The 230,686-nt window shown below is 72.8% G+C and carries 178 protein-coding genes, 4 pseudogenes and 1 riboswitch (1 of these 183 only partly in view); of the genes and pseudogenes, 70 read left to right on the top strand and 112 right to left on the bottom strand.

All coding sequences use genetic code 11. The features are described from left to right. Positions 1 to 47 precede the first annotated feature (47 nt). The gene (locus ACZ6KO_RS02495; protein ID WP_469298998.1) at positions 48 to 1,196 is read left to right on the top strand and encodes a glycerate kinase; all 1,149 of its coding nucleotides are present in this window, start codon (positions 48 to 50) and stop codon (positions 1,194 to 1,196) included. Between the two features lie 687 nt (positions 1,197 to 1,883). After that, positions 1,884 to 2,699 (top strand): NADase-type glycan-binding domain-containing protein, encoded by an 816-nt coding sequence (locus ACZ6KO_RS02490; protein WP_469298996.1) that lies wholly within the window; start codon positions 1,884 to 1,886, stop codon positions 2,697 to 2,699. Between the two features lie 6 nt (positions 2,700 to 2,705). Here the strand turns inward: ACZ6KO_RS02490 and ACZ6KO_RS02485 are convergent, their stop codons facing one another. From ACZ6KO_RS02485 to ACZ6KO_RS02425, 13 genes are all read right to left on the bottom strand, one after another. Further along, complete coding sequence (locus ACZ6KO_RS02485) at positions 2,706 to 4,250, bottom strand: AfsR/SARP family transcriptional regulator (RefSeq protein ID WP_469298994.1); 1,545 nt, start codon at positions 4,248 to 4,250, stop codon at positions 2,706 to 2,708. A gap of 138 nt (positions 4,251 to 4,388) precedes the next feature. After that, positions 4,389 to 4,991 carry a phage tail protein gene (locus ACZ6KO_RS02480; protein ID WP_469298989.1) on the bottom strand — a complete coding sequence of 201 codons (603 nt, stop codon included), beginning with the start codon at positions 4,989 to 4,991 and terminating at the stop codon, positions 4,389 to 4,391. After that, positions 4,988 to 6,940 (bottom strand): putative baseplate assembly protein, encoded by a 1,953-nt coding sequence (locus ACZ6KO_RS02475; RefSeq protein WP_469298987.1) that lies wholly within the window; start codon positions 6,938 to 6,940, stop codon positions 4,988 to 4,990. The genes ACZ6KO_RS02480 and ACZ6KO_RS02475 overlap by 4 nt, the downstream gene beginning before the upstream one ends. After that, positions 6,940 to 7,359, bottom strand: a complete 420-nt coding sequence (locus ACZ6KO_RS02470) for a GPW/gp25 family protein (RefSeq protein ID WP_469298985.1) — start codon at positions 7,357 to 7,359, stop codon at positions 6,940 to 6,942. Before ACZ6KO_RS02470 ends, ACZ6KO_RS02475 begins: the two co-directional genes overlap by 1 nt. A gap of 7 nt (positions 7,360 to 7,366) precedes the next feature. Beyond that, positions 7,367 to 7,648: a PAAR domain-containing protein gene (locus ACZ6KO_RS02465; RefSeq protein WP_469298982.1), complete on the bottom strand. Its 282-nt coding sequence runs from the start codon at positions 7,646 to 7,648 to the stop codon at positions 7,367 to 7,369. Between the two features lie 62 nt (positions 7,649 to 7,710). After that, positions 7,711 to 9,564 carry a VgrG-related protein gene (locus tag ACZ6KO_RS02460; RefSeq protein WP_469298979.1) on the bottom strand — a complete coding sequence of 618 codons (1,854 nt, stop codon included), beginning with the start codon at positions 9,562 to 9,564 and terminating at the stop codon, positions 7,711 to 7,713. 3 nt (positions 9,565 to 9,567) lie between these two features. Further along, positions 9,568 to 10,359: a CIS tube protein gene (locus tag ACZ6KO_RS02455; RefSeq protein ID WP_469298977.1), complete on the bottom strand. Its 792-nt coding sequence runs from the start codon at positions 10,357 to 10,359 to the stop codon at positions 9,568 to 9,570. A 10-nt stretch (positions 10,360 to 10,369) separates the two neighbouring features. Continuing rightward, on the bottom strand, positions 10,370 to 10,810 hold the full coding sequence (locus ACZ6KO_RS02450; protein ID WP_469298975.1) for a phage tail protein: 441 nt from the start codon (positions 10,808 to 10,810) through the stop codon (positions 10,370 to 10,372). Between the two features lie 89 nt (positions 10,811 to 10,899). Further along, on the bottom strand, positions 10,900 to 11,406 hold the full coding sequence (locus ACZ6KO_RS02445; RefSeq protein WP_469298973.1) for a hypothetical protein: 507 nt from the start codon (positions 11,404 to 11,406) through the stop codon (positions 10,900 to 10,902). A 2,122-nt stretch (positions 11,407 to 13,528) separates the two neighbouring features. Next, positions 13,529 to 13,684, bottom strand: a complete 156-nt coding sequence (locus ACZ6KO_RS02440; protein WP_401449912.1) for a DUF6760 family protein — start codon at positions 13,682 to 13,684, stop codon at positions 13,529 to 13,531. Beyond that, positions 13,681 to 14,145 (bottom strand): hypothetical protein, encoded by a 465-nt coding sequence (locus ACZ6KO_RS02435; protein ID WP_469298971.1) that lies wholly within the window; start codon positions 14,143 to 14,145, stop codon positions 13,681 to 13,683. Before ACZ6KO_RS02435 ends, ACZ6KO_RS02440 begins: the two co-directional genes overlap by 4 nt. Before the next feature lie 7 nt (positions 14,146 to 14,152). Next, the gene (locus tag ACZ6KO_RS02430) at positions 14,153 to 14,596 is read right to left on the bottom strand and encodes a phage tail protein (RefSeq protein ID WP_401449907.1); all 444 of its coding nucleotides are present in this window, start codon (positions 14,594 to 14,596) and stop codon (positions 14,153 to 14,155) included. 81 nt (positions 14,597 to 14,677) lie between these two features. Next, positions 14,678 to 16,336: a phage tail sheath family protein gene (locus ACZ6KO_RS02425; protein ID WP_469298969.1), complete on the bottom strand. Its 1,659-nt coding sequence runs from the start codon at positions 16,334 to 16,336 to the stop codon at positions 14,678 to 14,680. Between the two features lie 336 nt (positions 16,337 to 16,672). Between ACZ6KO_RS02425 and ACZ6KO_RS02420 the strand changes: the two genes are divergently transcribed. The 5 genes from ACZ6KO_RS02420 to ACZ6KO_RS02400 all read left to right on the top strand — a co-directional run bounded on the left by ACZ6KO_RS02420 (position 16,673) and on the right by ACZ6KO_RS02400 (position 25,317). Next, positions 16,673 to 21,109 (top strand): hypothetical protein, encoded by a 4,437-nt coding sequence (locus ACZ6KO_RS02420; protein ID WP_469298967.1) that lies wholly within the window; start codon positions 16,673 to 16,675, stop codon positions 21,107 to 21,109. Positions 21,110 to 21,150: 41 nt separating this feature from the next. After that, positions 21,151 to 22,299: a hypothetical protein gene (locus ACZ6KO_RS02415; RefSeq protein ID WP_469298965.1), complete on the top strand. Its 1,149-nt coding sequence runs from the start codon at positions 21,151 to 21,153 to the stop codon at positions 22,297 to 22,299. A gap of 64 nt (positions 22,300 to 22,363) precedes the next feature. Next, positions 22,364 to 22,948, top strand: coding sequence for a TetR/AcrR family transcriptional regulator (locus ACZ6KO_RS02410; RefSeq protein WP_469298963.1), 585 nt, complete (start codon positions 22,364 to 22,366; stop codon positions 22,946 to 22,948). Between the two features lie 103 nt (positions 22,949 to 23,051). Next, positions 23,052 to 24,479, top strand: a complete 1,428-nt coding sequence (locus ACZ6KO_RS02405) for an MFS transporter (RefSeq protein ID WP_469298962.1) — start codon at positions 23,052 to 23,054, stop codon at positions 24,477 to 24,479. Positions 24,480 to 24,558: 79 nt separating this feature from the next. Continuing rightward, positions 24,559 to 25,317: an SDR family NAD(P)-dependent oxidoreductase gene (locus tag ACZ6KO_RS02400; protein ID WP_469298959.1), complete on the top strand. Its 759-nt coding sequence runs from the start codon at positions 24,559 to 24,561 to the stop codon at positions 25,315 to 25,317. A 32-nt stretch (positions 25,318 to 25,349) separates the two neighbouring features. Here ACZ6KO_RS02400 and ACZ6KO_RS02395 read toward each other — a convergent pair whose 3' ends face one another. From ACZ6KO_RS02395 to ACZ6KO_RS02375, 5 genes are all read right to left on the bottom strand, one after another. Then, entirely contained in the window at positions 25,350 to 26,030 is a 681-nt protein-coding gene (locus ACZ6KO_RS02395) for an eCIS core domain-containing protein (RefSeq protein ID WP_469298957.1), read from the bottom strand. A 105-nt stretch (positions 26,031 to 26,135) separates the two neighbouring features. Further along, positions 26,136 to 28,199, bottom strand: a complete 2,064-nt coding sequence (locus tag ACZ6KO_RS02390) for an ATP-binding protein (protein WP_469298955.1) — start codon at positions 28,197 to 28,199, stop codon at positions 26,136 to 26,138. Further along, complete coding sequence (locus ACZ6KO_RS02385; protein ID WP_469298953.1) at positions 28,196 to 28,966, bottom strand: Pvc16 family protein; 771 nt, start codon at positions 28,964 to 28,966, stop codon at positions 28,196 to 28,198. Before ACZ6KO_RS02385 ends, ACZ6KO_RS02390 begins: the two co-directional genes overlap by 4 nt. A 7-nt stretch (positions 28,967 to 28,973) precedes the next feature. Then, positions 28,974 to 32,957 carry a CARDB domain-containing protein gene (locus ACZ6KO_RS02380; RefSeq protein WP_469298951.1) on the bottom strand — a complete coding sequence of 1,328 codons (3,984 nt, stop codon included), beginning with the start codon at positions 32,955 to 32,957 and terminating at the stop codon, positions 28,974 to 28,976. Between the two features lie 125 nt (positions 32,958 to 33,082). Then, positions 33,083 to 33,835 carry a response regulator transcription factor gene (locus tag ACZ6KO_RS02375; RefSeq protein WP_469298949.1) on the bottom strand — a complete coding sequence of 251 codons (753 nt, stop codon included), beginning with the start codon at positions 33,833 to 33,835 and terminating at the stop codon, positions 33,083 to 33,085. 181 nt (positions 33,836 to 34,016) lie between these two features. Between ACZ6KO_RS02375 and ACZ6KO_RS02370 the strand changes: the two genes are divergently transcribed. Continuing rightward, a complete protein-coding gene (locus ACZ6KO_RS02370; RefSeq protein WP_469298947.1) occupies positions 34,017 to 35,300 on the top strand; it encodes a COG1470 family protein in 1,284 nt (427 codons plus the stop codon). An 83-nt stretch (positions 35,301 to 35,383) separates the two neighbouring features. Here the strand turns inward: ACZ6KO_RS02370 and ACZ6KO_RS02365 are convergent, their stop codons facing one another. The 3 genes from ACZ6KO_RS02365 to ACZ6KO_RS02355 all read right to left on the bottom strand — a co-directional run bounded on the left by ACZ6KO_RS02365 (position 35,384) and on the right by ACZ6KO_RS02355 (position 41,798). Continuing rightward, the gene (locus ACZ6KO_RS02365) at positions 35,384 to 38,050 is read right to left on the bottom strand and encodes an NACHT domain-containing protein (RefSeq protein ID WP_469298945.1); all 2,667 of its coding nucleotides are present in this window, start codon (positions 38,048 to 38,050) and stop codon (positions 35,384 to 35,386) included. A gap of 266 nt (positions 38,051 to 38,316) precedes the next feature. After that, on the bottom strand, positions 38,317 to 38,700 hold the full coding sequence (locus ACZ6KO_RS02360) for a hypothetical protein (protein WP_469298942.1): 384 nt from the start codon (positions 38,698 to 38,700) through the stop codon (positions 38,317 to 38,319). Between the two features lie 422 nt (positions 38,701 to 39,122). Beyond that, the gene (locus ACZ6KO_RS02355) at positions 39,123 to 41,798 is read right to left on the bottom strand and encodes a LuxR C-terminal-related transcriptional regulator (protein ID WP_469298939.1); all 2,676 of its coding nucleotides are present in this window, start codon (positions 41,796 to 41,798) and stop codon (positions 39,123 to 39,125) included. Between the two features lie 337 nt (positions 41,799 to 42,135). Between ACZ6KO_RS02355 and ACZ6KO_RS02350 the strand changes: the two genes are divergently transcribed. Continuing rightward, entirely contained in the window at positions 42,136 to 43,092 is a 957-nt protein-coding gene (locus ACZ6KO_RS02350; RefSeq protein ID WP_469298937.1) for a hypothetical protein, read from the top strand. 35 nt (positions 43,093 to 43,127) lie between these two features. Here the strand turns inward: ACZ6KO_RS02350 and ACZ6KO_RS02345 are convergent, their stop codons facing one another. From ACZ6KO_RS02345 to ACZ6KO_RS02330, 4 genes are all read right to left on the bottom strand, one after another. Beyond that, a complete protein-coding gene (locus ACZ6KO_RS02345; protein ID WP_469298934.1) occupies positions 43,128 to 43,643 on the bottom strand; it encodes an O-acetyl-ADP-ribose deacetylase in 516 nt (171 codons plus the stop codon). After that, entirely contained in the window at positions 43,637 to 45,064 is a 1,428-nt protein-coding gene (locus tag ACZ6KO_RS02340; RefSeq protein WP_469298932.1) for a phytoene desaturase family protein, read from the bottom strand. The genes ACZ6KO_RS02345 and ACZ6KO_RS02340 overlap by 7 nt, the downstream gene beginning before the upstream one ends. Before the next feature lie 210 nt (positions 45,065 to 45,274). After that, positions 45,275 to 46,105 carry an inositol monophosphatase family protein gene (locus ACZ6KO_RS02335; protein WP_469298928.1) on the bottom strand — a complete coding sequence of 277 codons (831 nt, stop codon included), beginning with the start codon at positions 46,103 to 46,105 and terminating at the stop codon, positions 45,275 to 45,277. Between the two features lie 92 nt (positions 46,106 to 46,197). Next, positions 46,198 to 47,109, bottom strand: coding sequence for a LysR family transcriptional regulator (locus ACZ6KO_RS02330; RefSeq protein ID WP_469298926.1), 912 nt, complete (start codon positions 47,107 to 47,109; stop codon positions 46,198 to 46,200). 286 nt (positions 47,110 to 47,395) lie between these two features. Here ACZ6KO_RS02330 and ACZ6KO_RS02325 point away from each other — a divergent pair, with 286 nt between their 5' ends. From ACZ6KO_RS02325 to ACZ6KO_RS02315, 3 genes are all read left to right on the top strand, one after another. Then, positions 47,396 to 50,719 (top strand): ALF repeat-containing protein, encoded by a 3,324-nt coding sequence (locus ACZ6KO_RS02325; protein ID WP_469298924.1) that lies wholly within the window; start codon positions 47,396 to 47,398, stop codon positions 50,717 to 50,719. Positions 50,720 to 50,800: 81 nt separating this feature from the next. Then, positions 50,801 to 51,304, top strand: coding sequence for a hypothetical protein (locus ACZ6KO_RS02320; protein ID WP_469298921.1), 504 nt, complete (start codon positions 50,801 to 50,803; stop codon positions 51,302 to 51,304). A gap of 125 nt (positions 51,305 to 51,429) precedes the next feature. Further along, positions 51,430 to 52,965, top strand: a complete 1,536-nt coding sequence (locus tag ACZ6KO_RS02315; RefSeq protein WP_469298918.1) for an FG-GAP-like repeat-containing protein — start codon at positions 51,430 to 51,432, stop codon at positions 52,963 to 52,965. Positions 52,966 to 53,050: 85 nt separating this feature from the next. On the opposite strand, the gene ACZ6KO_RS02310 is transcribed toward ACZ6KO_RS02315, so the two are convergent. From ACZ6KO_RS02310 to ACZ6KO_RS02275, 8 genes are all read right to left on the bottom strand, one after another. Further along, positions 53,051 to 54,052: a TIGR03842 family LLM class F420-dependent oxidoreductase gene (locus tag ACZ6KO_RS02310; RefSeq protein WP_469298915.1), complete on the bottom strand. Its 1,002-nt coding sequence runs from the start codon at positions 54,050 to 54,052 to the stop codon at positions 53,051 to 53,053. 9 nt (positions 54,053 to 54,061) lie between these two features. Further along, positions 54,062 to 55,462 carry a dihydropyrimidinase gene (gene hydA, locus ACZ6KO_RS02305; protein WP_469298913.1) on the bottom strand — a complete coding sequence of 467 codons (1,401 nt, stop codon included), beginning with the start codon at positions 55,460 to 55,462 and terminating at the stop codon, positions 54,062 to 54,064. Between the two features lie 16 nt (positions 55,463 to 55,478). After that, positions 55,479 to 56,744, bottom strand: coding sequence for an aspartate aminotransferase family protein (locus ACZ6KO_RS02300; protein ID WP_469301478.1), 1,266 nt, complete (start codon positions 56,742 to 56,744; stop codon positions 55,479 to 55,481). Positions 56,745 to 56,782: 38 nt separating this feature from the next. Continuing rightward, positions 56,783 to 57,625 (bottom strand): nitrilase-related carbon-nitrogen hydrolase, encoded by an 843-nt coding sequence (locus tag ACZ6KO_RS02295; protein ID WP_469298910.1) that lies wholly within the window; start codon positions 57,623 to 57,625, stop codon positions 56,783 to 56,785. A 150-nt stretch (positions 57,626 to 57,775) separates the two neighbouring features. After that, positions 57,776 to 59,260, bottom strand: a complete 1,485-nt coding sequence (locus ACZ6KO_RS02290; RefSeq protein WP_469298908.1) for a hypothetical protein — start codon at positions 59,258 to 59,260, stop codon at positions 57,776 to 57,778. A gap of 58 nt (positions 59,261 to 59,318) precedes the next feature. Beyond that, positions 59,319 to 59,699: a PPOX class F420-dependent oxidoreductase gene (locus ACZ6KO_RS02285; protein ID WP_469298905.1), complete on the bottom strand. Its 381-nt coding sequence runs from the start codon at positions 59,697 to 59,699 to the stop codon at positions 59,319 to 59,321. Between the two features lie 51 nt (positions 59,700 to 59,750). Continuing rightward, the gene (locus tag ACZ6KO_RS02280; protein ID WP_469298903.1) at positions 59,751 to 59,939 is read right to left on the bottom strand and encodes a hypothetical protein; all 189 of its coding nucleotides are present in this window, start codon (positions 59,937 to 59,939) and stop codon (positions 59,751 to 59,753) included. A gap of 165 nt (positions 59,940 to 60,104) precedes the next feature. Then, on the bottom strand, positions 60,105 to 60,356 hold the full coding sequence (locus ACZ6KO_RS02275) for a helix-turn-helix domain-containing protein (RefSeq protein WP_401449811.1): 252 nt from the start codon (positions 60,354 to 60,356) through the stop codon (positions 60,105 to 60,107). Between the two features lie 75 nt (positions 60,357 to 60,431). Between ACZ6KO_RS02275 and map the strand changes: the two genes are divergently transcribed. After that, positions 60,432 to 61,199, top strand: coding sequence for a type I methionyl aminopeptidase (gene map / locus ACZ6KO_RS02270; protein ID WP_469298900.1), 768 nt, complete (start codon positions 60,432 to 60,434; stop codon positions 61,197 to 61,199). 124 nt (positions 61,200 to 61,323) lie between these two features. On the opposite strand, the gene ggt is transcribed toward map, so the two are convergent. Then, positions 61,324 to 63,120, bottom strand: coding sequence for a gamma-glutamyltransferase (gene ggt / locus ACZ6KO_RS02265; RefSeq protein WP_469298897.1), 1,797 nt, complete (start codon positions 63,118 to 63,120; stop codon positions 61,324 to 61,326). Positions 63,121 to 63,218: 98 nt separating this feature from the next. Between ggt and ACZ6KO_RS02260 the strand changes: the two genes are divergently transcribed. Next, entirely contained in the window at positions 63,219 to 63,944 is a 726-nt protein-coding gene (locus tag ACZ6KO_RS02260; RefSeq protein ID WP_469298895.1) for a hypothetical protein, read from the top strand. On the opposite strand, the gene ACZ6KO_RS02255 is transcribed toward ACZ6KO_RS02260, so the two are convergent. The 6 genes from ACZ6KO_RS02255 to ACZ6KO_RS02230 all read right to left on the bottom strand — a co-directional run bounded on the left by ACZ6KO_RS02255 (position 63,904) and on the right by ACZ6KO_RS02230 (position 70,855). Further along, positions 63,904 to 65,238 carry a cytochrome P450 gene (locus ACZ6KO_RS02255; RefSeq protein ID WP_469298893.1) on the bottom strand — a complete coding sequence of 445 codons (1,335 nt, stop codon included), beginning with the start codon at positions 65,236 to 65,238 and terminating at the stop codon, positions 63,904 to 63,906. The genes ACZ6KO_RS02260 and ACZ6KO_RS02255 overlap by 41 nt on opposite strands. A 68-nt stretch (positions 65,239 to 65,306) precedes the next feature. Continuing rightward, a complete protein-coding gene (locus tag ACZ6KO_RS02250) occupies positions 65,307 to 65,858 on the bottom strand; it encodes a hypothetical protein (RefSeq protein ID WP_469298890.1) in 552 nt (183 codons plus the stop codon). Then, the gene (locus ACZ6KO_RS02245) at positions 65,855 to 67,303 is read right to left on the bottom strand and encodes an ATP-binding protein (protein WP_469298888.1); all 1,449 of its coding nucleotides are present in this window, start codon (positions 67,301 to 67,303) and stop codon (positions 65,855 to 65,857) included. Before ACZ6KO_RS02245 ends, ACZ6KO_RS02250 begins: the two co-directional genes overlap by 4 nt. Positions 67,304 to 67,313: 10 nt before the next feature. Next, positions 67,314 to 67,994, bottom strand: a complete 681-nt coding sequence (locus ACZ6KO_RS02240; RefSeq protein WP_401449792.1) for a response regulator — start codon at positions 67,992 to 67,994, stop codon at positions 67,314 to 67,316. 21 nt (positions 67,995 to 68,015) lie between these two features. Then, on the bottom strand, positions 68,016 to 69,635 hold the full coding sequence (gene murJ, locus ACZ6KO_RS02235; RefSeq protein ID WP_469301476.1) for a murein biosynthesis integral membrane protein MurJ: 1,620 nt from the start codon (positions 69,633 to 69,635) through the stop codon (positions 68,016 to 68,018). 110 nt (positions 69,636 to 69,745) lie between these two features. Continuing rightward, positions 69,746 to 70,855, bottom strand: a complete 1,110-nt coding sequence (locus tag ACZ6KO_RS02230; protein WP_469301473.1) for a lipid II:glycine glycyltransferase FemX — start codon at positions 70,853 to 70,855, stop codon at positions 69,746 to 69,748. Between the two features lie 278 nt (positions 70,856 to 71,133). Here ACZ6KO_RS02230 and ACZ6KO_RS02225 point away from each other — a divergent pair, with 278 nt between their 5' ends. Both ACZ6KO_RS02225 and ACZ6KO_RS02220 read left to right on the top strand, forming a co-directional pair. Next, entirely contained in the window at positions 71,134 to 72,339 is a 1,206-nt protein-coding gene (locus ACZ6KO_RS02225; RefSeq protein ID WP_469298886.1) for a L,D-transpeptidase, read from the top strand. Positions 72,340 to 72,462: 123 nt separating this feature from the next. After that, positions 72,463 to 74,049, top strand: coding sequence for a CocE/NonD family hydrolase (locus ACZ6KO_RS02220; RefSeq protein WP_469298884.1), 1,587 nt, complete (start codon positions 72,463 to 72,465; stop codon positions 74,047 to 74,049). Positions 74,050 to 74,077: 28 nt separating this feature from the next. Here the strand turns inward: ACZ6KO_RS02220 and ACZ6KO_RS02215 are convergent, their stop codons facing one another. The 12 genes from ACZ6KO_RS02215 to ACZ6KO_RS02160 all read right to left on the bottom strand — a co-directional run bounded on the left by ACZ6KO_RS02215 (position 74,078) and on the right by ACZ6KO_RS02160 (position 84,119). After that, positions 74,078 to 74,968, bottom strand: coding sequence for an amino acid ABC transporter permease (locus tag ACZ6KO_RS02215; protein ID WP_469298882.1), 891 nt, complete (start codon positions 74,966 to 74,968; stop codon positions 74,078 to 74,080). Continuing rightward, positions 74,965 to 75,609, bottom strand: a complete 645-nt coding sequence (locus ACZ6KO_RS02210; RefSeq protein ID WP_469298880.1) for an amino acid ABC transporter permease — start codon at positions 75,607 to 75,609, stop codon at positions 74,965 to 74,967. Before ACZ6KO_RS02210 ends, ACZ6KO_RS02215 begins: the two co-directional genes overlap by 4 nt. A gap of 18 nt (positions 75,610 to 75,627) precedes the next feature. Continuing rightward, a complete protein-coding gene (locus ACZ6KO_RS02205) occupies positions 75,628 to 76,578 on the bottom strand; it encodes a glutamate ABC transporter substrate-binding protein (RefSeq protein WP_469298878.1) in 951 nt (316 codons plus the stop codon). Between the two features lie 11 nt (positions 76,579 to 76,589). Further along, complete coding sequence (locus tag ACZ6KO_RS02200; protein ID WP_469301470.1) at positions 76,590 to 77,333, bottom strand: amino acid ABC transporter ATP-binding protein; 744 nt, start codon at positions 77,331 to 77,333, stop codon at positions 76,590 to 76,592. A 161-nt stretch (positions 77,334 to 77,494) separates the two neighbouring features. Next, positions 77,495 to 77,935, bottom strand: a complete 441-nt coding sequence (locus ACZ6KO_RS02195; protein WP_401449778.1) for a DUF6278 family protein — start codon at positions 77,933 to 77,935, stop codon at positions 77,495 to 77,497. Between the two features lie 16 nt (positions 77,936 to 77,951). After that, complete coding sequence (locus ACZ6KO_RS02190) at positions 77,952 to 78,731, bottom strand: exodeoxyribonuclease III (RefSeq protein WP_469298875.1); 780 nt, start codon at positions 78,729 to 78,731, stop codon at positions 77,952 to 77,954. A 92-nt stretch (positions 78,732 to 78,823) separates the two neighbouring features. Further along, positions 78,824 to 79,456: an MBL fold metallo-hydrolase gene (locus ACZ6KO_RS02185; protein ID WP_401449773.1), complete on the bottom strand. Its 633-nt coding sequence runs from the start codon at positions 79,454 to 79,456 to the stop codon at positions 78,824 to 78,826. A gap of 41 nt (positions 79,457 to 79,497) precedes the next feature. Beyond that, a complete protein-coding gene (locus ACZ6KO_RS02180) occupies positions 79,498 to 80,055 on the bottom strand; it encodes a hypothetical protein (RefSeq protein ID WP_469301467.1) in 558 nt (185 codons plus the stop codon). Positions 80,056 to 80,081: 26 nt separating this feature from the next. After that, a complete protein-coding gene (locus ACZ6KO_RS02175; protein ID WP_401449771.1) occupies positions 80,082 to 81,242 on the bottom strand; it encodes an ROK family glucokinase in 1,161 nt (386 codons plus the stop codon). After that, positions 81,239 to 82,078, bottom strand: coding sequence for an ATP-binding cassette domain-containing protein (locus tag ACZ6KO_RS02170; protein WP_469298872.1), 840 nt, complete (start codon positions 82,076 to 82,078; stop codon positions 81,239 to 81,241). Before ACZ6KO_RS02170 ends, ACZ6KO_RS02175 begins: the two co-directional genes overlap by 4 nt. Then, positions 82,075 to 83,112, bottom strand: a complete 1,038-nt coding sequence (locus ACZ6KO_RS02165; RefSeq protein ID WP_469298870.1) for an ABC transporter permease — start codon at positions 83,110 to 83,112, stop codon at positions 82,075 to 82,077. Before ACZ6KO_RS02165 ends, ACZ6KO_RS02170 begins: the two co-directional genes overlap by 4 nt. Then, positions 83,109 to 84,119, bottom strand: coding sequence for a sugar ABC transporter substrate-binding protein (locus ACZ6KO_RS02160; protein WP_469298868.1), 1,011 nt, complete (start codon positions 84,117 to 84,119; stop codon positions 83,109 to 83,111). The genes ACZ6KO_RS02165 and ACZ6KO_RS02160 overlap by 4 nt, the downstream gene beginning before the upstream one ends. 160 nt (positions 84,120 to 84,279) lie before the next feature. Between ACZ6KO_RS02160 and ACZ6KO_RS02155 the strand changes: the two genes are divergently transcribed. Continuing rightward, positions 84,280 to 85,284, top strand: a complete 1,005-nt coding sequence (locus tag ACZ6KO_RS02155; RefSeq protein WP_469298866.1) for a Gfo/Idh/MocA family protein — start codon at positions 84,280 to 84,282, stop codon at positions 85,282 to 85,284. 66 nt (positions 85,285 to 85,350) lie between these two features. Here ACZ6KO_RS02155 and ACZ6KO_RS02150 read toward each other — a convergent pair whose 3' ends face one another. The 3 genes from ACZ6KO_RS02150 to ACZ6KO_RS02140 form a co-directional block, all read right to left on the bottom strand. Beyond that, the gene (locus ACZ6KO_RS02150) at positions 85,351 to 86,541 is read right to left on the bottom strand and encodes a cytochrome P450 family protein (RefSeq protein WP_469298863.1); all 1,191 of its coding nucleotides are present in this window, start codon (positions 86,539 to 86,541) and stop codon (positions 85,351 to 85,353) included. Between the two features lie 141 nt (positions 86,542 to 86,682). Next, complete coding sequence (locus ACZ6KO_RS02145) at positions 86,683 to 87,603, bottom strand: DMT family transporter (protein ID WP_469298861.1); 921 nt, start codon at positions 87,601 to 87,603, stop codon at positions 86,683 to 86,685. Between the two features lie 206 nt (positions 87,604 to 87,809). Further along, complete coding sequence (locus tag ACZ6KO_RS02140) at positions 87,810 to 88,424, bottom strand: dihydrofolate reductase family protein (RefSeq protein ID WP_469298859.1); 615 nt, start codon at positions 88,422 to 88,424, stop codon at positions 87,810 to 87,812. A 189-nt stretch (positions 88,425 to 88,613) separates the two neighbouring features. On the opposite strand from ACZ6KO_RS02140, the gene ACZ6KO_RS02135 reads away from it, so the two are divergent. Next, a complete protein-coding gene (locus ACZ6KO_RS02135; RefSeq protein ID WP_469298857.1) occupies positions 88,614 to 89,345 on the top strand; it encodes a 3-oxoacyl-ACP reductase family protein in 732 nt (243 codons plus the stop codon). Between the two features lie 87 nt (positions 89,346 to 89,432). Here ACZ6KO_RS02135 and alc read toward each other — a convergent pair whose 3' ends face one another. After that, positions 89,433 to 90,554 carry an allantoicase gene (gene alc, locus ACZ6KO_RS02130; RefSeq protein WP_469298855.1) on the bottom strand — a complete coding sequence of 374 codons (1,122 nt, stop codon included), beginning with the start codon at positions 90,552 to 90,554 and terminating at the stop codon, positions 89,433 to 89,435. A 2-nt stretch (positions 90,555 to 90,556) separates the two neighbouring features. Next, positions 90,557 to 91,915, bottom strand: coding sequence for an allantoinase AllB (gene allB, locus ACZ6KO_RS02125; protein ID WP_469298853.1), 1,359 nt, complete (start codon positions 91,913 to 91,915; stop codon positions 90,557 to 90,559). Between the two features lie 312 nt (positions 91,916 to 92,227). Between allB and ACZ6KO_RS02120 the strand changes: the two genes are divergently transcribed. After that, the gene (locus ACZ6KO_RS02120) at positions 92,228 to 93,028 is read left to right on the top strand and encodes an IclR family transcriptional regulator (protein WP_469298851.1); all 801 of its coding nucleotides are present in this window, start codon (positions 92,228 to 92,230) and stop codon (positions 93,026 to 93,028) included. Between the two features lie 77 nt (positions 93,029 to 93,105). Here the strand turns inward: ACZ6KO_RS02120 and ACZ6KO_RS02115 are convergent, their stop codons facing one another. Together ACZ6KO_RS02115 and ACZ6KO_RS02110 are read right to left on the bottom strand one after the other, a co-directional pair. Then, positions 93,106 to 93,789, bottom strand: a complete 684-nt coding sequence (locus tag ACZ6KO_RS02115; RefSeq protein WP_469298849.1) for an ABC transporter ATP-binding protein — start codon at positions 93,787 to 93,789, stop codon at positions 93,106 to 93,108. After that, positions 93,786 to 94,868, bottom strand: coding sequence for an ABC transporter permease (locus tag ACZ6KO_RS02110; RefSeq protein WP_469298847.1), 1,083 nt, complete (start codon positions 94,866 to 94,868; stop codon positions 93,786 to 93,788). Before ACZ6KO_RS02110 ends, ACZ6KO_RS02115 begins: the two co-directional genes overlap by 4 nt. 134 nt (positions 94,869 to 95,002) lie before the next feature. Here ACZ6KO_RS02110 and ACZ6KO_RS02105 point away from each other — a divergent pair, with 134 nt between their 5' ends. Together ACZ6KO_RS02105 and ACZ6KO_RS02100 are read left to right on the top strand one after the other, a co-directional pair. Beyond that, positions 95,003 to 96,250 carry a sensor histidine kinase gene (locus tag ACZ6KO_RS02105; protein WP_469298845.1) on the top strand — a complete coding sequence of 416 codons (1,248 nt, stop codon included), beginning with the start codon at positions 95,003 to 95,005 and terminating at the stop codon, positions 96,248 to 96,250. After that, complete coding sequence (locus tag ACZ6KO_RS02100) at positions 96,247 to 96,876, top strand: response regulator (RefSeq protein ID WP_401449739.1); 630 nt, start codon at positions 96,247 to 96,249, stop codon at positions 96,874 to 96,876. Before ACZ6KO_RS02105 ends, ACZ6KO_RS02100 begins: the two co-directional genes overlap by 4 nt. A gap of 216 nt (positions 96,877 to 97,092) precedes the next feature. Here ACZ6KO_RS02100 and yczR read toward each other — a convergent pair whose 3' ends face one another. Further along, positions 97,093 to 98,589, bottom strand: a complete 1,497-nt coding sequence (gene yczR, locus ACZ6KO_RS02095) for a MocR-like transcription factor YczR (protein ID WP_469298841.1) — start codon at positions 98,587 to 98,589, stop codon at positions 97,093 to 97,095. A gap of 221 nt (positions 98,590 to 98,810) precedes the next feature. Between yczR and ACZ6KO_RS02090 the strand changes: the two genes are divergently transcribed. The 4 genes from ACZ6KO_RS02090 (at position 98,811) to ACZ6KO_RS02075 (ending at position 103,442) form a co-directional block, all read left to right on the top strand. Beyond that, positions 98,811 to 99,434, top strand: a complete 624-nt coding sequence (locus tag ACZ6KO_RS02090) for a nucleotidyltransferase family protein (RefSeq protein WP_469298838.1) — start codon at positions 98,811 to 98,813, stop codon at positions 99,432 to 99,434. 251 nt (positions 99,435 to 99,685) lie between these two features. Continuing rightward, complete coding sequence (gene aceB / locus ACZ6KO_RS02085; RefSeq protein ID WP_469298835.1) at positions 99,686 to 101,305, top strand: malate synthase A; 1,620 nt, start codon at positions 99,686 to 99,688, stop codon at positions 101,303 to 101,305. A gap of 282 nt (positions 101,306 to 101,587) precedes the next feature. Further along, the gene (locus ACZ6KO_RS02080; RefSeq protein ID WP_469298833.1) at positions 101,588 to 102,781 is read left to right on the top strand and encodes a GDSL-type esterase/lipase family protein; all 1,194 of its coding nucleotides are present in this window, start codon (positions 101,588 to 101,590) and stop codon (positions 102,779 to 102,781) included. A gap of 67 nt (positions 102,782 to 102,848) precedes the next feature. Then, entirely contained in the window at positions 102,849 to 103,442 is a 594-nt protein-coding gene (locus ACZ6KO_RS02075; RefSeq protein WP_469298831.1) for a 3'-5' exonuclease, read from the top strand. A 33-nt stretch (positions 103,443 to 103,475) separates the two neighbouring features. On the opposite strand, the gene ACZ6KO_RS02070 is transcribed toward ACZ6KO_RS02075, so the two are convergent. Next, positions 103,476 to 105,518 carry an ATP-binding protein gene (locus ACZ6KO_RS02070; RefSeq protein WP_469298829.1) on the bottom strand — a complete coding sequence of 681 codons (2,043 nt, stop codon included), beginning with the start codon at positions 105,516 to 105,518 and terminating at the stop codon, positions 103,476 to 103,478. Positions 105,519 to 105,644: 126 nt separating this feature from the next. On the opposite strand from ACZ6KO_RS02070, the gene ACZ6KO_RS02065 reads away from it, so the two are divergent. Then, a complete protein-coding gene (locus tag ACZ6KO_RS02065; protein ID WP_469298827.1) occupies positions 105,645 to 106,727 on the top strand; it encodes an Lrp/AsnC family transcriptional regulator in 1,083 nt (360 codons plus the stop codon). 100 nt (positions 106,728 to 106,827) lie between these two features. Here the strand turns inward: ACZ6KO_RS02065 and ACZ6KO_RS02060 are convergent, their stop codons facing one another. The 7 genes from ACZ6KO_RS02060 to ACZ6KO_RS02030 form a co-directional block, all read right to left on the bottom strand. Then, positions 106,828 to 108,216, bottom strand: a complete 1,389-nt coding sequence (locus ACZ6KO_RS02060; protein ID WP_469298825.1) for a nucleobase:cation symporter-2 family protein — start codon at positions 108,214 to 108,216, stop codon at positions 106,828 to 106,830. 319 nt (positions 108,217 to 108,535) lie between these two features. Next, positions 108,536 to 109,939, bottom strand: coding sequence for an 8-oxoguanine deaminase (locus tag ACZ6KO_RS02055; protein ID WP_469298823.1), 1,404 nt, complete (start codon positions 109,937 to 109,939; stop codon positions 108,536 to 108,538). 192 nt (positions 109,940 to 110,131) lie between these two features. Continuing rightward, entirely contained in the window at positions 110,132 to 111,055 is a 924-nt protein-coding gene (pucL, locus tag ACZ6KO_RS02050; protein ID WP_469298821.1) for a factor-independent urate hydroxylase, read from the bottom strand. 6 nt (positions 111,056 to 111,061) lie between these two features. Continuing rightward, complete coding sequence (gene uraH, locus ACZ6KO_RS02045) at positions 111,062 to 111,454, bottom strand: hydroxyisourate hydrolase (protein WP_401449714.1); 393 nt, start codon at positions 111,452 to 111,454, stop codon at positions 111,062 to 111,064. Positions 111,455 to 111,460: 6 nt separating this feature from the next. Further along, on the bottom strand, positions 111,461 to 111,967 hold the full coding sequence (uraD, locus tag ACZ6KO_RS02040) for a 2-oxo-4-hydroxy-4-carboxy-5-ureidoimidazoline decarboxylase (RefSeq protein ID WP_469298819.1): 507 nt from the start codon (positions 111,965 to 111,967) through the stop codon (positions 111,461 to 111,463). Between the two features lie 152 nt (positions 111,968 to 112,119). Continuing rightward, on the bottom strand, positions 112,120 to 112,503 hold the full coding sequence (locus tag ACZ6KO_RS02035) for a helix-turn-helix domain-containing protein (RefSeq protein ID WP_469298815.1): 384 nt from the start codon (positions 112,501 to 112,503) through the stop codon (positions 112,120 to 112,122). Then, entirely contained in the window at positions 112,500 to 112,751 is a 252-nt protein-coding gene (locus tag ACZ6KO_RS02030) for a thiamine-binding protein (RefSeq protein ID WP_469298813.1), read from the bottom strand. The genes ACZ6KO_RS02035 and ACZ6KO_RS02030 overlap by 4 nt, the downstream gene beginning before the upstream one ends. Positions 112,752 to 112,876: 125 nt before the next feature. Here ACZ6KO_RS02030 and ACZ6KO_RS02025 point away from each other — a divergent pair, with 125 nt between their 5' ends. From ACZ6KO_RS02025 to ACZ6KO_RS02015, 3 genes are all read left to right on the top strand, one after another. Beyond that, positions 112,877 to 113,710 carry a TIM barrel protein gene (locus tag ACZ6KO_RS02025; protein WP_469298811.1) on the top strand — a complete coding sequence of 278 codons (834 nt, stop codon included), beginning with the start codon at positions 112,877 to 112,879 and terminating at the stop codon, positions 113,708 to 113,710. Between the two features lie 86 nt (positions 113,711 to 113,796). Continuing rightward, the gene (locus ACZ6KO_RS02020; protein WP_469298809.1) at positions 113,797 to 114,690 is read left to right on the top strand and encodes a 2-hydroxy-3-oxopropionate reductase; all 894 of its coding nucleotides are present in this window, start codon (positions 113,797 to 113,799) and stop codon (positions 114,688 to 114,690) included. 218 nt (positions 114,691 to 114,908) lie between these two features. Beyond that, a complete protein-coding gene (locus tag ACZ6KO_RS02015) occupies positions 114,909 to 116,366 on the top strand; it encodes a catalase (RefSeq protein WP_469298808.1) in 1,458 nt (485 codons plus the stop codon). 404 nt (positions 116,367 to 116,770) lie between these two features. Here the strand turns inward: ACZ6KO_RS02015 and ACZ6KO_RS02010 are convergent, their stop codons facing one another. The 3 genes and pseudogenes from ACZ6KO_RS02010 to ACZ6KO_RS02000 all read right to left on the bottom strand — a co-directional run. Continuing rightward, a complete protein-coding gene (locus ACZ6KO_RS02010; protein WP_469298806.1) occupies positions 116,771 to 116,881 on the bottom strand; it encodes an ABC transporter ATP-binding protein in 111 nt (36 codons plus the stop codon). Beyond that, a complete protein-coding gene (locus ACZ6KO_RS02005; RefSeq protein WP_469298804.1) occupies positions 116,881 to 117,309 on the bottom strand; it encodes an ATP-binding cassette domain-containing protein in 429 nt (142 codons plus the stop codon). The genes ACZ6KO_RS02010 and ACZ6KO_RS02005 overlap by 1 nt, the downstream gene beginning before the upstream one ends. 83 nt (positions 117,310 to 117,392) lie before the next feature. Then, positions 117,393 to 117,500, bottom strand: a pseudogene (locus ACZ6KO_RS02000) (agmatine deiminase family protein); the annotation flags it as partial. A 170-nt stretch (positions 117,501 to 117,670) separates the two neighbouring features. On the opposite strand from ACZ6KO_RS02000, the gene ACZ6KO_RS01995 reads away from it, so the two are divergent. Then, positions 117,671 to 118,252: a TetR/AcrR family transcriptional regulator gene (locus ACZ6KO_RS01995; protein ID WP_469298802.1), complete on the top strand. Its 582-nt coding sequence runs from the start codon at positions 117,671 to 117,673 to the stop codon at positions 118,250 to 118,252. A gap of 101 nt (positions 118,253 to 118,353) precedes the next feature. Here ACZ6KO_RS01995 and gcl read toward each other — a convergent pair whose 3' ends face one another. Next, a complete protein-coding gene (gene gcl / locus ACZ6KO_RS01990; protein ID WP_469298799.1) occupies positions 118,354 to 120,138 on the bottom strand; it encodes a glyoxylate carboligase in 1,785 nt (594 codons plus the stop codon). Between the two features lie 214 nt (positions 120,139 to 120,352). Here gcl and ACZ6KO_RS01985 point away from each other — a divergent pair, with 214 nt between their 5' ends. Then, positions 120,353 to 121,264: a hypothetical protein gene (locus ACZ6KO_RS01985; protein ID WP_469298797.1), complete on the top strand. Its 912-nt coding sequence runs from the start codon at positions 120,353 to 120,355 to the stop codon at positions 121,262 to 121,264. Between the two features lie 101 nt (positions 121,265 to 121,365). Beyond that, positions 121,366 to 121,854 (top strand): glutathione peroxidase, encoded by a 489-nt coding sequence (locus tag ACZ6KO_RS01980; RefSeq protein ID WP_401449685.1) that lies wholly within the window; start codon positions 121,366 to 121,368, stop codon positions 121,852 to 121,854. Positions 121,855 to 122,024: 170 nt separating this feature from the next. Here ACZ6KO_RS01980 and ACZ6KO_RS01975 read toward each other — a convergent pair whose 3' ends face one another. Together ACZ6KO_RS01975 and ACZ6KO_RS01970 are read right to left on the bottom strand one after the other, a co-directional pair. Next, complete coding sequence (locus tag ACZ6KO_RS01975) at positions 122,025 to 123,704, bottom strand: AMP-binding protein (protein ID WP_469298793.1); 1,680 nt, start codon at positions 123,702 to 123,704, stop codon at positions 122,025 to 122,027. 45 nt (positions 123,705 to 123,749) lie between these two features. Then, entirely contained in the window at positions 123,750 to 124,880 is a 1,131-nt protein-coding gene (locus ACZ6KO_RS01970) for a winged helix DNA-binding domain-containing protein (protein WP_469298791.1), read from the bottom strand. A gap of 81 nt (positions 124,881 to 124,961) precedes the next feature. On the opposite strand from ACZ6KO_RS01970, the gene ACZ6KO_RS01965 reads away from it, so the two are divergent. After that, complete coding sequence (locus ACZ6KO_RS01965) at positions 124,962 to 126,059, top strand: magnesium and cobalt transport protein CorA (protein WP_469298789.1); 1,098 nt, start codon at positions 124,962 to 124,964, stop codon at positions 126,057 to 126,059. A 224-nt stretch (positions 126,060 to 126,283) separates the two neighbouring features. Here ACZ6KO_RS01965 and ACZ6KO_RS01960 read toward each other — a convergent pair whose 3' ends face one another. From ACZ6KO_RS01960 to ACZ6KO_RS01950, 3 genes and pseudogenes are all read right to left on the bottom strand, one after another. Then, positions 126,284 to 127,531 (bottom strand): tyrosine-type recombinase/integrase, encoded by a 1,248-nt coding sequence (locus tag ACZ6KO_RS01960; protein WP_469298786.1) that lies wholly within the window; start codon positions 127,529 to 127,531, stop codon positions 126,284 to 126,286. 45 nt (positions 127,532 to 127,576) lie between these two features. Continuing rightward, entirely contained in the window at positions 127,577 to 127,888 is a 312-nt protein-coding gene (locus ACZ6KO_RS01955) for a helix-turn-helix transcriptional regulator (RefSeq protein ID WP_469298784.1), read from the bottom strand. A gap of 159 nt (positions 127,889 to 128,047) precedes the next feature. Next, positions 128,048 to 128,269 (bottom strand): annotated as a pseudogene (locus ACZ6KO_RS01950) (MarR family transcriptional regulator); the annotation flags it as partial. A gap of 438 nt (positions 128,270 to 128,707) precedes the next feature. Between ACZ6KO_RS01950 and ACZ6KO_RS01945 the strand changes: the two are divergent. Beyond that, positions 128,708 to 129,517 (top strand): protein kinase family protein, encoded by an 810-nt coding sequence (locus ACZ6KO_RS01945; protein WP_469298780.1) that lies wholly within the window; start codon positions 128,708 to 128,710, stop codon positions 129,515 to 129,517. Between the two features lie 108 nt (positions 129,518 to 129,625). Then, positions 129,626 to 130,321, top strand: a complete 696-nt coding sequence (locus ACZ6KO_RS01940; RefSeq protein WP_469298778.1) for a class I SAM-dependent methyltransferase — start codon at positions 129,626 to 129,628, stop codon at positions 130,319 to 130,321. A 74-nt stretch (positions 130,322 to 130,395) separates the two neighbouring features. Here ACZ6KO_RS01940 and ACZ6KO_RS01935 read toward each other — a convergent pair whose 3' ends face one another. Then, positions 130,396 to 131,703: a DGQHR domain-containing protein gene (locus ACZ6KO_RS01935; protein ID WP_383780743.1), complete on the bottom strand. Its 1,308-nt coding sequence runs from the start codon at positions 131,701 to 131,703 to the stop codon at positions 130,396 to 130,398. A 26-nt stretch (positions 131,704 to 131,729) separates the two neighbouring features. Then, positions 131,730 to 132,245, bottom strand: a complete 516-nt coding sequence (locus ACZ6KO_RS01930; protein ID WP_469298774.1) for a hypothetical protein — start codon at positions 132,243 to 132,245, stop codon at positions 131,730 to 131,732. 644 nt (positions 132,246 to 132,889) lie between these two features. On the opposite strand from ACZ6KO_RS01930, the gene ACZ6KO_RS01925 reads away from it, so the two are divergent. The 6 genes from ACZ6KO_RS01925 to ACZ6KO_RS01900 all read left to right on the top strand — a co-directional run bounded on the left by ACZ6KO_RS01925 (position 132,890) and on the right by ACZ6KO_RS01900 (position 143,879). Next, the gene (locus tag ACZ6KO_RS01925) at positions 132,890 to 135,250 is read left to right on the top strand and encodes a DUF262 domain-containing protein (protein ID WP_469298771.1); all 2,361 of its coding nucleotides are present in this window, start codon (positions 132,890 to 132,892) and stop codon (positions 135,248 to 135,250) included. 690 nt (positions 135,251 to 135,940) lie between these two features. Beyond that, complete coding sequence (locus tag ACZ6KO_RS01920) at positions 135,941 to 137,116, top strand: cysteine desulfurase family protein (protein ID WP_469298768.1); 1,176 nt, start codon at positions 135,941 to 135,943, stop codon at positions 137,114 to 137,116. 85 nt (positions 137,117 to 137,201) lie between these two features. Further along, positions 137,202 to 138,281, top strand: coding sequence for a DUF4007 family protein (locus ACZ6KO_RS01915; protein ID WP_469298766.1), 1,080 nt, complete (start codon positions 137,202 to 137,204; stop codon positions 138,279 to 138,281). A 2-nt stretch (positions 138,282 to 138,283) separates the two neighbouring features. After that, positions 138,284 to 141,889, top strand: a complete 3,606-nt coding sequence (locus ACZ6KO_RS01910) for an ATP-binding protein (protein WP_469298764.1) — start codon at positions 138,284 to 138,286, stop codon at positions 141,887 to 141,889. After that, on the top strand, positions 141,886 to 142,722 hold the full coding sequence (locus ACZ6KO_RS01905) for a phosphoadenosine phosphosulfate reductase domain-containing protein (RefSeq protein WP_469298762.1): 837 nt from the start codon (positions 141,886 to 141,888) through the stop codon (positions 142,720 to 142,722). Before ACZ6KO_RS01910 ends, ACZ6KO_RS01905 begins: the two co-directional genes overlap by 4 nt. Before the next feature lie 305 nt (positions 142,723 to 143,027). Continuing rightward, entirely contained in the window at positions 143,028 to 143,879 is an 852-nt protein-coding gene (locus ACZ6KO_RS01900) for an adenine nucleotide alpha hydrolase family protein (RefSeq protein WP_469298760.1), read from the top strand. A 205-nt stretch (positions 143,880 to 144,084) separates the two neighbouring features. On the opposite strand, the gene ACZ6KO_RS01895 is transcribed toward ACZ6KO_RS01900, so the two are convergent. Beyond that, positions 144,085 to 144,744 (bottom strand): class I SAM-dependent methyltransferase, encoded by a 660-nt coding sequence (locus ACZ6KO_RS01895; RefSeq protein WP_469301465.1) that lies wholly within the window; start codon positions 144,742 to 144,744, stop codon positions 144,085 to 144,087. Continuing rightward, positions 144,727 to 144,822 (bottom strand): annotated as a pseudogene (locus ACZ6KO_RS01890) (flavoprotein); the annotation flags it as partial. The pseudogene ACZ6KO_RS01890 and the gene ACZ6KO_RS01895, both read right to left, overlap by 18 nt. A 252-nt stretch (positions 144,823 to 145,074) precedes the next feature. On the opposite strand from ACZ6KO_RS01890, the gene ACZ6KO_RS01885 reads away from it, so the two are divergent. The 5 genes and pseudogenes from ACZ6KO_RS01885 to ACZ6KO_RS01865 all read left to right on the top strand — a co-directional run bounded on the left by ACZ6KO_RS01885 (position 145,075) and on the right by ACZ6KO_RS01865 (position 150,436). After that, the gene (locus ACZ6KO_RS01885) at positions 145,075 to 146,016 is read left to right on the top strand and encodes a restriction endonuclease (protein ID WP_469298758.1); all 942 of its coding nucleotides are present in this window, start codon (positions 145,075 to 145,077) and stop codon (positions 146,014 to 146,016) included. Positions 146,017 to 146,297: 281 nt separating this feature from the next. Next, positions 146,298 to 147,062, top strand: coding sequence for a DUF5677 domain-containing protein (locus ACZ6KO_RS01880; protein WP_469298755.1), 765 nt, complete (start codon positions 146,298 to 146,300; stop codon positions 147,060 to 147,062). Between the two features lie 391 nt (positions 147,063 to 147,453). Continuing rightward, positions 147,454 to 147,651: pseudogene (locus tag ACZ6KO_RS01875) on the top strand (CorA family divalent cation transporter); the annotation flags it as partial. A 160-nt stretch (positions 147,652 to 147,811) separates the two neighbouring features. After that, a complete protein-coding gene (locus ACZ6KO_RS01870) occupies positions 147,812 to 148,339 on the top strand; it encodes an SMI1/KNR4 family protein (protein ID WP_469298751.1) in 528 nt (175 codons plus the stop codon). 318 nt (positions 148,340 to 148,657) lie between these two features. Continuing rightward, positions 148,658 to 150,436 (top strand): TerD family protein, encoded by a 1,779-nt coding sequence (locus ACZ6KO_RS01865; protein ID WP_469298748.1) that lies wholly within the window; start codon positions 148,658 to 148,660, stop codon positions 150,434 to 150,436. A 62-nt stretch (positions 150,437 to 150,498) separates the two neighbouring features. Here the strand turns inward: ACZ6KO_RS01865 and ACZ6KO_RS01860 are convergent, their stop codons facing one another. The 5 genes from ACZ6KO_RS01860 to ACZ6KO_RS01840 all read right to left on the bottom strand — a co-directional run bounded on the left by ACZ6KO_RS01860 (position 150,499) and on the right by ACZ6KO_RS01840 (position 156,687). Further along, positions 150,499 to 151,596, bottom strand: coding sequence for a serine hydrolase domain-containing protein (locus tag ACZ6KO_RS01860; RefSeq protein WP_469298746.1), 1,098 nt, complete (start codon positions 151,594 to 151,596; stop codon positions 150,499 to 150,501). A 5-nt stretch (positions 151,597 to 151,601) separates the two neighbouring features. Beyond that, the gene (locus ACZ6KO_RS01855) at positions 151,602 to 153,194 is read right to left on the bottom strand and encodes an alpha/beta hydrolase (protein WP_469298744.1); all 1,593 of its coding nucleotides are present in this window, start codon (positions 153,192 to 153,194) and stop codon (positions 151,602 to 151,604) included. Positions 153,195 to 153,206: 12 nt separating this feature from the next. Continuing rightward, positions 153,207 to 154,724, bottom strand: coding sequence for an alpha/beta fold hydrolase (locus ACZ6KO_RS01850; protein WP_469298742.1), 1,518 nt, complete (start codon positions 154,722 to 154,724; stop codon positions 153,207 to 153,209). Between the two features lie 127 nt (positions 154,725 to 154,851). Continuing rightward, the gene (locus ACZ6KO_RS01845; protein ID WP_469298740.1) at positions 154,852 to 155,436 is read right to left on the bottom strand and encodes a TetR/AcrR family transcriptional regulator; all 585 of its coding nucleotides are present in this window, start codon (positions 155,434 to 155,436) and stop codon (positions 154,852 to 154,854) included. A 393-nt stretch (positions 155,437 to 155,829) separates the two neighbouring features. Continuing rightward, positions 155,830 to 156,687, bottom strand: coding sequence for a hypothetical protein (locus ACZ6KO_RS01840; protein WP_469298738.1), 858 nt, complete (start codon positions 156,685 to 156,687; stop codon positions 155,830 to 155,832). 432 nt (positions 156,688 to 157,119) lie between these two features. Here ACZ6KO_RS01840 and ACZ6KO_RS01835 point away from each other — a divergent pair, with 432 nt between their 5' ends. From ACZ6KO_RS01835 to ACZ6KO_RS01825, 3 genes are read left to right on the top strand one after another with little or no spacing between them, the layout of a single operon-like run. Beyond that, a complete protein-coding gene (locus tag ACZ6KO_RS01835; RefSeq protein ID WP_469298736.1) occupies positions 157,120 to 157,638 on the top strand; it encodes a sigma-70 family RNA polymerase sigma factor in 519 nt (172 codons plus the stop codon). Continuing rightward, positions 157,635 to 159,473, top strand: coding sequence for a hypothetical protein (locus ACZ6KO_RS01830; RefSeq protein ID WP_469298733.1), 1,839 nt, complete (start codon positions 157,635 to 157,637; stop codon positions 159,471 to 159,473). Before ACZ6KO_RS01835 ends, ACZ6KO_RS01830 begins: the two co-directional genes overlap by 4 nt. 19 nt (positions 159,474 to 159,492) lie before the next feature. Beyond that, complete coding sequence (locus tag ACZ6KO_RS01825; RefSeq protein WP_469298730.1) at positions 159,493 to 164,094, top strand: FtsK/SpoIIIE domain-containing protein; 4,602 nt, start codon at positions 159,493 to 159,495, stop codon at positions 164,092 to 164,094. Positions 164,095 to 164,164: 70 nt separating this feature from the next. Here the strand turns inward: ACZ6KO_RS01825 and ACZ6KO_RS01820 are convergent, their stop codons facing one another. From ACZ6KO_RS01820 to ACZ6KO_RS01810, 3 genes are read right to left on the bottom strand one after another with little or no spacing between them, the layout of a single operon-like run. Beyond that, positions 164,165 to 164,515, bottom strand: a complete 351-nt coding sequence (locus tag ACZ6KO_RS01820; RefSeq protein WP_469298728.1) for a WXG100 family type VII secretion target — start codon at positions 164,513 to 164,515, stop codon at positions 164,165 to 164,167. Positions 164,516 to 164,545: 30 nt separating this feature from the next. Then, positions 164,546 to 164,854, bottom strand: a complete 309-nt coding sequence (locus ACZ6KO_RS01815) for a hypothetical protein (protein ID WP_401455258.1) — start codon at positions 164,852 to 164,854, stop codon at positions 164,546 to 164,548. A gap of 49 nt (positions 164,855 to 164,903) precedes the next feature. Beyond that, the gene (locus ACZ6KO_RS01810) at positions 164,904 to 165,866 is read right to left on the bottom strand and encodes a serine/arginine repetitive matrix protein 2 (RefSeq protein WP_469298726.1); all 963 of its coding nucleotides are present in this window, start codon (positions 165,864 to 165,866) and stop codon (positions 164,904 to 164,906) included. A 163-nt stretch (positions 165,867 to 166,029) separates the two neighbouring features. Here ACZ6KO_RS01810 and ACZ6KO_RS01805 point away from each other — a divergent pair, with 163 nt between their 5' ends. The 3 genes from ACZ6KO_RS01805 (at position 166,030) to ACZ6KO_RS01795 (ending at position 179,946) form a co-directional block, all read left to right on the top strand. Next, complete coding sequence (locus ACZ6KO_RS01805) at positions 166,030 to 174,747, top strand: hypothetical protein (RefSeq protein ID WP_469298724.1); 8,718 nt, start codon at positions 166,030 to 166,032, stop codon at positions 174,745 to 174,747. Beyond that, a complete protein-coding gene (locus tag ACZ6KO_RS01800) occupies positions 174,744 to 177,425 on the top strand; it encodes a right-handed parallel beta-helix repeat-containing protein (RefSeq protein ID WP_469298722.1) in 2,682 nt (893 codons plus the stop codon). Before ACZ6KO_RS01805 ends, ACZ6KO_RS01800 begins: the two co-directional genes overlap by 4 nt. Before the next feature lie 211 nt (positions 177,426 to 177,636). Further along, entirely contained in the window at positions 177,637 to 179,946 is a 2,310-nt protein-coding gene (locus ACZ6KO_RS01795; RefSeq protein ID WP_469298719.1) for an immune inhibitor A domain-containing protein, read from the top strand. 55 nt (positions 179,947 to 180,001) lie between these two features. On the opposite strand, the gene ACZ6KO_RS01790 is transcribed toward ACZ6KO_RS01795, so the two are convergent. Further along, positions 180,002 to 181,216 carry a cytochrome P450 family protein gene (locus tag ACZ6KO_RS01790; protein WP_469298717.1) on the bottom strand — a complete coding sequence of 405 codons (1,215 nt, stop codon included), beginning with the start codon at positions 181,214 to 181,216 and terminating at the stop codon, positions 180,002 to 180,004. Between the two features lie 45 nt (positions 181,217 to 181,261). After that, positions 181,262 to 182,320: a phosphatidylinositol-specific phospholipase C domain-containing protein gene (locus ACZ6KO_RS01785; protein ID WP_469298714.1), complete on the bottom strand. Its 1,059-nt coding sequence runs from the start codon at positions 182,318 to 182,320 to the stop codon at positions 181,262 to 181,264. Between the two features lie 190 nt (positions 182,321 to 182,510). Here ACZ6KO_RS01785 and ACZ6KO_RS01780 point away from each other — a divergent pair, with 190 nt between their 5' ends. Then, positions 182,511 to 183,494 carry a trypsin-like serine peptidase gene (locus ACZ6KO_RS01780; RefSeq protein ID WP_469298711.1) on the top strand — a complete coding sequence of 328 codons (984 nt, stop codon included), beginning with the start codon at positions 182,511 to 182,513 and terminating at the stop codon, positions 183,492 to 183,494. A gap of 43 nt (positions 183,495 to 183,537) precedes the next feature. Here the strand turns inward: ACZ6KO_RS01780 and ACZ6KO_RS01775 are convergent, their stop codons facing one another. After that, a complete protein-coding gene (locus ACZ6KO_RS01775) occupies positions 183,538 to 184,500 on the bottom strand; it encodes an ArsR/SmtB family transcription factor (protein WP_469298709.1) in 963 nt (320 codons plus the stop codon). A gap of 58 nt (positions 184,501 to 184,558) precedes the next feature. Between ACZ6KO_RS01775 and ACZ6KO_RS01770 the strand changes: the two genes are divergently transcribed. The 7 genes from ACZ6KO_RS01770 to ACZ6KO_RS01740 all read left to right on the top strand — a co-directional run bounded on the left by ACZ6KO_RS01770 (position 184,559) and on the right by ACZ6KO_RS01740 (position 193,313). Continuing rightward, positions 184,559 to 185,770, top strand: a complete 1,212-nt coding sequence (locus tag ACZ6KO_RS01770; protein WP_469298707.1) for an MFS transporter — start codon at positions 184,559 to 184,561, stop codon at positions 185,768 to 185,770. Further along, complete coding sequence (gene cbiE, locus ACZ6KO_RS01765; protein ID WP_469298705.1) at positions 185,767 to 187,017, top strand: precorrin-6y C5,15-methyltransferase (decarboxylating) subunit CbiE; 1,251 nt, start codon at positions 185,767 to 185,769, stop codon at positions 187,015 to 187,017. Before ACZ6KO_RS01770 ends, cbiE begins: the two co-directional genes overlap by 4 nt. 1 nt (position 187,018) lies before the next feature. Beyond that, the gene (gene cobM / locus ACZ6KO_RS01760) at positions 187,019 to 187,768 is read left to right on the top strand and encodes a precorrin-4 C(11)-methyltransferase (protein WP_469298703.1); all 750 of its coding nucleotides are present in this window, start codon (positions 187,019 to 187,021) and stop codon (positions 187,766 to 187,768) included. After that, positions 187,758 to 188,540, top strand: coding sequence for a cobalt-precorrin-6A reductase (locus ACZ6KO_RS01755; protein ID WP_469298701.1), 783 nt, complete (start codon positions 187,758 to 187,760; stop codon positions 188,538 to 188,540). The genes cobM and ACZ6KO_RS01755 overlap by 11 nt, the downstream gene beginning before the upstream one ends. 133 nt (positions 188,541 to 188,673) lie before the next feature. Continuing rightward, positions 188,674 to 192,162, top strand: coding sequence for a GDSL-type esterase/lipase family protein (locus ACZ6KO_RS01750; RefSeq protein WP_469298698.1), 3,489 nt, complete (start codon positions 188,674 to 188,676; stop codon positions 192,160 to 192,162). A 148-nt stretch (positions 192,163 to 192,310) separates the two neighbouring features. Continuing rightward, complete coding sequence (locus ACZ6KO_RS01745) at positions 192,311 to 192,922, top strand: hypothetical protein (protein WP_469298696.1); 612 nt, start codon at positions 192,311 to 192,313, stop codon at positions 192,920 to 192,922. 88 nt (positions 192,923 to 193,010) lie between these two features. Next, positions 193,011 to 193,313, top strand: a complete 303-nt coding sequence (locus ACZ6KO_RS01740; RefSeq protein ID WP_469298694.1) for a hypothetical protein — start codon at positions 193,011 to 193,013, stop codon at positions 193,311 to 193,313. A 43-nt stretch (positions 193,314 to 193,356) separates the two neighbouring features. On the opposite strand, the gene ACZ6KO_RS01735 is transcribed toward ACZ6KO_RS01740, so the two are convergent. The 3 genes from ACZ6KO_RS01735 to cobG are packed head-to-tail and all read right to left on the bottom strand — an operon-like array spanning position 193,357 to position 196,822. Continuing rightward, positions 193,357 to 194,859 carry a precorrin-2 C(20)-methyltransferase gene (locus ACZ6KO_RS01735; RefSeq protein WP_469298692.1) on the bottom strand — a complete coding sequence of 501 codons (1,503 nt, stop codon included), beginning with the start codon at positions 194,857 to 194,859 and terminating at the stop codon, positions 193,357 to 193,359. Continuing rightward, positions 194,856 to 195,503: a precorrin-8X methylmutase gene (locus ACZ6KO_RS01730; protein ID WP_469298690.1), complete on the bottom strand. Its 648-nt coding sequence runs from the start codon at positions 195,501 to 195,503 to the stop codon at positions 194,856 to 194,858. Before ACZ6KO_RS01730 ends, ACZ6KO_RS01735 begins: the two co-directional genes overlap by 4 nt. Next, positions 195,500 to 196,822: a precorrin-3B synthase gene (gene cobG / locus ACZ6KO_RS01725; RefSeq protein ID WP_469298688.1), complete on the bottom strand. Its 1,323-nt coding sequence runs from the start codon at positions 196,820 to 196,822 to the stop codon at positions 195,500 to 195,502. The genes ACZ6KO_RS01730 and cobG overlap by 4 nt, the downstream gene beginning before the upstream one ends. Before the next feature lie 209 nt (positions 196,823 to 197,031). After that, positions 197,032 to 197,140, top strand: a riboswitch (cobalamin riboswitch). A 52-nt stretch (positions 197,141 to 197,192) separates the two neighbouring features. On the opposite strand from cobG, the gene cobN reads away from it, so the two are divergent. Then, complete coding sequence (cobN, locus tag ACZ6KO_RS01720) at positions 197,193 to 200,807, top strand: cobaltochelatase subunit CobN (protein WP_469298686.1); 3,615 nt, start codon at positions 197,193 to 197,195, stop codon at positions 200,805 to 200,807. Between the two features lie 128 nt (positions 200,808 to 200,935). On the opposite strand, the gene nadE is transcribed toward cobN, so the two are convergent. Continuing rightward, complete coding sequence (nadE, locus tag ACZ6KO_RS01715) at positions 200,936 to 201,766, bottom strand: ammonia-dependent NAD(+) synthetase (RefSeq protein ID WP_469298683.1); 831 nt, start codon at positions 201,764 to 201,766, stop codon at positions 200,936 to 200,938. A 76-nt stretch (positions 201,767 to 201,842) separates the two neighbouring features. Next, entirely contained in the window at positions 201,843 to 202,364 is a 522-nt protein-coding gene (locus tag ACZ6KO_RS01710; RefSeq protein ID WP_469298681.1) for a hypothetical protein, read from the bottom strand. A gap of 301 nt (positions 202,365 to 202,665) precedes the next feature. Here ACZ6KO_RS01710 and ACZ6KO_RS01705 point away from each other — a divergent pair, with 301 nt between their 5' ends. Both ACZ6KO_RS01705 and ACZ6KO_RS01700 read left to right on the top strand, forming a co-directional pair. Continuing rightward, a complete protein-coding gene (locus ACZ6KO_RS01705; protein WP_469298679.1) occupies positions 202,666 to 204,666 on the top strand; it encodes an ABC transporter ATP-binding protein in 2,001 nt (666 codons plus the stop codon). 116 nt (positions 204,667 to 204,782) lie between these two features. Then, entirely contained in the window at positions 204,783 to 207,020 is a 2,238-nt protein-coding gene (locus ACZ6KO_RS01700) for a terpene synthase family protein (protein ID WP_469298676.1), read from the top strand. An 81-nt stretch (positions 207,021 to 207,101) separates the two neighbouring features. Here the strand turns inward: ACZ6KO_RS01700 and ACZ6KO_RS01695 are convergent, their stop codons facing one another. The 6 genes from ACZ6KO_RS01695 to ACZ6KO_RS01670 all read right to left on the bottom strand — a co-directional run bounded on the left by ACZ6KO_RS01695 (position 207,102) and on the right by ACZ6KO_RS01670 (position 215,365). Then, the gene (locus ACZ6KO_RS01695) at positions 207,102 to 208,340 is read right to left on the bottom strand and encodes a YncE family protein (RefSeq protein ID WP_469298674.1); all 1,239 of its coding nucleotides are present in this window, start codon (positions 208,338 to 208,340) and stop codon (positions 207,102 to 207,104) included. A gap of 159 nt (positions 208,341 to 208,499) precedes the next feature. Then, positions 208,500 to 209,648: an XdhC family protein gene (locus ACZ6KO_RS01690; RefSeq protein ID WP_469298672.1), complete on the bottom strand. Its 1,149-nt coding sequence runs from the start codon at positions 209,646 to 209,648 to the stop codon at positions 208,500 to 208,502. Positions 209,649 to 209,721: 73 nt separating this feature from the next. After that, positions 209,722 to 211,188 (bottom strand): NCS2 family permease, encoded by a 1,467-nt coding sequence (locus ACZ6KO_RS01685; protein ID WP_469298669.1) that lies wholly within the window; start codon positions 211,186 to 211,188, stop codon positions 209,722 to 209,724. Between the two features lie 270 nt (positions 211,189 to 211,458). Continuing rightward, entirely contained in the window at positions 211,459 to 213,861 is a 2,403-nt protein-coding gene (pucD, locus tag ACZ6KO_RS01680) for a xanthine dehydrogenase subunit D (RefSeq protein ID WP_469298667.1), read from the bottom strand. 2 nt (positions 213,862 to 213,863) lie between these two features. Continuing rightward, positions 213,864 to 214,469, bottom strand: a complete 606-nt coding sequence (locus tag ACZ6KO_RS01675; RefSeq protein ID WP_469298665.1) for a (2Fe-2S)-binding protein — start codon at positions 214,467 to 214,469, stop codon at positions 213,864 to 213,866. Between the two features lie 2 nt (positions 214,470 to 214,471). Then, positions 214,472 to 215,365, bottom strand: coding sequence for an FAD binding domain-containing protein (locus tag ACZ6KO_RS01670; RefSeq protein WP_469298663.1), 894 nt, complete (start codon positions 215,363 to 215,365; stop codon positions 214,472 to 214,474). 253 nt (positions 215,366 to 215,618) lie between these two features. Between ACZ6KO_RS01670 and ACZ6KO_RS01665 the strand changes: the two genes are divergently transcribed. Further along, positions 215,619 to 217,313 (top strand): PucR family transcriptional regulator, encoded by a 1,695-nt coding sequence (locus tag ACZ6KO_RS01665; protein ID WP_469298660.1) that lies wholly within the window; start codon positions 215,619 to 215,621, stop codon positions 217,311 to 217,313. 143 nt (positions 217,314 to 217,456) lie between these two features. Continuing rightward, positions 217,457 to 218,230, top strand: coding sequence for a hypothetical protein (locus tag ACZ6KO_RS01660; protein ID WP_469298658.1), 774 nt, complete (start codon positions 217,457 to 217,459; stop codon positions 218,228 to 218,230). A gap of 397 nt (positions 218,231 to 218,627) precedes the next feature. Here the strand turns inward: ACZ6KO_RS01660 and ACZ6KO_RS01655 are convergent, their stop codons facing one another. Then, positions 218,628 to 219,281, bottom strand: a complete 654-nt coding sequence (locus ACZ6KO_RS01655) for a GntR family transcriptional regulator (protein ID WP_469301463.1) — start codon at positions 219,279 to 219,281, stop codon at positions 218,628 to 218,630. Between the two features lie 143 nt (positions 219,282 to 219,424). Between ACZ6KO_RS01655 and ACZ6KO_RS01650 the strand changes: the two genes are divergently transcribed. Together ACZ6KO_RS01650 and ACZ6KO_RS01645 are read left to right on the top strand one after the other, a co-directional pair. Then, positions 219,425 to 220,288, top strand: a complete 864-nt coding sequence (locus tag ACZ6KO_RS01650) for a (2Fe-2S)-binding protein (RefSeq protein ID WP_469298656.1) — start codon at positions 219,425 to 219,427, stop codon at positions 220,286 to 220,288. Between the two features lie 189 nt (positions 220,289 to 220,477). Next, complete coding sequence (locus tag ACZ6KO_RS01645; RefSeq protein WP_469298654.1) at positions 220,478 to 221,560, top strand: DUF2637 domain-containing protein; 1,083 nt, start codon at positions 220,478 to 220,480, stop codon at positions 221,558 to 221,560. A gap of 46 nt (positions 221,561 to 221,606) precedes the next feature. On the opposite strand, the gene ACZ6KO_RS01640 is transcribed toward ACZ6KO_RS01645, so the two are convergent. The 6 genes from ACZ6KO_RS01640 to ACZ6KO_RS01615 form a co-directional block, all read right to left on the bottom strand. Continuing rightward, positions 221,607 to 221,981: an ATP-binding protein gene (locus ACZ6KO_RS01640; protein ID WP_469298652.1), complete on the bottom strand. Its 375-nt coding sequence runs from the start codon at positions 221,979 to 221,981 to the stop codon at positions 221,607 to 221,609. Positions 221,982 to 222,129: 148 nt separating this feature from the next. After that, positions 222,130 to 222,348: a hypothetical protein gene (locus ACZ6KO_RS01635; protein WP_469298650.1), complete on the bottom strand. Its 219-nt coding sequence runs from the start codon at positions 222,346 to 222,348 to the stop codon at positions 222,130 to 222,132. 50 nt (positions 222,349 to 222,398) lie between these two features. Further along, positions 222,399 to 222,779, bottom strand: a complete 381-nt coding sequence (locus tag ACZ6KO_RS01630; RefSeq protein WP_469298648.1) for a PPOX class F420-dependent oxidoreductase — start codon at positions 222,777 to 222,779, stop codon at positions 222,399 to 222,401. 83 nt (positions 222,780 to 222,862) lie between these two features. Continuing rightward, positions 222,863 to 223,339, bottom strand: a complete 477-nt coding sequence (locus ACZ6KO_RS01625) for a DUF456 domain-containing protein (protein WP_469298645.1) — start codon at positions 223,337 to 223,339, stop codon at positions 222,863 to 222,865. A gap of 24 nt (positions 223,340 to 223,363) precedes the next feature. After that, the gene (locus ACZ6KO_RS01620; RefSeq protein WP_469301460.1) at positions 223,364 to 224,341 is read right to left on the bottom strand and encodes a helix-turn-helix domain-containing protein; all 978 of its coding nucleotides are present in this window, start codon (positions 224,339 to 224,341) and stop codon (positions 223,364 to 223,366) included. A 204-nt stretch (positions 224,342 to 224,545) separates the two neighbouring features. Continuing rightward, positions 224,546 to 224,920: a VOC family protein gene (locus ACZ6KO_RS01615; protein ID WP_469298643.1), complete on the bottom strand. Its 375-nt coding sequence runs from the start codon at positions 224,918 to 224,920 to the stop codon at positions 224,546 to 224,548. Between the two features lie 64 nt (positions 224,921 to 224,984). Here ACZ6KO_RS01615 and ACZ6KO_RS01610 point away from each other — a divergent pair, with 64 nt between their 5' ends. Both ACZ6KO_RS01610 and ACZ6KO_RS01605 read left to right on the top strand, forming a co-directional pair. Beyond that, the gene (locus ACZ6KO_RS01610) at positions 224,985 to 225,938 is read left to right on the top strand and encodes a helix-turn-helix transcriptional regulator (RefSeq protein ID WP_469298640.1); all 954 of its coding nucleotides are present in this window, start codon (positions 224,985 to 224,987) and stop codon (positions 225,936 to 225,938) included. A gap of 235 nt (positions 225,939 to 226,173) precedes the next feature. Then, positions 226,174 to 227,670 carry a protein phosphatase 2C domain-containing protein gene (locus ACZ6KO_RS01605; RefSeq protein ID WP_469298637.1) on the top strand — a complete coding sequence of 499 codons (1,497 nt, stop codon included), beginning with the start codon at positions 226,174 to 226,176 and terminating at the stop codon, positions 227,668 to 227,670. A 130-nt stretch (positions 227,671 to 227,800) separates the two neighbouring features. Here the strand turns inward: ACZ6KO_RS01605 and rsgA are convergent, their stop codons facing one another. Both rsgA and ACZ6KO_RS01595 read right to left on the bottom strand, forming a co-directional pair. Beyond that, positions 227,801 to 228,937, bottom strand: coding sequence for a ribosome small subunit-dependent GTPase A (gene rsgA / locus ACZ6KO_RS01600; protein WP_469298635.1), 1,137 nt, complete (start codon positions 228,935 to 228,937; stop codon positions 227,801 to 227,803). A 409-nt stretch (positions 228,938 to 229,346) separates the two neighbouring features. Beyond that, a complete protein-coding gene (locus ACZ6KO_RS01595; protein ID WP_469298633.1) occupies positions 229,347 to 230,474 on the bottom strand; it encodes a YihY/virulence factor BrkB family protein in 1,128 nt (375 codons plus the stop codon). A gap of 17 nt (positions 230,475 to 230,491) precedes the next feature. Between ACZ6KO_RS01595 and ACZ6KO_RS01590 the strand changes: the two genes are divergently transcribed. Further along, on the top strand, positions 230,492 to 230,686 hold the 5' portion of the coding sequence (locus tag ACZ6KO_RS01590; protein WP_469298631.1) for an acyl-CoA dehydrogenase family protein. Its footprint extends 1,452 nt past the window's final position; only the first 195 of its 1,647 coding nucleotides appear in the window; it begins with the start codon at positions 230,492 to 230,494; the stop codon falls past the right edge of the window.

Raw genomic sequence — 230,686 nt, 5'->3', positions numbered from 1 at the left:
GCTCGGGGTGGCGCGACTGCACTGTTCGATAGCAAGGGATTAGCAAGGTGACGAACGGAGCAGTAACTGAGACCGCGCGCGTGCTCATCGCCGCGGACAAATTCAAGGGCTCGCTCACGGCCGTACAGGTCGCGGAGCGGGTGACGGCGGGGCTTCGCTCGGCCGTACCGGACGTGGAGGTCGAGACCCTCCCGGTCGCGGACGGCGGCGACGGCACGGTCGCGGCCGCGGTGGCGGCAGGGTTCGAACGCCGGGAGGTACGGGTCACCGGACCGCTCGGGGAGCAGGTCACGGCCGCTTTCGCGCTGCGCGACGGCACCGCCGTGGTGGAGATGGCGGAGGCCTCCGGGCTCCAGCTGCTGCCGTCGGGTGTGTTCGCGCCGCTGACGGCGACGACGTACGGCTCCGGCGAGCTGCTGAAGGCCGCGCTGGACGCGGGCGCGCGTTCGATCGTCTTCGGTGTGGGCGGCAGCGCCACCACCGACGGCGGCGCGGGCATGCTGCAGGCACTGGGCGCGGTGTTCCTGGATGCGAACGGCGAACCGGTCGGTCCGGGCGGCGGCGCGCTGGCGGCGCTGGCGTCGGCGGACCTGTCGGGGGTCGATGCGCGGTTCGCCGAGGTGGACTTCGTCCTGGCCAGCGACGTGGACAACCCGCTGACCGGCCCGAAGGGCGCGCCGGCGGTGTACGGCCCGCAGAAGGGCGCCTCCCCGCAGGACGTGGCGACGCTGGACGCGGCGCTGGCGCACTTCGCGCGGGTGCTGGAGAAGGCGATCGGGCCCCGGGCGGCGGAGTGCGCTCTGGCGCCGGGCGCGGGCGGCGCGGGCGGTATCGGCTACGGCGCGCTGCTGCTCGGTGCGAGCTTCCGGCCCGGCATCGAGCTGATGCTGGAGGTGCTGGGCTTCGCCCCGGCCCTGGAGCGGGCGACGCTGGTCATCACGGGTGAGGGCTCGCTGGACGAGCAGACCCTGCACGGCAAGGCCCCGGCGGGCGTGGCGGCCGCCGCGCGGGCGGCGGGCAAGGAGGTCGTGGCGGTCTGCGGACGGCTGCTGCTGGCCCAGGAGGCCCTCCAGGCGGCGGGCATCCGCCGCGCGTACCCGCTGACGGAGCTGGAGCCGGACCCGGCGAAGTGCATCGCGAACGCGGGTCCGCTGCTGGAGCGGGTGGCGGCGAACATCGCGTCGGACGTGCTCTGAGCTCCGCCGCGCGCTGCTGACGGCCGCTGACGGCGCCGCCGTCCTCCCCCGGTACGACGCCAGGCCCCTTGCCCACCCGGGCGGGGGGCCTGCGTCGTACCCGTCCCGGGGCGGGCCGGCGGCCGGCGGCCCTCGGCCGTCCGACGGCCGACGTTGCCCGATCGGGCAGGGGCGGCGTGCCGGGCGGGTGCCCCGGTGGGGGTGGTCCGGCGAGCGGCCGGTGGCGAGCATGGCGGGGTGACCAACTGCACGGTGTGCGGGACGCGTTGTGGCCCGGGGGAACAGTTCTGCGGCAACTGCGGGACGTTCCTGGAGTGGGACGGCGACCGGGCCGCCGGGCCGGGTACGCCGGGCCGGCCGGGCGGTGCCGGAGGGCCGGGCGCTGGCGGCGGTGCCGGAGGGGCGGGCGGTCGGGGTCCCGCGGGCGGCGCCGCCGGGGCCAGTGACGCCGCCGGGGCCAGTGACGCCGCCGGGGCCGGTGATGCCGCCGGGGCGGGGCCTGCCGCGGGCGCGGGTCGGCAAGACGAGTCAGGCGGTGCGGGCAGTGCCGGCGGTACTGGCGGGGCTGGCACTGGCCGTGCTGGTGGCACTGGCGAGGCTGGCGGGGCGGACGTTGCGCCCCACCGGGCGACCGGTGCGGGCGCCGCGTCGGCGGCGCCCCGGGCGGGCGTACGGCGGGTGCGGGCCGTGCAGCCGCCCGGCGACGGCGGTGCGGCCGCCGCGCGGCCGGTGCAGCGGCAACACCCGGTCGAGGAGGCTCCGCCGCAGGCCGGCGACCTGATCTGCGGGCAGTGCGGGGTGGGCAACGTCCCCAGCCGCAAGTACTGCCGCCGCTGCGGCTCCTCCCTCGCGGACGCGCCCGTCGTCCCCCGGCCCCCGTGGTGGCGGCGGCTGCTCCCGCGCAGGCCCCGCCGCACCCACGCGGCCGGGGAGCGCCCCCGGCGTCCCCGGCAGTGGCGGCTGCCGCGGTTCGTCCTGCCCGTGGTGGTCCTGCTGGCCCTGGCCGGCACGGGCTATCTGTTCCGTACGGAGCTGCTGGGCGTCGTGGACGCGGTACGCGACCGGATCTCCGACCCCCAGCAGTTCCACGCCGTGGAGGTGACCGCCTCCAGTGCCCGTCCCGGGCACGAGCCGGGGCTGGCGGTGGACGGGACCACCGACAAGTACTGGGCGCCCGCCACGGCCGGGCCGGGCGAGTTCCTCGAGGCCGGCTTCCCGGGCCCGGTCCGGCTGCTGGACCTGGTGGTGCGGCCCGGGGCGTCGCCGGTCGCGGAGGCCTTCCTCCAGCAGGGCCGGCCGAGCGGTCTGCTGCTGACGGCGACCACCGCCGACGGCCGGACGGTCACGCGCACGGTGCGGCTCGCCGACGTACCCGGACAGCAGCGGTTCCACTTCGCCGTCAGTGACGTGGTGCGGCTGCGCCTCACGGTCCAGGGCGGCTACGGCACGGCGGACGGCCGCCCGCCCGCCCTGGCCGAGGTCGAGTTCTTCAAGCGGCCCTAGGGGCTCCTAGCCGCGCAGGAGGGCTGCCAGCATGTCCGCGTGGCGGCGTTGGGCCTGGCGGGCGGCCGCGCGGTCGCCCGCGGCCTGGTGGGCGGCGATCAGCAGCCGCCAGACGGCGTCCTGGAAGGGGTCCAGGGTCAGGGCGTGGGCGGCCGCCGCCACCGCGGCGCCCGGGCGGTCGCGGGTCAGCTCGACCTCGGCCAGGGTGTGCGCGGCGCGGACGGCCTGCGTGCGGTAGCGCTCGCGGATCGGGACCACCCACTCGGCCGGGCCGTCCTCGGGGAGCAGTTCGCCGGTGTAGAGGCGCAGCGCCCCGCCGAGGGACTCGGCGGCGCGGTCGGCGTCGCCGCGGGCGGCGGCGGTCAGGCCCGCTCCGGCGGCGGCCTCGAAGCGCTGGACGTCACAGGAGCCGCCGGGGGCGAGGCTGAGCATGTACGCCTCGCCGGATCGGACCAGGAGCCGGCCCCGGCCGCGGTCCTGGCCCGGTTCCAGGACGGTGCGCAGCGTGGAGACGGCCGTCTGCAGTCCGTGTCCGGCGGTACGGGCGGAACTCTCGGGCCACAGGGCGGCCATGAGGTGCTCGCGGTGGACGGGCCGGCCCGCGTGGACGGCGAGCAGCCGGGCCAGGGCCCGTACCCGGGGGCGGGTGGCGCCCCAGTCCAGCGGCCGGCCGTCGACGGTGATCTCGAAGCGGCGGAAGCAGCGCAGGGTGAGCCCCCGTGCGCGGTCGTCGTCCGCCTCCGTGCCGGTGTCGGGGCCGGTCGGGCGGGGGCGCGGGGGCGGCGGGGAGGGGCGGCGGCCGGCGCAGCGGCGGGCGAGGTGGGCCCGCAGCAGCGGGACGCAGTCGCCCGTCCCGTACTCCTCGGCCAGCTCCGGCGATTCCTCGGCGCCGCGCCGCAGGTCCCGTAACAGCCGCTCGGGGAGGGCGCCGAGGACCTCCCGGTCGAGGTAGGTGCGCAGGGCGGGGGCGTCGAGGGGGTCGCGACCGGCGGCCGCGGCGGGCTGGCCCAGGCGCAGTACGGCGGGCCAGCCGCGGCCGAGCCGGAGCAGGCCGGGGTCCGCGGCCGGAAAGGCCGCGGCGGCCTCGGCGTCGCTCAGGCGCAGGTCGCGGGCGGTGAGGACGGGGGTGTCGGACAGCTCCAGGCGGGCGAGGTTGACGGCGGGCATGCGGCGGCCGGCGAGGACGACCCGCAGCCGGCCGGGCGGGGCGAGCCGGGCGAGTTCCTCCAGCGCCGCCTCGGCGGGGTTGCCGTGCACCAGATGGACGTCGTCGACGAGCAGCAGGACCGGCTCGGGGCCGCGTTCGACGGCGAGGAGGACGGATTCGACGGTCGGGCCGGGCGCCCCCGGCTCGCCTGGCGCCAGCCTGGTCAGGAGCGTGGCCGCGTCGCGGGTGTCGCGGCACGGCCGCCAGTGCACGACGCGGCCCTCGAAGGCGGCGGCGGTCCGGGTCAGCAGGGTGGTCTTGCCGTATCCGGCGGGTGCGACGACGAGTGTCAGGGCACCGGAACCGCTGGTGGGCAAGGGTGACAACGACGTACGGACGGGCATGTCCGGCCTCCTCCCCGCTCAAGAGCAGGTCAAGGATGGGTACCTACTCTCCGTAGCGCATGAGTAACCCATTACCCAATCGGGGGCGCGGCGACGGCGCACGGCTCCCGGGCGGGGGCGGTTGCTGCGGCGACGCCCTCAGCGGGGCAGGACCTCGACCCGGAACGGCAGGTGCACCGGGCGGTTGCGGGCCACGAACGCCGTCAGCGCGGCCGTGTCGACGCGGGCCGGGTCGGTGACCCGCAGCCGGACCAGCAGGTACGGCCGGTCGGAGCCGGGCAGCGGGGTGCCGGGGGTGGTGGACCACACGGCGCCACCGCTCTCCTCGATCTCCGGGGTCACCCCGAAGGCCCGGCGGACCTGTTCGGCCAGTCCGGTCCGGGTCCCGCGCAGCCCATGGCCGGCAACGGCTCCCGGGACCGCCCCCGGGGTCGCGTCCGCGCCCGGCACACCGTCCGCGCCGCCGCCGTCACCGTCACCCTCGCCGTCGCCGTCGCCGTCGCCGTCGCCCAGGACGTCGTCCGCGCCGACCCACGCGGCCAGCAGTGCCACGAAGTCGGCCGGGGCCAGGCGCGGGTCGAAGTACGCGGGCAGGCAGTCCAGGACCGTCAGGACCGGTGCGAGCACCTCGTCCAGGCCCTCGGTGATCCGCTGCGCCAGGTCGTCCTCCGCGTAGACGGCGGGCAGCTGGGCGCCCAGCGGGTGGCGGGAGGGCAGGCCGGGGACCAGGCGCCGGTTCACCGGGCCTCCACCCGCACCTGGTGGTCGTAGCTGAAGGCGAGCGCGCCGGGCCCGAGCACGATCCGGTCGGCGCCCTCGCCGCGCCGCCGCGTCTCCAGGTCGGCGGGGAAGAGCCGTACGCTCTCCACCGACTCCACGCCCGGCACCTGTTCGAGTACGGCCCACACCGCGCCGCTGTGCACGGCCCGGCCGAACGGCCAGCCGTCGCCGGACGGGCCGCCGGTGAGCGGGTTGAGCTGCCGGTACAGGGCGGCGAGCGCGGCCCGCTGCACGCGGGCGGCGGGCACGCCGGCGGTGGCGTGCAGGACGGCGACGACGGTGACGCCCTGGTAGTAGGGGGGTTCGACGACGAGACGGGTGCCGAGCACGCGGCGGGCGTCGAGGTAGGCGGTGACGTGCCGCAGCAGGGCGGGCGGGCAGGCCATCCGGCCGAATTCCAGGCGGCCCTCGCCGTCGTCCTCGGCGGCCGGTACGAGCAGCACGCGCACCACGCCCGGGCCCTCCTCCAGGGCTTCGACGCATCGCACGCGGGCCACCTCGGGCGCGGCCTGCCGGGTCAGGTACTCGTAGTCCTCGGCGGTCACCGCCCGTTCCCGCGTCCGCAGTCCCATGGCCCCGCGCAGCCGGGCGTTGGCGACGTCCTCGCCGTCGACCCCGCCGCCGGCCGCGCGCCGGTTCTCGACGCGTGCGATGTACGGGATGGAGCTGCGCAGGACGTTCAGCGTGCGCCGGGCCACGTTGCCGCGACGGCCGCCGCCGGTGAGGTACGGCCGCGCGCGCACCGGTACGCCCTTGGCGGGGACCGCCCCGTACTGGCGCAGGCTGCCGTCGGCCTCGCGGACGGCGGGCCCGAAGGCGACCTCGCCGGTGGCCCGGTCGAGGCGGACGTGCCGGTCGCCGGGGCCGGACTCGGCGAAGTGCGCGACCTCCGTCCAGGGCAGCCAGTTCCCGGCGGTGGTGCGGGTCTCGACGGTGAAGGGCGGGCCGCCGGCGACGACCGGGGTCCGGTCGAGGGTGAAGGCCTGCCCGGGTACCCCCTCGCTGACGCCGAGGAGTTCGGCGGCGGCCCGCTCGGCGTGCACGGCCGGGGTGGTACCGCCGATCGTGAACGCCTCGGCGGAGAGCAGGGTCGGGGTCGCGGAGTACGGGCGCCGGCCCAGCGGCGGCTGGACGACGCAGCGCAGCCAGCCGGCGCGCTGCCGGGCCTCGGCGGAGGGCAGGTGCCCGGCGGGGAGGTGGAGGAGGACGTCCCCGGGCCGATTGAAGCCGCCGGTGCCGTCGCGGTCGACCTCGCAGGCGGTCCAGCCCTCGCCGGTCCACGCCTCCCAGGCCAGGGGCGGGGCGTCGGGGTCGATGCCGTGGCCGGCGACGGGGAAGTCCAGGCGCAGCGCGACCACGCAGGAGGGCGCGGCCTGCGAGAGGCCGAAGTAGAGGGCGTCGCCGGGGCGCGGCACGGGCGCGAAGCAGGGCACGCCGCGGCCGCCCGCGAGTTCGGTGGCGCGGTCGGCGGGGACGGCTCCCGGGTCGGTGCGGCCGGTGGCCAGCACCGCCAGCTCGACCGGTACGACGGCCAGTTCGCCGAGGGTGGAGAAGACGACCGCCTCCTCGGTCTCGGTGCGGGTGGTGGCGACCTCGCTGCCCTCGCGGATCCGGACGGTCTCGGGCCGGGGCGCGGACAGCCAGAAGGTGACGTCGGCGCGGGCGGCGGCGGGCGGGTTGAGGGTGAGGCCGATCAGGTCGAGGAAGGCCAGGTGGTTCTTGTCGGGGACCCGGTTGAGGCGGTAGATGAGCTGGTCGGTCATGTGGGCGAACGCCTCGATGAGGGTGACGCCCGGGTCGGAGACGTTGTGGTCGCTCCACTGCGGGCAGCGCTGCTGGACCATCCGTTTGGCCTCGTCCACGAGGTCCTGGAAGCGCCGGTCGTCGAGGTTGGGGCGGGGCAGGGCCATCAGCCGGCGCTCCCCTCGGGTGCGTCGTGGGCGGGGATGACGTAGAAGGGGAAGACCAGGTTGCGCGGGTCGTTGGAGCCGCGCAGGGCGTAGCGGATGTCGATGTAGAGGGTGCCGGCCTCGACGGCGTCGAAGCTGACGGCGACGTCGACGAGGTCGATGCGGGGCTCCCAGCGTTCCAGGGACAGCCGTACCTCGTAGCCGATCTGGGCGGCGGTGGCGGCGTCGGCGGGGGCGAAGACGTGGTCGTGGATGGCGCAGCCGAACTGCGGCCGCATGGGGCGTTCACCGGGTGCCGTGCCCAGGATCAGCCGCATGCTCTCCTCGATCTCCTGTTCGCGGCGTACGAGGGCGATCGCCCCGGTGGCGTCCGTACGCAGCGGGAAGGCCCAGCCGGCGCCGACGAACTGCTCCCCCACGGCCGCCTCACCCGCCGATCAGGACGGTGGGCGCGCCCATGACGACCGGCGCGCCGCAGGCGGCGAGGTCGCCCACGCGGGCGGCGGGCAGTCCACCGATGAGGACGGTGGGGCAGCCGGGCGGGGCGATGACGGAGGGCGGGTGGACGGCGGGTGGCGGGAAGGAGCAGATGTGCGGGGTGGACACGACGGCCGCGGGCAGGCCCGCGATCAGCACGGTGGGCACTCCGGGCGGTGCGATCACCCCGGGGTGGCCGGTGGGGTCCCCGACGCGGGCGGCTGGCGGCATCCGCGGTCTCTCCTTCACTGGTGTGCGCAGGTGCACGGGCGGGCGGGCAGGGTGACGTGTCGTCAGTTGATGCGGACGAGGGCGGCGTTGATCGACAGGCTGGCGCCTCCCTTGAGTTCGGTGCTGGCCTGTCCGTTGACCGCGACCGTGGCGCCCTGGACGTCCACCTGGCCGTTGCTGCGCAGCGTGAGCGCGCCCGCTCCGGCGTCGGCCTCGATGCCCGTCCGGGCTTTGAACCGCAGGGACTGGCCGGTGAGTTCGAGGGCTCCGGTGCCGGCGTCCATGGTGATGCCGGCCTGCGCGGTGACGGTGACCTTGTCCTGGGCGTCGATCTCGACGGTGCCGTCGCTGTGCACGGTGACGGCGGTGGCCTGCCGGTCGAGGTGGAGGGTGAGCTTGCCGTCACCGCTGGCCAGGCGGACGCCCTGGGGGCCGCCGGCGCAGTCGAGGAGTTCCAGGCGGTTGCCGGAACGGCTCACCAGGGAACGGCGGTTGGTCGCGCCGCTGGTGGCGTCGACGAGCGGGGCGTCGTGGTCGGAGGGTTTGTCCTGGCCGTTGTAGAGCCCGCCCAGGACGTACGGGTGGTCGACACGGCCCTGCTCGAAGGCGACGAGCACCTCGTCGCCGACCTCGGGCCCGAAGATCCCGCCGCCGCCCTTGCCGCCGAGGTCGGCGGTCCGGGCCCAGTCGCTGACGTACTCCCCGTCCAGCCAGGGGAAGGCGAGCCTGACCCGGCCCCGGTCCTCGGGGTCGCGGGTGTCGGTGACGGTGGCGTTGACGACACCGCCGATCCGGTCCTGGGGCAGGCCGCCGGCGGCACCGGAGGCGAGGCCGAACAGGGAGCGGTCGGAGCGGCCGCCGACGGTGATCCAGGTCTGGTAGCCGGTCGCGGGGTCGAAGACGTGCCGGCTGGCGGAGATCGTGTACTTGCCCTCGAAGGGCGCGCCGACATTGGTGAGGGTGACGGCGGTCCCGGCCCGCAGCCGGGGCAGGCCGGTGGTGACGGCGTCGAGTTCGGCGAGCGAGGCGGCGAGGTCGGCGGCCAGCACCTTCGCCGCCTGGTCGGCCTCGGCCTGGGTGCGGTGGGGGGTGTCGGTGGCCAGGAAGGTGGCCGGGCCGAAGGCGTCGGCGGCCTGCCGCGGGGTCAGGCCCAGCTCCAGCCGGTCGCTGTGCCCGGCCGGCGCCCGGCCGACGACGGCCGACTTGGCGCGTACGTCCCAGCCGCGCACCTCGACCTGCTGCACCTGGTCGGCGGCGGTCACCGAGGCGTGGCAGCGCAGCAGGTTCCGGCCGAACTCCAGGACGTACGGGCTGCCCTGCGGGCGGGTGGCGGGAGCGGGCGCGGATCCGGTGGTGGCGGGAACGCGGAAGAAGAACGCGCCCTCCAGGACGCCGACTTCGGCACCGGCGAGGTCGGCGAGCCGGTGCAGGAACTCCCAGTCGGTGATCCCGGGCTGTGCGAGGTGCTCGTACACGGTGGTGGTCGCGTCGACCGTACCGACGCGCAGCCCCGCGCGCCGGGCGACCTGGACGGCGACGTCGGAGGCGGTCATCTGGCGGTAGCCGGCGACACGGCGGCCGCGGAAGAGCCGGTGGGCGTGGTCGAGACCGCGGACGACGGTGAACGTTCCGGTGCTGTCGAGGTCGATCTCGACGGCCGTGACCTCGCCGGAGACCAGCAGCCGGCGCTCCGGGTCGTCGGCGGCGCGCGCGTACAAGGTGACGGCGGCCCCGAGGGTGAACCCGGCGGAGCGCAGGGTGAGGTGGTGCGGGTCGCGGAAGCGGAGCACGAACAGGTCGGGCAGCTGGGTGCTGTCGTCGACGTATGCGGAGACGAGGGTCTGAGCGACGGGGTCGGGCAGCGGCGCGCCCGCGACCTCGACGACGAGGGTGCTGGCGAAGGTCTCTCCGGCCATCGGTCAGGTCAGCTCCTCGGCGGCGGGCAGCAGGAGTTCGGTGCCGGGCGCCAGCCGCATCGGGTCGTCGATGTCGTTGGCCTCGGCGATATGGCGCCAGGCGGTCGCGTCGCCGTACTCCCGCCAGGCGAGCAGGGCGAGGGTGTCGCCGGTGACGACACGGTGCGCGCGGCGGGCGGCGCGGGCGCCGGAGGTGGGGTTCTGGCCCGGCATGGGGCCGCTGAGCTCCTCCAGCGTGACCTGGCACACGGCCCGGATGGGGATGCCGCCGGGGGTGAACAGGGTGTACTTGGCCTGCACTTGGCTGACGTATCCGACGAATCCGGTGAGGCCGCCCCAGCGCAGGATCACCCAGGGCGGGACGCCCTGTTTGCGCTGGTGGGTCTCGGGCGTGGCCACGCAGCAGGCGAGCAGCTTCTCGACGGCGGCGACGACCTTGTCGTCCTGCTCGGCGCTGGCGTCGAAGAACATCTCCAGGCTGAGGCGGGCGGCGCCGGGCCCCTTGAACTCGGCCGGCCCGGCGGTGGCCGCGCCCTTGGCGGGCTTGCGCTCCCACTCGGCGGACTTGGCCAGGCTGAGCTCCTTGGGGTTGAACTGGAAGTCGATCCGCCCCATCCGGGGCCCGGCGGGCCCCTGCCCGCCGTCGGCGGGGGGCTCGCGCAGCTCCAGCCAGGCGCGTTCGAGCTTGGGGCGGGGACCGGCGCCCGCGCCGGGGCCCGGACCCGTTCCGGGGCCGGCTCCCGCGGTGGCGGGGGTGGCCGAGGCGATGAAGGCGACGGGCTGGTGCAGCGACATGCGGGCGCTCCTAGCGGCCGGCGTTCAGGAAGCCGTGGTGGGCGATCTCGAGGGTCTCGGTGGCGACCTTGACGGTCTCGGGGCTGAGACTGGGCCCGGTCCAGCGCACGGGGACGACGTCCAGGAGGGACCAGCGGGCGACGACGGTGCCGTCGAGGGTCATGGCACTGATGCGGGCGGTCTTGCGGGGGATGCCGCCCAGCATGCCGGCGAGCCACTGGGTGACCTGCTGGGTGTCACGGGTGACGGGGCGGGAGAGCTTGATGTTGGTGTACTTGATCCGGGTGGGCAGCTGCCAGACGTGACCGTTGTTCCCGCCCTCCTCGCGCTGCTCCATGACGACTTCGCAGCCGAGACCTTCGCAGCTGTTGAAGGCACCGAGGCTGATGTTGTCGATCTCGACCATGAAGCACACGCTGACGGCGGGGTCCTGCTGGTGGGGCTGGGACATGGGTTCCTCTTCCGTGGTGTGTGCCGGTCGTCCGCGGTGCGTGGCTCGGTTCGATGCCTCGGTTCAGCGCCTCGGTTCGGTGCCTCGGATCAGTGCCTCGGATCGAGTCGTACGCCGGCCCGCTCCCGGTCGAGCCGCAGCTCGGCGCGGAGCAGCCGGCTGAGCGGCCCGACGAGCCGGCGTACGAGCTCGTCGGTGACGGGCGGGGGTGACGGGCTGTCGGCCGGACCCGGGGCCGCGGCCGACGGCGGGTTCGACGGCGGGTTCGGCGGGGCCTGCGCGGGTCCCGGGTCGAGCGGGGGACCGGGGTCCGGGGCGCGCTGCACGGGGGTGCCCCGGGACGGCGCGTCCGGCTCCCGGCGGTCGACGGCGGCGGGGGCGGCGTACAGGTCCGGGGACGGCGAGGGGGGCGGCGGCGGGAAGCCGCGCGGCACGGGCGCAGCCGGCGGTTGCCACGGTGCCGGTACGGCGCCGGCCGGCGGCGGCCGGAGACCGCCCCGGTCCACGGCCCGGAGCTCCGGGGCCCGCTCCCCGACCAGCCCGGCGAGGGGTACGAGGGGCAGGTCCACCGCCCGCTGGAGCGGAGTGACCGGCACGACGGCGAGCGACGCGCGGGACGTCCCCGGCGCTGGCGAAGCCGTCGGGGGCGGGGTCGGGCTCGGGGTCGGGGGCCTTGGATCCGGCTCCGGCGTCGGCTCCGGCATGACCGTGGCCCCTGCTGCTGCCCGCACCGGGACCGACGGGAGCGGCGCCCCGAGGCCCAGCCGCTTCCGGGAGACCGGAACCGGAGGCTCCGGGGGTGGCGCGGGCTCCGCCGGCCGCTGGCCGGAACCGGCCCCGGGAGCCGACGGTGCGAGGGGCTCGTCACCCACCAGGGGGCGCGCCGCCGGGAGTACGTGGACCCGCTCGACGGCGGACACCGGCCCGGGCTCCGGCAACCGCTGCACCGGCAGCGTCCGCATCGGAATCGCGACGGGCGGGGCCACGGTGAGCGGCGGGCCGGACCGGAACGCGCTCGGCGCGGGCACACCGGAACCGAGAGGCGGTACGGGTACGTCGGCCGGGGGCCCGGACGCGGTCGGGCGGCGCTGGAGCGTGGGGAGCGGCTCCACCGTGTCGGGCCCGCCGGGGCGGGCCTGCCCCGAGGCGTACGGCTCTACCGGCACGACGGGAAGCGCCGGGACGGCCGCAGGCTCCGTGGCCCGCCGGCCCGTGCCGGTCGGATCCGCCGGGCCGTGGCCGACGGGGTACGCGGGGGCGTCCGGAGGCTCCGGCCGGGACCGGTGACGCTGGACCACGACGGGCGGCTCCCCCACACGCCCCTCGGCCGGCCGCACCACGTCGGCCGACAGCTCCCGAGAGGCCCGACCGGTCCCGACCGGAGCCTCCGACGGGGGCGACGGGGCCGGAACACGCTGGACCGGGGCGGTCACTCCCACCGGGGGCGGCGCACCCGAGCCCGAAGGCGGAGCCAGGACGCCCGGACGCACCCGATCGGCGGGCGGCTCCCCCGGCGCTCGACCGGGCCCGAGCGGGCCGGCGGGAACCTCGCCGCCATGACCGACCGCAGGGACCGGGCCGGCCGGGTTCTCCGGCGGAGCCTGGTCACCCCGACCCGCAGCCCACGACTCACCGCCACCGTCAACAACCGGACGCACCACGGCAGTCGGCGAAACCGACGGCGCCGGAACACGCTGGACCGGGGCGGTCACCCCCACCGGGGGCGGCGCACCCGAGCCCGAAGGCGGAGCCGGAACAGCCGGACGCACCACGTCAGCCGACAGCCCCCGAGAAGCCCGACCAGGCCCGACCGGACCGGCCGGAACCTCGCCACCAAGGCCGACCGCAGGCACCGGGCCGGCCGACGGCTCCGGCGGGACCTGGTCACCCCGACCCGCACCCCGCGACTCACCGCCACCGTCAACAACCGGACGCACCGGGGCAGTCGGCGAAGCCGACGGGGCCGGAACACGCTGAACCGGGGCGGCCACCCCCACCGGGGGCGGCGCACCCGAGCCCGAAGGCGGAGCCGGAACAGCCGGACGCACCACGTCAGCCGACAGCCCCCGAGAAGCCCAACCGGGCCCGACCGGACCAGCCGGAACCTCGCCACCAAGGCCGACCGCAGGCCCGGGGCCGGAGGGCGGCTCCGGCGGAGCCTGGTCACCCCCACCCGCGCCCCGCGGCACACCGCCACCGTCAACAACCGGACGGAGCACGGCAGTCGGCGAAACCGATGAGGCCGGAACACGCTGAACCGAGGCGGTCACGCCCGCGCCGACTGGACCGACGGCGGGCACCGGACCGGACGGCGGCTCCGGCGGGGCCTGGTCACCCCGACCCGCGTCCCGCGGCTCACCGCCACCGTCAACGGCCGCCCGAACCTCGGCAGTCGGCGAGGGCTTCGGCGGGAATCCGTGGTGTCCGGGCACGGGGGTCGCGACGTCGTGGAGGGTGCCGCTCGGGGCGTCGGGGGACACCGCGTGGCCCAGGGGACCCGTCAGTGACGGGTCCTGCCAGGACGCCAGGCTCGCACCGAACGCCGCCGGATCCGTCAGCAGGGGCGCGGGCCCGAACGTACGGCGCTGGACGGGGAGGTCCGGCCACGCGGGGGCCGGAGCCGGCGCGGCCACCGGCGGGTCCGCCGTCGTGGGCGCGGGCCCAGGATCGTGCGAGCGGCGGCGCAGGCGGTTCCGCAGCGCTTCGAGCATGCCCGGCTCACCGCCCCCCGGCCAGCCGGTTCAGGCGGGCGATCTGGTCGACGTACAGTCGACGGTCCGCGTGTTCGAGGTCCAGGATGGAATCCATCGGCCAGTGGAAGTGGTAGGCGATGTACGCGACTTCGCCGTACAGGTCGTCCGTCGCGTACGTCACGATTCCCCCAGGCGCCCACCACCCGCCAGATCCACGGCGAACGCGGTCTCGCACGACGGGCACCGCACCTGGGCCCGCGTGTGCCCCTCCGCGTTGATCCGGCGGTAGAAGTCCTGCAGGAACGCCAGGTCCGAGGCGAACAGGTCCTCGATCACACCGGCGTGCACGTCCGTCACCGTGCCGATCCGCTCGACCACCCGCCCCAGCAGCACCACGGACAGGTACGCCGGGTTCTCACGGACCCGGTCGTCCCGCAGCGGGACCAGCTCGTCACGGGCCGTCGCCAGCCGCATCATGCCCGTGCGGTGCACCTGGCCCGCCCCGTCCACGTAGCCGCGCGGCAGTTCGAAGGTGAACTCCGTACGCATCGATCCGGTGGGCCGGGTCGCCAGGGGTTCACCGGGTACACCGGGGGCCGCCGCGTCGCCCGGAGTCGGCGGCATCGCCATCTGTCGTCGCATCAGCCGCTCACGCCACGTCCATCTGCTCGTACGTGATGACGAGTTTCTCGGTCAGGACACTGGTGTCGCCCGCCTTCAGCGAGCTGATCTCCAGGCTCTTGGGCCACGCGTTGACCAGCGTGTACCGCTTGATCGGCTGGCCCTCGTAGTCGAAGACGATGATCGCGCCGCCCTTGCGCGCGGAGCCCATCTTCCCGAACCGCGCGTCCTTGATCCATTTCTCGAAGTTGTTGTCGGCGGTCAGGCCGCGCGTCAGCGTGACCTCGCCCGCCCGCGGCCGGCCCGGCAGTTTCTTGATGAGGTACTTGCCGTCCGCCGTGTTCGTCTTCAGCTCGATGACGTCCTGTTCCATCTTCAGGCCCGTCACTTCGTTGATCTGCTTGATGACGACCCCGTCGATCTCCAGCCCGAAGGAATGGCCGACCGAGGTGTCCATGTCGGGAAGTGCCACGCTGCGAACCCCCTGTTGCTCCTGCCGGTACGCGCACCCGTACCCGTGCGCGTACCGCTGCCGTTGCCGCTGCCGCTGCCGCTACTCGTTGACGAGGCTGGTGCCGCCCGAGAACTGGGCCAGCCGGAAGATCACGAACTCGGCCGGCTTCACCGGCGCGATCCCGATCTCGCAGACCACCTCGCCCGCCTCGATCCCCTCACTGTGGTTCGTCTCCCGGTCGCACTTGACGTAGAACGCCTCGTCCGGCGTCAGTCCGAACAGCGCGCCACGCCGCCACTCGTTGACCAGGAACGCCGAGATCGTCCGCCGGATCCGTGCCCACAGCGCGTCGTCGTTCGGCTCGAAGACCACCCACTGCGTGCCGATGAGGATGGAGTCCTCGATGTAGTTGAAGAGCCGGCGCACGTTCAGATAGCGCCACGCGGCGTCGGAGGACAGCGTCCGCGCACCCCACACGCGGATGCCGCGGCCCGCGAAGGAGCGCAGGCAGTTCACCCCGATGGGGTTGAGCAGGTCCTGCTCGCCCTTCGTCAGATGGACCGCCAGATCGACCGCCCCGCGCACCACTTCGTTGGCGGGCGCCTTGTGGACCCCGCGGGTCTCGTCGTTGCGCGCCCATACGCCGGCCAGCGCGCCGCTCGGCGGCACGAACCGGGTCTGCCCGGCCGCCGACGGGTCGGCCACCTTGACCCAGGGGTAGTACAGGGCGGCGTACTTGGAGTCGTAGCCGGCGCCCGTCCTGCGCCACTCCCTCACGCGCTGCGGCGACAGGTCGGGCGGCGGGTCGATGATCGCGATCCGGTTCCCCATCAGCTCGCAGTGGGCGATCATCGCGAGCTGCACCGTCTTGAGGCCCTCGGCGTCGAGCGCACCCTGCTGGTAGGCGCTCATCACGTCCGGCACGGCCAGCATGGTGATCTCGTCGACCGTCTCCAGGCCGGCGAAGCCGGTGCGGTCGTCCGAACTGCCCACGTACGAGGCGGGGGTGAGCGACGCCGGTACGGCGGGCGCGGCCGGTGCGGGAGCGGGTGCCGGTGCGAGGGCGACGGCCTGGTTGCCGGGACGGGACAGCGCCTGGGAGGGGCCGGCGTCCTCGACGGTGATCAGACGGGAGCGGTCCCGGACGACCGTGACGACGTAGTGGCGCTGGCTGCGCCGGCTGGAGACCTCCCAGGTCTCCTCGGTGCGGTCGCCGCGCTTGACGGTGAGGGTGAACAGGTCCTCGGCCGGGGACTCGCCGCCCGCGTCGGAGACCTCGACGGTGAGGCCCTCGCCGGTGCCCTCCAGGGCGGCGACGTGGAAGTCGCCGAGGGCGGTCCGGGGCCCGGCGGGCAGGGCGCCGACCGCAGCGGCCGCCCGGTTCCCGCGCCTGCCGCCGGCGGGGGCGGGCCGGGATCCGGGGGCCGGGCCGTCTCTCCCGTCCGCGCCGTCCTCCCCGTCCGCACCGTCGGCAGCGCCCGCACCGTCGGCGCCGTCTCCTCCCACGCGGACGACGTAGCAGGTGCCGCCCCCGTTGAGGAAGTACGTGTAGACGGCGTGCGCCAGATAGGCACCGGCCATGAACTCGCCGAAGGTGGAGGTGAACTGGCTCCAGTTGGTCACCAGGGTGGGCGTGTTGTACGGCCCGTCGGCGGCCAGTCCGACGAAGGCCGCGACGGCGGTGCCCACGCCTTCGATCGGGCGGGACCCTGCCTCGACCTCTTCGACGTAGACGCCCGGCGACTGGTACGGCGGCATCCTGGCCCTCCCCTGGGGTGATGGTCGATCACACCCTCTCTTCTCGGCGGGGAGGAAGGTCATGACCGGTCGTGCGCCGTCGGGGGAACCGTGGACTGCCCCGACGGGCAGGCCCGACTGCACGTTCGCCCGGTACCCGGGCACTTCCCCGCGATCACCCGGCCGCACCACCCTGATCCGGTGGACCGGACCACGGAGCGCCCGCAGGATGCCGACACCGCTGAGGCGGCTGGTGCGGCGGTGGCGCGGGACACGGGTGTCCCGGCGACGGAACGTCCGGAGGCGGGCGGGACGAGGGCCGGTCCCGGCCCCGGTCCCGGCCCCGGTAATCGCGCGGTGAGTTCGCTCCTCGACGGCGCGCGGGGCGGTACCGGGGCCGGGTCCGCGGCGGTCGGCCGGCTGGTCGGGCTGCAACGGCTGGCGGGCAACGGCGCGGTGAGCCGGCTCCTGGCGCTCCAGCGGCAAGGGCCCACGACGGGGCCGGGGCCGGGGCACGGGCCGGGGCACGGGCCGGGGCCTGGACCGGGGCCGGAGCACCGGGGTGAGGACGCCGGGGGCGGGGCCCGCGAGCTCCGGGCCCCCGGGGCAGAGGGTCAGCAGGCCCCGGCGGGCGGCGCCCGGCAGGCCGGGGACGCTGCGGCCGGCGGCGGGACCGCAGCGGAGGACGGAGCGGCCGGTGACGCGGCCGGGGTGCGTCGCGAGCCCGGGGGTCCGGGGGGCCGGGCCCGGGAGACCGACGAGCGGCGGGCCGGTGAGCGACGGGGCGAAGAGCAGCGGGGTGACGAACGGCGGGGTGACGAGCGACGGCATGACGGCGGCCGACGGACGGCGGACGCGGCCGAGGAGGCGTCCGGCGCGGACGCCGGGCCGGACGCCGGGCCCGACGTCACCGGGACAGGCGTCGCCGGGCCGGACGACGACGACCTGATCAGCACCGAGCTGGCCGAACACGAGCGCTGGGCGGGGTCGTTCGGGAGTCTCGGTACGGCCGGGAGCGACGACCGGGCCCGCTTCCTGCTCGACGTGGCGGGCCAGGGCGCCGCGAGCGGGGCGATGGGCGGCGCCGTGATGGGCTTCGCGATGAGCGCCGTCGGCGCGGCCGTGGGGCAGGTCGCCGGACGCCGGCTGGCCACGCTCGCGGTGTCGCGCGGACTTTCGGCCACCCCCGTTCCGGGTCTGGGCCCGGCGATCGGCGGTGTGATGGCGCTGGCGGGCCTGGCGATGCGCGACTGGAGCGCCACCGGGGAGACGATCGGCCGGATCGGTACCGGGACCGGCTACGAACGGCTCGCCAACGACCTGGAGGGACTGGCCGAGGTCCTCGACGTCACGATGTCGCTGATGGACGTCGTGGCCGGCGTACTCGGCGGGATCGCGGTGGGCATGTGGGTGGGTGCGGTGCTCTCCGGCGGCACCCTGGCTCCGCTCGCGCTGACGCTGTCGGCGGTGGCGACGGGCATGGGGATCGCGACGACGGCCGTCGGCATGGTGATCAACGTGGTCGTCCGGCCGGTGGTCACGGCGCTGCGCGCGCTGCACGCGTTCGACTCGCAGGGTGATCCGGCGCAGGTCGAGCGGCAGGGCGAGCAACTGTCGGCGGCCGCCGGGCAGATCGGCGGAGCGGTGGCCGGCGCGCTCGCCGCGAAGGTCGGCGCCCGGGTGGGGACGGCGGGCGGGAACCGTATCGACCAGGGCATCACCCGACTCCAGGAACGCGGCACGGGCGGCGCTCCGTCCGCCTCCGCCACCTCCTCGGGCGGCCCGCGGCTGCACGTGGAGATGCCGGAAGCCCCCGGTCCCGCCGCGGTCCACACGGACACGGACCCGGGCACGACCCCCCACGTGGACGCGGACGCGGGCACCACCCCCCACACCGACACGGACGCGAGCACCACCCCCCATACCGACACCGACCCGGGCGCGGCACCGCACGCCGACGGGGACACGGGCACCGCTCCCCACGCCGACACGGACCCCGGAGCCTCACCCCACCCCGACGCCGGCCCGGGAACCACGCCCCACCCCGACGCGACGGCGGACACGGGAACCGCACCACACACCGACGCCGGCACGGGTACGACCCCGCACGCCGACGGGGGGTCGGGTACCGTCCCGCGCGTCGACTCGGACTCGGACGCGGGCACAGCGCCCCGTTCCGACGCGGACACGAGCGGCACACCACACCCCGACGCGACACCGGACGCCGGACCCGCACCGGACACGCAGACCGGACCCCCACGCGAGACCGGCCAGGGCACGCCCCCGCACGCCGGCGGAGACGCCGGCACACGTTCGGCCGGTACGGGAGACGCCGGGGCCGCGCCCCGGGGGGACGCCGCGTCCGGCCGGCCCGCGCCCTCCGCGCCCTCCGCCCCCGACCCCGCCGACTTCGGCGAACTCGATCCGCTCGTCCGCGGCCTCGACGAGGATCCCGCTGTCCAGGCGCGGCTCACCGATGAACGGCCCCCGCTGGCGCGGCGGGACACGCCCTGGGGGCCGGGCGAGGCGCGGGCGTACGCCAATGAGCAGGCGGCCGACCACCGGGAAGCCGCCGGCATGAGCGGTGACACGGTGCAGGCCGGGCACACCGCCGCCGCCCGGCACGCGACCGAGTCGGGCATCCGCGAGGCCGACTGGGACACCCAGACCATGCAGCCGCTGCACAGCCGCCGGGACCCCGCACTCGCGGTGACCGTCACCCACCAGGACGGCAGCGAGAGCACCAACACCCGCCACCGCGCCCAGGAACGGCTGATCGACGCCGCCGTCGACCGGTCCCGCACGGGTTCGGCCGACGGCACCCTGACGCCGCGCGGCCAGCTCGACGCGGCCGACCAGGTGGCCTGGCAGACCGAGAACACCCCGCTCGCCCAGGACAACGTCGACCTGCTGCGCGGCAGTGGCGCCGCCGCCGCGGAACCGGGCGCGCGCGTCGACCCCGCCACCGGCCGCGCCATCCCCGGAACCGGACCGACCCCGACACAGGCACCAACACCGGCACCGGACTCGACACCGACACCGGACTCGACGCCGACGCCGACACCAACACCGACGCCGGCACCGGCCTCGCCCGGCGGGATCACGCACACCGCCCCGCCGTCCGCGGCCGCCGCCACCCCCACGTACCCCGACCACACCCAGACCCTGGCGCCGACGTCGGACCGCGCGGCGGCGATGGCGCAGTACCAGGCCCAGGTGCGCGCCGACCCGGCACGCGAGTCCGGGGTGTGGCGGGACTCCTCCGGCAACTACCACGTCATGCAGGGCGGACCCGGGTCGGTCGCGCCGCCGAGCGCGTCGGGGCCGCTGGAGCTGATCTACCACAGCCACCCCACGACGGCCGATCCTGCGATGCGGACCCTGAACACCCAGCCCTCGCAGGCCGGCGGGGACTTCGGCGTCCTGCAGCACCAGCACGGCGAGGGACCCGCGGGCCGGCGGCAGACCTCGGAGCTGCACTTCCCGGTCCACGACGGGGACGGCAACCACACCGGGTACGGCGCCACGCGGTTCGCGTACGACCCCACCCACCCGCTGCCGCTCCAGGTGCACACGACCACCCCGGACGGCGGCAGCACGACCCAGCGGTACCGGGACTTCGCCGATTTCCAGCGGCGGGCCCGGGTCGGCGCGAGCGGCGACACCGCGGCCGCCCGGTCGGCGGCCCTCGCGGGCGCCGAGGCGCGGCTGCGCGCCGACCGGGCGGAGGCGGGGACCCGCGTCGACGCGACCACGCGGGCGCTGGGCCCCGGGCCCGGCATGGTCGGCGTACGCGAGGGCCGCGAGCTGGGCCGGCAATGGGGGCAAGGGCAAGGGCAGGGGCAGGGCACGACGCCGGGTGCCGGCGGCACCGGCCCGGCCGCCGACGGGCCGGCGGCCTCGCGCCACGGTCCGGCGTACACCGCACGGGTGGCGGGGCCGCGCCCCGGCGAGTCCGTCGAGATCCCCGTCAACCCGGCCTACCCGGCGCCGCCCGGCACCCCCGCCGAACTCACGGCGCTGCGTGACCGCATCGCCCTGACCCGGCGGGCCCAGTCCGATCTCGCGCGCACCGAGGGCGCGATGGCGCGCCAGGCGGCGGGCCAGCGCGGGCAGGACGCCCAGCTCGAACGCGCGGGCGGGGTGTCGCAGCAGTTGATCGAGGGCGGACACGCCCAGTCGGCCGCGACCCGGGAGACCCGGTCGGCGAACCGGGAGCAGCAGTCGACGGCGGGCGGGGCGATCGAGAACCTCGGCCGGGGCGCCCAGCAGGCCGGGGCGGTCGCCACCCTGGTGGGCAGCCTGCGGGCGTTCCAGGGGCTGGCGCATCTGTTCGGTCTCCTGCCCGGCAGCCTCGGCGCCAGTGCCCGGGGCGCGAGCGCCGACTCGGCCCGGCTGATCGCCGCGCTGGGGCGGGTCACCGAGACGGACGCCGCCCGTGGCCAGATGGAGGGACAGCGGGCCGGCCTGCAGGCGAACGAGACGCGCATCGGCGGCGTGGAGCAGCGTGACCAGCGGACGGCGGGCGAACTCGACCAGGGCCGCCGGCAGGTCGACGAACTGCGCGCGCACCACCAGGAGCGGCTCGGCGAGTCCGAGGCGACCAGGGACCAGGCACGGCGGGAACGGCAGGCCGCGGCCGGTGACGAGGAGCGGACGCAGGACACGCACGACGAACTGCTCGCCCGCATGCGGGCCTGGGCGGGCGAGCACCGGGCGGCGCGGGAGAGCGCCGTCGCGGCGGCACGGGCGCGTCTGACAGCCCAGGGATACGCAGTACGGGAGAGCCGATGACGACGATGCCCGAACCTCGGCCGACGAGCGAGGTGGCGTCCATGACCGCCGTGACGTCGACGGGCGCGGTGACCGCTGCCGCCGACGCCACGGCTGCCGCCGCTGCCACCGCCAACGCGCGGGACGAGGTCGCGCGGCTGCGCGGCGGCGACCCGGCGGCGCTGGCCGAGGCCCTGGAAGGGCTGGCCACGGCGGCCGCGGAGGAGGGTGACCTCGGTACGGCGGCGGCCGCCCTCGAGGAGGCCGCCGGGGTGTGGGACCGCGTCGCGGAGCCCGCGCGCGAGGGGTTCTGCCTGCTGCTGGCGGCGTCGATGCAGCGGCTGCGCGGGGACCTCGGGGCGGCCCGGCACAACCTGGACCGGGCGGCCGCGGCGGACCTGCCGGACGGCGTCCGGCGGGCGTTCGCGGTCGAGGAGGCGGAGCAGGCGCTGGCACGGGGCGAGGCGGAGACGGCGTACGAGGGGTTCGGCGCGGTGCTCGCGCTGCTGGACCCCGGGCACGACCCGGCGCCGGAGGCCGCTCGGAACGCCACGCAGGAAGCCCAGCAGGAAGCCCCGCAGGAAGCCACCCATGGCGCCACGCGTGACACCACGCAGGACGGAGCGGTCCGGGCGCGGATCCTGCAGCGCCGGGCGGCCGCGGGGATCGCGGCGCGGCGGTGGCACGACGCGGCGGGTGATCTGATGGACGCAGAGGAGCTGTTCACGGCGCACGGCGAGCGGGACGAGGCCGAGGCCGCGGCTCTGGGGGCGGCCTGGGCCGTGGCGCACGTCGACCCGGAGACCGCGGAGCGGGTCTGGGCGGCCGTCGCGGCGACGGCGCCCCGCGACGGGGTGGCGGCGGCCCAACGGGGCATCACGGGCGGCCGGGTGGCGCTGCTGGCGGGCGAACCGGCCCTGGCCCTGCGGCGCTTCGACGACGCCCGGCAGGGCGCGCTGGACGCGGCGGACCCGATCGCCTACCTGGCCGCCGTCCGCGAAGCCGTGGGGGCGGCCGGGGAACTCGGCGACGACGTGACGGCGTACGCCCGGCTCGCGACGGCGTGGGTCACCGTCGGGGACCTCCTGGGCCCGGAGGCGGGCCGTCAACTGGTCCGCCCCCTCCTGGAGGACCTCCGCGCCCGCCTGGGTCCGGCCCGTTTCACGGCGGCGCGTGCGGTGTACGAATCCCGTGCGCGGGCCACCGGCTGACCTCGTATCAGGACATCCCGAAATATTATTGACCGGTCGTTCCAGATACCCCTATGATCATGCCGTGGCCAGGACCAAGGAATTCGATCCGGACGCCGCGCTGCAGTCGGCCCTCGAGCTGTTCTGGCGGCGCGGCTACGAAGCGACGTCGATCGCGGACCTCGTCGAGCACCTCGGCATCGGCCGCGCGAGCATCTACGCGACGTTCGGCACCAAGCACGAGCTCTACCTCAAGGCACTGGAGCGGTACGAGCAGTCCGTCGACCCCCGCCTCTTCGGCGACCTGTCAGGGCCCGGACCGGCCCTGCCGGCGGTACGGGCCGTGGTGCGCCGTTTCGCCGCCGAGGCCGCGTCCCCGCAGGAGCGGCTGAACGGCTGCTTCGTCACCAACACCGCCGCCGAACTGGCCGCCCACGACTCCGCGGCGGCCCGCCGGGTCGAGTCGAGCTGGGACCGGCTGGAGACGCTGCTGCACGCGGCGCTCGTCCGGGCGCAGGCCCAGGACGAACTGCCGCCGGGGCGCGACCCGCGCGCCCTGGCCCGGATGCTCCTGGTGCTGCTGCAAGGGGTGCGGGTCGTCGGGAAGGCCTCGACCGACCCCGCCCGCGTGCGGGACGCCGCCGAGCAGGCGCTGGCCCTGCTGGACTGAACGGACCCCACCCGGCCGTCTTTTGCATGCCCGAATATTGGATCGATCGGTCAAAAATCAGAGCGCTTCGCCGCCCAGCAGACATCTACCGAGGGGGAGAGACATGGGGAGGGCCACGACCGCCTCCAGCACCCATGCGGCCGACACAGCCGACACGGCCGACACGGCCGGCAGCAGTACGGCCGGCACCGGCAGCGGCACCCGCCGCCGCGCCGCGTTCACGCTGCTCGGCGGCATCCAGATCACGCTCATCTACACCCTCGCCGCCACCACCGTCCCCCTGCCCCGCATCGCCCACGACTTCGGCCTCCAGCGCGCCGACCTGATCCTCCTCAGCGCCGCCTACGGCCTGACCTTCGCCGGGCTGCTGCTCCTGGGCGGGCGCCTCGCCGACCGGTACGGCGGGCGGCGCGCCCTCACCGCCGGGCTCGCGCTCTTCGCCGCCGCCTCCCTCGCGGCCCCGCTCGCCCCCGGCGTGCAGGCCCTGCTGGCCGCCCGCTTCGCCCAGGGGGCCGGGGCGGCCCTCGTCGCCCCCGCCGCCATGGCGGTGCTGCGCGCCCTGTTCACCTCCCCCGCCGGCTACGGGCGTGCCATGGCCACCTGGGGCGGGCTCTCCGTCCTCGGTGCGACCGCGGGCAACCTGCTCTCCGGCGTGATCTCCGCCGTACTGTCCTGGCGCTGGGCCCTCGCCGTGCCCCCGGCGGTCGCACTCGCCGGCCTGTTCCTCGCGCCGCGGCTGCTGCCCGGTACGGCGGCGAACCGGGGCCGGAGCCTGGACCTGCCGGGCGCGCTGCTCGCCACCACCGGGATCATTCTGGTCAGTTACGGGCTCGTGGCCACCGACGGCCACACCTGGGCCTCGGTGGCGGTCCTCGCTCCCCTGGCAGCCGGGGCCGTCCTGCTCGCCGTGTTCCCCCGCGTCGAACGCCGGGCCCGGGACCCGCTCCTGCCGCTCCGCTTCCTCCTCGACCGACGCCGGGCGGCCGCCCTCGCGGCCGTCGCACTCACCGCCTGCGGGACGGCGACCGCCTTCGTCCTGTTCTCCCTCCACTTCCAGCAGGCCCGCGACTGGTCGCCGCTGCGCACCTCCGCCGCCTTCGTCCCCTTCGCCGTCGTGCTGATCGCCGCCGGGCGCGCGGTCAGGCCCCTGGTGGCGCGCTACGGCGCCCGCGCCGTCACCGCCGGGGGGCTGGCCACCGGCGCGGCCGGGCTCGGGCTGCTCGCCCTGACCGGGTTCGACACCGGCGTCCCGTACGCGCTGGGGCTGCTGCCCGGCCTCGTCCTCCTCGCGGCGGGCGGCGCCGCCTCCTTCGCCGGTGCCGCCGTCCTGGCCACCGAGGGCGTGGCCGCGCGGGACGCCGGGCTGGCCGGCGGCGTGCTGAACACCGCGATGGAGTTCGGTCCGACCGTCCTGTTCGCCCTCCTTCTCACCCTCGGCGACGACGCCGCCTCGCTCGCCGCGACGGCCGCCGCGTTCGCCGCCGTGGCCCTCCTGCACCACGGCCGCCGGCGCCGCCGCGCCCGGCCGTGACGGCGGCGCTCTGCGCCACCGGCCCTCCTGTCCTTTCCAGCGTTTCCCCGTTCTCCGACCCTTCCAAGGAGCCCTTCCGATGCACCGCTTCACCGACCGTTCCGTCCTCGTCACCGGCGCCGGATCCGGCCTCGGCCGGGCCATCGCGCTCGCCTTCGCCGCCGAAGGGGCCCGGGTGGTCGCCGCCGGCCGGACCGCCGCGACCCTCGAGGAAACCGTGGGCCTGGTAAGGGCCGCCGGCGGTACGGCGGAGGCGATCACCGCCGACGTGACCGACTCCGCCCAGCTGGCCGCGCTCGTCCAGGAGACCGTCGCCCGCTTCGGCGGCCTGGACGTCGCCGTCAACAACGCGGGGATACTCCGCGGCACGGTGCCCGCCGCCGACATCGCGGAGGAGGACTGGGAGGCGGTGCTGCGGACCAACGTCACCGGAGTGTGGCTGGCCATGAAGCACGAGATCGCCCACATGCGCCGCAACGGCGGTGGCGCCATCGTCAACATCTCCTCCAACCTCGGCACCCACACCCGTATCCCGGACGCCGCCGCCTACATCACCTCCAAGGCCGCCGTCAGCGCGCTGACCCGCGCGGCGGCCCTGGACCACATCGGTGACGGGGTGCGCATCAATGCCGTGAGCCCCGGCGCCTCCGCCGCGCCCATGTCCCTGCTGCCGGGCGAGACCGAGGCCGACCGCGCCGAGCGGGTCAAGAACGAGAACCCGCTCGGCCGTGTCGCGGAGGCCGAGGAGGTCGCGGCCGCGGTCCTCTACCTCGCCTCGTCCGCGGCGGGTTCCGTGGTCGGCGCCGACCTGGTCGTCGACAGCGGCTCCTCCGCCTGATCCTCCGCCGGAACCTCCGCCTGGTTCTCCGGCTACGCCTCGGGCTCCGGACCCTCCGGCTCCGGGCCCTCCGCGTCTCCCGTGCCCTCCGCGTCCTGCGATCGCGCACGCTGGACCGGGGCCGGGGCCGGATCCGGGGCGGACATCGCGCGGTCCGCCGTCGCCACCGCCTCCCGTTCGAAACGGTCGCCGGGGTCGCTGATGCTGAGGCCGTCGGCCGTCTCCGTGCCGGCCACCGGCCCCGAACGCTGCTGCACGACGTGGGTCAGCTCGTGGGCCAGGGTCGTACGTCCCTGGTGCGAGTCCGGGTCGTACGCGCCGCGCCGGAAGACCACGTCCGTGCCGACCGTGTACGCGTGGGCGTCCACCGCCGCCGCCGACTCGTGGGCGGCGGCGTCGGTGTGCACGCGCACGTCACCGAAGTCGTGGCCGAGCCGCGCCTCCATGTCCGCACGGACCTCGGGGTCCAGCGCCCGGCCGCGGCCGGAGCCGAGCACCTCGTGGACCGGCGAACGCCCGGCGGCGGCCGCCGCCGCGCCGTTGCCCGCCGTCCGCTGCAGCCGGAGCATCCCGGCCGGCCCCAGGGCGTCGGCCCGGCCGGCCGCGGCCGCCCTCAGCACCACCGCGTCCGGCACGCCGGGGGCCGGCTCGGCGCCGGACGGCCGCCGCCCGGACCGCGCCGCGTCGTCGTGCTCCTGTTCATGACCCCTCATCCCGCCACCCTCGCGCGGCCCCCGCCCGCGCGGCAGGGGCCGCCGGCGCCCGCCCGGGGCAGTCCCCACTGCCCCTTCGGGCAGGCCCCTCGGTCCGCCCGCCCCCTACCTGGTCAGCGCCAGGTACGGGCCGAACTCGCTCTCCAGGCACAGCCGTCCGAGCTTGCGGTACTCGCGCCCCACCGCCGCCACCAGGTCCGCCATCGTCACCGCCCGCCCCGCGTCCGCCGCCAGGTACGCCGCCGTCACCGCCGCCGACCGGATGTCGCCGCCCGCCAGCTCGAAGGACCGCGCGCAGAAGCCGAGGTCGAGGTCGTCGGCGCGCGGCAGGCGAGCACCCAGGCAGCGGTCCCACAGGGCGAGGCGGTGCTCCGCGTCCGGCAGCGGGAAGTCCACCACCAGGTCCAGCCGCCGGGTGAAGGCCTCGTCCAGGTTGGCCCGCAGGTTGGTGGCCAGGACGGCCAGACCGTCGAAGGTCTCCATCCGCTGGAGCAGGTACGCGCTCTCGACGTTGGCGTAGCGGTCGTGCGCGTCCTTGACCTCGGAACGCTTGCCGAACACCGCGTCCGCCTCGTCGAACAGCAGCACGCCGTTGACGCCCGCGGCCTCCGTGAAGATCCGCTCCAGGTTCTTCTCCGTCTCGCCGACGTACTTGTCCACGACCGTCGCCAGGTCCACCGTGTAGAGATCCAGGCCGAGTTCGCCCGCGATGACCTCCGCCGACATCGTCTTGCCCGTACCCGAGTCCCCGGCGAACAGCGCCATCACCCCGCGCCCGCGGCCCCCGCCCGGCCGCATCGCCCACGCGCCGAGCACCCGGTCGCGGTGCCGGGCGCGGGCGGCGAGCTCGCGCAGCTGGCCCAGGACCGGCGGCGGGAGCACCAGGTCCGGCCAGCCGACGCCCGGCCGGACGCGGCGGGCCAGGCGTTCCAGGCCCGCGGTGTTCTGCGCCCGCGCCCCGTGCAGCAGGTCCGCCTCACCGGGCGGGCCGTCCGCGCCCGCCAGGGCCGCCTGCTGCCGGGCGGTCCGCGCCGCCCGCCGGATCTGCCCGGGGGTCAGGACGAAGGCGGCCACCGCCTCCCCCGGGGGCTCCCCCAGCTCCTGGGCCCACAGCTCCCGGCGGGCGGCGGTCCCGAGCCGTTCGGCCGTCGCCAGCAGGGGCGTCCGCTCCGACCAGAGGGGGTTCCAGCCCGCCTGCCCGGCCAGCAGCACCGGTACGGGCAGCGCGGCCAGCGCCCGCAGCAGCTCCGTACGTTCGCCCAGCGCGTCCACCGGCGCGGCGATCAGCCCGGCGCCGGCGAGCGCCGCCTCGCGCCCGGCGGCCCGGACCAGGGACGCGGGCTCCGCCTGCCGGGCCAGGCCCGCCAGATCGAGGACGAACGCCGGACGGCCGGCGGCGGCCAGGGCGGCGGCCGCCGTCTCCACGGCCGCCCCACCGGGCGACTCCCGCAGGTGGACGAGGGAGACGCCCGCGCCGAGCGCGGCCGCCAACCGGGCCGGAAGTGCGCCGTACGGGCCGGGCAGCACAGGGGACGGCCCCGGCGGGCCGGGTACGGACGGCTGTCCCGGGCCGGGGGCGGGCGGCGCCGGGGACAGCAGGTCCACGAGCTCGGGGGTCACGGTGTCGTCGCCCAGCAGATGGGCCGTGACCCGGTCCGGCACGCGCAACGCGCGTCCGAGGAAGGGCCGTTCGCCCTCCTCGACCAGCAGCAGACCCCGCCCCACCAGGGGCCCGTGGGGTGCCAGCCGGGCCCGGGCGGCCGCTTCGGCGGCCGGTACGCCGCACAGCCCCAGCGCCAGCCCGGTCGTGGGCCGCCGCCGGGTCACGTCGTCGTTGAGGTAGCCGTACAGCTGCTCGAAGCGGCGGTCGAGGTCGGGAGCGAGGGCGATCAGCAGCAGTTCGACGTCGAGCGGGAGCAGCCCGAAGTCCCGCTGGAGCGACTCCAGTCGGGAACCGCCGTCGCCGGGGGGCGCCGGGGGCCCCGGGTCGGGCCAGGGCACCTGGTCCGGGGCGTCCAGGAGCCTGCGGACGGTCGCGTCGGACAGGTACAGGCCGCGGAACGGGTCGTCCGTGTCCGGGTCGACCGCGCGCCGCGCGTCGACGGCCGCGCGGACCCGCCGTTCCACGACGGCCAGGCGCACGAGCAGAGGGTCGTCGCGGCCGGTCATCGGTCCTCGTTCCGGTGGCGGTGGGCGCGGGCCCGGCGCGGCCGCGGGACCGGGCCGGAGGCGGCGGGAGCGGCATCCCCGTCCGGGCCTTCTCCCCCGTCCCGGCCCTCGGCCCCGTCCCGCTCCCGTTCGCCTCCCCGCTCCCTCTCCCTCTCCCGCTCCTGCTCCCGGGCCCGCCGCCGCTCGCCCTCGCTCTCCCGGTCCCCCAGTTCGACCGCCAGACCGTCCCGCACCGGCCGCCCCGCCGGGTAGCGCGGCGCCGCCGCCACCGGGGCGCTCACCACCACGTCCAGCGAGGGCTTCAGCTCGCCGCCGAGCGCGCTCCACACGTCCGTGAACGCCTTGTCCTCCGGCGGCGGCAGCCCGATCGTGACCGGCACCGGAAGCCCGGTGGAACCCAGTTCGCCCCCGAGCTCGACCGGCAGTGCCTCGTGGCGCAGGAAGCAGGTCAGCAACGCGGCCAGCAGCCGGTGTTCGTCCTCCGGCCGCTGGGTCCACGCGCTGACGAGGTACGACAGTTTGAAGTAGCGGGGCGGCAGCGTGCGGGCGGTGACGTGGCCCTGCTCGTCGTAGAGGTTGCGGCGCCCGCGCGAGCGCCGCCCCAGGTCCTCGCGGATGTCGTACAAGTACAGGCTGACGGTGGGGGTGTTGCGGCGCGCCGCCCAGTCCCGGGTGGGTGCGTCGAAGACCACGTCGACGTCCACGCCCTCCCCCAGCGCCTCGGCGCGCACCAGCTCCCGCAGCGCGTCGTCCACCTCGTGGATCACGGTCCGGTCACCTGCGCCACTGGAAGTCGGAGGGCTGGAGCACGCCGGGGACGACCAGGAACGGCGCCGAGACCTGCGTGAAGAGGGGAGTGGCGACCATGGCCTGACTGGCCGTCAGTTCCCGTTCGCCGAGGGTGTCCTGCACGATCACCAGCACCGAGGCCGTGAACGTGCCGTCGGCCGCGACCACCACCGGCGCGGTGGCCACCGTCACGCCCCGGCTCCAGCGCAGGGTGACCGTCGCGCCGGGTGGGAACTGACTGCCGTACGCCTGGGTGGCCGAGCCGGGCGGCCCCAGCGCCGGGCTGAGGGCCAGCGCGGGCTGCCGTACGGTCACGGGCGCGGACGCCGTGTTGTCGGCCGCCGAGGCGTCGGTGCCGGTGGTCGTGACGGTGGCGGTGACCGCCCCGGTCAGCGCGGGACCGGCGGCCAGCTCCAGGCGTACGGCGGTGCTCGCGCCGGCGGCGAGGGCGGGCAGGGCGCAGCCGGCGGCCGTGGTGCAGCCCGGCCGGGAGGCCGAGGCGATCGCCAGGCCCGGCGGGACGGTGAGGGCCAGGGTGAGCCCGGTCGCCGGGGCGGCCCCGGTGTTGCGGACGGTCACCTCGGCGGTGACCTTGCCGCCGGTGTAGGCGGTACGGGGTGCGGCGGTCACGCTGACGGCCGGGTTCGCGGGCCGGGCCTGGGGCGGGGGCGGCCGGCCGTCCACGATCAGCGGTGCCGAGGCGGCGTTGTTGGTGGGGTCGGTGTCCGGGCCGGGGGTGGTCAGGGTGCCGGTGGCGGCGCCGCTGAGCGGGGTCGGCGAGCTGACGACGCGGGTGACGGTGACGACGGCTCCCGGGGCCAGGTCGCCGAGGGCGCAGCCGTCGGCGGGGCAGGACGGGGTGGCGGTGAGCACGGTCATCCCGGCCGGGAGTACCGGGGTGAGCAGGACGGCCCGGGCGGGGGCGGCCCCGCGGTTGGTGACGGTGTAGACGACGGTGGCCTGGTCGCCGGTGAGCATCCGTCCGGGGGTGGCGGTGACGGTGACCGCCGGGTCGGGGCGGCGCGGGTCGACGAAGGTGAGGTCGACGGTGGCGCGGTCGTTGCCGGGGTCGCCGTCGACGCCGCCGCGGGTGCTGGTGGCCGCCGTGCCCTCCAGCGTGCCGGAGAAGGCGTCGGCGGAGGTGTAGACCCAGGTGAACGTCCGTTCCTGGCCCGGCTCCAGGGTGCCCAGGGCGCAGCCGGCGGCAGGGCAGGCGGTGCCGGTGACCAGGGCCGGGCCGGGCGGGACGGTCATCGTGAGCCGGGTGTCCTCGGCGGCGGCCGTGCCGGTGTTGCGGACGGTGAAGGTGACCGTCGACCGTTCGCCGACCTTGAGGTGGGACGGGGTGGCGGTCGCGGTGACCTCGAGGTCCGGGACGACCACGGTGACGCGGACCGAGGCCCGGTTGTCGGCCGGCCGGTGGTCGGGCAGGGCGGTCTCGGCGGTGGCCGTGGCCTCGTGCGCGCCGAGGGCGGCGGCCTTGACCGGCAGCTCGATCCGGGTCCGGCCGCCCGCCGGCAGGACACCGAGGTCGCAGACCAGCCCGGGCGTGCAGCCGCCCTGCTGGGGGTCGGCCGGACCGGCGGCGGTCAGCCCGGCCGGCAGCGTGAAGCGCACCCGGGTGGCCGGTGCGGGCGCGATGCCGTCGTTGCGCAGCTCCAGGATCAGTTTCCCGGTGGCGCCGAGCAGCAGGGTCGGCGCGGTCGCGGTGAGTTCGGTGTGCAGGTCGGCGCTGGGCTCCCAGGTGGGCTGGGTCTGGCTCACGCCCGTGGTGCCGGGGAACAGCTCGGTACGGCCACCCGAGCCGTCGCCTTCGCCGGGGTCGAGGACGAGCAGGCGCCGGTCGCCGATGCGCGCGGTGCCGAGCAGGCGTACGTCCACGGCCAGCCGCGTCCCGCCGGGCGACCAGGCCGGGCTGTCCGCGTCGGCGTACGCCGCGCCGGCGGGCGGGGCCGGCACGGTGACCGGGCAGCCGGTCTGCCGCGGCAGCAGGCCCCGGCAGCCGCTGCCGTCGGGGGCGGCCAGCAGCACCATGCTGGGGCGGCCGGTCACGGCGGTGACGGAGGGCTCGGAGACGTAGTGCTCCTGCCGTACGAAGGCCAGGGCGCCGCTGCGTGGGTCGTAGGCGGGGCGCTGGTCGATCACCGAGCAGGCCGCGCCGCACTGGGCGGCCGTGACGTCGTACTGGCCGCGCCCGTCGGAGGCGCCGGCCGTCCAGATGTGCCGGTCCTCGTGCCAGGTGGGCGGTCCTTCGGCACGCGGCGCGGCGACGCCGTCGGAGGTGCCGCCGCCCGGCCCACCGGGTGCTGCGCCCGGCGCACCGGGTGCTGCGCCCGGTGCCGGTGTGGTGCACAGGCTCCAGCGGGAGAAGGCCAGCCGGGTGCCGTCCGGGGACCAGCTCGGTTCCTGGTCGTCGGAGCGGCAGGTCTGGCCGTCCCGGGAGAGGCGGGGCACGGTGAGCGTCAGCCTCCAGGTGGCGGGGGCGCCGGAGACGTCGACGACCGCGATCTCGGTGCGCGGGTTGTACTCGGCCTCGGTCGGGGGCGGGCGGCGTGCGAAGACCAGCCGGGTGCCGTCCGGGGACCAGACGGGGCGGGCCTGGCTCTCGCCCTGCTTCATGCCCTGGTAGGTGAGCGGGCGGGCGTCCGCGAGCCCCTCCACCGCCCCCACCATGATCTGCCCGCCGTCCTGGACGGCGGCCGCGGCGCGGGTGGTGCCCGACAGGCCCAGCAGGCCGAAGAGCCGTACGAAGGCCAGCCGGCTGCCGTCGGGCGCGTACGCCGGGTCCGCGAACCCCCACTCCTGGCCCCGCGCGCCGCGCAGCTGGACCCGGTCCAGGGGCAGCCCGGCGCGCTGCCGCTCGATGTTCGCGCCCTCCCAGTCCTCGCCCGCCACCAGCGGCTGCGGCCGGGCCCCGGCGGGGGTGTACCAGCCGACGTTCTCCTGTTCGAAGGGCACCACGTGGTCGGGGTCGAAGAGCGGGGTGAGGGAGCAGCCGGGGCAGGGCGTGGCCGGGTCGGCGTAGTACGCCGTGCCCGCGAGGAGCAGCAACTGGCCGCCGTCCGGCCGCCAGGCGAGGTCACGGCGGCCCTCGGGCGAGGTGACGCGGCCCACGACCTCGGTGGGGCGGGTGCCGCGCCCGCCCGCGGGGACGGTGACCACCTCGTGCTCGCCGCCCGTGCCACCGGGCGAGAGGTAGGCGACCCGGTCCCGGGAGCCGGGCAGGGCGGGTTCCCACACGGGCGCCAGGGCCCGGTCGCCGACGGGCGAGACCCGCACGGGGGTCCCGCCGGCCACGGGGATCCGGAAGGCCTCCTCGCCGTGCGTGTAGACCAGTTCGGTGCCGTCGGGCGACCAGTCGGGGGTGTCGGCGTCCGCGACGGCCTGCCGCAGTCCGGTGCCGTCGGTCCGCACGACCCACACCCCGGGGCGGGCGTGGGTGCCGCTGCGCCCGCCGCGGTCGTCGCAGCGGAACCGGGTGGCCTGCGTGCCGTCACCGGGGTCGTTCTCCCAGGCGACGAAGGCGACCCACTGGCGGTCCGGCGACAGGACGGGGTCGGCGGCCCGCCAGCCGGTGCGCAGGTGCACCAGGGTCGCGGGCCCGTTGCCGGTGCGGCGGTAGATCCCCTCGCCCTGGCCGCCGCGGTCGCTGACCCACACGAGGTCGTCGCCGCGGGCGGCGGGCTGGCAGTCGTTGCCGGCGACGCCGACGGGCAACAGGGGGGCGAGGGCGCCCCGCGGGCCGACGGTGTTGACGGTGTGGTGCGGGCCGTCGCCGACGTACGCGAGGCGCCCGGGATCCGGGGCGTCGGCGGGGGCGGCGGGGGCAGCGGGCGCGCCGGGCGCCGCGGGCACGGACGGTGCCTGGGCGGTCGTCACCGGGGGTGCCAGCGGGGGGACGACCCCCAGCAGGCCCAGGGCCACCACCAGCACCGTGGTCCGCGCGTACCTGAAACCACGTCGTCGCATCCGGACAGCCCTCCTCGGGGCAACCGTGGCGGGTGCGGTACCCCGGCCGGAGCCGGGGGCGGGGCACCGTTGCGGGTAACTCCCGCTGCCCCAACGGGCAGTGCGGGCCGGTGGCCGCCGCGCGGTCAGATGAACCCCTGCCGCATCGCGTAGGCCACGGCGTGCGAGCGGTTGCGCAGCTGCAGACGGGTGGTGACGTCGTGGAGGATGTTCTTCACGGTCCGCTCCGAGAAGGCCAGGGCGCGGGCGATCTCCGCGGTGTCGCTGCCCTCGGCGACCAGCCGCAGCACGTCCACCTCGCGCGGGGCGAGCCCGGTGAAGGCCAGCCCGCGCGGGTCGAGGACCTGGCGTTGCAGCCGGCCGACCTGGTCCAGCAGCCGCCCGAGCAGATCGGCGGGCACGCTGCCCTCGCCGCGCGCGGCGGCCGTGATGACCTGCACCAGGCGTTCGCTGGAGGCCTCCGAGCGGCGTACGACGCCCACGACCCCGCATTCGACGGCGGCCACCAGCCCGGCGTCGTCGATCTCGGTGACGACGAGCACGATCCGCGCGTCCGCACCGCCGGCAGCGCCCCCGGCGGCGGCTCCTGCCCCTGCCCCTGCCCCTGCCCCTGCCCCGGCCCCAGCGCCACTACCGGCCGCGCGCTGGGCGCGCCGCAGCGTCTGCGTCTCGCGTTCCCCGACCCGGTCGGCGGACACGACGGCCACGCACGCCATCGCCCCGTACGGCTCGTGGGGCTCGTACGGCTCGTCGTCGGCCAGCAGCCGTACCTCCGGGCAGTTGCGCAACTGCCCCGCCAGGCCCGCCCGGGAGATCGGATCCTGGGCCGTCAGCCGCACCGGGACCCGCTCGGCCCCGCTCTCCCCCTGATAGCGCATCGCGCACCCCCCTGCCCGGCGCCCCCGCATCACGCGAGAGCCCCACCTCTTGCGTCGGATCCAGTGAACACCCGGGCAGTCAGCAGGCACTCCACGCGGACTCAACGGGCACCGCGGCGTGCCCCCGGATGTGTCCGTACGGGTGCGGACCCGCCTCCGGGCTGCTCCCTACGGTCCCTTCATGACCACTTCCGCTCATCTGGACGGCGCCCCCGCGGCCGTCATGCCCGGGGACGAGGTCCGGGTCCCGCTGGAGCTGCGCAACGGCGGCAACGTCGTCGAGGCCTACGCGTTCGAGGTACTGGGACCCGCCGCGGCCTGGACCGTGGTCGAACCGGCGACGCTGTCCCTGTACCCGGACACGGCGGGCACGGTGGAGGTGGTGGCCCGTCCGCCGCGCGACGCGTCCGTGCCACCGGGCGAACTCGCCTACGGGGTACGGGTCGTACCGCAGGAGCAGCCGGAGCACGTCACGGTGCCCGAGGGCGTCCTGCTGGTGGGCGCGTACGCGGACTTCGACGCCGAGCTGACGCCGCGGCTGAACCAGGGCCGCGTCGGGGCCCGTTACCAGCTGGCGCTGGACAACCGGGGCAACCATCCGCTGACGGTGTCGCTGGCGGCGAAGGACCCCGCGGACGCGCTCCGCTTCACGCTGCCGTCCGCGCCGACGGTGGTGGCGCCGGGACAGGCGGCGTTCGTACGGATACCCGTGCGGGCCAGGCGGTGGATGTGGCGCGGGACGCCGGCGCCGCACCCCTTCCAGGTGACGGCGAGCCCGGCCGGGGACGTCCCCACGGTGACGCTCGACGGCACGCTGCTGCACCGGCCGGTCCTCTCGGCGACGGCCCTGCGGGCCCTGCTGGCGGCGGCGGCCCTGCTGGTCGCACTGGCGGTGATCTGGTTCGCGCTGCTGCGGCCGGTGGTGCGCGGCGCGGCGAAGGAGGCGGTCAAGGGGCCGGTGCGGGCGGCCGAGTCGAAGGCGGCCGAGGCCAAGGACACGGCGGACCGGGCGGCGGAGGCGGCGTCGGCGGGGCCGGGCGGGGGCTCCGGGCCGGGCGGTGGCCGAGGGGCCGCCGGCACGCCCAGCCCGGGCACGGGCCCGGCACCGCTCCCCCAGGCGAACCTGTTCTCCCACCGCCTGACGGCCGCGGCCCCGGCGAACGGCACCCAGACGGCGACGTTCACGGTCCCGGAGGGCAAGGTCCTGCGCCTGACCGACCTGGTCCTGGAGAACCCTCAGGGCGACGCGGGCACGGTGACGTTCGCGGTCGGCGGCAAACCGCTGCTGTCGCCGGCCCTGGAGAACTTCCGCGAGCAGGACTTCCACTGGGCCTCGGCCCTCCTGGCCGGCCCGAAGCAGGACATCACGATCACCCTGACCTGCCGCACGATCGGCCACCCCCCGTCCTCCCCCACCCCCACCACGTGCACCACATCAGCCCTCCTGAGCGGCACCCTGGAATAGCCCCACCGGCCAGCCCCACCGGGCACCCGCCCAGCGCCGCCGGCTCCGGACGCAGCGTGGCACCCGGCGCGAGATCACGGCCGTCAGACGCCCGCGTTCCGCAGTGCTGCGCGAGCGAGCTGCTGCGCCATCACGCTCACGGGGGCTGGAGCGTTGCGGGACTCGCGGTGGGTGAGGTCCACGGTGATGAGCACGTTGCCGGATCGTACGGTGACCTTGGCCGAGTTCGGAAACTCGGTGCGGGTGACGAGACGAGCCTCGTCACCGAGCCCGTCCAGCTTCTGCGCCTCCCCGCCGGCCCACATGCTCAGGTTCGCCGCTGCCTGTGCCACCGCGCTCTTGCCGGGGATGGGCTGGACGACCTGGGTGCCCAAAAAGATGGATACGGAATCGGGAGGCCCGGGTTGGATGCTGCATTCGTAGCGTCCTGCATTGCGGATCGAGGGCTCCTTCATGAGCGGGGCCAGCTGGCGCGCGGGCAGCAGCTCGCAGGCGGGTGGCAGATCGTTGTCGTTGTGGGGGCCGCCAGGCCCGTACGCGCCTGCCGTGGCGGAGAGGGCGCCCAGGAGCGCCAGCGATGTGGCCCAGACGACAGTCCGGCGGACCGCGGCGGCGGTTCTGCGTCCGACCGGGCCGCGGGAGGCGGCTGTGCTGGGAGCAGGCGTGCCGTGGGCGTTTGCGAGGTGGTTGCGCAACTCGATGTGGCGGAAGCGGTAGGCACCACCGCTCTGCCTCAGCACGCCGCGGCGGTGGGCATCCTGAACAAAGGCCATGAGCCGCCACGGCAGCCTCCCGGTGAGGGCCAGCCAGATCCGCGCCCACGCGAACCGGCCCCATGCCGAGACCGCGACCCCGTGCACGGCGAGCGCCACCAGCACCGCCCCCACAGTCCCGGCCCACGCCGACGCGCTGACGGTCCCGCGGCCCCCGTTGTACGCCCACACCCCCAGCAGGAGGGCGGGTGCCAGCAGCACGGCACTGATCTGCGCCGCGCGCTTCCCGCGCACGACCTCGAGGAAGCCCACCGTCAGTGCCGCGCGGCGGTCGTCACGCAGCAGTCCCGGCGGGCCGCCGGCAGCCGCGGGATCCGTCGGCCCCGAGACGAAGTCGAGCGCGTTCCGCAGCTGGATCACCAGCCAGACTGCGAGGATCCACAACGGCAGGAATGGCACGGCGGGCCCGGTGTCGACGCCCGACATCAGCGCTGCCACGGAACCGAACGCCACGGCCGGCAGCAGCAGGTGCCACAGGTTGCCCCGGAGGCGGCGCGCGCCCCGCCGCAGGTCGGCTGCCGACGGCCGCCGCAGGCTCCGGGGCAGCTCGGCATCCCTCTGCCTCCCGCCCCGGGCGTCGAGGACCAGCGCGCCCACCGCCGCTGCCAGGAGGATCGTCCACGCGGGTGCGTCGGCGACCTTCCTCCACGGCGGGGTGCCGATGGCGGAGAGGCGTACGGTCACGACGGCGATCGCGAGCGCGGCGGCGGTGCCCGCGTGGCGGATCGCCCGGGGCAGGGCCTCGTCGAGCTCCCACAGCACCAGGTCCTGCGCCTGCCGATTGCGCATCCAGTGAGCCAGGAAGCCCGCCCACCGCCGCGCCTGTTCGGTACTCGGCCCGCCGGTCGCCGCGCGGTCGTCGAGGGATTCCGCGTAGACCGTGGCGATGAACTCGTCGATGAGGTGCCGTTCCAGTGCCTTGTGCGTCGCGAAGCGTTCCGTGTCGAGCAACTCCCGGGGATCGGCGGCCGGGGCGGCGTAGGCGGTACGGGCCAGGCCGGCCATGAGGGGAGTCGCCAGGACCGTACGCAGCCGCAGCGCGGCCGGATCCCCAGCCGGATCCCGCATCCGTGCCAGGACCGGATCCCAGACGGTGGCGACTACTCCATCGGTCCTGGTGCGGCGGGCGCCACGGGTCAGGTACGCGGCGATCGCCTCCACGGCCAGCGGCTGGAGCTCCACCACGGCTGCCCCCGGAAGGACGGCGCCACCCCGGTCGGCTTCGGCGGCGTACGCGCCAGTCCGGCTGGTGAAGACCAGGCTCGTCGACCGCCCCAGGCTCGCCCGCAGTTCCCTGAGGGCATCGGAGCGCGCGCTCTCCGGGAGCTCGTCGAAGCCGTCCAGAACGGGCAGGAGCCTGCCCCCTCTCAGCAGCATCAGCAGCAGTGCCCGGCGCTCGCCACCCGAAGCCGACAGTTCGGGGTGCTGCTGTGCGAGACGGGACGCGGCCCATCCCCACAGCCCCTGCCGCCGCGGGTCCCAGGACGCCAGAGGCAACACCACCGGAACCGGATCGGGTGACGCCGGGCGCCGCATCGCCAGCAGCTCCCGCGCCAGGTGCAGGGCGAGGACCGACTTCCCCGCGCCGGGAGCCCCCAGCACGATCAGGCGGCCGGACGGCAGCCGCTGGAAGAAGTCCACGATTCCGCCGAACTCGCCGTCCGGAGGCGGACCGCCGGCCCCTGCCTGATCGGCTTCCGGCCAGTCCTCCGTGAGCAGCAACGGATCCGCCTGTGTCCAGCGGACGGGCAGCGGTGTCGGGTCGTGTGTCCTGGCCTGTCGCTCCTCACGCTCGTAGAGCTCCTCCAGGGCGCGCCCGAGCAACTCGACCGCCTCGTCCAGGCGCGCGGCCGACAGCGCCCGGCGGCGCAGCCGCCACCACCGGCGCGCCCACAGCATGCCGAGGTACAGCCCGGCGAGCAGCGCGGAAGCGGCGGACAGCAGGAGGGCCGTCTTCTCCGCCAGTCCGGCCGACAAGCGCAGAAGCTGGACGCCGCCGACAGCCAGGAGCGTGGCGGCAACGACGGCATACCCGTGGAGGCGGCCCGGCCCCTCCTCCGATGCAGGTGCGGCGTGATAGACGACGTGGTCGCCGGTGATGGCGACCTGAATGTCCCCGCCCGAGGCAACGGACCGCTCGCCCGCGGCGGCGACGTCCTGGTGCGATGCGCCCTCGCCCGCCCCTCTCTTCGGCCTCCCCGACCGGGCCACCCGGTCGCCGTGTTCCGGCCGCGACCGTGGCGTCACGGTCGATTTTCCTCGCCGGTGACCGCCTCACCGATGTCCCCACCCGCTGCCACGGACCCCTCGCCGCCGGCCCGCACCGCTCCGGCGGCACCTGCCCCGGCTCCGCCGGGGGGCAGCGGGGAAGCGGAGCCCAGGCGGTTCCTGTCGCCGGTGACCGCCCGGCCGATACTGCCGCCGGCCGCGACCGAGCCCGTGCCCCCGGCTTCGACGTCCCCGCCACCGCGCGAAGTACCTGCCCTGTCGCGGGCCAGGGCGTACACGGCCACCGCCGCGCCCACCACGCCGGCCACCGAGCTGACGAGGCCGGCGATCTTCTCCGCGGTGTCCAGGTCGCCCCACAACGTCACCCCGCCGCAGATGACCGCCACCGCGGCGCTCACCGCCCCCGTCCATGCCCAGCCCCGCACACTGCCCGCACCGCGCACGCCCACCCGCCCCCTGAGGTCTCGCCACCCGCCCGCCAGGGATCCCCCTGCCCCCGGTCCGGCCGATCCATCCAAGCACCGGACCTGCCGCCGACACACCCTCGTGCAAGGCCATCGTCCTGAAAACCTCGCCCACCGGCCGCAGCACTTGGCTCCGTGCGGACGTGGCCCGGCGGGGGAAGTGGTGGAGCAGGACCGGGCGCCCGGACAGCTCCGAGGCTGGGCCCTGCTACCACCCCAGCGCCACCGGACACCACTCCAGCCCCGCCGGCGATTGAGGCGCGGGGCCCGGGGCAGAGCGCCGAGGACACCCGCACCCGGACACCGGGCTCCCGCCAGCCCGGCCCGGCCCGGCCCGGCCCCAGGGGACGGATGCGCTACGGGGTCAGGACCGACGCCAGGTCGGCACGGCCCGGGATGCCCAGCTTGGCGTAGACGCTGGTCAGGTGGTTGTCGACCGTCCGCGGCGACAGCCCCAGCCGTCCCGCGATCACCCGCGACGCCAGGCCCGCCGCCGCCAGCGCCCCGATCTCCCGTTCCCGCGGTGTCAGCGCCGGCGCCGCCAGGCCCGCCAGGGCCGGGACGGTGCCCGGTACCACCCCGTCGCACCGCGCCGCCAGCACGTGCGCCCGCGCCGCCGCGGCCCGCGCGGCGGCCACGCCGGGCGCCACCCGCGCCGCGCCACCGGCGGCCTCCGCCGCGAACAGCCCGTACCCGAGGCGTTCGAACTCCGCCGCCGCCTCCCACAGCCCCGCACCCGACCGCCCGGCCAGCGCCGTCACGTGCGCCCCGCACACCGCCGCCAGCGCGCCCTCGTGCACCGCGCAGACCTCCCGCATCCGCCCGGCCACCGACCGCGCCCCGCCGGCCCCGCCCAGCCGTGCCACGTCGTGCAGGGCGAGCAGTTCACAGCCCGTCAGGCCCGCCGCACCCGCCCGCTCGGCGGCCGTCCGCGCCAGTTCCACCGCCCGCGTCACCCGGCCCCCCGCCGCCGCGACCCACGGCCGCGCGAGTTCCGTCCACGGATCGAGGACCACCGGCGCCCCCGCGCCCCGGTCCGCCGCCGCCACGTACGACTCCGCCCGTGCCACGTCCCCCGTCAGCGCCGCCGCGTACGCCGCCCCGCCACCACCGGGTCCGCGCACCGCGGCGCCGCCCGCCCGGAGGCGGGCCAGTGCCGGTCCCGGCCGCCCCCGCCACAGCAAGGCCGCCGCGTGCAGCGCGTCCGCCGACCGCCGGGCCGCCGGCCAGTCGCCGCGCCCCCGTACGAGCTCCGCGAACCCGTGCGCCGCGCGCTCGGCGCCGTCCAGGTCCCCGGCCCAGAACGCGGCGGCGAACTCCGCGCCCCGCAGCCCCAGCAGTTCCTCCATGCCCTCCCCCGGCGTCCCGCCGCCCAGCAGCGCCCCGGCCCGCTCCGCCTCCCGCCGCGCCCGCTCCGGCCGCCCGGTGTGCGCGTACGCCACGGCCACCGTGGCCCGCAGCGCCCCGGTCCGCCGCCCCTCCAACGGCGGGTCCGGCAGGCCGGCGGCCAGGTCCAGCGCGCCCCGGTGGTCACCGCGCGCCCCCGCCAGCGCCACCCGCCGCACCCCGGCCTCCCAGCGCAGAGCGGGGTCGCCGATGTGGGCGGCCGCCTCGGTCAGCACCCGTTCGGCCTCCTCGTACCTGCGCAGCCCCGGCCCGAGCGCGTGCGCCCGCAGCACCGCGTGCCGGGTGCGCTGTGCCTCGCTCATCGCGGGCGCGGCGCACTCGCCCAGCACCCGCTCCGCCTCCTCGTACCGTTCCGCCCGCTCCAGCGCCCCGGCGAGGAGCAGCGCCGCCTCCGTGCCGCCGCCCGCGTCCCGGGCCGCCGTGGCCAGCCGTACGGTCGCCGCCGTGTCGTACGCCGCCCAGGCGTCGCGCGCTCCGGCCAGCAGGGGCGCCGGATCGCCGGTGAGCCCGGCCGCGAGCCGCCAGCCGGCCAGCCGCAGCGCGTCACCGGCCCGGCGGGCGCCGGTCGCCTCCAGCGCCCGTACCAGCGCCCGGTGATGGCGGCGGCCGCGTACGCGCGGGCAGCGCGCGGCGGCCACCTCGGCGTACAGCGGGCGAGCCGTGCGGACGTAGGCCCGCCGCCCGTCGTCGCGGATGGCCAGCAGGCCGCGGGCCTCGGCCTCCTCCACCAGCGCCACGTCGGCCAGTGCGAGCAGCAGGGCGCATTCCAACGGCTGGCCGAGGGCGACGAGTTCGAGCAACTCGCGCAGCTCCGGCCGGGCCTGGCCGGCGCCGTAGCCGCCGATGCGGGTCTCGACCAGGTCGCACAGGCGCGCACTGGGCGGGCCGGCCCGGCGGCCGGGCGGCCGGTCCCACACACCGTCACCGCCGTCACCGCCATCGCCACCGAAACCGCCGGAACCGCCGGCAGCGCCGGCAGCGCCGCCCCGGCGCAGTTCGCGGCGGTCCACGGCGTCGAGCGTCAGCTCGCGCAGCAGCAGCGGGTTGCCCTGCGTACGCGCGTGCAGCCGGGCCGCCTCCGGCGCGGCCACCGGGCCGCCGAGGGCCGCCGCGAGCAGGGCGGCGGTCTCGGCCGGGGTGAAGGCGGGCAGGTCGAGGCGGTCCAGCAGCCGGTCCTCCGTCAGCCGCCGCAGTGCCTCGGGGACCCCGGCCCCGCTCCGCACCGCCGCCAGCAGCCGTACCTCGCCGTCGCGGACGAGGCGTTGCAGCAGGGCCGCGGACACCGGGTCCAGCAGGTGCGCGTCGTCGACGCAGATCACGGCCCCGGCCAGGGCGCGGGCGGCCCAGTGCCAGCGGTTCTCGCCGGGTTCCCGGCGGACGGGGAGCAGGGGCGCGAGCGTGCCCAGGGGGACCGAGCGGGTGCCCTCCGAGCCCTCGGCGCGCAGGGCTTCGGGCAGCGCCAGCCGGATCTCGTCCAGCAGCCAGGTCTTCCCGGCCCCGGCCTCCCCGGTCAGCAGCACCCCGTACGCCTCACCCGCACCGCTCGCCGCGCCCGTCCCGGTGAGCGCACGGCGTACCCGCTCCAGTTCCGCAGTACGCCCGTGGAAGGACCAGGAGACCACCATGCGCCGATGGTAGGACCGGCCGAACCCCTCGCGGCACGCACTCGTGCGAACCCACCGGCGTTCCCGCCGCCCCATCGCCCCGCGGCCGGCGAACAGCACCCTCGCGCACGGCCACCGGAGTTGACGGCGACCCGGTGGAGGAAGTTCGCACGAGCCCATGTCCGCCCCGGCGACGGCGCGTTGACCGGGGCAGACCATCATGAGGACCGATCGTCCGGGAGGGCAGCGCGGGATGAGTTCCGGAGGACCCGATCCGTACCAGCCGTCGTGGCCGCCGAACGGCGGACCCCGTCCGCCGCGGCCACCGCATCCGCCGTACCAGGGGCCGGGCCCCTACGTGCCCGCCCAGCCCGGGCCGCCACCGTACGGCCCGTATCCTCCGTACGCCTACGCCTACGCACCGCCCCGGCCGGACGTCTCCTCGTGGGGGCGGTTCCGTGGCGACGAGTGGCCGACGCTGGGAGAACTGCTGCGGGGCAGGCGGGAGCGCATCCACGGCTGCGTGTGGGCGCTGCTGCTCTTTCCGTGCAACTGGCTCCTGACCCTCACGTTCGTGGTGTTCTACCCGGCGGCCCGTTCGGCCCACCTCGTGGCACGGCGGGTCTTCCCCGAGCCCGGCCACCGTCCCGTCCACGACACCGGGTTGACGAGGCTGCAGAGGAGCCGGGCCTGGGCCGCCGGCGTCGCGTCGTGCGCGATCCTGATCGTGTTCGGGAAGCCGGAGGACTGGGCGCAGAGCTACTTCCAGTCCTTGACCCGGCTGGCCGTCGCGCCCTGGCTGCTGCTCCTCAGCGCCCCCCTCGTGGTCGCCGTGCTCCTCCGGCGGTCCTCGCCCGCGACGCGGCAGGCCGCCCTGCTGCGCCTGCGCGCGGCGATGCGCTCCGTCCTGCAGTACTTCGGCGCGTTCACCCTCGTCCCGCTGCTCGGCATGGCTGCGGGCGTCGTCATCGAGCACTACATGAACACGGTCGACGGCGTCTGGCTCGCCGTCCATTCCTACGTGGTCGTCCTGGCGCTCGCGCCCGTGCTCTGGACCCTGGTCTTCGTCGGGTTCGCCTCCGGTCCCGCCGTCCGCAGCTTCGACACCGCCGCAGTGCACGCCGCGCTTCCCGCCCTGCTCTCCGGCGTTCTGGTGTGGGAGGCCACCGCCCTCGGCCTGGCGACGGGCGGGCCGCCGCCCGGCCCCCCGGTCGTCCAGGTCTGCGCCCTCCTCGGCGGCCCGGTCTCGGTGACGGCCCTGTCCTGGTGGGAGGTCCGCCGCCTGCGCACCCGCCCGCGCGCCCGCCCGGCCTGAGGCGTGACCGTTCCGCGCTCCGCGCCTCCGCCGCGCTACGCGGCGCTGATCCGCGCGGCGAACGTCCGGTACGCCGGCTCGTCGAAGAGGACGAAGCGGACCTCCTCCACCGCGGTCCCGGACGCGCGGACGGTCTCGACCGCGATGCGCGCGCCGTCGTCCATCGGCCAGCCGTAGACGCCCGTCGAGATCGCCGGGAAGGCGACGGTGGCGGCGCCCAGTTCGTCGGCGACGCGCAGGGATTCGCGGTAGCAGGAGGCGAGCAGCTCCGAGCGGTCCTCCTCGCGCGACCAGACCGGGCCCACCGTGTGGATGACCCACTGGGCCGGGAGGCGGCCGGCCGTGGTGGCGACCGCCCGGCCGGTGGGCAGGCCCTTGCCGTAGTGGGAGGCGCGCAGGGCGCGGCAGGCGTCGAGGATCTCCGGGCCGCCCCGGCGGTGGATGGCGCCGTCCACGCCCCCGCCGCCCAGGAGGGAGGAGTTGGCGGCGTTGACCACGGCGTCGACCTGCACCTGCGTGATGTCGCCCTGGACCAGCGTGATGTTCACCATGAGCGGCGGACCTTTCTCAGGCGGCGCCACACGGCCTTCGCCGCGTTGTGCCCGGACATGCCGTGCACCCCGGGGCCGGGGGGCGTCGCGGACGAGCAGATGAAGACGGCCGGGTGGGCCGTGGTGTACGGCGACAGCGACAGCTTGGGACGCAGCACGAGCTGGAGTCCGGACGCCGCGCCGCAGGCGATGTCACCGCCGACGTAGTTGGGGTTGCGGGCGGCGAGCTCCGGCGGGCCGGCGGTGGCGCGGGCCAGCACCAGGTCGCGGAAGCCCGGGGCGAAACGCTCCAGTTGGCGTTCGACGGCGCCCGTGAGGTCGCCCTGCCAGCCCGCCGGGACGTGCCCGTACGCCCAGAAGACGTGTTTGCCCTCGGGGGCGCGGGAGGGGTCCACCAGGCTGGGCTGCGCGGTGATGAGGAAGGGGGCGCGCGGGGCCCGGCCGCCGGTGGCGAGCTGGAGGGCGGCGTCGATGTCGCGGGCGCGGGGGCCCACCTGGACGGTGCCCGCCCGCCGGGGTGCCTCGGCGGTCCACGGGACGGGGCCGGACAGCGCGTAGTCGATCTTGAACGCGGCGGCGCCGTAGCGGTACCCGTCGTACGCCCGTCCCAGACGGGCGATCCGTGCCAGCGCGGTCGGCGAGGTGTCGAAGACGTACGACCGGGCGGGCGGGAGGTCGTCCAGCCGCTTGACCTCGAAGCCGGTGTGGATCGTGCCGCCGAGATCGCGCAGGTACGCCGCCAGCGCGTCCGAGATCGACTGGGAGCCGCCGCGCGGCAGCGGCCAGCCGCCCGCGTGCGCGGCCAGGGCGAAGACCAGTCCGACGGCTCCGGTGGCGATGCCGTCGAGCGGGGCGATGACGTGCGCGACCAGCCCGGCGAAGAGGGCGCGGGCCCGCTCGTCGTGGAAGCGCCGCAGCAGCCAGGTGGACGGCGGCAGTCCGGCGAGCCCGAACCGGGCCAGGGTGACCGGGTCGCGGGGCAGCGCGGTGTTCGGCAGGGACATGAAGTCCCGTGCCAGGGTGTCCCACTTGCCGAGGAAGGGCTCGACGAGCCGGCGGTAGGTGCCGGCGTCCCGGGGGCCGAGGGAGGCCGCCGTCTCGGCCACCGACCGGGAGAGCACGGCGGCCGTGCCGTCGTCGAAGGGGTGGGCCATGGGCAGCGGGGGCTGCAGCCATTCGAGGCCGTAGCGGGCCAGCGGCATGGTGGCGAAGACGGGCGAGCCGATGCCCAGCGGGTGCACGGCCGAGCAGGGGTCGTGCCGGAAGCCGGGCAGGGTGAGTTCCTCGGTGCGGGCACCCCCGCCCACCGTGTCGGCGGCTTCGAACACGGCCACCGAGAAGCCACGCCGGGCCAGTTCGACGGCGGCCGTCAGCCCATTGGGCCCCGCCCCCACGACGACCGCATCGAGAATCGACGGCACCTCGCGACTCCTTCGTCTGCCTGGGCCAGCACCGGCGGCGGCGCCCCCGGCCCCTCCAGGATATTCCGCCCGCCGCTCTCCCGGCCGGGCCCCTTGCCCACCGCTCCCCCGCCGGGCCCGGCGGCGGGGCTTCGGCCCGCGCCACCGGCCCGCGCCACCAGCCGGGACCGCGGGGCTTCGGTCCGCGTCACCGGCCGGGGCGGACCGGCCCTACGGGGCGTCGCCCCGCAGCAGGTCGCGGATGCGCAGCGCGGTCGCCTGGTCGCGGCCGACGGCGAACGGCAGCGCGTTGTCCCGGTCCACGCGGAACGGCTCGCCCGCCACCGTGCTCTGCGCGCCGCCCGCCTCGGCGACCAGCAGCAGTCCGGCCGCGTGGTCCCAGGCGGAGGGCCAGGTGAAGGCCAGGCCGTCCATCTCGCCGCGCGCCACCCGCAGGTACTCCAGACCCGCCGAACCGCAGGGGCGGGCCGCGACGCCGGGCACGTCGAGGCGGGCCAGGATCCGCTTGTCCTCCTCGCTCGTGTACAGCGGGTGGGCCATGGCCACGCGCAGGTCGGCGCCCGGCTCCGGGGAACCGCTGTGGATCCGCTCGCCGTTGACGTACGCTCCCTGGCCGCGCACGGCCGTGGCGATCTCCTCCAGCGCCGGGGCGTACGTCCAGGAGGCGAGGATCTCGCCGCGCTGCGCCAGGGCGACCAGGGTGCAGAAGGCGGGCTCGCCGCCCACAAACTGACGGGTCCCGTCGACCGGGTCCACGATCCATACGGGCGCGTCGTCGCGCAGCGCCCCGTAGACGGTCGGGTCGGCGTGGACGGCCTCCTCGCCGACCACCACGGAGCCCGGCAGCAGCAGGGTCAGGGCGGCGGTCAGGTGCTCCTCGGCGCGCCGGTCGGCGACGGTCACCAGGTCGTGCGGGCCGCTCTTCTCGTCGACCTCGTGCTCGGAGAGCTGCCGGAACCTCGGCATGATCTCGACCGCCGCGGCCTTGCGGACGGCTTCCTCGACATCGGACAGGTTGCGGGCCAGAAACTCTTCGATCATGTCTCCATCACACCACGCCGCACCGACAAACCCCACCCGCATCGGTGGACGGGGGGTGAAGAGACGGCCGCGCCCGGTAGTCGCCCGGGGGATCAGCGGGCCGCGCCGGCGCGGAGGTGGTGGGCGGCCTCCTCGGCGGTCCGGGCGAAGGCGCGGACGCGGGGCGTGTTGTTGGCCTTCAGCCAGACGGGGGCCCAGTCGATGGGCGGGGCGTCGCGGAGGGGGACGTACGCGACGTCGGGTCGCGTGTAGAAACGGGTGACCTGCTCGCCGACCATGTAGCCGCCGCGGCCCGCCGCGATGAGCTGCAGGGCTTCCTGGAAGGTCTCGAACCGCGGGCCCGAGGCGATCGCCCGCCCGCGCGGCGTGTGCTGCGGCCAGCGGTCGGAGGGCCAGTCGCCCGGCAGGGCGCCGGCCAGCCGCAGGATCGGGATGTCCGCGAGGTCCTCCATGACCAGGCTCTCGCGGCGCGCGAAGGGGTGCGGGGCGGGAACGGCCAGCAGCCGCGGCTCGGAGATCAGTACGGGGCCGACGACCAGGTGCGGCCCGGAGATCGGCAGGCTCAGCACCAGGACGTCCATGTCGCCGGCGTGCAGCCGTGCGACGGCGTCGACGACCTGTGCTTCCCGGGCGTGGACGCGGCAGTCCGGTTCGCGTTCCTGGAAGACGTCCCGGGCCTGGTGGACGACCTGCCCGGCGGCGGCGCCGACGAATCCCACCCGCAGGGTCGACCGGCTCCGGCGGACGCTGGCGATCGCGCGGTCGAGCCCTGCCTGGATCTGCTCGTAGCCCGGCCGCAGGTCGTCGTGCAGCCGCTGCCCCAGCGGGGACAGCCGGACGCTGCGGTTGGTCCGGTCGAACAGCGGTGCTCCCACGAGTCGTTCCAGCTTCTTGATGATCTGGCTGATCCGGCCCGTGGTGACGCCCAGGCGCTCGGCGGTACGGCCGAAGTGGAGTTCCTCCGCCAGGGCGAGGAACGCTTCGAGCTCCAGGCGTTCGAGCACCGCGCTCCTTCTTTTCGTGGCCGGCCCGTGCGTTGAGCCTGGTTAAACGCGGGTTCCAGTATCAGGTGTTGTTCGGATGATCTCCAAAACGAGAGCCTGCTGGGGACGGCGCGGCCGGCGTTCGATCGCCCTGCCGGGATGCCGCATCCACCCGCTTCGCACGTAGACCGAGGAGATCTCCTTTGGGCAAGATCGTCGCCCTGCCCTGCCCGTCGAGCGACGGTGTCACAGAGGTGTGCCCGTGACGCCCCCGTCGCTGTGGAGCAGACGCCGGATACTCAGCACCTTGGCCGGAGCCGCCGCGGTTCCGGCCCTGCCGTCCGTCATCACCCTGACCGCCGGTCCGGCCCGGGCCGCCGACGGCGCCCCGGCCGGCACGGGCAGCGGCCTGCCCGACAGCGACCGGGGCAGGGCCGTGTGGGCGTACAAGACCGGGGGCCGGGCGGTCCGGGAGGCCGCGGCCGTCGCCCTGGCGGGCTCCCCGGCCGCCGTGTCGGCCTTCCTCGCCGACGAGCTGCCCGTCGCGAAGGCGGACGACAACCGCTTCGCCGTCCTCACCGTCCTGCCCTACGCGGACAAGTCGGTCCGTGACAGCGCCGGCACGGCGCTGTCCGCCGGGGACGCCGCGATCACCGCCTACCTGGCCGACGGTTACGCGTCGTCGGTGCTGACCGATCTGCGGGCGGCGGTGCTCACCATCATGAACAACAGCGGCACCGCCGTCCGGCGGGAGGCGACCAAGGCCCTCGACCAGGGCACCAGGGCGGCCCTGCGGAAGTTCCTGGAGGAGACCCAGCACACGGCGCAGCAGGAGGACGAGCGGGCCGAGGTCTTCACGATCCTCACCACCGCCTCCCCCGAGGTGAAGAAGTACGCGGAGCGCGCTCTGGGCGAGGGTTCGCCCCAGGCGATCCGCCAGTTCCTCCTCTCCGGGCAGTACATCGCGCGGTCCCGCGACGAAGAGGCCGCGACGATCGACCAGTTGGTCAAGATCGTGATACGGGAGGGCGCTCGCGCGAAGCTCCAGACGGAGCAGGCCGTCGCCGCCTCCAACCGGGCGAAGGAAGCGGCCGAGAAGGCGAAGGCCGCCGCTCTGAAGGCCGCGGCCGAGGCGCGGGCGGCCCAGGACGACGTGAAGCGGTCGGCCGGCGCGGCGAACAGCGCGGCGAGCGCCGCGCGCGGAGCCGCGAGCGCGGCCAGTACCGCCATCGCCGCGTCCCGTACCGCTCAGGCCGCCTCGGGCCGCGCCGCTCGGGCCGCTCAGGCCGCCGCGGGCGCCGCCGCCTCCGCGGGGCACGCGGCCTCGCGGGCCTATGGCGCCGCCATCGCCGCCTCGAAGGACGCCTCCAAGGCCTCCGCCGCGCGCCAGGCCGCCCAGGGGGCGCGGGACGCCGCGGGCCGGGCCCGTACCGCGGCGGCGGCCGCCGACCAGGCCGCCTCGGCCTCCCAGCAGGCGTCCTCCGCCGGCGCGGCCGCCGCGAGCGCGGCCCAGAACGCCGCGGCCGCGGCCGGCGCCGCCGCCGACGCCGCCGCTTCCGCGGGCCGGGCCCAGTCCCAGGCCGCCGTGGCGAGGGCGGCGGCGATCGAGGCCAACGCCGCGGCCGCGCGGGCCACTCGGGCCGCGGGCACCGCCCAGACCCTGGCGAACCGGTCCGCCGCCGCCGCACGCGTGGCACGCGACGCGGCGAACAGCGCCGCCACCCACGCCGAGAACGCCGCCGCGGCGGCCGAGGACGCCGCGGCGAACGCGGGCAAGGCGATCGAGTACGCCAAGCGGTCCACCGCCTACGCGGACGCCGCCGTGCGCGCGGCCGGCACGGCCGCCGACGCGGTCAAGGAGGCGCAGGCGGTGGAGCAGGCGGCCCGGGCGGCGGAGACCGCCCGCCTCGCCGAGGACACCGAACTCGGGGTCGAGGAGGCCCGCCTCGGGGCGCAGGCCGAGATCGCCGAGGCGGGCCGGGGCGCCCGGGAACGCACGCAGGCGGACCGGACCGGCTCGGACATCAAGGACCTCGTCGCCGCCGCCGGACAGGCGTTGCGGGCCGGCGACACGGCCACGGCCGTCACAGCCGGCCGGAAGGCGGCGGTCAAGCTCCTCGACTCCACGGGCAACTGGACGCGTGAGGCGGCCGAGTTCGCCCTCGCGGGCACCGACCACGACGTCGCCAACTGGATCGACACCGACCGGCTCCTCGCCGAGCAGCAGGACGACCGGGAGGCCGTTCTGGCCATCGCCAGGGCGGCCGGGACCGCCGTCGCCGAAGCCGCCCACCTGGCCCTGGCGAGCGACGACCCGAACGCCGCGCGCGACTTCCTCACCACCGGGGTCGTCGAGGCCGCCGCCACCCAGAACCGCGTCACGGTCTTCGAGATCCTGAACCAGGATCCCGGCAAGGCCGTGAAGGCCAAGGCGGAGGCCGCGCTGGGCGACGGGAGCGCCGCGGCCCTGCACCGCTTCCTCACCGTGGACCTGCTGGAGGCCGTCAAGACGGACGACCAGGCCGAGGTGTTCGGGCTGCTCTCGTCCGGTGGCCCGTACATGAAGTCGGCCGCGCAGATCGTCCTGGAGGGACCCGCCCGCATGCGACGGAACTTCGTCCTCCACGACAAGTTCGACGTCGCCCGCCTGGACGAGGACCACGCCACCCACGTCGCCGCGATGCGCGCGGCGATCGCGCACGCCGCGAAGGTCGCGGCGAAGGCCCTGGAACACGCCGCCTGGGCGTCCAAGGCGGCGGCGGACGCCCGGAGCGCGGCGGCGGACGCGGTCAAGTGGCAGGAGAAGGCTCAGGGGTACGCGAAGGACGCCGAGAACTCGGCACGGGACGCCAAGGCCCACGCGGACGCCGCCGACCTGTCGGCCGCCGCGGCGGCGAAGTCGGCGCAGAGCGCGCAGCAGGCGGCCTCCTCGGCGCGCGGTGCGGCCCGGTCCGCGAACCACTCGATGCGCCAGGCCGTCGGCTCCGCCCGGCAGGCCCTGTCCTACGCGTCGGACGCCCAGGCGTCCGCCACGCGCGCGCACGCCTCGGCCCAGCAGGCCGGGCAGGACGCCAAGGCCGCCGCCGACGCCGCGAGCGGCGCCACACGCATCGCGAAGGCGAAGCGGCGGGCCGAGATCGAGGCGGCGGCGAAAGCGGCCGCGGCCGAGGCGAAGCGGCACGAGCAGGCCGGAACCAACCCGTCCCAGACCGCCGACAACGACACCCCGTGGTACGTGGACGTGGGCCTGTGGCCCCAGGACACCAGCAGCGACAAGGACTGGGCGTCCGTCACGGGGCACTGGAGCACGATCACCGGCTGGGCATCGGTCGTGGTCGGCCTCGCCGCCCTGGTGCCCAGCCCGGCCTCACCCGTCCTGGGAACGGCGGCCCTCGTCCTGGGTGGCGTCTCCCTGGCCCTGCAGGGGGCGAGCGCCTACTTCACGGGACAGGCGTACGGCTGGGACAGCGGCGAGTTCCACTCGGCTCTCGGCATCTTCATCCTCGGCGGAGCCACCCTCGGCAGGGGACCGGTCTTCAAGAAGCTCGGCATCGCGGAAGAAGTGGGCGCCAAGGTCGCCCAGGTCGCCTCGGACGTGGTCACTCCCCTCATCGGACTGCTGACCTGGTAGCCCTCACCCCCGGTCACCACCCCGGCCCGTCGCCCGCCGCAACGGGCCCACTCCCACCAGACGAGAAGGAACACCAGCACCATGAAGCTCGTACGACGCGTCCTCGTGACCGCCACGGCCGCGGCGGCCTGCGTCGCCGCCGCCGTCGGCGCCACGTACGCCACCGGCACCCCGGCCGCCGCGGCCGCCCCGGCGAGCGGCGACCTGCCGCCCTACGCGGTGGAGGACTTCGCCTACCCGGACGCCGGCAGGATCCAGACCGAACTGGGCATCACCCTCAAGCGCGGTGACGGGCACGTCACGCTCGCCGACTGCGCCTCGGCCACCGGGCTGATGGAGGTGTACTCGCGCACCAACGGCAAGATCTGCTTCCGCGTCACCGGGAAGACCGGCTACCTGAGCCTGGAGATCCCCGCGGTCTACGGGATGAAGGGCGACGCCGCCCACCAGGCCGATGTGACGCTGACCGCCGAGGGCAGCAAGCAGAACGTGACGGTCGCCCCCAACGAGTGGAAGGGCGTGGGCGAGGCCGCCGACCCCGAGCGCCGCGATCACGTCCTCGTCGAGATCTCCGTCTCCTCGTAGCCCGTTCACCGACGGTGCGGCGGGGAGTGCCCGCCGCACCGTCGCGTGCGCCCCCCACTTCCGTCCGCCGTGTCGCACGGCCGGACCCCTTGAATTCGATCTGATTCGATCTTCCGGAGAACGTCATGTCCCACGCACGTAGGCGCAGAGCTCGCACCACCGGCGGCGCCGCCGTCGTCGCCCTCGTGGCCGCAGGCCTGCTCGCCACGCCCTCGCAGGCCCTGCAGGGAACCGCCGCCGACGCGGCCGCCCACGCCCACACCGCCAGCATCGTCATCGGCGACACCGACCGGGCCTGCACGGGCACCCTCGTCGCCCCCCGGTGGGTCCTGTCCGCCGCGAGCTGCTTCGCCGACGCGACGGGCCGTGTCCAGCCCGGCAAGCCCAAGGCCGCCACGACGGTCACCGTCGGCCGGCCGGACCTGACCCAGACCACCGCCGGAGCCACCCGCTCCGCGATCCAGCTCGTCCCGCACCCCGACCGGGACCTGGTCATGGTGCAGCTGGACACCGGCATCGCCCACCTGAAGCCGGCCGTCCTGGCCACCAGGCCCGCGGCGGCCGACGAGGCGGTGCGTGCCGCCGGCTTCGGCCGCACGAAGACGAGCTGGGTTCCCGACCGCCTGCACACCGCGTCGTTCACGGCGGCCGGCGACGGCTCGGCCGACCTCGCTCTGACGGCCTCCGGCGACGGGGTCGTCTGCAAGGGCGACGCGGGCGGCCCCGTGCTGCGCGAAACAGGCGGCACCCAGGAGCTCCTCGCCGTCACCAGCCGTTCGTGGCAGGGCGGATGCCTCGGCACGCCGGCCACGGAAACCCGTACCGGGGCCGTCGCGACCCGCGTGGACGACGTGCGCGCCTGGGTCGCGAGCACCTCGTACGCCGCTCCGGGCGACCTGACCGGCGACAACAAGCCGGACCTCGTCGCGGTCGACGACGCCGGCAAGCTGCGGCTGTACCCCGGTACGGGCACCGGTGCCCTCGGCACGCCCACGGTCATCGGCAGCGGCGGCTGGTCGGGCGCCTCCGTGACGCACCGGGGCGACTGGAACGGCGACGCGATGGAGGACGTCGTCGCCCGCGTCGGCGGCGAGCTCCGCGTCTACCCCAACCTCGGCAACGGCTCCCTGGGCGCGCCGATCAGGATTGCCGGCGGCCTGCCCACCACCGCACAGGTCGTGGCGGTCGGTGACACCAACCGGGACGGCAAGCCGGACCTGCTCGTCAAGCACACCAACAAGCTCTTCCTCTACCCGGGTGTCGTCGGCACCGCAGCGGCCGTCGGCACGCCCGTGGTGATCGGCAACGGCGGCTGGGACGTCATGGACCTGACCGCCCCCGGCGACGCCGACCACGACGGCTGGGTCGACCTGCTCGCCCGCGACACCCGGGACGGCATCCTGTACCACTACATGGGCCAGCCCGACGGAAAGACCTTCAGCTCGCGCACCGAGTACGGCACCGCGTACACCACCGCCTTCCGGCCCCTGATCGCCGGCGCGGCCGACGCGAACGGCGACGGCACCGCCGACATGTGGGCCACCGCCGGCGACGGCACCCTGAAGTTCTACAAGGGCGGCACCTCGATCCACGGCCCGATCGACGGCCCGAGCGTCCAGGTCGGCGCCGGCGGCTGGGGTGCCATCCGCTCCATCAGCTGACCGGCACCGGGCCGGGCCCGGACACCGCAGCTCACCCCGGGCCGTGCGGACCGACCACCGAGTCGGCCCGCACGGCCCGGGGGCTTCAGCCGTTGACCGCCGGGATGATCTCGGCGCCGTACTCGTCGATCGTCGTCTCCCTCGCGTCGTGCATGTCGTAGACGGCGAACTGGTCGACCCCGAGGTCGCGCAGGGCGCGCAGCTTCTCGATGTGCGCCGCCGGCGGGCCCAGCAGGCAGAAGCGGTCCACGATCTCGTCGGGCACGAAGTCCGTGGCCGGGTTCCCGGCGCGGCCGTGGTGGCTGTAGTCGTAGCCCTGCCGGGCCTTGATGTACTCGGTCAGCTCGTCGGGGACCATCGAGGAGTGCTCGCCGTAGCGGGAGACCAGGTCGGCGACGTGGTTGCCGACCATGCCGCCGAACCAGCGGCACTGGTCCCGGGCGTGCGCCAGGTCCTCGCCCACGTACGCCGGGGCGGCGACGCAAATCGTGATCGCGGCCGGATCGCGGCCCGCCGCCGCGGCGGCCTCGCGGACCGACCTGACCATCCACTCCGTCAGGTAGAGGTCGGCGAGCTGGAGGATGAACCCGTCGGCCTTCTGCCCCGCCAGGGCCAGCGCCTTGGGTCCGTACGCGGCCATCCAGACGGGCAGTTTCCCGTCCTTGATCCAGGGGATGCGGATCGGGTTGCCGTCGACCGTCGCCTCGCGGCCCTCGGCGAGGTCCCGGATGACGTCGATCGCCTCGCCGAGGCGGGCCAGGGTGTTCGGTTTGCGGCCGGCGACGCGCATCGCCGAGTCGCCGCGCCCGATGCCGCAGACGGTGCGGTTGCCGTACATGTCGTTGAGGGTGGCGAAGGTGGAGGCGGTGACCTCCCAGGTGCGGGTGCCCGGGTTGGTCACCATCGGGCCGACGTGCAGCTTCTGGGTGTTGGCCAGGATCTGGCTGTAGATGACGAACGGCTCCTGCCAGAGCACCGCCGAGTCGAAGGTCCAGCCGTAGCGGAAGCCGTTGCGTTCGGCGCGCTTCATCAGGCTGACGACCTGCGACGCGGGCGGGTCGGTTTGCAGGACGAGACCGAAGTCCATCGCGACTCCTTACAGGTACTGGCAGGTGGAGCGGGGGACGAAGGCCCCGTGCCCGGCCCGCCCGGTGTACTGGCGCCGGTCGATGACGAGTTCGCCGCGCGAGAGCACGGTGTCGACGCGCCCGGTGATCCGCCTGCCCTCGTACGCCGAGTAGTCCACGTTCATGTGGTGCGTCTCGGCGGAGATGACCTGCTCGGCGTGCGGATCGTAGAGCACGATGTCGGCGTCGGCGCCCGGGGTGATCGTGCCCTTCTGCGGGTAGAGGCCGAACATCCGGGCCGGGGTCGCACAGGCGATCTCGATCCAGCGGCGGCGGCTGATGTGCCCGTCCAGGACGGCCTGGTGGAGGAGGTCCATCCGGTTCTCCACCCCCGGCAGCCCGTTGGGGATCTTGGAGAAGTCGCCGCGGCCGAGCTCCTTCTGGCCGCGGAAGCAGAACGGGCAGTGGTCGGTGGAGACCACCTGGAGGTCGTTGGTCCGCAGGCCCCGCCACAGCGCCGCCTGGTGCTCCTTGGGGCGCAGCGGGGTGGAGCAGACGTACTTGGCGCCCTGGAAGTCGGGCTCGGCGAGGTTGTCGGTGGACAGGAAGAGGTACTGCGGACAGGTCTCGCCGAAGACCGGCAGGCCCTTGTCCCGGGCGGCCGCGAGCTCGGCGACCGCTTCCTCCGCGGAGACGTGGACCACGTACAGCGGGGAGCCGGCCACCCGGGCGAGCTGGATGGCGCGATGCGTTGCCTCGGCCTCCAGCAGCACCTTGCGGACCTCCCCGTGATGGCGGGGGTCGGTCTCGCCGCGGGCCAGGGCCTGCTCGACGAGGACGTCGATGGCGATGCCGTTCTCGGCGTGCATCATGATCAGCCCGCCGTTGGCCGCGCCGCGCTGCATGGCGCGCAGGATCCGCCCGTCGTCGCTGTAGAACACCCCGGGGTAGGCCATGAAGAGCTTGAAGGAGGTGATGCCCTCCTCCACGAGCAGGTCCATCTCCTTGAGGGTGTGCTCGTTGACGTCCGAGAGGATCATGTGGAAGCCGTAGTCGACGGCGCACTGTCCGTCGGCCTTGGCGTACCAGGTGTCCAGGCCCTCGCGCAGGGACTGGCCCACGCTCTGGACGGCGAAGTCCACGATGGTGGTGGTGCCGCCCCAGGCGGCGGCCCGGGTGCCGGTCTCGAAGGTGTCGGAGGCGGAGGTGCCGCCGAAGGGCAGCTCCATGTGGGTGTGGGCGTCGACGCCGCCGGGGATGACGTACTTCCCGGTGGCGTCGAGGGTGCGGTCGGCCGTCCAGGACTCGGCCGCGGCCGTGCCGTGTGCCGCGAGTGCGGCGATCCGGCCGTCCTCGATCAGGACGTCCGCGTGCAGCTCGTCGGCGGCGGTGATGACGAGCCCGCCGCGGATCAGGGTGCGGAAGGTCATGGTGCGGCTCCCCCGGCTAGGTGGCGGTGGCGGTGGCGGTGCGCAGGGCCTCGGCGAGGATCTCGGCGCCCTCGTCGGCCTCGGCGACGGTGAGGGTGAGCGGCGGTGCGATGCGCAGCACGCTGGTGTCGTGGCCGCCGCCCTTGCCGAGCAGCAGGCCGCGTTCGCGGGCCGCCTCCAGGACGGCAGAGGCCGCGTCCGGGTCGGCCCGGTCGGTGCCGGGCCGGGTCAGCTCGATGCCGGCCATCAGGCCGCGGCCGCGGACCTCGCGTACGGCGGGCAGCCCGGCCGCGATGGCGCGCAGCCGTTCCAGCAGCAGGCCGCCGACGCGGCGGGCGTTGCCCTGGAGGTCGTGCTCGAGGAGGTAGGCCAGGTTGGCGTTGCCCGCGGCCATGGTGACCGGGGAGCCGCCGAAGGTGGAGATGGAGTTGGTGTCGACGCAGTTCATGATCTCGGCGCGGGCGACGACGCCGCCGATGGACATGCCGTTGCCGATGCCCTTGGCGAAGGTGAGGATGTCGGGCGGGCCGTTCTCGGCGTGCGCCTGCCAGCCCCAGAAGTGCTCACCGGTGCGGCCCCAGCCGGTCTGCACCTCGTCGCTGATCCACAGGATGCCGTGCCGGCCGAGGACCTCGCGGAAGGCGGCGTAGAGGCCGTCGGGCGGGGCGGTGAACCCGCCGACGCCCTGGACGGGTTCGGCGATCAGCGCGGCGACCTGGCCGCGGGCCTGGCCGAGCACGTCCTCGAGGTCGGCGACGGCGGCCGCCGTGAACTCGGCGTCGCTCAGGTGCGCGAAGGGGCCGCGGCCGCGGACGGCGCCGTGCACGTAGTACGTCTGCAGCGGCGAGAGGCTGGTCGGGGACCAGCCGCGGTTGCCGGTGACGGCGACGGTGGAGAAGGACCGGCCGTGGTAGCTGTTGCGCATCGCCAGAACCTGGTTGGAGCGGCGGTGGGCGGTGGCCAGCAGCAGGGCGGTGTCGTTGGCCTCGGTGCCGGAGGTGGTGAAGAAGACCCGGGCGTCGGGGATGCCGGACAGCGCCGCGATCCGCTCGGCCAGCTCGATCATCGGCCGGTTGAGGTAGAGCGTCGAGGAGTGGATCATGCGGCCGGCCTGCTCGGCGACGGCCTTGGTGACCTCGGGCAGCGCGTGGGCGGTCATGGTGGTGAGGATGCCGCCGAAGAAGTCGAGGTAGCGGTTGCCGTCGGCGTCCCAGACGTGCCGGCCCTCGCCGTGGGTGAGTTCGAGGGGGCGTTCGTAGTACAGGGCCAGCCAGTCGGGCATGACGGCCCGGTGGCGGTGGAGGAGCGGGATCGGGTCGGTCACGGCTGTACGAGCCCTCCGTAGGCGTCGGGGCGGCGGTCGCGGTAGAAGGCCCACTGGGTGCGGACGTCGTCGATCAGGTCGAAGTCGAGGTCGCGGACGAGGAGTTCCTCCTCCTTGTCGCTGGCGGGCTCACCGACGAACTGGCCGCGGGGGTCGACGAAGTAGCTCGTGCCGTAGAAGTCGTTGTCGCCGTACTCCTCCTGGCCGATGCGGTTGATGGCCGCGATGAAGTACTCGTTGGCGACGGCCGCGGCGGGCTGCTCCAGCTGCCACAGGTACGCGGACAGGCCGCGGTGGGTGGCGGAGGGGTTGTAGACGAGCTGCGCGCCTGCCAGCCCCAGCTGGCGCCAGCCCTCCGGGAAGTGGCGGTCGTAGCAGATGTAGACCCCGATCCGGCCGACGGCGGTGTCGAAGACGGGCCAGCCGAGGTTGCCCGGGCGGAAGTAGTACTTCTCCCAGAAGCCCTTGACCTGGGGGATGTGGTGCTTGCGGTACTTGCCGAGGTAGCTTCCGTCGGCGTCGATGACGGCGGCGGTGTTGTAGTAGAAGCCCTGCTTCTCGATCTCGAAGACCGGGACGACGATCACCATGCCGGTCTCGCGGGCGAGATCCTGCATCCGGCGGACGGTCGGGCCGTCCGGGACGGGCTCGGCCCAGCGGTAGTGCTCGGGCTCCTGGACCTGGCAGAAGTAGGGGGCGTTGAACACCTCCTGGAAACCGATGATCTGCGCGCCCTGGGCGGCAGCGGTGCGGGCGTGCTCCTCGTGTTTGGCGATCATCGAGTCGGTGTCGCCGGTCCAGGTGGCCTGGACGAGCGCGGCGCGGACGATGTGGGCCATGAGCTGCTCCTTGCGACGGGACGCCGGCCTCTACGCACGTAGACGATCTGCGTAGGTACGAGACCGTAAGCCCCGTCACACCTCCGGGCAAGACCACCGCGCACGGATGGCGCAATCGATCAAGTTAGGTCCGGCTGCGCCGGGTTGCGGTCAGTCTCTGACCACGCGCAGGGCGTACTGGAGGTCGCGGTGACGTACGTCGGACACCGCGCGCGCGGCGCTCAGCAGGCGCGGGGCGAACCACCGCGGGTCGCGCCGGGCCAGGCGGGCGGCCTCCTCGGCGGTGCGGACGCGGACGAAGGCGTCCAGGAGCACGCCGGCCTCCCGTTCCCGGCCGGCCGCGGCCAGCGTGAGGGCGGCGTCGGCGATCTCGTCGGCCGGGCGTGCGATGCCCTGGCGCAACAGCCGCCCGCAGTCGTCCAGACGGCCCGCCTCGCCGAGCGCGGCGGCGGCCGCGGCCAGCCGATCGGGCGGCAGCGAGGCCGCCTCCCACAGCAGCAGTCCCCAGTCCGCGCCGAGCCCGGCCCGCTCCAGTTCCCCGGCCAGGCCCGGCAGCCGGCCGGCGGGCCAGGCCGCCGCCTCGCAGAGCACTGCGTGGGCCTCTCCGGTGCGGCCCTGGGAGCGCAGGGCGATGAGTTCGGCGACGAGCTCGCCGGTGCTCCGGGCGGCGGCGCCGTCCGGTTCCGGTGCCGGTTGCGGCGCCGGCTGCGATGTCTGCTGCGGAGCCTGCCGCGATGCCTGTTGCGGTGCGGTATCCGGTGCCGGCCACGCTTCCGGGTGCGTGCCGGAGAAGGGGCCGGGGCCGGTACGGGCGGCGGCCGCGGCGGGGTGGCCGAAGCGGGCGCCGCGCGGTCCGGTCGCCGGTGGCGGTATGACCGCGGGCGGGCCGGCGGGTGCCGGTGCGCTGCTGTCGGTGCCGGCGTACCGCGCTCCCCCGGAGCGGCGGCCGGACCGCAGCCGCCGGGCGGCGCCCAGCGAGCGCACCGCGGGTTCGGGGGCGACGACGGCCTCGCCCGGGGCGGCGGCGCGCTGCCGGGGGACGCCGGGCAGCTGCCGCGCGGGGTCGGCCGGTGCCTGGGCGGCGGCTTCCGCGAGGGTCCGGGCGGGGGGTTCGGGCGCCGCGGCCAGCACGCGCAGCCGGTCCGACAGGTCCGCCACGCGGGCGGCGGCGCGGGCCAGGTCGTCGCGGGTCCAGGACAGTTCGTGGGCCAGGAGCTCGCGGTCCGAGGCCTCGGGCCGGTCCGCGCGGGGCCGCCCCGCCGGGCCCGAGGGGGCGGCGGCCGAGAGCCGGGCGGTCAGGGTGCGGACGGCGGCCTCGGCGGCCGCGCGCTCGGCGGCTGCCGAGGCGAGCAGCGCGTGGAGGTCCGCCGCGCCGCCCGGGCGGCGGTCGAAGGCCGTGACCGCCGCCCGCCGCAGGTCCGCGATCCGGTGGGAGTGCCGCTGTGCGAGGTCGGTGCCCCGGGTCGCCGCCAGGTCCTGGAGCAGGGACTCCACGACGTCCCACGGGGGGATCGCGGAGCCGTCCAGACAGGCCCGCACTCCGTCCGGGTCCCGCCGCAGGAATTCGCCGTACCATCCTGCGGCCGGGTCGAGCAGCGCCGTCAACCCGCGTATGTACGCGGCCAGTTCACTCATCGCCGTCTCCATGGAGGGCATTGCATCCCATCCGTGTTACGGGCGGACTACGAGAGTCTCAAAGCTTGACGGCGATCGCGGTGTGCGGACGCTTCCCGCCGCGGGCGATGGTGGCCGGGACGTCGACGATCCAGTACTGCCACGTGTACTTGCGCGACATCATCCGCCGCACCCGCTTCAGGCCCGCCTCGTCCAGCAGCCGGGCCCGCCCCTCCAGGACCGGGGTGCCCTCGTCGAGGCGTCCGCGCACGTCGCACGCGGCGACGGTGACGCGGGGGTTGTTGCGGATCCGCTTGACCTTCCAGGTGTGGGTACGGGTCCACACGAAGAGCTCGCCCGCCTCGGCGACCGCCCACACGGGGGTGGCCACGGGTGTGCCGTCCTTGCGGTAGGTGGTGAGGCTGACGTAACGGCTCCGGGCCAGGTTCTCAAGACTCATGGGCGCGAGGGTAGCCCTCGCCGGTCGACGCCTCCCGGAGCCCGGGAAGGGTCAGCGGCCGGGGGCGGGTGCGGGGGGCCGGTCGGGGCGGGCCGCGGGTTCCCCGGCGCCGGCCGGGGTGCCGCCCCGGGGCGGGGTCCGACCCTCGGGCACCGCGCAGGTGGCGAGCAGCAGCCCGCCGGCGAGGAGCGCGCCGAGGAGGCCGATGCCGAGCTGCTGGGATGCGTTCCTGGCTGACACTCCCTCACCCCTGCCCCGCGCCGGGGCCCGCCGATCACCGATTGGGCCGATCGGCGGGACGGCGAGGCCGGGGTGGGCAGGACAGCGGGTCCGGGCCGGGCGGTCCGGGCGGCTCGGCCCGGGGGCCGGTCCCGGGGCCGGTCCGGGGGCCGGTCAGGGCGGGCGTCAGGCGGGCGCGCAGGCGCAGTGGCTCACGATCTCGTCCATCGACAGGGCGAGGGCCTGGGCGAGGGCGGCCACCGTGAAGAAGGCGGGCGTGGGCGCCCGGCCGGTCTCGATCTTGCGGAGCGTCTCGGCGGAGAGCCCGGCGGCCGCGGCGACCTCGACCATGCTGCGGCCGCCGCGCGCCTGGCGCAGCAGGGCGCCCAGACGCTCGCCGCGCTCGCGTTCCTCGGGAGTCAGGGGGGTACGGACCATGCCCCCCATTCTAATACCGGTCCGGTTGTCCACAAGGGACGTCGGCGGGATTCTTATACCGGTATAGTTATTGGCATGGTGGAACTCAAGACGGATCACGAGATCGACGCGATGCGCGAGGCCGGCCGGGTCGTCGCGCGCGCCCTGGCAGCCGTCCGCGCGAGCGCGCGGGTCGGCAGCTCCCTGCTGGACCTGGACCGGACGGCCCGCGCGGTGCTGCGGGAGGCGGGCGCGAGCTCGCCCTTCCTCGGCTACCGGCCGTCGTTCGCGCCCGTCCCCTTCCCGGCGGTCGTGTGCGCCTCCGTCAACGACGCGATCGTGCACGGCGTCCCGGACGGCTACCGGCTGCGCGACGGCGACCTGGTCAGCGTCGACTGCGGCGCCCGGCTGCGCGGATGGGCGGGGGACGCCGCCGTCAGCTTCACCGTCGGCACGGCCCGCCCCGCCGACCTGCGGCTGATCGGGACGGTCGAGGCCGCCCTGACCGCCGGTATCGAGCAGGCCCGGCCCGGCCGGCGGATCGGGGACATCGCGCACGCCATCGGCAGGGTCGTCCGGTCCGCGGGGTACGGCATACCCGACGGCTTCGGCGGACACGGGATCGGCCGCAGCATGCACGAGGACCCGGGCGTCCCCAACGAGGGGCCGGCGGGGCGCGGCATGAGACTGCGCGCCGGCATGGTGCTCGCGATCGAACCGATGGTGATCGCGGGCGGCACCGACGACTACCGCACCGACGGGGACGGCTGGACCCTGCGGACGGTCGACGGGAGCCGCGCCGCGCACGCGGAGCACACGGTCGCGATCACCGCCGACGGTCCGCGGATCCTGACCGCCCTCTGACCGGCCGGCCCGGCCGGTCAGAGGGCGCGGACGGCCACGGCCGGCCACGGTCACGACTGACGGACGGCCACGGTCACGGCTGGCGGACAGTCACCGCCGACGGGCGGTCAGTCCTGCCCGCCGGTCACGGTTTTCCGTACGGATGGACGACCATCGCCGAACCGCCGCCCCGGCGGGTCTTCTCGGCGGCGGCCAGCCAGCGGCCGTCCGGGAGCCGCTGGACACCGGTGGCGGCCCCGATCTCCGGGTTCTGCCGGAAGCCCTGCCCGAGGGCCTCCAGTTCGGCGCGCAGCGGGCTGTCCCACAGGCCCGGTTCCAGCTCGGTGGTGGTCTGGTTGCGCTGGCTGGCGCGGGGCGCGGCGATCGCCTCGACCAGCGGCAGGCCGCGGTCCAGATGGCCGGTCAGGGTCTGCAGGACGGTGGTGATGATCGTGGCACCGCCCGGGGAGCCGACGGCCAGCAGCGGGCGGCCGTCCTCCAGGACGATGGTCGGGGACATCGAGGAGCGCGGCCGCTTCCCGGGGCCGGGCAGGTTGGGGTCCGGCACGCCGGGGGCGGCCGGGGCGAAGGAGAAGTCGGTCAGCTCGTTGTTCAGGAGGAAGCCGCGGCCGGGCACGGTGATGGCACTGCCGCCGGTGGACTCGATGGTGAGGGTGTAGGAGACCACGTTGCCCCAGCGGTCGGCGACCGTGAGGTGGGTGGTGTTCTCGCCCTCGTAGGTGGTCGGGGCAGCCCGGCCGGAGGTGGCGCAGGGGACGGGGTTGCGCGGATCGCCCGGCGCGAGCGGGCTGGTCAGCGCCCGGTCGGGCGAGATCAGGCAGGCACGCGTGTCGGCGTACCGCTGGGAGAGCAGGGCCTGGGTGGGCACGTCCACGAAGGCCGGGTCGCCGACCCAGCGGCCGCGGTCGGCGAAGGAGATCCGGGAGGCCTCGATGAAGTGGTGCAGGTACTGGGCCTCGGAGAGCCGCGAGAGGTCGGAGCGCTCCAGGATGTTGAGCGCCTCGCCCACGGTGGTGCCGCCCGAGGAGGAGGGAGCCATGCTGTACACGTCCAAGCCCCGGTAGCGGATCCGCGTCGGCTGCTGCCGCTTGGTGCTGTAGGCGCGCAGGTCCCCGGCGGTCAGGTCACCGGCGCGGACGATGCGGGTCGCGGCCGGGTCGACGGGCGGCGTACGGACCGTACGGACGATGTCGTCGGCGATCGGGCCGCGGTACATGGCGCCGGTGCCCTTGCGGGCGATCTCGGCGTACGTGGCGGCGAGGTCGGGGTTCTTGAAGGTGGAGCCGACGACGGGGAGCTGACCACCGGGCAGGAACAGCCGGGACGTGTCCGGGAAGTCCCGGAAGCGGGCCTCGTTGGCCGCGGTCTGGGCACGGAAGGTGGCGTCCACGGTGAAGCCGTCGCGGGCCAGTTTCTCGGCGGGGCGCAGGAGCGGGGCCAGCGGCCGCGAGCCCCAGGCCTCCAGCGCGGTCTTCCAGGTGGCCGGCGTGCCGGGGACGCCGACCGCGCGGCCGCTGGTCTGGCCCTCCGCGAAGGGGATGGGGACGCCGTTCTCCTGGAAGAGGGTCGCGGTGGCCGTGGCGGGGGCGGTCTCGCGGCCGTCGATGGTGTGCACGCGGCGGGAGGAGGCGTCGTAGTAGACGAAGTAGCCGCCTCCGCCGATGCCCGCCGAGTACGGCTCGGTGACGCCGAGCGCCGCGGCGGTGGCGACGGCCGCGTCCACGGCGTTGCCGCCGGAGCGCAGTACGGCGATTCCGGCCGCCGACGCGTCGGCGTCGGCGCTGGCGACGGCCCCGCCGTAGCCGGCGGCGACCGGCACCTTGGGCGGGGTGCCCGCGGACGGCGGCGCGGCGGCGCCGGTGGAGACGAGCGCGCCGGCGAGGGCGACGAGCGCTAACTGACGTGCGGCGGGACGACGCATCCCGTACCTCCCAGTCGACAGCCGGGCCTAGGCTCGGCACTTTAACTTCACCGCACCCCCCACGTCAGGAGCGCGTGGTTGCGGCTACCATCCGCCGCATGAACGACGACGTGCGCAACATCGTGCTCGGGGTGGTGGCCACCGCGATCAGCGGCGGGTTCGGCTGGTTCGCCCGGACCTACTTGTGGCGCCGGGGGCTCCGTCGCAAGCAGGCCTTCTTCGGGCTGCCGACGGGGTCGGACTGCCTGTTCGTCGTCAACCGCCAGATGGGCGGCACGGAGGGGTCGGTGCACCGCAACGACGCGTTCGCGCTGCTGGAGATATCGGCCCTGATCAAGGACTGCGGGGCCACCGTGCAGATCGTCACGCACGACGGGGCGCGCCAGGGCTTCGGCGAGCGCGCCGAGTTCTGCGTCGGCGGCCCGGCCTCCAACGCGCGCACCACCGCCCACCTGGCCTCGATGCTGCCGGGCGTACGCGTCAACCTCGACTCCGAGCCGGGGCCGGACCGGGGCGCGATCCACGTCGGCGGGGAGACGTACCGCTGGGAGAAGGGCACGGTGGAGCACGTGCTGCTGGCGCGGCTGACGAACACGGAGGGCGCCCGCCCGGTGTTCCTGATCTCCGGGCAGACCGCGGTGAGCAACCAGGCGGCCGCCCGCTACCTGGCCCGCCACCACGAGCGCCTGGCCCACCGCCACCGGGGGGCCTCGTTCGCGCTGGTGCTCAAGGTGGTCAACTCCCAGGCGTACGGCCCGGACGTGACCGAGCTGGTCGCGGACGTCACCCGGGCCGCCCGGACACCCGAAGCGGCAGCCGTGTGATCCCGTTGATGAAGTTGGACACCAGCCGGCGCGGCGGGCCCGCCAGTTCCGGCGCGGGCATGGCGGCGGTCCACTCCTCGTGCAGGACGCGCAGCTGAAGCCGGGCGAAGTGCGCGCCGAGGCAGACGTGCGGTCCGTCGCCGAAGGAGACGTGCGGGTTGGGGGTGCGGGCCAGGTCGAGGCGTTCGGGGTCGGCGAAGACCCGTTCGTCGTGGTTGGCGGCGGCGTGGAAGACGACCACCTTGTCCCCGGCGCGAAGGGTCCGGCCGGCGAGTTCGGTGTCGACGGCGGCGGTCCGGCGGAAGCTGAGCACCGGCGGGTGGACCCGCAGGAGTTCCTCGACGGCACGTCCGACGGGGACCCGGCCATCGGCGAGCAGCCGGTGGGCGCCGGGCTCGCGGGCCAGCGCCAGCAGCCCGCCCGGGGCGGCGCTGCGCACGGTGTCGTTGCCCGCGACGGTGAGCAGGAAGAAGAACATCTTCAGTTCGGCCTCGTCCAGCCCGCCCGTGGCCAGCACGCTCATCAGGTCGTCGGCCGGGTGGTCCCGCTTGTGGGCGGCCAGTTCGCGGGCGTAGTCGAACATCTCGCCCAGCAGGGCGGGTGAGCGCGGATTCAGCGGCTTGCCGTCGGGGCCGAGCAGGGGCGCGGGCGCGTCCTCGGGGTCCTGGTAGCCGATGATCCGTACGGTCCACTCCAGCAGCAGGCCCCGGTCGGCGGGCGGTACGCCCATCAGGTCGGCGAGGTTGAGCAGGGCGTACTCGTCGGTGACGGTGCGCACCACGTCGGCGCTGCCGTCCTCGGCGCCGTCGCGGGCGGCGCGCAGCAGGGTACGGGCCCGCTCGCGCACCCGGTGTTCGAAGGCGTCGACGCGCGCGGGGGTGAAGGCGCGGGAGACCAGCCGGCGCAGCCGCCCGTGACCGGGAGGGTCCTGGTTGAGCATGGTGCGCCGGATGAAGGGCAGGTCGGCCGGGTCGGGGTCGCGGATCTGGGTCGCGCCCAGGTGGGAGGAGAAGGTGCGGTGGTCGCGCAGGACGCGGACCACGTCGGCGTGCCGGGTCACCGCCCAGAACCCGGGCCCGGCGGGCCAGCCCAGCACCTCCGGCTCGGCCTGCCGGGCGACGGGGTGCCGATCGCGCAGCCGCCGGTAGCGCGCGAGCGGGAGGCCCTCGGCGTACAGACGCGGGTCGAAGACGTCCGGCACGTCCGCATCGTCGGCGGCGTCGGATGCGACATCGTCCGCGGCGGCGGGTACGGCGTCGGCGGGGGCCCCGGCATCCGGTGCGACGTGATCCATGGGGCCACGGTGGGGCGCGGGACGCACCGTGCGCAAGGCCGCGTACGCCGACGGCACGCCGGGGACGTTCAGAGCCGGCAGCGCTCGGCGTCGAGATCGCCGTCCGGGCCGGTGAGCACGACCTCGGTGTCCTGACCCGGCCGTGCGGCGTGGGCGACCGTGCACACCAGCTGCCGCCGGGCGGGCCGGGACAGCGGCTCGACCGGGAAGAACAGCCTCACCCGCATGGTGGCGGGGTCGATGGTCTCCACGCCCCAGGAGGCACCGGCCACGGTGTCCACCGGGGGCAGTTCGGTGTGCAGTCCGGCCGCCCAGTCCTCGTCCGTGGGGCCGCGCAGCAGCCGGTGCAGCACCTCGGAGGCCGGCATCGGCAGCGTGCTCCGGCGCGCGGCGGGCATCAGCCGGCCCTCGGGCGAGAGGAAGTACACGAAGGCGGTCTCCGGGCCCACGGGCACACTGACGGTGGCCGGGGCACCGGCCTCGATCGCGCTGGTGGGCTTGATGCCGCAGCCGGACAGCAGTGCCCCGGCCAGTGCGACGGCCACGGCGGCGGCCACGGCGGCCCTCCCGCCGCGCACGCCGGCCGCCCGGTTCCGGGGACGCGGGCGCGCGCTCGTCATGGGCCGGCCTCCAGCGGCATCTCCACGGTGAACACCGCTCCCCCGGCCGGCGCGTTGCCGGCGCGGACGGTGCCTCCGTGCAGGTGGATGTTCTCCCTGGTGATCGCCAGCCCCAGCCCGGAGCCGGCGGACCGGGTCCGGGCGGCGTCGGCCTTGTAGAAGCGGTCGAAGATGTGCGGCAGGACCGAGTCGGCGATCCCGGGGCCGCTGTCGGCGACCCGCAGGGTCAGCCAGGGCCCGCCGGGCCGGAACTCGGCGCGCGCGGAGACCCGTACCGGGGCGTCCCCGTGCTTGAGGGCGTTGCCGACGAGGTTGGCGAGGACCACGTCGAAGCGGCGCGGATCGAGCCGGGCCCGGACCCCCTGCGGCAGGTCGGTCACCACCCGCCCGTCGTTCCAGTGGCGGCGCTCCAGGGTCTTGCCCACCGCCTCGGCGACGTCCACGTCGTCGAGGTTGAGCTCGGCGGCCCGGGCGTCGAAGCGGGAGATCTCCATCAGGTCCTCGACGAGGACGGCCAGCTTGCCGGTCTCGGTGCTGATCAGCCGCAGTGCCTTGGCGGTGTCGGGGCCGAGGACGTCGGCCTCCTCGTCGAGGACCTCGGTGACGGCGAGCATCCCGGCGAGCGGGGTGCGCAGCTCGTGGGAGACGTCGGAGGCGAACCGGCGGGCCCGGGCCTCGGCCTGCCGCAGGTCCTCGACGGACGTCTCCAGGGCGCCCGCGGTCTCGTTGAAGGTACGGGCGAGCCCGGCGAGTTCGTCGGCGCCGCGGACCTCGATCCGGGTGTCCAGCCGGCCGAGTCCCAGCCGTTGCGCGGCCTTGCGCAGGTCACGGACGGGGCGCAGCACGCTGCGGGCGGCGAGCAGGGCCGGGACGAGCGCGATGGCCAGGCCCGGCAGGGCCCCGGTGCGGGCGGCGTCGACCATCAGGTCGACGGTCCGCTTCTCGGTCTGCATCGGCATGACCGCGTAGAAGACGAGTCCGGTGGGCCGGGTGCCCTTGTCGACGGTGAAGACGGCGGGCATGGCGACGACGAGCACGGGGGTGCCGGCGTCGCTGCGCACCCGCTGGAAGACACCGTGCGGATGGGTGAGCACCTGGGTGCGCAGGGCGTCGCTGATGTGCCGGGAGGTGGCCGGGCCGCCGACGTTGGAGGTGGCCCGCAGGCCGCCGTACTCGCCGTAGACGACCCAGGGGTTGGGCTTGCCGCGCCGGCCGATCTCGGAGACCTCGCGCTGGAGCGACTGCTGGTCGAACGGCAGCTGGACCGACAGGCTCTCGGTCAGGTCGCGCAGGGTGCCCACCGCGGTGTCCTGGCTCTGCTTGAGGATGGCGGTCCGCGCCTCCCGGTAGGTCAGGGCGGCGGTGGTGACCGCGCTGATCGCGGCGACCAGCAGGAACGCCGCGACCAGGCGGGTGCGCAGGCCGAGCGGGGCTATGCGGGGCACGGGCGGCCCCTCACAGCGGTCCGAAGCGGTAGCCGAAGCCGCGCACGGTCTGGATGTATCGGGGGCTGCCGGAACTGTCCTCGATCTTGTGGCGCAGCCGCCGTACGCAGGCGTCGACGAGCCGGGCGTCGGCGTGGTAGCTGTGCTCCCACACGTATTCGAGGAGCTGCTGGCGGCTGAAGACCTGCTCGGGCGAGGCGGACAGGTGCAGCAGCAGCTTGAGCTCGCTGGGGGCGAGGGCGACGCGGTCGCCGTTCTTGGCGACGGTCAGTCCGGCCCGGTCGACGGCGAGCTCGCCGTGGAACTCGATGCCGGGCCGGGCCGCCGGGTCGTACAGGCGGCGCAGGACCGCCTTGATCCGGGCCTCTATCACCTCGGTGCGGGCGGGCTTGACGATGTAGTCGTCGGCCCCGGCCTCCAGGCCGACGACGATGTCGAAGTCGTCGCCGCGCGCGGTCAGCATGATGATGGGCACCTGGCTGGTCTCGCGGATGCGGCGGCAGACCTGGACGCCGTTGATCCCGGGGAGCATCAGGTCGAGGAGGACCAGTTCGGGCCGGAACGCGGCGAGCCGCGCCAGGCCCTCCTCACCGGTCTCGGCCGCGCTCACGTCGTGGCCGCGGCGGCGCAGGCCCAGGCCCACCCCTTCCCGTACGGACGGGTCGTCCTCGATGAGCAGTACGCGTGGCATCCGGTCAGTGTCCCCAGGTGGTCATGGCGTTTCCTGGCGCCGTCGGCCGATACGGCGGCGCAGGGAGTCCAGCGGTTCGGTGATCTCGGCCAGCCTCAGGGGCCGGGCGAGGAGTACGACGACGGCGGCGATCACCACGGTTCCCGCGCCGGCCGCGGCGAGGTCGCCGCCGCCGGCGGCGGCGCGCGCGGCGGCGTACCCGGCGGCGCCGGCGGGCAGGCAGGCGGCCAGCAGCCGCAGGTGGGTGCCCAGGGCCGTGGCCCGGCGCCCGGCGCGGGCGGCGCCGCGCGGGCCCAGGCGGCGGGCGAGGGCGTACGCGGTGACGGCCATGCCGGTGGCGAAGGCGACGGAGGAGGCGGCGGCCATGCCGGTGACCGCCCAGCGCGGTGGCAGCGCGACATACGCGGCGGCGGAGAGCGCCGCGTTCGAGGCGGCGATGACCAGGTTGAGGAAGAACGGGGTCCGGGTGTCGGAGAGGGCGTAGAAGCCGCGCGAGAGCACGTACTGGCCGGAGAAGGCGATCAGGCCGGGCGCGAACGCGACCAGCATGCCCGCCATGACCTCGATGTCGGCGGCGCCGGTGCGCCCGTACTCGAAGACGCTGCCGATCACCCAGGGGGCCAGCACCGCGAAGACGCAGGCGGCGGGGACGACGAGGGCGGCGCTGGAGCGCAGCGCGGAGGAGACGTCGCGGCGTACGGCGCCCAGGTCGCCGTCGGTGGCGGCGGAGCTCATGCGGGGCATGAGGGCGGTGACGAGGGAGACGGTGATGATGCCCTGGGGGACGATCCACAGCTGGTACGCGTTGCTGTAGGCGGTGTAGCCCGCGCCGCCCGCGACACCGGTCTCGGCGGCCACCCGGCCGGTGGTGGTGGACAGGCGCGTGACGACCCAGTAGGCGATCTGGTTGGTGAGGACCAGCAGGACCGTCCAGCCGGCGTTGCGCAGCGGGCGGGCCAGGCCGCTGCCGCGCCAGTCGAAACGGGGGCGCCAGCGGAAGCCGGCGGCGCGCAGCGAGGGGATCAGGGCGAGGGCCTGGACGACGATGCCGGCGGTGGTGCCCCAGCCGAGCAGCCGGGTGTCGGCCGCGCTCATGCCGTCGGCGGTGTCGTGCGCGAGCAGGAGGAACAGCCCGAAGACGCCGATGATCACCAGGTTGTTCAGGACCGGCGTCCACATCATCGCGCCGAACCGGCCGCGTGCGTTCAGCACCTGCCCGAGGACGGTGAACAGGCCGTAGAAGAGGATCTGCGGCAGGCAGTAGCGGGCCAGCGCCAGGGTGGTGTCCGCCTGGGCGCCGGTGTAGTCGGTGTACGCCGAGACGATCAGCGGAGCCGCGAGGACCGCGACGGCGGTGAGCGCCACCAGGGCGACCGTGCACGCGGTCAGCAGCCGGTCGGTGTAGGCGGCGCCGCCGTCGGCGTGCTCCTTGGCGGCCCTGACCAGTTCGGGGACGAAGACGGCGTTGAGGGCGCCGCCGATGAGCAGCATGTAGATGATGTTGGGCACCGTGTTGGCGACGGCGTAGCCGTCGCCGAGCAGGCCGGTGCCGAGGGCTGCGACCACGACCGCGGAGCGGATGAATCCGGTGGCGCGGGAGACGATCGAGCCGGCCGCCATGACGGCGCCGCTGCGCAGCACCGAGCTCTTCGCCGGGGTCTTCGCCGGGCTCGCATGGGCGGTGTCGGTGGCGGTGTCGGTGGCGCGGGCGGTGTCGGAGGCGGCCGCGGAACGGGCGGGCGCGGGCGCCGTCACCGGCGGGCCAGGTAGGCCTGGAAGGCCTTGTAGAGGGCCGTGTTGGCGTAGCCGTCCATCGGGGTCTCCCACTCTCCGAGCGTCTCGACGACCTGCCCGCCGGTGCCGAGCTTCCAGCGCAGCAACCCGAATGAACGTTCGCTGGGGTCAAGGGTGGAGGGTACCCCGCGCATGTCGTACTCCTCGGCACCCAGCGCGTGGGCGTCGCACAGCATGCGCCACTGCAGGGCGTTGCTGGGGCGGACCTCGCGGCGGTGGTCGGCGGAGGCGCCGGTCTGGTACCAGACCCGCTTCCCGGCCACGATCATGGTGTGCGCGGCGAGGACCTCGCCCTGGTGCCTGGCCAGGTAGAGCCGCATGCGGCCGGGCGCCTCGGCGTTGAGGACCTCGTACTGCTGCTGGTAGTACCCCAGGGAGCGGCCGAGCCGGAAGCCGTCGCGCTCCTCGGTGATCCGCAGCAGCCGGTAGAACTCGGGCAGGTCGGCGGCGCTGCCCGGGACCATCTCGACACCGGCCTTCTCGGCCCTGCGCACGTTACGGCGCCACTCCTGGTTCAGTCCGGCCCACAGGCCGTCCACGGTGCGGCCGGCGAGCGGGACACGGAAGACGTGGCGGGGCTGGGCGTCGCCGTCGGACTCGCCGCCGCAGCGCTGCCAGCCGCGGGCGCGCAGCCGGTCGGCGACGGCGCTGCCGAGCGGGTCCACCTCGCTGGCGAGCACGTCGGACAGCCGGCGCCCGGGCCCGGCGGCGGCCTTGACGGTGGCCGCGTCCCAGCGCCGGTAGGCGGGGGTGGGACCGATGCGTACGGCGAAGGCGCCGGCGGCGCGCAGGTGGCGCAACAGCGGGTCCAGCCAGCGGTCGACGTGCGGGTCGGCCCAGTCGGCGACGGGCCCTTCGGGAAGGTAGGCGAAGTATTTGCGGGTGCCGGGGAATTGGCGATAGAGAACGAGGGCGCCCCCGGCGAGTTCCCCCGACGGCAAGTGCCATCCGACCCTTTCCGAGCGCCAGAGGTCCTTTACCCCGGCCCAGGACGGGTACTGCAGAAAGCTCGCCCGGCCGTGCCGCGCGAGAAGGGCGAGGTACTCCGGGACCGGCAGGGTGCGCACGGCGAGCGCCTGGCCCTCGCGCGGGTCCTGATGCTGCTGGGCGGGGGTCACGAGCAGAGCGCACACGGCTGTCGGCCTTCCTCTGGTTCCGGAATCGTCAGAGGACTCTCACAGCCGCCCGTGACCGGTGTGCGCGGCGATTGTGACCGGACGATGACCGTTTTGCTGCGGTCCATGTCACAACCGAATGTGCCGATATTTTCCGAGGAATGGGCAACCTAAAGTCGGGGCGTCCGCATCCTTCTTTGCGGAACATCATTGCTTCGGAGGGGTTTTCGTTGAGCCGCACACGCCGTACCGCACGCCAGGCCGCCGTCGCGGGGGCCGCACTCCTGGTCGCCGCCCTGACCGCCTCGTGTTCCGGCGGGTCCGGCGGGTCGGGTGACGACAAGGGCGAGACGAAGAAGAAGGACATGGCCATCTCCGTGAACCTGACGGGGGAACAGGTCAAGGCGGGCGAGCCGGTGAAGGTGTCACTGGCCGAGGGGAAGTTCTCGCTGGTCAAGGTGGTCGACGGCAAGGGCGGCGAACTGCCGGGCCAGATAGCCGCCGACGGGAGGACGTGGACCTCCGAGCGCAACGCCGCCCCGGGCACGGACTACAAGGTCGAGGCGCAGAACACCGACAGCCAGAGCGCCACGGCCCAGTTCAAGACCACCGCGGCCGACAAGGTGAACAAGGTCACCATCGTCCCGGGCAAGGCCAGCGGCGGGACGGTGGGCATCGCCCAGCCGGTCTCGCTGGTGTTCGACAACCCGGTGAAGAACAAGGCCGAGGTGGAGAAGCAGCTCAAGGTCACCACCTCGAACGGCACCGAGGGCTCGTGGGGCTGGTTCAAGGACTACACCGGCGCGGACCGGGTGGACTGGCGGCCCAAGGAGTACTGGAAGTCCGGCACCGAGGTGAAGGTGCAGATGAACCTCAACGGTGTCGACTCCGGTGCCGGCGGCGGGTACTTCGTCCGGGACTACAACACCGAGTTCAAGATCGGGAAGGACCGTCGGATGACGGTCGACCTCGACACCAAGAAGATGACGGTGACCGAGGACGGCAAGGCGGTGAAGACGATCCCCGTCTCGGCGGGCACGCCGGGCGGGAAGAAGGCCTCCTGGTCCGGGAAGATGGTGCTGATGACCAAGGAGGGCACCATCCGGATGGACTCCCAGACGGTGGGCCTGGGCGACTCCTACGACAAGATGGTCGACTACTCGATGCGGGTGACCTGGTCGGGCATGTACATCCACGCCGCGCCCTGGAACGCGGGCGTCTTCGGCCGCGCCAACACCAGCTCGGGCTGCGTGGGCATGAGCGACGCCGACGCCAAGGACCTGTTCGCCGAGGCGCAGGTCGGTGACCTGGTGGAGGTGACCGGCGACGGTTCCAAGGGCCAGGCCGAGATCGGCAACGGCTACGGCGAGTGGAACCTGACCTGGGAGCAGTGGAAGGCGAAGAGCGCACTCGGCGGCACCCCGCAGAACGGCTGATACGCACGGCCTCCGTTCGGCCAATCGTTACCACCGCGTAACTTACCGATGGGTTACCTTCAGTAATCCGCTCCCGTTACCGTCGGGTCACTTTGACAACCCGGCGCACACGAGGAGCGATTGATGGACCGCACCACCACCGCCGCTGCCGTGGCGGCCGTGCTGACCGTCGCCGCGCTGGGCCTGGCCCCCCACCAGGCCCAGGCGGCGACGCCGGCCGTCCCGGCAGCCGCCGCCACCGGTTCGCCGGCGGTCACCTTCCACGACATCCCGGGCTCCGGCGGGATCACCCTCAAGGGCAACGTCTTCACACCGGCCGGCGCCCAGCCCGGCCGGACGTACCCGCTGATCGTTCTGCCGACCAGCTGGGGCATGCCCCAGATCGAATACATCGCGCAGGCCAGAAAACTCGCCGACTCCGGCTACGTCGTGGTCAGTTACACCTCCCGCGGCTTCTGGCTCTCCGGCGGGCAGATCGAGGTCGCGGGCCCGCCCGACATCGCCGACGTCTCCGCCGTCATCGACTGGGCCCTCGCCCGCACCCCCGCCGACGCCGCGCGCGTCGGGGTCGGCGGCGTCAGCTACGGCGCGGGCATCAGCCTGCTGGCCTCCGCATACGACAGCCGCATCAAGGCCGTGGTCGCCCTCAGCGGCTGGGCCGACCTGATCGAGTCCATCTACTCCGGCCGCACCCAGCACCTCCAGGCCGCCGGCATGCTGGGCGCCGCCGGCTACCTCACCGGCCGCCCCGGCCCCGAACTCCAGCAGATCCTCGGGGACTTCCTCGGCTCGAACCTGGCCAGGGAGGCGGACATGATCGAGTGGGGGCGGAAGCGGTCCCCCGCCGCCCAGGTCGAACGCATCAACGCGGGCGGCGCCGCCGTCATGCTGGGCAACGCCTGGGGCGACACCATCTTCCCGCCGAACCAGTACGCCGCGTTCTACGAGCGGCTGACCGGGCCCAAGCGGCTGGAGTTCCGCCCCGGCGACCACGCCACCGCCGAGGCCACCGGGCTGCTGGGACTGCCCAACGACACCTGGACCAGCGCGCACCGCTGGTTCGACCGCTACCTCAAGGGCACCGACAACGGCATCGACCGCGAGCGGCCGGTCCAGATCAAGTCCCGCAGCACCGGGGGCTACGAGGGCTACGCCGACTGGAAGTCGGTGGGCGCGGCGGGCACCGAGCGCCTGGAACTGGGCGATTCCGAGCACGTCTTCGCGGGCGTCGACTCCGGCGCCAACGGCGGCGTCCTGTTCCTCTCCAGCGTCCTGGACCAGTTCGTCAAGGCGCCGCCCACCGCCTCCATCCCGCTGCTCCCCCGCTCCTTCGCCGCTGTGTGGCAGTCCGGGCGCTACGCCGAGGACCGGCGGGTGCGCGGCACCGCCAGGCTGCACACCACGGTCACGCCCACGAAGTCCGACGGCACCTTCGTCGCCTACCTCTACGACGTCGGCCCGCTCGGCATCGGCAAACTCGTCAGCAACGCCCCGTACACCTTCCACGGCAAGGCCCCCGGCCAGCCCTTCGCGGTGGACCTGGAGCTCTTCTCCACCGCCTACGACGTGCCCGCGGGCCACCGGCTGGCGCTGGTGATCGACACCGTCGACCCGCTGTACATCGAGCACAACCCCACCGGCGCGCAGCTGACCTTCTCCTCGCCGAAGACCGATCCCTCGTACCTCTCGGTCCCCTTGCGCGAGCAGTGATCACCGACTGCTGCCGGACGGGGCTGGCTCATCCCGGCCCGCCCTGGCCCGGCAGCAGCGACGCGGGTTCGGCAGGAGCGACCTCGACCGCCCTGGTCTTCACGCTGCGGCGCTCGCGCCTGGCCACCCAGGTGGCGAACCAGGAGAGCAGCATGCACATCCCGATGTAGATCGGCGAGATGATCATCACCACCGGGATGAAGGGCAGGTCGTAGTCGAGGTTGGAGGCGATCAGCTTGCCCGCGTGCAGGAACTCCTCGTACGTGATCAGGTAGCCCAGCGAGGTGTCCTTCAGCGCCACCACCAGCTGGCTGATGATCGTGGGCAGCATCGCCCGGACCGCCTGCGGCGCGAGGACGTGGGTCATCACCTGGGTCTTGCGCATGCCGAGCGCGTACGCGGCCTCGCGCTGCCCGCGGTCCACCGCGTTGATGCCCGTACGGAAGACCTCCGCCAGCACCGACCCGTTGTACAGGGTCAGGCCCGCCACCAGCGCGGGCAGCGGCTGCGCCTTGAGCGCCACGAAGATGAAGAAGATCATCACCAGCACCGGCATGGCCCGGAAGAACTCCACGAACAGCGTGGCCAGCCAGCGCAGCGGCCGGTGCACCGAGAGCCGGCCGGTGGCGAGCACCGCGCCGAGCAGCAGCGAGAGCACCGAGGCGTACGCGAACGCCTTGAGCGTGTTGCCCAGGCCCTGCAGCAGCAGCTCCTGGATGCCCTCGTAGGTGAAGGGGTTCCACTTGGCCGCCGTGAACTGCTCGGTGTCGAAGAGCAGATAGACGATCCACACCGCCAGCGCCAGGATCAGCACGGTCGAGACGATGCCGTAGACCAGGTGCCGGCGCCGCGTCCGCGGGCCGGGCACGTCGTACAGCGCGGTCGACTCCAGGTCCCCGTACAGGGAGTGGGCGGTCATCGGGCGACTCCCCAGCGCTTCTCCAGCACGTTGAACAGCGCGCTGATGGACAGGGTGATGATCAGGTAGCCGACGGCGATCCAGACGAAGGTCCAGATGATGCTGTAGCCCAGCTCGTTGAGGGTCTTGTACGTCCCCAGCAGCTCGGTGACGCTGAACGCGCCCGCGATGGCGGAGTTCTTGGCCAGGGCGATCAGCGTGGAGCCGATCGGCGGGATCACGGACCGGAAGGCCTGCGGCAGCACCACCGTGCCCAGCGTCTGCGCGAAGGTCATCCCCAGGCTGCGGGCCGCCTCGCCCTGCCCCTTGGGCACGGTGTTGATGCCCGAGCGCAGCGCCTCGCAGATGAAGGCGGAGGTGTAGCAGCCGAGCGCGAGGACGGCGAAGACCTCGAAGGGCAGCACCAGGCCGAAGCGCGGCAGCCCGAGCAGGACCGCGAAGAAGAGCAGCGTCAGCGGGGTGTTGCGCAGAACCGTCACCCAGACGGTGCCGAAGACCCGCAGGGAGCCGACGGGCGCGACCCGGAAGGAGGCCATGACGAAGCCGAGGACCAGGGCGAGCAGGGAGGAGTAGACGGTGAGTTCGACGGTGCCGAGGAAACCCTGCACATAGAGGGAGAAGTTCTGGATGAGTACGTCCATGGCGGTGCGCTCTCCCCTTTAGCTCGCCGGGTACCGGTCGATGGGCGGTGGCGGCGGGGCGGGAACGCCCGACAGGCCGAGCGTGGCGTCGTAGGCCTTCTTCCAGTCGCCGTTCTTCTCGATCGCGGCGAGCGCGTCGTCGAGGGCGAAGCGCAGCGCGTTGTCCGAGCGGGGCACGCCGATGCCGTACGGCTCCTTGGAGAACGGTGTGCCGACGACCTTGAGCTCCTCGGGGACCTTGGCCGCGTACCCCATGAGGATCGTGTTGTCGGTGGAGACCGCGTCCACCTGGTAGGTCAGCAGGTTGTCCACGCACACCGAGTAGGTGTCGTAGGCGACCAGGTCCGCCTCGGGGTACTCCTTCTCCAGCCGCTGGTACGGGGTCGAGCCGGTGGCCGAGCAGACCTTCTTGCCCTTCAGGTCCTCGGGGCCGTTGATGTCCGTCTCGTCCTTGCGCACGAGGAGGGACTGGCCGGCGGTGAAGTAGGGGCCGGCGAAGCCGACCTGCCGCTTGCGGTTGTCGTTGATCGTGTACGTGCCCACGTAGTAGTCGATCTGCCCGTTCTGCAGGGCCGTCTCGCGGTTGGCCGAGGCGATGGTCTTGAACTCGATGGTCTCGGGGTCGAAACCGAGCGCGGCGGACATCATCTTGGCGATCTCGATGTCGAAGCCGGAGTAGCGGCCGCTGGAGGGGTCCTTCTCCCCCATGTACGGCTGGTCCTCCTTGACCCCGACCACCAGGTGGCCGCGCCGCTTGGCCCGCTCCCAGGTGGGCGAGGCGGGCAGCTGGAAGGAGGGGTCGACCTGGTAGACGGGCAGGTCCTCGGGTTGCGGGCCCTTCACCGGCGGGCTGCCCTCCTTGCCGCAGCCGGCGGCCGCCAGCAGCAGGGCCGCCGCCAGGAGGAGACGCAGGAGGAGACGCAGGACGTGGCGCGGAGCCACGCGGGGGCGCGCGGGGGTCGTGGTCATCGCGGCGCCCCTCAGTGCTTGAGGATCTTGGAGAGGAAGTCCCTGGCCCGCTCGCTCTCGGGGGCGGTGAAGAAGGCCTCCGGGCTGCGGTCCTCGACGATCCGCCCGTCGGCCATGAACACCACGCGGTTGGCGGCGGAGCGCGCGAAGCCCATCTCGTGGGTGACGACGACCATGGTCATGCCGTCGCGGGCGAGCTGCTGCATGACCTCCAGCACCTCGTTGATCATTTCCGGGTCGAGGGCGGAGGTGGGCTCGTCGAACAGCAGCGCCTTGGGGTCCATGGCCAGCGCGCGGGCGATGGCGACGCGCTGCTGCTGGCCGCCGGAGAGCTGGGCGGGGTACTTCGCGGCCTGGTCGGCGAGCCCGACCCGCTCCAGCAGCTGGTGCGAGCGCCCGTCGGCGTCGTCCTTCCTGCGCTTCCTGACCTTGACCTGCGCCAGGGAGACGTTGGCCAGGACCGTCTTGTGGGCGAAGAGGTTGAAGGACTGGAAGACCATCCCGACCTCGGCGCGCAGGGCGGCGAGCTCCTTGCCCTCCGCGGGCAGCGGCTTGCCGTCGAGGAAGATCTCGCCCGATTCGATGGTCTCCAGGCGGTTGATGGTCCGGCACAGGGTCGACTTCCCGGAGCCGGAGGGGCCGATGATCACCACCACCTCCCCGCGGCCGACGGTGAGGTTGATGTCCTTGAGGACGTGCAGTTGCCCGTAGTGCTTGTTGACGTCCCGCAGCTCGATCAACGGATCGACGGCCATACGCTGCCCCACTTATAGCTGTGTCGAGTCAGCGCAAACTATCCAGCCGGGAAGGGCACTTCACCTCGACACGCCTAAAGAGGGCATAAGTATCAATCCGCCGCGATGGCCACGCGGTCGGCCTGTGATGGCGGCTCGGCGGGCCCGCGACCGGCCCCGGGTCAGCCCTCGGAGGCCTCCGCGTAGGCCTGGGAGAGCTCGGGGGACCCCGTCATCGCCCAGGACACCCCCGACTCCACCACGTTCAGCTCCCGGCCGGAGGGCAGCACGATCACCGGCTGCCCGTTCGGCCAGATCTGCCAGCCGGTCCCCGGCACGGTACGGATGATCACCGTGCCGAGGTAGAAACCCGCGTCGTTGCCCAGCCACGGGACCGCTTCCGGGTCCCGCCGCCAGCGTGGCATCAGCTGGTCCAGGGCCTCCAACGACGCCGGGCTCTCGTCGAGTTCCAGCCCGGCCGCCCTCGCGTGGACGCGCAGCATCTCGCACTCCGAGAACATCTCGGTCACGCCCTCGGGATCCTCCGCGAAGGCCGTCGCCAGCGCCGCCCCCTGTCCGGTCTCGTGCCGATTCAGCCAGTTGCCCAGGAAAGGGATGTTCATACAGTCCAGCGTCGCATCACACGTCCAGATCGACAACGACCGGCGCGTGGTCCGAGGCTCCCTTGCCCTTGCGCTCCTCGCGGTCGACGTACGCGTCCTTGACCGCCTTGGCGAACGGCTCGTTGCCGTAGACCAGGTCGATGCGCATGCCGCGGTTCTTGGGGAAGGCCAGCTGGCGGTAGTCCCAGTACGTGTACGGGCGGTCGTACTTCAGGGGGCGCGGTACGACGTCCGACAGCCCGGCGCCGCGCAGGGCCTCCAGCGCGGCCCGCTCGGGCGGGGTGACGTGGGTCAGGCCCGCGAAGACGGCCGGGTCGAAGACGTCCTCGTCGGTGGGCGCCACGTTGAAGTCGCCGAGCACGGCGAACGGGCGCGGGCCGGCCGCGTCTTCGGCGACGGCGGTGGTCAGCGCGCGGAACCAGTCCAGCTTGTAGCCGTAGTGGTCGTGCTCGACCTCCCGGCCGTTGGGCACGTAGACCGACCACAGGCGCACTCCGCCGCAGGTCGCCGAGATCGCGCGGGGCTCCTGCACGCCCTCGTAGTCCGGGCCGCCGGGCAGGCCGGACACGACGTCCTCCAGGCCCACCCGGGAGACCAGCGCGACCCCGTTCCACCGGCCGGTGGCGTTGACCACGGCCTCGTAGCCCAGCTCGCGCAGCGCTTCGTGCGGGAACTGCTCGGCCGAGCACTTGGTCTCCTGGACGCAGAGCACATCCGTGCCCGAGCTCTCCAGCCAGGCCAGCAGCCGGGGCAGCCGGGCGGTGATCGAGTTGACGTTGAACGTGGCGATACGCATACGTCCCAACCTACCGCCCGGCACCGACAGCCACCCGGCGCCCGCACCGGCCGGCCCGGCCGCCCCGGCCCGGTCGGCTCCGACCCCGGCCGTCACAGGTCGGTGGCGTCCCCCGCGGCCAGCCGCCCGTGGTCGGTGCCGCCCAGGTTGCCCAGCGCGGCGTCGTAGATCGGGCGGGCGAGGTCCGCGAGGTAGGCGTCGTGGATGTCGATGGCCCGGCGCGGCTTGACCTCGCGGAGGTAGTCGATCACCTCGGCGACCTTGTTCCAGGGCGCGTGCACCGGAACCATCAGGGTGTCCACCGGGGCCTGCGGCACGGTCAGCGCGTCGCCGGGGTGGAAGAGCGAACCGTCCACGAGATAGCCGACATTGGTGATCCGCGGGATGTCGGGGTGGATCACGGCGTGCAGCTCGCCGTGCACCTGGACCTCGAATCCGGCGGCGCTGAAGGTGTCCCCGTGGCCGACGGTGTGGACGCGGCCCGGGTAGGCCGGGGCCAGCCGCTCGGCGACGCTGCGCAGGGTCCACAGCGCGGCGGCCGGATTCGCGTCCAGGGCGGCGCGCAGCCGCCCCTCGTCGAAGTGGTCGGGGTGCTCGTGCGTGACGAGGAGGGCCTCGGCCCCCAGGCCCGCGTCCGGTTCGCTGAAGGCGCCCGGGTCGATGACGAGCACGCGCCCGTCCTTCTCCAGCTGGACGCAGGAGTGCAGCCTCTTGGTGAGCTTCATGATCCCCAGGCTAGAGGGTGGGCCCAGGGGGTGGGCCCGGTCTACGGCACGGCCGTGGAGACCACGTAGACCTTCGGCTTCTCCGGGTCCGACAGGTCGACGGTGATGTCCTGGGTGGGCCGCGGGTCGGTCTGGTCGTGGGTGGTGCCGTACCAGGCGTTCTTCGGGTTCCAGTTCCAGCCGGCCGTCTCGGTGTCGCGGTGGCCGATGGTCACGCCGCGGGTGAGGTCCTCGCGCTGGACGCCGTACCCGGCGAGGAAGCCGTCCAGGTCCTCGGGGGTGACGGCGAACTGCACGAAGAGCCGGCTGGTGCGCCAGTTGTTGGTCTCCAGGTACCCCACCCGCCACGCCTTGTCCGGGATCGGCACCTCGTACACGCTGCGCTGCACGCGCGAGGGCCAGCCCGGGCGCACGTGCGTCGCGCCGACCTTGGCGGCCTTGTCGCGGCCGCTCTCCCGGCTCTGCTGCGCGGAGATCACGAGGTAGCCCGCCGGTACGCCGATGAGCAGCACGATGATGATCGCGGTGAGCCAGCGGCGCAGGACGACGCGCCGCCGGTCCTCGGGCGGGCGGCTGCCGCTCTCGTCGGGGGCGGACATCTGGCGGGGCAGGGTGGGGGGCGGGTTCACTGCTGTTCCTGGTCCTTCGGGCCGGGGGTGTCGCGCCGGCCCAGCTGAGCGTAGCGCTCGTACCGCTCGACGCGCCGCCGCTTGGCGCGGCGGAAGCGCCGGGCGACGAGCCGGGCGAGGTCGGCGGCCCCGACCATACCCGCCTCCGGGCCGAGCTGCGCCTTCGCGATCCGCGCCTCGGGCCGGTAGCCGCGGCCGGTGAGGTGGCGCCGGAAGGCGTCCCGGGCCGGGCCGATCAGCAGGTCGTCGGCGGCGCTGACGCCGCCGCCGATGACGAAGCAGGACGGGTCGAGGGCGGCGGCGAGGTTGGCGATGCCGACGCCGAGCCACTGGCCGATGTCCTGGAGCAGCTCGACGCACATGGCGTCGCCCTCGCGGGCCAGCTCGGTGATCAGCGGCCCGGTGATCTCGTGGACGTTCCCGCCGACCCGGGCGATGATGTCGTGCGCGACCGGGGAGTCGGCGGCGGCGAGCTCGCGGGCCTCGCGGACCAGGGCGTTGCCGGAGCTGTACTGCTCCCAGCAGCCGCGGTTGCCGCAGGGGCAGCGGTGCCCGCCGGGCACGACCTGCATATGGCCGAACTCGCCCGCGACACCGAACTTGCCGCGCTTGACCTGGCCGCCCTCCAGGATCGCGCCGCCGATGCCGGTACCGAGCGTGATCATGACCAGGTGGTCCTCGCCGCGGCCGGCGCCGAAGCGCCACTCGGCCCAGGCGGCGGTGTTGGCATCGTTGTCCACCATGACCGGCACCGCGAGCCGGGACTGCAGCGCGTCCCGCAGCGGCTCGTCGCGCCAGGCCAGGTGCGGGGCGAAGAGGACCCGCGAGCGGTCGGCGTCGACCCAGCCGGCCGCGCCGATGCCCACCGCGTGCACGTCGTGCCGGTCGGACAAGTCCAGGACCAGCTCCACGATGGTGTCCTCGACCACCTTGGGGCTCTTGGACTTGTCGGGGGTCTCGGTGCGGATCTTCTCCAGGATGACGCCGTCGGCGTCGACGACGCCGGCCATCACCTTGGTGCCGCCGATGTCGATGCCGACGGTCGGGACGCGCGGGGCGGTCAGGTGCGACCGGCGCTCACGGGTGCCGATGGTCCGCAGGACGGTGCCTCGCGCCGAGCCCCGGTGGGCGAGCGTGAAGTCCCGGTACGTGCTCATCGAGTCGTGCCGTCCCTGTCCGTGGTCGTGGGGGCCTGCGGGTCGGTCCGCGGAGCCGATTCTGCCACCCGCGCGAGCTCGTGGCTCAGCTCGTCGAGCTCGGAGCCGCCCGCCATCTGGCGGGTGAGCTCGTCCAGGGTGATCGAGTCACGGGTGTGGCTGCCGGCCATCGCACCGCGCTTGAGCAGCACGAACCGGTCGCCGACCAGGTGGGCGTGGTGCGGGTTGTGGGTGATGAGGACCACCCCGAGCCCGGCGTCGCGGGCGGCTGCGACGTACTTGAGGACCACCCCGGACTGCTTCACGCCCAGCGCGGCGGTCGGCTCGTCCAGGACGAGCACCTTCGCGCCGAAGTACACGGCGCGGGCGATGGCCACGCACTGGCGCTCGCCGCCGGACAGGGTGCCGATGGGCTGGTCGACGTCGCGCAGGTCGATGCCCATCCGCAGCAGCTCGGAGCGGGTGGTCGCGCGCATGAGATCGACGTCCAGGCGGCGGAAGGGGCCGCGGCCGCGGGTGGGCTCGGAGCCGAGGAAGAAGTTGCGCCACACCGGCATCAGCGGGACCACCGCGAGGTCCTGGTACACGGTGGCGATCCCGCGGTCGAGGGCCGCGCGGGGGTTGGCCAGCACGGTCTCCTCGCCCTCGATCTCGAAGGTGCCGGCGTCGTGCCGGTGCAGCCCCGAGATGATCTTGATGAGGGTGGACTTGCCCGCGCCGTTGTCGCCGAGGACACAGGTGATCTCGCCCGCGTCGACCTCCAGGGAGACCCCTTCGAGGGCGCGGATGTTGCCGTAGTACTTGCTGACGTCCGTCAGCTTCACCAGGGCCGTCATTTGCTGGCCTCCGCCCGCTTGCGCACCCATGCGTTCAGCAGCGTCGCGAGGAGCAGCATCGCGCCGAGGAAGAACTTGAACCAGTCGGGGTTCCACTGGGCGTACACGATGCCGTTGATGGTCATGCCGAAGATGAAGGCGCCCACGGCCGCGCCGACGGCCGAACCGTAGCCGCCGGTCATCAGACAGCCGCCGATGACGGCCGCGATGATGTAGAGGAACTCGTTGCCGACGCCCTCGCCGGACTGGACGACGTCGAACGAGAACAGGATGTGCTGGCCGGAGATCCAGGCACACAGCGCGACGCCCATGTACAGGCCGATCCGGGTCCTGACGACCGGCACGCCCACCGCGCGGGCCGCGTCCGCGTCACCGCCCACCGCGAAGATCCAGTTCCCGGCGCGGGTGCGCAGCAGGATCCAGGTGGCCAGCAGCACCAGCCCCAGCCACCACAGGATGGTGACCTTCAGGGTGACCGAGCCGATGTTCCACTGCGAGGCGAACAGGGCCCGCGCGGAGGAGAAGCCCTCCATGTCGGCGATGCTCTTGGTGGAGACCGAGCCGCTGATCAGCTTGGTGAAGCCGAGGTTCAGGCCGGTCAGCATCAGGAAGGTGCCGAGCGTGATGATGAAGCTGGGCAGCTTGGTACGGATGAGCATGACGCCGTTGAAGAGGCCGATGGCCAGGGTGACCAGCAGCGACACCGCCACGCCCACCCACACGTTGGCGGTCATCTGGTAGCTGAACATCGAGCTGACCAGCGCCGAGGTGGTGACCATCACGCCGGCCGAGAGATCGAACTCGCCGCCGATCATCAGCAGCGCGACGGGGACGGCCATGATCCCGATGGTGGAGGCCGAGTAGAGGATGGTCGACAGGCTCGCGGCCCGCAGGAAGCTGTCGGCGGCGAAGGAGAAGAAGACGAAGACGGCGGCGGCGCCGACGACCGCGCCGAGCTCGGGACGGCCCAGCAGCCGCCGCAGCGGCGAGACCGGCGCGAGGCGCTCGTCCGCGGGGGCGGTGGCGGCACTCATCGGGTCACCCGCTTGATGAACTCCTCCAGCTTCGCCGCCTCGTCGGCGGTGACGATCTGCGGTCCGGTCAGGACCGGGCGGCCGCCACCGAGCGTGTTGAGGTTGTAGCGGTAGAGCCACAGCAGGTCCACGGCCTCGTAGCCCTGGAGGTACGGCTGCTGGTCGACGGCGAAGCCGAGCGCGCCGGACTTCAGGTCACGGGCCACGGACTCGTTGAGGTCGAAGGTGTCGATCTCGGCCTTGCTGCCGGCCGCCTCCTTGGCCTTGATCGCGGTCGGCGCGAAGGGCGCGCCGAGGGTGACGACGGCGTCGACCGCGGGGTCGGCCTGGAGCTTGGCCTGGACGGCCGCCTGGACGGAGGGCATGTTGGTGCCCTCGACGTAGAGGTTCTCCATCGTGCCGCCGAAGGTCTTCTTCGCCCCGGCGCAGCGCTGCTCGTGGCCCACGTTGCCCTGCTCGTGCAGGACGCAGACGGCCTTCTTGCGGCCGCGCTCGGTCAGCTCGGTGCCGACGGCCTCGCCCGCGATCTCCTCGTCCTGCCCGATGTGGGCCAGGGCGCCGTACTCCTTGGACTGGGCGGATCCGGAGTTGACGGTGATCACCGGGATGCCCGCCTTGGCGGCCTTGCCGAGGACGTCCTTGAGGGCCTCGGGCTTGGCGAGGCTGACGATGATGCCGTCCACGCGCTGGTCGACGGCGTTCTGGACGAACTGGGCCTGCTGCTGAGCCTGGTCGTCGTGGGAGTAGAGGAAGTTGATGTTGTCCTTCGCCGCGGCTTCCTTGGCGCCCTTCTGGACGATGTCCCAGAAGGTGTCGCCGTCGCCCGCGTGCGTGACCATCGCGAAGGTCCAGCGCGGGGTGGACACGGCCGGGCGGCCCGCCGCGGCGGCCTTCGCCCGCTCCTCGGCGCGCTTGCCGCCCGTGGCGCTGCACCCCACGAGGGAGGCTCCCAGCACCGCCGCGAGCACGGCGCCGACCCAGCGCGCCCCTGTCCCAACCCTAGACACGTCGGTGTGCCATCCCTTCCCAGAGCAGAAAATCAAAACCGGTCATTCCGGTTCCAGCCGCCCAGTATCCGCCACGGCGGTCCCAGTGACGGTCATCGGGGCCATCGCCGACAGACGCGGGCGGATTGACAGGGGTCGCGTAGGGGTTCACGTTGAGTGCATGCGCATCGGGCTCATCGGAACCGGCCGGATCGGCTCGTTCCATGCGGCTGCGCTCAGCCGCCACCCGCAGGCGGGGTCGCTGGTGCTCGCCGACGCCGACCCCGCGCGCGCCGCGCTGGTCGCCGACCGGCTGGGCGCGACGGCCGCCCCGTCGGTGGACCAGGTGTTCACCTGGGGCGTCGACGCGGTGGTGGTGGCGTGCGCCACGAACGGGCACGCGGAGCTGGTGGTGCGGGCGGTACGGGCGGGGCTGCCGGTGTTCTGCGAGAAGCCCCTGGCCGTGGACCTGGCGGGAACCCTGCGGGTGCTGCGCGAGGTGAGCGCCGTGGGCGGGGTGCTCCAGCTGGGCTTCATGCGGCGCTTCGACGCCGGCTACCGCACGGCGCGCGAGCTGGTGCGCTCCGGCGCGCTGGGCCGGCTGCACACGGTGCGGACCATGACCGCCGACCCCGCGCCGCCGCCCGCCGGGTACCTGGAGACCTCGGGCGGCCTCTTCCGCGACTGCCTGGTGCACGACTTCGACATGATCCGCTGGGTGACCGGGCAGGAGGTCACCCACGTGTACGCCACCGGTTCGGACGCGGGCCCGGCGCAGTTCCGCCGGGCCGGGGACGTCGACACGGCGGCGGCGGTGCTGACGCTGGCCGACGGGACGCTGGCCACCTGCACGGGCACCCGGTGCAACGGCGCGGGGTACGACGTACGCATGGAGCTGGCCGGGGAGCTGGACCAGGTCTCCTCCGGGCTGGACGACCGTACGCCGATCGCGTCGACCGAGCCGCACGGCCCGCCCCCGGCGAGCAAGCCGTGGACGGGCTTCCTGGAGCGGTTCGGCCCCGCCTACGAGGCGGAGCTGGCCGCCTTCATCCACCTGGTGCGCGGCGAGGGCGAGAACCCGTGCGACGGCCGGGAGGCGCTGGCCGCGCTGCGGATCGCGGAGGCGTGCGAGATGTCCCGGCGCGAGGCCCGGACGGTGCCGCTCGCGTCCGTGCCGGACCGGTGAGGGCACCGCGACCGGTGAGGGCACCGGGGCGTGTGGGGGCACAGGGACGTGTGGGGTCACTGGCCGCTACCAGCGCACCGGCAGCTGCTTGACCCCGCGTACCAGCGTGCCCGGGATCCACTCGTGGGGGCCGGCCTCCGGATCCTCCGCGAGGTCCGGGAAGCGCTCCAGGAGGGAGCGGACGGCGATCCGGCCCTCCATCCGGGCCAGCGGCGCGCCCAGGCAGAAGTGGATGCCGTGCCCGAAGGCGAGGTGGCCCTGGGGAGCCCGGCGGATGTCGAAGGTGTCGGGGTCGGGGAAGCGCTCCGGGTCGCGGTCCGCGCCCGCCAGCGAGACCAGCACGGCCTCGCCGACGCCGATCCGCACGCCGCCGATCTCCAGGTCCTCGCTCGCGAAGCGGAAGGTGGCGCCCTCGACCGGCCCGTCGTAGCGCAGCATCTCCTCGACCGCGCCGTCGAGCAGGCTCCAGTCGGCGCGCAGGGCGGCGAGCTGGTCGGGGTGGGCGAGCAGGGCCCGTACGCCGTTGGCGATCAGGTTGACGGTGGTCTCGTGGCCGGCGACGAGCAGCAGGAAGGCCATGGCGATCAGCTCGTCCTGGCCGAGCCGGTCGCCGTCCTCGTCGCTGTCCCGGATGAGCCCGCTGAGCAGGTCCTCGCCGGGGTGCCGGCGCTTGTCCTCGATCAGCGCGGTGAGGTAGCGCTCCATCTCCGACAGGGCCCAGGAGGAGTTCGCCGCGGTGGTGGGCGCCACGACCTCGTTGGACCAGCGGCGGAAGGCCTCGCGGTCGAGGTCGGGGACGCCGAGCAGCTCGCAGATGACGGTCATCGGCAGCGGGAAGGCGAGTGACCGGATCAGATCGGCGCGACGGGCCCCGTCGGCCGCCATGGCGTCGAGCCGTTCGTCGGTGACGCGCTGGACTAGCGGGCGCAGCGCCTCGACGCGGCGGGCGGTGAACTCGCGGGCGACGAGTTTGCGCAGCCGGGTGTGGCGGGGCGGGTCCGCCTCCAGCATGTGGTTGTTGACCGCGCTGGCGGCGATCTGCTCGAAGTACTCCGAGGCCTGCCAGTTCTTGGACAGGCCGGGGTGGGTGAGGGCGGCGCGGGCCTCCTCGTGGCCGACGACGAGCCAGACCTCGCCGCCGCCCTCTCCGACGAGCGTGACCCGGTGCACCGGTCCGGCCTCGCGCAGGCGCGCGTAGTACGGATACGGATCGGCGTTGAAGTCCTCCGCGTACGAGCTGATGTCCAGGACTGGCATGGGACGTGCCCCTTCCCCGTGTTCCCCCGTCGTTCCGGTCAGCGTAGGACGAAGGTCACCGGGCGGGGTCGGGATCCGGACACGCGTTCAGGTCCGGTCCGTGTGCGGCGGCGGGGCGGCGGTCAGTGGCAGGCGCGGCACTCAGTGGCAGGCGCGGCGGCCCCAGGCGGTGCCGGCGAGGACCAGGGCCGCGCCCGCGAGGCCGGCGGCGCCCAGCCGCTCGCCGCCCAGCGCGATCCCGGCGGCCGCCGCCCACAGGGGTTCGGTGCCGAGCAGCAGGCTGACCCGGGAGGGCGAGGTACGGCGGACGGCCCACGTCTGGACGAAGAAGGCGAACAGGGTGCAGAAGACGGCCAGGAAGGCGAGCCCGGCCCACTGGGCGGGGCCGAAGCCGAGGGCGGTCTCCCAGGGGCTCGCCCCGGTACCGGGCAGGGCGGCGAGCAGGGCGAAGACCAGGACGGCGCCGCCGAGCTGCACGGTGGTCAGCGACAGCGCGTCGGCGTCCCTCAGGGCCTTCATCCGGGCCGTGAGCAGCACGTTCACCGTCCGGGCGCAGGCGGCTCCGAGGATCAGCAGATCGCCGAGGGAGGGCGTGGTGAAGCCGCCCGACTGGGTCAGCAGCGCCACGCCGGCGACGGAGAGCCCGGCCGCGGCTAGGAAGGCCCCCGAGGGGCGCACCCGTCGGATCGCGGCCTCGGCGAGCGGCGTGAGGATCATGGTGAGGCTGATGATCAGACCGGCGTTGGTGGCGGAGGTGTGGACGACGCCGTAGGTCTCCAGCAGGAAGATCCCGCCGAGTACGAGTCCCAGCAGCCCGGCCCCGCGCAGCTGGTCGGGGCGCAGCGCCCGCAGCCGCCGCCATCCGGCGGCCACCAGGACCGGGAGCACCACCGCGAACCGCAGCACGAGCACGGCGATCACGGTGTGGGTGGTGGTGATCCCCTTGGCGGCGAGGTAGCTGCCGCCCCAGACGACCGCGACGAGCAGGACGGGCAGATCGGCGAGCCGGGCCCGGCGGCTGACGAGGGCGGGCGCGGGGGCGGGCGTGGCGAGCGAGGACACCTGGCGATCTCCGGCGGCTGGGTGCGGGTGGAGACGGCGGCGGCTCACACGGGTCGCGGGTCAACGTACCGGAGACGATCTTGCGGGGTCGAGGGGTTTGCCCGCTTCCGGGCAGGGCGGCCCCGCCGCGCACCCCGTCGCCCGCGTCGGCTCGCCCCCACGCGACGCTGCTCTCCCCGCTCGCCGCCGCTGGGCCCCGCTCGCCCCTACTCGCCGAACGTGCCGAAGGCGGCGCGGCCCGCCGGGCGGTAGGTGTGGATGGCCGTACCGCTCTCGGTGGTGCGCGACTGCACGACGTCGCAGGTGGTGGGCAGGCCCCCGGTGGGGAAGAGGCGGCGGCCTCGGCCCAGGAAGACCGGGAAGACCAGCAGGTTGAACTCGTCGACCAGGTCACGGGCGAGCAGGTACTGGGCCAGCATGCCGCTGCCGTGCACCTGGAGTTCCCCGTCGATGGCGTCCTTGACCCGGGTGACCTCGGCCTGGAGCTCGCCGTCCAGGACGGTCGTCGGCGCCCACGAGGGGTCCTTGAGGGTGGTGGAGGCCACGTACTTGGGCAGGGTGTTGAGCTTGTGCGGGACGGGGTCGGCGGGGTCGTCGTGCTCGGGCCAGTAGGCCGCGAAGATGTCGTAGGTGCGCCGTCCCAGCAGGAAGGCCGAGGCGCGTTCGAAGACCTCGGTCACGAACTGCCCGGCCTCGTCGTCCCAGAGCGGGACCGTCCAGCCGCCGTACTCGAAGCCGTCGCTGGTGTCCTCGTCCCGGCCGCCCGGGGCCTGCATCACGCCGTCGAGGGTCACGAAGGTGGTCAGGGTCAGCTTGCCCATGGTTCTGCGCTCCTTGGAGGTGACTCGTGCGGTGTCCGAGCCGTTGCACGGGTTCAGACTCCCGGAGCGCGCGGAACTCATCGGTCCGCCACGCACGCGGAGCCCCTGCGGAACGCGAGGTCGGATTACCGCCAGCACGGCCGCCCGCCGGGGGATTTCATTGAACACGCAACCAATGAAGGAGGAGCCATGAACGGCAGGGCGGCACTGGTCACGGGCGGCAGCAGGGGCATCGGCGCGGCGACCGCGCTGCGGCTGGCCCAGGACGGAGCCGACGTCGCGATCAGCTATGTCAGCGACGAGCGGGCCGCGGCCGAGGTCGTCGCAAAGATCGGGGCGACCGGGCGGCGCGGGCTCGCCGTCCGCGCGGACGCCGGTGACGCGCAGGCCCCGGCGCAGGCCGTGGCACGTACGGTCGAGGCCTTCGGGCGGCTCGACGTGCTCGTCAACAACGCGGGGATCGGCGTCCTGGGCCCCCTGGAGAGCCTGGGCGCGGCCGAGGTGGACCGGGTCCTGGACGTCAACGTGCGCGGGGTCTTCCTCACCGCGCAGGCGGCCGCGGCCCATCTGGGCCGGGGCGGGCGGATCATCACCGTCGGCAGCTGCATGACCCAGCGGGTGCCGGGACCCGGCGGCACCCTCTACACGATGAGCAAGGCCGCCCTGACGGGCCTGAACAAGGCGCTGGCGCGGGAGCTCGGCGGGCGGGGCATCACCGCGAACCTCGTCCACCCGGGTCCCGTCGACACCGACATGAACCCGGCCGACGGCCCGCTGGCCGCGGGCCAGGTGCCGCTGACGGCGCTGGGCCGGTTCGGCACCGCGGAGGAGATCGCGGCGATGGTCGCCTTCCTCGCGGGTGACGAGGCGGCCTACATCACGGGCGCCGAGTTCTCGGTGGACGGCGGTCACGCCGCGTAGGGCCGGTGAACGGGCCACCGCCCCGGGGGTGCCGGTCCCCGGGGCGGTGTGCGGTGTGCTGCGTGCTGCGTGCTGTGTACGGCCGGATCAGCCGCCGAGCTCCTGGTGGCGGGCGGTGAGGGCGGCGGCGCCGGCCTCGGTCAGCGAGCCGTACAGGCGCAGGCGGGAGAAGCCGCCGTCCGGGAAGATGTCGATCCGTACGTGGGTGCCGACCGCCGGGGTGTCCAGGACGAACCGGTGGTTGGTGTCGGGCTGCAGGCGGGTGCGCGGGAGGAACTCGGTCCACTCGCCCTCCTCGCCGGTCCTGACCGACAGCGAGGCCCAGCCGGCCGAGTTGCCCTTGAGGTAGGCGGTGTCGATCTCGACGGCGCGGATCTCGGACTCGGCGACGAGCTGGTAGCGGATCCAGTCGTTGCCGTTGTCGCGGCGGCGGGCGGTCTCCCAGCCGTCGTCCATCTTGCGGGAGCGGCCCGGGTTGATGGTGTTGGTCGGCGGGGAGTAGAAGCGGTTGGACGCGTCCTGGACGGCGCCGCCGTTCTCCAGCGCGACGACGTCGAACGAGCCGAGGGCGGCCAGCCACTTCGGGTCCGGGAGGACCTCGCCGTAGACACGGAGGCGGGCGATGCCGCCGTCCGGGTGCTGGTTGACGCGCAGGTGCGTGAAGCGCTGTTCCACGCTCACCTCGAAGCCGTTGGCCGCGTGGCCGCCGACCGGGGTGCGCGGGACGAGGGTCGTCCACTTCACGTCGTCGCCGAGGAGCTCCTCGGGGGTCGGCGCGAGGGCGCCCTCCCAGTTGGTGCCCTCGACGGAGACGGCCTGCGGCATGTTGCCGCGGAAGTGGGCGGTGTCGACGACGATGCCGCGGATCACGCCGGGGGCGCCCAGGCGTACCAGCGCCCAGTCGTGGTCCTCGGCCGTGGGCCAGGGCTGGTCGGCGGACACACCGCGGCGGCGGCGGGTCTCCCAGCCGTCCATGACCTTGCCCTTGTGCCCGAAGTGCTCGGGGTCGAAGTGGGCGGCCTCGGGGACCAGGAGGTTCTCGCGCTGGGCGAAGAACTCGTCGTTGGCGGCGATGACCCCGGCGCCGAGCTGACGGTCGGCGAGGTTCGCGTACTGGGTGAACGGGAAGTCCGCGGTGCGGTAGTCGGCGTACGGGTCGCCGCCTCCGTACGGGTTCGCGTTACCGGTGAAGGAGGGAAGCGCCGTCACAGTCAGTTCTGCCTTTCGAGGAGTCGGCCGGTGGGCTCGGTGGGGGTGCCGTGGTCGGCGATCCGCGTGCCGCGCAGCCAGGTGGACTTCACGACGCCGTGCAGGGTCCTGCCCGCGTACGCCGTGACCTGGTTGCGGTGGTGGAGCTCGGCCGGGTCCACGGTGAACGTTTCTTCGGGGGCGAGCACGGCGAAGTCGGCGTCCCGGCCGGCCTCGATCGCGCCCTTGCGGGCCAGCCCGGCGAGGGCGGCCGGGGCGGCGGACATCCAGCGGACGACGTCCTCCAGGGAGTGGCCGCGGCGGCGGGCCTCGGTCCAGATGGCCGGCAGGCCCAGCTGGAGGGAGGAGATGCCGCCCCAGGCGGTGGAGAAGTCGCTGGTCTTGAGGTCCGCCGTGGAGGGCGAGTGGTCCGAGACGATGCAGTCGATGGTGCCGTCGGCGAGCGCGTCCCACAGGAGGTCCTGGTTGGCGGCCTCACGGATGGGCGGGCAGCACTTGAACTCGCTGGCGCCGTCGGGCACTTCCTCGGCGGTCAGGGTGAGGTAGTGCGGGCACGACTCGACGGTGACCGCCACGCCCTCGGCCTTGGCGGCGGCGATCAGCGGCAGCGCGTCGGAGGAGGACAGGTGCAGCACGTGCACGCGCGCGTTCAGCCGCTTGGCCTGGGCGATCAGGTTCTCGATCGCGGTGTTCTCGGCGTCGCGCGGGCGCGAGGCGAGGAAGTCGGCGTACTTGGGGCCCGGGACGGACGGCGCGGAGTCCAGGTGGTGCGGGTCCTCGGCGTGCACGATCATCAGGCCGCCGAAGCCGGCGATCTCCGCGAGGGAGGCGGCCAGCTGGTCCTGGTCGAGCTCGGGGAACTCCTCCACGCCGGAGGGCGACAGGAAGCACTTGAAGCCGAAGACGCCGGCGTCGTGCAGGGGGCGCAGGTCCTTGACGTTGTCCGGCAGGGCGCCGCCCCAGAAGCCGACGTCCACGTGCGCCTTGGCGCGGGCGACGTCCTGCTTGACGACCAGGTTGTCCACCGTGGTGGTGGGGGGCAGGGAGTTGAGCGGCATGTCGAGGATCGTGGTGATGCCGCCGGCCGCGGCTGCGCGGGTGGCCGTCCAGAAGCCTTCCCACTCGGTGCGGCCGGGGTCGTTCACGTGGACGTGGGTGTCGACGAGACCCGGCAGCAGGACGTCGTCGCCGAAGTCCTCCAGGCGGGCGCCGGCGGGCACCTCGGCCCCGTACGGCAGCACGGCCGCGATCCTCCCGGCGGCGACGGCCACCGAGGCGGCGCGTGTCCCCTCGGGGGTGATGACGCGCGTCGAGCGCAGTACCAGTTCCACTGCCACGTCGGACACCCGGAACCTCCCCATCTACTTCCACAGAGCGAAATTCAACGTTCTGTTGACGGAGTCTTCACGGCGATCCGGGGCCCGTCAAGAGCGCCCGGACGGACCGCTGACGCGCCGCGATCACCCTTGGATGTTTCCACGAGATGGAATTAAGATTTCGTTCTACAGAATGTAGCGATCACCAGGCCACGCGGCCGGGTGACATCCGAAGGCCGTCCGCCACCCGGACAAACCGCCTCTGACCGGGGAGGACGGCCGCGACCCGGATCTGGGGAAGCCGCCGGCCGCCGGGTAGGCTGCTTCCTTGCCTGCCAGCACCGAAAGGACCGCGCCGTGCCGACGTCCAGCGCCAGCACCACCGACGCCTCCAAGTCCACCGCCGCCAGCGGTGGCGTCCAGTCCCTCGAGCGCGCCTTCGATCTCCTCGAACGAATGGCCGACGCCGGGGGCGAGGTCGGCCTCAGCGAGCTCTCCGCCGCGAGCGGCCTGCCGCTGCCCACCATCCACCGGCTGATGCGCACCCTCGTGGCGTGCGGCTACGTACGCCAGCAGCCCAACCGACGGTACTCCCTCGGCCCGCGCCTGATCCGGCTGGGCGAGTCCGCGTCGCGGCTGCTGGGCACCTGGGCCCGTCCGTACCTGGCGCGCCTGGTCGAGGAGACCGGCGAGACCGCGAACATGGCCCTGCTCGACGGCGACGAGATCGTCTACGTCGCCCAGGTGCCGTCCAAGCACTCCATGCGCATGTTCACCGAGGTCGGCCGCCGGGTGCTGCCGCACTCCACGGGTGTGGGCAAGGCGCTGCTGGCGCACACGCCCGCCGAGGAGGTACGCGCGCTGCTCGCCCGTACGGGCATGCCGGCGGCGACCGAGAAGACCATCACCACGCCCGAGGGCTTCCTGGAGGCCCTGGAGCAGGTCCGGCGGGTCGGCTACGCCGTCGACGACAACGAGCAGGAGATAGGGGTCCGCTGCCTCGCCGTCTCCGTGCCGAACTCGCCGACCGCCGCCGCGATCTCCATCTCGGGCCCGGCGGGCCGGGTCACCGAGGCCGCGACCGAGTCGATCGTGCCGATCCTGCAGGGCATCGCGGCCGAGCTGTCGGTGGCACTGGCCAACCAGAACCCGGCGTAGGGCCCGTCCGCGTACGAAGGCCCCGGACCCCCTCCACGGGAGGGGTCCGGGGCCTTCGTACGCCCGCCGCGCCCGCGTCAGGCCGCCGGGACCGCGTCGGTGAGCCGGCCGTCGGTCATCGTCACCGTGCGGTCCATCCGCTCCAGGTGGGCGCGGTCGTGGGTGACCAGGACGGTGGCGGTGGACCGCTCGCGGGTCAGGGTGACGAGCAGGTCGAGCACGGCCGCGCCGCGCTCGTGGTCCAGGGCGCTGGTGGGTTCGTCGACCAGCAGCACGGAGGGGTCGTTCATCAGGGCGCGGGCGATGTTCACGCGCTGGCGCTGACCGCCGGAGAGCTGGTGCGGGCGCCGGTCGGCCTTGTCGGCCAGGCCCACCGCGTCCAGCAGTTCCAGGGCCCGGCGGCGCAGCTGCCGGGAGGGCCGCCCGGAGAGGTGCGCCATCACCTGGAGCTGCTCGGCGGCGGTCAGCGAGGCCAGCAGGTTCGGCTGCTGGAAGACGATGCCTATGTGCTCGCGGCGCAGCGCCGACTTCTCGGCGGCGCCCATCCGGGCCGTGTCACGGCCCGCCACGACCACCCGCCCGGAGTCCGGGGTGACCAGGGTGGCGGCGACCGCGAGCAGGCTGGACTTGCCCGAGCCGGAGGGTCCGACGACGGCGGTCAGGGTGCCGGCGGGGACGTCGAGGCGGACCGCGTCGAGGGCGGTGAGCCGGCCCTCGCCGTCGGGGTAGGTGAGCGTGACGTCGTTGACGAGGAGGGTCATCGGGCGCTCCCGAGGGCGGTCAGGGGGTCGACGGCGGTGATCCGCCGGATGGAGAGGGCCGCACCGGCCGCACCGAGCGCGATCATGATCGCGGCGGGGACCAGCACCGTCGGCGCGTCCAGGACGAACGGGACGTCGCCGCCGCTGATCACCGCCCCGAGGCCGGCGGCCAGCGCCGTGCCCAGGCCCGTACCGGCGGCGAGCATGACCACGGCCTGGCCGAGCGCGTCCTTCAGGAGGTAGGGGGTGGAGGCGCCGAGGGCCTTGAGGACCGCGATGTCGCCGCTGCGCTGGATCGTCCAGACGGTGAAGAAGGCGCCGATGACCAGGGCGGAGATCGCGAAGAGGAAGCCGCGCATGAGCTGGAGCGAGCCGTTCTCGGCCTGGTAGGAGCCGATGGCGCCGAGTGCCTCGTCCAGGCCCTGGGTCCTGGTACCGGCGGCCCGGTCGGCGGCGGCGAGGTCCGCCCCGCCGGTGGTGGTCAGGGCGATGACGGTGGCGAGGGTGTCGATCGAGGTACCGGGGTTGCCGATGCGCTGCCAGTCGGCCAGGTCCATCCAGACGACCGGGGTGTGGCTGTACGCGGCGGTGCCCGAGACGGCGCCGACGGTGAGTTCCAGGGTGCCGATCCGGAGCTTGCCGCCCGCCCGCAGGCCGCCGAGCTCCCGGGCGGCCTTCTCCGAGAGGATCACCTGGCCCTGGGTGAGGTCGCCGGGCGCCAGGCGCGCCGCGCTCTCCACGCCGAAGACGGAGACGGCGGCGGTGCGCTCACCGGCGGCGGCGTTGGTGGTGCGGATGCCGACGGGGTGGGCGGCGGCCACGCCCGGCCGGCTCCGCCAGGTCTGCCAGGCGCTCTCGGGCAGCTGGGAGTTGGTGAAGGACACCTTCTGGTCCCCGGGGGGCGCGGCGAAGGCGAGGTGGGTGGCGGGCAGGCCGGTGATCGCCGAGACGTTCTCCCGGGCCAGCCCCGCGGTGAGCCCGGACAGCAGGCCCACCAGCAGGGTGATCAGCACGACGACCGTGCCCATGAGGGCGAAGCGGCCCTTGGCGAACCGTAGATCTCTCCATGCGACGAACATGATCCCCACCCTGCTGCTCCGCGTGGACGCCGGGCATCGCGCCACAGGAGAGATCCTCGTATCGAAGGACGCACGCGGACATCGAACTTTTGGTTGACCGGCCGCGGCGGCCGCCCCCGTACGCTGGTCCGGTCATGCGTTCTCCCCGTCCCGCCCCCCGTCCCCGCATCCCCTTCCCGCCCCTCACCCCCGTCTCGCGCGTCCTGCGGCTGTGCCTGCACGCGCTGCTGCTGGGGCTGCTCGTGCTCGCCGTCGCACGGTCGCTGACCGGCGCCGCGCCGCACGCCGCGGGGGCGGTGGCCGCCGCCGCGGTGCTGGCCGCCGTGTACGCCGCCGGGGTGCGCACGCCCGCCGTGCACCGCTCGCCTCGGGCCGGCGCGGTGTGGCTGGCGGCGCTGGGCGCCGCCTGGCTGGCCCTGCTCACGGTCTCCCCCGACGGGCTGTGGATCGCCTTCCCGCTGTACTTCCTCCAGCTGCACCTGCTGCCGCTGCGCTGGGGGCTCCCGGCGGTCGCGGTGACGGCGCTCGCGGCGATCGGCGGCTTCCTCGCGCACAGCGACACGGTCAGGCCGGGCGCGTTCCTCGGCCCGCTGCTGGGCGGGGCGGTGGCGGTGGCGACGGTGCTGGGCTACCAGGCGCTGTACCGGGAGAGCGAGCGGCGCCGGAAGCTGATCGAGGAGCTGATCACCACCCGGGCCGACCTGGCGGCCGCCGAGCGCGGCGCGGGCGTCCTGGCCGAACGGGAACGGCTGGCGCGCGAGATCCACGACACCCTCGCGCAGGGCCTGTCGTCGATCCAGCTGCTGCTGCGGGCGGCGGAGCGGGCGCTGGGCGAGGACCCGCCGGCGCCGCCGGTGGCGCTCGCGCACATCGCGCAGGCCCGGCAGGCCGCCCAGGACAACCTCGCCGAGGCGCGCCGGTTCGTCCGGGCGCTGAGTCCGCCCGATCTGGAGCACGGGTCGCTGGCGGCGGCGCTGGAGCGGCTGTGCACGGGAGCGCCGGGTCCGCGGGTGCGGTTCTCGCTCAGCGGTACGCCGCGTGCGCTGCCCACGCCGTACGAGGTGGCCCTGCTGCGGATCGCGCAGTCGGCGCTGGCCAATGTGGTCCGGCACGCCGGGGCCGCGCGCGCCGAGATCACGCTGACCTTCATGGACACGTCGGTGACGCTCGACATCGTCGACGACGGGCGGGGCTTCGACCCCGCGGCCCCGGGAGCGGCAGCCGGGGCGGGCGCGGGGGCCGAGGGCGGCGGCGGCTTCGGGCTGCCCGCCATGCGCTCGCGGGCCGAGTCGCTGGGCGGCGTCTTCGACGTGGAGTCCGCTCCGGGCCAGGGCACCGCCGTGGCCGTGACCCTGCCACTGGCCGAGGAGGCCCTCGTATGACGATCCGGCTGCTGCTGGCCGACGACCATCCGGTGGTCCGGGCGGGGCTGCGCGCGGTCCTGGACACCGAGCCCGGGTTCACGGTGGTGGCCGAGGCCGCGACCGCCGAGCGGGCGGTGGAACTGGCGGCGGAGCTGGAGCTGGACGTGGTCCTGATGGACCTCCAGTTCGGCGCCGGGATGCACGGCTCGCAGGCCACGGCCGCGATCACGGCCCGGCCCGGGGGTCCCAGGGTGCTGGTGCTGACCACGTACGACACGGACGCCGACATCCTGGCGGCGGTGGAGGCGGGGGCCTCGGGCTACCTGCTCAAGGACGCGCCGCCGGAGGAACTGGCGGCGGCGGTCCGTACGGCGGCGGCCGGGCAGTCGGCGCTCGCGCCGGCGGTGGCGCTGCGGCTGATGGACCGGATGCGGACGCCCGCGGAGGCGCTGACGAAGCGGGAGCTGGAGGTGTTGCAGCTGGTGGCCGACGGGCTGTCGAACCAGCAGATCTCCAAGCGGCTGTTCCTGAGCCAGGCGACGGTGAAGTCCCACCTGGTGCACATCTACGCCAAGCTGGGGGTGGACTCGCGGACGGCGGCGGTGGCCGCGGCCGGCGCCCGCCGCCTGATCCGCACCCCGTAGGCGGCGCCGCTGCGCGGGGCTCCTTTCCCCACCCCGCCCCTTCCCGAACTGGGGCTCCGCCCCAGACCCCGCGCCTCAAACGCCGGCGGGGCTTGAAAAGCCCGCGCGGCGTTTGAGCGCACGGGCGCGAAGCGCACGTATGGGGGTCCGGGGGCTTGCCCCCGGTTACGGGAAGGGGCGGGGTGGGGAAAGAGCCCCGCGCAGCGGCGGCCCGGGTCACGCGACCCAGTGGGGGCGGTCCACCGCCGGGGTCAGGGGGACGCCGTCGTGGACGGCCGCCGCCAGGCGGTGGATCGCCGACTCCAGCGTGGCGGCCGGCAGCGTGTACGGGATCCGCAGCCGGTGTTCGAACGTCCCCGGGTCCACCCCGAACCGCGCGCCCCGCACGATGTGCACCCCGGCCGCGGCCGCCCGTTCCGCCAGCGCCGAGCTGACCGGTTCCCCGAGGTCGACCCAGAGGGACAGGCCGCCGGGCGGGACCTGCCAGGACCATTCCGGTGTGTGCCGTTCCAGGGCCCGGACGAGGGCCGCCCGCTGCGCCCGCAGCAGGTCGAGGCGGTCCGGCAGGCTCCGCTCCAGGCCGTCCAGCAGCGGCAGCGCCACCAGCTGGTCCAGGACCGAGCCCGTCATGTCGGCGGCCACGCGTACGGTCGTCAGCTCGGCCACCGTCCTCGCGGTCGCCCGGATCCAGCCGACCCGCAGCCCGCCCCAGTGGGTCTTGCTCAGCGAGCCGATCGTCAGCACGTGGTCCGCGCCGCCGCGCGGTGCGAGCGAGGCCAGCGGCGGCGGCGCGGGCACGTCGAGGGCGATGTCGGCGATGGTCTCGTCGACGACCAGCCAGGTCCCCACCCGCCGGGTGGCCTCCAGCAGGGCCAGCCGCTGGCCCTCGGGCATCAGCGCGCCCGTCGGGTTGTGGAAGTCGGGAATCACGTACGCCAGGCGCGGCACGGTCTGCCGCAGGGTGGACTCGGCGATCTCCATGTCCCAGCCGGCGTCGGAGACGGCGATCGACGCGGTGCGCAGGCGGGCCTGGCGCAGGGCGTCGAGGGCGTTGGCGTAGGTCGGGTTCTCGGTGACCACCCGGTCGCCGGCCCGGCACAGCAGGCTGACGACGAGTGCGAAGGCCTGCTGGGCGCCGGCGGTGATCAGGATCTGTTCGGGCCGGGTCGGCAGCCCCCGCCGGGTGAACCGCTCGGCGATGGCGGCGCGCAGGTCGGGCAGGCCGAACGGGTGGTAGCCGTGGCCGCGGGCGGCGTCGGCCAGCCGGGGCGCGACCTGGGCCAGCGCCTCGGCGAGGGCGCCGTCGGGGGCGCCCATCGCGGCGATGGCGAGGTCGGCGCCCGTTTCGCCGTCGGCGGTGCGGCCGCCGGTGCCGCCCGCGCAGAGCAGGCCGTGCGCACCGACCGGGGCGTGCCCGTCGGGCAGCTCGGTCCAGGTGCCGGAGCCGCGCCGGCTGCGGACGTAACCGCTCTCGCGCAGCAGGTCGTACGCGCCGGTGACGGTGGCCCGGCTGGCGCCGACCGCCTCGGCGAGCTCGCGCTCGGCGGGCAGCCGCACGTGCAGGGCGATCCGGCCGTCGAGGATCAGGGTGCGGACGGCATCGGCGAGCGACCGGTAGCCGGGGCGGGCCAGCACCTCGGCGGGCAGCAGGGCAGCGAGCTGCCGGCTGCCGATCGTCCGGTCCGCCGTGTGGACCACTCGCCCGTTTGCCATGCCAACCTCCCCCGATTGGCCCTGCCTGACGGGGCCACCGGAGTCCAGACTCGCCGTATTGGACCTCGATTGGCAAGGAGAGTCGCCGAGATGCTGACCGATCGCGACGAACGGGCCCTGCTGCTGGCCGCCGAGCACCGCATCGCCGACCCGGTCCGGATCGCGCCCGCGTGGGCCCCCGTCCGGACCCTGCTGCGGCGGCTGCGACGAGAATCGACCCCATGTCCTCCAACGAATCCTCTCCCGGCCCCGGCGGCGCGCCCCTGATCGCCGGACTGCTCCTGGCGGCCGGCGGCGGCCGGCGGCTCGGCGGCCGCCCCAAGGCCCTGCTGCCCTACCGCGGCCGGCCGCTCGTCGAGAACGCCGTGCGCGTGCTGCGCGAGGCCGGCTGCGGCCCGCTGCACGTGGTCCTGGGCGCCGCCGCGGCCGAGGTCCGCGAGCGCGCGGACCTGACCGGCTGCGTGGTGGTCGACAACCCGGACTGGGCCGAGGGCATGGGCTCCTCGCTGCGCGCGGGGCTGGCCTCGCTCGCCGGTACGGGCGCCGCCGCGGCCCTGGTCTCGCTCGTGGACCAGCCGGGCATCGGGGCGCGGGCGGTGGCCCGGGTGCGGGCGGCGTACCGCTCCCCCGCCTCGCTGGTGGCGGCGGCGTACGACGGCGAGCGCGGGCACCCGGTGCTCTTCGGGGCCGACCGGTGGCCGGACATCGTGGCGACGGCGACGGGCGACAAGGGTGCGCGTGTCCACCTGACAGCGCACGCGCGGGAGCTCACTCTGGTGGAGTGCGGGGACATCGCGGAGGCGTTCGACATCGACACCCCCGCCGACCTGGCGCGGCTGACCTGAGCGCGGTGTGACCACCGTGGCACTCAGGGCCACCGCGATACGGAATGTGTCGACTCAGAGAATCTCGACATCAACAAACCATTGAACTTCCACCATAAGGAAATTACTATCCACTGGTCAGAAGCGCCCTGAACCCCCAGACGGCGCCCGCGACCGTATCCCGGAACTCTCCACACCCGACGGCACTGCGTGCCGTCCTGCGCGAGCATTCCCCGCGGCCGCCAGGCACCGCCGCTGAAGGAGTGACAGATATGTCCGCACCAGCGCCGTCCCCGCTGGCCATCGTCGACGCCGAGCCCCTGCCCCGGCAGGACGAGGTCCTCACCGAAGCGGCACTGGCCTTCGTGGCCGAGCTGCACCGGCGGTTCACCCCCCGCCGCGACGAGCTGCTCGCCCGCCGCGCCGAGCGCCGCGCCGAGATCGCCCGCACCTCCCACCTCGACTTCCTCCCGGACACCGCACAGGTCCGCGAGGGCGACTGGAAGGTGGCGCCGGCGCCGGCCGCGCTCAACGACCGCCGTGTGGAGATCACCGGTCCGACCGACCGCAAGATGACCATCAACGCGCTGAACTCCGGCGCCAAGGTCTGGCTCGCCGACTTCGAGGACGCCTCCGCCCCCACCTGGGAGAACGTCGTCCTCGGCCAGCTCAACCTGATCGACGCCTACGAGCGCCGCATCGACTTCACCGACGCCCGCACGGGCAAGGCGTACGCCCTGAAGCCCGCCGAGGAGCTCGCGACCGTCGTGATGCGCCCGCGCGGCTGGCACCTCCAGGAGCGTCACCTCCAGATCGACGGCCGTCCGGTCCCCGGCGCCCTGGTGGACTTCGGCCTGTACTTCTTCCACAACGCCCAGCGGCTGATCGACCTCGGCAAGGGCCCGTACTTCTACCTCCCGAAGACGGAGTCGCACCTGGAGGCCCGCCTCTGGAACGAGATCTTCGTCTTCGCCCAGGACTACGTCGGCATTCCGCAGGGCACCGTCCGCGCCACCGTCCTCATCGAGACGATCACGGCCGCGTACGAGATGGAGGAGATCCTCTTCGAGCTCAAGGACCACGCCGCGGGCCTGAACGCCGGCCGCTGGGACTACCTCTTCTCCATCGTCAAGAACTTCCGCGACGGCGGCGAGAAGTTCGTGCTGCCGGACCGCAACGCGGTGACGATGACCGCCCCGTTCATGCGGGCGTACACCGAGCTGCTGGTGCGCACCTGCCACAAGCGCGGCGCGCACGCCATCGGCGGCATGGCGGCGTTCATCCCGTCCCGCAAGGACCCCGAGGTCAACAAGGTCGCCTTCGAGAAGGTCAAGGCCGACAAGGACCGTGAGGCGGGCGACGGCTTCGACGGCTCGTGGGTGGCCCACCCCGACCTGGTCCCGATCGCCATGGCCTCCTTCGACGCCGTCCTCGGCGAGAAGCCCAACCAGAAGGACCGGCTGCGCGAGGACGTCGCCGTGGCCCCCGGCGACCTGATCGCGATCGACTCCCTCGACGCCCGGCCCACCTACGAGGGCCTGCGCAACGCCGTCCAGGTCGGCATCCGGTACATCGAGGCGTGGCTGCGGGGCCTGGGCGCCGTCGCCATCTTCAACCTGATGGAGGACGCGGCGACCGCCGAGATCTCCCGCTCCCAGATCTGGCAGTGGATCAACGCGGGTGTCGTCTTCGAGAACGGCGAGCGGGCCACCGCCGACCTGGCCCGGAAGGTGGCCGCCGAGGAACTGGCCGCCATCCGCGCCGAGATCGGTGAGGAGGCCTTCGCGGCCGGCAGGTGGCAGCAGGCCCACGACCTCCTGCTCCAGGTCTCCCTGGACGCGGACTACGCGGACTTCCTCACCCTGCCGGCGTACGAGCAGCTCGTCGGCTGAGAGCCCGCCCGCACCGAAATCGACTGATTCCGGCCGGTCTTCGCACAGCGGCCGAAATCCACCCCAACCCCGCCCCCGGTGTCGTCCGACACCGGGGGCGGGGCCGTTCCGTTCCCCGAACGACCGGTCGGTCGTTACGGCATCGTAATCTGCGGCTACCTAGCGGTAACAACGTGGGGCGTGTCACCTTTCCCGTGCCACCGGCCGGCGGTACCCCCACTTCCCCAGCCATGCAGCGGAGTTGTTCCCGGCTTCGCCATGGCCGACCGCAGGAGTTCCGCTGTGACCGGATTCCGCACCGTCAACAAGAAGCAGAGGCGCGGCCGTCGGGTGCGACGACTGGCCGGAGCGGGCCTCGCCCTCCCGCTGGCGCTCACCGCCGTGTTCACCGCCGGCGCGGGCACCGCGGCCGCCGGGCCCGGACGCGGCCCCACCGCCGTCGTGTCCCTCGGCGACAGCTACATCTCCGGCGAGGCCGGCCGCTGGAAGGGCAACAGCCTGACCAACAGCGGCAACCGCACCGGCACCGACCGCGCCTGGGTGAGCGGCTCCAGCTACGACCCGGCGAAGGTATACGGCGCCACCGCCGCCAACGGCTGCCACCGCTCGGACTCGGCCGAGGTCGGGAGCGCGGGCCCGATCGCCGACGTGGCGGTCAACCTGGCGTGCTCGGGGGCCACCACGGACAACGTATTCCGCGCCGCGAACGGCGGCGTCGCCTTCAAGGGCGAGGCACCGCAGGCCGACCAGCTGGCCGCGGTGGCGGCGAGCCACGACGTCAAGGTGATCGCGCTGTCGATCGGCGGTAACGACCTGGGCTTCGCCGACATCATCCAGGAGTGCGCCTACGACTTCGTGCTGTGGAACTCCTACTGCTACGACGACCAGCAGTACACCGTGGACCAGAAGATCGACGGGGTCATGGCCAAGGTCGGCAAGTCCGTCGACGAGATCCGCGCCGTGATGTCCGCGGCCGGCTACGCGGCCGGGGACTACCGGATCGTGCTCCAGTCGTACCCGTCGCCGATCCCGCGCGGCGCGGAGAACCGCTACCCGCAGAGCGACTGGAGCCGGCTGAACACCGGCGGCTGCCCGTTCTGGAACCGGGACTCCGACTGGGCGCGCGACTCGCTCGTGCCGCAGATCGCGAGCCGGCTGCGGGCGGTGGCCGCGGCCAAGGGCACCCAGTTCCTGGACCTGCGGGACATGATGCAGGGCCGTGAGGTGTGCGCGAAGGCGAGCAGGCTGGTGAGCACCTCGGCTCCGGCGTCGGCCGCGACGAGCGAGTGGGCGCGCTGGATCGACAGCAGCGAGACGCAGGGCAAGGTGCAGGAGTCCATGCACCCCAACTACTTCGGCCAGCTGGCCGCGGGGCGCTGCCTGGCGCTCGTCCACGCGCGGACGTCCGGCGACTTCTCGTGCCGGAACACCGCCGGAGGGGACCACACCGGGATGCACCTGACCGCGCTGCCGTAACGGGGCGGCGCGCGGCCGGGCACAAATCCAGATGAGACGGGACCCGCGGGCTGCCATGCTCGGCCGTATGGCAGCCCGCAGGATCAAACCCAGTCTGTACGTCTCCGTCGACATCGAGGCCGACGGCCCCATCCCCGGCCCCTACTCGATGATCAGCATCGGGGCGGCGGTGGCGGGCGTCCAGGACGCCGACGGATACACCGCCGCCGACCCCCAGACGCACACCTTCTACCGCGAACTGCAGCCCATCAGCGACGACTTCGTGCCCGAGGCGCTGGCGGTGAGCGGCCTGGACCGGGACCGGCTACGGGCCGAGGGGACGGAACCGGGCGCCGCGATGGCGCAGTTGCGGTCCTGGGTACGGAGCATGGCGGCCCGGACGGGCGCGCAGCCGGTGATGTGCGGCTACCCGGCCTCGTACGACTGGACGTTCCTGTACTGGTACCTGATGCGGTTCGGCGGGGACAGCCCCTTCGGGCACTCGGGCTGCCTGGACATGAAGACCCTCTACGCCACGAAGGCGAAGGTGCCCTTGCGGTCGGTCGCCAAGGGCACCATGCCGCGGGAGCTGCTGTCGCGGCGGCGGCACACGCACCACGCGCTGGACGACGCGATCGAGCAGGCCGAGCTGCTGAGCAACCTCATGCGGTGGGAACCCTAGCCCGGGAAGGCCGGGAAGGCCGGGAAGGCCGCTTCAGGGGTTCGGGAGGAGGGCGCGCAGCGGTGTGCGGGTTCCCTCGGTGAAGGCCCCGCGGAACGCCACCGGTGTCATCCGGGCCCGCAGCAGTGCCATGGCGCGCGGCGGGCGGGCGGCCACCGGGCGGCTGCCGGAGACCGCGCCCAGCAGCCGGGCGGCCTGCGGGTAGCGGCCCTGGTCCGCCTCCAGTTGGGCCAGGAGTTCCACCGCGAAGGACTGCCCCAGGAGGTCGCCCAGCTCCAGCTGGGTGGCCAGCGCCCGCAGCACCTCGGCGCGGGCCGGCCCCGGGCGGCCCGCGCGCCATTCGACCAGGGCATGGGCGTAGTGCGCCCAGGACCGTGCCCACGCGTCGCCCGGATCGGCCGGGGGGCCCTCCTCGACGGGGACGGCGGCCGGGTCGGTGTGCGCCAGGGCCAGGGTGTACGCCGCCCGCAGCGGCTCCCGGCCCGGGCCGAACTCGGGGTCGGCGGGCAGGATGTCGAGCGCGTCCCGGTACTCGGCGGCCGCTTCCTCGTAGCGGGCCTCCCACAGGGCGACCGTGCCGCGCACGTGCGCGAGGTAGGCCAGGCACGTGTCCTCGCCCTCCTGTACGGCCGCGCTCCAGGCCTCCACCAGCAGGGGATCCGCCCCGCGCGCCTGCCCCACGCCGCTGACCAGCCAGGCCGCCAGCCACAGCGCGCGGGCCGGGCGGGGCGCCGGGTGCAGGGCCAGCGCCCGTTCGAGGTGCCGGCGGCCCTCGGCGGCCCGGCCGCAGGCCGCCCACAGGAACCACAGCGCGACCGCGATCTCCAGGGCGGCGCCCGGGCCGGCGGCGGCCATCGGGTTCATCGCCGCGCGCAGCTCGGGGAGTTCGCGCAGGGCCAGCGCGCGGGCCTTCCGCTGGCGGCCCTCCCACCACAGCTCCGAGGCGTACTCGGCCAGCACCCGGTACCGGTCGTGGTGGCGCCGGACGAGCTCGGCCGCGTCCCCGCCGGTGCCGTGCGTCAGCCGCCGTGCGGCGTACGCCCGGACCGACAGCGGCAGCCGGTAGCGGACGGCGCGCCCGATGACGCCCGTGTCCGCCCCGCCCGGGTCCGCCCCGTCCGTCCCCTCGCCCGCCGTCTCCGTGAGCAGTGCGGGCGCGATCCGGCGCAGCACCGAATCCGCCGCCGTGGGGCCGAGCGCGCCGAAGCCGCACACCTCGGCCACCGCCTCGCGGTCGAAGGAGCCGGCGAACACCGACAGCCGCTCCCACAGCAGCCGTTCCTCGGGCGTGGCGAGCCGGAAGGTGCGTTCGGCGTCGACCCGGGTGCCGCGCCCGGCGCCGCCGGCGAGGAAGGCGAGCGGGTCGGCGGTCAGGCGGCGCAGCGCCTGCGCGGGCGGGCAGCGGTGCGCGTGGCCGGCGGCCAGCTCCAGAGCGCCGGGGATGCCGTCCAGCGCGCGGCACAGCCGGGCCACGGCCGGCGCGTGATGGTCGGTCAGCTCGAAGGAGGGATCCGCGCCCCGGGCCCGCTCGACGTAGAGCCGTACGGACGCGTGGCCGGCGATCGCGGCCGCGGCACCGGCCGTACCGGCAGGTCCGGCCGGTCCGGTGGCCGCGGGCTCGGGGGGCACCGCCAGGGGCGGGACCGCGAGCACCACCTCCCCCGCCGCCTCCAGCCGGCGCTGCGAGGTGGCCAGCACCCGCAGCCCCGGCAGCACCGCCAGTAACTCCGTCACCCACCGGCCCGCCGCGTCACTGAGTTGCTCGCAGCCGTCCAGCACCAGCAGCACCTCGCGCCCCTGGAGCAGTGCGGCCAGCTCGCGGCGCAGCGGCTCCCTGCACGCCTCGGGCAGGGAGCCCAGGTCCGCCCAGACCACGTCCCGCCCGGCCCGCTCCGTCAGGCTCCGCGCGGCGCGCACCGCGAGCCGGGTCTTGCCGATGCCGGCGGGTCCGGTGAGGGTGACCAGCCGTGCGGCGGCGAGGGTGGCGGTGGTGGCGGCGAGCTCCCGCTCCCGGCCGACGAGGCCGGCCGGCTCCGCGGGCAGCGCCGCACGGACGCGTGAACCGGCGTCCCCCACACTTTCCTCCCAGGTTTCCCCGAACATGCACACAAGACCCCGTGGGCAGTTGAATGCGCAAAGAGAGATGATCGGTTGTACGACCGACCCCCGGACCGATGACCGGGAGATCCACCAGGAGAGGGCATGACCGCGGCGAGTTCCGCCATGGACGACTTGGACCGGGCACTCGTGCACGCCCTCCAGCTGGCGCCCCGCGCGAGCTGGGAACGGCTGGGGCCGGTCCTCGGCGTCCGCCCCGACACCCTGGCCCGCCGCTGGGACCGGCTGACGGCCGCCGGCGAGGCCTGGATCTCGGGGCTCGGACTGCGGACGGACACCCGGCCGCCCTGTATGGCCTGGGTCGAGGTGGTGTGCACGGCGAGCAGTTCCCCGGCCGTCGGCGCGACGCTGGCCGGCGACCCGCACGCCATCGGGGTCGAGCACTGCACCGGCGCCCGGGACCTGATGGTGTTCGTGGCCGTCCCGGATCTGCCCGCGCTGTACCGGTACCTGGCCTTCCGGGTGCAGCGGATCCCCGGAGTGGTCTCCACCCGCTCCTCCGTGGTCACGGCGGTGCACTGCCCGCCCGACCGGTGGCGCCTGGACCAGCTCACCCGCGTGCAGCGCGATCTGCTGACCGGCCGGACCCGGCGGGCGCCCTTGCCGGAACCGGCCGCGACGGCACCGATGCGCCCCGAGGACCGGCCGCTGGTGCTGGCGCTGGCCGGCGACGCGCGGCGCAGTGTGGCCTCGCTGGCCCGGGAGTCCGGGCTGAGCGAGTCGACCGTACGGCGGCGGCTGACCGGGCTGGAGGCGGGCAACAGCCTGCGCTTCAGCTGCGCGATGGCCGCCGGGCTCTCGGGCTGGCCGGTGTCGGCGACGCTGTGGGCCGAGGTCGCCGAGCACGAGGTGGCCGACTGCGTGGCCGCGGCCTCGGGGCTGCGCGAGACACGGACCTGCATGTCCGTCAGCGGTCCCTGGAACTTCACGATCGGGGCGCGGCTGCGCACGGTGGAGGACATCTCCCGGTACACGGCGGAGCTGACCCGGCGGCTGCCCGGGCTGCGGATCACCGACACCGCCGTCGCCCTGCACGTCCGCAAGTCCGAGGCGCAGGAGCTGGACCAGCAGGGGCGGCGGATCCGTACGGTCGTGCCGGACATCTGGACCGACCCGGCGCCGGGCGCGGACGGGCCGACGGGGGAGCGTTCCTGCCGCGTGGCCTGAGAGCGCGGCGGCCGGTCCGGGCCGCCGGGGCGCGAGGACGGATACGGCGGCGCGCACGCCACGCCCGCAGTGGGTGACGTACGCGCCGCCGTACGGTCTGTCAGTGGGCGGGCGCCGGCTCGGGTGCCTGCGCCCCCTTCTTGGCGCCCAGGTGGTTGAAGGCCAGGTTGAGCAGGATCGCCACCACGCAGCCGGTGCTGATGCCGGAGTCGAGGACGACCAGCAGGTCCTCGGGGAAGGCGTGGTAGAAGTCGGGCGCCGCGATCGGGATCAGGCCGACGCCGACGGAGGCGGCGACGATGAGGGCGTTCTCGCCCTTCTCCATGGCCGCGCCCGCCAGGGTCTGGATGCCGCTGGCCGCGACCGAGCCGAACAGGACGATGCCGGCGCCGCCGAGGACCGGCAGCGGCACGAGGGCGATGACGGAGGCCGCCACCGGGCACAGGCCCAGCAGGATCAGGATCCCGCCTCCGGCGGCGACGACGAACCGGCTGCGGACCTTGGTCATCGCGACGAGCCCGATGTTCTGGGCGAAGGCGCTGCACATGAAGCCGTTGAACAGGGGGCTGAGCGCGCTGCCGAGGGCGTCGGCGCGCAAGCCGCCCTCGATGGTCCGCTCGTCCGCGGGCCGCCCGACGATCCTGCCGAGGGCCAGGATGTCGGCGGTGGACTCGGTCATGCACACCAGCATCACGATGCACATGGAGACGATCGCGGCCACCTGGAACTGCGGGGTGCCGAAGTGGAACGGGGTCGGGAAGCCGATCAGGTCGGCGCCGCGGAACGCGTCGAGGCTGGTCATGCCGAGGGGAACCGCGACCAGGGTGCCGGCGACCAGGCCGAGCAGGATGGCGATCTGCTGGAGGAATCCGCGCAGGAACTTGCGCAGCAGCAGCACGATCAGGAGGGTCAGCGCCGCCAGACCGATGTTCCTCATCGCACCGTAGTCGGCGGCGGTCCGGTTGCCGCCCTGCGACCAGTTGAAGGCCACCGGCAGCAGCGAGACGCCGATCAGCGTGATGACGGTACCGGTGACGACCGGCGGGAAGAAGCGGACGAGCTTGCCGAAGTAGGGGGCGGCGAGGAAGCCGAGGAGTCCGGCGACGATGATCGCGCCGAAGACGACGGGAAGGGCGTCCTCCCCCTCACCCTTGCCGATGGCGATCATCGGGGTCACACCGGCGAACGACACGCCGTTGACGAAGGGGAGCCGGGCGCCGATCCGCCAGAACCCCAGGGTCTGCAGGAGGGTGGCGAGGCCCGCGGTGAACAGCGAGGCGCCCATCAGGAAGGCGGTGTCACGGGCGGAGAGCCCGAGGGCCGGTCCGACGATCATGGGCGGGGCCACGACACCCGCGTACATGGCGGCCACGTGCTGGAGGCCGCTCGTGAACATTTTCAGCGGAGGGAGGGTCTCGTCGACCGGGTGCTTCTCCTCCGGTATGGCGACTGCGTCTTTGCGAAAGCTGGGCGTCGGCGACTGGGCCACGGCGGCTTCCTCCGGTCGGTTAACACGTCGGCAGGGACGTGGGTGTCATGGAGGTGGTGCGAAAGATGTGCGAGTCGAACCCGTATGCAGTTGTGGGAGCGGAACGAAGCTGTGGGAGCGGGACGAAGCCGCGGGGTGCACGAGGCGGCGGGGTGGCACGGGCCGCGGGGTGGCACGAGGTCGTGGGGTGGCACGAGTCACCGTCCCGGGGGCGCCGTCGGCGAGCCTTCGGCACCGCCCGGGAACGGCTGCCGTGGACCCCGCTCGGGTCCACGGCCACCGGCCGGGGGCCGTCCCCCCCGACCGGACTCCGTGGGGATCAGCCCTGGGCGGTGATCCGCGCCAGGCGCTGCGCCTCGTCCCGCGTGGTGCGGGCGATGGCGTCCTCGTCGGCGAACAGCAGCCGGTTGTTCTCGACGATCTGCTTGCCGTTGACGAGGGAGAGGGTGACCGGGGCGGCCGCACCGAAGACGAGCGCCGTGACCGGGTCGGCGATGGAGGAGTGGGCCAGGGTGCTCAGGTTCCACATCACCAGGTCGGCGCACTTGCCGACCTCCAGCGAACCGATGTTGTCGGCGCGGCCGAGGACCTGGGCGCCGCCGTAGGTACCCAGGCGCAGGGCCTGGCGCGCGTTGAGCGCGGCCTCGCGGTGCACCGGGCTCAGGCGGTTGATCAGCAGCGCGTTGCGCAGCTCGGTGTGCAGCTCACCGGACTCGTTGGAGGCGGTGCCGTCCACGCCGAGGCCGACGGGCACGCCGGCGGCGAGCATGTCCGGGACGCGGGCGATGCCGGCGGCCAGCCGGGCGTTGGAGGACGGGCAGTGCGCGACACCGGTCCTGGTACGGGCGAACGCGGCGATGTCGGAGTCGTTCATGTGGACGCTGTGCGCCATCCACACGTCCTCACCGAGCCAGCCGGTCGACTCGAAGTAGTCGGTCGGGCCCATGCCGAAGAGCTGGTGGCAGAACTTCTCCTCCTCGACGGTCTCGCTGCCGTGCGTGTGCATGCGCACACCGAGGCGGCGGGCCAGCTCGGCGCCCTGCTTGAGCAGCTCGGTGGAGACCGAGAAGGGGGAGCAGGGGGCGACGGCGACCTGGGTCATCGCGTCGAAGGAGGCGTCGTGGAACTTCTTGACGGTCGCCTCGGTGTCGGCCAGCGCACCCTCGAGGGTCTCGACGGCGTGGTCCGGCGGCAGGCCACCGTCCTTCTCGCTGCGGTCCATGGACCCGCGGGCGAGGGTGAACCGTACGCCCATCTCGGACGCGGCGCGGATGATCGCGCCGGAGAGGTCGCCGGAGCCCTGCGGGTAGACGTAGTGGTGGTCCATCGCGGTGGTGACACCGCCCTTGGCCATCATGGCCAGGGAGCCCTGGGCAGCCGTGTACGCCATCTGCTCGTCGATGCGCGCCCACGTCGGGTACAGCGCGACGAGCCAGTTGAAGAGGTTGTGGTCGGTGGCCAGACCGCGGGTGATCCACTGGTAGAAGTGGTGGTGCGTGTTGACCAGGCCGGGGGTGACGAGGTGACCCGTGCCGTCGATGCGGCGGACCACGTTGTCGAGCTTCTCGGGGGCACGGCCCGCGCCGATCGACTCGATCCGGTTGCCGGCGACGACGATGTGGCCCGAGGCGTACTCGGTGTCGTCGGCGTCGACGGTCGCGATGGCGCAGTTCTCGATGACGATGCGCTCGACCGCGCTGTCAGGGGCTGCCGATGCTGCCATGGGACTTCCTCGTACTTTCAGTGGCGGTGCGGGCACGGCAAGGCCCAGGGGATTTGAGTGCCGGAGCCGGGGCCTTGACAGCTGACAGTACTGCCGCCCCGTGTGGTTCTCCGGGTGCCGAAACAGGGAAGTTCGTGGGGGTGTGGGCGCCGTCCCGGGACCACTGCGGTGCCCCGGGACGCGCCTGCCGCATCAGAGGTTGGTCATGTCCACCGGGATGCGCGCGTCGGCGCCGTCCCGCAGGATCGTGGCCTCGATCAGACCGTAGGGACGGTCCGCGGCGAAGTACACCTCGTTGTCGTTCTTGAGGCCGAACGGCTCGAGGTCGACCAGGAAGTGGTGCTTGTTCGGGAGCGAGAAGCGGACCTCGTCGATCTCCGAACGGTGGTTGATGATGCGCGAACCCATCTGGTACAGGGTCTGCTGCAGCGACAGGGAGTAGGTCTCCGCGAAGGCCTCGAGCATGTGCTTCCTGGTGGCCTCGTAGGACTTCTCCCAGTTGGGCATCCGCTGCTCGTCATCGGTCCAGTTGAACCGCCAGCGGCCCGACACCTGGGTGGCCAGGATGCGGTCGTACGCCTCCTGGAGGGTCGTGTACTTGTCCTTGACGTAGCCCCAGAACTCCGAGTTGGTGGAGTTCATGACGATCAGGTCCTTGAGGCCGGAGATGACCTCCCAGTTCTGGCCGTCGTACGTGATCTGGGTGACGCGGGTCTCCTGGCCCTTGCGGACGAAGGAGTGCTTGACCTCGTCGGCGCCGATGAACTTGGAGTTCGCGTCCGAGGTGGCGATCCGCTCCCAGGCGTACTCCTCGATGCGGATGCGCGCCCGCTGGATCGGCTCCTGGCTGCCGACGAACCAGCGCGCCAGGTGGATGCCGAACTGCTCGGCGGACTCGATGCCGTACTCCTTGGCGAACGCGTACACCGTGTTCTTGGTGGTGTCCGTCGGCAGGACGTTGGCGTTCGAGCCGGAGTAGTGGACGTCGTCCATGTCGCCGGAGAGGGCGACCGAGACGTTCAGGTCCTTGATGTGGTGGGTGTCGCCGTCCCGCGTGATCTTGACGACGCGGTTCTCTGCTTTGCCGTACTGGTTCTGGCCGAGAATCGTGGGCATGGTCTGCTAGCTCCCTCGGTAAACGGAGTAGCCGAACGGGTTGAGCAGCAGCGGTACGTGGTAGTGCTCGCCCGGGACGACCGCGAACGTGATGGTCACCTCGGGGAAAAACGCACCGCTGTCCCTTACGCGGGGGGCGTCCTGCTGCGCCTCGGCGGCTTGCTTCTTGGCGAAGTACGTCTCGGTCTCGAAGTCGAGACGTACGTGGGTGGTGCCCTCCGGCAGCGCCGGCAGGTCCTTGCAGCGTCCGTCGGCATCGGTGGCGGAGCCGCCGAGGGCCGTCCACGGTGCGTCGGCGCCGCCGCGGGCGGACAGCGCGATGGCGACGCCCTCGGCGGGGCGGCCGATGCTGGTGTCCAGGATGTGCGTGGACACCGAAGCGGTGGTCTCAGTGCTCATGCCGGTTCACTCTCCTTCTACGAGGCGGGTCAGACGGATCCGGTTGATCTTGACGAGCTCGCCGCGGGCGATCTCCCGCTCGATCTCGGCAGTGTTCGCGATCCGGACCTTGACCGCGTCCCGCATCTGCTCACCGGTCGCACCGGTGGCGCAGATCAGGAAGACGTGGCCGAACTTCTCCTGGTAGGCCAGGTTCAGCTCGAGCAGCTCGGACTTGAGCTCCTCGGAGGCCCCGGCCATCCCCCGCTGCTCGCGGGCGGACGTGGGGTCTCCCGGCTTCGGGCGGCCGATCGGCGGGTGGCCGGCCATCGCCTCTTCCAGGTCCGCGGTGGTGAGCTCGGCCATGGCGGCGTCGCTCGCGGCGAACAGGGCGTCGGCGGTGGCGAAGGGGCGCTGGGCCAGCAGCTTGCCGCCCCATGCCGAACTGGCGCACACCTCGTGCAGCTCGGCCGTGGCCGCGCTGTCGTCCAAGGCGTTGAACCGGGCGAGACCCGGTGTCGGACTCGAAGTCACGGGAAGCCTCCGTGGCCATGTTGCTTTGACGGGCTGCGCATAGCTAACGCCCTCGGCAACACGGCGTCAACACTTTGTTGAAACTTCCCGTACACAAAAGCCGCCGCCCGGGTGAATCGGGCGACGGCTCGTGACCGTGGGTGAATCGACCGTCACCCCTGGTTGGATTTATTCGCGTTTTCCCTGTTCAGGTAGTTGTAGACGGTGAAACGGCTTACGCCGAGGGCGCCCGCGACCGTCTCCACGCCGTGCCGCACGGAGAAGGCGCCGCGCGCCTCCAGTATCCGTACGACGTCCTGCTTGGACTTGCGGTCCAGCTCCGCCAGCGGCATCCCGTACCGCCGCTGGAGCGCCGCCAGGATGTGGTCCAGCGACTCCGAGAGCTGGGGCAGGCGCACGGCCAGCAGGTCCTGGCCCTCCCAGCTCAGCACGACGTCGTCGGGCCGGGCCTGGGCGGGATCCATCATCTCGCCGCCCATCGCGTCGACCAGCGGCTTGACCGCGGCGACGAACGGGTGGTCACGGGGCTCGGTCATGCGCCACCCTCCGGGATCACGTTGACCTGGAGCGAGACCCGGGTCGCCCCGGCCTCCAGGGCGTCGCGCAGCAGCGCGGACACCGCGCCGAGCACCTCGCCGGCCTCGCCCTCGGCGGTATTGCCGAACGGGCCGACGTCCACGGCGTCCAGCTGCGCCTCCTGGATGACCTCGCGGGCGGCCACGGCATGGGCGGGGGCCTCTTCGAGGTCGAAGGGCTCGGTCGTGAACTCCACTCTCAATCGCACGCGGTCAAGCTACCCCGAGGTATCGAATTTCCGGCAGTCCCCACTTGACAAGTGCGACGCCCCCCTTGCAGTCTTCCATCAAGCAGAAAACAACTTCCGCAATACGGAAGGAGCGCATACCCCTCATGGGATACACGGACCAGCGCTTCGATGTGAACCTTTCGATCCTCTTCACGGAACTCCCGCTCCTGGAGCGCCCCGCGGCCGCCGCCGCGGCGGGCTTCACCGCGGTCGAGCTGTGGTGGCCCTGGATCGAGACCCCCACCCCCGCCCAGGAGGAGCTCGACGCCCTCAAGAAGGCTCTTGAGGACGCGGGCACCCAGCTGGTGGGCCTGAACTTCTACGCCGGCCAGCTCCCCGGCCCGGACCGCGGCGCGGTCTCGGTGCCCGGTGAGGAGTCGGACCGCTTCCGCGCCAACATCGACGTGGCCGCGGACTTCGCCGCCTCGGTCGGCTGCAAGGCGCTGAACGCCCTGTACGGCAACCGTGTCGAGGGTGTGGACCCGGCGGTCCAGGACGCGCTCGCCCTGGAGAACCTGGTCGTCGCGGCGCGTGCCGCCGACCGGGTCGGCGCGATCCTGCTGATCGAGACGCTGAACAAGCCCGAGTCGCCGCTCTACCCGCTGGTGAGCGCGCCGTCCGCGATCGAGATCGTGGACCGGGTCAACGAGGCCACGGGCCTTGGCAACGCCAAGTTCCTGCTCGACCTGTACCACCTGGCGATGAACGATGAGGACCTCTCCGAGGTCATCGAAAAGTACGCCGCCAAGACCGGCCACGTCCAGATCGCGGACAAGCCGGGCCGGGGCGCCCCGGGCACCGGCGAACTGCCCCTCGAGGACCTCCTCGACCAGCTCGCCAAGGCCGGCTACCAGGGCTTCGTCGGCCTGGAGTACAAGGCCGCCGACGCCGCCGCGTCCTTCGCGTGGCTGTCGGCCGAGGCCCGCGCCGCGAAGTAACGGGCCGAAGTCCGGGCGAACGCCCAGGCGTCCTCGCCGCTTTTCGTACATAGCTTCAGCTGAGCTTCAAGAGAAGGACCCTCATCATGAGCAACACCCTCCCGAACATCGCCTGGATCGGCCTCGGCATCATGGGCTCGCCCATGTCCGAGAACCTGCTCAAGGCCGGCTACCCGGTCACCGGCTTCACCCTGGAGCAGGACAAGCTGGACCGCCTCGCGGCGGCCGGCGGCACCGCGGCCGGCTCGATCGCCGAGGCCGTCAAGGACGCCGACGTGATCATCACGATGGTGCCCGCGTCCCCGCAGGTCGAGGCCATCAACTACGGCCCCGAGGGCATCCTCGAGAACGCGAAGTCCGGCGCGCTGATCATCGACATGTCGTCGATCACCCCGCAGACCTCCGTCGACCTGGCCAAGAACGCCGCCGAGAAGGGCATCCGCGTCATCGACGCCCCGGTGTCCGGCGGCGAGGCCGGCGCCATCGAGGCCGTTCTGTCGATCATGGTGGGTGGCGAGCAGGCCGACTTCGACGCGGCCCTGCCGATCCTCGAGGCCCTCGGCAAGGTCATCGTCCTGTGCGGCCCGCACGGCTCCGGCCAGACGGTCAAGGCCGCCAACCAGCTCATCGTCGCGGTCAACATCCAGGCGTGCGCCGAGGCCGTGGTCTTCCTCGAGAAGTCCGGCGTGAACCTCGAGGCGGCCCTGGACGTCCTCAACGGCGGTCTGGCCGGCTCCACGGTCCTGACCCGCAAGAAGGACAACTTCCTGAACCGCGACTTCAAGCCCGGCTTCCGGATCGACCTGCACCACAAGGACATGGGCATCGTCACCGACGCCGCCCGCAACGTCGGTGCGGCGCTCCCGGTCGGCGCGGTCGTCGCCCAGCTGGTCGCCTCGCTGCGCGCCCAGGGTGACGGCGGCCTGGACCACTCGGCCCTGCTGCGCGCCGTCGAGCGCCTCTCCGGCTCGCAGGTCTGAGCGGGCCGAGCCGCTCCGCCCCACCCCGGGGCGCCTTGAGTTTCCGGATGGCACCGGTGCCGACACCTGTCCTGTCGCGCCCAGGCGCCGGTGCCGTCCGGAGCACCACTCCCCACTCTTTGTTCAACAAACTGTTGACGTTGCGTTGGGCCTGAAATTAGGCTCATCCGCATGGCGGAAGACGCTTTCCGTCAGCAGCTCCCGTACGGAAGGTCACCATGTCGAAGCGCGTGCTTACGACCGAGTCCGGCGCCCCGGTCGCCGACAACCAGAACTCCGCCACCGCCGGCGTCGGTGGCCCGCTCCTGATCCAGGACCAGCAGCTGCTGGAGAAGCTCGCCCGCTTCAACCGTGAGCGCATCCCGGAGCGCGTCGTGCACGCCCGCGGCTCCGCCGCGTACGGCTACTTCGAGGTGACCGACGACGTCACCCAGTGGACGTCGGCGAAGTTCCTGGACACGGTCGGCAAGAAGACCGAGACCTTCCTGCGGTTCTCCACCGTCGCCGACTCCCTCGGTGGCGCGGACGCCGTCCGCGACCCGCGCGGCTTCGCGCTGAAGTTCTACACCGAGGACGGCAACTACGACCTCGTCGGCAACAACACCCCGGTGTTCTTCATCAAGGACCCGATCAAGTTCCCCGACTTCATCCACTCCCAGAAGCGCGACCCCTTCACGGGCAAGCAGGAGGCGGACAACGTCTGGGACTTCTGGGCGCACGCCCCCGAGGCGACGCACCAGATCACCTGGCTGATGGGTGACCGCGGCATCCCCGCGTCGTACCGCCACATGAACGGCTACGGCTCCCACACGTACCAGTGGACCAACGCCCAGGGCGAGGCCTTCTTCGTCAAGTACCACTTCAAGACGAACCAGGGCATCCGCTGCCTGTCCTCGGAGCAGGGCGCCGAGATAGCCGGCAAGGACGGCAACAGCCACCAGACGGACCTCCTCCAGGCCATCGAGCGTGGTGTGAACCCGTCCTGGACCCTGTACGTCCAGGTCATGCCGGCCGCCGAGGCCGCGGACTACCGCTTCAACCCGTTCGACCTCACCAAGGTGTGGCCGCACAGCGACTACCCGCTGCAGCGCGTGGGCCGGCTGGTCCTCGACCGCAACCCGGACAACGTGTTCGCCGAGGTCGAGCAGTCCGCGTTCTCCCCGAACAACTTCGTCCCGGGCATCACCGCCTCGCCGGACAAGATGCTCCAGGGCCGCCTGTTCGCGTACGCCGACGCCCAGCGCTACCGCCTCGGTGTGAACCACACCCTGCTGGCGGTCAACGCCCCCAAGGCGACGGTCGCCGAGAACTACGGCCGCGACGGCGCCATGGCGCTGCGCAACGGCTCGCGCCACGACAAGAACTACGAGCCCAACTCGTACCAGGGCCCGGCCGAGACCGGCCTCGCCCTCGGCGCCCCCAAGGCCGTGTCCGGCTTCACCGGCACGCACGAGGCCCCGGCCCACACCAAGGACGACGACTTCTTCCAGGCCGGTGAGCTCTACCGCCTGATGTCCGAGGACGAGAAGAACCGTCTGGTGGCGAACATCGCCGGTGGCCTGTCGCAGGTCTCCCGCGAGGACGTCATCGAGAAGAACCTGGCCCACTTCCACGCCGCCGACGCCGACTACGGCAAGCGCGTCGAGGAGGCCGTCCGCGCCCTGCGCGAGGACTGAGGGCCGTACAGACGCGCCGGGGGCCTGACGGGAGGTCGGGCCCCGGGTGCCACCTGTTGCCGCGGGCCCGGATGAGGGGTGGTCCACGGCAACGGGAGGACGAGGACCGCGGTGGCGTCGAGCCAGTGCGGTGGTAAAGGCCCAGCGGCCCGTCTCTTGACCTGAGGGAGACGAAGCCAAGGTGTCCTGTCGCCGCCACCGCGGTCCCAGCCACTCCCCTCTATTACAGGGGACACCTCCCCTTGTCGCAGGGGATACCTCCCCTGCGCGGGCATCGGCCCCAAGAACCCCGCCCGGCGGGTGCGAACGTCCTGTCGCGCCAGCCTCGCCCCGTCGGGCGGTCATATTTCCCTGGCCGGAGCGCCGGGTCACGGACGGTCCCGTGGCCCGGCGCTCTGTTGTGCTCAGCCCCGGGGGCGGGGCAGGCACGCCAGCAGGTGCGCGGTGTACGGGTGGGCGGGGGTGCTCAGGACCGTGGCCGTCGGGCCCCGTTCCAGGACCCGGCCCGAGCGCATCACCAGCAGGGTGTCCGGGCGATCGCCACCCGCTGGCGCTGGCCGCCGGAAAGTTCGCGCGGGCGGGACGCGGCCTCACGGGTGCCCAGGCCCACCTGGTCCAGGAGTTCACGGACCCGGGGCCCGGCGGCGCGGTCCGGGAAGTGCAGCCGCAGGGTCTCGCGCAGGACCTCGCCCGCCGGGATCCGCGGGTCCAGGGAGAGCAGCGGGTCCTGGCGGGCCCGGTGGCGGCGGGCGGTACGGCCGCGGACCGCCGGCGCGCGGGTCAGCCCGCCGACGAGGACCTCGCCGGCGTCCGGGCGTTCGAGGCCCGCCAGGATCCGGGCCGTCGTGGTCTTGCCCGACCCCGAGCCGCCGACGATCCCCAGGGACCCGCCCGCCGGAACCGTGAACGACACCTCGTCCACCGCCCGCGCGGCGCCGTACATACTGACCAGCGCCCGGGCTTCCAGCGCCGGGACGGCCGACGGCGTCCCTCGCGCAGCCAGGAGTCGTCGATCGCCTCGCGGGCCACCGCCGCGTACTCCTGGCGGGCGGCGTCGAAGGCGGGCCCCCACAGGTCGGGGCGGGTGGGCCAGGCCATCAGGCAGGCCTCGTGCTCGGCCCATTCGGCCGGCATGCGCGCGGACACGGTTGTCGCGGTCATCGGAGGTGCTCCCTCGGTGCAGTGGTCGGTGCTGCGCACGCATCCTGCCTGAAAATCCAGTCAGGATCGCAGGTGGGAGCTATCGTGGGCCTGACTGAAAGGTCAGTCAAGGGGGATGGACCGACAGAAGGGTTTGAGCCGGCGTGGCCGACCGTCAAGCGTTGATCCTGGAAGCAGCCGTGCGCGTCATCGCCCGCAACGGCGTCAGAGGCCTGCGTGTGGAGGAACTCGCATCGGAGGCCGGGGTCTCCACGGCGCTGATCTACTACCACTTCAAGGACCGGGCGGGCCTGATCCGGCGCACTCTCGCCTTCATCAGCGACCGGGCCACCGGCTACACCGACGAGGCCCTCAAGAAGGCGCCCGACGCCCGCGCCGAGCTGCTCCAGCTGTTGCTCAGCGAGCTCCAGGACACCACGCGGGTGCGCGAGAACAGCATCGCCTGGGGCGAGCTGCGGGCCAGCGCCATCTTCGACGCGGACCTGCGCGAGCCGCTGGCCGAGTCCACCCGCTCGTGGACCGAGGACGTCGCCGAGACGATCAGGGACGCGCAGGCGGCGAGCCTGGCGGACCTGCGCGTCGAGCCGCTGGACGCGGCGGAGCGGCTGACGGCGCTGGTGGAGGGGCTGAGCGAGCGCTGGCTGAGCGGTTCGCTGACCCTGGAGCGGGCCCGGTCCCTGCTGACCGGCGCGATCGATGCCGAACTGGGGCCACGCCCCGCGTAGCCCCCGCCCCCTCCCCCCCACCCCCGATACACGACGGCCCCCGTCCCTCCTCGCGGAGGGACGGGGGCCGTTCGGCAGCGCTATGAGACCTGTGAGGCGGTTCAGACCAGCGGACGGATCGCGGTCGGGGCGTGGCCCGGCTCGGTCGCCAGCTCCTCGAACTCGGTGACGTCGCTCATGTCGACGGTCTTGCTCATCGCGATGTTGGTGACGCGCTCCAGGATCGCCTCGACGACGACCGGGACCTGGAACTCCTGGGCCAGCTTCTTGGCCTCCTCGAAGGCCGCGCCCAGCTCGTCCGGGTCGGTCACGCGGATGGCCTTGACGCCCAGGCCTTCGGCGACCTTGACGTGGTCGACGCCGTAGACGCCGATCTCCGGGGTGTTGATGTTCTCGAACTCGAGGTTGACCTCGAAGTTGATGCCGAGGTTGCCCTGCGCCTGACGGATCAGGCCCAGGTAGGCGTTGTTCACCAGGACGTGGACGTAGGGGACCTTGTGCTGGGCGGCGACCGCCAGCTCCTCGATCATGAACTGGAAGTCGTAGTCGCCCGACAGCGCGACGATCGGGGTGTCCGGGTCCGCGGTGGCGGCGCCGATCGCGGCCGGGATGGTCCAGCCGAGCGGGCCGGCCTGGCCGCAGTTGATCCAGTGCCGCGGCTTGTAGACGTGCAGGAACTGGGCGGCGGCGATCTGGGAGAGGCCGATGGTGGTGACGTAGCGCGTCTCCGGGCCGAAGGCGCGGTTCATCTCCTCGTAGACCCGCTGCGGCTTCATCGGGATGTTGTCGAAGTGCGTACGCCGCTGGAGCGTGCCCTTGCGCTCCTGCGCGGACGCCGCCCACGCGGAGAAGTCCGGCAGCCGGCCCGCCGCCTTGAGCTCCTTGGCGACCTCGATGAAGAGCTCCAGCGCGACCTTGGCGTCGGAGGCGATGCCGTAGTCGGGGGCGAAGATCCTGCCGAGCTGGGTCGGCTCGATGTCGACGTGGACGAACTTGCGGCCCTTGGTGTACGCCTCCAGGTTGTACCCGGTGTGGCGGTTGGCCCAGCGGTTGCCCAGGCCCAGGACGAAGTCCGAGGCGAGGAAGGTCTCGTTGCCGTAGCGGTGCGCGGTCTGCACACCGACCATGCCGGCGGCCAGCTCGTGGTCGTCCGGGATGGTGCCCCAGCCCATCAGGGTGGAGATGACCGGGACGCCGGTCAGCTCGGCGAACTCGACCAGCAGGTCGGTGGCGTCGGCGTTGATGATGCCACCGCCGGCGACGATCAGCGGACGCTCGGACTCCAGCAGGAACCCGATGGCCTTCTCGATCTGCGCGCGGGTCGCGGACGGCTTGTAGACCGGCAGCGGCTCGTACGTCTCCGGGTCGAACTCGATCTCGGTCAGCTGGACGTCGATCGGCAGGTCGATGAGGACCGGGCCGGGACGGCCGGAGCGCATCAGGTGGAAGGCCTGCTGGAACACGCCCGGGACCTGCGCGGCCTCCAGGACGGTGGTCGCGGCCTTGGTGACCGGCTTGGCGATCGAGGCGATGTCGACGGCCTGGAAGTCCTCCTTGTGGAGCTTCGAGACCGGAGCCTGACCGGTGATGCAGAGGATCGGGATCGAGTCCGCGATCGCGGAGTACAGCCCGGTGATCATGTCGGTGCCGGCGGGGCCGGAGGTACCGATGCAGACACCGATGTTGCCCGCCTTGGCGCGGGTGTAGCCCTCGGCCATGTGCGAGGCGCCCTCGACGTGACGGGCGAGCGTGTGGGCGATGCCGCCGACGTTCTTGAGCTCGCGGTAGAAGGGGTTGATCGCCGCGCCGGGCACGCCGAACGCTTGCTCAACACCCTCGCGCTTGAGGATCTCCACGGCCGCGGCAGCGGCGGTCATACGAGGCATCGGTACTCCTGCGGTCAGGCTATTTCCGTAATCCGGAAGTTTTGTTCTGCTATACGGAACAACCTAAGCGGAGGTCTTCACGCACGTCAAGGCGTTGACCAACCCCCGAAACCACCAAAAGCCGTATAGCGATCCGTGAGTTGCACAAAGGGCCGGGGCGGGGGCCGGACGTGGGATGGTGGTCCGTACGGCGACGGAGGGGGTTGAAGGTCCCATGGCGGAGAAGGTCCCGGTGCGCTGCCCGGCCTGCCTGCGAACGAACGACTACGTGCTTCCGGTCTTTCCGTGTGCCTGCGGAAGCCCGGTCAGCCCGCCCCTGGACCTGGTCACGCAGGCCGTGCCGCTGACGCATCGCACCTGGTCGGAGAGCTGGGTGGCGGTGCGCTGCGGGGCCTGCGGACGGGAGAGCGAGTGGCCGCACCCGGAGGTGGGGTGCGGCTCGTGCGGGACGGTGGTGCAGGTGCCCGTCCACCCGGTGGGTCAGGTGGAACCAGTGCAACCGGTGGATTCCGTGGATCCCGCCCGCCCCGGTGTTCCGGCACCCCCGGAGGCCGGTGGCACGGGCGCGCCGGGGCGGGCGGGGCACGCGGGGGCGGCGGGCCGGGCGGGTACGGACGGACCCGAGCCGGTGGTGGAGCGGCCGGACGCGCTGGCCGACGCCCCACCGGCCGCGCACGGGGGCACCGCGGGCCCCGCGGGCACCACGGGCCCGGCCGGCCCTCCCGCCGCACGGCTGTCACGGCCGGCGTTCCAGCCGGTGACCATCCGCACGGCGCGGGACGCCGTGGCCTCGGCGGCGCTGTACCTGCGCTGGCTCGGTTTCCGCGACGTACGGCAGCCCGACGCGCGGCCGGTGCCCTCGGCAGCCGTGGATCTGCGGGCGCCGGGGCTGGTGGCGCAGGTGGATCCGACCACGGCGCCGGCCGGACTGCGCGCGGTGGAGTGCGTGTGGCTGAACGGACTGACAGCCTCCGCGACCAGCGTGTACTTCGCCCTGGCCGGGTACACCGAGGAGGCCCGGACCCGCGCGGACGAGCTGGGGATACCGCTGTTCGTGATGGACCTCACGGGTGTGCCGCAGCCGGTCAACGACCCGGCGGACGCGCTGATCACAGCGGGGGCCTAGGCTTTCCCGTGCGTCCGTTCCGCGTGAAGCACGACGACATGCGACGACACACGACGACGCACGACGAGCACGATGGCGCACGCCTGCCGAGGAGAGACGTCTTGAGCCTGTACGACATCCCGCTGACCACCCTGTCCGACGAGCCCACCAGCCTGGCGGCCTTCAAGGGGAAGGCGATCCTGGTGGTGAACACGGCCTCGCAGTGCGGTCTCACCCCGCAGTACTCCGGGCTGGCCCGGCTGCAGTTCGCGTACGCCGAGAAGGGCTTCACCGTGATCGGTGTGCCGTGCAACCAGTTCGGCGGCCAGGAGCCGGGCACGGCCGACGACATCCAGACCTTCTGCGCCACCGGCTTCGGCGTGACCTTCCCGATGCTGGAGAAGTCCGAGGTCAACGGTGAGAACCGGCACCCGCTCTACCAAGAGCTGGTGAAGACCCCCGACGCCGACGGCGAGGCCGGCGACATCCAGTGGAACTTCGAGAAGTTCCTGATCTCGCCGGCGGGCGAGGTCGTAGCGCGCTTCCGGCCGCGCACCGAGCCGGAGTCCGCCGAGGTCATCGCCGCGATCGAGGCGCAGCTGCCGGCGTAACGCGCGCCGGGCGCACCAGGCACACCTGGCACACCTGGCGCTCCTGACACCGCGCACCGTGCACCCCACCCCGCGCACCGGGCCCCTGACCAAATGGTCAGGGGCCCGACCGGTATCCGGCCCTCCGCTCAGGCGGCCCTCGGCTCAGGCGGCCCACCCGTGGGGCGGCCTCACCGCAGCTCGGCCTCGTCGTACTCCTGCTCCGATCCGGCGGCGGTGAGCTCGCGCAGCTCCACCCGGCGGATCTTGCCGGAGACGGTCTTGGGCAGCTCGGCGAACTCGATCCGCCGGATCCGCTTGTACGGGGACAGCACGGCCCTGGAGTGCGCGAACAGCGCCCGCGCCGTCTCCGGCCCCGGCTCCCAGCCGGCGGCCAGGGCGACGTACGCCTTGGGGACGGCCAGCCGCACCGGGTCCGGGGCCGGCACCACGGCCGCCTCGGCCACCGCCTCGTGCTCCAGCAGCGCACTCTCCAGCTCGAACGGGGAGATCTTGTAGTCGGAGGCCTTGAAGACGTCGTCGGCCCGTCCGACGTACGTCAGGTAGCCGTCGGCGTCGCGGGCGGCGATGTCGCCGGTCCGGTAGACCCCGCCCGCCATGGCCTCGGCGGTGCGCGCGGCGTCGTCGCGGTAGCCGGTCATCACACCCGCCGGCCGGCCGGTGAGGTCCACGCAGAGCTCCCCCTCGTCCGCGGACTCCTTGCCCGTCACCGGGTCGACCAGGACGATCCGGTATCCGGGCGCGGGCCGCCCCATCGAGCCGGGCTTGACGGGCACGCCGGGGAAGTTGCCCACCTGGAGCGTGGTCTCGGTCTGTCCGAACCCGTCCCGGATGGTCACCCCCCACGCCTGCCGGACCTGCTCGATGACCTCCGGGTTCAGCGGTTCGCCGGCCGCGACCGCCTCGCGCGGCGGGGTGCGCAGGGCGCTCAGGTCGGACTGGATCAGCATCCGCCACACCGTCGGCGGTGCGCAGAACGACGTCACCCCGCCCCGGTCCATCTCGGCCATCAGCCGCTCCGCGTCGAAGCGGGTGTAGTTGTAGATGAAAACAGTGGCCCCGGCGTTCCAGGGGGCGAACAGGTTCGACCAGGCGTGCTTGGCCCAGCCGGGCGAGGAGATGTTGAGGTGCACGTCGCCGGGGCGCAGCCCCAGCCAGTACATGGTGGACAGGCTCCCGATGGGGTACGAGGCGTGCGTGTGCTCCACGAGCTTGGGGCGGTCGGTGGTGCCGGAGGTGAAGTACAGCATCAGCGTGTCGGATGCCTCGGTCGGACCGTCCGGGGTGAAGCCGCCCTCCCACGCGTCCGCCCCCGCCAGCGCCACCCACCCGTCCGGCACCCGCTCCCCCGCCGCGATCCGGGTGTAGTCACCGGGTACCTCGTCGAACTTGCCGGTGTCCTCCGCCCGGACGATCACATGGCGGACCTGGCCGCGGACGACCCGGTCGCGCAGGTCGTGCGGGCCCAGCAGCGGGGTGGCCGGGATGACGACGGCCCGCAGTTTCATCGCGGCGAGCATGACCTCCCACAGCTCGCGCTGGTTGCCGAGCATGACCATGATCCGGTCACCGGCGGCGACGCCCTGCGCGCGCAGCCATCCGGCGGCCGCGTCCGACCGTACGGCCATCTGCGCGAAGGACACGCCGCGGCTCGTACCGTCCTCCTCGACGATGCGCAGCGCTTCGGCGTCGTTGCCGGCGGCGATGTGGTCGAACCAGTCGAGGGCCCAGTTGAAGCGGTCGGGGCGGGGCCAGGTGAAGCCGGCGTGAGCGGCCTCGTAGTCCCCGCGGCGCTCCAGCAGGAAGTCGCGTGCGGCCAGGAACTGAGCGGTGGCGGCATTCAGTGTCATGGCAGGCATCGTGCCGTGTCCCGACGATGCGTCACCAGTACGCCGTCAGCCCGCGACGGGCCCGAACTCCACCGAGGTACGCTCCGCCCCGGTCATGGCGGCGAGCATGGACTCCCCTTCCGCGACGATCTCCTCCCGCCGCGCCGCGCCGACCGCCCCGAACAGTTCAACGACCACCCGCGTCACCCTTTCCCCCTCCTGCATCTTCCACACCCCACCCAGAAACCCGTCGACGAGCAGGGTGCGGTAGGCCTGATTGCCCTTCCAGCTACGGCCCTTGAGGTCGGCGGGTACCACGCGGGAGCGGTCGGCGTGGGAGAGGAGCAGATTGTCGAACTCGGGCAGGAAGCGCGGCGGCGCGGGCGTGTCGGCGTCGGGCCGCTCGGCGTCGGGGAGGTCGAACAGCTCCACCCCGTTCTCGTCCCGGAACGTGATCAGCTCCGGCCGCAGCCGCTCGAAGGCCTCCCCCAATCGGGTGAGTCCCGCCCAGGTCTGCATGTCCCGGACGGAGGCGGGCCCGAAGGCGCGCAGATAACGCAGCACGACATCGTCGACACCCACACCCCCCAGGACACCTCTCCCACCACTCCCACCCCTCCCGAGCCACCGCCCGAGGGTGGTCAGCCGTACCTGCCCGCTGCGCCCCCACACCCCGCGCGGGGTGACCTGCACCAGCGGCAGCCGGCAGCGCGCGGCGACGGAGAGCGCGAGCGGGTCGGCGTCGGGCCACTCCCCCAGCAGCTCCGCACGGATCTGCGCCATGGTGCGCGGCGCGCTCTCGACGTACTCCCGGGCGAGCGCATCCAGCCGTACGAGATCCACCCCGGCGAGCCCCGCGCGGAAGGTGCCGACCTCGCGGTCCCGGGCGGGCTGGACCAGCGGCCGCAGGGCGAGGGCGTCCTCGGCGGTGTGGGTGTGGATGGTGGACCGCATGGTGACCATCCGCACCACGTCCCGGGACTCCATGAGCCCGGCCAGCTCGGCGGGCCGGAACCCGGCGAGGCGGGCGTGCAGCTGGAAGTAGGGCGGCTTGACGTTCTGCGCCTGCAGCCCGACGAGGTGCGCGACGGCGTCCCGGGCGGACATCTCGGCGCGGCTGAGGAGCAGCTGCCGGGCGAGCGTGGCACGGTTCAGTGCGCGGGTACCGAGTACGGAGGAGTTCGTCCTGGAGACCATACGACCACGCTAAGCCGCCTCGCGGACACCCCCTGTCCGCAATCCAGCAGAAACCCACCCATCCGGGAGCCGTCGATGCCGATGCCGGATCACCGAAACCGCCAGGACCGCCATACGCCACCCCCCTGGAACCGCCCGGGCACTCCCCCGGCGGACCACCGCAGCGTGGTCGACTCGGCCGTCTACCGCGACGGCCGCCGCGTCGCTTCCCCGGACACCCTCGCCGAGACCTTCCGGCAGCTGCGCGAGCAGTCGGACAGCGTGGCCTGGATCGGCCTGCACCGCCCGAGTGAGGACGAACTCCACTCCCTGGAAACCGAGTTCGATCTCCACCCACTGGCCGTCGAGGACGCGCTGGAGGCCCACCAGCGCCCCAAGCTGGAGCGTTACGGCGAGACCCTGTTCGTCGTCCTGCGCGCGGCCCGCTACCTCGACGCCCCGGAGGAGGTCGAGTTCGGCGAACTCCACGTCTTCGTCGGCCCGGACTTCCTCATCACGGTCCGCCACGGCGCCGCCCCCGACCTCTCGGCGGTCCGCCGCCGCATGGAAGCGACCCCCGAACTCCTCGCCCTCGGCCCCGAGGCGATCCTGTACGCGATCCTCGACGCGGTGGTGGACGGCTACGCCCCGGTCGTCGAGGGAGTCCAGACGGACATCGACGAGATCGAGACGGAGGTCTTCCGCGGCGACCCGGAGGTCTCCCGCCGCATCTACGAACTCTCCCGCGAAATGGTGGAGTTCCAGCGGGCGACCCGCCCCCTGGTCGGCATGCTCCACAACCTGATGGCCGGCTTCGCCAAGTACGGCACGGACGAGGAACTCCAGCGCTACCTCCGCGACGTAGCCGACCACGTCACCCACACGAGCGAACGCGTCGACGGCTTCCGCCAGGCCCTGACGGACATCCTGACGGTCAACGCAACCCTGGTCTCCCAACAACAGAACGCCGAAATGCGCGCCCTGGCCGAAGCCGGCTTCGAACAGAACGAGGAGATCAAGAAGATTTCCTCGTGGGCCGCCATCCTGTTTGCACCCACGTTGGTGGGAACCATCTACGGCATGAACTTCCAGGAGATGCCGGAGCTGAAGTGGGCGGCGGGGTATCCGTTCGCAATCCTGCTGATGGCAGTGGTCTGCGTGAGCCTTTACGTGATCTTCAAGAAGCGCGACTGGCTCTAGCGAACGAGCCGGAAGCGTCGATCGACTTAGCATCTGTGAACATCACAGAACGGCCTCCCAGGCCCCCTGGGGAGAATCTGGGGAGAATGCGCAGCGCGCCGCATGAGCGCCCTCCCCCGCATCCCGAGCTGCCCACATCGGCGAACAGATCGACCGGCACCATCTCGCGGACACAGAGCGTAACGAAACGGGCGGCACAGCATATTTGCTGTGCCGCCCGTTGATCACGCCGTCACGAGGCTTTCAGGTACGTACTCGGGCACGATGCCGAGCAGAGAGTCGATGGCTGCGCGCCCCTTACCGCCGGCCTCCGGCATGAAGTGGGCGTAGTGGTCGAGGGTGATGGTCGGACTTGAGTGACCGAGCCACCGGGCGAGCGTGACGATGGACTCGCCCGCTTCGAGGAGGATCGAGGCGTAGGTGTGGCGGAGGACATGGAAGCCGTCCTTGCGGGAGGCTTTCCACCGCTTGCCCTTCTCCCTCATGGGAATGACGCCGACAGCTGCGAGGGCCGGCTTCCATACCTCGTCGTTGAAGATGTTGGCGCGGATGGCGTTGCCGTACGTGGTCGTGAGGATCAGGGGGAAGGTCTGCCTTTCCCTGTCCGGCTCCGGGCCTCCCCACGGCAGTTCAACGTCCACGGCGGGGTGGTCGAGGAAGTACGCGGCCAACTCCGCCGCCACCGACGAGGGCATGTCGACGATGCGCGTCTTGCCACCCTTGGGGAGTGCGAAGTACAGGCGGCCGTAGAGCAGCTGGACCTGACGGCGCACACGGATGACACCGCGCTCGAAGTCGATGTCCTGTGGCGAAAGCCCAAACACCTCACCCTGACGCAGTCCACACCCCAGCGCGACAACGACAGCGATCCGGTAGCGGGGGTTGATCACGTCCCGCATCCGCTGCGCCGTCGCCAGCGGCCACGCCTCCCGCTCCTCGTCCGGGACCTTCGGCCAGCGCACCGTCTTGGCCCGCATCGGGTTGCGAACCAGGCGCTTGTCGTCGATCGCGGTCTCGAAGATGTTCGACAGCGAGGTCAGGATCTGCCGGGCATACCGCGGAGAGCACTCACTTTCGAGCGTGGCTATGTAGCCGCGCAGGACCGTCGCCGACACGTCTCTCAGCGCCACCGCGCCGAGATGTGGAAGGACGTGGAGTCGCACGCGCTCGTCGACGCGCTTGACCGTGCCGGGAGCACCGCGAACGCCGGCTCGCCAGTGACGCGTGACGAAGTCGGCCAGGGTGATGGAGCCGTCGCGGGGGTCGACGAACTCGCCTCGTTCGCTGTCGGTGCCGGCACGTCGAAGCCACGCCTTGGCGTCCTCCAGTGCGTCGAACGACATGTCTCGGACGCCCGGGATTCCAGCGACGCGATATCGGGACCCCTTGCCGTATCGGGTCGTGCGTTCGCGCTTGCCGGTGACGGGATCCTTTTTCTTCTTGATCCAACGGTCTTCGATGTAGCCAGCCAAAGACGTCCTCTGGGTAGGGAATTGCTAGGGGAGCTCGGAAACAGGTCAGACTGTGGCAGGGGGCCTGGAACGACGCCGAGGCGCGGCGTTCACGGGGTTGAGGGAGGTATTGCTGCGAGAGTCCGCCTGCTCCTGCTCACGGATCCACTCATTCAGCGCCTCAATTCGATACATGACGCGGCCACATTGACCCATCCGGAAGCTCGGCGGTCCCTGACGCCGATGCCGCCAGACATAGAGGGTGTGAGGCGAGAGGCCGAGGTACTCGGCTGCATCTCTTACATTCAGAAACGCCCTGCGAACGGCATCGGTCGCGTCTCGTGCGGTCGAGGAGGTAGGGCGTGAATAGGCAGGCATAGAAGGTTCTCCCAGGGAAACGTGAGGGTCGCGGGGGTGTCGAGCAAGGCCCTGCGGCATGTACTGAGGGCAGCCCGCACCACGCCACCGCCAAGTAGTCGGCGCGAACTACGTCAATGGTCTGGAGAATCCCCGGTTTGGCTAACCGGGGATCGTCGGTTATATAGGTACGCCGCTGCGCGAAGCCTCGGCGCTGTCTGGAGGCGTCAGGGCCAAGCTGAATGTTCGAGGCGATCGCCCTTCGGCCTCGTCTTCCGCAATCACGATCCCGTCGCGGACCAGGCGGTCGAGGCTTCGGGTCACGACCTTCTCCGGGACACCCACCGCACGGGCAGCCTGTCGGGCATTCACGCCCGGGTGCACGGCGACGTGGGCGAGGACAGCTCGATCGCGTTGGTAGCCGTCCTGGAGAAGGTCTTCGGCGAATAGGCTGGCCGCTCAGACACACAGGCACAGCGCCGTAGCGATGCCGCAATGGTCAACGTGCTGCTGCGCAGTCCATGCACACACAGCGCCGAGCGTGAACAGAAGAGGAGCCGTCAGGCGCAGAGAGAGCAATACGGACTTGAACAGAGGATCTCCTGAAGCCATGGCTCGATCGAGAGTGCAGTGAGCCCATGGGCCGCCTAGAGCACGCACGGGGCCTTGCTGACCTGGTGTTTTCGGGGACGTTGTACGTTGACATGGTCCCGGAGAGCGTTCCAGTCCTTCGCGTCTCTTCCATGTCTGCCGTGGGCGAATGCTCCGAGCCGGGCGCGTTTCCTGCCTCGAACGGGAAACTCCCTGCGGCATCGGACCAGACTTGGCACGATCACGAGCATGACGCCGCATCCCCTGCTTGACGTCGCCCACGTGGCCACTCTTGACGCCTACGTTGCGGACATCGGAACGATCTTTCGCGCGTTTGCCGATCAGGACTCCGGATGTGTCTCGTACGGGGTCCTGGTGGATGGGCGGCGATGGTTCGTGAAGAGCGCTTCAGTCCCTGCAGCTGTGTCGTCGCTGCGGCGAGCCGTCAGCGTGCACCAGGCCGTCACTCACCCAGCCATCACGCCCCTGCTGCACAGCATCACGACGGATGAGGGACTGGCCCTCGTCTACCCCTGGGTGCCAGGCGAGGTTCTCTACCACCCCACCAGGTCCCACCACGGGGGCAGAACTGCTCCCGACAGCCCGATGGCCCGTTTCCGTGGCCTTCCGCTCCCTGAGGTCCACGCCGCCCTGGCCATGATTCTGGACGCCCATCTCGCGGTGGAGTCCGCGGGGCTCGTGGCCGTCGACCTCTATGACGGCTCCATGTTGTACGACTTCGAAGAGCAGCGGATGAGGCTGTGCGACCTTGACGAGTACAGGCCGGGGCCGTTCACACTGGACGCCGACCGGCTCCCGGGCTCCAGCCGGTACATGGCGCCAGAGGAGTTCGTACGGGGTTCGATCATCGACGTCCGGACGACCGTCTTCAACCTCGGCAGAGCTCTGCGACTCCTCCTTGACGCTGGCGACAAGGAGGACCAGTGGCGAGGAGCCCACGACCAGCTGGCCGTAATCCAGCGAGCTACAGCAGCAGACCCACAGGAGCGATTCCCCTCAATGCGCTCGCTCGTCGAAGCCTGGCATGCCGCAGCCTGAGCGCACGGCGCTCCCCCTGAGCTGGCGTCCGGGACGGTGGCGGGGCACATCGATGCAATGTCGGAACGCTAACCGAGAGCGAGAGGCCTGAGGGATGTCGATCACCAGGTGAAGGAAAGAAATCAGGAGAGAGGGATCGAAGTGCACGGTGGAACCGGGAGAAGTGAAGCACGGCTCCAAGCACTGCGCGGCGATACCGATCGTTTGGCCAGCCTGTACGAGCAGGTCGCCTTCGACGAAGTGCACCGCCAAGTGCTCCACCTGATTCCGGCAGAGCCTGTGAGGGTCTTGGACATCGGAGCAGGCACCGGTAGGGATGCGGCCGCCCTGTCAGCACGAGGACACACAGTGGTCGCGGTAGAACCCTCGGAAGAGTTCAGGGCCATTGGGCGGCAGGCCCACGCCGGTCACAACATCCGGTGGGTGGATGACAGACTGCCCGAGCTAAGCACCGTGGCTGGCCGGCACCAGCCCTTTCGGCTCGTAATGCTGACGGCTGTGTGGATGTTCCTTCACGAGGAAGAGCGACATCACGCAATGAGCCGCATCCATGGACTGCTGGATGAGGGCGGTCGCCTCGGCATGGTCCTGCGCACCGGACCGATGCCGGCCGAGCGAGGGATGTTCCCCGCATCTGCGGCGGAGACGGTGTCTCTCGCCGCCACTCGAGGGCTAAGCCTGATTCACGAGAGTACGCAGGCCGACTCGCTCGGGCGTACGGACGTCATGTGGAGCAACCTCTTCTTCGAGAAGCCTGCACCTGCAACTTCACGCGAGGCGTGCTCAGCCTCCCTCCGCACATAGAGGTCCGCCTCCAAGTGAACTGCCAGCGGCAGGGCAACGAACACGTTGCCCTGCCGAAGGACGGGGCTCCACACTCAGGGGGCATCAACTGACGGAAGATTCTTCGCGAGCTCGTCCGCGGAAATCGGGTATCGCTCGTTCTTCACGGTGCGATACGTCCTCATTGCTCGGTCGATCTGCGCCCTGGAGTTGGGCGCCAGGTGAGCCAGCAAGAGCTCGAACAGGGCAGTGTTGTTGTCCTTGGCAGCGATCATCTTCCCCTTGCGGCTGGCGCTGTCTGGCGTTTCCTGCCAGACAGCGCTGAACGGGGGTGCAGACATTCGCCATTCCAGCGCGGACAGACGCTCCAGCAGGCGCGGCCAGTCAAGGAGGTTCTGGTCGATGATGTGGCGCGCAGCCCGCGCTACCTGCACCTGAACTGCAGGCCTCATGAACGGATGGCCTTCGCCGTCGCGGCCCTTCGGGGCACGCAGCTCCTTGGGCGCCGACTGGGCTTCGTAGCGTTCACGCATGTTGCCACACGCCTTGAGTAGCTCGTCGATGCGCACGGACAGATCGTCGAAGCTCTCATCGAGTACGTCGTCTGCCGCACGCTGTGACGTCTTGCTCATGCTGTCGTGGAGTCCAAACCCGAGATCGGTGAGCAGGTCGTACAGCACACCGATCGTCGTCCAGGCGGTACCGGTGACCCCGACCTGGCGTGTGGCGAGCTTCAGCTCTCCGTCTGCGCCAACCTTGCTGAAGACCTGAACCACGCCGTCCTGCCGCAGGAACTCGTGATCGTCGAGAAGCCGGCGGGTCAGGATCGCGAAGCCGTCGTCCTCATCCAGCGCGATGTTCTCCTGCGCTGTCGTCTTGACCGCGTTGCGGTTGATGTTGGTGAACAGGCGACGCGTGCGCCTGCGGCCTTCCTCGTTGTCGAAGTGGGGCACGACGATGACGCTGATGTCTTCTCGGCCGAGCTCTGGATTGCGCTTCACAGCATCCTTGATCGCCTTCAGTCGGTGCTGACCATCGAGGGCGAAGAACTGGTGGGTACCGTCGAAGGTAAGGACACCAAAGTTCCCATCCATGCCGGACAGCACGTCGCTGTTCTCAGCCGTCTTTTCCATCTCCAGAGGGATGTACTCGGGCGCACCGCCCCACGCGGCAACGATGATGGCGCCCAGGAACCGGTTCTCGTTCGTGAGCAGGTAGTTGGTGATCTCGGTGGTGCGCGCGCCAACGCCGCGCTGGATCATTGTGCCCAGATCCTGGTTCCCACCCAGGTCATGAGCGAAGTTGATCTCTCGCGCCACGGCCGCGTAGCTCATGAGGCAGGAGTAGTACGTCCAGTTCCCAACCTTCGCTTCGAAGGCAGGAACCCACGTCTTCGAGGGCATCGTTTTCTCTTCCTACTGTGCGGTGATCAGGCTGACCAGGCGGAACGGGGAGTACCGAGTCGGGCCCGGAGCTTCGGCCGACCGCGGTCGTTGAGCGGGGGGTTGTACAAGCGAATCAGCCTCTTCTCCAGCCCCTCGATCCGGCTGCGCTCGGGGACCGTGGCGCACCAGAACTCCAGGGGGCGCAGCGAGAGATACCGGGTGAGACGTTGGTTTCGGTTCTCGGGCTCGGCCTGGGTCCAAAGATCCTCCGGGTTGCCCCGCAGGTGCCGCCGGTAGTCCTTGTACCGGAGCCGGATGGTGTTACCACGATCGTTGTTGGATGCACCCGCTTGCCCGATATACAGCAGTTGCGGGAAGCTGCCATGCGTGGGCAACGCGCCAACGTGGAACTGGAACGGCGGCCGCCAAACGAACATGTACAGCCCAGGTTCGTCAGGCAGGGCCGGCGGCAGGTCCTCCGTCGCCTGGTGGATCTCCCACGAGCTGGCGAACTCGCGCAAGTCAGACGCAAGTTGCTCGGAGTTCGTCTCGTCCAGCATCCGGAGCAGACCCACCTCGATCTGCAGGGCAGGGCTGTCGTCCTCTCGGTACCTCTGAACGACCCGGCGGAGCGCGTCCGCACCCGAGATGCTTGAACTAGTCATGCCTGGCGAGCCCCCCATGGCGTCGTAGTGGTGATCGTCAGTTTGTCAGGTGTCACTGACAAACGATCAGGAGTCGGAGACATTGCTGGTTCCCCAGCGCAACTGGCCCTTCCCGACCGGTATCTGGGTGTCCCCAACTCCGCACCGATCTACGCACTGGAGGGTGGGCAGCACAGGGGTCGCTGTAGCCGGCAGCGCCTGCACCCTGCGCTCCAGCCGGCGCCCGGCGGATGTGGCAGGCCAGCCATACGGTCTCCCCCCGAACGACGACTCGCCCCCCAGACGGATGCCCCTCCCTGCCTGCCGACCCAACCCTGCTGGTCTGGATTCCCATCTGGGCGGAGCACAGACGGTGCCTCGCGGCTTCCAGGCAGGCGCAGACAACGTGTAGTTCCCTGCGCCTGGGGAGTCAGCCAGCTGCCCGGCGTGGCGCGCGTATGGCATAGCGCAGGGCGCAGGAGCTACCAGACCCCGCGACAACGTGAGTTGGAGCACACTAGGCTGATGGCAGGTCAGATGGCTTCGATGAGGAAGCCGCGATGCAGATACGAACATGGCGGGAGAGGGCAAGCCTGAGCATGGAGACACGCGACATCTTTGATGCAAAGCCGCTGTCAGTCTTTCAGTTTTTGAGCGCGAACGGCCAAGGGCTCTACATACCGCCATACCAGAGGGCCTATAGCTGGGAGCTCCCGAAAGTAAGGAGACTACTCGCTGACGTCGCCCACGGCCTCGAGCAACTCAGTGGCGACAAAGACTCTATTTGCTTTTTGGGCACTGTAATCGCACTGAAGGACACCAACTACAGTACGATTAAACCAATCTACAGAGAGCATGTTCCGACCGTCATCATGACCATTATTGACGGTCAACAGCGGCTCACAACCCTGCTCCTTCTCATCACCACCCTCCACGAAGAAATCCGTGTCCGCTCGGCAAAAATGACACCCGAGACCGAAGCGGAATCATGGGTCATAAACCAAGCAAAAAACGTAACGGCACAGCTTGCGAAATGCTACGAGGAGGACATGAATTGGGGTGACCACCGATTTTACCCGAAGTTGATTCGCGCATACAGCGACGTGTGGTCCAGGAAGGCAGGGGAGGCTTCCTACAGGTCCCCCGTCGGGCATTTCCTGCAAGCATACGGCGAGCATGCGCGGAACGGGGAGCTGGAAAGGAAACCTTTCAAGCATACCCCTATTGGAGATAACAGAGCCGAAGGTATCGATCTCAACGCGTATGAACACTTGGCGAAAATTCGCAGTGAGACGCGGGGTTCACTGAGGAGATCTGTCGGCGGCGCAGTCGCCAAGGAAGATGACCTGACACTTCCCGGCGGGGCCGAGATAGCAGCATCCGATGAACTTCAAGTTTCGCTATTCAACAACCAGCTGTCTCCTGCCGTGAAGGAAGCCCTTCACAACGATGTCAATGTGGCATCGTTGGCCCGACTAATTGTTTTTGCCAATTACCTCCTCTCGCGGGTAACCGTCGTCGTCGTAACCGCGAAGCGCGAGGATGACGGGTTCGATATGTTCGAGGCCCTCAATACGACAGGGCAGTCACTAACGGCCATCGAAACATTCAAGCCCCGCGTGATCGAAGCCGAAAGCATCGATCACTGGCAAGAATCTCAATCAAAGAAGTATTTTGATGTCATTGAGGAGTACCTCGAGAGGGAGGGCAGTTCGTCTGCGGATCGACGCCAGAGCGTCACGAGTAGCCTTCTGATACCGTTCGCTCTATTGCAGGATGGCGAGAAACTCGGTAAGCGTCTTAACGACCAGCGTCGCTACCTGAGAGTTGCCTTCAACAGGGACCCACAGGTCGAGGCGCAGCGAGATTTCCTGGCGGCTCTGATGCAGGTAGCTCGATTCTTCGAGGGGCCGTGGCAAGACCCGCCCAAGCTTCCTGCGCATACGAATGGAAAGCTACTCAAGCAAGCGGGCATATCCTTGGCAGCCCTCAGGGATGGCGGCCACGAGATCGTGATTGCGCCACTTTCTCGATATTTCGCCGCCTACAGGGTAAACCATGAGGAGGATGTCGATTCCCGGGTCGAGCAATTCCTCCATGCCGTGCGATCCTGTGGAGCATTCTACGGCATCTGGAGGGGCGCATATGGCGGAACAAACGGGATCGATTCCGTCTACCGGTCTCTCATGATCTCAAATACGGGCGAGTATCCCGGCTTCGCACGGAGATCGTCCCCCTTGACCTCGGTGCCGCCTGTAGAACTCATGCAGGAGTTCCTTCGAGAACGGCTCCGCTCGGCTGGTCTTGGAACCAAAGAAGAATGGGTGGCCCGGGCATCACGAACACCCGTCTACAGTGCATCCAAGCCGTTGACCAGGCTGCTATTGCTGGCAGCGTCAGAGGATACGAGCCCCGACCCCGAAAACCCAGGGCTCGTGATTCGCGGACGTCGCGGGATCCTTCCGGCCCTTGACTTGGAAAGCTGGCGAAGTGAAACGTTCGCCACGATAGAGCACGTGGCGCCTCAAAACGGCCAAATCTCACGGGGCTGGTCAGATGAGCTATACCAAGATCCGGCGATGATCGACAGAATCGGCAACCTCACGCTCCTCCCTCCCGTCGAGAACTCTTCCGTAAGCAACCGAGACTGGCGGGTGAAGCGGATAATGTTCCGAGCTGTCTCATCCGAGACCGTGGAGGAGGCAGAGAAGACGCTGGTGGACGCCAGGGCTGAGGGTCTGACTCTTGGAAAGCGAGCAGAAGAAATAGCGCGCGAGGCGCACTACCTGCCACTTGTTGCCTCATTGTCTCAGAGGCAGGAGGAGTGGACTCCTAAGTTTGTACAGGAGCGTTCTGAGCGACTTTGCGAGTTGGCTTGGGATTCACTTGCTCCCTGGCTGGGGATTCCCGACTGCACGTGATTTATTGCGCTGACAGTAATGCTGCCCGTCCCGAGCCAGCAAGCGAGCAGGGACTCGGACAAACTGCGGCTGCAACTCATAGCGCTACGGTCTGGCCGCTCTCGCCTTGCGCTGTACTGTGCGGCGGTACAGCGCAAGGCGGGCGGCTGTCCGCCAGAGGCGCAGAGTCTGATTCTTCAGAAGGCTGAGATGGTTCACGCCTGCCGACGCGAACATCGCCCGAATGAAAGAATCACCGGAGCAGCGGGCTCTCCCTTGTCAGGAGAGGCGGCGCCGCTCACCTCACGCGACACCTGTGCCGCCGGCCTCCTGACGCCTCGGACGTCGCTGCAGGGCCATGCGGCCTCGGAGGCGTCGGCTCAGCGTGAGACACCAGCCGTCAAGGCTGTGGTCGTCCTGGGGAACCCGCAATACACGGCCCCATAGGCCACCAGGAGTGTGAGTTTCTGTCGTGTTTGGGGACACGATCACTGGGCCCCCTCAGCACCAAACGTGCAGGTCAGATCGTCTATAGCGCCCTGCCTTCAAAGGGGCGGAGCATCCTCTGCACCCTCCTCTCAGAGAGGAGGCGCCACCTCCGCCGCCGGGCGTTGGATAGTATCTCAGTGCACTCCTGGTGGGAGATGAGAACATCACGAGGCAAGCCGCCAGGAGTGACCGGGGCACACAGCGGGCAAGTGGGGGCAGAACATGGCAGGGGACCTGCAGGACGCAGATGTGACGTATCTCGACTACAACGCCACGGCGCCTCTGCGGCCAGAGGCCCTCGAAGCAACGCTCGGCGCACTGCGTAGCGTCGGTAATGCCTCAAGCATGCACCACCCCGGCCGCGATGCTGCCGCCCGGGTCGATGCAGCCCGCCGAGACCTCGCTGACCTGCTGAATTGCTCCCCAGGCGAGATCATCTTTACATCTGGGGCCACGGAGGCGAACAGCCTAGCCCTGAGGGCTGGCTACGCCCGTGGCGGCTTGCTTGTAACCACGGCCGCGGAACACCTGGCCGTGATCGAAACGGCCCGTGCCGTTACGGCGGAGCAGCCCGACTCGCTCCTTCTCCTCCCGGTGGACAAGGACGGCGTCGTTGACCTTGAGCCTCTAAGTGCAGCACTTCGCGACCACACCGTGGCGCTCGTCTCCCTCATGCTTGCCAACAACGAGACCGGCGTCCTGACCGACCTGGCCCCGGTCTGCAAAGCCGCTCACGAGGCCGGCGCTCTGGTCCATACTGACGCTACGCAGTACGTCGGACGCCTCCCACTGGACCTCAGAGAGCTCGATGTCGACTTGCTCTCCCTCTCGGCCCATAAGTTCGGAGGCCCGCAAGGGGTTGGCGCCCTCTTCGTGCGTCGTGGAACGCCCCTGCCACACCGCCCACTACTCGTTGGTGGCGGGCACGAGCGCGGGTGGCGAGCCGGCACGCTGAACGTAGCTGGAATCACAGGGCTCGGTGCTGCTGCTCAAGCTGCCCGTCGGCAGCTAGCCGATGAGGTGGTCAGGGTCAGTGCGCTCCGCAACGCCCTCGAAGCCACTCTGGCCGCCGAGGTCTCCGATTGCCGGATCAATGGAGCTCGCGTTCCTCGGCTTCCAGGAGTGACCAGCGTCACCTTCCCAAGCGTGCCAGCAGACGCCGTCCTCGCGGCTATGCCACAGGTAGCTGCATCTGACGGGAGCGCGTGCTCGTCAGGGGCTCCCAGTCCCAGCCACGTACTTCTCGCCATGGGGCGTAGCCGCGACGACGCGGATTCCACCGTGCGTTTCTCCCTCGGCTACGCCACCACCGAACGCGACATCGAACGAGCCACGGCCGCAGCCATCGAGGCCGTTCGGCACGTGCGGTCGGTCATGGCCGCGACGGCTGAACCCTGACCGGCGTTATCCCACACAGACACGTCCTCTCCGATCTTGCACTTGAAAGGCCCTTCCCATGTCAGACAGCCGGCTCCCTGAAGCCGTGGAGCTCTCCTTCGGGCGCCATGAAACCTTTGCCCCGCGTTTCGGCTGGCTGCACAAGGCGTATATGCAGGTCAAGCACGACAGCGAGATCTTCCACCGCGAGGACGCTCCCGTCCTGCTCGGCGTGGGCAAGAACATGGTGTATTCCATGCGGCACTGGTCGAAAGCGTTCAAACTCACGCAGGAGCACCCGCATGAGGACGCCTCCTACCGGGCCCTCGTCGCATCTCCGACCTGGCGGGCCCGGTGGCTGCTCGACGAAGAAGGAGCAGACCCCTACCTCGAGGACACGGGCAGCTTGTGGCTGCTGCACTGGTGGTTGCTCTCGAACGACTCCGAAGCCAAGTGCTGGGCGCCGAGCTGGTACATGATCTTCAACCTGGCACCCCGCTCCCGGGTCACTTCTGCCGAGATGACCAGCTTCATCACGCGCCACGTCCACGAGAACTTCAGGGAGAAGGACTGGCCCGCGGGCGAGTCCATCTCGCGTGATGTGGAATGCATGATCAAGATGTACGCGCTGGACCAGGAGTTCAACCCGCTGTCGCCGGGTAGCTTCGAAGACCTCCTCATGTCCCCCTTCCGTGAACTAGGCCTGCTGGAAGGCCAGGGCAAGGGCAAGGAACGGAGCTGGCGCTTCACCAACGGATCGCGTTCGAACCTGCCGGCACCCGTACTGGCCTACGCCTGCCTGGACTTCGCCGCGCGGTCCTCGGCGAACGCCGGATCCATCTCGCTGGCCCGACTCGCGCAGGATCCGGGATCTCCGGGCCGAGCCTTCCGCATGCGGGAACCCGATCTGGCAAAGGCCATCGAGTCTTTGGTCAGCGACCACCCGGACCTGCAGATCGTCTCGGCACTCGGCCAGAGCAGCCTGGCCTTCTCCAAGGCTCCCCTACCGCTTGCCTGGGACATCCTCGACGCACACTACGGACGCGTGCGCGAGCGCGAGGGATTCCCCACACCCCAGGAATGGACCAAGAAGTACCCCGCACTTGACGGCAGCGCTCCCAAGCGGACGCGTAAGAAGATGCCCCAGCAGGTCGAGGCGCTGGACCTGATCGAGGAGATCGCGTAACCATGGCAACGAAGACCACTCAGCGCCCTCAGCAGGTCGCCACTGCACAGCTCCCTGCTGGTATCTCCCTGGTCGGCTCGGAGCTGCGCTCCACCAACCTTGAGCGCGACGTCGAGGAGAAGCACCTCAACGACCCGTACGTAGGAGCCCGCGCGCTCGACGTACTTGATCGCGTCACCAACGCCGTGGCCAATCTGCGGCGCACCCGCGCCTGGTCGTTCACTGGTCCGTACGGTTCTGGCAAGTCCACCCTTTCGAACCTCTTCGACGCCTTCCTTGGCCACGACGAAACCCGACGTGCCGAGGCCGAGGCTGCGGTCAGGGCCAGCAACCCCGGGCAGGCCGCTCGGCTGGCCCGCGTACGCGATGAACTCAGCGACAAGGCCGGCTTCCTCGGCGCTGTTGCCACGGCTCGACGCGAACCTCTCGCCGCTACCGTGCACCGCGCTCTTCAGACCGCGGTCGAGCGTAAGTGGAAGAAGAGGGTTCCGAAGGAAATCGCCCAGGCGCTGGCCGCCTGCGCGGAAGGCGAGGTCCCGAGCCACGAGAGCATCACCAACGCCGTCGCGGCCCTGTGCGACCGGCATCCCCTGCTCCTGATCATCGACGAGTTCGGCAAGAACCTCGAGTACTCCGCCGCTGCCGGCGACTCGGGAAACGCTGCGAGCGACGTGTTCTTGCTGCAGATGCTTGCCGAGAAGGGCGCTGGCCCCTCGGGCATGCGGCTGTTCATGTTCACGCTGCAGCACCTTGCATTCACCGACTACGCGGCCCGTTCCAGCGCCATCCAGACCCAGGAATGGGCCAAGGTCCAAGGCCGCTTCGAAGACATCACCTTCGCTCCGAACCTCGGCGACGCAGTCCACCTCATGCGTCGACGCCTCGACTTGACCGGGGTTTCGGAGTCTGGTCGCGAACTCATCCAGCAGCAGGCCGACGCAGCGGCTAACACGTGGCAGCGCCACGCCCTACGCACTGTCGTGGACATCTCCGCGGAGATGTTCGCCAGCCTCTACCCTCTGCACCCGCTCACCGCCGTTGCCGCGCCTCTGCTCGCTGCACAGATCGGCCAACACGACCGCAGCCTCACCGGATTCTTGGCCAGCGACGAACCGAACACGGTCCGCCGGGCTCTGGAGACCTTGTCGTCTGACGCCCCTGAGCAGGCATGCACCCTGCGCCTGCCGCAGCTGTACGACTACTTCTTCGCCTCCGGCCGTACCACGATCCTCGCCTCGACTAAGGCCAGCCGCTGGCTCGAGGTCGACAACCGTCTCAATGAGGCCCATGGATTGCCCACGGAGGACCAAGACGTTCTCAAGGTGATCGGCATCCTCAACCTCATGGATGCCGATGGTGCGTTGGGCGCCACCCCGCCCATGATCCAGTTCGCTCTGAATGACCCGACGGACGCACTCGACCCCGATCGCTTCGCCGCCCTGCAAGAGCGGTTGAACAAGCTTGTCGACGACGGCTTCATCGTCCACCGCGCCTACAGCAACGAGTACCGGGTCTGGCAAGGCACAGACGTCGACATCGATGCGCGTGTTCGAGAGGTGGCCACGCGTATCGCCCCGGCAGACGTCCTGGGCTACTTCAGCAAGCACCTCGGGACGGTACTTCCTGCGGCGGTCGTGGCCGGCGGACACAGCCAGCGCACGGGCATGCTGCGCTACTTCTCCACCACGGTCAGCCACAAGGGCGAGAAGCTCCAGGGACCTCAGATTGTCCAGGACGCTGCTGACGGCCTGATCGTCTACCACCTCGGGCCACTGAAGACCCGCCCCTCGGTGCAGTCGCCGCTGCCGGTGCTCATCGGCACCACGAAAAACCCGGACGCCGTTCTGCAGGCTGGCATCGACCTGGTCGCTCTCGAGGAGCTTCTCGACGACGACAGCATCGACCACGTCGCCACCCGCGAGATCGAGGAACGTGCAGCGGATCTCTCGCAGACCATCGGCGCCCTGTTGGACGAGGCGTTCAATCCCCTGAGCCCGCAGTCCAACTGGCACCTGTGGCACAAGGGAACCGAGGTCCAGGGTGATGACAGCGAGCCCATCGAGGCCCGCAGCTACGCCAACCTAGCCTCTCAGGCTTGCGACCGGGTATACCCGCATACCCCGCACATCCGCAACGAGATGGTGGGACGCCACCAACTGACTAGCAACGGCGCCCGTGCCCGTCGCGAACTGCTGACTTCAATGCTGCAGCGTTCGGGCAACCCCCTGCTCGGATACGACAGGACGAAGTACACGCCTGAGCGGGCCATGTACCACGGCGTCCTGGAATACCTCGGGTTGCACCGCGCCGCCGGCGAGACGGAAGCTGGAACCGACACCACGAGCATCCTCACGCATGGCCTGTCGCGCCCCAACCTCGAGAAGAACCCCAGCATCATCAAGGCCTGGGAAGCCCTCGAGGAAGCCCTGACCGGCGCGAAGGAGGCCACGCCGATCGTCGACATCTACGAGCAGCTCATGGCGCCGCCCTACGGTGTCAAGGCCGGCGTCGTTCCGATCCTCGTGGTTACCGCACTCATTCTGCGGGCTCAGGACGTCGCCCTGTTCGAGGACGGCAACTACTGCCAGCGGCTCACTCCGGAGATCGTCGAGAGGCTCAACGTCGCTTACCCGGACCGCTTCACGATCAAGGCTGCCCCGACGGGCCGCGGACAGCGCCTCCTCGTCGTCAACAGCCTGGCCAAGGCACTCAACGTCGACACCCCGCGGTCCCGGGCTGCGCGTAACCCTGCGCTGCTCGGCGTGACGCGGGCGATGCTCGAGCGCGTCATGGTTCTGGAGCCCTATGCCCTGAAGACTCGTCGGCTGAGCGCCGAGGCACTCGCGATCCGCGACGTGCTTTCTCAGGCCACCGACCCCGACGAGCTGGTCTTCACCTCTCTGCCCGCAGCGTTGGGCTTTGAGCCGATCGGGGCTACGGCACCTCGGGACGACGAGGCAGCCAAGGCCTTCGTCGCCAGCCTGACCGCAGCACTTGACGATCTCACCGGTGCCGGCGCTGCCTTGCGCCAGGAGGTCGTGGCCACGATCGGCCGCGAGTTCCGTCTCCCGGCCGAGATCACTAGCCTCCGCACCGGACTCACCGAACGGCTGCTCGGATTCGCCAACGCGCCGCTCGAGCTCAACCTGCAGGGCTTCGTCTCGCGTGTTCTCAACGAGAGCCTGCCGGACGAGGACTGGCTCGACCCGATCATCATCCGCCTGGCGAACCGAGCCCTGGGAGACTGGACTGACAAGGACGCCGCGACCTTCCCGCGGCAGGTCAAGGAAGTTGCCCGCGCGCTCGACCGTGTAAGCCACCTGTACGAAGCCCACACCGCGACCGATGCGGCCAAGGAAGAGACCGATACCCGGCAGATCGACACTCATCTGCTGACGCTCACCACCCCTCAGGGGACCGAGGAACGCACCCTCATCCACGTCCCCAAGCAGTCCCGCCAGGTGGCCGACGAGCTCGTTGTCAGTGTCATCAGGCAGGCTGAAGAAGCACTGGGTCCCGACGGCGCACGAATCCTTCTCGCCGCCCTGGCCGAGCGCCTGGCCGTGCAGGACGCCAACGCGGCCCCGACGACGAAGGAGACGCTGTGACCGACAACAACAGCCCGGTGGAGAAGAAGCGCCACGTCCTCGGCCTGTCGGGAGGCAAGGACTCCTCCGCTCTCGCGATTCACATGCGTGACCGGGTACCGGAGATGGAGTACTTCTTCTGCGATACCGGCGCCGAGCTGCCGGAGACGTACGAGTACCTCAACCGACTTGAGGCCGCCGTCGGCAAGCCGATCGTGCGTCTCAACGCGACCCGCGATTTCGACCACTGGCTCGAGGTCTACCAGGGCACGCTGCCCAGCCCTCAGATGCGCTGGTGCACCAAGAACCTGAAGCTCAAGCCCCTGGAGGAGTGGGTTGGCGATGACGAGGTGATCTCCTACGTCGCGATCCGCGCCGATGAGAACCGCCTCGGCTACGTCAGCACCAAGCCGAACATCTCCGCGGTCTTCCCCTTCCGGGAAGACGGCATCGACCGAGCCGGCGTCGACCGCATCCTCGAAGAGGCTGGCATCGGTCTCCCGGCCTATTACGAGTGGCGCACCCGCTCGGGCTGCTACTTCTGCTTCTTCCAGCGCAAGCACGAGTGGGTGGGCCTCAAGGACCGTCACCCGGAGCTGTTCGAGAAGGCCATAGCGTACGAGGAGAAGGTCAACTACCGGCGCACCGCGATGCAGGGCCGCGAGTACACCTGGTCCCAGGGTGAGTCCCTGCACGAACTGATCGCTCGCCGGGACGAGATCGAGGAAAAGCACCAGGCCGCGCTCGACCGCGCAGCCAAGCGTGTGAAGCCGAACCGCCCCCTACTCGAGATACTCGCGGATGCTCACGACGAGGACGACGACGAGGCCGGCTGCGCCGTGTGCCACCTGTAGAGCTCTCGCACGTTGAGGGGCCTTGCTGACTGCGGTCTACGCCGGAGTCAGCAAGGCCCTTTCTCTTTGGCGCCGTCGCCTCACTCCTCAGGCAGCTCCTGCCCGGCGTGCCCCGCTCAATGGCCTACCCACACCACAGCGGATTTCTACCGGTTGAATCCAAAAATCCATCCCATCCAGAGCGGATCTGAAATTGCCAAATATCCAAGCTCGCCAGTAACTCAAGAATTCCATACAACTTGTCGTTGACTTCTCCCCCATACGTGGGTTTGGTTGTGTAGACCGAGACCACGGAGGGGCTGGACTTGACCGAATTTGCCGCTACGCACGACCTCGACCCGATTGCCGAACATGAGCCGCAGAGCGCATTGCGGGTTATATCGTACGGCGGTGGCGTGCAGTCCACTGCGCTTCTTGCCCTAGCAGCAAAGGGAGGAATCGACTTCCCCACCTTCCTGTTCTCTAATGTCGGGGACGACAGCGAGAACCCAGGGACTCTGCGATACATCAGGGAGGTTGCCTCACCCTTCGCACGGGAGCACGGGATATCCCTGGAGATCCTGGAGAAGGTACGACGAGACGGTCGCACGGATACGCTCTGGCAGGTGCTGCACAGGCCGGACGCACGCTCCATACCGATCCCGGTCCGGATGGCTAATGGAGCTCCTGGACGCCGCAACTGCACGGCCGACTTCAAGATCAAAGTGATCTCCAAGTGGCTCAAGGCGCATGGCGCCTCAGCAGACAGGCCAGCCACTGTCGGCATCGGGATATCTGCCGACGAGATCCACCGGGCGAACAGACGACGGGCCGAACCCAATCAGAGGGTCTCTTACCCTCTGCTCGATCTCGGGCTGCATCGCGAAGACTGTATACAGCTGATCAGAGAGGCCGGACTCCCCGTACCTCCCAAGAGCTCGTGCTTCTTCTGCCCATTTCACACCGTCGACGAATGGCGAACGCAGCGAAAATCCGAGCCTGAGCTATTCAGCAAATCGGAGAAACTGGAGAGGTTCATCAACGCTCGTCGCGCCGCACTGGGTCGTGATGACGTCTACCTCACACGGTATGGAGCCCCTCTGGGGACCGCCATTCGTAATCCAGCCGGCGACGACCTCGGGGACGGAAACTGCGACTCCGGATGGTGTATGACGTAAGGGCTCCACGAGGGTGCCACTGAACTTGATCGGGTCGTGTCGTCAGGAAGGCCGCGGCCGCTGCCTCGGACAGCCACTTCCACCTCCGTGCACCCGCTCGTCGATGCTTGGCATGCGGCAGCCGGAGAGTGCGCCAGCTCATCCCGCGACCCCTACGACGACTCGCCAAGTTCCCCGATGAGGACTCGCCGGCGAGCCCTGCACCTCAGGCTGTGCCGACCGCGAGAACGTGCGAGGAGGCGTCCGCGAGCGCGCAGTGCTCGTCCGCGAGGCGGGCCGTCGCGATCGCGTCCGCGAGCAGCGCTCCCGCTACCTTCTGGCTCGCATAGCGGTCTGCCGCGACTACGTACGCCCACCCCGGACCCTCGATTCCGTGCACGCTCACACCATTGAGTCCCGCCTCGGTGGCCTCCTCGGCAAGCTCAGCTGCGGTGTGGAAGTGAATCACCGTGAACCCCCTGCTGCCGTCGTAGGAGCCTGTGCTGATGACTTGCGCGACCTCACCGGCCAACAACTCCGGGGTCAGGCCCGCGCTGACGGTGTAGTCCTGCATCAGGGAGTAGCGGGAGATCCCTGCGGCCGCCACCAAGCCGCCCGGGACCGCGACCCGCCGGGCCTCCCGGAGAGCCCTGAGGCGATCGGCGCGGTCCGCCAGGTGGTACAGCGGGCCCAACAGCAAGACCGCCTCGAAGCAGTGGGCCGGGAGGGCTAGATCGCGGGCGTCGCCAAGCTCGGCCGAACACCCGGGCGCGTACGCGCGGGCCTGCTCCACGTGCTTAGGCACGGGATCTACGAGCAGCACCTCATAGCCGTCCTTGGTGAGCCAGCGGGCATGCGTTCCCGGGCCTTCCTGCGCGGCGGTGATCAGTTTGCCGACATCGCCGGCGATCCCGGCCGCGCATACGACGGTGCACAGGAAGGGCTTGCGCTGCGGCTCGGTCACGCGGCTTCTCCCAGTCGGCAGTTGAAGTGGTGGAGCTCTGGCAGCGTACGACGGCACTGCGGAGCAGCTACGTCGACAACCAGCGTGCGGACGGACGTGCGCAGCTTGTGCGCAGAGCAGTTGGCGTTCGAGTTCTAGCCGCCGAGTGCTGTCCCGAGGCCACGCCCCGGCGCCCCGCGGCGCCGGTCGGCGTCGCTGTCAGTGCTGTGATCTACGCTCCTAGCGGTGACGCCGCCCTGGGGAGGGAACCTCTTGAGCCGCACAGAATTCGTGTTCTTCAGCAACGCGCCCGCGGTCAACAGCCTGTACGGGCTGGAGGAAGCTCTCTCTACGATGCGCCACAAGGCGCAAGCCGTCCTCGGCGTCTTATCGGAATACGAGATGACCGCGTGGTTCCTACCGGCCGAGCTTAGCCCGGCCGCACGCCGCCGCGATCTCTTGCTGATCCGAGCAGTGCAGGTACAGGAGGAACGACTCCTGAGCGTCGTCGAGGATGTGCGCCGTGGTTTGCGCAAGATCCTCGCCAACGACCCTCACTCCCGGCGCAGGCGTGACTGGGCGGCTCGGCTCGAACAGCGTCTCCTGGACGAGCGTCCGGCTTGCCCGAGCTGGGACAGCATGGATATCCATCCCGTCAAAGCGAGTGCGTTTGATGTGGAGTTGGAGCACTCCACGGTCGTGCGCCACCGGTACGAGCAACTGGTCAAGTACGGCACGACGGTCGTTGGGCTCCTCGAGCAGTTGCTCAACGCCGGCATCTTCACAGAACCGGCGGGCCTACCCATGGACCAGATCGACGTGCTGCACCACTCCCGCTTCGAGAAGCTGATAGGTGATCTGCTGGACCGGGACGGCTATCGGGTCATGCGCTCCGGCGGCGGGGCTGGCGACCAAGGCGCCGACGTCCTTGCGATGGACGACCTCGATCGCTACATCATGGTCCAGGCGAAGCACTTCACCGGTGGCAGCGGCTCCGTCGGGCAGCCGGTCGCGCAGCACCTGTTCGGCGGGGCGAACGCGATGCAGCCCTCGGCACTGCCGATCCTCGTGACGAACGGGAAGTTAACCGGCTCGGCGAAGGTCTGGTCGAAGAAGGAGCATCGCGTGCGCCTGGTGGGCCGTGAGGAACTCGCGCGGTGGAGCGGGGGCGGGGAGAGCCTGGCGGCCGTCCTGCGGGCTCAACAGCCCTCGTAGGGGGAGTTTTGCGGTTCCCCCGGCAAGTCAGCCCCAACGTACCTTCTCCACCGTCTTCAACGGGCTCGAGAGGCTGGTTCTGTCCTGACGAGCACGCCTATGCCACGTACGGGAGCCTCCGCTCTGGCGCCAGGCCGCGAAGCGGCCCGTAAGACTTGTTGCGGCCACTCCCCGGCCCCCGCAAATGTCGGCGCCCGGACGGCCCAACCAGCGTGCACTATCTGTGAGACCCTCTCCCGTTTTCGGCTGCGATACCAAGGTGGCTGCGAGAGGCTTCGGCCATGGAACTCTCCCCCGAGCAGCGCAACGAGAAGGCGTACCAAGGTCTTCAGGACCTCACCGAGCTGTTGCAGCGGGACACGGGGCCGCACGCTCCCCCGCCGGAGAACCGTCGGCCCTACGTGATCGGGTGGGGGCTGGTCGCGGCGCTCCATCGCCAGGCGTGCGCTGTCGTCCTCATGTACCGGAACGGTCTCGGCCATGAGGCTGCCCCGAACCGCCGGCTGATGATCGAGTACATGGCCCAGCTCCAGTGGCTGTCCCGGGACGGCGAAGATGCCGTCGACTCGATGAACAAGGCCTTCCAGCACAGCCACGGCAAGCTGCGCAGGGCGGTCGACGGGGGCGGCATGTTCACGTACGACGATGAGGTGGCTGCCGCGGCCGACGCCGTGGCAGCGGCGGTCATCCCGCCGAACCCCGCAAACGAGTTCAACCTGACGGGCAAGCTCCTGGGGCGCCTCGGGAGCGGGCTGCCGGAAATCTGGATCAGCGAGACCCAGCACTCCCACTCCGGGATCTCCGCCGCCCGTGTGTTCTTCGACGACAGCGCGGAGGATGCCGTCCACCTCTACGACAGCCCGCGCTACAGCGCTGTGGCGAGCCCGGATGAGCTGTCGCCTTTCATGGCGTTCATGCTGCTGTACTGCGGCATGGAGGCATTCGATGACGTCATGGCCGGCACCCCTTGGGCAGGCGAACTCAAGCGTATCGGCCTTGCTGCCGGTCTCTTGGACGCCTCGACGGCCGACGAGACGGGCAGCTGATCGGCAACGGACGTCGAAGCCGGGACCACGAGCTGCTGCGGACTGGCCCCGGCCAGGCCGGGTGGGATTCAGCGTCGCGCCAGTTTCCGGCCGACCTCAGCCCACTGAACCCGGCGGAGCCCAGGGCCATACTCACCAACGCCCCCCTACTCCTGCCCCGCTGCCACTACGTCGCGTAGCCTGCCGTGAAAGGCGGATCACGGTCCCGGCCAGCGGTGATCCTCCTTCAGAGGCAGCCTCCGCTGGGGAGAATCTGGGGAGAATGAAGCCCCGTTGGGGAGCGGCTGGGGAGGATCGGCTGCACAATCGGGCAGCACGGGGAAAGGGCCCGAAAGGGCGATCGCCGCAGGTCAAAGCGCTTATCGACTTGATTTCCGCAGGTCAGCGGCCGGAGGGCGAGGACTTCAAGAAGATCTCCTCCTGGGCCGCCATCCTCTTCGCCCCCACCCTGGTCGGCACCATCTACGGCATGAACTTCGAGACCATGCCGGAACTCCACTGGGCGGCGGGCTACCCCTTCGCCATCCTCCTCATGGCGGTGGTCTGCACGAGCCTGTACGTCATCTTCAAGAAGCGCGACTGGTTGTAGAGCACACCTCGATACCCCTTGATCAAGAAGCTGCCTCCGGGCCCTCTGGGGGAGAATCCGCCGGGCACCCGCAGAGGCACTCCGCGCTCTGCCTCTGTGTCTGCCCCTCCCGAGCCGGAGCCGGACTGCCGATGTCGGACCCCATGGCTAGCCTGTCCCCGTGACGCCCACCGATGACCGACAGCTCCCCGCTACGCTGGCCGCTGTGCTGGCCGTTCGATTCGACTCCGCAGCCGAGAACGGGATCGACTTCGAGCCCTTCCCGGCCTTCTTGACCGCCGCCGATACCACCGACTGGTTCCAGGCATGGACCGGGAACAGTGAACTGGACGGCGACGACTTCCGCGTGTTCGGGCAGGACGGCACGGGCGGGTACGCGGCATTCTGGCTGGTTCGCCCGAGCCGGCCCCTGGCCGAGCAGCCCATCGTCTTCCTCGGGTCCGAGGGAGAGACCGGTGTCGTCGCGCGCGACCTGGGTGACTTCCTGTGGCTACTGGCGGGCGGTTTCGGCCCCTGGGAAGCTGCCACCTCGTATGAGCCCGACTGGACCCCGCGTCCTCATCGGGAACTGACCGCCATCGCTGAACAATTCGCGCCGCACCAGCGCCGGTCAGCGACTGCCTTGATCGAACTGGCCGCCCAGGAGTTCCCCGACTTCGACGACATCATCATGGAGCTCTGCCGCTGAACCCGGCGCCCGTGGGGTTCGGATGCCGTACCTATGACGCCGAGGTGGAGGAAGCACACAGGAAGCGCCGGCATGCACGGGGGCGATCGAGGCCCGTGGCCGGCGACGGCTCCACGAAGGGCTACCCCGACGGCTGGTGCCTCGAAGCCCCTGCCGTCCGCCAGCGGCAGGTGCGAAGCCCCGTCATCGGTGCCGGAAGGCTGAGAGACTTTCCGCAGCAGCGAGGGAGGCTCCATGGGTTTCGGATTCCGCGTTGGTGTGCCCGGACTGAGCGTGCGTGTCTCGACGAGGGGCGTACGGACGTCGATCGGGCCACGGATGGCACGCGTGAACGTGGGCGGCGGGCGGACGACGCTCTCGTCGGGCATGGGGCCCTTGTACGCCTCCACCGCGCTGGGCAGTGGGCGCCGCCGGACCACCACGAGCCGCACCCCACGTTCCGGCTCGCGCCCGCGGGCCGCCGTGCCCTCGGGCGCACAGCTGGAACGGGCTCGCCGACAGGCTGAGCGGGCCCAACAGGAGGCGGAACGCGACGCGGCAATCGCTCATCTGCGGGAACTGCGGCAGCAGATGACCAGCGTGCACCTGCAGTCCTTCTCCCCCGTCCACCCACCGGTGGTGCCCGGGCCCCCGCAACTGGGACTGCCTTGGGCGCTGGCCGAGGCCAGAGCGTTCCATCTGGCGGGGCTCGGTGTGTTCGCCCGTGCAGAGCGTGCGGAGGCGAAGCAGCGGGCAGAGCAGGACGCGCCGGTGTACCTGGCCGCCGAGCAGGCAAGGCTGCACGGCGCCCACGGGGCGCTGACCACCGAAGCACATCAGTGGTGGCAGGCCCTCGTCGCGAACGACGAGGCGACCGTTTGCGAGACGGTCAACTACGCCTTCTCCGACAACCCCGCCGCCGGCTGTGCGGTCGGGGTGGACGGCTCCGTGATGTCCGTGGTGATGCGGCAGCACGACATCGACTCGCTGCCCGACCAGACTCCTGGGGTCACGTCCAGTGGGCGCCCCACGCTGAAGACGCTGACGAAGCGGGACCGGGTCCTGTGGTGGCTCACGGCCATGGGGTCCAACGTCATCGCCACCCTCAAGGAGGGATTCGCCGTCGCGCCGGGGATCACCGCGATCGACCTCGCGGTGATCACGCGCATGCCGGACACCCAGCGGTTGGGGTTCGTGGCGTACGGCCGGTGGACCCGCCGAGCCATCGAGTCAGGTCCCTGGCGGCAGCCGGAGGACGCGCTGCGCTTCCTGGACATCGGCCAGGACGTCGCCTGCGCAGTTACCGCTACCGCCTCCGGAAACCTCTCGAACACCATCAAGCCGCTGGACACCAGTCGACTGCCCGGCCTGCAATGCCTGCTCGACCACGCCCAGGACGACGCCGCCTCGGTTGACGCCACACTGGCCGGCCTGGACGGCGACCTCCTGGCCAACACTCCGGCCACCCACGATGCGCCGACCCCGGACCACTATCGGATTCACACGTTCGCCGAGTGGAAGACCCAGGCCCCGTCCGCGGCCCGGACAACCGCCGTCGACGAGCCCGTTCTCGCTGCCCCGGCAGCGCTCGCGCCGGGACAGAACCTCACATTGCCCGACGAGACGTGGGAAGGGCTGAACATCGCATTCAGCTTCGACGGCGCAGATGCCGACCTCACGCTCTTCCTCACCGACGCGCAGGGCCGGGTCGCTTCCGACGAGGACTTCGTCTTCTACAACCAGCCGTCCGCCGCCGATGGGGCCGCGCGTCTCCTGGGGAAGCAGCACGATGGAACGCATACTGTCGAGCGCGCCGCCGTCCACCTCGCAGCCTTGCCCGAACACGTCCAGCGCATGACGATCGCGATCAACATGGACGTCGACACCGGACTGACATGCGGCTCCCTCACCTACGCGGAGCTGTCCATCGGATGCGCTTCCGCCGCCTGGACTTTCCAGCCACCCGCCGACCCTGCCATCAGGGCCATGGTCATCGCGGAGCTGTATCGGCACAGGTCCCCCGAGGGCCGGCCGGTGTGGAAGCTCCGAGCAGTCGGACAGGGATGGGCCGACGGGCTGGACGGCTTGGCCAGGGCGCACGGAGTCGACGTCACGTAGCCCACCGCGCAGGGTCGCCCCGCTGACCAGCGGTGGTCGTCTCCGCCAGGCGGGCCCTCGCGTCACTTGGTCCAGATGTCCAGTAGGCGGTTCGCCACGTGGAGGCTGTCGGGGGGTTCGGTGTTGCACGTGACGGCGACCGCGGTGGTGCGGTCCGGGCTCACCTTGAAGGCGCTGTGGAAGCCCTCCCAGTCGCCCCGGTGCACCAGGCTCCTGTCGGGCAGAAGGAGGATGCCGGCCCCGTACCGGCCCTCGTCGACGCCGCGCGCACGCAGCACGTCGCCCACGCTCACCGCTCCCTGCGTGACCCCGGTGAGCAGGGGGGTTCCGCCGATGCGGCCGGTGCGGTAGTTGTCGGCCCAGCGGACGAGTTCGCCGGGTGTGGTCTGGACGGCTCCGTCTCCGTACTGCGTCCAGGGGGAGGACCGGGGGGTGAAGGAGCCGTCCTTCTCCTCGTACGACTTCGCCTTGCCGGGAACGTCCGCCGCCGGGGCCACGGCCATGCGCAGGCGCAGCGGGTCGAAGAACTCCTGCTGCACGAACGTGGCGAACGGCTTGCCGGTGACCCTTTCGACGACGTGGGCCAGCAGGACGTAGTTCGAGTTGGAGTAGGAGAAGCGCCGGCCGGACGGATCCGCGGGCCGCGTGGCGAGGATGGCCTTGACGGCGTCCTGTTGGCCGGCCGGGTCCGTCAGCCCGACGCCCTTGGCGTGCAGCAGGTCTTCGTAGTCGGGGATGCCGCTGGTGTGGTGCATCAGGTCGGCCAGCGTGACGTGCCGGGTCCAGGCGGGCGGCCGGTCGAGGTGGGCGGACAGGGGGTCGTCAAGCGCGAGGCGGTGCCGGCCGGCCAGCAGGAGGACCGCGTCGGCCGTGAACTGTTTGGAGTTGGACGCGATGTCGAAGACCGTCGCCGGCGTGATGGCCCGCCCGGTCGCCAGGTCGGCCTTCCCCCGCCCCGCCTCCCACACGACGTCACCGCGCCTGCCGACCGCGGCCGAACAGCCCGGGCCCTCGGCGGAGGGCACCAGTTCCCGGAGCGTCTGCGTGCTGCGCCTGTCGCGGTCGTCGCCGGCCGCGTGGGCCGGCGGGTTGACGACACCGGCCAGTACGGCCACCACCACGGCTCCCCCGGCGGCCCGCAACGAAACCGTCCGTTCCACCTGCGTCACCTCTCCTTCGTTTCGCCTCGGCCGGTCTCGAAGGCCGGGGGCTCGATGTCCTTGAGGCAGGCGGTGTCCGGGGCCGTGGGGGTGTCGAAGAAGGAGCGCGTGATCGACTGGGCGCACGTCGACGTGGCGAAGGCCACGTGCGGCGCGTAGGGGATCGTGACGACGGTGGACCGGGGCAGGGTGCGGGCCACGTACGGGCCGTTGTCGGCGCCCGTCTGGGAGTCGAAGCCGCCCGACATGACGAGGGTGGGGATGTCGCTGCGGGTGACGTCCCGGACCGACCGCGGGGCCGCGGGGATGTTCCAGACGCCGCAGTCCGGCCGGACGAAGGTGAGCTGGGGGGCCTGGGCCAGTACGGAGCGGGGGAACGCGGGGAACGCCTCCCGGCCGCTGCGCACGACGTCCGCCTCGGTCTCGTACGGCACCCACTCGCCGCAGAAGACGCCGTACTCGAGGCCGTGGGAGATGTGGCCGAAGGTCTGCGGGTCGGTCTTGGCGGCCGCCCACTGCTCGGCGATCCGCTGCGGTCTGCCGTGGGCCAGTTCGTCGAGGGAGCGGGGGACGCCGGGGGCGGCGTGGGTGGCGGTGGTCATCCAGTTCACCAGGGCTCCGTCGTCCAGGACGACCTTGACCGGGTGCGGGCTGCCGGAGGGCGTGACAGTGGTGGTGACCGGCTCGGCGTCGAGCCGGCGCACCAGTTCGTCGAAGGTGGCGGGCAGGTTCGGGTAGCGCCGGTTGCATGCCGGCTGCTGCGCGCAGGCCTCGAACAGGCTGTTGATGCCCTGCCGGGCGCTGCTCCAGGTCAGCGCCAGCCCCGCCCTGGACGGTGGCAGGATGCCGTCGAGCCCGACCGAGCGGATCCCCTCGGGATGGTCACGCATCAGGACGAGCGCCAGGTGGGTGCCGTAGGAGATGCCGAACACGTTCCATTGCGGGATGCCCAGGGTACGGCGCAGGTCGGCGAGGTCGGCGGCGCTCTCGATGTCGTTGTACGCGGCGAGGTCGGCGCCGCGGGCGCCCAGTTGGTCGCGGCAGCTCCGGGTCGCCTCGACATGCTCGCGCTCGGTGGACGGCGCGTAGTAGACGAGGCCGACGGCGCGTGCCTCGAACTCGTCGATGGTGCGGCAGGTGAGCGCCGGGTCGGCCGAGTAGGTGCCGCGCTGGGACATGAGGATCACGTCCCGGTCGCGGTTCAGGCCGCCGTCGACGGCCCTCTTCGCCGCCCACACGGCGTTGTCGCCGGGCCCGCCCGCGAGCCACACGATCGGGTCGGGCTTCGGCGTGCGTGCGGCCGCCGGGACGATCGCGACGCCGAGCCTGATCGTTCGGCCGCCCGGCCCGGCGCGGTTCTCGGGCACGGTCAGCGTGCCGCAGCGGGCGTCCTTCAGCGCGGCGATCGGCTCCGGGGTCTTCGGGCAGGGGCCCGGCTCGTAGCGGGCGTCGCCCACGGTGCGGGCGACCGTGCCGGCCGCCGCCCCCGGTGTCTCCTCCCGCGCGCTCGCGGGTGCCGCGAGCAGGCCGGTGACGAGGATTGCCGTCGCCGCCGCGGCCGGTCCCGTGCGCAGCCTTCGTACGTGGGGGCGTGCCATGTGTTCTCCCGGTCACTTCGGGGTGATCGTGAACGGTTCCCAGCCGAGGCCCGTCACGCACGCCGTGTCGGGTGCGGCCGGACGGGCGAGGAAGGACGCCAGCACCTTCTGGGCGCAGGGCGACTGCGGGACCACCCAGTGCCCGATGCCGGGGACCTGGACGGTGGTCGAGTCGGGCAGCGTGCGGGCCGTCCGGCCCGCCCAGCTCGCGCCGCTCTTCATGTCGCCCGTCCCGTTGATGAAGAGCGTCGGCACCGTGCTGACGGGGGCCACCCGCTGCGTGGCGGTGCGGTCCGGGACGTTCCACACGCGGCACACCTGTTCCTGGAAGGCCAGTTGGGGTGCCTGGGCCAGGACCTGCTCCGGCCAGTCCGGGAACGCCTTGCGGCCCGCCTCCAGCACATCGGACGCCGCGTGGTCCGGCACCCATTCGGCGCACACCACCGAGTTCGTCAGACCGTGGGCGGTCTGGCCGATGACCTGGGCGGACCCGGCGGCGCGGGCCCGGGCGAAGCGCTCCGGGCGGCCGCGGCCGAGTTCGTCGATCGCCGCCGGGACGTCGGCGAACGGAATCGCCTTGGCGACCAGCAGGTTCACCAGCGCGCCGCCGTCGAGGACGACCTTTACCGGGGCTCCGCCCCGCGGCGGCCGGACGTCCAGGGTCAGCGGCCGGGCCTCCAGCTCGCGCACCTGCTCGTTCAGGGTGCGCTCCGGGTCCGGGTAGCGGCTCTTGCAGCGGGGCTCCGCCGCGCAGGCCTTGTACAGGTTCTCGAGGCCTTCCCGGGCGCCGGACCAGGCGAAGGGCAGGGAGACGTACTGCCCGGGGGCGATGGAGTCGAGCGCCACCGCGCGGATCCCCCGGGGGTGCAGGCGCAGGTAGGTCATGGCCAGGTTGCTGCCGTACGAGTGGCCGTAGACGTTCCACTGCTCGATGCCCAGCGCCGTGCGCAGGTCGGCGAAGTCGGCGGCGTTCTCAGTGCTGTTGTAGGCGCTGAGGTCGGTTCCGCCGGCCGTCAGGCGGTCCCGGCACCGCTGCACCGCGTCGAGCATGAGCCGCTGCGTGTGCGGTGCGTAGGAGGGGAGCCCGACGGACGTGGCGGAGAAGCGGTCCAGCTCCGGGCAGGCGAGGTCGGGCGTGTCGTAGCGGTTGCCGCGCTGGGCCATGACGATGAGATCGCGGTCCCGGTTCAGGCCGGAGGAGACCAGGAACGGGATGTCGTCGAAGACCTCGCCGCCGGGGCCGCCCGCCATGAACACCACCGGGTCCTGGGCGGGCTTCGCCGAGGTGGCCGGGATGACCGCCACGGCCAGCCGGATGGTCCGGCCGCCGGGACGGGCGCGGTTCTCGGGGACTTCCAGGACTCCGCACCGGGCTGTGGCCAGCGCTTCGACCGGCTCGGGCGCCGTCCTGGGGCAAGGGCCTGGCACGAAGCGTGATCCGGCTGCCGCGCCGGCTCCGGTGAGGGCGGGCAGGAGTGCCAGCAGGGCCCCGGCAGCTGCATACGCCTTGCGGAAGCTGTGCTCTGCCATACGATCCGTTCCTCTGCCGAAGGGCGGCCGACCCGCCCGGGCGACGCCGCGGCGGTGTGGGCGGAACGTACGTATTCGACCTTACCGACCGGCCCGGGTGCGCGCACACGGGCCGGTGCGGCCACCGTCACCCACGGCCACCGGGCAGGGGCATCAGGCGGTAGAAGACCGTGGCCACCAGGTCGCGGGCGTACCGGGCGTCCAAAAGGCCGGGGCGGAAGAGGACGCGGTACATCATCGGGGCCACGACGTGGTCCATCACGATGTCGGTTCCGGGCGCGTGCTCGCCGCGCTGCGCGGCGCGTTCGAGGATGGCGTCCACCTGCTCGACGGCGTAGGCGGAGCACCGCCCGGCGCCGTCGCCGTCCGGGTCGCCGGCGAGGGCGTCGCGGAGGTACGAACGGCCCGCCGGGGAGGACATCTCCTCGAGGAAGGCGACGGCCCAGTGCTCCAGGTCCTCGCGCAGGCCGCCGAGGTCGGCCGGGGGCCCCTCGGGCCGCAGCCGCTCGACGGCGACGTCCGCGAGGAGCTCCTGGAGGTCTCCCCAGCGCCGGTAGATCGTCGACGGGGTCACACCGGCCCGTCCCGCCACGAGGGGGATGGTGAGGGCCGCGCGGCCCCGTTCCGCCTGGAGCTCGCGGACGGCCTCGTGCACCGACTGCTGGACCCGGGCGCTACGGCCTCCGGGTCGTACGGCTGGTTGGGGACTCATGGACCCAGCTTAAAGCTCATTCGTTGCAGGTCGGGACGGGTCACGCAAGGGGACCATCCCGGGATGGCGCGGCGGACTGCTCGATTGCGCAGGGGGGCGGCAGCGGACGCGGTCCCCAAAAGCAAAGAATGCGCTTTAGCGGCGTGGAGACATCTCGTGGACTGCCCCCACCCCCACGTCCCGCCGCCGACGGCGGGCCGGATCGCCACCGTCGGGGGCTCCTGCCGCCTCGTGACCGAATGACCCGACACGGCTCGGCGGGCATTTCGGTTCACCGGTTCCGGCACGAATGTGCGACGTCGCATCGAACGGAACGGGAATGGAGCGAATTACCCGGGCATTCCCAGCCGTCACATGACGGAAATCGCGAACCGTACGTGGACACGAGAAACCTCAGACCGTGAACCGTACGGCTTCCAGCCACAGGTTGTCGTCGAGCGTGCCGCCGAAGATGTAGTTGCCGGGTGCCTGGCCCCGCGGTTCGTCGCACGCCAGTCCGCCCCATCCGTGGCCGCGGACGGCGGCGTTCTGGCAGACCGCGCCGTCACCGACATTGATGACGAATCCCAGCATGTACGGATAGTCCTTCGCGGTGCCGCCGATGTAGTTGTCGATGCCGTCGGCCACACCGTTCCACGGGGTCTTCCAGTGCTCCTTGTATACGAAGGCGTTGGCGGCCGTGCCCTTCGTGCCCGACACCGCGATGTTGAGGGCCTTGATCCTTCTGCTCTGACCCTCCGTGCCGGCCGTGGCGCCGTCGCACACCGCCTTCTGCCAGCCGATCCCCTCGACGTAGGCCCGGTAGCAGATGTGCCGTCCGGGTTCCCGCGCGGCGAGCCGGGACACGGCGACCGCGGCCGTGTCCGGCGCGAGCGCCGGCGGCGCCGGCGCCGCGGCGGCCTTGGGCGCCGCACCGTTCGCGGCCGGGGGCTGCTGCTGCGGCGCGGGGGCGGCCTGTGGCGCGACGGCGGGCGGCTGGGGCTTCACCTCCGCCTCCGGAGTGGCCGAAGGCGTCGGCGTGACGATCGGCGCGGGGCGCTCGGCGGGGGCGGCGGACGGCGCGGGTGCGCGGAACGCCTCGGGAGTCGGGGACTGCGTGGCCATCGGCGGCATGTCGCGTACGGCGGCCGCCTCGCTGCTGTTCCCGAACTCCAGGGCGCCGGTGCCGGCCAGGGACGCGGTCAGGGTGAGCGGGACCGTCACCGCGGCCGTCCAGCCCAGCGTGGCCCAGACCCGGCGTCCGGGGGTCATACCGCGGGGGGCACGGACCGGGCGGCGGCGGAAGGCTTCCGCGAAGCTCGGCCCGGACGGCGAGGACGCAGGGGAGGAAGGGGAGGAAGGAGCGGAAGGGGTGGTCGATGAGGGCGCTGAGGCCGGTTTCGGGGTGCCGGGCTGCGGGTTCATGGTCCTGTGGCTCCAGTCGGGGTGGTCGCGGAGCGGGGCATGGGCGGGGCGGAAAGGTTCCCGGGGGCGCGGCAGCTGGGGCGCGGGCGGCCCGTGCCGCCAGAGTAAGCACTCACGATACCGGCCGGTTTCTTGATCTCGCGAGATTCTGAGCTTTTCCTGAGCATCAACCCGCTTTCCCTGATCTATCTTGACTGCGTGTCGCCGAGAACTGACTCTGCGGGACCGGGAATTCTTCATCAATCCGGTTTGCCGCATCCAGGGCGTTGGGGAGCAAAGATGATTGATGCTCATGGCACGTCCGATTCCGCCCCTCGCATCCCTTCGGCCGAGCGCCACAGGGCGCTGCTGATGCGGTTCGCGAGCCGGTTGACCGACGGGGACCGGTACCGGGCGGAGGACATCGTCCAGGAGACCCTCCTGCGCGCCTGGAAGCGGCCGCCGGCCGCCGTCCCGGCCGGTGACGACGAGCGGCTGCTCGCCTGGCTGTACACGGTGGCCCGCAACCTGGCGGTCGACATGCACCGACGGGACCGCGCCGTGCCGGTGGGCACTCTGCCGCCCCAACTGCTGAATCGCCCGGCGGACGGCGACATCGCCGACCGCGTGGTGGACCGGCAGGTGGTCCGCAGGGCGCTGGCCCGGCTGTCGGACGAGCACCGGGAGGTGGTCGTACGCGTCCACCTGTGCGACCGCCCCGGGCACGAGACCGCGCGGGAGATCGGGATCTCGCCGGGGACCGTCAAGTCCCGTACCCACTACGCCCTGCGGGCCCTGCGGCGGGAGCTGGCGGCGTGACCACCTTCGACCCGGTCCGTTGGCTCCTCGACCACCGGGACGGGGTCATCCGGTGGACGGTCGTGGTGTGCGTGGCCCTCCTGCTGTTCCTGCTGGTCCGGTACTTCGCCATGAAGCTGGGCGGCTGGCGGGCGGCGTGGCGGCGCCTGACGAGGGAACTGGCCCTCACCGCGGCCGCGTTCGCCTCGCCGGTGCGGGCGTGGCTGCGCTACCGCCGGGTGCTGCGGATCCTGGTCCGGCGGCTCGGCGATCCGGAGAGCTGGCGCGACGCCGAACGGGCCCTGGCCGCCGCCCGGTTGGCGGCCGCGCCCGCCCGTCCGTACGCCGTCCTGGTCGACGACGGTGAGGTCACCGTTCTGCTGGCCGGACGAACGGTGCCGTCGCCCGTGGAGCCCTGGGAGGCCGACGAGGACCTCCCCGACCAGTGGACGGCCCACCGGGCGGACCTCCCGGCGGTCGTCCCGGCGGTCGGCGGCCCGGCGGTCGGCGGCCCGGCATCCGGCCCTGCGGACGTCCAGGCGGCCGTCTCCGCGCTCGCCCCCGAGGCGGGCCCGGGCCGGCCGGTCGTCGTGGCGGTCGGCGCGGAGGACGGCTCCGCCGGACGCTGCGCCTTCCTGGACCTGATGTCGGGGCCGCCGACCCTGGCGCTGGACGGCGACCGGCGGGCCCGCGCGGCGCTGCTGCCGGCCCTGGGCGCGCAGTTGGGCGTACGCCTGCCGCCGGGACTGCTGATCGCGGCGGACGGGGTGCTCCGTGGCTTCCCGGGCGAGCCGGTGCGCGAGGCGTACCGGAGGGCGAAGGACACCCCGGCGCGGCTGGGCACGCCGCCGTTCCTGGTGGCGCCGGACCTGCCGGACCCGCTGCCGCCGGAGCTGGCGGGGCCGCCGGAGGCGGTCCCGGCGACGCGGATCCTCGTCCTGGGGTCCGGACGCGGGTACGTACGCCGCCTGTACGCCGACGGGCACGGCCAACTGGCGCTGCCGGGCACGCCGTTGCTGCTGATGGCGCACGCCTTGCCGCATGCGGTGGCCCGCACGCTGAAGCGGATCCCGCCGGTGCACCCGCCCGCGCCGACGACCGACGGGGTACGGGGCCTGTTCGAGGAGGAGGACGTCCCGCTCGGCGGGCTCGCCGTGGAACAGGACCCGGACGAGGGCATCCCGACGACGGCCCCGGCCCGCACGGCCGCGGCGTCCGCCGTGGCCACGGCCACCGAGGGGGCGACGGCCCCGGCGGCCACCCCGCTCCCGTCGCCGGCTCCGTCGCCCCGCCCCGTACACCCCGTGCCGGGCGACGCCCCGGCCCCCGGAACCGGGCAGGCCCCGGCCGCGCCCGGCCCGTCCGCCACCCCGGACCCCGACGCCGGCCCCCTGCCGGGCCCGGCCCCCGACCCGGCCTCGAACGGGCCGGAGGAGGCAGAAGAGCCTGAGGGGCCGAAGGAGCCTGACGGGCCAGACGGACCTGAGGAGCCGTTCGGGCCGGACGAGCCGGACGGGGCACGGCATCCCGGTGCTGCCGGACCCGACGGCGGGGGCCCCCGCGCCGACGGCGACGTGCCCGTCATCTGGGCCGGCTCCGACTCCGACCCGGGTCGCTGGACCGGCCTGACCGGCCCCGGGCAGGACGCCCGGGCCGCCGAGCGGCACGGTGGGACACCCGACGGCACCGGACCGGCCACCGACCCCGCCGACGCCGGCGCCCCCACCCCTGCACCCGACCCCGAACCCGAACCCGACGCCGGCCCCACCCCCACCCCCGACCCGGAAACCGACCCGGACACCGACCCCGATGCCGGGGTGCCCGCCGGGCCGGCCGGGGTGTCACCGCGTCGCTGACGTCACCGCAAGGAGTTCCGTGAGACTCACCCTCTCCACCGTCGACGTCCGCGGTCACCACGCGGATCACATGCTGGACCTCCCCGAGGGCGCCAACGTCGCCGCTCTCGGGGAGGCCCTGGGCGCCACCGAGCTCTACCTCGACGGCCGTCCGCTCAGCCCCGATCTCCCCGTTCGGGCCAGCGGACTGCGCGAGGGGTCGGTGGTCGGCCTCGGAGCCCCGGTACCACCCCCGGCCGTGGGCTCCGAGGCCTGGCGGCCGCCCGCCTCCGACCCGGTCCTGGTCGAGGTCCGCCACATCGGCGGGCCCGGCGCGGGCCGGGTCTGGCGGCTCGGCCCCGGCGCCCACGAGGCCGGCACCGACCGCGGCTGCGTACTGCGCCTCGACGGCGGCGGGGCGCCCGCCCTCGGCACGTGGATCACCGTGGGCACCGACGGCCGGGTGCGGCTCCTGCTCCCCACCACCGACGACGACACCGACGAGACCTGCGGTCTGCGCAGCCTCACCCCGCCGCCGCCCGTCGACCCCACCACCGGCACCCCGCTCACCGCCGAGGACCCCGCCGGACCCGAGGACGGCGGGCCGGGCGGCCACACCCCGGAACCCGCCCCGCCCGGCCCCGACGGCAAGCCCGAGGAACCGCCGCTCCCGCCGGCCGGCCGGCTCCCGGAGCTCGACGACGGATCGGTCGAATGGCCGCCGTACGCCGACCTGTCCCTCGGTGACCATCTGCTGCGCCTGTGCCCGCCGTTCGAGGCCGACGCCGCCGTGAACACGGCCGCCGACGGCATCGGCGTCGAGTACAACCGCCCGCCGCGCATCGCCCCGCACCTCGACGCCGAGTCCATGGCCATGCAGGGCCCGCCCGAGGACAACAGCAAGCGGCCCTTCCCGTTCCTCATGATGATCTCGCCGCTGATCATGGGCCTGGTCATGGTCTTCATGTTCCGCAGCCTCTACTTCCTGGTCTTCATCGTCCTGACGCCCCTGATGGGCCTCGGCAACTGGGTGACCTCCCGCCGGACCGGCCGCCAGCAGTACGAGGAGAACCTCCGGGTCTACCTCGTGCGCCGCGCCTGGCTGGAGCTGGAGATCCGGCAGGCCGCGCTGGAGGAACGGGAGCTGCGCGCCGAGTCCTTCCCCGACCCGGCATCCCTGCGGCTGACCGCGACCGGCCCGGGCAAGGGCCTGTGGCAGCGCCGCCGCCGCGACCCCGATCACCTCACCCTGCGCCTGGGCACGCTGACCCGGGCCTCCCTCAAGCGCATCGACGACAGCGCCCGCGAGGCCAACCGCCGCAGGGTTCACTGGCGGCTGGCCGACGTCCCCTTCGGGGTGGAGCTCGCCCTGCACGGCGTGGTCGGCATCAGCGGCTCCGGAACCGCGCCGCGCCGCCTCGCCTGCTGGGCCGTCGCCCAGGCCGCCGTCCTGCACAGCCCGCGCGACCTGCGGATCGTCGTCCTCACGGACGACCAGCGCGCCGACGCCTGGAGCTGGGTGCGCTGGCTGCCGCACCTGCGGGGCGGCCGCTCCGGTGGCGCCGTCATAAGCCTGGGCAACGACCCGGAGACCACCGCCCACCGGGTCAACGAGCTGATGGGCGAGATCCAGGCCCGCTCCGACGGCGACGCCTCCCCGATGCGCCACTTCCTCCAGCGGGAGCCGGACATCATGGTCGTCCTCGACGGGGCCCGCCGGCTGCGCGACGTCCCCGGCGTGGTCCACCTGCTGACCGCGGGCCCCGAGGTACGGGTGTTCAGCGTCTGCGTCGACGAGCGCGAGCGGCTGCTCCCCGAGGAGTGCACCGTCGTCGTCACCACCCACGGCAACCGGCTCTCCGTCCGCGCCTCGGGCGTGCCCGAAGTGACCGACGTACGAGCCGACCTGGTCGAGAGGCGCTGGTGCGAGGAGGTGGCCCGGGCGCTGGCCCCGATCCGCGACGTCACCGTCGACGGCGACTCCGGGCTCCCCGACGACGTCCGGCTGCTGCCGCTGATCGGCCACGAGCCCCCGGACCCGGCCGCGATCGTCAAGGCCTGGGCCCGCCGCCCGGCCTCCGCCGGCTTCGTCATCGGCTCCGGGTACGAGGGCCCGCTCACCCTGGACCTGGTCCGCGACGGCCCGCACGGACTGATCGGCGGCACCACCGGCTCCGGTAAGTCGGAGCTGCTCCAGACGATGATCGCCTCGCTGGCCGCCGCCAACCGGCCGGACGAACTCGCCTTCGTCCTGGTCGACTACAAGGGCGGCAGCGCCTTCCGCGAATGCGACCGGCTGCCCCACACCCTCGGCATGATCACCGACCTCGACGGGCACCTGGTGCGCCGGGCACTGGCCTCCCTCGACGCCGAACTGCGGCGCCGCGAGATCCTGCTGAACGAGGTCGAGGCCAAGGACCACCCGGAGTACCGGGCCAAGCGGGCCCGCAACCCGCGGTTGCCCGCCCTGCCCCGGCTCCTCATCATCATCGACGAGTTCGCGACCGTGGTCCGTGAACTGCCCGAGTTCGTCCCCGGACTGATCAGCCTCGCCCAGCGCGGCCGTTCCCTCGGCCTGCACCTGTTCCTCGCCACCCAGCGGCCCGGCGGCGTCGTCAGCACCGAGATACGCGCCAACACCAACCTGCGGATCGCGCTGCGCGTCATCGACCGGTCCGAGAGCCAGGACATCATCAACGCCCCCGAGGCGGCCGGGATTTCACCGAGCAACCCCGGCCGTGCCCTGGTCCGCCTCGGATCGGCCGCGCCGATGCCGTTCCAGACCGCCTTCGTCGGTGCCGAGCGCGGTGGTGCGGGGGCCGGGGAGGCGGACGCCGGGGACCGGTTCGTCCGGCCGGTGCGCAGCTCCGAGGTGACCTGGCAACGGCTGGGCCGGACGCCCGTGTTCACCGAGTTCGCGGACGAGGACGGCGATTCCGCCGGCCTGCCCTCGCCCGAGGAGCTGCCCACCGACCTGCAGGCGCTCGTCGACGCCCTCATCGAGGCGACCGACCGGCTCGAGGACTACACCCCGCAGCCGAGCCCCTGGCTGCCCCCGATGGACGACCGGATCGCGCTGGACGAGCTGCCGCCCGTACCGGATCCCGAGGAGGGTGCCCTCCCGCTCGTGCCGTACGCCCTGTTCGACCTGCCCGAGCTGCAGGAGCGGCGGCTCGGCGCGATCGACTGGTCCGTCTTCGGCCACCTCTACGTCATCGGTGCCCCGCGCTCGGGCCGTACGCAGGTGCTGCGCACCATCGCCGGCGCCACCGCCATGGCCATCGGCAGCGACGACGTCCACCTGTACGGGATCGACGCGGCCGGCAGCGGACTGGCGGCGATGGAGGCCCTCCCGCACTGCGGGGCCGTGGTCTCCCGGCACGACACCGAGCGGCTGGAACGCCTGGTCACCCGGTTGATCAGCGAACTGACCATGCGCCAGCGGCTGTTGTCCCAGTACGACTGCGCCGGCATCACCGAACTGCGCGCCAAGGTGTCGGCCGCCCGCCGCCCCGCGCACATCGTCCTGTTCATCGACGGCTGGGACGCGTTGAGCCAGCTCATCGACGACTACGACGGCGGCCGCGTCTACGCCGAGGTGGTGAGGCTGCTCCGCGAGGGCGTCGCGGCCGGCATCCACGTCATCGCCACCTCCGAACGCGTCCTGCTCGGCGGCCGGGTCGCCCAGCACAACGACAAGCGGCTGCTGCTGCGGCAGGCCGACCCCAGCGACTACCACCTGGTCGGCATGGCGCGGGACAAGATCCCCGCCCATGTCCCGCCCGGCCGCGGCTGGCACGCGCCCGGCGGGATCGAGACCCAGATCGGGCTGCTGCCGACGGTCTCGGAGGACCGCCCGGACCAGGGTGACGCCCTGCGGGCGATCGGCAGGCGGACCACGGCACGGGACAGCGCGGTCGCACCCGACCGCAGGCCGTTCCGGATCCGCGAGATGCCCGGCCTGATCGGCTTCCAGGAGGCCGTCGACCAGGTGCCGAAGCAGCAACTGCGGCCGCTGTGGGCGCTGCTGGGCGTCGGCGGGGACGAAGTGGCGCCGATCGGCTACGACTTCCGCGACGGCGGCGGTTCGTTCATCGTGGCCGGCCCGCCGCGCACCGGCCGCAGCACCGCGCTCGCCGCGATGTCGGTGTCCCTGCTGCTGGGCGGCACCCAGCTGATCGTGATCACGCCGCGCGAGTCGCAGCTGCGGCGGCTGGCCGCCCATGACCTCGCGCACGTCTTCCGGGAGCCCGACCCGTCGCCGGAGGCGCTCACCGAGGCGCTGGAGTCCTTCCGCGGCAAGCCGGTGGTCGTCGTCGTGGACGACGCGGACCTGCTGCTCGCCGCCGACGCCGACTCCGTGCTGCGCCAGGTGGCCGCCGCGGGCCGGGACCACATGCAGGGACTGCTGTTGTCCGGGCTGCCGGAGTCCATGCACTCGATGGGCTGGGTGGGCGTGGCCCGGCGGGCCCGGCGGGGGCTGCTGCTCGGCCCGAAGAGCGTCGGCGAGGGCGACATCATCGGCGCCCGGCTCTCCGGGGAGCAGATCCGCATGTCGCCGGGCCAGGGCCGGGGCTGGACGGCCGGAGAGAGCGGCGGCGCGGTCGCCGTACAGGTCCCGCTGACGGTCCTGGAGGGCTGACCCGCCCGGGGCCCGGTCGTGCCACCGAAAGCCCCTCACCGCACCGCGGTGAGGGGCTGCGGCCTGCCGCCTACTTCCTCGCCCCGCCCGCCCCCGCCGCCATCTCGGCCTGGGCCTTCCTGATCGCGATGGCGAGCTCGCTGTCGGACTGCGCCATCCCGTCGGCGATCTTCTTGAACGTCTCTGCGAACGTCTTGATGTTCGCCGCCGAATCCTTCATCTGGCGGCTGAACTCGCCGTAGGCGTCCCGCATCGCCGGGCTGGCCTTCTCGAAGACCAGGCCGTTCTGGAGGAGCCCGCTGACGTAGCCCTCCAGGTTGGCCAGCTCCTTCGCGATGTCGGACAGCTTGGTGGCCATGTTGGCGCAGCCCTTTTGGATCTGGTCGAAGTCGAATACGACGTCGTCGGTACCGACCGGCATGGTGATGCCCCTCTCCGCTGCCGTCTCCGGTCAGCCGTTGCTGTTGACCTGGCTCGCCATTTCGCCGTCCATCTTCTGCACGGACTCCTTGATCGCCTGGAACTGCTTGGCGAAGCCCTTGATGGCCTCCGTCGCCTGGATCAGCCCGGTGTTGAACTTCTCGTACTGCTGCGTGAGCGCCGGGCTGGTCTTCTCCAGGACCAGGGCGTTCTTCAGGAGGGCGTCCACCTCCTTCTTCGCCTCGGTCATGCGGGGTACGAGCGTGACGTCGACGCTCGTGTTCAGCAGGCCTGCCACCCTGTCGATCTCGGAGTAGGACAGGCGGATGTTGGCAACCATGCGGGGTGTTCCTTCCGGTCGTTCGCGGTGTTCGGGCGGTACGTGCGGGTCAGGAGCCGTTGGTGGGCCCGCTGCTGCCCTCGTCCTTCTGCACCTTCACCCACTGGGCGGTCGGCCCGGAACGCGTGTACTCCGTGACCTTGTCGCCCTCGGTGACCTTCATCGTCCCCGAGCCGTCGGTGTTGATCACGACCGACGAGACGCTGGTCGAGCCGTCCGCCCCCTTGGTGGTGATCGTGTAGTCGCGCGCGTCGAACGGCTTCCCGCCGCCCGGCGGCGTGACCATCTCCGGCGCCCCCTTGTACTCCGTCGTCGAGGTGTACGTCTGGCCGTGCGCCGTGACGGTCGAGGTCTCCTTCATGATGTTGTTGTCCTTGTCGACTTCGAGCTTGACGTCGATCGAGCCCGACGAGGTCTCCTGGCGGTAGTGCAGGGGCGGGGTGTCCGAGGGCTTGGGCGGCTGCGGGCCGGGGGGCTTGGGCGGATCCTTGTCCTCCCGCCACGCCTTGCACCAGCCGGGCTGACCGTCGCCGCTGCACACCGTGGAGATGCTGGCGTTGGGGTTGTCCCGGAAGTACTCGGACGCACCGATCTTCTTCAGGTACGCCTCCCACTTGTCCCGGTCCGACACCCACTTGTCGTAGGCCTTCTTCTTGTCCTTCCATTCCTCCAGGCCCAGCGACTTGGTCATCAGGCCGGCGCCCGCCGCGAGTTGGGAATCCGCCTCGAACCAGGCGTTGGACACGCCCTTGAAGAGGTCGGCGAGCTTGTTGAGGCCGTCCTTGGCCTGTCCCTGGCGGTTCTTGGAGGTGGTGTAGAAGTAGTTGAACTCGGCGGACATGTCGTACGTCCCGAGGACCCTGCGGCGCTCACTGGCCAGGGCCTCGCCCATGTCGCGGTACGAACCGCTGCCGCTTCCCGAGTTGGCCTGCTCGGCCATGTCCCGGAGCTTTTGCTGGACCTTGTTCAGCAACCCGTAGTCGATGGCGAAGTCCGGGGTCTTCTCCTCCACGTTCCGCCTCCTTCCCTGGTGGTCCTTCAATTCGTCTACGCTCCGCGGCTCCTTCCGGTTCAACCGGGCGCCAGGAAAGATGAGTTCGGCGGTGAACCGGTGGAGGGGCCGGTGCGTAGAGGAGGTAGGGGCAGGCGCCGTACGACGAAGGGGGTGGCCGTTCATGGCCCGACCCACCGACTGGTCCGCCCTCGGCATGACCGAGGACCCGACCCCGGGCGACCCGGACGAGATCGACCGGATCATCGCCTCCCAGTTGGCGCTGATCGAGCTGGCGAAGACCATCGAGGGCGGGCTCGACGAGGTTCTGAACACCTCCTCCAACGCCTTCAAGGGCAAGACCGCGGACGCCATACGAGGGAAGATCAACACCCGGATCCGCGGCTTCGTCACCACCTTCAAGAAGGCCCACGAGACCTTCCGCACCACCATGCAGACCTACGCCGGCGTCATGCGCGAGCAGCAGCGCAAGACGGAGGAGGCGCTGACCGCGGCGAAGGCGCTGAAGGAGGACGACAAGGACGGGCGGGAGACCCACAAGAAGGCGGCCCAGGCGGCCCAGGCGACCTTCGAGGCCGCCGCCTCCACCGCCGCCACCGCGCTCTCCGAAGCCGCGAGCTCGATCTCCTCGCCCGTGGACGACTGCGCGGAGGTCTGGAAGGTCCTCACCTACATCGCGATCATCCTGATCATCCCGGCCATCTTCACGGGCGGCACCCTGGCCCTGGTCGCCTTCGCCCTCAACATGAGCCTCATGATCAAGACGGCGATCGACTTCCACAACGGCGACGCGTCCGTCACCGATCTGGTCCTCTCCATCGTCGGTGTCATCGCCCCCACCACCAAGGGCCTGAACATCACCGCGGCCTGGGGCGCGCTGAAGGGCTTCAGCACCAAGGCGTTCACGGGCTTCAAGAACCTGGTGCTCGGCGGCCCCAACTCCTTCGGCCTGTTCATCCGGAACGGTCTGCACATCGGCGACGTCATGAGCGGGACGTTCACCTGGGTGCGGGCCGGTGTGTTCACCGGGCTGAAGTTCGACGCCCGGGGGCTCCAGGCCGGCCACTTCATGGGCGGCAGCGGGCGGGCGTGGGGGTTCATCCCGGTCGCCACCGACCTCGCGGTGATCAACATCGCCGGTGCCGGGACCTTCTTCGGGGTCCGCAGCTTCATCGTCGGGCTGAACGGCATCAAGGCCGGCATCACCACCATCGCCGGCGGGCTCAGCGGCTGGAAGGGCCTGCGCCTGATCCTGCCGGTGGCCGCCGACGAGATGGGCCAGGGCATCGGCCTCGCCATCAAGATCGGCTTCTACGAGCGCGGTCTCCTCGGCAAGTACATCCACGGCGCCTTCATCAACGGCAAGTTCATCGGCGACCTCGGCAAGATCTCGGGCGCCGCGGGGGCCGGTTCCCACTTCTTCGGGGAGGGCGGCGCCGTCGGCGGCTCCGGCCTGATCCGCACCGACGGCTTCACGTTCTCGCCGACCGGCAATCCCTTCGGCTCGGGGGGCCCCGGGATGGGCGACTGGCACGGTTTCAGCCCGTCCGGGCTGTTCTCCGGTCCGCCGCCCGGCCTCTCCGTGATCACCCCGCAGGGCCTCGACGTCCACCTCGGGGCGGCGGGCGGGCTCGGCTCCATCGGCCGCCTGGACCTGCCGTCGATCGACGCCCGGCTCGTCGACCTGGCGTCGCTGGGCACGGGCGGCACCGGCGGCACCTTCCAGTTGCCCACGCTGGGGCCGGTGACCCCGCTCGGGGCGGGCGGCGGCGCGGCGAACCTGCCCGCGCTCGGGTCCGTGACCTCGATCGGCGTCAACGGGACCACGGTCCAGCTTCCCGGTCTCGGCTCGATCCCCCCGTCGATGCCGGTGCACACCCAGATCGACATGCCGCAGCTCGGCACCTCCGTGGGGGCGCTGCCGGCGACCACCGTCACCGCACCGGAGCTGACCAGCATCACCGGGGCGCTCGTGCCCGTGAACGTGTCCACGCCGTCGCTGCCCTCCCTCGGCCACGTCAGCGTGCCCTCCCTGGGCGCGGTGGGCGGGGGCGGGATCGGGCAGATCTCCACCCCGCTCCCGGGCGTCGACGCCCAGCTCGTGGACCTGCCCGCGGTGGGCGGCCTCGGACAGGTCGGCGAGGTCCAGCTGGGCCAGGTGAACCTGCCCTCGCTGAGCGTCGCCACTCCCCAGCTCGGCGTCACGCCCGGCGGCCTGGGCGTCGGCGAGATCTCCGCACCACAGGTCGGCGCGCACCTCGGCGAGGTCTCCGTGCCCGGGGCGAACGCGCACCTCGGCGACACCTCCGTACCGGGCGTGCAGCCGGGCCAGGTGTCCGGGCCGGGCGCGCATCTCGGCGACACCTCCGTGCCGGGTGCACAGGCAGGCCAGATCTCCGTGCCCGGGGCGAACGCGAACCTCGGCGATGCCTCCGTACCCGGCGCACAGCCGGGCCAGGTCTCCGTGTCCGGCGCGCACGCGAACCTCGGCGACCTGTCCTCCCTGCCCCAGGGCCGGCTCGGGGAGCTCGGCGCACCTCGGACGGGCGCGCTGGGGATCGGCCAGGTGGACCTGCCGGCCGCCCACACGGGCACGGTCAGCCTGGCCGCACTGGGCGGCGCCGCCTTCGCCCCGCGGGCCGGCAGCCACCTCGCGGACTCGATCGCCTCGGTCCACGCCGCGGCCTTCAGCAACCCCCGGGTGTTCGTCAACCACACCGTGGTCCTCGACTTCCAGCACACCTTCACCAACCTGCCCGACCTGCCCGGGGTGGAGGTCCGGGTGGCGCCCGGCCTCCAGAGCGGCAACCAGGTCGACATCGAGGTGGACACCCCGCAGGGCCTCGCCGGAACGCTCGACACCCGGCACGTCCAGGTCGCCGGCCAGGACGTGCTGCGGGTCGAGCACATCCGCGCCGACGGCAGCGTGCGCCGCCTCGACTACGCGCTCAGCTCGGGGGCCGGGCACGCCCTGATCGACGACCAGGTCATCGACCCGCACGTCACCGGGGGCGGCCCGGCCGGCAGCGCCCTAGAACTGCAGCCGCTCCCGCAGCCCGGGACCGGTACCGGGACAGGCGGCGGCCTGACGGGCACGGCCGCGGGCCCGAGCTACGCCCACTTCCTGGAGCTCGCCGGGGGCGGCCACGTGCCGCCGACGCCGGGCGCCGCGGGTGGCGCGGGCGCCGCGGGTGGCGGCGGCCCGGTCCCGGCGGCGGCGCCTCCGGTCCTGCACGTGGTGACCCTGCCGGGCCTGAGCAACACCTTCGCCCACGTCCGGACCGACGCGGCCGGTGTCATCACGGACGTACGGGGCATGCCCGGCGGGCACCCGGTCGACGTCCAGCACGTTCGCGGCGCGGGCCCCGCGGGCGCGGACATCGTCCGGGTCGAGCACACCGCCGTCCCCGGTGTCGAAGTGCTCCGCTGGGATTTCACCGCCGACACGGCCGGCACCACGCTCGTCGGCAGCGAGCGGCGCTTCCAGCTCAATGACGGCGCCCTGGGCGGTTCGACGGTCAGCCTCCACCTGAACCCCGACCGCTCCGTCGGCAGCATCCGGCTCCTCGGAGCCGGTGACGCCGTCCTGCCCACCGGCGGACGTCCCGTCCTGATGAACGGCGCCGGCCTGAACATCCCGGCCGCGAACGGCTCCGGCTTCCACCTGTACAACCCCGCCACCGGCATCCAGACCCACACCGGCATTGCGCTGAAGGGCCCCGACGGGCTGCCGAACGGCCTGCACGTGCTCACCCCGGCGGGCACCCCGGCCGGTACCGCCGGTGCCGGTGCTGGCGCGGCCGGCGCGGCCGGCGCCGGTCCGCTGCCCGCCCCGCGGCTCACCGGCGCCGACGGCATGACCGGGCTGGGCACGGTCACGCCCCACGGCGAGGTGTTCCACGTGAACCCCACCCCGGCCCCCGGCGCCGTCCCCGCCCCGCAGATCGGCGTGTACCGGGCCGACGGCACCTTCTCGCACCACGCGCTTCCCGTACCCGCCGTCACCCTGCCCGGCGGCGCCGGGGCCGCGTTCGTACGGATCCCGGACGCGCCCGGCGGCGCCCCCCGGCTCGTACACGCCGACGGCGGCGTGATCGACGGCGTCGGCGTCCACGCCCAGGCGGGCGGCGGCTTCCGGATCAACAGCGGCGGGCAGCACATCGCCGTCGACGCGGCCGGCGTCCACACGCACAACGTGGTCAGCCTGCACGGCCCGCACGTCCCGGCCGACGGGCACTTCGTCTTCACCCCCGTCGGCACCCCGCACACCCCCGTCCCGCAACTGCGCCAGGCCGACGGCGCCGTCGACCCCGCCGCGGGGCAGGTCACCCACGTGGACGGCACCCTCCACGTGGACCTCGGGCACCACCGGTTCTCCGTGCACACCCTCGACGGCGCGTTCTCCCACGAGGGCGTCGCCATCACCGGGCTGGGCCACGTACCCCCCGGCGGCGCCTTCGTACGGGACACGCCCGGCAGCGGCGCCGCCCCGCAGCTGGTGCGCGGGAACGGCACCGCGATCGACGGCGCCACCGTCACCGCGCAGGGCCCGGACGGCTTCCGGATCCAGCACGGAGGGCAGCACATCGCGGTCGATCCGGCCGGCGTCCACACGCACGACGTGGTCCCCCTGTACGGGGTGGGCGTCCCGGCCGCCATGCAGTACGTCTTCACCCCGGCCGGCACGCCGGACACGCCCGCGCCGCACCCGCGCGACGTGGGCGGCGGCGTCGACGACACCATCACCGTCCAGCGGGCCGGCGACGAGTACCGGATCACCGACGCCCACGGCACCATCCGGGTCTTCGACACCGGTGGCGGCGTCCTCCTGCACACCGACGTGCCGGTCACCGGCGGCGCCCTCGACGGCCATGTCATCCGGACCGACGCGGGCGGCGGCATCAGCATCCTGCGGCCCGACCTCCAGCCGCTGCCCGGGAGCCAGGCCGTCACGCAGACCGGCCTGCCCGACGGCGGGTTCCGCGTCCAGCACACCGACGGCCACTTCGTGGTCGACACCCGCGGCGTCCACACCCACACCGTCGTCGAACTGCGGGGCGAGGCGGGCGGCGGCACCGGACACTACGTCTTCCAGCCGACCGGAGCGGCCGGAACGCCGCCGCACCCCCACCTCAAGGACGCGGCCGGCGCCGACCTCCCCGACGACACGCTCACCCTCCTCCCCAACGGCAGCATCCGGGTCGACAGCCCCGGCTCGATCCGTGTCCACGGCGCCGCGGACGGCCGGTTCCAGTTCCGCGCCCTCCCGCTCGACCCTGTCGACGACGCCCAGCCGCCGCACTACATCGGGCTGTACTCGACGGGCACGCTGGGCAGCCTCGACCACAACCTCGACCCGATCGCCGGCGTCACCGTCAACCCGCGCCCGGGCCACGGCTACCACGTCGCGGGTTCGAACGGCGAGTTCCGGATGTTCGACGGGGGCGGCCGGCTCGACGTCGTCGGCAATCCGATCGGCGGCAACCTCTTCACGATCAGCACGCCGTACGCCGACCCGTTCCGGCTCGTCCGGCTCGGCGACGCCGCGTATCCCGCCAACCCGTCGCTGACCCGGTTCTTCGACCCCACCCCGGGCGGGTTCCGCTTCCTCGACGGCAACCTGGGCGTCGTCCACGGCGAGACGTTCACCCCAACACTCGGCGGCGGCATCCGGCTCGACGGGTTCGGGGGCCTGCGGCAAGGCGAGTTCAAGCAGTACGGGCCCGACGGCACCCTGGAGATCCAGCGGATCAACGTCATCCACAAGGGCGAGATCAAGCCCGATCAGCACCTGGAGCTCTACCACGTCGCGCACCACGGCGCGGGCGGCCATGCCGAGAACACCTGGGCGCTGATCCGCACCGGCGACGACGCCCCGGCCGGCGGCCCGCCCGTCTCCAAGTGGTTCGAGGGCGGCGTGATCGACACCAAGGGCCTGGAGAACGGCCGGATCCGCCTGACCACCCACTCCGGCATCACCGTCTTCGAGCAGCGGCCGCTGCCCAACGGCAACACCCTCGGCGCCTTCCAGTCCGCCGCCAGCGCCAACATCGCCGGGTTCTCCATGACGAACCAGCGCGGGGTGTGGTACGAGTTCGACCCGGCGGGCAACAGCGTCCGGCACGGCACCCGGCACTGGGGCGAGAGCTACCGTTCCTACTTCGACTCGGCGGACACCAGTGGCGTCCGCCGCGTCATGCACTTCCAGAAGCTCCCGGACGGCGGCCATGTCATCGGCACCACCGACCGCGGCGCCATCACCCAAAGCCTGGGCAAGGGCACCTGGTTCCGCTACGACGCCGACTTCAAGCTGATCGCCCAGGGCGAGCGCACCTGGGGACAGGTGCGCGGGTTCACCGACACCATGAAGCACCCCTTCACCGGCGAGACCGTCGTCATCCACGAGAAGTTCGGCCGTTTCCAGTTCAACGTCCACGACGTACGAAGGCTCTTCCAGCGGGAGATCGGCGCCGACGGTCTCCCCAAGGAGACCTCGGTGTCGTTCTCCACGCACGGCAAGGAGATCGACAGCGTCAAGGTGCTGGAGAACGGCGATGTCATGGCGGTCCAGCGGATGGCGGAGCAGCGCCCGCCGACCCGGTACCGGTGGTTCCTCAGCGGCGGGTGGCGGCACACCGATCTCTCCAAGGTGCCCTGGTTCAAGCACGACAGCCTGACCCAGCTCCACGAGTGGCGCATCACGTCGGGGGCCGGCGCCGCCCTGGGTGACCTCTCCCACGGCATCCGCCTGCTCACCCAGAACGGCGGCCTGACGGACATCGCGAAGAACGGCCACATCGTCGCCGAGACCCGCGCGCTGCTCCACGGCAACACCCTGACCGTCGGCAACGTCAAACTGCCCCAGGGGGCCGACGGCCACCTGGTGCCCGCCGTGCAGGGCTATCTGCCCTGGTCCGAGGGGAAGGGCGCACTCCAGGGCCACCGCACCTTCAACCCCGCCGACTTCGACGCCCCGTCCAACGTCGACATGGGCCGGATCAAGTGGCAGGACCGGTTCACCACCAACCTCGACGACGGCGACTGGTACACCCCGAACGCCGGAAAGACCTGGCACGTCACCCGCATCGGACTCAACGACGGCCAGGTCATCGAGTACCGGCCGAAGCCTGAAATCCGGCCCGCCGAACAGCAGGGCGACGGCCTCGTCACCTTCCGCCAGAACCACCACATGGGCAACGGTGACTTGACCAGGTACGACCACCACGGTTACGTGCACGCCCGGCGCGACACCTGGCCCACGCCCAACAGCGAGGGCGTCATGATCATCAAGGGGCACGGTCCGAGCACGGGCCGGATGAGCTGGTCCGACGTGGCGACCCCCGACGTCATCGGAGGACCCCGGCTCACCGCCCACGGCCGCGACATCAACCCGTACGGCTGGGACCGCGAGTCCTACCGGGACTTCACCCCGAAGTCCGACGGCATGCAGCTGCTGCGGGACCACCAGCTGCTCGCCGACGGCACCACCGTCCAGGCCTGGAGGGTCAGCCGGGAAGCCAACGGCACCGAGGTCTGGCACTGGCGCAAGGTCGACGTGCACGGCAACATCAAGCAGTTCGGCACCGGCCCGGGCGACCAGGTCCGGGTGTGGATCGATGTCAACGGCAACGTGCTTCCCGGCTGGCGGAAGGACGCCCGCTGGTCCGACCAGGTCGTCAGCCTCGGCGGCATGAAGGTCCAGGAGATCCCGCCCAAGCCCGACGCCGGATGGTTCCAGAACTGGTTCGGCGACAAGCCCTTCCGTATCCGCGAGTTCGTGGCGGAACCGGGCGGGACCTTCAACCCGCACGTCTGGAAGGAGTTCGACACCGGCGTCGTCGTCCGCGAGAAGAAGCTGCTCTCCAACGGCACCTACCTGGAGAGCGAGACCTGGCAGAAGCACTGGCGCCAGTACGGCCCCTCCGGCACGAACCTGCTGACCGAACGGGCCCCCTCCGGCTACGTCTACAAGAGCGACGCCTTCAGCGGCAAGCTCACCCTGGTCGGCCGCGAGACCGACTACGTCGACTGGGCCGCCCAGTACCGCGGATACTTCCGGATGCTGAAGGACCCCAACCGCTGGGAGTTCGGCCCCGCCGTGGGCGGCGAGTCCACGTACCGGCCGTTCATCGTCAAGGCGGTACAACAGATCGCCCTGCAAGGGGGTCACGAATTCGTCGTCGACTTCGCCGCGAACCTGGCCGTGGCCTCGCTCACCGGAAACGCGCTCACCGGTACGGAGGTCGCCAAGGCCGCCTACAGGTCCTCCCTCAGCGCGGGCATGACGAGCCTGCTCATCGCCGCGCACCAGTCCTACGGCCGAGGCACCCCGTGGAAGAACGGCCTCAGTTACATCGACTACGGATACCCCTACCAGCGCCACCCCATCGACGACGACTGGGGCGGCGAGTGGGCGGGCCCGGAGCGGGTCGGCCGCTGGCGCACCGTCGGCTACGAGATCGCCGTCGCCAACGTGTCCGGCGTGCTGGGCGGACTCGCCGACGGCGCCTCCACCGCCGCGATCTTCGGCGCCAAGAACGTCACGGGTGAACTGGTCCACCTGCGCGGCACCGATGCCCTGATCGCCGGCGCGATGCGCTCGCTCGGCAACCTCATCCTCGGCACCACCGTCCTGCCGGCCCGTGAGGTCGTCCACTTCAACCTCGCGGGGCGCTGGTACCACCGCTCGGGCGTGGTCGACATCTTCCTCGTCCCGGCCCTCGGCAAGATCATGGACAAGTACATCGCCGCCGCCTACCTGGGGCCCTGGCTCCGCGACCGGTTCCAGCCCGGCTGGTTCTTCATCCCGAGCAGCACCGGTTCCGGCCCCGTCCTCCTGATCGACCCCGACCTCTTGCCGACGGGAGCCCCCACCCCATGACGACCAGCGCCGGCGCGCACAGCGCGGCCCCCGCCGCCGCCCCGCCCCTGCGCGTCGCCGCCAAGGGCTGGGGCGGCCACCGCACCATCGCCTCCGCCCTCGCCGCGGCCCCGCCCGGCGCCGTGATCACCATCGCGCCCGGCGTCTACACCGAGTCCCTGCGCCTGGAGCGCCGGGTGCTGCTGGAGCCGGAGTTCGGATCCGGAACCGTGCACCTGCGCTCCCCCGGCGGTCCGCTGCTCACCGTCACCGCCCCCGGCTGCGAGCTGTACGGGCTGGATCTGCGCGGCTGCGACCCCGCCGAGGCCGCCGTACGGGTCGCCGACGCGGCCGGACTGACCCTGACCGAGTGCGATCTCGGCGTGGGCAGGATCGACGTGCTCGGCTCCCGTCAGGAGGCCGCGGCGGCCGACAACGCGGCACTCACCTTCGCCGACACCCTCGCCGGCGCCCTGCGCGACCCGGTCGGAGGCGGCGTCCTGCTGGTCCGCCGCAGCCGGCTGCACGACGCCCGGCACGCCGCCGTACACCTGGAGGGCGATGCCCGCGCCCGCCTGGAGGACACCGTCGTCGACACCGTCGACGGGCTCGGGGTGGCGCTGGGCGGCAGCGCGGTCCTGCTGGGCGAGCGCCTGCGCGTCACCGGCACCGCCGGCTCGTGCCTGCGCGCCCGCGGCTCCTCCCGGGTGCTGCTGCGCGACGCCCACCTGGCCGGGCCCGGCCGCCACGGACTGCTCATCGAGGACGAGGCCGAGGCCCTGCTGGAGGAGTGCCGGATCAGCGATCCGGCCCGGGGCGGTGTCCGCGCCGACGGCTCGGCGAGCGTCGGCCTGGCCGACTGCCGGATCACCGGGGCCGGGACCGACGCGCTGGCCGGGTACGGCTCCGCCCGGCTCACGGTGCACGGCTGCTGGATCCTCGGCCCGGCCGGCCACGGCCTGGTCGTGGCGGGCGAGGCCACCGCCCTGGCCGGCGACACGCTGATCGCCCGTACGGGGGCCGCGGCCGTACGGGTCGGCGACGGGGCGGGCGCCGCGCTGACCGGCTGCCGGATCGGTGTCAGCGGGGAGCACGCGCTGACGGTGACCGGCACCGCCCACGCCGACGTCACCGACACCACGTTCGCCGACGCCGCCGTATGCGGCGTGCACACCGACGGCCGGGCCCGGCTGGACCTCACCGGCGGCCGTGTCGAGCGCGGCGAGACCGGGCTGCGGCTGCGCTCCACGGCGGCCGCCGCCGTACGGGGCACCACGGTGACCGGCCCGCGCAAGGCGGGCGTCGAGATCGGCCCCAAGGCCCGCACCACCTTGGCGGGCGTCCGGATCGGGGCCACCGGCAGCGCAGGCGTGGTGCTGGACAGCGGGGCCCTGCTCACCATGGAGGGCTGCGCGATCGAGGCGGCCGGCGGCAGCGGCATGGTCGTGGCGGGCGACGCCGAGCCCAGCGTACGGGGCCTGCGGATCGAGGGGGCGGCCAAGAACGGCATCCTGTTCGCGCCGGGCGCGGGCGGCACGTTCGACCACTGCGACCTCGCCGGCGGGAACTTCCCCGCCCTGCACATCGGCAGGGCGGCCACGCCCCGTTTCACCGGCTGCCGGGTGCTGGACTGCTCGCAGGACGTCGCGCTGGCCGAGGGCGCGGCGCCGGTCTTCGAGGACTGCGTCTCGGTCCGGGTCAAGAACCCGGCCCTGCCCCCCGTCACCGCCACCGGTCCCGCGCCGGGTACCGGCCCGGCCCCGTCCGCCGGCCGCCCCGACCCCGCCCCCGACTCCGCCCGGCCGGGCGGCTTCTCCGCGCTGTCCGCCGGCTCCGACCCCGCCGAACTCGCCGACCTGGGCGAGCCCGAGCCCGCCCCCGAGACGCTGGAGGAACTGCTCGCCGAACTGGACGAGCTGGTCGGTCTCGACGGGGTCAAGCGGGACGTCGGCGGCATGGTGAAGCTGATGCAGACGGTGCGGCTGCGCCAGCAGGCGGGCCTGCCCGCACCGCCGCTGAGCCGGCACCTGGTCTTCGCGGGGAACCCGGGCACCGGCAAGACGACGGTGGCCCGGCTCTACGGCAGGCTGCTCAAGGCGCTGGGCCTGCTGGAGCGCGGCCATCTGGTGGAGGTCGACCGCAGCGCGCTGGTCGGCGAGTACGTGGGCCACACCGGCCCGAAGACCGCCGAGTCCTTCAACCGGGCCCGCGGCGGTGTGCTGTTCATCGACGAGGCGTACGCGCTGGTGCCGGCCGGGGTGTCCAACGACTTCGGCCTGGAGGCGGTGGCCACCCTGGTCAAGCTCATGGAGGACCACCGTGACGAGGTGGTCGTCATCGCCGCCGGATATCCCGGGGACATGGAGCGGTTCGTCTCCTCCAACCCCGGCCTGGCCTCCCGCTTCACGCGGAGCCTGGTCTTCGCCGACTACAGCTCGGCCGAGCTGGTCCGCATCGTGGAGCACCACGCGCAGCGCCACCGTTACGAACTGAGCGAAGGGGCCCGCGTGCGGCTCGGCGAGCACTTCGACGCGGTCCCCCGCGACGCCCGGTTCGGCAACGGCCGTACCGCCCGCCAGGTCTTCCAGGCCATGACGGAGCGTCAGGCCCTGCGCATCACCGAACTGACCGACCCGGTGGAGGCCCAGCTCGTGGTCCTCGACGAGGAGGACATGCCCGTCGCGCCGCCGCCCGCCTGATGCGGCGTACGGGGGCCGGTGGGCCACCTGACGATCCGTGATCTCCGTAGCCGGAAGCGGCCACGGCGCCCTGCGCGCCGCGGCCGCTTCCGTTTTCGCGCACCACCCTAGCCGTCACCTGTGACATGTGAAATATTACCTGCGCTTCGACCGCACGCCCGAACCTCCCGGCCCCGGGACGTTCCCCGAACTCATGGAAAGGTCCGTCACGTTGCGCAGACTCGCAGCGGTGGGAGCGGCGATATCCCTCGCCCTCCTGGCCGCCCCCGCCCTCGCCGCCACCGCCCCGCCCCCGCCCGCCGCCGGGCAGCGGGCCCCCGAACTCGCCGCCGCCCCGCCGCCCGCCCCGCTCGAACTCCAGCGCCAGAGCCTGCGCCGCCAGGCCCTCGAGGGCGTCGCCGCCGGCAGCACCCGCGCCGAGGCGGACGGCACCCTCCCCCGCGCGGCCAAGGTCGGCAAGCGGTACGTCGAACTCGCCCAGGAGCGCAAGGACAAGGTCTTCGTGATCCTCGCCGAGTTCGGCGACCAGGTGGACACGACGACCGAGTTCGAGGGCAAGCCGCGCTTCGGCGGCACGCCCGGGCCCCGCCACAACACCATCGCCAAGCCGGCGAAGAGCGACAACCACACCCTGTGGCGCAAGGACTTCAGCCAGGCCTACTACCAGAAGCAGTTCTTCGGCACCGACCCCGGCGCCGTCACCCTGCGCAACTACTACCGGCTCCAGTCCTCCGGCCGCTACGACATGGACGGCTACGTCAGCGACTGGGTGCGGCTGCCCTGGAACGAGGCCCGCTACGGGACGGACAACTGCTCCGAGCCCGGCCAGTGCCGCACCAACTGGGACATGGTGCGCGACGCCACCAACGCCTGGTACCACACCGAGCGCGCCCGGGGCCGCACCCCCGAGCAGATCAAGGCCCAGCTCGCCGAGTACGACGTGTGGGACCGCTACGACGCCGACCACGACGGCAACTTCGACGAACCGGACGGCTACCTCGACCACCTCGTCGTCGTGCACGCCGGCAAGGACCAGACCTGGGGCGGCGGCGACCAGGGCAAGGACGCCGTGTGGGCGCACCGCTGGTTCGCGTACTGGAACCAGGCCGGCAGCGCGGGCCCTGAGGGCAACAAGGCGGGCGGCACGCCCGTCGGGGACTCCGGCATCTGGGCCGGCGACTACCTGACCGGCGGCGAGAACAGCGGAGTCGGCCTGTTCGCCCATGAGTTCGGGCACGACCTCGGGCTGCCGGACCTCTACAGCTCCGACGGCGACAACAGCGTCAACTTCTGGTCGCTGATGTCCTCGGCCTCCTACCTCGGCAAGGGCCCGAACACCACCGGCGACCACCCCGGCGACCTCGACCCGTGGAGCAAGCTGCAACTGGGCTGGCTGGAGTACACCGAGGCCGACGCGGGCCGCAGGACGCGCGCCGTGCTCGGCGTCTCCGGCTACAACACCGAGGATCCGCAGGCCCTGCTGGTGCACCTGCCGCCGTCGGTGACCCGTACCGATCTGACCGATCCGTACGAGGGCGCGGCCCAGTGGTGGAGCGGCACCGGCGACTTCATGGACAACACCCTGACCCGCACCCTCGACCTGACCGGCCACGCGCCGGACGCGGGCCCGGTCCGGCTCGGCGCCCGTCTCTGGTACGACATCGAGCAGGACTTCGACTTCCTGACCGTGGAGGCCTCCACGGACGGCGGCACCACCTGGTCCGCCCTGCCGGGCACGGTCGGCGGTACGGCGATCCCCGCGAAGGGGGTCTCCGGTACCTCGGCCGGCTGGAGCGAACTGGCGGTCCCGCTGGACGCGTTCGCGGGCCGGAGCGTGCAGCTGCGGCTGCGGGTGACCTCCGACAGCAACACCCACGGCAAGGGCGTCACCTTCGACGACCTCACCGTCACGGCGGGCGGGGCCACGCTGCTGCGCGACGGGGCGGAGCAGGGCGCGAACGGCTGGAGCGCGGTGAAGTGGTCGCGCACGCAGGGCCGTACGGGCACCGCGGAGCACCCGCGCGCGTACCTGGTGGAGAACCGCCGCTACACCGGCTACGGGAACTACCTCAGGACCGGCCCGTACCACTTCGGCTTCGGCAACGACACGGTGGAGTTCTACCCGTACCAGCAGGGCGTGCTGATCTGGCTCTGGGACACCGCCTACAGCGACAACACCACCAAGGCGCACCCGGGCGGCGGCATGCTGCTGCCGGTCGACGCCCGCCCGGAACCGCTGCGGTTCGCGGACGGCACCCTGTTCAACGCCCGGGCGCAGACCTTCGACGCACCGTTCTCGCTGCGTGCGAGCGACGAGATCGTGCTGCACAAGGCGGGGGCACCGACGCTGGTCCCGGCACGCCCCGGGGTCGCGGTCTTCGACGACCGCCGCGGCACGTACTGGAACGCCGAACTGCCGCAGGTGGGCGTGAAGGTGCCCGACACCGGGACCCGGATCGCGGTGGTGAAGGAGGCGGCCGGCGGGGCCCTGACCACCGTCCAGGTCAGCCCCTCGCCCTGACGTGCCGTGCCCCTATGCGCATCGGTCGTTGCGACCGATGCGCAATAGGGGTACGTCAGCCGGCCGACGTGACCGGCAGGGTCCGTACGGCGTGGGTCCGGAACGTGGTGTTCCAGGACAGGTCGGCGGCCGGTACCGCCAGGGTCAGACCGGGGAAGCGGCGCAGCAGGGTCTCGAAGGCGACGGTCAGCTCCAGGCGGGCCAGGGGCGCGCCCAGGCAGTAGTGCACCCCGTGGCCCAGCGCGAGGTGCGCCTTGTCCGCGCGGTGCAGGTCGAAGGCGTCGGCGCGCGGGTAGCGGGCGGGGTCGCGGTGCGCCGCGGACAGGCACAGCAGCACGGTGTCGCCGGCCGGGATCCGGACGCCGCCGATCTCCACCTCCTCGCTGGGGAAGCGCCGGATCGCCGTCTGGTTGGGGTGGGCGTGGCGCAGCAGTTCCTCGACGGCCTCGCCGAGCAGGGCGGGGTCGCGGCGCAGCGCGGCGAGCTGCTCGGGGTGCTCCAGGAGGGTCAGGACGCCGCCGCTGATGACGGCCTGGGTGTTCTCGCTGCCCGCCAGGAGGATGAGGAAGGCGAGCGAGACGAGTTCGTCCTCGCTGAGCCGGTCCGCCTCGTCGCGGGCGGCGATCAGGGCGGACAGCAGGTCGTCCCCGGGCGCGCCGCGGCGTACGGCGACCAGGTCCACCAGGAGCCGGTGCAGGCCCCCGACGGCCTCGGCGACGTCCTGCGGGCGGCGGGGCGCGAGCATCTGCTGGCCGAGCGCGGCGAAGGGTTCGCGGTCGGCGCCGGGTACGCCGAGCAGGTCGCCGATCACCATCAGCGGCAGCACGGCCGCGAACTCGGCGACCAGGTCGGCCCGTCCGTCGGCTGCGATGCGTGCGGCGAGCCGGTCGGCGAGGCCCTCGGCGGCGGCCTCGACGCGCGGCCGCAGCCCGGCGGTGTGGCGCGGGGTGAAGGCCTTCGAGACCAGGCGGCGCAGCCGCAGGTGGTCCTCGCCGTCGAGGTTGAGCAGGTTGGCGTCGAGCGCGGGCGGCAGCGAGAACCCCCGGTAGCCGGCGCCCGCGTGCCGTTTGTCGACGCTGAGGCGCGGATCGGCGAGCCAGGCCCGGACGTCGGCCTCACGGGTCACCAGCCAGGCCGCCGAGCCGTCGGGCAACTCCACCCGGTGGACCGGCCGTTGCTCGCGCAGTCGGGTGAACACCCGGTGGGGGTCGGCCCGGTAGGCCTCGTCGAAGGGCCGCTCGTGGCCGGAGAGCATGGCGTGCGCAGTCATGCCCGCCATCCTCCCAGGGCCCTCGGTGCGGGTGGGACGCGGCGGTCAGCCGCGGGGGACGACGGCCTGGAGGACCGCGGGCAGCGGGTACCAGTCGGAGGTGATGACGGAGGCGTGCTCGCCGGCCAGCAGCGCGAGGCGGTCGCGGGCCTGGGCCTCGGTGGGGCGGGTGCCGTCGATCGCGGGGGCGACGTGGTGCGCGTCGGTCGCGATCACGAGGTAGTTGTTGCGGGCGTACCAGGCGGTGTCGATGGCGCCGCCCGCGTACGCGCTCGCGTCCCCGTCGAACAGGACGAACCAGGGCCGCAGCGAGGCGTCGGCGTAGCGGGTGCGCGGGTCACCGGCCTCCGCGCGGTGCACGGCGGGGAACGCGGCCGCCCGGTCCAGACGGCCGGCCGCGGCGAGGTCGCGCAGGTGGGTGGCGTACTCGCGGTCGGTCCACAGCGTGTCCGCGGCGTTGCCCTCCTCCAGGGTGCCGGGGATCAGCTCGACGATGAACTTCCCCGCCAGCGCCGACCGCTGGGGCCAGGCGCCGGCCCGGACGGCGGTGTCCAGGTCGGGGTGGCCGGCCGCCAGCCGGCCGGGGCGGTAGAGGGCGTCGCCGAGCTTGGCGGACAGCAGCGCGTCCAGCTCGGCCGGGCCGCGCCCGAGATTGGCGGCGAAGCCGTCCTTCAGCTCCAGCTTGAGGACGATTGGCCGGTGGCCGGGGTGCGCGTCGTGCCAGCTGCGGATGTCGGACAGGCAGCCGGCGAGGTTCTGGTTGCGGGACTTGGTGCGCAGCTGGGCGGGACTCGTGGCGTTCTCGCAGTTGTTGTCGTTGCCCACGGGGTTGCTGTGGGAGACCCGCCAGGACGCTCCGAAGAAGTTCGTCCACACGTCGAGTTCGAGCAGGGCCGCGCCCGAGTCCAGCGCGTCGGCGAAGTAGGCGTACTTGGCCTTCTCGTAGGCGTTGTGCACGCCGACACCGGTGGAGCCGGAGTACGGCAGGTCGGCGGCCCGCACGCGCGGGGCGGCGCCGGAGGGGGTCACGGCGGCGAACGCGAGGGCGAGGGCCGCCACCACGACCGCCCCCGCCCGGCCGGCCCTTCGGTTGCGCAGTCTCATGTGTTCGGCTCCTGTCCCGAGGGCTGCATCAAGTCGCGCGGAGCGTAGGGGCGTTGGATGACGGCCGGGAAGACGGCGGATGGCGGGCGGGGCGGATGTGAGCACGGACACATCCGCCGAGCGGAACCGCGCGGTCCTCCTCGCCATCGAACGGGGAGACGATTCGATGCTCCGGGCAGAGGGGTGCCGTATGCCTGCGACGGTTCACCGGCGGTCCGCCGTACGGCTGTCCGTGGTGCTCGGGGTCTGTGTCGCGCTCGTCCTGGGCCTCGGGGCGTTCCTGTGGCAGCTGCGCGCCCTGGCCGGGCACCTGGCCGAGGGGGACCTGACGACCGGGATCTACGTCCAGGACACCCGGCTGGCGGACGAGGCCGCCGACGCGGTGCTGAACGGGCTCGGCCACGAGGCCCCGACCCCGGCCCCGCCCGCGCCCGCGCCCACCCGGCCGGCGCCGACGACCCCGGCGGCACCGGCGACACCGGCGACACCGACCCCCACGGACCGCGGCCAGCGGGACGCCGAGACCGCCCCGGCCGCCGAGCCCACGGTCGGCGCGCTGTTCTCGCCCGGCGACGACGGGGACCCCCAACACCACTGCTCGGCCAGCGTGGTCCACTCCCCCGGCGCGGACCTCGTCGTGACCGCCGCCCACTGCGTCTACACCTGGGGCTTCCGCACCAACCTGGTGTTCGCGCCCGGCTACCGGGACGGCGTACTGCCGTACGGGGTGTGGGTGCCGACGCGGATCCACGTCGACCGCCGCTGGAGCGAGGACCGCGACCCCGACCACGACATCGCCTTCCTGGAGGTACGCCGCCCCGGGCATCCCGGGGCGCGCCTGGAGGACCTGACCGGCGGCGAACGGATCGCCTTCCGGTCCCCGCTGCCGTCCCCGGCCCGGCTGCTGGGGTACCCCGACGACGCCGAGGCGCCGCTGTCCTGCCGGAACACCGCGCGGGCCGCCGGGCCCACGCAGGTGCGCTTCGACTGCACCGGCTTCCCCGACGGCACCAGCGGCGGCCCGCTGCTCACCGGCGGGGACGGCGGGGCGGGCACGGGCACACTGATCGGGGTGATCGGCGGCCGTGCCGGCGGCGGGGACGACGCCACCTCCTACAGCAGCCGCTTCGACGACGCGGCCGAGGCCCTGTACGAGCGCGCCGCGGGCGACTGACCAGCCCTCTCGCGGGGGCGGAGCGTCGCCGCCTGCCCTCCCCCTACCGCCCGGCCGCCGCCACCAGGGCGTCCCCCGCCTCCACCCGGTGGTAGAGCACGCTGCGCCCGGCCCGCCGCCGCAGCACCAGGCCCGCCTCCCGCAGCACCTTCAGCTGGCCGGCCACCGTCCCCAGGCTCAGCCCGGTCAGCGCCACCAGCTGCGTCGTCGACTTCGGGCTCTCCAGCAGCACGAGGATCCGCGCCCGCACCGGTCCCAGCAGCCGCGCCAGCGCCATCGGCACCCCGGCCCCGGCCGCCCCCTGCGTGAGCTGCCCCGTACACGGGTAGACCAGCGCGTGCCGGTGCGCGCCGCGCCAGGCCACCCACCCGTGCCCGGGGGTCACCGGCACGAACACCAGCCCCGCCGGCCCGGACAGTTCCCGCGGCGGCCGGTCCTGCCGGTTGATCCGCAGCCGCCCGTCGCCGAGCCAGGCCATGTCCGGACGCAGGCCCGCCAGCGCCGCCGCCCAGCCGGCCACGCCCAGCTGCCGCGTCCGCACCAGCACGTCCGCCTCCGCGACCCGGCGGCGGCGCGGCCAGTCCGGCCGTACCGCCTGCGTCCACACCCACTCCAGGACGTCCGCCGCCCGCGGCCCCAGCCCCCGGGCCCGGGCGACCCGTTCCGGCAGCGCGGAGGCGGCCCGCAGATCGGTGCGCACCACCGCGTCACCGCTGCCGCGTACCGCCGCCAGCTCCTCGGCGAACGGCAGTCCCCGCGGCGGCGGGGTGAGGAAGCCCGCCAGCCAGCGCGGGCCGAAAGCCGCCCGCACCAGCTCGGCGGCGACCGGATCCTGCCTCAGATACGCCTGATAGCTGGGCAGTTGGGCCGCCAGCCAGTCCCGTTCCGCCGGATGCGTGGCCGTGCGGCGCTCCAGTGCGAACAGCGCGGCCGTCGCCTCCGCCAGCTCCGACACCACGAACCGGCTCTGCGCCAGCGCGTCCGCGTCGATCTGCCACCACCCCATGTTTCGCCTCCACGCGGAACTCTAGGGGTGCGCCGTACCGGGACATGAGACTTCCGGCATGCCCCGCACCCCCACCTACCGGGCCCTGGCCCGCACGCCCGAGTTCATCCCCTTCTTCCTGTGCGCCACCCTGCGCGTGGGGGCCAACACCGTCTCCGGTCTCGCCCTCGCCGTCCTTCTCTACGAGCGCACGCGCAGCCCGCTGCTGGCCGCGCTCGGCATGTTCGGCCCGTGCTTCGCCCAGGTGGCCGGCGCGAGCCTGCTGCTCTCGGCCGCCGACCGGCTGCCGCCGCGCGCGGCGCTGGCCGGGCTCGCCCTGTTCGGCGCGCTCGGCACCGCCCTGCTCGCCCTGCCCGGCCTGCCGCTGGCGGTGGTGTTCGCGCTGCTCCTGCTGCAGGGGCTGGCCGACGCGGTCGGCGGCGGGGTGCGGTACGGGCTGCTCACCGAGATCCTGCCCGCCGGCGCGTATCTCACCGGCCGTTCCCTGCTGGCCGTGGCGGCGGGGGTGGTGCAGGTCGCCGGCTTCGCCCTGGGCGGGCTGCTGATCGCCGTCCTCGCGCCGCGCGGCGCGCTGCTGGCGGCCGCCGCGCTCGCCGTGGTGGCCGCCGGGTGCGCCCGGCTGGGCCTGCGCCGGCGGGCGCCGCGGGCCGGCGGCCGGGCCTCGGTGGCCGAGACCTGGCGGGTCAACGCCCTGCTGCTGGCCGATCCGCGGCGCAGGGCGCTGTACGTGGCGCTGTGGATCCCCAACGGGCTGGTCGTGGGCTGCGAGTCGCTGTTCGTCCCCTACGACCCCGGGCACGCGGCGCTGCTGTTCGGCTGCGCGGCGGCCGGGATGCTGGCCGGGGACATCGCCGTGGGGCGTGTGCTGCCGGCCTCCTGGCGCGACCGGGCGGCGCCGGCGCTGCGGTTGCTGCTGGCCGTGCCGTACCTGGTGTTCCTCCTGCGTCCGGGGCCGGTGGCCGCCGCGGTCGCGGTCGGGATCGCCTCGGTCGGGTACAGCGCGGGACTGCTGATGCAGGAGCGGCTGGTGGACCTGCTCCCGGCCGGTACGCAGGGCCAGGCGCTCGGCCTGCACTCGGCGGGGATGCTGACCGCGCAGGGGCTGTGCGCCGCGCTCGGCGGGGCGCTGGCGCACGTCCTGCCGGCGGCCGCCGCGATGGCGGTCCTGGCCGGGGCCTCCGTGGCCGTCACCCTGGTCCTGGAGCCGCGGCTGCGGGCCAGTAGAGTGCGGGTCCGGCCCGTCCCCGTCCCCCGAGGTTCCGCACAGTGAGCTCCGTAACCACCCCGCCGCCGGGGCCCCCCGTGACGGTCGTCGGCATCGGCGCGGACGGCTGGGACGGCCTGCCCCAGGATGCGCGGCGCGCGCTGATCGCGGCCGACGTACTGATCGGCGGTCCCCGCCAGCTGGCCATGGCGCCCGAGGGGGCCTGCGGGGGCGAGCGGGTGAGCTGGCCCAGCCCGCTGCGGCCGGCGGTGCCGAAGCTGCTGGAGCAGTACGCCGGGCGGCGCGTCGCGGTGCTCGCGAGCGGGGACCCGATGTTCTACGGCATCGGGCGCGCGCTCTGCGAGGAGGCCGGCCCCGAGGGCCTGGCCGTGCTGCCGCACCCGTCGTCGGTGTCGTACGCCTGCGCCCGGCTGGGCTGGCCGGTGGAGGACACCGAGGTCGTCACGGTCGTGGGCCGGCCGGTGGCCAGGGTGGCGGCGGCGCTGCACGAGGGGCGCCGCGTGCTGGTCCTCAGCGCCGGCGCGCGCTCGCCGGGCGAGCTCGCCGCGCTGCTGGTGGAGCGGGGCTTCGGGCCCAGCCGGATGCACGTGCTGGAGCGGCTCGGCTCGGCGGAGGAACGTCACTACGGCGGCACGGCCCAGGACTGGTCGCACACGCCCGGCGACCCGCTGAACGTGGTCGCCGTCGAGTGCGTGCGCGCGCCGGGCGCCCTGCGGCTGGGCGCGGCGCCCGGGCTGCCGGACGCGGCGTACGAGACGGACGGTCAGCTGACCAAGCGTCATGTGCGGGCGGCCACGCTGTGCGCACTGGCGCCCGCGCCGGGCGAACTGCTGTGGGACATCGGCGGCGGCTCCGGCTCGATCGGCATCGAGTGGATGCGCACGCACCCGTCCTGCCGGGCGGTCACGGTGGAGCGGGTGCCGGAGCGGGCGGAGCGCATCGGCCGCAACGCGATGGCGCTCGGCGTACCGGGGCTGCGCGTGGTGATCGGCTCCGCGCCCGGCGCGCTGGCCGGACTGCCGGCGCCCGACGCGGTGTTCATCGGCGGCGGGCTGACCGCGCCGGGTCTGCTGGACGCGGTGTGGGCGGCGCTGCCGGCCGGCGGCCGGCTGGTGGTCAACACGGTCACCCTCGAATCGGAGGCCCTGCTCGCCCACCGGTACCGCGAGCACGGCGGCGAGCTGGTGAAGCTGGCCGTCTCGCACGCGGTGGCGGTCGGGGGCTTCACCGGCTGGCGGCAGGCGATGCCGGTCACGCAGTGGTCGGTCACCAAGGAACAGGAAGGCGTCTGACATGACCGTGTACTTCATCGGAGCGGGCCCGGGCGCCGCCGACCTGATCACCGTGCGCGGTGCCCGTACGCTCGCCGCGAGCCCGGTGTGCCTGTACGCGGGCAGCCTGGTGCCGCGCGAACTGCTGGCCGAATGCCCGGACGGCGCACGGCTGGTGGACACCTCCCGGCTGAACCTGGACGAGATCGTGGCGGAGCTGGTCGCCGCGCACGAGGCGGGCCTGGACGTGGCCCGGCTGCACTCGGGCGACCCGTCGATCTTCAGCGCGGTCGCCGAGCAGATGCGGCGGCTGGACGCGGCGGGCATCCCGTACGAGGTCGTGCCGGGCGTCCCGGCGTTCGCGGCGGCGGCCGCCGCCCTCAAGCGGGAGCTGACGGTGCCCACCGTCGGCCAGACGGTCATCCTGACCCGGATCGCGCAGCAGGCGACCCCGATGCCGCCGGGCGAGGACCTCGCCACCCTGGGCCGCAGCGGCGCCCTGCTGGTCCTGCACCTGGCCACCCGCTACGTCGACCGGGTCGTCGGGGAGCTGCTGCCGCACTACGGCGCCGACTGCCCGGCGGCGGTGGTCGCGATGGCCAGCCGTCCGGACGAGCTGATCCTGCGCGGCACGCTGGAGGACATCGCGGCGCAGGTGAAGGAGCACGGCCTGGTGCGCACGGCGGTCATCGTGGTGGGCCGCACGCTGGCGGCGGAGCAGTTCCGCGACAGCCACCTGTACTCGCCGGAGCGCGACCGGCATGTCTGCTGATCCGGGCCGCCGGGTCCCGCACGTCCTGATCCTGGGCGGGACCACGGAGGCCCGCGGCCTGGCGGAGGCGCTGGCCGGGACGCCGGGGGCGCCCGGGGCGCCGTACCGGGTGACGACCTCGCTCGCCGGGCGGGTGGCGGCGCCCGTGCTGCCGCCCGGGGAGAGCCGGATCGGCGGGTTCGGCGGGCCGGAGGGGCTGGCCGCGTGGCTGCGGGAGCACGCGGTGTCGGCGGTCGTGGACGCCACGCACCCCTTCGCCGGGCGGATGAGTTTCCACGCGGTCGCCGCGACCGCCGCCACCGGGGTGCCGGTGCTGGCACTGCGCAGGCCGGCCTGGACGCCCGTACCCGGTGACGTGTGGCACCGCGTCCCGGATCTGGCGGCCGCCGCGGCGGCCGTGCCCGGCCTCGGCGGCCGGGTGTTCCTCACCACCGGCCGCATGGGGCTGGCCGCCTTCGCCCATCTGGACGAGCAGTGGTTCCTGGTCCGCTCGGTGGACCCGCCGCAGGCGCCGATGCCGCCGCGCACCGAAGTCCTGCTGGCCCGCGGCCCGTTCACGCTCGCCGACGAGCGCGCGCTGCTGCGCGCTCACCGGATCGACGTGCTGGTCACCAAGGACAGCGGCGGCTCGGCCACCGCCCCGAAGCTGACCGCCGCCCGCGAGGCGGGCGTCCCGGTGGTCGTCGTGGACCGGCCGCCCGTACCCGCGGGGGTCCCGGTGGCGGAATCCGTCGGGGCGGCGCTGGAGCTGCTGGCGCGGACGCTCTCCTGAGAAGCCGTGTCACATCCTCTTTCCGCACCCATGCGTGGTGTCTGAAAGCAGGCGGGGGGAGAAGGGGATCGGAGGCGGTGAGGATACGTTCACATCTGACGTGATCAGGTCAGATGGAAGGAAATTCCCGTCCATGTCCTTACACACCACAGCCCGCTCGCCGGGCCGCCTCGGATCCGTAGCCCTCGCCGCCGTGCAGGCACTGTTGTGCACACTCCTCGTGGTGCCGTTCGCCGTCCTCACCGGCGGGTCGGCCCATGCGGCACCTCCTTACGACACTCCCTTCCTCACGTGGAACATGCAGGGCGCGACCGCAATGCGCGAGAGCCTGTGGACGTCGTACATACCAAGGATCCTCAACAACGCTCCGTCCGACGTCGTCATGCTTCAGGAGGCGGGTGCCGACGTTCCGCACAACGCCAGAGTGCTGCCCAATCCGCCGGGTACCATCGGCAACTCACTGGTCACCTACGCCCGTTGGCCTTACGGCGGCACGCGGAGCGGCGACTGGTACATGGTCTTCCTCCAGACCCACGATCCGCAGGCGCCGGGCGGCCGGGTGAACACCATCGTGATGTCGACCACCCCGGTCCTCGAGGCGATGGTGGTGGACAACCCGCACAGCAGCAACCGCAGCCGGCCCGCCATCGGCATCCGCCAGGGCAACGACTGGTACTTCAGCTACCACGCCCTGTCACGCGGCGGCGGCCCTGACGCGATCCCCATGCTGACCGCGATCGGGAACGCCGTCCGGGCAGCCCAGCCGCAAGACACCCGGTACGACTGGACGGTGGGCGGGGACTTCAACACCCCGCCCGAAGCTCTGGTCGCCCGACGGGGGTACAACGACATTCCCGCACCGGGCGTCGGCGCGGTCAACCTCCTGCGCAGCGGCCAGCCCACCCACCGCAGCCCGGACGGGACACAGCGGGAACTCGACTACGCCGTGACGACCACCGATCGCGGCAGCTTCCGGGCGCTCGTGCAGCAGAGCCAGGGCGGCTCCGACCACGATCCGGTGTATGTCCTCCCCATCGCCACACCGACGAACCGGCCGCCGTTGGCCTCGATGCCGGTCGGCGGATCGGCGGTCGACGGCGCCAACGGACAGGCGACTCCCTTCCTGCACGGCGGCTGGCGCGACCCGGCGCGCCTCTGCGCGCAGTACGGCATCGGTGAGGCGTGCCGCTCCTCCCTCGCGTCCGCACGACAGGCGAGCCGGGCCGACGCCGCCGGGCCCGGCTTCGACTACGTCGGCGCCGTCAGCAGGGGGAACATCTCGGACGGTGACAACCAGCAAGAGGCGTTTCCCGGCCAGAACATCGACCAGTTGCGCCAGCATCTCGTCGGTGACCTGCGCACGTACAAACCCAACGTCGTGCTGCTCCAACTCGATGTCGCCAACGACCTCGCGAACGACAGCACCTTGACGGCCGCCCAGGAGGCGGACGACCTGCACGCCCTGATCGACCAGATCCACTACATCCTGCCCCACACGATGGTGCTGGTCGGCGATCCAGCCCCGTCCAAGACGCCGGCCATCCGCGACAAGATGTACAACGGCGACTCGTCCTACCTCGCACTCTCCAGTGCGGTCATCGCCACGGCCCGCCGCGCGGGCCGGCCGATCCGGCAGGTCCCCATCGCCTTTCCCCGCGACGCCAGCTTCGTGGACACCACGCAGGACGCCGACGGCGTGCCCAACGACAACGGCTACCGGGCCATTGCCGAGGCCTACTCGGCCCAGCTGATCGCTCTGTCGAAGTCCGGAGCCATCGTCGCTCCGGACCAGGTCGTGGTGAACCCCGCCGATCTGGTGGTCGACGGCAGCGGCAGCGACGACACCGGCTCCTCGGGCGGCAACCCGACCACGAACCCGCCGCTGAAGGTGATGGTGGTGGGCGACTCCATGACCCAGGGAATGGAGGGCGACTGGACCTGGCGCTACCGGCTGTGGCAGTGGTTCAAGGACCAGCACGTTCCCGTCGACTTCGTCGGCCCCTACCGGGGGACCAAGCAGCCCGACCCGACAGGACCGCCCGCTCCGCCCCGGCTCCAGGGCGAGATCGAGAACCCCTCGGTGGCCAACCCGCCCGTCTCCGGCGCCTACCACCAAGACATTCCGGCCGGCTTCGACAGCGACCACTTCGCCGTATGGGGCCGCCAGGCCGCCCAGGTCAAGGACCAGATCGGTCCCGTGGTCGCGCAGTACAAACCCGACCTGATCCTCTTCGGTATCGGCTTCAACGACATGGGATGGTTCGTCAGCGACGCGCACGGCACGCTGGACAGCATGAAGACCCTCGTCGACCGGGCCCGCGCGGCGAAACCGGACGTCAAGATGGCAATCGCGAACGTCCCGCACCGCCTGTTCATCGACGGTCGCCAGGACCTGGTCGACAAGACCAACCAGTACAACGCCCTGCTCAAGGACGCCATCCCGACCTGGAGCACCTCCGCATCCCCGGTGAAACCGGTCGACTGGGAAGCTGCCTACTCCTGCCGGCCGACCGGCTGCCCCGCCGGCTATGACGGCCTGCACCCCAGCCTCACGGGTGAGTACCAGATCGCCTACGCCTACGCCCGCACCCTCAACGAACAGTTCGGGATCGGGCAGTCGACCCCGGACCACATCCCCGGCTTCCCCGAGCGACCGATCTCCCCCGTGTCGGGACTCAAGGCGGAGTCCGTTCCCAGCGGGATCAAGGTGACCTGGAACCCGGTGTTCGGCGCACGCGGATACACCGTCCGCCACCGGCTCGTGGGCGCGCCGGACTGGAGCGAGCTGGTGGTGCCGTCCAACCGGTTCGACACCACCTGGACCCTGGACGGGATGACCTGGGAGTACCAGGTCCGTACCTACAACTACACCGGCGGCGCCTCGGCCTGGGTGATGACCAGCGCGACCGCACACCCCGAGACCGCCGCCGCGCCAGGGAACATCGTGACGCGCGCGACCGCGACCGGCGTGGACGTGTCCTGGGACGCGGCGAAGGGCCCCTACAGCGACAGCGTCGACCGGTACCAGGTCATCACCTGGGACCGGGACGTGCCCGGGTCGTTCATCAACAGCACGGGCATCAAGGGGACATCCATCCACATCGACGGGCTCACCCCGGGCCACCACTACCTCGTCGCGGTCGCGACCTGGAACAAGGCCGGCGGCGGCATTCCCGGCGTCGCCCGGTCCGTGACCGTCGGAGGCGGCACCCCACCCGTCCCGGCGGACGTCACGATCAAGTCCCTCGACGACACCACCGTCCAACTCAACTGGAAGGGTTCGCCCGAGGCGGCCGGGTACCGGGTGTGGGTGCGCAACATGAACGCACCCGCGGGCTCGGACACACAGGGCCCCTACATCACGGACGGCCCCGAGCACCAGATCGCCTTCCTGTTCCCGGGCAACTGGAACTACGAGTTCTGCATCACCGCGATCAACGGCGAACTGGAGTCCGGCAAATCCTCCTGCGTCCACCTGACCCAACCCCCGTCGGCCGGCGGAAACCCACCACCGTCCAGCAGCAGCCGCAAGGCACCGAAACCCACCGAAGAGCCCCTGCTGGAGCTGCGCCGGGCCGCAGCCACGCAGCGGAACCTGGACACGGCCGCGCCCGTCGGCTGAGGCCGGGAGTCGTGCGACGTGCAGATGAGCGTCCTCCACCCCGGACCTCGGCTCGCCCTGACCCACGCCGGCGGCACCCGGCGGGCCCGTGGCCGTGCCCGGTGTCCGTGGTGGGGGCGTTGTCACAGGCGGCGCCTACAGTGCCGGCATGAGTACCACGACCCTGCTGGTCCACAGCGGTTCCGCCGCCCCCGACGACCCCGTCACCCGGGTCGGCGGACTGCCGCTGGCGCCCGACGGGACCGCCTGGCCGGGCTGTGCGGCCTGTGCGGGGCCGCTGCAGTTCCTCGCCCAGGTGGTCCTCGACGACGGGCGCGGGGTCCTGGCCGTCTTCATGTGCGCCCACCGGCCCGGCCGGTGCGAGCAGTGGAGTGCCACCGGCGGCGGGAACCGGGCGTTCCTCTTCCCGGCCGCCGGCCTGCGCCCCCTGCGGCTCCCCCACCCCGGCGCGGAGCTCGGCGCCGTCCGGGCCGCCCGGCCGGTGGAGATACCGGGGGCGGAGTACGGGGATGCCCGCGAGGAGTGGGTCCGGTGCACCGGACGGGCCCCGAAGGAAGTCCTCGGTCAGCTCGGCGGCGTCCCCCAGTGGCTCCAGCACGACGAGACGCCTCACTGCCCCGGCTGCGCCCGGCCGATGGACTTCGCCGCGATGCTCACCGAGGGCCCCGACCCCCTCACGGCCCCCAACTTCGGCTCCGGCCGCGCCTACGCGTTCACCTGCACGCCGTGCGCCCGCGCCGCGTTCGGCTGGCAGTGCTGAGGCGGCAGGCGCCCCGCTCACCATCGCGATCCGGCCAACTCTGCGCCTGCCGCTGCCGATTCGGGGATTCCGCCGTCATGCTCACGCCATGAATGACTGGGACGGCACCACCACGGGCGACATCGAGCCGACCTCGGCCGTCATCGGCGTGCTCGTCGTCATCGCGGCCTGCCTGCCGCTGAAGGTCAAGGCCCAGCGCGTCCTGCTGCTGGTGGCGATCCTGCTGGTGGCCCTGGTCGGCATCGGCACGCAGTACATGGCGTACGAGAACTCCTCGGTCTGGAGCAGGTACCGCGAGGACGCCGAGCTGTTCAACATGCTCATCATGCTCGGCCCCGGCGGCCTGGTCGCCCTGCTGCGCCTGCTCGGCAACGCGTTCTCCACCAAGTGACCCGGCCGGCGGGCTGCGGTACGGCGTACCGCAGCCCCGTCCGTCACGCCTCCGGGTAGCGGCGCGGGGTCCAGGTCAGCCTCGTGCCGTCGCCCCGCTCGGTGACCTGGGTCTGCGAGGAGCCGATCAGCAGGATCGTGCGCATGTCGACCTCGGCCGGGTCCAGCTCGGCGAGCGTGACGATCCGCACCGACTGCTCCGGTCCGCCCACGTCCCGCGCCACGACCACCGGCGTCCGCGGCGCGCGCAGCTCCAGCAGCAGCTCGCGGGCCTGCGCGACCTGCCAGGTCCGGCTGCGCGAGCCCGGGTTGTACAGCGCCAGCACCAGGTCGGCGGCGGCCGCCGCGCGCAGTCGCCCGGCGATGACCTCCCACGGCTTGAGCCGGTCGGACAGCGAGATCGTGGCGTAGTCGTGGCCCAGCGGCGCGCCGGCCGCCGCGGCGGCGGCGTTGGCCGCGGTCACCCCCGGCAGCACCCGTACCGGCACGTCCTTGTACGCGTCCTGCCCGGCCACCTCCAGCACCGCCGTGGCCATCGCGAAGACCCCCGGGTCGCCGCCGGAGACCACGGCCACGCGCTTGCCGCGGCGGGCGAGGTCGAGGGCGAACTCGGCGCGCTCGGACTCCACCTTGTTGTCGGAGCCGTGCCGGATCTGGCCCGCCCGGACGGGCACCCGGTCCAGGTACGTCGTGTAGCCGACCAGCACCTCGGCGTCGGCGAGCGCCCGCCGGGTCTCGGGGGTGAGCCACAGCGGACCGGCCGGTCCGGTGCCCACGACCGCGACCTCGCCGGGGCCCGACGGCTTGCTGCCGGGGTTGCCGACCCGGCTCGGTACGACGGCCACCGCGAAGTACGGCACCGACGCGGGGTCGGTGTCGGCGAGCGCCCCGGTGCGCTCGCCGGCCATCGTGGCGCGCTCGACGTAGCGCGCCTCGGCCAGCCGGCCGGAGTCCTCCATCGCCCCGCGCACGGCGGGGAAGGTGCGCCCGAGCTTCATCACCACCGCCGAGTCGGTGGCGGCCAGGCGCGCGGCGAGCTCCTCGCGCGGCAGGGTGCCGGGCAGGATCGTCAGCACCTCCTCGCCCTCGACCAGCGGCGTCTGCAGCCGGGCCGCCGCGGCGCTCACGCTGGTGACGCCGGGGACCACCTCGGTCTCGTAGCGGTCGGCCAGCCGCTTGTGCATGTGCATGTAGGAGCCGTAGAAGAGCGGGTCGCCCTCGGCGAGCACGGCGACGGTCCGGCCGGCGTCAAGGTGGGCGGCCAGCCGGGCGGCGGCCTCCTCGTAGAACTCCTCCATGGCGCCCTGGTAGCCGCCGGGGTGGTCGGTGGTCCCGGTGGTGACCGGGTAGACCAGCGGTTCCTCGATGTGGTCGGCGCGCAGGTGCTCCTGTGCGATGGACCGGGCGATGGACCGCCCGTGGCGGGCGCTGTGGTAGGCGACGACGTCCGCCCCGGCGATCACCTGGGCGGCGCGCAGCGTCATCAGCGACGGGTCGCCGGGCCCGAGCCCGACCCCGTAGAGGCGCCCCTTGGCCGTGGTGCTCATTCTTCCTCGCTCGCTATCGCGTTGACGGCGGCGGCCGCGATGGCGCTGCCGCCGCGCCGGCCGCGCACGATCAGGTGGTCGAGCCCGGCGGGGTGGGCGGCGAGGGCGTCCTTGGACTCGGCGGCGCCGATGAAGCCGACGGGCACGCCGATGACCGCGGCGGGGCTCGGCGCGCCCTCCTCGATCATCTCCAGCAGCCGGAAGAGCGCGGTGGGCGCGTTGCCGACGGCCACCACGGAGCCCTCCAGCAGGCCCCGGTCGCGCCACAGTTCGAGGGCGGCGGCGCTGCGCGTGGTGCCCATCCGGGCGGCGAGCTCCGGCACGGCCGGGTCGGACAGCGTGCAGAGCACGTCGTTGCCGGCGGGCAGCCGCTTGCGGGTGACCCCGCTGGCGACCATCTGGACGTCGCACAGGACGGGCGCGCCCGCGTGCAGGGCGGCGCGGGCGCGCAGGACGACCTCGGGGGTGTAGCCGAGGTCCTGGGGCAGATCGGTCATTCCGCAGGCGTGGATCATGCGCACGGCGACCTGGGCGACCGAGGCGGGCAGCCCGGAGAGGTCCGCCTCGGCGCGGATCGTGGCAAAGGACTGGCGGTAGATCGCCGCGCCGTCCTTCTCGTACTCGAACACTGGGTAGTCGCTCATTTCTTCACCGTGTCGGCATCGGATGCTGCGGAAGGGGTGGTGCTGGTGCGGGCGGCCGCGAGGGCGGCCGCCAGGTCCGGGGAGGGGGCCACCGGCTGCCCGTGGACGGAGAGCCGGTACCCGGCGCCGGTGGCGACGGCATCGACCCAGGCGGTGCCCTGCGGGTGGCCGCAGCGGCGCTCGCAGCCCGACCAGTGCACGGGCAGCGCGCCCCGCGCGCGCGGCGCGAGGTCGGCCGCGTCGGCGCGGACGTCGGCCAGGGATTTGGCGCAACCGGGCCGTCCGGTACAGGCGGTGACGGACTGCCAGGGACTGTCGGGGGTGACGACCAGACCCTCGCGCTCCAGCGGGGCCGGGCCGCCGGCGGGCCGCAGGGGCGGGGCGTCGGGCAGGACCACGCTGCGCCAGGGGGTGAGGACCAGTTCGCCGCTGCCGCCGGCGGCGGCCCGTGCCAGGGCCCGCAACTGACCGGAGGTCAGCCGGCCCAGGGGGACGAGCACGCACTGGGGGCCCCGGCGGCCCGCGTCCACCGCGAAGGGCCGCGGCGGGTCGGCGTACGGCCGGGCGACGGCACCGGCGTACGTCGCGTCGATCCCGGCGGCGGTCAGCCGGGCCGCGAACCGGCGGGCGTCCAGGGCGTGTTCGGGCGGGAGCTCGCGGACCCGCCAGGCGCGCGTGCCGGCCGCGTCGGCGGCGTCGAGGAAGGCGGCGGCGGCCAGCAGGGCCGCCCGGGGGGCGTCCGCGCCGGGCACCTCGACGGCTTCGGCGGCCGCCCCGAGGAACACCAGGGCGCGCCCGTGCGGGCGGCCCAGGACGGTCACGTCGGCGCCGAGCGCGGCCACGTCCCCGCGGCCGTCGTCGAAGGCGAACAGGAACCGTCCGGACAGGGCGCTCGCGCGCGGGTCGGCGCACAGCAGCCGGTCCAGTTCCAGGGCCCAGGGCCGGACATGGGGCCGCCGCCCGGGGTCGCCGGAGCCCGACAGGGGGGTGGCCACGATGTTGCGGACGCGTTCGTGGCCGGGCGCGGGCAGCAGCCCGGCCTCGTCGAGCACACCCGCGAGGCCGCTGCCGCAGTCCTGCCCCAGGCCGCGCAGCTGTACGTTGCCGCGGGAGGTGAGGTCCAGGTGGCCGTCCCCGAACCGGTCGGCGGCCAGCGCCAGCAGGCCGGCCTGCCGGGCGTCGAGCAGTCCGGCCGGGATCCGGACGCGCGCGAGGAACCCGTCGTCCGCCGCGTGCAGCCGCAGCGCACCGGGGCAGGCGTCACCGCGGTCCCGTACGACGGGCTCGTCCCGGGACGCGGCGGAGGGGGGCGGTGGCATGGCGGCGAGCATACCCACGATTCCCGGGCCCCGGCCTGTGGCCGTCACCACCCCGTCTGTGCCGGGACCTGCGGCAACCCCAACTCCCGCGGGCGCCGGGAGCTGCGGCAACCCCGGCTGACGCGGACGCCGGGAGCTGCGGCGGCCCTGCCTCCCGCGGCCGCGCGGCGGCACATAGGATGCCGCTTGGCGGGCCGCCTGGCCCGTCGTCGCCGAGGACGGCGACAGGGGAGGAAGCCCGGTGCGATTCCGGCGCGGTCCCGCCACTGTGAGTCCGGTGGCAGCCGGTGACGGCTGTGCCGGATGAGCCAGGAACTCCCGCCGTCCGACTGCCCGGGGCGCGGAAACCCCGAGGAAGGCCTGCCGCCGCATGATCCTGCTGCTGTCGACGTCCGACACCGATCTGCTCAGCGCCCGAGCCGCGGACGGTCCGGTTCCGTACCGGTTCGCGAACCCTTCCCGGCTCCACCTGGACGACCTGCCCGAGTTGCTGGACGGCGCCGAGCTGGTGGTCGTACGCCTCCTGGGCGGCCTGCGCGCCTGGCAGGACGGCCTGGACGTGCTGCTCGCGCCCGGCCAGCCCCGCCCGGTCGTGGTGCTGACCGGCGAACAGGCCCCGGACGCCCAGCTGATGGAGGCCTCCACCGTCCCCATCGGCATCGCCGCCGAGGCGCACGCCTACCTCGCGCACGGCGGCCCCGCCAACCTGGAACAGCTGGCCCGCTTCCTGTCCGACACCGTGCTGCTGACCGGCCACGGCTTCGAACCGCCGGCGCCCGCGCCGACGTGGGGCCACCTGGAGCGGTCCCCCGTCGCCGTCAAGGGCCCGCGGATCGCCGTGCTCTACTACCGCGCCCACCAGATGAGCGGCAACACCGGCTTCGTGCACGCGCTCTGCGACGCGATCGAGGCGGCCGGGGCCACCCCGCTGCCGCTGTACGTGTCCTCTCTGCGCTCCCCCGAGCCGGAGCTGCTGGCCGAGCTGTCCGGGGTCGACGCCGTCGTCACCACGGTGCTGGCGGCCGGCGGCACCCGGCCCGCCGCCGCGTCGGCCGGCGGTGACGACGAGTCCTGGGACGCCGGCGCGCTGGCCGCCCTGGACGTACCGATCCTGCAGGCCCTGTGCCTGACCGGCTCGCGCAGCGCCTGGGAGGAGAACGACGAGGGGCTCTCGCCGCTCGACGCCGCCAGCCAGGTGGCCGTGCCGGAGTTCGACGGCCGTCTGATCACCGTGCCGTTCTCCTTCAAGGAGATCGACGCCGACGGCCTGCCGGCGTACGTCGCCGACCCCGAGCGGGCCGCCCGTGTGGCCGGTATCGCCGTCCGCCACGCCCGGCTGCGGCACATCCCGAACGCGGAGAAGAAGATCGCGCTGGTCCTCTCCGCGTACCCGACCAAGCACTCCCGCATCGGCAACGCGGTCGGCCTGGACACCCCGGCCTCCGCCGTCGCGCTGCTGCGCCGCCTGATCGCCGAGGGCTACGACTTCGGGCCCGTGGAGGAGATCCCGGGCCTGGTCTCCGGCGACGGCGACGAGCTGATCCGCGCGCTGATCGAGGCCGGCGGCCACGACCAGGACTGGCTCACCGAGGAGCAGCTGGCCCGCAACCCGGTCCGGATCCCCGCCGCCGACTACCGGCGCTGGTACGGCGCCCTCCCCGCCGACCTGCGCGGATCCGTCGAGGAGCACTGGGGGCAGGCCCCGGGCAACATGTTCGTGGACCGCTCGGCCAACGCGGAGGGCGACATCGTGCTCGCCGCGCTGCGCCGGGGCAACCTCCTGATCCTCATCCAGCCGCCGCGCGGTTTCGGCGAGAACCCGATCGCGATCTACCACGACCCGGACCTGCCGCCCTCGCACCACTACCTGGCGGCCTACCGCTGGATCCAGGCGGCAGCCGCCGACGGCGGCTTCGGCGCCGACGCGATGATCCACCTGGGCAAGCACGGCAACCTGGAGTGGCTGCCCGGCAAGAACGCGGGCCTGTCCGCGGCCTGCGCGCCCGACGCGGCCCTGGGCGACCTCCCCCTCGTCTACCCGTTCCTGGTCAACGACCCGGGCGAGGGCACCCAGGCCAAGCGTCGCGTGCACGCGACGCTGGTGGACCACCTGGTGCCGCCGATGGCCCGCGCCGACTCCTACGGCGACATCGCGCGCCTGGAGCAGCACCTGGACGAGTACGCGCAGATCTCCTCCATGGACCCGGCCAAGCTGCCGGCGATCCGCGCCCAGATCTGGACGCTGATCCAGGCCGCCAAGCTCGACCACGACCTCGGTCTGGCGGAGCGCCCCGACGACGACGGCTTCGACGACTTCCTGCTGCACGTCGACGGCTGGCTGTGCGAGGTCAAGGACGCCCAGATCCGCGACGGCCTGCACGTCCTGGGCGGCGCCCCGGCCGGCGCCGACCGGGTCAACCTGGTGCTGGCCATCCTGCGCGCCCGCCAGATCTGGGGCGGCACCTCCGCCCTGCCGGGCCTGCGCGAGGCGCTCGGCCTGGACGAGTCGGCCGCCACCCGCACGGACGCCGACGCGGCGGAGGAGCGGGCGCGCGCCCTGGTCCAGGCGATGGAGGACGCGGACTGGGACCCGGCCGCCGTCGCGGCGGTCGCCGAGGGCCACGGCCGGGCGGTCGCCGACATCCTGGCCTTCGCCGCCACCGAGGTGGTGCCCCGCCTGGCCGCCACCACCGACGAGCTGACCCACGCCGTGCACGCGCTCGGCGGCGGCTTCGTCCCGGCGGGCCCCTCGGGCTCGCCGCTGCGCGGCCTGGTCAACGTGCTCCCGACGGGCCGCAACTTCTACTCCGTCGACCCCAAGGCCGTCCCCTCGCGCCTGGCCTGGGAGACCGGCCAGGCCTTGGCCGACTCGCTGCTGACGCGCTACCGCACGGACAACGGGGAGTGGCCCCCCTCGGTGGGCCTGTCGCTGTGGGGGACGAGCGCGATGCGCACGGCGGGCGACGACGTCGCCGAGGCGCTGGCGCTGCTGGGCATCCGCCCGGTCTGGGACGAGGCCTCCCGCCGCGTCACCGGTCTGGAGCCGATCCCGCTCGCCGAGCTCGGCCGCCCGCGCATCGACGTGACCCTGCGCATCTCGGGCTTCTTCCGTGACGCCTTCCCGCACGTCATCGGCCTGCTGGACGACGCGGTACGGCTGGCGGCCTCGCTGGAGGAGCCCGCCGAGGACAACTTCGTGCGGGCCCACGCCCAGGCGGACCTCGCCGAGCACGGCGACGAGCGGCGCGCGACCACCCGTATCTTCGGCTCCCGCCCGGGGACGTACGGCGCGGGCATCCTCCAGCTGATCGACTCCCGCGACTGGCGCACCGACGCCGATCTCGCGGAGGTGTACACGGTGTGGGGCGGGTACGCGTACGGGCGGGGCCTTGAGGGCCGGCCGGCGCGCGCGGAGATGGAGACGGCGTACAAGCGGATCACGGTGGCCGCGAAGAACACCGACACCCGCGAGCACGACATCGCCGACTCCGACGACTACTTCCAGTACCACGGCGGCATGGTCGCCACCGTGCGCGCGCTGCGGGGCACCGCCCCCGAGGCGTACATCGGCGACTCCACCCGCCCGGAGACGGTCCGGACCCGCACGCTGGTCGAGGAGACCTCGCGCGTCTTCCGGGCCCGCGTGGTCAACCCGAAGTGGATCGAGGCGATGCGCCGCCACGGCTACAAGGGCGCCTTCGAGCTCGCGGCGACGGTGGACTACCTCTTCGGGTACGACGCCACGACGGGCGTGGTCGCGGACTGGATGTACGACAAGCTGACCGAGACGTACGTGCTGGACCCGGAGAACCGCGCGTTCCTCCAGGAGGCCAACCCCTGGGCCCTGCACGGCATCGCCGAGCGGCTGCTGGAGGCCGAGTCGCGCGGGATGTGGGAGAAGCCGGACCCGCAGATCCTGGAGTCCCTGCGCCAGGTCTACCTCGACACCGAGGGCGACCTGGAGGGCGCGGCGGAGCAGGAGTAGCCGCACAGGAGCAGCCGCGGACGGCATGAGGGCCCCGGCCCCGGGTTCTCCCGGGGCCGGGGCCCTCGTGACGTCCGCGCTGCGGACGCCCGGCCGGTGCGCCTGCCGGTGCTCCGGACCGGTGCCCGTTACGGGGCGATCGGCAGTGCCCGCTTGTGCGCGGTGAGGCGGTAGCGGCGGGCGATGATCTCGTGGGCCCGGCCGTCGACCGGCTTGCCCTCCAGGAAGTCGTCGATGTCGTCGTAGGTGACGCCCAGCGCGTCCTCGTCGGCCTTGCCCGGGTCCAGGGTCTCCAGGTCCGCCGTCGGGGTCTTCCAGACCAGCTCGGCGGGCGCGCCCAGGAAGTCGGCGCAGGCCCGGACCCGGCGCTTGGTCAGTCCGGTCAGCGGCACCAGGTCGGCCGCGCCGTCGCCGAACTTGGTGAAGAAGCCCGAGACCGCCTCGGCGGCGTGGTCGGTGCCGACGACCAGGCCGTCGTGCGCGCCGGCCACCGCGTACTGGGCGATCATGCGCTGGCGGGCCTTGATGTTGCCCTGCACGAAGTCCTGGTGGTGGGCGTCGCGGAAGGTCACACCGGCGGCCAGCGCCGCCTGGAGCGCCGCGTCCGAGGCGGGCTTGACGTCCACGGTCAGCACGTGGTCGGCGCGGATGAAGGAGAGCGCGAGCTGGGCGTCCCGCTCGTCGGCCTGGACGCCGTACGGCAGCCGCATCGCGTAGAAGGCCGCCTCGTGGCCGGCGGCCCGGACGCGCTCCACGGCCAGCTGGCACAGCCGCCCGGCGGTGGTGGAGTCCACGCCGCCGCTGATGCCGAGGACCAGGGAGCGCAGGCCGGTGGCGGTGAGCCGCTCGGCCAGGAACGCCACCCGGCGCTCGACCTCGCGCCCGGCGTCGAAGACCTCGGACACCTCCAGGTCCCGGGCGATCTCCTGCTGCAGGGCGATGGACGCCGGCTCGCTCACGGCTGCTCCTCGTGGTCGTTCACGTTGCGATGTCCCGTCGACCCTAGTCGACGCGGCGGGGTGGGACGCGCGCGCGTCAGACCCCTTCCTCCACCATCAGTGCGTACCAGGTGTGCCCGGCGGTCTCCGGGCCGGGCCGGTAGTCGTACCACTGGACCAGGGTGTCCGGGGTCTCGAAGGCGAGGGTGAGCTCGCGTCCGGAGGTGCCGTGGCTGAAGGACAGCCGGCGCACGGGGTGGACGGGGTCGTCCACGCCGTCGGGCCCGTGGAGGCGCCAGCCCTGCGCGGGCAGCACCGCACGGTAGTGGTCGAGGACCTGGCGGGGCGTGCCGGGGTGGGAGTACATCCGCTCCGCGCTCATCCAGGCGTCGCCGCTGTCGTCGGTGCAGTCGCCGCCCGCCAGGTCCAGGCCCGCGGCGGGGGCCGCCTCCGGCGGCCGCACCTGGAGCACCGGGTCGGCGTCCAGGGCGCGCAACGCCGCCCCGGTCCCCTCGCAGCTGGAGAAGGGCGAGAGGAACGAACAGGCGGTGGCCGCCCCCACCAGGAGCACGGCCGCCCACGTCCATGCCGCCGCCCTGCCCAATTCAGCCATGTTCATGGCGGAAGTATGCGCCATCCGCCGCCGCCACCGACACGCCCCCGCAATCCCCCGAAGGGAGGCGTCCACCCCGACCGGGTGGTTCGAACGCCGGATCACGGGGCGCTGCCCCGGCGCCGCTTGGGATCCGCCCCCAGCCCGTAAACCTGTACGAGAGTTCGCCCCGGCCCGCCCGTGACGCCGCCCTGAACAGCCACGTTCTTCCCGGCGTCAGTCGCCGCCGCGTCACCTCGGGAGGAATCTTGCGATCCGTGCACGTTCATGTGGTGTTCGACCCGGGCCCGGACGGAGGTGCCCGCGCATGAGGCTCCTCAAGCGTCCGGTGCCCGCCGCCGCGGCCGTCTCCGCCAGCGAGAAGCAGCTCTTCGGCGGGCCGCTGCGTTACGAGGCCGGCTGGGCCGAGCACGAGTACGCCGTCCTGGAGACCGGTCTGTGGAGCACCCTGCGCTCCATGCCCCGGATGGTCGCGGGCACCCTGCGGCTCGCGCGGGAGGCCGACCGGCCCGCCCTGATCACCGTCGCCGCCGCCGAGGCCGGCCAGGGGATCGCCTCCGCCGTGGGCCTGCTGGTGGTCAACTCCGTCCTGGGCACGCTGCTCTCCGACGGCAGCGCCGCCGACCGGCTGCACCGGGCGCTGCCCGCGCTGGCGCTGGGCGCGCTGGTGGCCGTCCTCGGCGCGCTGTGCGCCTCGCGCTCGACGGCGGCCGCCGGCCGGCTGGAGCCGAAGGTGGAACGGGCCGCCACCGTGCGCTACCTGGCGGCGGCGGTCAAGGTCGAACTCGAAGCCGTCGAGGACGGCGAGTTCCACCGGCTGCTCGACAGCGCCCAGTGGGGGCCGCCGGCCGCCCGCCGCACCATCAGTGCCTGCGTGGCCACGCTCAACGGCCTGATCTCGCTGATCGCCGTGGCCGGCGTGCTGACCGTGCTGCACCCGGTGCTGCTGCCGATGCTCGCGCTGATCGCCGCGCCCCGCGGCTGGGGTGCGATGCGGGTGGCGCAGCGCCGCTACCTGTCGGTCATGACGTGGATCGAGCACGTACGTGCTGCCCGGCTGATCGGTCAGCTGCTGATCTCGCGGACCTCGGCCGCCGAGGTCCGCGTGCACGGCGTCGGCCGCTACCTGCTGGGCCACTACCGCAACATGGCCGAGCACGCGGAGGGCGAGGCCACCCGGCTGGCCAAGGACAAGGCCGCCACCGAGCTGCTGGCCGCCGCGCTGTCCGGGGTCGCGGCCCTGGTCACGTACGGGGCGATGGGCGTGCTGATCGCGGCCGGCCGGATGGACCTGGCCGTCGCCGGCACGGCCGTGATCGCCGTACGGACGGGCACGGCGGGGCTGGGCGCGCTGGTGGCGACCACCAACACCCTGCACGAGGAGTCCCTGTACGTACGGGACCTGGAGCGGTTCGTGGACAGCGCCGGGCGCCGGGCCATCCCGGACGGCGGCCGCCCGCTGCCCGATCCGCTGGGCACGGTCCGCCTGGACGGCGTGGGGTTCTCCTACCCCGACCGCGAGGAGCCGGCCCTGGCCGATGTGTCCCTGACCGTCGAGGCGGGCCGGGTGGTGGCGCTGGTGGGCGAGAACGGCTCGGGCAAGTCCACCCTGGTCAAACTGCTGGCCGGGCTGCACCTGCCCGACAGCGGTTCGCTGACCTGGGACGGGGTGGAGATCACCGAGGCCGACCGGGAGGCCGTCTTCGACCGGGTCGCCCTGCTCACGCAGGACTTCGAACGCTGGCCGGTGACCGCCCGGACCAACATCGTCATCGGACGGCCCGAGGGCGACGGCACGGTCGAGCGGGCCGCCGACGTCGTCGACGCCGCCCGGTACTCCGGCGCGGACAAGGTGGTGACGGGTCTGCCGAACGGGTACGAGACCCTGCTCGCCCGGGTCTTCCGGGGCGCCTCGGAACTCTCGGGCGGCCAGTGGCAGACCTTCGGCCTGGCCCGCACCCGCTACCGCGACGCCCGCCTGATCATCGTGGACGAGCCCACCTCGGCGCTCGACCCGGAGGCGGAGATCGCGGCGTTCGACAGCATCCGGGGCCTCGCCGGGCCGCGGCGGGCCGTCGTCCTGGTCACGCACCGGATGTCGGGCGTGCGGTACGCCGACGTGATCTACGTCCTGCACCGGGGGCGGCTGGTCGAACGGGGCAGCCACGAGGAACTGCTGGCGCTGGACGGCCGGTACGCGGCGATGTTCCGGATGCAGGCCGAGAGCTACGGCCACGTGCCCGCGCCCCGGGACCCCGTAATCCCCCGCCAGTCCCCCGCGCCGCACAACGACGCCGGCATCACCTGAAGCGGTGAACTTCCTCTTGTCACACCGGCATCAGGGGTAGGGCCCTGCTGATCTCGTGCGGGGGCCCGGGCACGCCCGGGTCCCCGCACCCCCAGGGACGAAAGGCCGAGCCTGCCGTGACGCAGCCGTTTGGACTGCCGGATTTCTATGTGCCGTATCCGGCGCGACTGAACCCCCATCTGGAGTCCGCGAGAGCCCACACCCGGCAATGGGCGCGCGAGTTCGGGATGCTGGAGGGGTCCGGCGTCTGGGAGCAGAGCGACCTCGAGTCGCACGACTACGCGCTGCTGTGCTCGTACACCCACCCCGACTGCGACAGCGAGGCCCTCAGCCTCGTCACCGACTGGTACGTGTGGGTGTTCTTCTTCGACGACCACTTCCTGGAGGTCTACAAGCGCACCCAGGACCGCGAGGGCGCCAAGGCGTACCTCGACGGGCTGGCGGCGTTCATGCCGATGGACCTCGCCGACGGGTTCCCCGAGCCGGCGAACCCGGTCGAGGCGGGGCTGAAGGACCTGTGGCTGCGCACCGTCCCGGCGATGTCCCTGGACTGGCGGGAACGGTTCTCCGAGAGCACCCGCAACCTCCTCGACGAGTCGATGTGGGAGCTGCACAACATCAACATCGGCCGGGTGGCCAACCCCCTCGAATACATCGAGATGCGCCGCAAGGTCGGCGGCGCGCCCTGGTCCTCCGGGCTGATCGAGTACGTCTCGGCCGAGGTCCCGGCGAAGGTCGCGCGCTCCCGCCCGCTCCAGGTGCTGCGCGACGCCTTCTCCGACGCCGTGCACATCCGCAACGACATCTTCTCCTACCAGCGCGAGGTCGAGCACGAGGGCGAACTGTCCAACGCCGTCCTGGTGCTGGAGACCTTCCTGAAGTGCTCCACCCAGGAGGCCGCCGACCTCTCCAACGACCTCCTGACCTCGCGGCTGCAGCAGTTCGAGTACACCGCCCTCGCCGAGGTCCCGGCGCTGGCCGCCGAGCACGGGCTGACACCCGACGAGGTCGCGGCCGTCCTCGCGTACGCCAAGGGGCTGCAGGACTGGCAGTCGGGCGGCCACGAGTGGCACATGGTCTCCTCCCGCTACATGAACGAGGAGGCCCGGCCCACCGCTGGGCTCACGCTGCCGTTCCTGCCCGCCGGGCTCGGCACCACCGCCCTCGACGTGCGGTCCCTGTTCCCGCGCCGCTCGATGGAGCTGCGGCGGCGCAGCTTCACGCACGTGCCCTTCCGGAAGGTGGGGCCCTCGCTGCTGCCCGACTTCCACATGCCGTTCCCGCTCTCCTTGAACCCTCATCTCGACCACGCCCGCGAGGAGGTGGTCCGGTGGTGCCGGCGGATGGGGATGCTCGAGCGGCAGCCGGGCGATCCGGGCTCGGACATCTGGGACGAGGACAGGCTGATCGGCATGGACTTCGCCCTGTGCTCGGCCGGCATCGACCCGGACGCCTCGGCCGAGGCGCTGTGCCTGAGTGCCCAGTGGCTCGCCTGGGGCACGTACGGGGACGACTACTACCCCAGGGTGTTCGGCGCGTCCAAGGCCCCGGGCGCGGCCCGGCTGGCCACCGAGCGGCTGATCTCGATGGTGCCGGTGGACCTGGCGGAGGCCGGTGAGCCCGTCATCGCCCTGGAACGCGGCCTGAAGGACCTGTGGGCGCGGACCGTGGCGGACCTGGACGATTCCGTGCGCGCCGCGTTCCGCGAGACGGTCGTCGGGATGCTCAGGAGCTGGGTGTGGGAGATCGACAACGTCACCGTGGGCCGCATCCCGGACCCGGTCGACTACGCCGAGATGCGCCGCCACACCTTCGGCAGCCACATGACCATGTTCCTGGCGAGGCTCGGCCACCAGGGTGACGGGGTGCCCCCGGAGGTCTACCGGGACGGTGTGCTGCGTTCCCTGGAGAGCGCGGCCTCGGACGTCGGCTGCATCATGAACGACCTCTTCTCGTACCAGAAGGAGATCGAGGTCGAGGGCGAGGTCCACAACCACGTCCTGGTCACCCAGAACTTCTTCGACATCGACTACCCGCAGGCCTTCACGATCGTGGCCGACCTGATGGAGCAGCGCACCCGGGAGTTCGAGCACATCCGGGACCACCAGCTGCCGCTGCTCTACGACGACCACCGGCTGGACCGGGCCGCGCGGGACTCCCTCGACGCGTACGTGCGGGAGCTCGAGGACTGGATGGCCGCGATCCTCAACTGGCACCAGAACGTACGCCGTTACCGGCCGGAGGACCTGTATCCGCAGCCTGCCGTGCCCGGCGCCGGGACCTGGCCGCCGGGCTGGGGAACCCCCGGCTTCGGCATGTCGGCGGCGCGGATCCCGCTCCCCGGCAGGCCGTGACGGCCGGGAGGCACCCGGGACTTCCGCGGGCGCGGGGCCTCCTCGCCCCGCGCCCGCCGGGCATCCCGGCCGCGCGGGCGGTCAGCGGCCGGCCGGGCCGCTCCAGCCGGCCGGGACGTGGCCCAGCCGCACCCGCTGGGGGTGGTCGCCGACGGGGACGGAGACCCGCTTGGTGCCGGTGGCGAAGTCGATCGCGGTGACCCGGTCGGAGCCGCTCTCGGAGACCACGCAGGCGGTGCCGTCGCCGTTGACGGTCGCCCAGTACGGCTTGGAGACCGGGACCAGCGGGCCCTCGGTGAGGGTGGCCCGGTCGACGACGGTCGCGTAGTCGTCCATGGTGCCGGCGACGCACAGCCGGGTGCCGTCCGGGCTCATCGACATCCCGTGGTGGCGGGAGTCGTTGACCCAGGTGGTGCGGTCCTTGCTGGTGGCCGGGTTCTCGGGGAGGGTCTTGACCCGGGTGATCCGGTCGGTGGCCACGTCGTACTCCACGAGACCGTTGAAGAAGGACACCTGGAAGTAGAGGGTGGACTCGTCGGGCGTGAAGGCGTTGGGGCGGACGGAGTCGGAGAGGCCGGTGAGGCCGGCGGCGTCGAGCCGCTCGCGCATGTCGATCACGCGCACGGTGCGGTAGGTCTGGGCGTCGACGACGGTGATCTTGCGGTCGCCCTTCGTCCAGTCCAGCCAGGGGGCGTCCAGGGCGGTGTTGACCTCGCCTATGGAGCTGTTCCACAGGTAGCGGCCGTCGCGCGAGAAGGTGTTCTCGTGCGGCTTGTCGCCGGTGCCGAAGGAGCCGAGCTGGCGGCCGGTGACGATGTCGAGCACGTGCACGGTGTTGGAGGTGGAGGCGGAGACGGCGACCTTCGTACCGTCGGGAGAGACCGCCATGTGGTCGGAGCGGAAGCCGGAGACGGGGAAGCGCCAGTTGATCCGGCCGGAGGCCAGGTCGAGGGAGACGACGTCGGCGAAGGAGGGCCGGGAGACGACGACGGAGCGCCCGTCGGGGGTGGTGTACATGTCGTCCACGAACTGGTCGTGGCCCTCGCCGGCGCTGGCCCGGATCCCGAGGAAGAAGGCGAGCTTGACGGGGTTGAGGTAGATCTCGCGCAGCCGCTCCTCCTTGTCCGGGATCACGTTGATCCGGCCGACCCGGGCCATGTCGCCGGTGGAGGCGAGGACATCGGCGGTGCCCTCCCAGTTGTTGCCGACGAAGAGCACCTCGCGCAGGGGCTCGTCGGGGACGGCTGCCGCCGCGGGGGCGACCGGGCAGAGGACGGCTGCCACGGCCAGGGCGCACACGATTCGCAGACTGCGAAGCATCGGCTCAACTCCCATGAGGGGAACGGTAATTACCGGCCGGTAAAGTAGAGGTAACGGCGTGAGGGCGCAACCCCCGGCGGGGTTGCGCCCTCACGTCTTACGTCATCAGGTCTGCGCGGGCTCCTCGGGCCCGGTGCCGTGCGCCGTCGGGGTCCCGCTTCAGGCGACGACACCGATCCGGGCCACCGCGGGCACGCCGTCGTGGTGGATCGGGGTGTGCGCGCCGGTGAGGGCGACGCCGCTGCCGCCGCGCCGGTTGGCCACGATCTCCGCGGCGATGGACAGGGCCGTCTCCTCCGGGGAGCGGGCGCCGAGGTCCAGGCCGATCGGGGAGCGCAGGCGGGCGAGCTCGAGTTCGGTGACCCCGACCTCGCGCAGCCGCTTGTTGCGGTCCTCGTGGGTACGGCGGGAGCCCATGGCGCCGACGTAGGCGACGGGAAGCCTCAGGGCCAGTTCGAGCAGCGGTACGTCGAACTTGGCGTCGTGCGTCAGCACGCACAGCACGGTACGGCCGTCCACGTCGGTGGACTCCAGGTACCGGTGGGGCCAGTCCACGACGATCTCGTCCGCCTCGGGGAAACGGTTCTTCGTCGCGAAGACGGGCCGGGCGTCGCACACGGTGACGCGGTAGCCGAGGAACTTGCCGATCCGGACCAGCGCGGACGCGAAGTCGATCGCCCCGAAGACGATCATCCGCGGCGGCGGCACGCTCGACTCGACCAGCACCCGCAGGGGCTCGCCGCACAGCCGGCCGTCGGCGCCGATCTCCAGGACCCCGGTCCGGCCCGCGTCCAGCATGGCCCGGGCCTCCTCGGCGACGGTCCGGTCCAGCTCGGGGTGGCCGCCGAGACCCCCCTCGTACGCGCCTTCGCCGCGCACCAGCACCGCGCGGCCCATCAGCTCCGCCGGGCCCTCGGCGATCCGGGCCACGGCGGCCGCCGCACCGTCGGCGGCCGCGGCCAGCGCGGACTCGAAGACGGCACGGTGGGGGGCGGCCGCGGGGACCGGGGTGACCAGGATCTCGATGATTCCGCCGCAGGTCAGGCCCACGGCGAAGGCATCGTCGTCGCTGTAGCCGAAGCTCTCGCGGACGGTCTCGCCGTCCTCGAGGGCCTGCCGGCACAGCTCGTACACCGCACCCTCCACGCATCCGCCGGAGACGGAACCGATGGCCGTGCCCTCGCTGTCGACGGCGAGCGCGGCCCCGGGCTGCCGGGGCGCGCTCCCGCCGGTCGACACCACAGTGGCGACGGCGAAGTCACGTCCCTGCTCGACCCACCGGTTCAGCTCTTCGGCGATGTCCAGCATTGCGGCCTCCTGACGAGGATCGGTTCCATTATCGGATGCGTGGCGGGTTGGTGCCGGTGCGGGCGGCTTCGCGTCAGTGGACGCCCAGCCAGCCCTCGATCGGGTTCAGCGCGTAGAACACGATGAAGATGGCGAACAGTCCCCACATGAAGGCTCCGATTTCACGGGCCTTGCCCTGCGCGACCTTGATCGCGACGTGGGAGATCACACCGGCGGCGACGCCGGCCGTGATCTGGTACGTGAAGGGCATGATCACGACGGTCAGGAAGACCGGGATCGCGGTGGCGCTGTCGTGCCAGTCCACGTGGCGGGCGTTCTGCATCATCATCGCGCCGATGACGACCAGGGCGGCGGCGGCAACCTCACCGGGGACGATCTGGGTGATCGGGGTGAAGAAGATGCAGGCCGCGAAGAAGAGGCCGGTGACCACGGAGGCCAGACCCGTACGGGCTCCCTCGCCGACACCCGTGGCGGACTCGACGAACACGGTCTGGCCGGAGCCGCCCGTGACACCGCCGATGGCACCGCCGGCGCCGTCGATGAACAGGGCCTTCGACAGGCCCGGCATCCGGCCCTTGTCGTCGGCGAGCTTGGCCTCGGTACCGACACCGATGATGGTGGCCATCGCGTCGAAGAAGCCGGCGAGCACCAGGGTGAAGACGATCATGCCGACGGTCATCGCGCCGACCTCGCCCCAGCCGCCGAACTCGACCTCGCCGAAGAGCGAGAAGTCGGGCATGGAGACCGCGGAGCCGGTCAGCTCCGGGGCGCCGCTGGCCCACGCCTTGGGGTCGATGTCCGCGACGGCGTTGAGGATGGCCGCGAGCACGGTGCCGGCGACGATGCCGATCAGGATGGCGCCGGGGATCTTGCGCGCCTGCAGCATGAAGATGAGCAGCAGCGTGACGGCGAAGAGGAGGACGGGCCAGCCGGCGAGCTCGCCGGTGGGACCGAGGGTGACGGGGCCGCCACCGGGCGCGGGGTTCTCGTGCACGAAACCGGCCTTCACCAGGCCGATCAGGGCGACGAACATGCCGATGCCCATGGTGATCGCGTGCTTGAGCGCGAGCGGGATGGCGTTCATGATCATCTCGCGGAGGCCGGTGACGACCAGGAGACAGATCACGGCGCCGTACAGGACGCACATGCCCATGGCCTGCGGCCAGGTCATCTCGGGGGCGACCTGCGAGGCCAGTACGCCGGAGACGGAGAGTCCGGCGGCCAGGGCGAGCGGCACCTTGCCGACAAAGCCCATCAGGAGGGTGGTGACGGCGGCGGCGAACGCCGTGGCGGTGATCACTGCCTTCTGGCTCAAGGTGTCGCCGGCGGCGTCCTTGCCCGAAAGGATCAGAGGGTTGAGCAGAAGGATGTACGCCATCGCCATGAAGGTCGTGATACCGCCACGAACCTCGTTGCCGACGTTGGATCCTCTGTGGGTGATGTGAAAGTACCGGTCAAGCCAAGAACGCCCGGCGGGGGTGCGCGAGCCGGAGCCCGCATCCTCCGCGGTGGTCTTGGACTCCACTGACGACTGGGTCATGGTGCCTAACTCCCAAGGTTCAAAGGGGCACCCGCATGGGGATTGGAGAGCGCGGGATTTGGGATGGTGCGTTGGCTGCACGACCCGGGGTGACGGCCCGAGCTGTGGTGCTGCTGGGGGTCGAAGCATTCATGAAGCGGTCCGCGAGCGGTGCGGTACTTCTTCGGTGCTCCGGGCGGTGTGACCGTGAAGTGTGACGTTCCCTGTCACACCGCCCGGAGAGCTTCGGGACCAGGAGCCGGCCGTCGGGTGCGGCTCCTGGACGCCGTCCTAGAGGGTGCCGGTGAGCGCCTCGGGACGGATCGGCGTCTTGTTCAGTTCCAGACCCGTCGCCTGCCGGATCGCCGCGAGGACGGCCGGGGTGGACGACAGGGTGGGGGCCTCGCCGAGACCGCGCAGACCGTAGGGCGCGTTCGGGTCGGCCAGCTCCAGGACGTCGACCGGGATGGTCGGGGTGTCGAGGATGGTCGGGATCAGGTAGTCCGTGAAGGAGGGGTTGCGCACCTTCGCGGTCTTCGGGTCCACGATGATCTCTTCCATGACGGCCACGCCGAGGCCCTGGGTGGTACCACCCTGGATCTGGCCGACCACGGAAAGCATGTTGAGGGCCTTGCCGACGTCCTGCGCGGTGGCGAGCTCGATGACCTTGACCAGGCCGAGCTCGGTGTCCACCTCGACGACCGCGCGGTGCGCGGCGAACGTGTACTGGACGTGGCCGTCGCCCTGGCCGGTCTTCAGGTCGAAGGCGACCGTCGGCCGGTGGCGGAACTCGAGCTCGAGGTCGATCGCCTCGTTCTCGAGGATGTCGGCGATGTCCGCGAGGACCTCGCCGCCGTCGGTGACGACCTTGCCGCCCTCCAGGAGGAGCTCGGCGTGCGCCCAGGCGGGGTGGTAGGAGCCGTTCTTGCGGCGGCCCATCTCCAGCAGCGCCTCGCGGACGGCCTCACAGGTGTTCTTCACCGCGCCACCGGTCATGTACGTCTGCCGGGAGGCGGACGTGGAACCGGCGGAGCCGACCTGGGTGTCGGCCGGGTGGATGGTCACCTGCGTGACGCCCAGCTCCGTACGGGCGATCTGGGCGTGCACGGTGACACCGCCCTGACCGACCTCCGCCATGGCCGTGTGGACCATCGCGACGGGCTCGCCGTTGATGACCTCCAGGCGCACGCGGGCGGTGGAGTAGTCGTCGAAGCCCTCGGAGAAGCCGACGTTCTTGATGCCGACCGCGTAGCCGACACCGCGCACGACGCCCTCGCCGTGGGTGGTGTTGGACAGGCCGCCGGGCAGCGCGCGGACGTCCGCGCCCTCGCCGGCGGTCTCCCACTGGCGCTCCGGCGGCAGCGGGCGGGCCTTGACCCGGCGCAGCAGCTCGGCGACCGGGGCGGGCGAGTCCACGACCTGGCCGGTGGGCATGATCGTGCCCATCTCCATGGCGTTGAGCTGGCGGAACTCCACCGGGTCCATGCCCAGCTTCGCCGCGAGCTTGTCCATCTGGGCCTCGTAGGCGAAGCAGGCCTGGACGGCGCCGAAGCCGCGCATCGCGCCGCAGGGCGGGTTGTTCGTGTAGAGCGCGATCGCCTCGATCTCGACGTCGTCGACGACGTACGGGCCGACGGAGAGCGAGGAGGCGTTGCCGACGACCGCCGGGGAGGCCGAGGCGTACGCGCCGCCGTCCAGGACGATCCGGCACTTCATGTGCGTGATCTTGCCGTCCTTGGTGGCGCCGTGCTCGTACCAGAGCTTCGCCGGGTGGCGGTGCACGTGGCCGAAGAAGGACTCGAACCGGTTGTAGACGATCTTGACCGGCTTGTTGGTGGCCAGGGCCAGCAGGCACGCGTGGATCTGCATGGAGATGTCCTCGCGGCCGCCGAAGGCACCGCCGACGCCGGAGAGCGTCATGCGCACCTTCTCCTCGGGCAGGCCGAGGACGGGGGCGATCTGCTTGAGGTCCGAGTGCAGCCACTGGGTGGCGACGTAGAGGTCCACGCCGCCGTCCTCGGACGGTACGGCCAGGCCGGACTCCGGGCCGAGGAAGGCCTGGTCCTGCATGCCGAAGGTGTACTCGCCCTCGACGATGACGTCCGCGCGCTTGCGGGCCTCCTCCACGTTGCCGCGGATGATCGGCTGGCGGTGCACGATGTTCGGGTGCGGGACGTGACCGGAGTGGTGGTCGTCGCGGCCCTCGTGGATCAGCGGCGCGTCGGCGGCGAGGGCGGAGGCCTCGTCCGTGACGAGCGGCAGCTCCCGGTAGTCGATCTTGATCTTGGCGGCCGCGCGGCGGGCGGTCTCCGGGTGGTCGGCGGCCACGAGGGCGACCGGCTCACCGTGGTGGCGCACCCGGCCGTTGGCCAGGACCGGGGTGTCCTGGATCTCGAGGCCGTAGTTCTTCATCTCGGCCGGCAGGTCGTCGTACGTCAGCACCGAGTACACGCCGGGCATGGCGAGCGCCTCGGAGATGTCGATGGAGACGATCTCGGCGTGGGCGACGGTGGACCGCAGGGTCTGGCCCCACAGCATGTCCTCGTGCCACATGTCCGAGGAGTACGCGAACTCGCCGGTGACCTTGAGGGTGCCGTCCGGGCGGAGCGTGGACTCGCCGATGCCGCCCTTGTTGTGGTTCTGGGTGACGTTCGTGGGCGTACCGGCGGGCGCGGTGCGGGTGTTCTGAGCCATGATCAGACCGCCTCTCCCTGACGGGCGGCCGCCAGGCGGACCGCGTCGAGGATCTTCTCGTAGCCCGTGCAGCGGCAGAGGTTGCCGGACAGGGCCTCACGGATGTCCTGGTCGGACGGGTCCGCGTTGTGCTCCAGGAGGGCGTCCGCCTGGACGAGCAGACCCGGGGTGCAGAAACCGCACTGGACGGCGCCCGCGTCGATGAACGCCTGCTGGATCGGGGAGAGCTCGGTGCCCTCGCCGGTCTGGGAGTCGGTGCCCTTGGCTGACCAGTGCTTGGCCTCGTCCGTGGAGACGCCCTGGGAGCCGCAGGCGCCGCCGGTGCCGCACGCACCGCCGTGGCCGTGGGCCTCGCGCTGCTTGGCGAAGTCCGCCAGGCCCTCGACGGTCACGACGTCGCGGCCCTCGACCTGACCGGCCGCGACCAGACAGGAACAGACCGGCACGCCGTCGAGGCGGACGGTGCAGGAACCGCACTCGCCCTGCTCGCACGCGTTCTTGGAGCCGGGCAGACCCAGGCGCTCACGCAGCACGTAGAGAAGGGACTCGCCCTCCCAGACGTCGTCGGCTTCCTGCTGACGACCGTTGACAGTGAAATTGACGCGCATGGTTACGCAGCCCCTTCAAGCGAGCGGCCGTTGGTGCCGCGGTACTGCTCCCACGTCCAGACCAGCTGGCGGCGAGCCAGGATGCCGACCGCGTGACGGCGGTACTTCGCCGTGCCACGGACGTCGTCGATCGGGTTGCACGCGGCGGAGGCGAGCTCACCGAACTGCTTGGCGATCGACGGGGTGATGACCTTGCCGGACTCCCAGAAGCCGCCCTCTTCGAGCGCGGCGTTCAGGAACTCCTCGGCGGCCTTCGCCCGGATCGGGGTCGGGGCGGCCGAGGCGATGCCCGTACGCACGGTGCGGGTGTCGGGGTGCAGCGCGAGGCCGAAGCCGCAGACGGCGATGACCATCGCGTTGCGGGTACCGACCTTGGAGTACTGCTGCGGGCCCGTGGCGTTCTTGATGTGGATCGTCTTGATCAGCTCGTCGGCGGCGAGCGCGTTGCGCTTGACGCCGGTGTAGAACTCGTCGATCGGGATCATGCGCGCGCCGCGTACGGACTCCACCTCGACCTCGCAGTCGGCGGCGAGGAGCGCGGGGTGGGAGTCACCGGCGGGCGAGGCGCAGCCGAGGTTGCCGCCGACACCGCCGCGGTTGCGGATCTGGGGGGACGCGACCGTGTGCGAGGCCAGCGCGAGGCCGGGCAGCGTCTCGCGCAGGTTCTCCATGATCTGGGTGTACGGGACGGAGGCGCCCAGCCGGGTGACCTCCTCGCCGACCTCCCACTCCCGCAGCAGCTCGATGCGGTTGAGGTCCAGGAGGTATTCCGGACGGCGGTGGTCGAAGTTGATCTCGACCATGATGTCGGTGCCACCCGCAATCGGCACAGCTGTGGGGTACTCGGCCTTAGCGGCGAGCGCCTCCTCCCAGCTGGCGGGGCGAAGGAAGTCCATGAGCGGCTCTCTTCTTCTTCATCGTGTCGTTCACTTCAAGCCAGGAGGCCATTCGGCCCTCGACTGGTCGTTCACGTGCTGTTAACGCGGTGTGGAGTCAGTACACAAGCCACGCGTCCCCCGGGTGCAGTCACCGAAACCATGAAGGAGTTGGCTGGCGGCCTCCCTCGTCTTGTAGATTCGTATGAAAGGCGGTCTGCACGGACCTGCCCGATTTCCAACGGCAACATCGAGACAGATCGGCGGCGACATCATGCGGCTGCGCGCACTGCTGGAGACCGAGGCGCTGGGGCTGCGGCTGCTGGGCGGCGAGGACGAGCTCGACCGGACGGTCCGCGGGGTCATGACGACCGACCTGCGGGATCCCAGCCGATACCTCTCGGGGGGCGAGCTCGTCCTGACCGGCCTGGCCTGGCGGCGGAATTCGGCCGACTCCGAGCCGTTCGTACGAATCCTCGCGAGCGCCGGTGTCGCGGGCCTGGCGGCCGGCGAGGCGGAGCTGGGCGACATCCCCGACGATCTCGTCTCAGCCTGTCGGCGCAACCGGCTGCCACTGTTCGCTGTGAACGAAGACGTTGCATTCGCCACCATTACGGAGTACGTGGTGCGGCAGGTCTCCGGGGAGCGCGCGGGCGACCTCGCGGCCGTCGTGGACCGCCACCGCCGCCTCATGACCTCGGGTCCTGCGGGGGGCGGACCTGATGTGGTGCTGGATCTGCTCACCACGGACCTCGATCTGCGGGCGTGGGTGCTCTCCCCGACGGGCCGGCAGATCGCCGGAGCGGGCGAACCGCTCGCTCCGGGTGTCTGCGCGGCTCTGGCGAGCGAGCACCTCGCGGCGGTCCGGACCGGCCGCAGGGGGCCGCACCGGATCTCCATTCAGGGTATTACGTACTCTTTGTTCCCGATCAGACAGAGCGGGCGTGGCGCGACGGCCGTCTCGCGTGACGTCCGCGAGAGCGTTCTCTCCGACTGGCTGCTGGCCGTCGAGGCCGACGCGGGCGACTGGCCGGCCGAGCGGCTGGACCTGCTCCAGGGCGTCACCCAGCTGATCGCGGTCGAGCGGGACCGCCGCGACGCGGCCCGTACGGTGCGGCGCCGGCTGGCCCAGGAGGTGCTGGAGCTCGTCCAGACCGGCGCCCCGCCCGCCGAGATCGCCGCGCGCCTGCGGGTGGCGGCCCCCGTGCTGCTGCCGGGTCTGGGCGCCGCCCCGCACTGGCAGGTCGTGGTGGCCCGGGTGGACTGGGAGGGCGGGGAGATCCCCGGCGGCCCGGTGGCCCAGTCGCTGCTGGAGGAGATCCTGGTCGACCCCTCCCAGCCGGGTCCCGAGCCCTCCGACCGGATCGCGGTCGCCCACGCGGGTGACGAGGCCATCGCGCTCGTCCCGCTGCCGGCGCTGCCCGGCGGCGGCGACGGCGGCGACGACGACAAGGCCTCCCAGGGCCCGGACGCGGCCCTGCACGCCGACGTGCTGCTGACGGCCGTACGGGACCCGCTGGCGGCCGGCCTGGCCGACGACGGGCGGCTCACGCTCGGCGTCAGCGCGGCCGTGCACTCCGCCGAGGGGCTGCGCGGGGCGCTGGAGGAGGCCCGGCACGCCCGCCGGGTCGCCGCCGCCCGCCCGGGGCGCGTGTGCGCCGCCGGCCACCACGAGCTGGCCTCGCACGTCCTGCTGCTGCCCTTCGTCCCGGACGACGTGCGGCGCGCCTTCACCGCGCGGCTGCTGGACCCCCTGCGGGACTACGACCGCCGGCACCGCGCGGAGCTCATCCCGACCCTGGAGGCCTTCCTCGACTGCGACGGTTCCTGGACGCGCTGCGCCACCCGGCTGCACCTGCACGTCAACACGCTGCGCTACCGGGTCGGGCGAATCGAGCAGTTGACGGGCCGTGACCTTTCGCGCCTGGAGGACAAGCTCGACTTCTTCCTGGCCCTGCGCATGAGCTGAACCCCGGCCCGCCCGGCGGCTGATGAGGTGTCCGAACTTTGTGAAAGAGTTCACCCGACCCCTTGGCCGAGTGCGACGATTCGTGCTGTCATTTCGCCCCAGGGGCTCAATGACGTGCTGCTCGCTTGCTTGGGGAGGGCAATGTGGCGGACACCGCCATGTCGGGTGCCGGAATGACCGGGGGAGACGACCCCCTCCAGCGGGCGATATGGCGGCTGCGGTCGCGCGGCTGCTGGGCCGACGCGGCGGCGCTGCTGACACCGCACGGCGCCGACGCCGGCGCCGCCGTGCAGCGTACGGCGCTGTTGGTGGAGCGGTGCCTGTTCACCGGAGCCGGCTGGGCGGAGGCGGAGGACGCGCTGCGGACCGCCGAGGCGGTGGCGGCGGCGGACGACGAGCGGGGCGCGGCCGCGTGCGAGCGCGGGCAGCTGGCGTACGCGGCGACCGTCCTCGGCGTACGGGACCGGGCCGACGAGGCCCGGGCGGCGCTGGGCCGGGCGGCGGCGCTGCTCTCCCCCGCCTCCCCGACCCGGCCGCTGCTGGACTTCCGGCGCGGGCTGGTGGCGGAGCACCTGGCGGACTCCCCGCAGGCGGCGCGGCCGGCCTACCGGCGCGCGCACGCCGGGGCCGCGGCCCACGGGGACACGCTGCTGCTGTCCTTCACCTGGCGGCACCTGGCCGGGCTGGCGCTGCGCGACGGCGAGCTGGCGGAGGCCCGGCACGGCTTCGCGGAGTCCCTGCGGATCCGGGAGGAGCTGGGCTTCCTGGTCGGTACGGCGCCGGCGCTGGCGGCGCTGGCCGAGGCCGAACCGGAACCGGAGGCGACCAGGCTGCGCGCCGAGGCCCGGCGTCTGTTCCACCTGCTGGGCGGCATCCCCACCTGGCTGGCGGACCACCTGGCGGCCCCGGCGGCGTAACGCACCGCGCCGGACCCGCCCCACGGGGCGGCCCCCGGCCGGGCGGAGTCACCCGCACGCGGGAACGACCGGGCGGGGGCGCGCGCACGCGAGCGGCGCGGCGAGGGCCCCGGACGAACCGTCGGCCGCCGCCCCCGCCCGGTCACGTGCCCGGCCATGATCCGCCGGACAGCCCCAGGCGAAGGTCTCCGCACTCCGGCGGCCCGGGCCGGGGGCCGCAGAACCGCAGGCCCCGGGTTCCGGCAGGGCCGGGGTCGGGTGAAGGCGCCGGCCCGGCGGGCCGGGGCCGGTCCGGGCGCCCTACGCAGGCGCGGGCGGGCCGGGACACCGGGGCGGGGGCGGGGCGCGGGCGCCCGGTGCGGACGCCGGGGGGACGGAGCAGCCGGCCCGGGACGGGTCAGACGCAGGCGCCCGTGAAGTGTTCGCGGACCAGGGATTCGACGACCGGGAAGTCGCGGGCGATCAGGGCCTCCAGGAGCGCCGAGTGCTCCGCCGCGTCCGCGACCAGGTCCGCACGGCGCACCCGCGGCGCGTCCTTGACCGGCCACTGCGAGCGCCGGTGCAGGTCGTCGGCGACCTGGACCAGCTGGTCGTTGCCCGCCAGCGCCAGGACGGCCCGGTGGAAGGAGCGGTCCGCCTCGGCGTAGCCGGCCGGGTCGTACGCGGCCGCGGCCGCCGCCGTGGCGGCCGCCGCGGGACGCAGCGCGACCCAGGACTCCACCGGCTCGGAGCGAGCCAGCCGCAGCATGACGGGGACCTCCAGCAGGGCCCGTACCTCCGCCAGCTCCGCCAGCTCGCGGGCGCTGCGCGAGATCACCCGGAACCCGCGGTTGGGGAGGCACTCGACGGCCCCCTCGATGGCGAGCTGCTGCATCGCCTCGCGGACCGGGGTGGCCGAGACGCCGAACCGCTCGCCGAGCGCCGGCCCGGAGTAGATCTCCCCCGGCTCGAGCTCGCCGTCGACCAGGGCCGCGCGCAGTGCGTCGAGCACCTGCCCGCGCACCGAATGGCGCAGCACCTTGCGCTGGGGCTGGGCCGGTATCGACGGCACCGGACCCGTGTCGGCCGCGTCGTGCACTCGGACCTCCTGACGGATCTCGGCTCCGCCGCAGGATACGGGACGCGGATGACCTACTGGAGAGTTGGGTAAGGTTAGGCTAACCTTCCAATGATCGAGCGATTCGGTGGTCCGTCATGAGCGTCCCGGCCCTGTCGACCGCTGCGTCCGCCCCGGCCGGCTCTCCGGTGGCGGACGCGTACGCACGGCTGACCGAGGTCTATCCCGGACTGCGCGTCGACGAGCGTTCCGCGCACGAACCCGCCCCTCGCGGTGTGGGGTGGGTCGGCGCGGACGAGCTCGCGGCGGGCGGGGCGGCGGTGGACGCCTTCCTGGCGTGGGACGAGGAACAGGTGCTCCGGGACTACGGCTCCCCCGGACGCCCGGACGTCGTCGCCGGGTTCGGCCTGCACCGGTACGCATGGCCGGTCTGCCTGCTGTTCACGGTGCCGTGGTTCCTGCACCGGCGGGTGCCCCGGCTGCCGGCGGACGCGGTGGCCCTCCACCGGACGCAGGGGCGGCTGAGCGTACGCGTCGAGTCGTTCGCGTGCCTGCCGGACGATCCGGCGGCGGGCCTGCCCGGCGCCCGGGTCGTGGCCGACGAGGAAGCGCTGCGGGCGCGGGTGCGGGACGCGGTGGCCGAGCACCTGGCCCCCGTGGCGGAAGGTTTCGCCCCCCGGATGCGGCGCGGCCGCCGCGCCCTGTGGGGCATGCTCACGGACGATGTCGCCGAGGGCCTGTGGTACGTCGGCGGGCTGCTCGGCGAGGAGAACCGCGCACGGGCCGAGCTGGACCTGCTGCTTCCGGGCGGCACGGCTCCGTACACGGGCGGCAGCGGCTTCCGTACGCTCCACGCGCCCGACGGCTCGGAACTGCCCACCCGTGACCGGGCCGGCTGCTGCCTCTTCTACACCATCCGCCCCGCGGACACCTGCATCACCTGCCCCCGGACCCGCGACGCCGAGCGGATCACCCGGCTGGCGGTTGCAGCGTCCACCTAACCACCCGTCAGGGTGATCGCAATCGAACGCAACTCCCTTGGTGCGTGCGCGAGTTCGATCCACAACACCCTATCCGGAGGGCCTCGCCGCCCGTTGGCGTGCACTTGCCCCGAAACCCGCATGCGGGCCACCTGAAATCCGCCACTATGGCGCCCGGAAAGCCGCCGTACGCGACTCAAGGGACACCGGATGAGACTGACCGACATATCGCTGGACTGGCTGCTGCCGGGCAGTCTGCTGATCCTGGGCGTGCTTGCGGCAGTCGCGGTGCTGGCCCGGGGCAGGCGCGAGGGCGAGAAGGCCGCGGCCGAGGACAGCTGGGAACGCAGCGAGGAGCGCCGGCGCCGCAAGGAGGCCGTCTACGGCACGGCCTCGTACGTGCTGCTCTTCTGCTGCGCGGCCGTCGCCGCCGCCCTCTCGTTCCACGGGCTGGTCGGTTTCGGCCGGCAGAACCTGAACCTGACCGGGGGCTGGGAGTACCTCGTCCCCTTCGGCCTCGACGGCGCCGCCATGTTCTGCTCGGTGCTCGCCGTCCGCGAGGCCAGCCACGGCGACGCGGCCCTCGGCTCACGCCTGCTGGTGTGGCTGTTCGCGGGCGCGGCGGCCTGGTTCAACTGGGTGCACGCGCCGCGCGGGCTCGGTCACGACGGGGCCCCGCAGTTCTTCGCGGGCATGTCGCTCTCGGCGGCGGTGCTCTTCGACCGGGCGCTCAAGCAGACCCGCCGGGCCGCTCTGCGCGAGCAGGGCCTGATCCCCCGTCCGCTGCCGCAGATCCGGATGGTCCGCTGGCTGCGGGCCCCCCGGGAGACCTTCGGCGCCTGGTCGCTGATGCTGCTGGAGGGTGTGCGCACCCTCGACGAAGCGGTGGACGAGGTGCGGGAGGACAAGCGGGAGAAGGCGCAGGACCGGATGCGGCGGCGCGAGCAGCAGCGGCGGGAGCGGGCGCACCTGCGGGCGCTGGGCCGGCAGCACAGGGCCTTCGGCCTGCCCCGGCCGCGCGGCCGTCAGGTCGAGGTGCCGGAGCTGGTCCCGGGAAACGGCTCCGCGTCGGTGGGCGCGGAACCCGCCATATCGGAAGCGGGACAGCTGCCCACGCTTCCCCAGCTGGGAGGTACCTCCAGGCGGCCCTCCCTGCAGGCCGTGACCGGAATCGACGCCTTTGACGCCTCGCCCCGGACGGTGGACCTCACCGCCGAGGACGACACCCAGACCATTCCCCGCCTCGACTCACTGGAGCGCAAGCTGAAGGATCTGGAACAGCAGTTCGGCTGACGGCCGGGCGTGCCGAGGGCCGGTACGGGGGTTGCCTGGGGCTCCCTCAGACCGGCCCTCCGTCGAGTTCGAACCACACCACCTTGCCCCCGCCCAGCGGATCCACCCCCCAGGCGTCGGCGAGCGACTGCACCAGCACCAGCCCCCTGCCGTGCGTACCGTCGTCGGCGGTCGGTACGCACGGACGGGGCCGGCGCGCGGTGAAGTCCCGCACCTCCACCCGTAATCGCGCGTCGGCCCAGGCCGCCGACACCTCGGCGCCGTGGTCGGTGTGCACGAGCGCGTTGGTGACGAGTTCGGTGGTGAGCAGCTCAGCCACCTCCGCCGCGTCGGTCCGGCAGTGGTGCCGGAGCAACTCCCGTAAGGCTCTGCGGACTTCGCCCACCGCCTTCAGGTCCGCCCGGCGCACCGTCCGAGTCATTCCGGTCTTCGCCCCCACCCGCACGGCAACGTCCCTCCCGTGTCCGTTTCTCGAACAGGCCTACGGGATGCATTCCCGCCGGGGAGATCCGCACTCCTGCGGGATCACGGACGCGGCATGTTCCTGAGGTCGGATCGAGCCATCCGGATCACCGGAGCGGACCGGGCGCCGGGTCGGTGACCACGTCCGCATCCGGATCGCGGTGGGTGGTCGCGTACGGGGAAAGGCCGGAAACCGGCATCTCCGGCCCGGCCGTGCCGGGGGATGAGCCGTCGAACAGAACCACATTGACGGGCAGGTCGTACTGCACCAGGGGGAGGAAATCTCCCATCGGCACCGAGAAATCGCCGCCGCCGGACATCGGCACCGCTTGACGTCACCGCACGCCGGGGCGGAGCGCCCCTGCCGGGGCCGTGCTCAGGACTCCCCGGCCGTCAGCCCCCACGCGTGGATGCGGTCCGGGTGGATGCGGATGACCTCGGGGCTGAAGTGGGGGCCCAGGCCGTGGGGGCCGACCTCGAGGGTGGCGTGGCCGCGGATCTCCACGCCGCGCACACGCCACGGGGACGTGCTCACCAGGTCGTCCACGACCAGGGACAGGCGCGGGTTCGCGTGGAGGTTGCGCCATTTCTTCGTCGTGCCCATGGCCAGGCCCCCGATCAGGATCGTCCCGTCCTCCTGCGGGAAGAACCCCACCGGGTTCGCCTGCGGCTGCCCCGCCGGGTCCACCGTCGCCAGCCGCCCCAGCCGCTGGCCGCGCAGGTACGTCAGTTCCGTCTCGCTCAGCTTCGCCGTCATGCCTCCAGGGTCGTCGCCGGACGGCCCCGCCGCATCGGGCTCCGGCCCTACGTCGCAGGCCCCGGGCCGCCCCGGGCCACCTTTCAGCCCCACACCACGGCGCCCACCCAGGCCCCCACCACCAGCAGGCACGCGAAGAGCTCCACCAGCACGCTCGTGCCCACGGCCCGCATCACCGCCCGTACCGACGCCGTCGCCTCGGCGTGCGAGCCCAGCCGCCGCCGCTCGCACAGGTAGATCCCGCCGACGAAGCCCGGGATCGCGCCGAGCACCGGTACGACGACGAAGCCGATGACGGCGCCCGCGTACACGGCCGTCTCCGGGGTGACCCCCACCGCGCGGATGCGGCGCGGCGGCAGCTGCCACTTCACCACCTGCACCACCAGCAGCAGCGCGGTCGCCCCCACCAGCAGCGACCACGCCAGGGACGTCGGCTCGTGCAGCGTCCACCACAGCAGCGCCGCCCACACCAGCCACGTGCCGGGGACCCCGGGCACCAGCACGCCCAGCACCCCGAGCAGCAGGACCAGTCCCACCAGGAGGAGCTGCGGCACATCCACCAGCCCAGCCTGCCGGACCCGGGGTCAGCGGGCCACCCAGCCCCGTTCCCGGGCGTGCCAGCCCAGCTGGAGCCGGGTCGTCACCCCGCAGACCTCCATCAGCCCCTTCACCCGGCGCTGCACGGTCCGCAGCCCCAGCTCCAGGTGTTTGGCCACGCTGGCGTCCGTCATTCCCGCCAGCAGCAGCGAGAGGATCTCCAGGTCCGTCGCGTCCGGCGGGGCCGGCGCGCCGACCGGGGTGTTCCCCGTCCCCAGCCGCAGCGGCAGTGCCTCCCGCCACACCGCCTCGAACAGCTCCCGCAGCGACTCCAGCAGGCCGGACGCGTGCACCACCAGCGCCGCCGGTTCCGCGCCGTGCACCGTCAGCGGGACCATCGCCAGGCTCCGGTCCACGATCACCAGCCGGGTGGGGACCCGGGCCGCCACCCGCACCCGCTCGCCCCGGCCCAGCGCCACCGACGCCTCCCGCAGACCGCCGGGCAGCGTGAGGACCTCCCGCTCGATCACCACCCGGTGCTCCACGCGGCGCCGCGCCGCCGGGTCCTCGGCCTCGTCGCCGGTGCCCGGCACGCCCTGCGGGCGGCCCGTCACCAGGGCGCAGACCTCCTCCACCGCGCTCGCCTGGAGCTGGGCGAAACGGTGCGTGACCGCGCTCGCGCCGCACACCACCTCCACCAGGTCGTGCACGGCCGGCTCCGCCGCCTCGGCCCGGTACTCCTCCGCCAGCAGCGCCGCCGCCAGCTCCGCCTGCTCCAGCTCGTGCCGCTGCCGGGTCAGCAGCGCGCCGAGCGCGACCCCGGGCGGCGTGGCCACCCAGCGGCCCGGCCGGGACGAGGACCGTGCGGCCAGCCCGTGGCGCTCGAGATGGCGCAGGGTCCGTTCGGTCTGCGGGACCGGCAGCGTCAGCCGGTGCGCGAGGTCCGGCACCTCGGCCGCCCCCAGCGCCACCAGCGCGCGGTACGCCGACTCCTGCCCCTCGTCCAGGCCTATCGCACCCAGCAATCCGATCACCCTCCCCTTCGTGCGGCGCCCGGCGGGAAGCCGCCACGGCGCGAACCCGCCACGGACATCATCACCGCACCCCGGACCGGTCTGCCAACCGCCCCGTTTCCCCGGTCGACGCGGTCCAGCCTCCCGCAGCGCTGACGAAGACTGCTGACGGTCCATCCGCCGGATGCCGTGCAGGCCCTCCGTCGTAGGGGAGGCTCAGATTCCGTGTGTCGACAGGCAGAACGGATGCCCTGCTGGATCCAGGAGTACCCGCCATACATCGGGGCGCGGTTGGAAGGACGGCAGGGTGGCGCCCAGGGCGAGCATCCGCTCCTGTGCAGCGTCCAGGTCGTCGACCCCCAGTTCCAGGTGGGCCTGTTTGCCGAGGGCGGGATCGGGCCAGGTCGGGGGTCGGAAGTCGGTCTGGCGGATGAAGCCGAGCCCGGGCGCCCCTTCCCTGCCGAGAAGGATGAAGTCGTCGCTGCGGTACAGCGTGGGCAGATCCAGGGCGTCGCCGTAGAAGCGCGCCAACTCGGCTGGGTCGAGGCAGTCGAAGTCAAAGGAGAGGAGACGTATCTCGGGGGTGCTCATGGGGCTGGACGGTAGGCCATGACCAGGACAGGTTGTGTCCTGGTCATGGCGGACACTGGTGATTGTGATCAGGACCTCCTCCCGTCTGCTGCGCCTGGTGTCGCTGCTGTCTGCCCGCCCGGCATGGACCTCCTGTCGTGAACTGGCCGAGCGGATGGCGGTCACCGACCGCACGGTCCGCCGTGACATTGCCCGGCTGCGGGACCTGGGCTACGGCGTCGAGTCCGCGCCCGGGCCATGGGGCGGTTACCGGCTCAGTCCCGGCGCCCGGATGCCGCCGCTGGTGCTGGACGACGAGGAAGCCCTGGCCGTCGCCGTCGGCCTGCGTGAGGCTGCCCTCAGCGGAGTCCTCGGCGCCGGTCAGGCCGCTCTGTCCGCGCTGCTCAAGCTCCGCCAGAGCCTGCCGAAACACCTCGCGGGCCAACTGACCGCGCTGGAGGGGACCCTTGATCACACTCCCCGCACCGGCGAACCGCAGATCGACATGCCTGCGCTGCTGGAACTGGCGCGGGCCTGCACCAGCGGGCTGCGTGCCACCCTGTCCTACCGGGACCACGCCGGCCGCGCCTCTGTCAGAGAGATCGACCCCTACCGCTTGGTCCACACCGGTGTGCGCTGGTACCTGGTGGCCCGGGACGTGGCCAAGCAGGAGTGGCGCACGTTTCGCGCCGACCGAGTGCTGGCCGTGCACCCCACCACCGAACCAGCCGACCTGACCGATCCACCCGAGGCAGCACAGCTGGTCTCCCGGGGCATCGCGAGCGTCGTCTACCCCGTGTACACCACGATCCGACTTCCGCTGCCCCTGGAGCGCGCGATGGAGGCGGTTCCCCTCACCATCGGCACGCACAGCCCCGATGGCCCCGAAGCCACCGTGGTCCGGATCGGCGGCAACAGCGTCGAGCACCTGGCCTCCTACCTCCTCGGCCTGGACGCCCCGCTGACCGTGCTGTCCCCGGAGGAGGTACGCGAAGCACTCGCTCGCCGAGCCCAGGCCCTTCTTGCAGCCAATCGCTGACGGTGAGGAGTCAGGGCGAAGGCACATCGCGAGCACACCGTCACGATTCCCGATATCGCAGGGGTCACCGGGGGGCGCGCCGAGGGGTGCGTAGGGTGCCGCCGCCACCGGGGCGTCCGTACACGCATACGACGTTCGTGCGTACGCCCCGGGCCGGGCGACGGGGCCGCCGGGCAACTCGCCCGACAGCCCCGTTCCGCGTTTCCGCCCGCCGTCGGCGGCCGAAAATAAGGGCATGAATCAGCAGGGGGCTCCCGAGGACTGGTGGCAGAAGCTCTACGACGAGCCGCCGGCCGAGCCCGATACCACCCCCGCCGCCCCACCGGACCCGTCCGACACCCTGGACGCCCGCTTCACCTCGGCGTCCGTCGTGACGAACCCGGAACCCCCGCCCGACCCCCGCTCCGGCACCCTGCCGGCGCAACGGACGTACGGGTACGGCACGGACACCGCGCCACCGGAGCGGGGCGGCGGCGCCCCGGACCCGGGCGCACAACCCGGGCCGGACCATGGGGTCCCGGCCGTGGGGGACGCGACCGGGTACGCGCTCGGCGCGGTGGAGGTGCCCCCCGCACCCCCTGCGCCCCCGCCCCCGGTACCCGCTGAACGGGCCGAACCGGCTGAACGGGCCGAACCGGCCGAACTGCCGGAATGGCGATGGGGCGTGGCCCCGGCGCCGACGCCCCCGGCCGGCCCGACGGCGCCGCAGGCGCCCCCCGCGCCGGCCGCGCCCGCGACACCGCCGCTGCCCCCGGAGTGGACCCCGGGGCACGCAGACCCCGCGCCGCCCGTCACACCTCCCGCGCCCGCGCGGCCCCCGGCGGAACCCGCCCCCCTGCCCGAGCAGTGGACCGAGTCGCTCGTCGCCCCCGAGCCCGGCGGCGGCCCCTGGCCGGAGCCCCGGCCCGACGCACGCCACCTCGGCGACCGGGCCCCCACCTACGCCGCCGAGCCCGGCAAGCTGGCCGAGGCCGACCCGGCGGAGCTGACGGCCCTGGTCTCCGACACCGTGCTGGAGGGCGCCCGCTACGGGACGTACACCCTGCGCGCCGCCTCCGTACGCGGCGACTCCGCCCGCTACCGCGGCGAACCCCGCCGCGACGTGCTGCTCACCGCCCGGTTCGGCGGCGGTGACGACGCGCTGGTCCTGGTCGCCGTCGCGGGCGCCGACCGGGCCGTACCCCGGGAGGCCGCCGCCGAGGTCTGCCGCTGGGTCGCCTCGGCTGTGGGGCGCAGCCGGACCCGGCTCGCCGACGACATCCGGGCCGGCCGGCGCGACGCCCTGCGTTCCGGGCTCCAGCGGCTGACCGACCGCGGGTACGGGCGGCTGCGCGCCCGCGCCGCCGAACTGGGCTACGCCGAGGACCAGTACACCGCCGGCGTGCGCTGCCTGCTGCTGCCCATCGACCCGGAGTGCCGTACCCGGGTGTGCTTCGGGGCCGGACCGGGCGGGCTGTTCCGGCTGCGGGCCGGGTCGTGGCAGGACCTGGAGCCCGCACCGCAGCCCGGGTTCACCTTCCGGGCGAGCGTCGCGCGCACCGGGGACACCCTGCTGGTCTGCTCCGGCGGCCTGGCCGAGCCGATGCGCGAGGAGCCCCTGCTGCCGGCGGAACTCTCCGCCCGCTGGGCGCCGCCGGAGCCGCCGGGCCTGGCCTGCTTCCTTGCCGACACCTCCCTGCGCCTGAAGGGCTACGCCGACGACCGCACGGCGGCCGCGGTCTGGGAGGACTGACGCCCGGGGACCGGGACCTCGGCCGGGGAACGCCGGAACCGGGCCCTCCAGGGGGAGGGCCCGGGCGGGCGGCAGTGCAGGGAGCGGGGCCGGGGCCGGGGCCGGGAAGGCCCCGGCGGGGGTGGCCGGGTCAGCGGCGGGGGTGGCCGCCGCGCTTGACCGCGTAGTTCAGGCGGCCCTCCGCCGACTTCAGGCGCCAGTCACGGCGGAGGTCCGCCTGCGCCTTCGCGTCCGTCTTCGCCACGATCCACTGGTTCTCGCGGACCAGCTTGCGGTACGACTCCAGCCGCCGCTGCGACAGTTCGCCCGACTCGAGCGCCGCCAGCACCGCGCACCCCGGCTCCGACTCGTGGGCGCAGTCGTGGAAGCGGCACTGCGCCGCGTACTCCTCGATCTCCGAGAAGACCTGGCCGACGCCCACTTCGGCGTCCCACAGGCCGACGCCGCGCAGCCCCGGCGTGTCGATCAGGACGCCGCCGCCCGGCAGGGCGAGCAGGTTGCGCGTCGTGGTGGTGTGGCGGCCCTTGCCGTCCACGTCGCGCGCCGCCTGCACCTCCATGACGTCCTCGCCGAGCAGCGCGTTGGCCAGCGTGGACTTGCCCGCGCCGGAGGTGCCGAGCAGCACGCTCGTCCCGTCGGCGACGACCGCGCCCAGGGCGTCCATGCCCTCCCCGGTCAGGGAGGACACGGTGAGGACCTGCACGCCCGGGGCCACCGTCTCGACGTCCTCGACGAGGTACGACAGCGCCACCGGGTCCGGGACCAGGTCCGCCTTGGTCAGCACGACCAGCGGCTGCGCGCCCGACTCCCAGGCCAGCGCCAGAAAGCGTTCGACACGGCCGAGGTCCAGCTCGACGGCGAGCGAGACCGCGACGATCGCGTGGTCGACGTTGGCGGCGAGGATCTGGCCCTCGGACCGCTTGGAGGAGGTGGACCGCACGAACGCGGTCCGGCGCGGCAGGTACTCCCTGACGTACCGCGGGTTGCCGGCCGGATCGACGGCGGCCCAGTCACCGGTGCAGATGACCCTCAGCGGGTCGTGCGGCGTGACGAACGCGGTGTCGGCGCGGACCAGGCCGTCCGCGGTCAGTACGTCGCACTGGCCGCGGTCGACCCGTACGACACGGCCGGGCAGCAGGCCCTGCGCCGCGTACGGAGCGAACTCGGCGGCCCACGCCTCGTCCCACCCGAGGGGGGTGAGGGCGGACTCGTCCGAGGAGAAAGCAGAAGAACCAGAAGAAGCGGAAGAGAAAGCGGAGGAAGTCAAGGGGGACCCTTCACAAGGGTGGCCCCGGCAACGCGCGCCCTGCGCGCGGGAAGAAAAGGAGTGTCAGCCGGTGACCACAGGAATGAGAGACATGGCCTTCTGAGTGCGGGCAGCGCCCTGCGCAGCAACCGTCATCAAAGGACTCACCTCCTGTGTCATGCACGCGGCATTGGTTCGACGCAACGCGTCGCGATTCGACGGCGTTCGACGTGAACGGCTGTACCGTAACAAGATCCACGACCGCCCCGCCAGCGATTTCCGGGCACGATCCGGCGGCCGCCGAGCGCCCCGCCGGGTCCGGCTCGCATTCCCGTGCGAGTCCCCCGCCCGGGTGGACGTGCCGTACGCCGGGCTGACGGAGGCCGGGCTGACGGAGGCCGCATGCCGCCGGGCCCGGACCCTCGGCCGCTCAGTGCGGATGCCGTTCCTTGTGCAGGCGGGCCTTGTAGTCCTCCGGCGGCAGGAACTTCGACCAGCGCTCCGGGAACTCCGACGGCATCCCGTCGTCCTCGTCGTCCTCGGACTCCCCCTCGGCCAGCGCCCGCCAGGCCGCCGCCCGCGCCACCAGCATCGCGGCCTCCGCCTCGCGGGCCCGTTCGTTGGCCTCGCGGGCCGCCGCGGTGGCCACCGAGGGCCAGACGCGGTCGATGGCGGCGTTCACCGCGGCCCCGACCAGCACCGCGAAGGCCGAGATGCCGATCCACAGCAGCACGGCGACCGGGGCCGCCAGCGAGCCGTAGATCGTCGGTCCCTCCACCGTGTTCGTCAGATAGATCCGCAGCAGGAAGCTGCCCAGCACCCACATCGCGAGGGCGACCAGCGCCCCCGGTACGTCCTCGATCCACGGCGAGCGCACCGGCACGGACACGTGGTAGAGCGTGGTCAGGAAGGCGATGGACAGCAGCGTGACGGTGGGCCAGTACAGGACCGCGATCACCTCCGTGCCCCAGGGCACCAGCCGCACCACCGCGTCCGGGCCGACCACCATCAGCGGCAGCACGATCGCGCCGATCACCAGCGCGACGACGTACAGCAGGAAGGCCAGCAGCCGGGTCTTGACGATGCCGCGCTGCCCGTCGAGGCCGTACATGACGGTGATGGTGTCGATGAAGACGTTCACCGCGCGCGAGCCGGACCAGAGGGCGAAGGCGAAACCGAGGGAGATGATGTCGGGGCGGCCGCGGCTGGTCACGTCGTCCAGCAGGGGTCTGGCGATGTCGTTGACGCCCCGGTCGGACAGGACCGTGCCGACGGCCCCCAGGATGTTCTCCTCGATGCTGGCGACGGTCGTGGTGTCGGTCCAGTTGTCGACGTATCCCAGCAGTCCGAGCAGGCCGAGGAAGAGCGGCGGCAGGGAGAGCAGCGTGAAGAACGCCGCTTCGGCCGCGAGCCCGAGGATCCGGTACTCGATGCACGAGTTGACGGTGTCCTTGAGCAGCAGCCAGGCCATCTTGCGCTTGGAGACGTTGCGGTAGAGGGCCCGGGCCCGGTGGAGCCGCCCCGGGAGCCGCTCGGGTGTTTCATTTGCTGCCTGCACGTCTTTACCGTATCGGCATGGCAGCCACCACCCACACAGTCACCAACCAGGCCCCGCCCCTCGTCGGGTACGACGTCTACGGCGGCGACCGGGCCCTCACCGAGGGCGTCGAGCGGCACCTCGCCCCCGAACTCCTCGGCGGCGTAAGGGAAGAACTCACCGAACTCGGGCATGCCGCGGGCTCCGCGCAGGCCCAGGAATGGGGCGCCCTG

It is taken from the genome of Streptomyces sp. NPDC042102 (assembly GCF_055582305.1).
This window is presented reverse-complemented; position numbering and strand designations above follow the sequence as displayed.

Bases quoted from the DNA above. Each gene is read 5' to 3' on its own strand.
- ACZ6KO_RS02390 (WP_469298955.1), bottom strand. From the start codon at position 28,199: ATGACCGGCCGCGACGACCCTCTGCTCGTGCGCCTGGCCGTCGTGGAA.
- ACZ6KO_RS02090 (WP_469298838.1), top strand. From the start codon at position 98,811: ATGTCCTCCAACGAATCCTCTCCCGGCCCCGGCGGCGCGCCCCTGATC.
- ACZ6KO_RS01975 (WP_469298793.1), bottom strand. From the start codon at position 123,704: ATGACACTGAATGCCGCCACCGCTCAGTTCCTGGCCGCACGCGACTTC.
- ACZ6KO_RS02150 (WP_469298863.1), bottom strand. From the start codon at position 86,541: ATGCCAGTCCTGGACATCAGCTCGTACGCGGAGGACTTCAACGCCGAT.
- cobM (WP_469298703.1), top strand. From the start codon at position 187,019: ATGACCGTGTACTTCATCGGAGCGGGCCCGGGCGCCGCCGACCTGATC.
- ACZ6KO_RS02005 (WP_469298804.1), bottom strand. From the start codon at position 117,309: ATGTACGGCGCCGCGCGGGCGGTGGACGAGGTGTCGTTCACGGTTCCG.
- ACZ6KO_RS01805 (WP_469298724.1), top strand. From the start codon at position 166,030: ATGGCCCGACCCACCGACTGGTCCGCCCTCGGCATGACCGAGGACCCG.
- ACZ6KO_RS02020 (WP_469298809.1), top strand. From the start codon at position 113,797: ATGAGCAACACCCTCCCGAACATCGCCTGGATCGGCCTCGGCATCATG.
- cobN (WP_469298686.1), top strand. From the start codon at position 197,193: ATGATCCTGCTGCTGTCGACGTCCGACACCGATCTGCTCAGCGCCCGA.
- ACZ6KO_RS01930 (WP_469298774.1), bottom strand. From the start codon at position 132,245: ATGCTGGACGAGACGAACTCCGAGCAACTTGCGTCTGACTTGCGCGAG.
- ACZ6KO_RS02320 (WP_469298921.1), top strand. From the start codon at position 50,801: ATGAAGCTCGTACGACGCGTCCTCGTGACCGCCACGGCCGCGGCGGCC.
- ACZ6KO_RS01880 (WP_469298755.1), top strand. From the start codon at position 146,298: ATGGAACTCTCCCCCGAGCAGCGCAACGAGAAGGCGTACCAAGGTCTT.
- ACZ6KO_RS02345 (WP_469298934.1), bottom strand. From the start codon at position 43,643: ATGGTGAACATCACGCTGGTCCAGGGCGACATCACGCAGGTGCAGGTC.
- ACZ6KO_RS02015 (WP_469298808.1), top strand. From the start codon at position 114,909: ATGTCGAAGCGCGTGCTTACGACCGAGTCCGGCGCCCCGGTCGCCGAC.
- ACZ6KO_RS01925 (WP_469298771.1), top strand. From the start codon at position 132,890: ATGCAGATACGAACATGGCGGGAGAGGGCAAGCCTGAGCATGGAGACA.
- ACZ6KO_RS01685 (WP_469298669.1), bottom strand. From the start codon at position 211,188: ATGACCCAGTCGTCAGTGGAGTCCAAGACCACCGCGGAGGATGCGGGC.
- ACZ6KO_RS02105 (WP_469298845.1), top strand. From the start codon at position 95,003: ATGCGTTCTCCCCGTCCCGCCCCCCGTCCCCGCATCCCCTTCCCGCCC.
- ACZ6KO_RS02035 (WP_469298815.1), bottom strand. From the start codon at position 112,503: ATGACCGAGCCCCGTGACCACCCGTTCGTCGCCGCGGTCAAGCCGCTG.
- ACZ6KO_RS02180 (WP_469301467.1), bottom strand. From the start codon at position 80,055: ATGTCCGCCCCCGACGAGAGCGGCAGCCGCCCGCCCGAGGACCGGCGG.
- ACZ6KO_RS01750 (WP_469298698.1), top strand. From the start codon at position 188,674: ATGTCCTTACACACCACAGCCCGCTCGCCGGGCCGCCTCGGATCCGTA.
- ACZ6KO_RS01910 (WP_469298764.1), top strand. From the start codon at position 138,284: ATGGCAACGAAGACCACTCAGCGCCCTCAGCAGGTCGCCACTGCACAG.
- ACZ6KO_RS01850 (WP_469298742.1), bottom strand. From the start codon at position 154,724: ATGGCAGAGCACAGCTTCCGCAAGGCGTATGCAGCTGCCGGGGCCCTG.
- ACZ6KO_RS02275 (WP_401449811.1), bottom strand. From the start codon at position 60,356: ATGGTCCGTACCCCCCTGACTCCCGAGGAACGCGAGCGCGGCGAGCGT.
- ACZ6KO_RS02010 (WP_469298806.1), bottom strand. From the start codon at position 116,881: ATGCGCTCGGGCCGGGTCCTGGAACGGGGCCCGACGGCCACGGTCCTG.
- ACZ6KO_RS01790 (WP_469298717.1), bottom strand. From the start codon at position 181,216: ATGACTGCGCACGCCATGCTCTCCGGCCACGAGCGGCCCTTCGACGAG.
- ACZ6KO_RS02195 (WP_401449778.1), bottom strand. From the start codon at position 77,935: ATGAACATCCCTTTCCTGGGCAACTGGCTGAATCGGCACGAGACCGGA.
- ACZ6KO_RS02200 (WP_469301470.1), bottom strand. From the start codon at position 77,333: ATGGCCGTCGATCCGTTGATCGAGCTGCGGGACGTCAACAAGCACTAC.
- ACZ6KO_RS02405 (WP_469298962.1), top strand. From the start codon at position 23,052: ATGGGGAGGGCCACGACCGCCTCCAGCACCCATGCGGCCGACACAGCC.
- ACZ6KO_RS02055 (WP_469298823.1), bottom strand. From the start codon at position 109,939: ATGGCAGCATCGGCAGCCCCTGACAGCGCGGTCGAGCGCATCGTCATC.
- map (WP_469298900.1), top strand. From the start codon at position 60,432: ATGGTGGAACTCAAGACGGATCACGAGATCGACGCGATGCGCGAGGCC.
- ACZ6KO_RS02210 (WP_469298880.1), bottom strand. From the start codon at position 75,609: ATGGACGTACTCATCCAGAACTTCTCCCTCTATGTGCAGGGTTTCCTC.
- ACZ6KO_RS02250 (WP_469298890.1), bottom strand. From the start codon at position 65,858: ATGACGAGCGCGCGCCCGCGTCCCCGGAACCGGGCGGCCGGCGTGCGC.
- ACZ6KO_RS02435 (WP_469298971.1), bottom strand. From the start codon at position 14,145: ATGCGACGACAGATGGCGATGCCGCCGACTCCGGGCGACGCGGCGGCC.
- ACZ6KO_RS02140 (WP_469298859.1), bottom strand. From the start codon at position 88,424: ATGGGCAAGCTGACCCTGACCACCTTCGTGACCCTCGACGGCGTGATG.
- ACZ6KO_RS01695 (WP_469298674.1), bottom strand. From the start codon at position 208,340: ATGCTTCGCAGTCTGCGAATCGTGTGCGCCCTGGCCGTGGCAGCCGTC.
- allB (WP_469298853.1), bottom strand. From the start codon at position 91,915: ATGGGGAGGTTCCGGGTGTCCGACGTGGCAGTGGAACTGGTACTGCGC.
- ACZ6KO_RS02260 (WP_469298895.1), top strand. From the start codon at position 63,219: ATGAACGACGACGTGCGCAACATCGTGCTCGGGGTGGTGGCCACCGCG.
- ACZ6KO_RS02415 (WP_469298965.1), top strand. From the start codon at position 21,151: ATGACCGCCGTGACGTCGACGGGCGCGGTGACCGCTGCCGCCGACGCC.
- cobG (WP_469298688.1), bottom strand. From the start codon at position 196,822: ATGCCACCGCCCCCCTCCGCCGCGTCCCGGGACGAGCCCGTCGTACGG.
- ACZ6KO_RS01955 (WP_469298784.1), bottom strand. From the start codon at position 127,888: ATGCCTGCCTATTCACGCCCTACCTCCTCGACCGCACGAGACGCGACC.
- ACZ6KO_RS01835 (WP_469298736.1), top strand. From the start codon at position 157,120: ATGATTGATGCTCATGGCACGTCCGATTCCGCCCCTCGCATCCCTTCG.
- ACZ6KO_RS01650 (WP_469298656.1), top strand. From the start codon at position 219,425: ATGAGCGTCCCGGCCCTGTCGACCGCTGCGTCCGCCCCGGCCGGCTCT.
- ACZ6KO_RS01855 (WP_469298744.1), bottom strand. From the start codon at position 153,194: ATGGCACGCCCCCACGTACGAAGGCTGCGCACGGGACCGGCCGCGGCG.
- ACZ6KO_RS02450 (WP_469298975.1), bottom strand. From the start codon at position 10,810: ATGTCCCAGCCCCACCAGCAGGACCCCGCCGTCAGCGTGTGCTTCATG.
- ACZ6KO_RS01615 (WP_469298643.1), bottom strand. From the start codon at position 224,920: ATGAGCACCCCCGAGATACGTCTCCTCTCCTTTGACTTCGACTGCCTC.
- ACZ6KO_RS01920 (WP_469298768.1), top strand. From the start codon at position 135,941: ATGGCAGGGGACCTGCAGGACGCAGATGTGACGTATCTCGACTACAAC.
- ACZ6KO_RS01785 (WP_469298714.1), bottom strand. From the start codon at position 182,320: ATGAGACTGCGCAACCGAAGGGCCGGCCGGGCGGGGGCGGTCGTGGTG.
- ACZ6KO_RS02460 (WP_469298979.1), bottom strand. From the start codon at position 9,564: ATGGCCGGAGAGACCTTCGCCAGCACCCTCGTCGTCGAGGTCGCGGGC.
- ACZ6KO_RS02165 (WP_469298870.1), bottom strand. From the start codon at position 83,112: ATGAGTGCCGCCACCGCCCCCGCGGACGAGCGCCTCGCGCCGGTCTCG.
- ACZ6KO_RS02395 (WP_469298957.1), bottom strand. From the start codon at position 26,030: ATGAGGGGTCATGAACAGGAGCACGACGACGCGGCGCGGTCCGGGCGG.
- ACZ6KO_RS01665 (WP_469298660.1), top strand. From the start codon at position 215,619: ATGCGGCTGCGCGCACTGCTGGAGACCGAGGCGCTGGGGCTGCGGCTG.
- ACZ6KO_RS02355 (WP_469298939.1), bottom strand. From the start codon at position 41,798: ATGGTGGTCTCCTGGTCCTTCCACGGGCGTACTGCGGAACTGGAGCGG.
- ACZ6KO_RS01605 (WP_469298637.1), top strand. From the start codon at position 226,174: ATGAATCAGCAGGGGGCTCCCGAGGACTGGTGGCAGAAGCTCTACGAC.
- ACZ6KO_RS02205 (WP_469298878.1), bottom strand. From the start codon at position 76,578: ATGACCACGACCCCCGCGCGCCCCCGCGTGGCTCCGCGCCACGTCCTG.
- ACZ6KO_RS01845 (WP_469298740.1), bottom strand. From the start codon at position 155,436: ATGAGTCCCCAACCAGCCGTACGACCCGGAGGCCGTAGCGCCCGGGTC.
- ACZ6KO_RS02190 (WP_469298875.1), bottom strand. From the start codon at position 78,731: ATGCGTATCGCCACGTTCAACGTCAACTCGATCACCGCCCGGCTGCCC.
- pucD (WP_469298667.1), bottom strand. From the start codon at position 213,861: ATGGCTCAGAACACCCGCACCGCGCCCGCCGGTACGCCCACGAACGTC.
- ACZ6KO_RS01690 (WP_469298672.1), bottom strand. From the start codon at position 209,648: ATGCTGGACATCGCCGAAGAGCTGAACCGGTGGGTCGAGCAGGGACGT.
- ACZ6KO_RS02290 (WP_469298908.1), bottom strand. From the start codon at position 59,260: ATGAGTGAACTGGCCGCGTACATACGCGGGTTGACGGCGCTGCTCGAC.
- ACZ6KO_RS01970 (WP_469298791.1), bottom strand. From the start codon at position 124,880: ATGGTCTCCAGGACGAACTCCTCCGTACTCGGTACCCGCGCACTGAAC.
- ACZ6KO_RS01865 (WP_469298748.1), top strand. From the start codon at position 148,658: ATGGCACGCGTGAACGTGGGCGGCGGGCGGACGACGCTCTCGTCGGGC.
- ACZ6KO_RS02300 (WP_469301478.1), bottom strand. From the start codon at position 56,744: ATGCCCGACTGGCTGGCCCTGTACTACGAACGCCCCCTCGAACTCACC.
- ACZ6KO_RS02100 (WP_401449739.1), top strand. From the start codon at position 96,247: ATGACGATCCGGCTGCTGCTGGCCGACGACCATCCGGTGGTCCGGGCG.
- ACZ6KO_RS02465 (WP_469298982.1), bottom strand. From the start codon at position 7,648: ATGCCGCCAGCCGCCCGCGTCGGGGACCCCACCGGCCACCCCGGGGTG.
- ACZ6KO_RS02255 (WP_469298893.1), bottom strand. From the start codon at position 65,238: ATGGATCACGTCGCACCGGATGCCGGGGCCCCCGCCGACGCCGTACCC.
- ACZ6KO_RS02215 (WP_469298882.1), bottom strand. From the start codon at position 74,968: ATGACCGCCCACTCCCTGTACGGGGACCTGGAGTCGACCGCGCTGTAC.
- ACZ6KO_RS02475 (WP_469298987.1), bottom strand. From the start codon at position 6,940: ATGGCCCTGCCCCGCCCCAACCTCGACGACCGGCGCTTCCAGGACCTC.
- ACZ6KO_RS01645 (WP_469298654.1), top strand. From the start codon at position 220,478: ATGAGACTGACCGACATATCGCTGGACTGGCTGCTGCCGGGCAGTCTG.
- hydA (WP_469298913.1), bottom strand. From the start codon at position 55,462: ATGACCTTCCGCACCCTGATCCGCGGCGGGCTCGTCATCACCGCCGCC.
- ACZ6KO_RS01755 (WP_469298701.1), top strand. From the start codon at position 187,758: ATGTCTGCTGATCCGGGCCGCCGGGTCCCGCACGTCCTGATCCTGGGC.
- ACZ6KO_RS01770 (WP_469298707.1), top strand. From the start codon at position 184,559: ATGCCCCGCACCCCCACCTACCGGGCCCTGGCCCGCACGCCCGAGTTC.
- ACZ6KO_RS02025 (WP_469298811.1), top strand. From the start codon at position 112,877: ATGGGATACACGGACCAGCGCTTCGATGTGAACCTTTCGATCCTCTTC.
- ACZ6KO_RS02295 (WP_469298910.1), bottom strand. From the start codon at position 57,625: ATGGCCCACATCGTCCGCGCCGCGCTCGTCCAGGCCACCTGGACCGGC.
- ACZ6KO_RS01705 (WP_469298679.1), top strand. From the start codon at position 202,666: ATGAGGCTCCTCAAGCGTCCGGTGCCCGCCGCCGCGGCCGTCTCCGCC.
- ACZ6KO_RS02155 (WP_469298866.1), top strand. From the start codon at position 84,280: ATGCGCATCGGGCTCATCGGAACCGGCCGGATCGGCTCGTTCCATGCG.
- ACZ6KO_RS01775 (WP_469298709.1), bottom strand. From the start codon at position 184,500: ATGGGGTGGTGGCAGATCGACGCGGACGCGCTGGCGCAGAGCCGGTTC.
- ACZ6KO_RS01840 (WP_469298738.1), bottom strand. From the start codon at position 156,687: ATGACCCCCGGACGCCGGGTCTGGGCCACGCTGGGCTGGACGGCCGCG.
- ACZ6KO_RS02400 (WP_469298959.1), top strand. From the start codon at position 24,559: ATGCACCGCTTCACCGACCGTTCCGTCCTCGTCACCGGCGCCGGATCC.
- ACZ6KO_RS01735 (WP_469298692.1), bottom strand. From the start codon at position 194,859: ATGAGCACCACGGCCAAGGGGCGCCTCTACGGGGTCGGGCTCGGGCCC.
- ACZ6KO_RS01630 (WP_469298648.1), bottom strand. From the start codon at position 222,779: ATGACGGCGAAGCTGAGCGAGACGGAACTGACGTACCTGCGCGGCCAG.
- ACZ6KO_RS01710 (WP_469298681.1), bottom strand. From the start codon at position 202,364: ATGAACATGGCTGAATTGGGCAGGGCGGCGGCATGGACGTGGGCGGCC.
- ACZ6KO_RS01670 (WP_469298663.1), bottom strand. From the start codon at position 215,365: ATGGACTTCCTTCGCCCCGCCAGCTGGGAGGAGGCGCTCGCCGCTAAG.
- ACZ6KO_RS02110 (WP_469298847.1), bottom strand. From the start codon at position 94,868: ATGTTCGTCGCATGGAGAGATCTACGGTTCGCCAAGGGCCGCTTCGCC.
- ACZ6KO_RS01985 (WP_469298797.1), top strand. From the start codon at position 120,353: ATGGCGGAGAAGGTCCCGGTGCGCTGCCCGGCCTGCCTGCGAACGAAC.
- ACZ6KO_RS01675 (WP_469298665.1), bottom strand. From the start codon at position 214,469: ATGCGCGTCAATTTCACTGTCAACGGTCGTCAGCAGGAAGCCGACGAC.
- ACZ6KO_RS02065 (WP_469298827.1), top strand. From the start codon at position 105,645: ATGACCGCGGCGAGTTCCGCCATGGACGACTTGGACCGGGCACTCGTG.
- gcl (WP_469298799.1), bottom strand. From the start codon at position 120,138: ATGCCTCGTATGACCGCCGCTGCCGCGGCCGTGGAGATCCTCAAGCGC.
- ACZ6KO_RS01780 (WP_469298711.1), top strand. From the start codon at position 182,511: ATGCCTGCGACGGTTCACCGGCGGTCCGCCGTACGGCTGTCCGTGGTG.
- ACZ6KO_RS02175 (WP_401449771.1), bottom strand. From the start codon at position 81,242: ATGAGCACGTACCGGGACTTCACGCTCGCCCACCGGGGCTCGGCGCGA.
- ACZ6KO_RS02455 (WP_469298977.1), bottom strand. From the start codon at position 10,359: ATGTCGCTGCACCAGCCCGTCGCCTTCATCGCCTCGGCCACCCCCGCC.
- ACZ6KO_RS01730 (WP_469298690.1), bottom strand. From the start codon at position 195,503: ATGAGCGACTACCCAGTGTTCGAGTACGAGAAGGACGGCGCGGCGATC.
- ACZ6KO_RS02375 (WP_469298949.1), bottom strand. From the start codon at position 33,835: ATGCGCTATCAGGGGGAGAGCGGGGCCGAGCGGGTCCCGGTGCGGCTG.
- ACZ6KO_RS01745 (WP_469298696.1), top strand. From the start codon at position 192,311: ATGAGTACCACGACCCTGCTGGTCCACAGCGGTTCCGCCGCCCCCGAC.
- ACZ6KO_RS01935 (WP_383780743.1), bottom strand. From the start codon at position 131,703: ATGCCCTCGAAGACGTGGGTTCCTGCCTTCGAAGCGAAGGTTGGGAAC.
- ACZ6KO_RS02285 (WP_469298905.1), bottom strand. From the start codon at position 59,699: ATGAGTCTTGAGAACCTGGCCCGGAGCCGTTACGTCAGCCTCACCACC.
- aceB (WP_469298835.1), top strand. From the start codon at position 99,686: ATGTCCGCACCAGCGCCGTCCCCGCTGGCCATCGTCGACGCCGAGCCC.
- ACZ6KO_RS02425 (WP_469298969.1), bottom strand. From the start codon at position 16,336: ATGCCGCCGTACCAGTCGCCGGGCGTCTACGTCGAAGAGGTCGAGGCA.
- ACZ6KO_RS01800 (WP_469298722.1), top strand. From the start codon at position 174,744: ATGACGACCAGCGCCGGCGCGCACAGCGCGGCCCCCGCCGCCGCCCCG.
- ACZ6KO_RS01740 (WP_469298694.1), top strand. From the start codon at position 193,011: ATGAATGACTGGGACGGCACCACCACGGGCGACATCGAGCCGACCTCG.
- pucL (WP_469298821.1), bottom strand. From the start codon at position 111,055: ATGCCCACGATTCTCGGCCAGAACCAGTACGGCAAAGCAGAGAACCGC.
- ACZ6KO_RS02485 (WP_469298994.1), bottom strand. From the start codon at position 4,250: ATGCCCGTCCGTACGTCGTTGTCACCCTTGCCCACCAGCGGTTCCGGT.
- ACZ6KO_RS01815 (WP_401455258.1), bottom strand. From the start codon at position 164,854: ATGGTTGCCAACATCCGCCTGTCCTACTCCGAGATCGACAGGGTGGCA.
- ACZ6KO_RS02075 (WP_469298831.1), top strand. From the start codon at position 102,849: ATGGCAGCCCGCAGGATCAAACCCAGTCTGTACGTCTCCGTCGACATC.
- ACZ6KO_RS02310 (WP_469298915.1), bottom strand. From the start codon at position 54,052: ATGGACTTCGGTCTCGTCCTGCAAACCGACCCGCCCGCGTCGCAGGTC.
- ACZ6KO_RS02335 (WP_469298928.1), bottom strand. From the start codon at position 46,105: ATGATCGAAGAGTTTCTGGCCCGCAACCTGTCCGATGTCGAGGAAGCC.
- uraH (WP_401449714.1), bottom strand. From the start codon at position 111,454: ATGAGCACTGAGACCACCGCTTCGGTGTCCACGCACATCCTGGACACC.
- ACZ6KO_RS01945 (WP_469298780.1), top strand. From the start codon at position 128,708: ATGACGCCGCATCCCCTGCTTGACGTCGCCCACGTGGCCACTCTTGAC.
- ACZ6KO_RS02185 (WP_401449773.1), bottom strand. From the start codon at position 79,456: ATGAAGCTCACCAAGAGGCTGCACTCCTGCGTCCAGCTGGAGAAGGAC.
- ACZ6KO_RS02240 (WP_401449792.1), bottom strand. From the start codon at position 67,994: ATGCCACGCGTACTGCTCATCGAGGACGACCCGTCCGTACGGGAAGGG.
- ACZ6KO_RS02220 (WP_469298884.1), top strand. From the start codon at position 72,463: ATGGACCGCACCACCACCGCCGCTGCCGTGGCGGCCGTGCTGACCGTC.
- yczR (WP_469298841.1), bottom strand. From the start codon at position 98,589: ATGGCAAACGGGCGAGTGGTCCACACGGCGGACCGGACGATCGGCAGC.
- ACZ6KO_RS02370 (WP_469298947.1), top strand. From the start codon at position 34,017: ATGACCACTTCCGCTCATCTGGACGGCGCCCCCGCGGCCGTCATGCCC.
- ggt (WP_469298897.1), bottom strand. From the start codon at position 63,120: ATGCGTCGTCCCGCCGCACGTCAGTTAGCGCTCGTCGCCCTCGCCGGC.
- ACZ6KO_RS01820 (WP_469298728.1), bottom strand. From the start codon at position 164,515: ATGCCGGTCGGTACCGACGACGTCGTATTCGACTTCGACCAGATCCAA.
- ACZ6KO_RS02315 (WP_469298918.1), top strand. From the start codon at position 51,430: ATGTCCCACGCACGTAGGCGCAGAGCTCGCACCACCGGCGGCGCCGCC.
- ACZ6KO_RS02115 (WP_469298849.1), bottom strand. From the start codon at position 93,789: ATGACCCTCCTCGTCAACGACGTCACGCTCACCTACCCCGACGGCGAG.
- ACZ6KO_RS02380 (WP_469298951.1), bottom strand. From the start codon at position 32,957: ATGCGACGACGTGGTTTCAGGTACGCGCGGACCACGGTGCTGGTGGTG.
- ACZ6KO_RS01640 (WP_469298652.1), bottom strand. From the start codon at position 221,981: ATGACTCGGACGGTGCGCCGGGCGGACCTGAAGGCGGTGGGCGAAGTC.
- ACZ6KO_RS02135 (WP_469298857.1), top strand. From the start codon at position 88,614: ATGAACGGCAGGGCGGCACTGGTCACGGGCGGCAGCAGGGGCATCGGC.
- ACZ6KO_RS01965 (WP_469298789.1), top strand. From the start codon at position 124,962: ATGCCGGATCACCGAAACCGCCAGGACCGCCATACGCCACCCCCCTGG.
- ACZ6KO_RS02170 (WP_469298872.1), bottom strand. From the start codon at position 82,078: ATGACGGCCCTGGTGAAGCTGACGGACGTCAGCAAGTACTACGGCAAC.